This is a genomic window from Halomonas sp. SL1 (assembly GCF_003030865.2).
Taxonomy (GTDB): domain Bacteria; phylum Pseudomonadota; class Gammaproteobacteria; order Pseudomonadales; family Halomonadaceae; genus Halomonas; species Halomonas halophila.
Map to the genome: position 1 here is coordinate 1 of NZ_PYUQ02000011.1, position 230,686 is coordinate 230,686.

Genomic DNA, 230,686 nt, shown 5'->3' on the forward strand with positions numbered 1-230,686 from the left:
CAGCCGGTCCAGCCACCCGGCGGCCGGCGACCAGTCATAGGTCTCGTGATCGAGCAGCGAGCCGTCCAGATCGGTGAAGAGCAGCCGCGCCCCGAGGAGCCCGTGGCGGGAGGAAGAAGCGGTCATGGCAGCACCTTTGGTGACCTCGTTCGCCAAGGCCTTGCAGGTAACGTGCCAGACTGGCTGCGGGCAGCGCGGTGGCGGGGCCAGCCCGTGGCGCGACGCCCGGAGCGAACGACGGGCTTGCACCACGAGATGGCGGCCGCCTCAGGATAGGGCAGTGGCTCGCGCCATCAGGTGTCATCGTGCCGTGTGTGGCCTCGGAAACACAGACCATGACGCATCACGCCCCCGCCATGGGCGAGGGCGTGCGCGGGAAGCGTCGGGACAGGGAGCACCGCTCCAGGTCGTCAGAAGTGGTAGGTGGCGCCCAGGCTCACGGCATCGAAGTCGTAGTGCGATTCGTCCAGATAGCGCATGTAGTCGGCACCCAGCGAGAGGTTCGGCATCAGCGCATAGCTGGCACCGCCGCCGTAGGACACGCCGCTCTCGGACTCCGCGCCGTCGAACTCCACCTCGGTGGCGCCCAGCAGGCCGTAGAGCTTGAAGCGTGAGGTGATCGGCAGCATGCCCTTGGCATAGCCACCCGCGAGGTAATCCAGCTCCAGGCCACCGTCCGAGCCGCCGGTCCCCAGATGCCCTTCCAGGGCGAAGTAGTCGTTGAAGGCGACACCGGCGCGCAGGCGCAGGCCGGTGCTGTCGCGATCGCCGGCAGGGCCGTCAGGGTCGAGTTCCCAGAACAGGGCATCACCGCCCACGTAGGGGCTCGGCTGATAGGTCATCGGGCTCTGGGCCTGAGCGTTGGCGGCGGCCACGAGGCAGGCCGCGGCGACGGGCATCAGCAAGGTCTTCATGAGGCTTTCTCCAGTTAGGAAACATTGTTTCCCTGCGCAGCGACCATTCTGGTACAAAGCGCTCCGCGATGCCATCACCTGCGGCGAGCGACGCCGAAATCGTGCCCGGCGCCCCTCCCCTGGCCTGAAGCCGGGATAGGGAATATCCTCTTAACGTGCAAGACGCCCTCCCTGCCTGGAGGTAGCGTGCCATAACATGGAGACAGCAATGGCCGGTTTACTGCCCGATGTCGACCCCGATGGACTGCTCGAGTACTCGGTGGTCTACACGGATCGTTCCCTCAACCACATGTCGCAGTGCTTCCAGCAGGTGATGCGCGATATCTCCACGTCACTGAAGCGGGTCTATCGTGCGCATTCGACGGTCATCGTCCCCGGCAGCGGCACCTACGGCATGGAAGCGGTCGCCCGCCAGTTCGCGACCGATCGACGCTGCCTGGTCATCCGCAACGGCTGGTTCAGCTATCGCTGGCACCAGATCCTGGAGCGCGGCAACATTCCCTCGGACCTCTATGTCCGCAAGGCCCGCCGCCTCGATGACGACGACCCGACGTCGCCGTTCACCCCGCCGCCCATCGAGGAGGTGCTCGAGGCGATCCAGGACCAGCAGCCCGACCTGGTGTTCGCACCCCACGTGGAGACCTCGTCCGGCATCAAGCTGCCCGACGAGTACATCCGTCGGCTCTCCGAGGCCATCCACGACCAGAACGGCCTGCTGGTGCTCGACTGCATCGCCTCCGGCACCGACTGGATCGACATGCAGGACACCGGCGTCGACATCCTGATCAGCGCGCCCCAGAAGGGCTGGAGCGGCTCGCCCTGCTGCGCCATGGTGATGATGTCGCGCCTGGCCCGGGACATCATCGAGGAGACCGAGAGCTCGAGCTTCGCCTGCGATCTCAAGAAGTGGCTGTCGATCATGGAGACCTACGAGAACGGCGGCCACGCCTATCATGCCACCCTGCCCACCGACGCCCTGCGCACCCTGCGCGACGCCGTGGCCGAGGCGGAGGACTATGGCCTGGAGAAACTCCAGGACGAGCAGCTCGAACTCGGTCGACGGGCCCGGGAATTGCTCGCCCAGCATGGTTTCCAGAGCGTCGCCGCGCCCGGTTTCGAGGCCCCCGGCGTGATCGTGAGCTACACCAGCGACCCGGACCTGGCCGTCAAGTTCGCCGCCGGCGGCCTGCAGGTGGCCACCGGCGTGCCGCTGATGTGCAATGAGGGCGACGACTTCCGCACCTTCCGCATCGGCCTGTTCGGCTTCGACAAGCTGCACGCCCTCGACCGCACCCTGGCAACCCTCGACCAGGCCATGACTCGCATCGAGGCCACCGACGAGTAGTCCGTCCGGGGCCTGTCCCCCGGTATCGAGGCGACAACGCCGGAACCGGCAACGAACAGGGCGGCCCACGGGCCGCCCTGTTCGTTCCTTCTTCTGGCTGGAGTCACGACATGTCCGAGGCTGGCAGGATCAGCCACCGATCAGCGACAGGATGATGCGCTCGCCATAGCCCCACAGCAGCACGGTGATGCCGAGCAGCGCCTCCAGCACCAGCACCCCGATGGCGAGGGTCACGCTGGAGACGATGAAGCCTTCCTCGCTGTCGATGCCGAGGAAGGACGGGATGCCGATATAGAGCAGATAGGCGGTATAGCAGAGCCCGATGACGCCGGCGAGCATGCACAGCCAGATCAACGGATAGACCGCCACGATGCCGCTGACGAACATCGGCGTCGCCACGTAGCCGGCGAACACGATGCACTGGCTCTGGCTCGGCGGCCGAGTGAAGCGCTTGGCCATGTAGCGGATCACCTTGCCGACCGCATAGACCGCCGCCAGGATCACCAGGTAGAAAACGATCCCGGCGCCCAGCGCGTCCAGATAGCCAAGTTGGATGGTCGTGCCCCCACCGAGACTCCACCCGACCTGGGTGGTGCCGATGTAGGAACAGACAACGGGGATGGCTGCCAGCAGCAGCACGTGGTGCTCGTAGAGGTGGGTGAGCGTCTCGCGCTCTTCCTTGATCTGCTGCCACTCGCGCTTCGGGTGGGCGAGGATGCCCCAGGCATGTGTCAACATGGCACTCCCTCCTGCCGGGGACGGGCCGGGGTGGCCCGCCACACGATGTGTCTTCACCGGCAAGTATAGGCAGAGACCCGGGGGGGGTCGCCAACGGAAGCGTATCAGCCCAGGGCCGCCATCAACGGTGTGGCCGGCAGCAGGCTGGATTCCACCGACATCATCACGCTCAGCGCGGTGATGGTGAGGATGGAGAAGCCGAACACGCGCTTCGCCCACCGCTCGGCGTTGGTGGTCCAGTAGCCCTGCATGGCCAGGTACAGCCAGTAGACGCCCATCACCAGTGCCACGGCGAAATAGCCGGGCCCGGCATAGCCCGCCACGCTCAACGCCAGGGAGGCGAAGAGGAAGGCCACGATGTAGCCGAGGATGTAGTGCTTGGCGGTGCTGATGCCACGCACCACGGGCAGCACGGGAATCTTCGCCGCCTCGTAGTCCTTGAAGCGGAAGATGGCGATGGCGTAGGAGTGCGGCATCTGCCAGATGCAGAAGATCACCAGCAGCGTCAGCGCGCCGGCGTCGAACTCGCCTGACACCGCACAGTAGCCCACCACCGGCGGCATGGCGCCGGAGAAGCTGCCCACCAGGGTGCCGTATTCGGAGCGGCGCTTCAGCCACAGGCTGTAGGCACCGACGTAGATGGCGAAGCCGAAGGCCGCCAGACCCACGGTCACGGCATTGGTGAACGCCGCCAGCAGACCGAAGCCCGCGACCCCGAGCAGGGTCGCGAAGCGCAGCGTTTCGGCGACCGACAGCCGCCCCTGTACCAGGGGCCGGCTGCGGGTGCGCTCCATCACCGCATCGATATCACGATCGATGACGTTGTTGTAGGCGCACCCGGATGCGATCACCAGGGACAACCCTGCCAGCGTGGCCAGCAGCAGCCAGGGATCGATCTGGCCCTGGGCGGCCAGGAAGAAGCCGCCCAGTACCGAGATGGCGTTACCGCCGATGATCCCTGGCTTGGTCAGCGCCAGATAGTCCCGACGCCGCGAGGAGGTCGCCATTACCCGATCATCATGTTCAGGTGAAGGTTGTACATGATCCATAAGGAACCTCCAATGACCAGGACCAGGATCGCCACGGTGAAGACGAAGGAGGTGAAGTTCCACCCCTCATCGGTCTTCGTGCTCATGTGCATGAACAGGATCAGCTGCACGAGCACCTGGGCCACGGCGGTGGCCACGATGATCAGCAGTGTAGCCGAGGTCGAGAGCGAGCCGGTCATCACCACCCCGAACGGGATGATGGTCAGCACGATGGACAGGATCAGCCCGATCACATAGGACTTGACGCTGCCGTGGCTATGCTCGGCATGGGAAGCTTGACCGCTCATATCACAGGACTCCCATCAGGTAGACGAAGGAGAAGACGCAGATCCAGACGATGTCCAGGAAGTGCCAGAACAGGCTCAGGCACATGATCCGCGGACGCGTCATCTCGGTCAGCCCCTTCTGCTGCAGCTGGACCAGCATCACCAGGATCCAGATCAGGCCGAAGGTCACGTGCAGGCCGTGGGTGCCGACCAGGGTGAAGAAGGCCGACAGGAAGCCGCTGCGATCCGGGCCGTAGCCGAGGTGGATCAGGTGCTGGAACTCATAGATCTCCAGGCCGATGAAGCCCGCGCCCAGCAGGAAGGTCACGGCGAGCCATGCCTTCACCTTGTTCACCTGATCGGCGTTCATCGCCAGCACCGCCATGCCATAGGTGAAACTACTCACCAGCAGCAGGAAGGTGCTGATCAGGATCAGCGGCAGGTCGACGATCTCTGCGGGGGTCGGCCCACCGGCCGTGCCCCGGAGGAGCACGGCGTAGGTGGCGAACAACGACCCGAAGATGATCAGGTCGCTCATCAGGTAGACCCAGAAACCGAAGACCTTGGTGCCTGCGGCGTCGTGGTGATCATGCTCGTGAGCATGATCGCCGTGGTTGCTCAGGGTATCAGTAGACATTTAGGCCTGCCCCCCTACCTGGGATGCATAGGATGAAGACTGCCGAACGTCACGCTCGACGCGCTGACGATGCTCGCGCTCGATGCGCTCGACTTCCGCAGCGGGCACGTAGTAGTCCACGTCCTCGCGGAAGACCCGCGCCAGGAAGACCACGAACATGCCGATGCCGCTGGCGATGGCCAGCCACCAGATGTGCCAGACCAGGGCGAAACCGAAGGCGGTCGACAGCAGACCCAGTACCGGACCTTCCCAGGTGTTCTTGGGCATGTGAATGTCCTGGTACGGCGCCTCGGACAGCGGCTGCTTGCCACCGTTGCGCTCTTTCTTCGTCCAGTAGTCGTCGACGCCCTCGATCTCCGGCAGGTGCGCGAAGTTGTAGAACGGCGCCGGCGAGGAGGTCGCCCATTCGAGGGTGCGCGCATCCCAGGGATCGCCGGTGACGTCCTGGTTCTGCTTGCGATCGCGGATGCTGACGTAGAACTGGATCAGGGTGCAGGCGATACCGGCGGCGATGATCAACGCACCGACCCAGGCCACGATCATCAGCGGCTGCCAGTCACCGTTCTCGTAGGACTGCATGCGGCGCACGGCACCGAAGAAGCTCAGCACGTACAGCGGCACGAAGGCCATGTAGAAGCCGACCAACCAGCACCAGAAGGAACGCTTGCCCCACTTCTCGTTGAGGGTGAAGCCGAAGGCCTTCGGGAACCAGTAGGTCAGGCCCGCCAGCATGCCGAACACCACGCCGCCGATGATGACGTTGTGGAAGTGGGCGATGACGAACAGGCTGTTGTGCAGCACGAAGTTGGCCGCCGGAATGGACAGCATCACACCGGTCATGCCACCCAGGGAGAAGGTGATGATGAAGCCCAGGGTCCACAGCACCGGCGAGGTGAACTCGATCCGGCCGCGGTACATGGTGAACAGCCAGTTGAAGATCTTCACGCCGGTGGGGATGGCGATGATCATCGTCATGATGCCGAAGAAGGCATTGACGTTGGCGCCCGCGCCCATGGTGAAGAAGTGGTGCAGCCAGACGATGAACGACAGCACGGTGATGGCGACGGTCGCCCACACCATGGTGCCGTAGCCGAACAGACGCTTGCGTGCGAAGGTCGCGATGACCTCGGAGAACACGCCGAAGGCCGGCAGGATCAGGATGTACACCTCAGGATGGCCCCAGGCCCAGATGAGGTTGACGTACATCATCATGTTGCCACCGAGATCGGTGGTGAAGAAGTTCATCCCCAGGTAGCGATCCAGCGTCAGCAGCGCGATGGTGGCGGTCAGGATCGGGAACGAGGCGATGATCAGGACGTTCGCGCACAGCGAGGTCCAGGTGAAGATGGGCATGCGGAACAGGGTCATGCCCTTGGTGCGCATCTTCAGGATGGTGACGAAGAAGTTGATGCCGGTCAGGGTCGTGCCGATACCGGATATCTGCAACGCCCAGATCCAGTAATCCACGCCGACGCCAGGACTGTAGTCGAGCCCCGATAGTGGCGCATACGCCAGCCAGCCGGTCTTGGCGAACTCACCGGCGAACAGCGACACGTTGACCAGGATCACGCCCGCCGCGAACAGCCAGAAGCTCAGGTTGTTCAGGAACGGGAAGGCCACGTCGCGCGCGCCGATCTGCAGCGGCACCACCAGGTTCATCAGGCCGATGACCATGGGCATGGCGACGAAGAAGATCATGATCACGCCGTGGGCGGTGAAGATCTGGTCATAGTGCGAAGGCGGCAGATAGCCCTCGGCCCCACCCGACGCCATCGCCAGCTGGGTACGCATCATGATCGCATCGGCGAAGCCGCGCAGCAGCATCACCAGCGCCACCACGAAGTACATGATGCCGAGTTTCTTGTGGTCGATGGAGGTCAACCACTCGCGCCACAGATAGCCCCACTTCTTGAAGTAGGTCAGACCACCCACCACGACGGCACCACCGATGGCGATCGCAATCGCGACCACCATGATGATCGGCTCGTGATAGGGGATCGAGTCCAGTGTCAGTTTTCCGAACATGGTTTACTCCGCTGCCTCCGCGCTCATGGGCGTGCCGTGAGACTCGGCTGATTCGCCGTGGCCTTCGTCGTCATGACCAGCAGCGTGACCGAAGCCTTCGGCGTAGCTGTCGGCATACTCGGCCATACGTTCTTCGTGGTCGCCGCCGGCAAGGAAGCTCTTGATGATGCTCTCGTAGAGAGAGGGGGATACCTCGGAGAAATACGCGATCTCGTTGTCCTCGGACGGCGCAGCGAGCTCGTTGTATTCCGCGGGATAGGTCAGTGACTCGGAAGATTCACGCACCTTCTCGACCCAGGCCTCGAACTCCTCCTGGGAACCCACATGGGCGTCGAAGGTCATGCCCGAGAAGCCCGCACCACTGTAGTTGGTGGAACGACCGGGATAGATGCCCTCTTCGTCGGCGACCAGGTGAACGTCGTTGTCCATGCCGGCCATGGCATAGATCTGGCTACCCAGACGCGGAATGAAGAAGGAGTTCATCACGGAGCCGGAGGTGACCCGGAAATGAACCGGGGTATCCGCGGGGAAGGCCAGCTCGTTGACGGTGGCGACGCCCTGCTCGGGATAGATGAACAGCCACTTCCAATCCAGCGATACGGCCTGGATCTCGATGGGGTCCTGCTGTTCTGCGGTCGGCTCGATGGGCTTGTGCGGGTCAAGGCTGTGCGAGGTGTACCAGGTCAGAACGGCCAGGAACACGATGATCACACAGGGGATGAACCACACGACCGCCTCGATCAGATTGGAATGGTGCCAATCCGGGCGGTAGGAGGCTTCGCGGTTGCTGCGGCGATAGCGCCAGGCGAAGAGCAGCGTCATCACGATCACGGGAATGACCACGATCTGCATCAGACCGAAGGACGTGAGGATCAGGGTACGCTGTTCTTCCCCGATCTGGCCCTTCGGGTCCAGCAGTGCCGAGCTGCACCCCGCCAGCAACAGGGGCAACACCGCCAGCAGCAAGACTCCGAGCTTGCGCAGGGGGGGAGTTCGATTCATGTTTCGACCTCGTCAGGCTTGGCGACAGGATAAATCCTGCTGACTAGTAGCAAGCTACACAGAAACCGAGACCTGTCCTGCGCCGGTTGACCCATGACCGCAGCAAAGGCTAACCATCGTGGAAAGGGCTCGGCTCACTCATGGCCACACCCCCGCGAACGCCATTGTGAGGCGCGCGAGAAAGGGTCCGGCCGCGGGGAACGTATTGTGTAGTAAACGAGGAAAGGAGGAAAGGGACGATTTGCCGCAGCGTGTCGCACCGGCGATGGCGCCGGCGCGGGAAGGAAAGTCCGGGTCGCCGTCAGAGCAACCCCGGCGTGATCAATGGCCTCAGTAGCCGCCCATGCCGCGCGGCATGAAGCCGATGTGGTTCTCCACCGAGCGGGCGCCCGGGGCGTTTTCCGCCGCGACCTGCACGGCGAGGCGCTGATCCTCGCTGTCGACCAGCCCCCACAGCTGGACCTGGCCATCGCTGACGATCACGTTGAGGCGTTCGACCATCACCCCGGTGTTGCGATCCACCTCGTCGAGGATAGCATCGCGAATCTGGCGATCCTCGACGCCCGTCGAGACGCTGGGTTCCGCCACCGAGAAGCCGCGCAGCAGGTTGGCCCGGCTGACGATGCCCACCAGCCTGCCATCGCGCACCACCGGCACCCGCTTGATGCGATGCTTCTCGAGCAGCCGCGCGATCTCGTGAACCGGCTTGTCCTCATCGATGGTGACCGGTTCGCGGGTCATGATCTCGTGGGCCAGGCGGCCATGGGTCTTGACGTACTCGCCGGGGTCGTTGACCTCGAACATGCGCAGCCACCAGGCCTTGTCGCGCCGCTCGTCTTCCGCGCGGCGAATCAGGTCGCCCTCGCTGACGATGCCCAGTACCCGCTCGTCCTCGTCGACCACCGGCACGGCGCTGATGCCGTGCTCCAGCAGCAGGCTGGCAATCTCGCGCACCTCGCTGTTCGGCGACACGGTGATCACGTGTGGGGTCATGACATCTGCGGCACGCATGGCAACTCCTCCGAGGCGATGAGAGTGAATGCGAGGACGCTCCCCGCCCCCTCAACATAGCAACTTCCCGCCACTCGTCCTTGACCACGAGCAAGTCTCGAGACGCTCTCAGTCGCCGTCGCCCGCTTCCTCGGCGATCACCTGATCCACCTCCTCGAGTCCGGCGAAGCGCGCCGGGCGCACCATGCCCTGCTTGCTGGCATCCACCACCAGCACCCTGCGCTGGGCGGTGGCGATCGCCGCCTGCTTGGGCGCCACCTCGTGGAAGTGGAAGCAGCTCAGCCCCTGGCGCTCGTCCACGCCGGCCGCGGTCAGGAACGCCTTGTTGATCCCGAAGCCCCGGATCGTCTCGCTCATGTCGTCGCTGGAGAACGAACGCGACGAGGCATGATAGACCCCACCCAGCAGCCACAACCGCACCCCCGGGCGCTTGCTGACCGCCTCGGCGATGTTCAGCGCATAGGTCACCACCGTCAGCGACATGTCGTCGGGCAGGCTGGCCGCCAGCGGCGCAAGGGTCGTGCCGCAGTCGATGAACAGAGTGTCTCCTTCTTCCAGCGTGGCCAGCGCCCGCTCGCACAACCGCCGCTTGGCCTCGGCGTTGCGGTCGCGCTGCACGGCCAGGTCGTAGACCGGGGCATGACGCGGGTCGCCGGCCAGCATCAGGTGCCCGCCGATCAACGCCAGGCTGCCGTCGGACCCCGCCAGGTCGCGTCGAATCGTCATCTCCGACACCCCGCACAGGGCCGCCGCCTCGGCCAGACGCAGGCTGCCGCCCTGCCCCAGCGCATGCTGCAGGCGCATCAGCCGCCCTTCACTTCGTTCGTTCAACGTATCCCTCTCCTGGTGCTGTCCACATCCCTCGAGGCGGCCGGCGCCGCACTCGTGCTCCGCGTTGACGCCCCCCCCCTTCGCAGGGTTGCGGCGCCAAATGTGATTAAAATAACATTGTCATGTTACTCAAATAACAGGCTCGCCGCTCGCCATCCCGTTCGCCCCTCACGACCGGGCGCATGATCTCCCCGTCGACGTGAGCGACGGCTGGCCGCGTGCCAGGCACCTCACCCGACAACAACCGTCATCGACAACGTTCAGAGAAGCCATCCCCATGCCGATTTCCCTCGCCCCCTGCCACCGCGTCTCACTGGCCGGCCTGCTGCTGGGCGCCACCGCCCTGCCCGCCGCCGCCTCCGACGACGCCTCGGCCTTCACCCCCCAGTGGTCGTTCGCCAACGCCTCGATCAACTACCTCGACTGGTCCGACGGCACCGAGGCACGCACCGCGAGCAACGCCGCCAAGGGCGACTTCTTCTACCTCGAGCTCGAGGGCGGCGTCGGCTTCGACTGGGGTGAATTCTACGGCTTCTACGATTTCGAGAACCCGCAGAACGACATGTCCGAGGAAGACGGCCGCGACAACCGCCGCAGCGCCGCCAAGGTCACCTCGCACATCTACCTCGGCGATACCCCCTTCTCGCTGTACTTCCACGTCTACGACTTCCGCGACTACGGCTTCGACAGCGAGGAGCAGGACCGCATCGCCGGCCTCGGCTATCGCCACACCTTCGCCAACGGCCTGTGGTTCAAGCCGTTCATCGGCAAGGCCTGGGTCGAGACTGAGAGCGGCAGCTACGACGGAGACAACGGCTACATGGCCGGCTGGGTGCTAGGCTACGACTTCGAGGCCTTCGGCGAGGCCTTCAGCCTGACCAACTGGCACGAACAGACCTTCGAGCGTGACGACGAATATCTCGAAGATAAATACGTCGATGGCTCAGCCAGCTCGCTAGGCACCAACGGCGCCGTGGCGCTGTGGTGGCACCCCATCGAGGAGATCACCACCGGCGTGCAGTACCGCTACGCGAACAACAAGCTGGGCACCGCCGGCGACTATCAGAACGCGATGATCTATACCGTCAAGGTCAACTTCCTGTAACCTCCCGCGCCTCGTGACCCATCGCCGGCCCCGAGGCGCGACCCGCGCGCCTCGGCCATCAACCACAAGGACATCCCCATGACCTTGCTCATGAGCCTGATCGGCATGCTGACGCTGATCGCCATCGCCGTGCTCTTCTCCAGCAATCGCCGCGCGATCCGCCTGCGCACCGTGGGCGGCGCATTCGCCATCCAGGCCGGCATCGGCGCCTTCGTGCTCTACGTCCCGGCCGGTCAGGCGGTGCTCGCCACCGTCTCGGATGCCGTCAGTCAGGTGGTACTCTACGCCAACGACGGCATCGACTTCGTGTTCGGCGGTCTGGCCAACGCCGAGGCCTCCGGCTTCATCTTCGCGGTCAAGGTGCTGCCGGTCATCATCTTCTTCTCCTCGCTGACCGCGGTGCTTTACTACCTCGGCATCATGCAGTGGATCATCCGCCTGCTCGGCGGCGCCCTGCAGAAGGCGCTCGGCACCTCGCGCACCGAATCGCTCTCGGCCACCGCCAATATCTTCGTCGGCCAGACCGAAGCGCCGCTGGTGGTGCGCCCCTTCATCGCCAGGATGACCCAGTCGCAGCTGTTCGCGGTGATGTGCGGCGGCCTGGCCTCGGTGGCCGGCTCGGTGCTGGCCGGCTATGCCGCCCTGGGCATTCCCATGGAATACCTGGTCGCCGCCTCCTTCATGGCCGCCCCCGGCGGGCTGCTGTTCGCCAAGCTGCTGCTGCCCGAGACCGAGACCCCGGAGGACAGCGTCTCCGCCGCCGAGGAACGCCTCGACGAGGAAGAGAACCATCCCACCAACGTGCTGGATGCCGCCGCCTCGGGCGCCAGCTCCGGCCTGATGCTGGCGTCCAACGTCGGCGCCATGCTGCTCGCCTTCATCGGCCTGATCGCACTGATCAACGGCATCCTGGGCGGCATCGGCGGCTGGTTCGGCATGGAGTCGCTGAGTCTCGAGCTGCTGCTCGGCTGGCTGTTCTCGCCGCTGGCCTTCCTGCTCGGCGTGCCCTGGTCCGAAGCCACCCTGGCCGGCTCCTTCATCGGCCAGAAGCTGGTGGTCAACGAGTTCGTCGCCTACATCAACCTCGCCCCCTACCTGGACGGCGAGCAGATGGTCGCCGCCACCGGCGAGGCGCTCTCCGACCATTCCGCGGCGATCCTGTCCTTCGCCCTGTGTGGCTTCGCCAACCTGTCGTCGATCGCCATCCTGCTCGGCGGCCTCGGCAGCATCGCCCCCAGCCGGCGCCACGACATCGCGCGCCTGGGCATCAAGGCCGTCCTGGCGGGTACCCTTTCCAACCTGATGTCCGCTACCCTTGCCGGCTTCTTCATCGCCCTCGGGGCATGAACCGGCGACACCGCGGCCTGTCGGGCGCGGTGTCATTCTTCTCAACAGGCCCCTTTGCTACAGGACCACAACATGACCGATCTGCAACGCGTTGCCCGCCAGGCCCTGCCGCTGCTCGACCTCACCAGCCTCAACGACGACGACACCGATGCCAGCGTCGAAGGCCTGTGCCAGCGCGCCAAGACGCCGATGGGCAACCCGGCGGCGATCTGCATCTACCCGCAGTTCATCGTCCCGGCGCGCCGCGCGCTGACCGCCCACCGCCTGAACGACAGCGTCAAGATCGCCACCGTCACCAACTTCCCCGACGGCGGCGACGACGTCATGCGCGCCGCCCGCGCCACCCGCGAGGCCGTGGCCTCCGGCGCCGACGAGGTCGATGTGGTCTTCCCCTACCGCGCGCTGATGGCCGGCGACGAGGGCGTCTGCCAGGACCTGGTCGAGATGAGCAAGGCCGCCTGCGGCGACGCCACCCTCAAGGTGATCCTCGAGACCGGCGAGCTGAAGGACCCGGCACTGATCCGCCGCGCCGCCGAACTGGCCATCGAGGGCGGCGCCGACTTCCTCAAGACTTCCACCGGCAAGGTCGACGTCAACGCCACCCTGGAAGCCGCCGAGATCCTGCTCGAGGCGATCCGCGACAGCGGCAAGGACATCGGCTTCAAGGCCGCCGGCGGCGTGCGCACCACCGAGGATGCCGCGGCCTACCTGGAGCTCGCCGAGCGCATCATGGGCGCCGGCTGGATCTCCCCGGCCCACTTCCGCTTCGGCGCCTCCGGCCTGCTCGACGACCTGCTGATGAACCTCGGCGCCTTCGACGCCCCGGCCGCCGACGGCGACGAGGACGACTACTGATGCTTCCCCAGGAAGCCATCCGCGCCAAGCGCGACGGGCGGCCGCTGCCGCCCGACGCCATCCGCGAGCTGGTTTCCGGCATCGCCGACGGCCGCCTGTCGGATGCCCAGGTCGGCGCACTGGCCATGGCCATCTACCTGCAGGGCATGGACGACGCCGAGACGGTGGCCCTCACCGAGGCCACCCGCGACTCCGGCGAGGTGCTCGACTGGGCCGGGCTCGACCTGCCCGGCCCGGTGCTCGACAAGCACTCCACCGGCGGCGTGGGCGATCTGGTCTCGCTGGTGCTCGGCCCCTGGGTCGCCGCCTGCGGCGGCCACGTGCCGATGATTTCCGGGCGCGGCCTCGGCCACACCGGCGGCACCCTCGACAAGCTCGAGGCCATCCCCGGCTACTCGGTCACCCCGGACACCGCCACCTTCCGCCGCCTGGTGAAGGACGCGGGCGTGGCGATCATCGGCCAGACCGGCAGCCTGGCACCGGCCGACAAGCGCCTCTACGCGGTGCGCGACGTCACCGCCACCGTGGAATCGCTGCCGCTGATCGTGGCCTCGATCCTGGGCAAGAAGCTCGCCTGCGGCCTCGACGCCCTGGTGATGGACGTCAAGGTCGGCAGCGGCGCCTTCATGCCGACGCCGGCCGCCTCCCGCGAGCTGGCCGAAGCCATCGCCACGGTGGCCAGCCGCGCCGGCACGCCGACCACCGCGCTGCTGACCGACATGAGCCAGCCGCTGGCGCCCTGCGCCGGCAACGCCGTGGAGGTGCGCGAAGCGCTGGCGGTGCTGACCGGCGAACGCCGCGACGGCCGCCTGCTCGAGGTCACCCGCACCCTGGCCGCGGAAATGCTGCTGGCCGGTGGCCTGGCCGCCGACCGCGACGCGGCGCTGGCCCGGCTCGACGAGCGACTGGCCTCCGGCGCCGCCGCCGAGCGCTTCGCGCGCATGGTGGCCGGCCTCGGCGGCCCGAGCGACCTGCTCGAGCGCGCCGACGCTCACCTGCCCGCCGCGCCGGTGGTGCGCGAGGTCCGCGCCGCACGCGCGGGCCATCTCGGCGCCATCGACACCCGGGCCGTGGGCATGGCGGTGGTCGAGCTCGGCGGCGGGCGCCGTCATCCGGCGGACGCCATCGACCCGGCCGTCGGCCTGACCGACATCGCCGAACTGGGCGCGGCCGTCGCCGCCGGCCAGCCGCTGGCGCGCATCCACGCCCGCAGCGAGACCGACGCCGAGCGCGCCGAGGCCCGGCTGCACGACGCCCTCACGCTGAGCGACGCGCCCTGCCCCGCGCCACCACTGATTCAGGACACCATCCGTCGGGAGGCCCAATGACCCGCGCCATCGTGCTCGTTCTCGATTCCTTCGGCCTCGGCGCCACACCGGACGCCGAGACCTTCGGCGACGCCGGCGCCGACACCCTGGGCCATATCGCCCGGGAATGCGCCGATTCGACCTCCCGCGGCCCGCTCGCGCTGCCGAACCTCGGCCGGCTGGGGCTGTTCCACGCCCACCGCGAGAGCACCGGCGCCTGGGCCGCCGGCATCACCCCGCCGCAGAGCGTCGACGGCGCCTACGGCGCGGCCAGGGAAATCTCCTCCGGCAAGGACACGCCCTCCGGCCACTGGGAGATCGCCGGCGTGCCGGTGCGCTTCGAGTGGGGCTACTTCAGCGAGCGCGAGCACAGCTTCCCGCCCGAGCTGCTCGAGGCGCTGGTGCGCGAGGCCGGCCTGCCCGGCGTGATCGGCGACTGCCACGCCTCCGGCACCGAGATCATCGCCAGGCTCGGCGAGGAGCACGTCGCCAGCGGCAAGCCGATCGTCTACACCTCGGCGGACTCGGTATTCCAGATCGCCACCCACGAGGACGCCTTCGGCCTCGAACGCCTCTATGCGCTGTGCGAGATCGCCCGCCGGCTGCTCGAGCCCTACAACATCGGCCGGGTCATCGCGCGCCCCTTCACGGGCAAGAGCGCCGACGACTTCGCCCGCACCGCCAACCGCCGCGACTACAGCGTCGAGCCGCCCGCGCCCACGGTGCTGCAGAAGCTGCACGACGACGGCGGCCAGGTGGTGGCGATCGGCAAGATCGCCGACATCTACGCCCACTGCGGCATCTCGCGCACCATCAAGGCCAGCGGCCACGACGCCCTGTTCGACGCCACCCTGGACGCAATGGCCGAGGCCGGCGACCGCTCGCTGATCATGACCAACTTCGTCGACTTCGACATGGTCTACGGCCACCGCCGCGACGTGGCCGGCTACGCCGCCGCCCTGGAGGCCTTCGACGCCCGCCTGCCCGAGCTGCTGGCGCGCCTCGAGGACGACGACCTGCTGATCCTCACCGCCGACCACGGCTGCGATCCGACCTGGCCCGGCAGCGATCACACCCGCGAGCACATCCCGGTGCTGGCCAGCGGCGCCGGCCTCGCGCCCGGCTCGCTGGGCATCCGCGAGAGCTTTGCCGACATCGGCCAGAGCCTGGCCGCACACCTCGGCCTGGCACCCATGGACGACGGCACGAGCTTTCTTCCGGCCCCCAAAGCCCAGGCACGTTAAGCCCCGGCCCGACAGGACCCGGCTCAAAGACCCGGTTCAAAGACGCGGTTCAAAGACCAAGGAGACCGAACATGGCCACCCCGCATATCAAGGCCGAACGCGGCGACTTCGCCGATACCGTGCTGATGCCCGGCGACCCGCTGCGCGCCAGGTACATCGCCGAGAACTTCCTCGAGAACGCCCGCCAGGTGAACGACGTGCGCAACATGTACGGCTACACCGGCACCTACAAGGGCCGCGAGATCTCGGTGATGGGCCACGGCATGGGCATCCCCTCGGTGTCGATCTACGCCAAGGAGCTGATCACCGAGTTCGGCGTGAAGAGCCTGATCCGCGTCGGCTCCTGCGGCGCGGTGCGCGACGACGTGAAGGTGCGCGACGTGGTCATCGGCCAGGGCGCCTGCACCGACTCCGGCGTCAACCGCACCCGTTTCCTCGGCAACGACTTCGCCGCCATCGCCGACTTCGAGCTGACCCGCCACGCGGTGGACGCCGCCGCGGCCCAGGGCGTGCCGGTCAAGGTCGGCAACATCTTCTCGGCGGACCTGTTCTACGATCCGCGCCCCGAGATGATCGACCTGATGCGCCGCTACGGCATCGTCGGTGTGGAGATGGAGGCCGCCGGCCTCTACGGCGTGGCCGCCGAGTTCGGCGCCCGGGCCGCCACCATCTGCACGGTGTCCGACCACATCGTGCGCGGCGACTCGCTCTCCAGCGACGAGCGTGCCACCACCTTCGACGAGATGATGACCGTCGCCCTGGAGAGCGTGCTGCGCGACGACGCCGCCCGGGAGGCACAGGCATGAGCGAGGTCCAGCCCGATATCGTCGAGGCGCTGATCGGCGTGCGCGACCACGCCTACGCGCCCTACTCGAACCATCCGGTGGGCGCGCTGATCGTCAGCGAGAGCGGCACCCGCTACGTCGGCGCCAACGTCGAGGTCGCCCACTACAAGGGCCTCTGCGCCGAGGCCTCGGCCATCGCCACCATGGCCAGCGCCGGCGAGCGCGAGCTGCGCGAGGTCTACGTGATCGGCCCCGGCGAGCACCTGTGCACGCCCTGCGGCGACTGCCGCCAGCGCATCCGGGAGTTCGCCACGCCCAAGACCCTGATCCGCGTGGTCGACGCCCAGGGCACGCTGCTGCGCCGCTACACCATGGACCAGCTGCTGCCCGACTCCTTCGGCCCCGAGAACCTGGGCCATTCCTCGACCCTGGGCGACTGAGCCCGAGGCCTCCCCAAAATGTCATCGCCGTCGGCGTCCTTTTCTCTGCCGATGGCGAGCTGATTGCCACCATGGGGTCAGACCCCGGCGGCGGCGATTCGGCCAGAGAAGCGCACCATGACGGGCCTGATGGCTCGGCCGGGGTCTGACCCCATGGACGCCACCGTCGCGGGCCGCCGCCGACAGGAACTCGCCATCCTTCTGATATGGAAGGACGATTCGTGACAAAGCGCCGCTCTGGTATCCTTGGCCCCCAGTGTCCATGTCTTCGGAGCACCCGCCGATGTCCCCCGCCATCGCCATCGCGCGCACGCCGCTGGTCGCCGTCTACGGCACCCTCAAACGCGGCCTGCGCAATCACCACTGGCTGAACGGCGCCGACTTCGTGGGCACGGACGTGCTCACCGGCGTCACCCTCTTCGACCTCGGCCCCTACCCCGGCGCCCGGCTCGAACGCTCGATGGGCGTGGAGATCGAGGTGTTCCGCGTCGATGCCGCGGGGCTCAAGGACCTCGACGTGCTCGAGGACTACCGTGTAAGACGGCCGGCGAGCGGCACCTACGACCGGGTCGTGCATGCGACCGCCTTCGGCCCGGCCTGGCTGTACCTTTACAATCGCGACGTCGCGGGCTGCCCCGTGATTCGCGAGGGCGGCTGGCAGCCCCGCCAGTCCGTCCTCTGACACCCACTTCACACAAGGAACCCGCCATGGGCCGTCTCTTTTCTCTGATCGTGATCGCCGGGCTGGCGTACGGCGGGCTCTACCTCGCCTACGGCATGGCCCTGAAGCAGGACGTGGCGCAGGCACTGGACGACATGGGGCTCACCGCCGTGGACGTCGACGGCGTCGGCTTCGACCTGCTGGCCCCGCTCGGCACCGAGGCGAACATCACCGCCGACGTGCACTACCGCGGCGCGGCCGCCAGCATCGACCTGACGGCGCACGGCCATCCGCTGTTCTCCGAAGAGGTCCGGCTCGAGCTCGGCGGGCTCCAGGCCCTGCGGCTGAGCATCGGCGGCGGGCAGTAACGACCTCGCCAGCGGCCACCGTCAGCGGTTACATTCAGCGTTGACGATATTCTTCTTCTCATCGAGCCCCGGAGTGACCATGTCCCGCGCCATCGATATCCCCGCCGCCGACGGCACCATCGACGCCCATGTCTTCACGCCCGAGAACGCCGACGGCCCGCTGCCGGCCGTGGTGCTGCTTACCGATATCGGCGCCCTGCGCCCCTGCTATCACGAGAAGGCCCAGCGCATCGCCGACGCCGGCTACGCCGTACTGATGCCCAACATCTACTACCGTGACGCGGCCGGCGAGATCGTGCCGGCGGGCCAGTCGTTCCGCGACCCGGACGTGCGGCCCACCCTGGTCGAATACGCCGGCCACCTGACGCCCGACGCCCAGTCCCGCGACTTCGTCGCCTGGCTCGAGGGCATCGACGCCGCGCCGGAATTCGCCGAGGGCAAGGTCGCCGTGGTGGGCTACTGCCTCACCGGCGCCTTCGCACTTCGCATGGCGGCGGAACACCCCGAGCGCATCGCCGCCGCAGCCGGCTTCCACTCCGCCAACCTGGCGCAGGCCGACGACGCGCACAGTCCGGTGAAGGTGGTGAACCACATCGCAGGCCGCGTCTACTTCGGCCACGCCGACCGTGACGAGCTGCTGCCGCCGGAGCAGATCGCCCGCATGGACGAGGCCCTGGCCGCCGCGGGCGTGCACTTCACCACCGAGCTCTACCGGGGCGCTCCCCACGGCTACACCGCCAAGGACGCCACCGGCTCCTACCATGCCGAGGCCGACGAGCTGCACTACAAGCGGCTGCTGACGCTGCTGGAAGAGACGCTGTAAGACGCGTTACGTCCAACGAATAGGGCCCCGGTAACAAAACCGGGGCCGCATGTGTCACCGCTCATCCGTCACGGGCAAGAAGCACGTCGGCGTTCGATCACAAATGCTTGAGCATGTCCGACGTACTCGCGATCTCAGCATATTCGCCATGCAGATTGGCCAGCGACATGGCATGCACCTCTTCCGCCGACCTTGAAATTCCCGAGTAATCTTCCTTAGCAAACGTGAAGGTAGCGTCACTGACCACGCTCACCTCGAACCCGAGGTTGCCTGCCGTGCGCACGGTGGATTCGACCGAGTTGCTGGTGCTCACCCCGACCACCACCAACCGGCGAAGATCGCGCACATGCAGCCACCGCTCGAGACCGCTGTGAATGAAGGCATCGGGCACGTGCTTCTCGACCACATGCTCATCTGCCAGCGGCGCCAGTTCGGGCTGGAATTCGGCCCCGGACTGGCCCGGCCAGAACGGTGACCCCGGCGTTCGCGAGATATGACGAACGTGCACGACCGGCCATCCCTTCTGGCGCCAGGCGGAAAGAAGCGCCTGGATATTCCGCTCGGCCTCTGGATTGTTGCGCTCGCCAGCGGTGGACTCCCCCATTCCACGCTGCATGTCGATAATGATCAGCGCTTCTCGTTGCTCCATCTCGCCCTCCTGCTTTGTCCCCATCACATTGCCCGACGGGGCGAGGCCAAACAACGAGACGGCATCTTCCGCCCGCTCTCGGCACCACGAAACCCGTGAGATGCGCCAGCGTTCATCTGCCCCCAAGCACGGCAACGCTTGGCGGTCGCCTGGCACGATTACTCAGCTTCTCTCGGCGAGATACTTTTGGGCGCACCGCCCGACGAAACTACGCCCGGGATTTGACCCGCCAATCCATTCATCCAACGAGAACAAGTCGAAAAGCCCCACTTTGACCAGAGTCGGCACGGCAGCTTCCAGCTCTTTCTCCACTTCGCCGCGCTCGCCACCATTATGCAGGGCGACGTTACGCAGCATCGTTGCCACCGTGCCTGTCTGTACTCTGCTGCCATCCTTGAGCGTCACCGCCGGGAGTTCTTCCCCTGCGGCCACGATCTTTTTATTGATCGCACCGAGCTGCTCGGTATTTTCTAGTGAATGCTCAGACATATCTAACTCCTCAAGAAATTCTAAAGTTAACGCAGAGCTTAGCGGCGACCTTGCAATGGAGGCGAAGCCGCAATGTAAAGGGCGTCCGGCGGCCGCAGGCCGCGAACTACAACGCCTGGTTATGTGCTACCCGAAGAAACAGCCATTCTCATCGCCATTCACGATAGCAAAGAATTCCTCGATGGATCGTGACTCAGGTTCTGGCGTGTACAAATGCCACTTCAGATCGCTACGCATCCAGTAGATTTTCCAGCGCTGCGCTTTCTTCACGTAGGTAGCTTTTGCTACCGGTGATTCAATGATTGTGGACGGCTCCCGAAAATGAGGGCGGATCTCGACAATTTGCACGCTTTGGCCAGACACCCGAACGTCTATATCTAACTTGGGTCGGATATCGACTGGCGGCCTCCGATTTTCCAGAAACTCTGAAGCGGCCCGCTCAATTTTCTTCGATTCAAACTCACTGAATGCCATATGGATTCTCTATGGGAATGCCCACATAACGCCGCCAACACGCGCAGCTTTGTAGTTGAGGCGAAGCCGTAACGAAAAAGCTGTCGCAGTGCTTGGCTTTGTTAAACATTAGCCACCTATCGTCCCGGCTGCCGCGCCCAATACAGAAACAACAAGAGGGTGAGATAAGCATTTCGATAGTAATGATTTAGCTTCCTCTTTCTCTTCTGGTGTAGCCGAAGAAGACTCAATTTTTTGTGATAGAGCTTCAAATGAATTGATAATATTCTGACTGTTATAGTCACCTATCTGAACTGACTGAGCACCAGATATATTTATGTTCTGCACAGGCTTATGCGCCACGGGCGCGCTTCCTTTTCTGATTTTTACTTGATAGTGAGGACCTCTTCTTCCAACACCTGTATTGAAGAAAGTTGCTTCAGTTACAAAACTTCTTTCATCTTTACCATTAGGCAACTGACGTAGAATAGTGTCTCCTTCTTCTACATCTGCTTTAGGGTCATCAAGAATAATAGTGTTACCAGCAAATGATGCCTTATATGGACCGACCACATCTCCGTTTGCTTTTTCTATTCTCGCATCTTCACTTTTTAGAATTCCCACAGGTCTCTCCTTAGATGTTTAACGCCCGCAATAAACGGCGCGAGGAACGAGCGTCCAGCGACCGCAGGGAGCGAATTTAATTGCATTGTTAGCTGTCTTTTTCATGCCAATACTTTAAATTTCTTCCAGCTAGCATTTCTCTCATTTTTTGAGCTAGTTCTCGATTCTCAGGCGAACCACCTTCAAGGCGCTCAATAATTTCTTGTCGAAATGGTTCATTTGCTTTTCGTCTTGTCATAACTGAGCTTAACGTATTAGCAGCCAATCTAAATACAAATTCATTTTCTTTCATACTAGCAAGCAGCTCTTGGTATTCTTCAGTGACATCTACCCACTCTTCCAAGTTATCGGCTTCTTGATCAAAATGAGCTGGTGTAACTTTGCTAGGCGGCCTTCCTTCAATGATTTCTATTTCAGCTCTCGCAAAGGCTTTTGCGACTAATTCAGAGCAAAATGACGACGACTCATTACCTGCCCCCATAAAAGCCTTATTGTAATCTTGAGCATAGAAAAACATGGCCGCTTTCTGAAGATTCTCAGTTTTCAAACATGTCTCTGTAATGGTTTTATGTCTAATAACTCTCCATCCAGCTTTACAGGTCCTATCTTCATCAATCAACAAGGTTAAATGCACACCTTTGTCACCTGTAGCGTGTATAAAAACCCCATCACCCAAACTAAAAGCAACATGGCTAGAAATGGCGTTTTTATAAATGGCTTTTTGTACAGCCACAAGCGATGAAGATAATTTGCCTTCACCAGTTACTAGTAATACATCTCCTGGTAGCACAAATCCCCCTAGACAGCTAACGCCAAGCTCAGTCGCCGGTGAAACCGGTCGGCTGAAGCGCCATGTTAGAACCTATAGCCTCAACTTTGTCAGTAATGATAGGCAGATTAGGTAGCCCGAACAGTTCGTTTATAGCTTTCACTACTCGAACCATCATTGAGTTTGAGCCAAGAAGAGGATGAACATAGACTGCTTCGATAAAATCCGAGAGACTACTATCGAATTCCCCAATATTTAGTGAAATACCATCACGTTCAGGGTGCGGATCTGACAGTGGTTTCCCAATCTCGCGCTTTGGATAAACTATCAATCTAACTTCAGCCTCATATTCATACAACGCAGGCTTTACGCTGAAGGCCCCGACCCTCACATCTTTGCCAACATTGAGCTTCCCTATCAGCTCTTCCTGTAACTCTTTTTCTGGGCTTGTCAGTCCATCAATGTAGTCTACGTCAATGACCTGCCCCTCTAGGCCCGCCTCATGCAACCAACCAGAATTGCTGTGTAGAAGCTTCTCTAGCGTCTCTGGTTTTAACCTAATAGCAACTGATTCACCACCACCGCCATATAAGTTCCACATTGCAAGCGACATTGAGGCAGCGCGATTCCAGCAGCTGATGTAAGTTGATTCTCTGTCGATGGCGACTTCATTAAGCCATTCGGCTACGCGAACATTGTAATTATCATGGTTCTCTCGCCAACCCTGAATCATAGTCTCAAGGTACTCAATACGTTTGTGGGGATACACTACAGGTACACGCTTCAAAACATCAGCCAGAACAGAGCGCTCCTCTTCAGGAGGCAACTTGTTATATAGACTTGCTGAATAGCTTAAGGCGTCGTCTTGATTTCCTTTTGCATTATCGAGAACTTTTTGAAGTTCCTCGGCGTAGCCACGGACGCGTTGCCATCTCTCTTTTTCACCCCATAAAACGGCGTGTGCGATCCATTTACCCTCTGATTCATCCTGAAACAGCGAGGCTTTAGGGCAAAAAATTGACCTTGAACGCAGCATATCGACATACTTTGCCAACGACATATACCGCCAAATATAAAGATCAGACATACGGCCTCTTTCTATTATAGGAACTAGCTCTAACAGATATTAGGCAGCTGGCTCGTTTATTGACTTAAACGTGCCGGCACGTTCATCCATGTTATACGGCCCGCCTGATGCGCCCAACCCACTGATTTTCATGCATATTAATGACAATTAGGCGCGATAACACCGATCATCGTGCCTTCCACCTTTTACGTCCTTTCCTTCAGCCTGCCACTAAATTAGCTGAGGATCTAGCGTGGCATGAGCACCATTGACGGGGGACAGGCGTGGTGGGGAGGGCCGCTGAGCGTATCGAGAAAGGATGCCGCCCTACTCCCCGAAGTGCCGTTTCAGATAGTCGATGATGCGCTGGGCGCCATAGAGCCAGCGCTCCTCGCCGGAGGCCTCACGAATGTAGAGGCACGGCACCTGGAGCTTGCCGCCCTGCTCCTTCAGCGTCTGGCCGTGCTCGGGGTCGAGGCGGGCGTCGCGGGTCTCGATGGAGAGCCCCAGGCGGGTGATCGCGCGGCGCACGCGAATGCACTCGGGCTCGCTCCAGAACTGGTAGAGCGCCAGGGCCTCGCAGGCGGCGTCCACCTCGGCCTGGTGCGCGTCGTTCCGGGCGACCTCGCGGCGGGTGCCGAGCTTGTCGGCCACCCACACCACCGGCGCCAGCAATGTCTGGATCAGTGATCGCATGATGTTCTCCTCCCGGCATCAAGATCGGGCGCAAGCCGCCGATGTCAAAGGGTTGCCTCCCGCGTCGGCGCGCCTGCCGTGGCCGATGCTTCCGGCATTACGCTAGCACATCGCCGCGCCGGGCTTGCCAAGGCCAGGCCCCGGCACGAACATGATCGATGCCTGATCTGCCCACCGACGGGGCCCTTCAACAAGATATCCAACCAGAGTCAGGGAATGACCGCTGCGCGCTTCTCCACCTTCGAACTGCTGCTGCTCCAGAGTCGCGACCAGGCCGACAGCGCCTCGCTGCTGCTGCTGGCCTGGGTGCTGGCCCAGCAGGGGCCGGTCGGGGAAGCCGAGCGCGCCCAGCTGGTCTCGCTGACCGGCGCCTTCCGCCACGGCCACGAGCTGGCCCCGCTGCTGGAAATCGCCGCCAGCCAGGACCTGGGCGCCATCCAGCTCGCCGCCGAGGTGCTGCAGAAGGAGCTGCATGGCGACACCGCCCGCGCCTTCCTGCGCCTGGCGGTCACCCTGGCCGCCGAGCACGGCAAGCCGACCCTGGCCAACCACCATATCCTGCGCTTCCTGGCCGACCTGCTGGGCGTGCCGCCGCTGGAGTTCGCCGAGCTCTATGCCTCCCAGGCCGGCCGGGCGCTGCGCGAGCCGGGCGACCCGAGCCGGCGCGACTACTGGCAGCAGCGCGAACGGGGCACGCGAGACCGTCGTCGTGAAACGGCCGGTGAGGAGAACGACGAGCGCCCCGGACAGGAACAGGCCGCCGAGAGCGAGCGAACCGAGCAGGAAAGCGCTCGCGAAGCGCGGGCCGAGGCGCGCCGTCAGGCTCGCGAGGACAAGGCGGAAGCCCGGCGCCAGCGTCAGGAGGAAAAGGCACAGGCCAAGGCCCGGCAGAAAGCCGAACGCGACGCCGAGAAACGCCGCCAGCAGGCCCGGCGCGAGGCCGAGAAGCAGCGCCAACGGGCCGAGCGCGAACAGGCGCGACGACACCGAGAGGAAGAGCGGGAACGCCGCCGCGGCGGCCATCGTGAACGGCAACAGCACTCACGCTCTGGTGACCGGGGCTCTGACCATGGCCACCAGCGTGCCCACGATGACGGCGCGCATCGTGCCCACGAGCGGCCCGCGGCGCCCGACCCGCGCATCCGCAGCGCCCTGACCGTGCTGGGCCTGGAGCCCGGCGCCAGCCGCGGCGAGATCCGCAAGGCCTACCGGCGCCTCGCCCAGGCCCATCATCCGGACCGCTTCCACCAGGAGGGCGACGCCATCGTCGCCAGCGCCTCGCGGCGCTTCCAGCGGATTCGCCGGGCCTATGACTTCCTGATGAAGGTGAGCTGAGATGCGCGACCTCTACCAGCGACTGCACCTCTCCGCCGATGCCGACGAGTCGGCCGTGGCCGAGGCCATCGCGCGCTGCGAGCACAGCGCCCTCAAGGCCGACGCCGCCACCGTGCTGCAGGCCGACTCGCGCCGCGCCGAATACGACGCCCTGCACGACACCCTCTCCGACATCGGCCGACTGCGCGCGCGGCTGGGCCTGACCCACGCGCCCTACTGGCGCGCCGGCCCGGCGGACGACTTCTCGCTGCCGCCGGGCCCGCCGGGCTCGCGTTTCGAGGAATGGATGCAGCGCCTGAACGTGGCCGCCCGGGCGCATAACCGCCGGCCCAGGCGCCGCGGCATACTGCTCGTGCTGTGGCTGGCGACGCTGGCCGGCGGCGTGGCCCTGGGCCGCTATCTGCTCTGACGCTTTCCGCTGCGATCCCTGCGCCAGCTTGGGCCCTAGCCCGGGTCGGGCGAGCCGCCGCTGGCGCTGGTCTGGCGATGAGGGTCCGCCACGCCGGCCTCGCCGGGCTCGCGCCCGGCGGCATCGTGGTCCTGCCCCCACTCGGCGCTGCCGTCCAGCCGGCCGCCGCCATGGCCTTCCATGCTGACGCTCAGGCGCGGCACGCCCAGATCGACGCCCTGCTCCTCCATGCGACGCTTGAGCAGCAGATTGAAGGCACGCGCCACGTCCCACTGCATCTCCGGCGCGGTGCGGAAACGCATGCGCAGGATCGGGCAGCCGTCCTCGAAGGCATGGATGCCCTGCATCTCCAGCGGCGACCAGATGTAGTGGCGCATCATCGGGTCCTGGCGCAGCGCCTGGGCGGTCTCCTGCATCAGGGTGATGGCGTCGTCGATCTTCATGCTGTAGGGGATACGGATCTTCATCAGCGCGATGCCGAACTGGCGCGACATGTTGTGGATCGAGTCGATGCGGCTGAAGGTGATGATGTGCACGATGCCGTCCAGGTCGCGCAGCTTCACGGTGCGCAGCGTCAGCCCCTCGACGGTGCCCATGTGGCCGTTGATCTGCACGAAGTCTTCCACCGCCAGCGAATCCTCGATCAGGATGAAGATGCCGGTGATCAGGTCCTGCACCAGGGTCTGGGCGCCGAAGCCGATCGCCAGGCCGATCACACCGGCACCGGCCAGCAGCGGCGTGACGTTCACCCCCAGGTTGGCCAGCCCGACGATGGAGGCGATGATCACGATGGTGGCGAAAATGATGTTGCGGATCATCGGCGTGATGGTCTGGGCCCGGGCCTGGTTGACGCGCCGGCCGCGGGCACGCGCCGAGGAAGCCAGCGCCCGCTGGATGGCGGTGTCGGCGAAGATCCAGGCCAGCCAGGCCAGCAGCACGGTGAAGCCGATACCGAGCAGCGCCTGGCCGATGCGCACGCTGGCCACGCCCTCGCGGCCGATGCCGATCAGCGATCCGCCCCACACCTGCAGGAAAAGCTCGGCGAAGGCGATCCAGGCCACCACGTGGGCCAGGGTGTAGCCGAAGCGTTCCAGCCGGCGGCGATACTCGCGGCGAAAGCGGCGCTTGGTGCGGCGCTCGGAATGACGGCGGATCAGCCCGGCCACCACCAGGGTCAGCACCAGCAGCGAGGCCGAGACGATGGAGCGCGCCAGGGCGGTGGCCACGTCGCCGCCGGTGACGAAGATCGCCACCAGCGAGCCCCCCACCAGCAGCAGCGCCGGGATGTGCCACAGCCCGCCCACCGCACGCGCCATGTCGGCGGCGTTGCTGCTGTCGCGACGATGCTTGTACGAGCGATTGCGAATCAGGTGCGTGATCGGCCGCTTGAAACGGATCACGAAGCGCCCGCTGAGCAGCGCGGCCAGCACGTTGGCGATCACCGACAGCAGGTTGGCCAGGTCGTCGCCGATCGAGTCGGTGATCCGCGTGGAATTGAGGGCATCGCCCAGGGCGATCAGCGCGCCGATCACGAACAGCGGCCGCAGCGCCCGCTGCTGGAGGATCTGCACGGCGACGAAGCGATGACCGCGGGTGAACACCGAGATCACCGTCTCCACCACCACCGACAGGGTACGCCCGCACAGCGAGATATAGGCCACCACCAGCGCCCCGGTGCGCCCCGGGCTCTCGGGCACCAGCTGGGCCACGCCCAGCGCCAGCACGAAGGCCAGCGCCCAGGGCAACAGGCGGCGCAGGAAGTGAATCGCCAGCAACAGCCCCTTGGGCTCGCGGGGCAGGTCCAGCGGCCAGCCCCGCCGCTGCGCCAGCCGCCGTCCCAGCGCGATCAGGATCACCAGCAGCCCGGCCCAGATGCCGACCAGCACCGTCATCTCGACCACGAAGTTGAGCAGCGTGCCGTCGCCGGTGCGAAGCGTCAGCTCGGTGAAGTCCGTCCAGCCCTCGCGGAACTGCCGCTGCCAGTCGTTGAACGGCGAGCTACCGGACTCGGCCTGCTCGCCAAGCTCGTTGAGGGTATCGGCCAGCGCCCCCAGCAGCCCCTGCTGCCCGGCGATGCCCTCCCCCTGCGTGACCTCGCTGTTGGCGGTGCGCAGCGATTCCAGGCTTTGCAAGAGCTGGTCGCGCCGGTTCTCGTCTTCCAGCGTGGTGATGATGCGGTCGAGCGCCTGCTGCAGGGCCTCGGGATCGGGCGGCTGCTCGCCGCTCTGTTCCTGACCGCCGCCCAGGGAGGAGATGGGCAGCGACTGAGCGGCCGCCATCGGCGACAGAAGCAGCAGCGAGAGCAGTAGCAGGCCCCGCAGGGCGAACGAGAAGTGGCGATGCGCGCGTGGCAACGTGAGTCTCCGTACGTTGGTGACCGCAATATCAGAATCCATGGCAGCGATGTTAGGCTGCCGATACCGTCACACAGGATGCCGTCATGACGCCGCAACCGCCACCCGTACCCGACAATGCCGAAGGAAGGCCCCGCCGGGTCGGAGTCGAGATCGAGTTCGCCGGCCTGCCGCCGCGAGACACCGCCAATCTGGTACAGGAGCTGTTCGGCGGCGAGGTCGAGGTGCTGAGCCCCCATCGCCTGAAGGTCACCGACACCCGCTGGGGCGAGTTCGGCATCGAGCTGGACACCCAGTACGCCCATCCGGACGCCGAGCGGGTCGATCCCGACGCCTGCCAGGACAGCGAATGGGAGCGCATGCGCCAGGAGTTCCACCAGCGCACCCGCGAGCTGATCGGCGACGTGGTCACCGGCCTGGTGCCCACCGAGATCGTCTGCCCGCCGGTGCCCTGGGACGAGCTCGGGGAGCTCGATGCCCTGTTCGAGGCGCTGCGTCAGCGCGGCGCCAAGGGCACCGACGCCAGCCTGCTCTACGGCTTCGGCCTGCACCTCAACCCAGAGGCGCCGAGCCTGGACGTCGAGAGCCTGCTGGCCCACCTGCGCGCCTATCTGCTCAGCGCTCGCTGGCTGCGCGAACAGATCCAGGTCGACATCACCCGGGAGGTGCTGCCCCACGCCAACCCCTTCCCGCGGGCCTACGCGCTCAAGGTGCTCGACCCCGACTACGCGCCGGACCTCGAGACGCTGATCGACGACTATCTCGAGGACAACCCGACCCGCAACCGCGAGCTCGACCTGCTGCCGCTGTTCGCCCACCTGCATCCCGAGCATCCCCACGAGCTGCTCGACGATCACTTGGTCAAGCCGCGGCCGACCTACCACTACCGGCTGCCCAACGCCCAGCTCTCCGAATCCGGCTGGGGTGCCGTCCAGGAGTGGAATCGCTGGCTCGAGGTGGAAGTGCTGGCCGCCTCGCCGGAAACGCTGGCCGAGCGCGGTGCCCAATATCTGGCCCGCCATCGTCCGGTCTGGCCGGTACGGCTGTGGCAATCGCTGCGCCGGAGGTTAGGGCAGTCATGAGGCAGCACCCGCGCCCGCTGATCGGTATCACGACCTCCGACCGCAAGAGCCGCATCGCCTGGTGGTTCGACTGGTTCGCCGTGTGGCGTCACGGCGGCCGCCCACTGCGGCTGTCGCCCGCGCGCCCGCGGCCCACCGGACTCGACGGCCTGATCATCGGTGGCGGCGATGACATCGAGGCCCACCACTACGGCGGCGAGATCCAGCTCGACGTGCGCGTCGATCCCGAACGCGACCAGCTCGAGATGGCACTGCTCGAGCGCTTCATTCCCGCCGGCACGCCGGTGCTCGGCATCTGCCGCGGCGCCCAGCTGATCAACGTGCACCAGGGCGGCACCCTGGACCCGGACATCTACACCACCAACGAGGGGCTCAAGCGGCGGCGCACCGTGCTGCCGCGCAAGACGGTGGACATCGTCGGCGACAGCCGGCTCTACCGCATCCTTCGCGTGACCTGGTGTCGCATCAACAGCCTGCACCACCAGGCGGTGCAGGAGACCGGCCAGGGCATAGAGATCGTCGCCCGCGACCGCGACGGCCTGGTGCAGGCCATCGAGTCCCGCGAGCACGACTTCCTGATCGGCGTGCAGTGGCACCCGGAGTGGCTGATCTTCAATCGTCCCCAGCAGCGGCTGATCCGCGCCCTGGTGAAGGCCGCCGACCGGGCACGCGACACCTCCCCCTGAACGCCACGAGGCCACCCGAAGGTGGCCTCGCTGACTGACGTGTGTGGTCGGGTGGATCGCGCCTGGCGCCTCAGTCCAGCCTGGCGTCCAGGGTGATCTCGGCATTGAACAGCTTCGACACCGGGCAGCCGGCCTTGGCCTTCTCCGCCGCGTCCTGGAAGGCCGCCTCGTCGGCCCCCGGCACGCTGGCGCGGGTCTCCAGGTGGATGGCGCTGATGCTGAAGCCGCTGTCGTCCGGCGCCAGGGTGACGCTGGCCCGACTGGCAATGCGCTCCGGCGTGTAGCCCGCCTCGCCGAGGATCATCGACAGCGCCATGGAATAACAGCTCGCATGGGCGGCGCCGATCAGCTCCTCGGGGTTGGCGCCGGCCTCGTCCTCGAAGCGCTTGGCGAAGCTGTAAGGCGCCTCGCTCAGCGTGCCGCTCTGGGTGGATACCGTGCCTTTTCCGTCCTTGAGGCCGCCTTGCCAGACGGCGCTGCCGTTCTTCTGGATGCTCATGTCGACTCCTTGCGCTTGAGTGGTCGAATTCTCGCCTCTTCACGATAGACCATGGGGATGATCTCACCGTGGAACAAGGGCGGATTGCGCCACCGGGCCGCCATCTCCAGACTGGAGGCAAGACCTCGACAACAACAGACAGGAAGCGCCATGACACAACCCGCTCGCGTCACCCTGCCGGCCACGGCCCACGAGCCGGCCGTGGCAGTGCCCGCCATCGGCCAGGGTACCTGGTACATGGGCGAAGGCCCCGCTTCCCGCGCCGACGAGATCCGCGCCCTCCAGCTGGGCATGGACCTGGGCATGACGCTGATCGACACCGCCGAGATGTACGCCGACGGCGGCGCCGAGAAGGTCGTCGGCCAGGCGCTCGCCGGGCGCCGCGACGAGGCTTTCCTGGTGTCCAAGGTCTACCCCTGGAACGCCGGCCGCGACTCGGCCATCGCCGCCTGCGAGGCGACCCTCGAGCGCCTGGGCACCGACCACCTGGACCTCTACCTGCTGCACTGGCCGGGCGGCATCCCCCTGGACGAGACCCTGGAAGCCTTCGAACGACTGCGCGAGGACGGCAAGATCCGCCGCTTCGGCGTCTCCAACTTCGACGTCGACGACATGGAAGGCCTGTATGGACGACCCGGCGGCGACAGCTGCGCGATCAATCAGGTGCTCTACCATCTGGGCTCGCGCGGCATCGAGCACGCCCTGCGCCCCTGGCATCGCCAGCACGGCATGCCGCTGATGGGCTACTGCCCGCTGGCGCGCGCCGGCCGACTGCAGCAGGACCCGCTCACCAACGAGGTGGTCAACACCCTGGCCGCCGAGCAGGGCCTGACGCCTGCCCAGCTGATGCTGGCCTGGGCGATCCGCCCGGTCGACGGGCTGCGCGACCTGATCGCCCTGCCCAAGGCCGTGCACCTCGAGCACGTCCGCGACAACGCCGCCGTGCTCCAGGCCACCCTGGACGATCAGGCCGTGGATCGTCTGGAAGCGGAATTCCCGGCTCCCTTCGCCAAGGAACCGCTGGACGTGGTGTGAGACGCGACTGGAGCGACGGGCGTCGGGGCTAGCCCTGCCCCGATGCCCCGCGCAGCGCCGCCAGCGAGGCGGCCAGCGCCTGGTGCCCCTTGGCCTCCATCAGCGCCGCGTTGCGCTCGGGGATGGCCTCGGGGTCCGGGTAGTGAGCCAGCGCTCGCTCCAGCCCGGCCTCGCGGATCAGGTGCCACATCGGCCAGGGCGAGCGGTTGGTGAAGTTGCGCGGCGAATCCCCGGCCTCGCCCTCGAACTCATAGTCCGGGTGGAAGCTCGCGAGCTGATAAATGCCCTCGTAGCCCTGCTCCTCCAGCAGCGCCTCGGCCATGCCCAGCGCGTCCAGGTAGTCGTCGAAGTCCGCCAGCCCCTCGCTCAGCACCATCAGCGTGGTCTCGGTCTCGGCGTGCTCGTCGAGATGCCAGCACTCCTCCATCAGCTTCATCAGCGCCGCCGCGGGATCGGAGGCGTCCACCTCCACGTAGCGGATGCTGTCGCGGGTGACCTCGCGGCCGGCGAAGGGACACACCTCGAGGCCGACCACGAAGGTCTCGACCCAGGCGCGGGTGGCCTCGAGCGGGGAAGGAACAGAAGCGGTCATGGCGGGCATCTCGATGGTGATGGTGAAAGAAGGGGCGCCATGGTCGGCCGCCCGGCCCTGAATGGCAAGCAAGGTGGAAAAAGATCGGCTCAGCGCCGCTTCTGATCCCGTCTCGACGCCAGCCGATCGGCCAGCCGCGTGGGCTCCGGCAGCTTGGTCCGCCCCAGGCAGGCCAGCGTCCACTCCAGCGCCGAGGCCAGCGACAGCCGATGCCCCGGCGACACGAACACCGGCTTCACGCCCTGCCGCGAGCGCAGCACCGCGCCGATCGTCTCCTCACCGTCGGAGCCTGTGTCGACCAGCGGCGCCCAGTCGCCCCGTTCCGCCCCCGGCTCGCCGTGGCGGCCGCACAGCCGCGTCTTGGCCACGCCGATGGTCGGCAGGTCGAGCCACAGCCCCAGGTGGCTGGCCACCCCCAGCCGGCGCGGATGGGCGATGCCCTGGCCGTCGACCATGACCAGCTGCGGGCGGGTCGCGAGCCTGTCGAAGGCCGCCAGTGCCGCCGGCACCTCGCGAAACGACAGCAACCCCGGCACATAGGGCATGCGCGTCGGCTCGCGGTGCACCGCCTGCTCGACCATCTCGAAGGCGCCCTCGCCCGTCGGCGGCCAGGCCAGCACCACCACCGCGGCGCGGGTGATCTCGCCCCCATGCTCGAAGCCGATATCCACGCCAGCGATGCGGTTCACCGGGTCCAGCCGATCCTCGCGCTCGACCCGCCCCGCCAGGCGCTTCTGCAGCGCGATGGCCTCGGCGGGGGAAAGGTTCCAATCGTGCAAGGGAACGGACGGCATGCGGGCTCCTGATGTGTCGGCGGCGCTCGGGTTAGACTAGGCCTTTTCAACCGTGTGACGGAACACCGGGGAGCCGATGCTGAGACTGATCCACACCGCCGACTGGCACCTGGGCCAGAGTTTCCACGGCCAGGAGCGCCATGAGGAGCACCGCGCCTTCCTGGCCTGGCTGCTCGACACCCTGGTCGAACGCGACGCCGACGCCCTGCTGGTGGCCGGCGACATCTTCGACGTGGTCAATCCCTCGCTGCGCGCCCAGGAACTGCTCTTCGACTTCATCGTCGGCGCCCACGAGCGGCTGCCGACGCTCGACATCGTGCTGATCGCCGGCAACCACGACAGCGGCAACCGCATCGAGCTGCCCGCGCCGCTTATGCAGCGCCTGCGCACCCACGCCCGGGGTCGGGTACGCTGGCTCGACGACGGCCGCCTCGACGCCGAGCGCCTGCTGGTGCCGCTGACCGACGCGGCCGGCGAGACCCGCGCCTGGTGCCTGGCGCTGCCCTTCCTGCGCCCCGCCGAGGTCACCGGCCAGATGTCCCGTGACGACGAAGCTGGGGACGGTGAGGAAGCGCCCAACGACTACGTCGCCGGCATCAACCGCGTCCACAGCGAACTGATCGGCGCCGCCCGCGAGCGCCGCGGCAACGGCCAGGCGCTGGTCGCCATGAGCCATGCCCACCTGCACGGCGCCGCCGTCTCCGAGGCCAGCGAGCGGCCGATCGTGATCGGCGGCGAGGAGTCGATCTCCGCCGCCCTGTTCCCCGACGACATCGCCTACGTGGCCCTCGGCCACCTGCACCGCTCCCAGCAGGTCGGCGACGAGCGCATCCGCTACAGCGGCAGCCCCTTGCCGCTGGACTTCAGCGAGCTCAACTACGCCCACCAGGTGGTCGAGGCGACCCTCGACGGCGAGCGGCTGACCGGGGTCGAATCCCTGCCCGTGCCGCGCCCGGTAGCCATGCACCGGCTCGGCCCCGCACCGCTCGACGCCGTGCTGGCCGAGCTGGAGGCGCTGGAGGCGCTGGAACTCGATGCCGATCTGCCGAGAGAACGCTGGCCCTGGCTGGAGCTGCGCGTCGAGCTCGAGGCGCCGATGCCCGACCTCCGCGCCCGCGTCGACGCCGCCCTCGAGGGCAAGCCACTGCGCCTGCTGCGCCTCGAGCGGCGCCTGCCGCAAGTCGCGGCCGAGCACGCTCCCGAGCGCGTCGATCTCGAGACGCTCGGCCCCCGCCGGCTGTTCGAGCGCACCTGGCAGGGCCGTTGGGGCGAGCCGCCGGACGACGACATCCTGGCCGACTTCGACCGCCTGCGTCAGGACGTGCTGGACGCCGGCGAGGAGGACTCCGCATGAAGATCCTCGCCCTGCGCCTGGCCAACCTGGCCTCGATTCCCGGGCCGCTCGAGCTCGATTTCACCGAGCCGCCGCTCAGCGATGCCGGGCTGTTCGCCATCACCGGCCCCACCGGCGCCGGCAAGAGCACCCTGCTCGATGCCCTGTGCCTGGCACTCTACGGCGGCACGCCCCGGCTGCGCCAGGCCCCCGGCCGCGAGGCGCCGCTGCCCGACGTCGGCGACGCCACCCTCAACACCGCCGACCCGCGCACCCTGCTGCGTCGGGGCACGGCCAGCGGCTACGCCGAGGTCGATTTTCTCGGCCGCGACGGCCGCCGCTACCGCGCCCGCTGGGCGGTGCGCCGCGCCCGCGAGAAGGCCGGCGGCCGTCTGCAGGCCGTCGACCAGTCGCTGCGCGACCTCGACGACGAGCGACTGCTCACCAACCAGAAGCGCGAGTTCGACCGCCTGCTGCCCGAGTGCCTGGGCCTGAGCTTCGAGCAGTTCACCCGCGCCGTGCTGCTGGCCCAGAGCGAGTTCGCCGCCTTCCTCAAGGCCGACGACAACGAGCGCAGCGACCTGCTGGAGCGGCTGACCGGCACCACCGAATACTCCGCCATCTCCATCGCCGCCTATCGCCGCGCCAGCGAGGCCAGGAAGGCAGTGGACAGGATCGAGGCCCGGCTCGCCGACGACCTGCCCGCCGAGCCCGAGGCCCGCGCCGAGCTCGAACGCGCCGCCGAGACCACCCAGCGAGCGCTCACCGACCTGCAGGCGCACTCGGCATCGCTTCAGGCCAGGCAGCACTGGCATGAAAAAGATGATCAACTGAAAGCCACCTTCCAGCGCGGTCAGAGCGACCTGGACACGGCCGAGGACGCCTGGAGTTCACTCGCCCCCGCCCGGCGGGATCAGGCCTGGCGACGGGTGATCCTGCCCCGGCGCCACAAACTGACGCGCCAGGCCGCGCTGCCCGGCGAACTCGAGGCCCTGGCGGCGACGCACGCCGAGACGCAGCGAGCGCTTACCGACGCCGAGAGCGCCGAGCAGAGCGCCCGCGAGACCAGCGAGGCCGCCGAACGCTCGCTGGCGGACGCCACCGAGGCACGCCAGCAGGCCGAGCCCGCCCTGCGCGAGGCCCGCGAACGGGCCCAGCGCCTCGCGACCCAGGACCAGCAGCTGGCAGAGCTCGAGCACACTCACCAGGAGCGCCGCCGACGCACCGACGCCCTCGCCGAGCAGCGACGCCAGGCCGACGCGGCCCATGGCCAGCGGCGCGAACAGCGCGACCGCTGGCACGCCGCCCTCGAACGCCTGATCGGCGACCATGACGATCTGGACGCCGCCCGTCAGGCCGCCCAGCGGGCCCACGACGCAGCCGCCCAGCGCCGGCTCGAACTGGGTGAGCTGCACGGCCGCTGGCAGGAAGCCTGCCGCGCCGAGCAGGCCCATCAGGCGCTGAAGACACGCCTGGCGGAGAGCGAACAACGCCTCGAGGCGCTGCTCGGCCGGGGCCAGGCCGCCCGCCAGCGCCTCGACGACGCCGAACGCCATCTCACGAGCGTTCAGGCGTTCGTCGAGCGCAACCGCGCCGTGCGCAGCGAGAGCGTCATCCACCTGCGCGAGGGCCTCGCGGACGGCGAGCCCTGCCCGGTCTGTGGCGGCCTCGAGCATCCCTGGCGTCACCGGCCACCCGCCTCGCCGGAAGCGGCCCAGCTCGCCGCCCAGCAGGCAGAAGAGGATCGCCAGCTGGCACAGGCGCAGGATCAGCGCGATCGGGCCTACCAGCAGCGCCATGACATCGAAGGCGAATACCGCGCCCTGAAGGCTTCGGTGGCCCAGCAGCGCGAGGACCTCGGAACCGCCGATCGGCAGCGCGCCGAGGCGCAGCGGACGCTGGACGCGCATCCGCTGCAGCCGGAGCTGGCCACCATCGCCGCCGAGGAGCGCGAGGCCTGGCTGGACCATCAGCGGCAGGCCAGCGAGGCACGGAAAACCGAGCATCGGCGCGTCCTCGACGAGCTGTCCCGGGCCGAGACCGAGCTCGCACCGCTGAACCAGGCGCTGCATCGGGACGAGATCGAGCTCGCCCGGCTCGGCTCCCAGCAGAGCGAGCTCGAACAGGAACTCGACGGGCTGGCCGAACGGCTGCCGCCGCTTCGCCAGGCCCGCGAGGCCCTGGCCGCCGACCTGCGCGAACGCCTCGGCGAGCACGCCTCGCCGGACGCCTGGCAGCAGCACCTCGACGCCCGTCAGCAGGCCGCCGCCAGCGCGCGCGACGCGGCCCTGGCCCGCCATCACGAAGCGCAGACCGAGCATCAGCGCCTCGCCCAGCAGGCGGCCCACGAGGCCGAGCGACTCGAGACACTGCGCCGCGAGCGCGACGCCCTCGAGGCCGAGCTGGCCGAGTGGCGGCGGGCCCATCCCGAACTGGACGACGCCACCCTCGCCCGGCTGCTGGCCCAGTCCGACGACGAGGCCGAGCGCCAGCGGCGGCAGCTGGAAGACGCCGACCAGGCCCGTCAGCAGGCTGCCGCCGCTCTCAAGGAACGCCGCCAGGCGCTGATCGATCATCGTCGCGAGCAGGGCCTGGTCGACGCCGACGATGAGGCGGCACTGCTGGAAGCGAGTGCCGAGGCCGAGATCGCCCGTCGCCGCGAGGCACTCGCCGAAGAGCGCGAGAGCCTCACCCCGCGGCTGGAAAGCGCCCAGCAGCAGCGCGACGAGGCCACTCACGCCCTGCACGACGACGACCGGCGGCGCCAGCGCCAGCAGGACGCTCAGGCCGAGCTCGAGGCGGCGCGGGCCGAGCATCGCCGCTGGGGCCGGATCAGCGAGCTGATCGGCTCCGCCGACGGCAAGGCGTTCCGGCGCATCGCCCAGGCCTACAACCTGGAACAGCTGCTGGAGCACGCCAACGCGCACCTCGGCGGGCTGTCGCGGCGCTACCGGCTGGTGCGCGGCGGCAGCGAGCTCGGGCTGCTGGTGGTCGACCACGACATGGGCGACGAGCGCCGCTCGGTGCACTCGCTGTCCGGTGGCGAGACCTTCCTGGTCTCGCTGGCCCTGGCGCTGGGGCTGGCCTCCATGGCCTCCGGCGAGCTGGTCATCGAGTCGCTGTTCATCGACGAAGGCTTCGGCAGCCTCGATCCGCAGTCGCTGGCGCTGGCCATGGAGGCCCTCGACGGCCTGCAGGCGCTGGGCCGCCGCGTCGGGGTGATCTCCCACGTCCAGGAGATGCACGAGCGCATCCCGGTGCAGATCCGCGTCGAACCGCTGGGCAACGGCACCAGCCAGGCACGGCTGGTCAGCGGGTGAGACCGAACGCCATTGTCGCGACATTACCTGCACGCTATCCTGTACAGGACAATATCCTGTACAGGAGAGTACTCATGGAAGCCATCAGCTATACGGCGGCGCGCAGTCACCTGGCGAAGACCATGCAGCAGGTGTGCGACGATCACATGCCCATCACCATCACCCGCAGCAAGGCGCCGTCGGTGGTGATGATATCGCTGGAAGACTACGAGGCTCTGCAGGAGACCGCCTACCTGCTGCGCTCGCCGAAGAACGCCCGCCGCCTGCTCGAATCCATCGCCCAGTTGGAGGAAGGCGACGGGCAGGAGCGGGAGCTCATCGAGGGATGAAGCTCACCTTCTCCGAGCATGCCTGGGAGGAATACCTCTACTGGCAGAAGACCGACAAGAAGGTGCTACGCCGGATCAACCAGCTGATCGAGGAGATCCAGCGCACGCCCTTAGAGGGCATCGGCAAGCCGGAGCCCCTGAAGCATGGTCTTGCGGGTTACTGGTCGCGACGCATCAACGATGAACATCGCCTCGTCTACAAGGTGACGGAAGATGCCTTGCTGATTGCTCAGCTGCGTTATCACTACTAGTCCATATCGGACACACGGAAAGGAAGATGAGATGCCAGAACGCCGCGACTCGACGCGCAGCCTGCTGATCACCGGCTGTTCCAGCGGGATCGGCCATGCCGCGGCCCACGCCATGGCCAAGCGCGGCTGGCGGGTCTTCGCTACCGCACGAGCCGAGGCGGATGTTGCTCGGCTCGAGGCGGAAGGCCTGGAAGCGCTGCGGCTGGACCTGGCCGACAGCGCCTCGATCGCGGCCGCGGTGGAAACGGTGCGCGAGCGCACCGGCGGGCGGCTGACGGCGCTGTTCAACAACGGCGCCTACGGACAGCCCGGCGCGGTGGAGGACCTGAGCCGGGACGTGCTGCGCGAACAGCTCGAGACCAACCTGCTCGGCACCCACGAGCTCACCATCAAGGTGCTGCCGATGATGCGCGCCCAGGGCCACGGGCGCATCGTGCACAACAGCTCGGTGCTGGGCTTCGCCGCCCTGCCCTATCGCGGCGCCTATGTGTGCTCCAAGTTCGCCCTCGAGGGCCTCGCCGACACGCTGCGCCAGGAGCTCACCGGCAGCGGCATCCACGTCAGCCTGATCCAGCCCGGCCCCATCGCCAGTCGCTTCCGCGAGAACGCCTACCGCGCCTATCGGGCCAACATCGACGCCGCCCACAGCGCCCACGCCGACACCTACGTGAAGGTCGAGGCACGCCTTGCCAGCGAGGACGGCAAGGGCGCCTTCACCCTCGGCCCCGAGGCGGTCGTCGACAAGCTGATCCACGCTCTCGAACACCGGCGCCCGAAGCCCCGCTACGCCGTGACCGTCCCCACCCACCTGTTCGCCGCGCTGAAGCGGCTGCTGAGCACGCGCGGCATGGACCGGGTGCTGCTGCGCGCGACGAAGAGCGAGCGGGAGTGAGAAGGCGGCTTGCCGCCCTAGACTCCTGGCATCACCGCCGTACACACGTTCGCCAGGTTCTTCACGACGCCTGATAGGGTGTTATCTCATTGCTATCCTCGGTCATCAGCCTGACCAGCTTGGGATGCACGAAGAGCTTTTCGCGCCCGGCGCGAATTTCCTCGAGCACGCCGATCTCACACAGCTGCTGCAGGTAAGTCGATGCCGTCTGTCGCCTGGCGATGTCGCGCTCCACCAGGTTATTGATGCGACAGTAGGGCTGCTCGAAGATCACCTGCACAAGCTCGTGGCTGTAGACCCGGGGCAGCGCTTTCTGGATGTAGGCCGTGGTTTCCTCGATCAAGGCACGGGTCGCCGCAATCTTGTCGGTGGTCCAACGAGCCGTGTATTCCACGGCCTTGAGCATGTACAGCAGCCACTCCTGCCACTGCCCTTCACGCGTCACCGCCAGCAGCAGGTGATAGTAGTCGGACTTGTGGAGCATGATGTAGCGACTGAGGTAGAGAATCGGCAGCGACAGCAACCGTTTCTCGATCAGGTAAAGGATGTTCAGCACCCTGCCGGCACGTCCGTTGCCGTCGGTGAAGGGATGAATCGCCTCGAACTGGTAGTGCGCCACGGCCATCTTGATCAGCGGGTCGACGTCATCGTCTGCATGCAGATAGCGTTCCCAGTTGCCCAGCAGCTCTCGCAGGGTGCTCTCTCCCATCGGCGGGGTATAGATCACCTCGCCGGAGACCTGGTGGGCCAGGGTGGTGCCCGGCACCCGGCGAATCTCCATGTCGACGCCCTTGATGGTGCTGCAGATCTCCACCGCGGTGTTGGTGCAGAGCGGCCGCCGGGCCAATTCACGATAGCCCCGGCTCAGCGCGGTACGATATCGCAGCGCCTCCTTGGTGGCCGGGTCGGCATGGGTGTCTTCCTGGGCGAACTGGAAGAGCCGATCGGCGGTGGTCACGATATTCTCGATCTCGGAGCTGTCGCGGGCTTCCAGCAGGGGCAGCAAGTTGATCAGCAGCCCCTGATTTGGCAGCAGTTCCCCTGCCTGTTTGAGCTCCGCCAGCGCCGCACGGGCCGGAATACAGGCCTTCAGCACCGCCGGCGTCTCGAGTTCTGCGGCCGGAGGCAGCGGCGGCAAGTCATTGTGAGGTTGGTCGGGGCACCAGTTCATGTTCATTTTTCCCTGAAAGATCGACACGTCGCCAGCTTATGTCGATGGCATCGACATATCCAGGCAACGTGTCGATAAAAGTGGGATATTTAAACATGTCATGGAGACATGTTGATGCCATCGACAAATTCCCAAAACGTGTCGAAAGGACATCGTTTCTTGAACATGTCACGCCGGCGTATCGATCTACGGCTCGGGAAAAGCCTCTTTCAACCACTTGATGAAGTTGCGCTTGGGCTTGAACTCGGTTCGCAGCTGGATCAACGCGTCCTGGAACGTCTCGCGCTGTGATGCGGAGTCGAGCCGGCCATCCAGCTCCTGCAACAGGGCGATACCATCCCGGTAGGCCTGGTTGTTGGTCTTTTGCACCTCGTGGCGAACCAGGCGCAGGTACAGCGGCAGGCTCTCGTCGAGCTCCTTCGTTGCCTGTGCCAGCTGGTGCAGCAGCGCGGGCATGACCGCCCGCTCGGCACAAAGCGCCCGGGCCTCATCCAGGCGCCCTTCGAACAGATAGACTTCCAGCAGGCTGTCGACCATCCGCGGGCCCCAGCCGAAAGGACGTTGAGACTCCTCGTCGAGCCCCTCCACCAGCCAGTCGTGGGCACGCCGGCGGTAATCGGTCGCCAGCTGCCGATCGCCGGCCAGGGTCACCAGCCGACGATAATCCTCCAGCTGCCGCGTATGCCGATAGATGTCCCATAGCAGCGCCGCGGCGGCCTCCCCCTCTCCACGCTGCAGGTACAGGCGCACCTCAAGCCGCTGACGTTCCACCTGCTGGTGGGGATTCTGCTGGGAAGTCGCCCGCTTCGCCCGTGCCAGCCAGGTCTCCAGCTGATCCCAGGCCTCATGGGCAATGCATGCTTTCGCGGCGTCCAGGCAGTCCTTCTCATCGCTAGCAGTTTTCTCGTACAACGCCAGCATGGCCGGCAGGTCGCCGTCGGCCTCGGCAAGCTTGAGCAAGGGGGCGCGCAGGCGAATATAGCGATACTTCACCATCCATCCGGACTCTTTCGGCAAGGCCGGCAGATCGTCCCAGGCCCGCTGCAGGCAGGCGTGATAGGCCGCCATACCCGCCTCGCCCAGCGCCTCGGCGTAGGCATCGGGAATCGGCGGATAGCTGTCCTCGCTGCCGCCGAAGGCCTTGTCGTAGAGGTACGCGGCCAGCTGCCCGGGCGACCAGTCGAGGCGCCGGACGGTCCTGACATGCAGGTCATGCAGGATATGCTCACAGTGGAAGCGAAAGCCGCCCGAGTCGTCGACGGTTTCCAGCGCCCGGGCCATGCGCGACAGCGCGTAGTCCACCAGCGTCAGGCACTGATCCGCCGGCAGCTGAGGCGCCTGTTCGGCGAGCTGTTCGACGACAGCCTCCGCCCGGGCAAAATAGGCATTCACCTGCTCGTAACGGTACAGGTCACGGTTGACGGGAAATGCCGCCGTGATGCGTTTCTTCAACGTCTTGATATCCAGCACGCCGAGCACCGCATCGGCCCGCAGCGACCACTGCTGGCGCAATATCGGGTCATGCTCGATCAGCGACTGGAGCGCCTCGATCAGCGACGACTTGTCCATCTGCTGCAGATAGGCGTGGATCCTATCCGTCGCATCGCCTTCCGTCAGCCGCGCCTGCTCGGCTTCATTCGTCCGGTACGACAGCGCTACTGCCACGCAATGCTTGCAGAAGTCGATGCCCTGGGACGCCGGGCAGTCGCAGCTGCCATCCAGGCCCTGGGCACTCAACTCCAGCACCACGCGATAGCGCTCGCCGCCCTCCACGTCGGCGGTGATAGTGGTGCCACTTTGGTGCCAGCCGACCACCATGCCCTCGTGGTAATACGCTACGCCACGGCCGAAGGCGGCCTCGCCGGCGAGCCGGATCAATTGCCGATCGGAAAGGAGTGCCGAATCAACCCGCGTTGTTGACATCGATGAACGCCCTGCTGAACTGCCCGATAATTCGTGCCATCGATGCTAAGCCATGCCGCTTCGGGTAGCCATCGTCCTGGCGGCTGCCATGACCGCCGCGACAGGCATGGCTCCGACGCAATCATCGAGCTCGGAGCGTCGTCCGAAGCGAGCGGGAGTGAACGGCACCAGCATGGTGCAAATTCTCTAGCGCCCCCTTTTATCGCCCCAAAATAGACCATCATGCTGGCAAAGAGCTCAAAACCCACATGATCTGTCCATTTCATCCGGAATGGCATATGATTCTCCCGGCAGCGGATGTACCCGATCCGCCGTTTCTTCGGCGGCCCTTACCCGGGCCAACGAGTTCATCAGGAGAACCACCATGTCCTCTGATCCCGTCACTCTGATGGTGGCGCGCCGCGTGGCCAGTGGCCGCTATCGCGACTTCATGCGCTGGCTCGAGGAGGGCCGCGAGCTGGCTTCCGACTTCGGCGGCTACCTCGGTTCCGGCGTGCTGGCACCGCCGCCCGGCGACGACGAGTACCAGATCATCTTCCGCTTCCGCGACGCCGAGACCCTGGCGATCTGGGAGCATTCCGCCTCGCGCCGGGCCTGGCTGGCCCGTGGCCAGGGGCTCTTCGACGCGCCCCACGAGCACCGCGCCACCGGCCTGGACCGCTGGTTCCAGCAAGCCGGCAGCCCCGCGCCGCCGCGCTGGAAACAGGCCATCGCCATCTGGCTGGCGTTCTTTCCGGTCTCGCTGGCCTTCCAGATCCTGTTCGGCGACGCCCTGGCCACGCTGCCGCTGGTGCCGAAGGTGCTGGCCAGCACCCTGATGCTGACCCCGGTGATGGTGTTCCTGTTCATCCCGCTCTCCACGCGGCTGCTGGGCCCCTGGCTGCGCGGCGAGCCGCTGCGTGTGCCCCGGCTGCGCCGCCGCTCGACCTGAACGCCGTAGCGCCTCTTTCCTGCCTTCACTCATGCCGCCGGGCCCATCCCTCCGGGCCGGGCGGCATGATAGGCTAGGCGGCGACGTCACCCTGCTTCGGAGCCGACCATGACCGCCGCCCAGTTCCTCGAGAGACTGGTGGGCTTTCCCACCGTGTCCCGCGACTCCAACCTGGACCTGATCGCCTTCATCGAGGCCTGGCTCGACGACCACGGCGTCGAGCACTGGCGCGTCGACAGCGACGACGGCGCCAAGGCCAACCTGCTGGCCCGCATCGGCCCCGAGGTCGAGGGCGGCGTGGTGCTCTCCGGCCATACCGACGTGGTGCCGGTGGACGGCCAGCCCTGGTCGACCGACCCCTTCACCCTGACCGACAAGGGCGACGGCCGCCTCTACGGCCGCGGCACCTGCGACATGAAGGCCTTCATCGCCTGCGCCCTGGCCGAGGTGCCGCGCTGGGTCGAGCTCGAGCTGGATGCCCCCATCTATCTGGCCTTCTCCTACGACGAGGAGATCGGCTGCGTCGGCGCCCCGAGGATGATCGAGCGGCTGATGGCCGATCATCCGCGCCCGGCGGCGGTGTTCGTCGGCGAGCCGACGCTGATGGAGCCGGTGGTCGCCCACAAGGGCGCCACCAACCTGCGCACCACCGTGACCGGACGCGCCTCGCACTCCAGCCAGGTCAACCAGGGCGTCTCGGCGATCCACGTCGCCGCCCGGCTGGTGACCTTCATCGAGGACGTGATGAGCGACCTGCGCGCCGAGGGCCGCATCGACGAGGCCTTCAACGTGGTCCACTCCAGCCTGCACGTGGGCAGGATCCAGGGCGGCACCGCCATCAACATCATGGCCCGGGAGTGCAGCTTCGAGTGGGAGATTCGCCACCTGCCGTCGGACCGCTTCGAGGACCTGTTCGGCCGCGTCGAGGCCTGTGCCGAGCGACTCCAGGCCGAGATGCGCCAGCGCGCCCCGGACGCCGGCATCCACACCGAGCGGCTCAACGTCACGGTGCCGGCGCTGGCCGACGACAACAACGCCGAGGTGCTCGCCCTGTGCCGGGACCTGGTCGGCGAAGCGCCCGCCGGGGCCGTGGCCTACGCCACCGAGGCCGGCCAGTTCCAGCGCGCCGGCCTGCCCACGGTGATCTGCGGCCCGGGCAGCATCAGCCAGGCCCACCAGCCCGACGAGTACCTGGAGATCGCGCAGCTGGAGGCCGGCTCGGCCTTCATGCGCGCCCTGGGCGAACGACTCGAGAAGAAGGAAGCCTGAGCATGCCGCGACTGCTGATCGTCAAGACCGGCGACGCCTTCGACGACGTGGTCCGCGACCATGGCGACTTCGAGGCGCTGTTCCGGGACCGGCTGGCCCCGGCCTGCGGCGAGTTCACCCTCGAGGTGTACGACGCTCGCCATGACGGCACGCCGCCGGCGCTGACCGCGAACGACGCCCTGGTGATCACCGGCTCCCACGCCATGGTCAGCGACGCCGAGCCCTGGAGCGAGGCGCTCAAGCCCTGGCTGCGCGAGTCCCGCGAGCGCGGCGTCGCCATGTTCGGCGTCTGCTACGGCCACCAGCTGATGGCCGCGGCCTTCGGCGGCGACAGCGGCTACCATCCCGCGGGCCGCGAGACCGGCACCCATCAGGTGCGGCTGACCGAGGCCGGCCGGCGCGACGGCCTGCTGGGCGCCCTGCCCGAGGCCTTTCCCGCCCAGCTGACCCACGCCCAGTCGGTGCTCCAGGCACCGCCGGGCGCCGAGGTGCTGGCCGTGAACGACCACGATCCATTCCAGGCGCTGCGCTACGGGCCGCGCCAGTGGAGCGTGCAGTTCCATCCCGAGTTCACCCCGGCGGTGATGCGTGCCTATCTCCGCCACCAGTACGCCGGGCTGGCCGAACAGGGGCGCGATCCCGCGTCGCTGCTGGCGGCGGTGTCGCCGACCCCCGAGGCCACCTCGCTGCTGGCCCGCTTCTGCACGCGGCTGTCGAATCCCGACGGGCCGGCCTGACACCAAGGTCATATTGACGAAATGTGCAACATAAAACACGATATGTTGAAACTTCAGCGGACGCGGGACTCGTGAAAGACAAGCAGCGCAAGACAGCCTCCAGGCCCAGCGTGGCCGACTTCCTGGCCGAGGCCATCTTCTCCGGTCGCTACCAGCCGGGGGACTTCGTGCCCAAGGAGGTCGATCTCTGCGAGCAGTTCGCCATCAACCGCTCGGCGGTGCGCAGCGACCTGCGCCAGCTCGTGGACGTGGGCATCATCGAACGCATCTCGGGCCACGGCTCCAAGGTGCGCGAATACGCCGAGTGGAACATCCTCGACCCCCAGGTCACCGACTGGATGACCCGCTACGCCGCCCCCAATCCGCGCGTCCAGCAGGAGATCCTGTCGTTCCGCCTCGACGTCGAGCCGTACGTGGCGATGACCGCCGCCAAGCGCGCCACCGCCCGCGACCTGGTCGCCATCGAGGAGGCCCTCGATGGCATGGGCCAGAACCTGCACGGTCCCGACGGCCAGGACGGCCGCCTGCACAGCGACTATGACGTCGCCTTCCACGTCGCCATCTTCAAGGCCACCCACAACATCGTCTGGGCCCAGCTCTCGCACATCCTGCGACCCTCGATCTACATGCTGATCGAGACGTCCAACGTCAGCGCCAGCGACCCCGAAGAGAGCCTGGAGCGTCACCGCCGGCTGATGGAATGCATCCGCGCCCGCCGCCCCGAGGACGCCTTCCTCGCCGCCCAGGCGGTACTCGCCGGCACCGCCGAGGCGCTGGGCATCGAGCCCGGCGACAGCGCCCTGGGCCGCCAGCTGACCCTCGGCCGGGACACCCCATGACGACGACGGCCGGCGCCCTCCCGGGCGCCGGCCGTCGTACCTTCCTTCTTTCTGCTTCCCTCTTCCTGCTTCTGTTTTCAGTGATTGTCCCGCGGCGGGCTGAGCCGGGCCACGTCGCGATACTTCGTCGCCGGCGCCAGGGTCATGCCACGGTCCAGCGGCTCGACCATCGAGCGCTGGATCTCCTGCCAGGGCGTCTGGTGGCCCGGGTAGCGATAGCCGCCGTCGGCCTCCAGGCGCTCGCGGCGCGCGGCCAGCTCGGCGTCGTCGACCATCAGCGTGACTTCGCAGCGGCCGAGGTCCACCCGCAGCCGGTCGCCGCTCTCGAGCAGCGCCAGCGGCCCGCCGGTGGCGGCCTCCGGCGAGGCATTGAGGATCGACGGCGAACCCGAGGTGCCCGACTGGCGCCCGTCGCCCAGGCACGGCAGCGAGTCGATGCCGGCACGGATCAGCGCCTCGGGCGGCTGCATGTTGACCACCTCGGCGCCACCGGGATGGCCCACCGGGCCGGCGCCACGCATCACCAGGATGGTGCGCGCATCGATCTCGAGCGCCGGGTCGTCGATGCGGGCGTGATAGTCCTCGGAGCCGTCGAACACCACCACCCTGCCCTCGAAGGCGTTGGGGTCCTCGGGGTCGCTGAGGAAGCGCTCACGGAAGTCCGCGGCGATCACGCTGGTCTTCATCAGCGCCGAGTCGAACAGGTTGCCCTTGAGGTTGAGGAAGCCGGCGTGCTCGACCAGCGGATTGTCGTAGCGACGGATTACCTCGTCGTCGGCGGTCTCCCGGCCGGCCAGGTTCTCGGCCAGGGTGCGGCCGTTGACGGTCGCCACCTCGCCGTGGAGTCGCCCGGCCTCGAGCAGCTCAAACATCACCGCCGGCACGCCGCCGGCGCGGTGGAACTCCTCGCCGAGATAGGCCCCGGCCGGCATCACGTTGGCCAGCAGCGGCACCTCGTGGCCGAGGCGCTGCCAGTCGTCGTTGTCGAACGCGACGCCGGCATGGCGGGCGATGGCGTTGATGTGGATCGGCGCATTGGACGAGCCGCCCAGCGCCGAGCAGGTGATGGCGGCGTTCTCGAACGCCTCGCGGGTCAGGATGTCACTCGGCCGCAGGTCGTCCCAGACCATGTCGACGATGCGCTCGCCGGTCTGGTAGGCCACCGCGCCGCGCTCCTTGTAGGGCCCGGGGATCATCGCCGAGCCGGGCAGGCTCATGCCCAGTGCCTCGGCCAGGGAGTTCATGGTCGAGGCGGTGCCCATGGTGTTGCAGTGGCCCACCGAGGGCGCCGAATCGGCGATCCGCGACAGGAACTCGGGATAGTCGATGTCGCCGGCGGCCAGGCGCTTGCGCATCTCCCACACCACGGTGCCGGAGCCGACGCGCTCGGCCCCGCGCCAGCCGTTGAGCATCGGCCCGCCGGACAGCACGATGGCCGGGATATTGACCGTGGCCGCGGCCATCAGGCTGGCCGGGGTGGTCTTGTCGCAGCCGGTGGTCAGCACCACGCCGTCCAGCGGATAGCCGTGCAGCACCTCGACCAGGCCCAGGTAGGCCAGGTTGCGATCCAGCGCCGCGGTGGGGCGGCGCACGTTCTCGTGGATCGGATGCAGCGGGAACTCGAAGGGCACCCCGCCGGCGGCGCGAATGCCGTCCTTGACCCGTTTCACCAGCTCGATGTGGTGCCGGTTGCAGGGCGTGAGGTCCGATCCCGACTGGCAGATGCCGATGATCGGCCGGCCGCTGGTCAGCTCCTCCAGGGTGATGCCCTGGTTCATGTAGCGCTCCAGGCACAGCGCGGTGGTGCCGGGATGGTGCGGGTTGTCGAACCAGTCGCGCGAGCGCAGCTGGTCGGGCGTCATGCGGGGTCGCTGGGTCGTCATGGCCGCTTCACCCTTCAGTGCGAATGGCGCGGCACATCGGCGCCCCGCGAACCGACCAGGAAGTCGAAGTCGCAGCCCTCGTCGGCCTGCAGCACGTGCTCGATGTAGAGCTGGCGGTAGCCGCCGCTGCGGGCGATCTCCCTGGATGCCGCGGTGGGATCGCTCTCGGCCAGACGCGCCTCGAGTTCGGCCTCGTCGACCTCCAGATGCAGCCGGCCGCTATCGCAGTCGAGCTCGATCCAGTCGCCGTTGCGCACCGCGGCCAGCGGACCGCCGGCGGCCGCCTCCGGCGCCACGTGCAGCACCACGGTGCCGTAGGCGGTGCCGCTCATGCGGGCGTCCGAGATGCGCACCATGTCGGTGATACCCTGCTCCAGCAGCTTGGACGGCAGGCCCATGTTGCCCACCTCGGCCATGCCGTGATAACCGCGCGGCCCGCAGTTCTTCATCACCAGGATGCTGTCGGCATCGACGTCCAGGTCCGGGTCGTTGATGCGCGCCTTGTAGTCGTCGAAGTTCTCGAACACCACCGCGCGGCCGCGATGCTGCATCAGCTCGGGGCTCGCCGCCGAGGGCTTGAGCACCGCGCCGCCCGGGGCCAGGTTGCCACGCAGCACGCACATGCCGCCGTCCTCGCGCAACGGGTTGTCCAGCGGGCGGATCACCTCGTCGTTGTACTGCGGCGCGTCCTGCACGTTCTCCCACAGGGTCTTGCCGTTGACGGTCAGGGCGTCCTTGTGGGGCAGCCGGTCGGCCTCGCCGAGACGCCTGAGCACCGCGGGCAGGCCGCCGGCGTAGTAGAACTCTTCCATCAGGAAGCGCCCGGAGGGCTGCAGGTCGACGATGGTCGGGGTGCCGCGGCCGATGCGCGTCCAGTCATCCATCTCCAGATCGACGCCCATGCGCCCGGCGATGGCCTTGAGGTGAATCACGGCGTTGGTGGAGCCGCCGATGGCCGCGTTGGTGCGGATGGCGTTCTCGAAGGCGTCCTTGGTCAGTACCTTCGACAGCTTCAGGTCCTCGTCGACCATCTCGACGATGCGATTGCCGGAGAGATGCGCCAGCACGTAGCGGCGCGAATCCACCGCCGGGATCGCCGCGTTGTGCGGCAGCGAGGTGCCGAGCGACTCCGCCATGCAGGCCATGGTGGAAGCGGTGCCCATGGTGTTGCAGGTGCCCGCCGAGCGCGACATGCCGGCCTCGGCGGCCATGAAGTCGTGAATCGAGATCTTGCCCGCCTTGACTTCCTCGGACAGCTTCCACACCACGGTGCCGGAGCCGATGTCCTGGCCCTCGTGCTTGCCGTTCAGCATCGGCCCGCCGGTCACCACGATGGTCGGCAGGTCGCAGCTGGCCGCGCCCATCAGCAGCGCCGGAGTGGTCTTGTCGCAGCCCACCAGCAGCACCACCGCGTCCATCGGATTGCCGCGGATGGCCTCCTCGACGTCCATGCTCGCCAGGTTACGGGTGAACATCGCCGTGGGGCGCAGGTTGGACTCGCCGTTGGAGAACACCGGGAATTCCACCGGGTAGCCACCGGCCTCGAGGATGCCCTTCTTGACGTGTTCGGCGATCTTGCGGAAGTGGGCGTTGCAGGGCGTCAGCTCCGACCAGGTGTTGCAGATGCCGATGATCGGCTTGCCCTGGAACTCGTGGTCGGGAATGCCCTGATTCTTCATCCAGCTGCGGTACATGAAGCCGTTCTTGTCGGCGCTGCCGAACCATTCGGCGCTGCGCAGCCGGCGCTTGTTATCGGTCATGGAAGCCTCTCCTCGTCGCGTCTCGCGGCCTGTTCTCGTGTCGAGCGCTGCTCCGAGGCATGTCCCTCGGATGGCGCGGCCATGGCATGACGGTAGCCGCCTGGCGGCTCATAGTCGACACATACGAAAGTATATGTTGAACAAATTAATACTATGTACAACATTTGTCAGCGCGACGGCACGCCACACATAGCGCCGCGACACAACAACAGCTTCGATGGAGAGTTCCGATGCCTAACCTCAAGACGTCCGGCCTGCTGCTCACGGGCACCGCGCTGATGCTCGGCCTGTCCTCCGCCCAGGCGGCGGAGTACGAGTGGAAGTTCCAGGCCTCCGAGACCGCCGGCGAGCCCAGCTTCCAGATCAAGCAGGAATGGGCCGAGCGGATCGAGACCATGACCGATGGCCGCGTGAGCATCGAGGTGCTGCCGATCAACGCCGTGGTCGGCCCCACCGAGACCCTGCAGGCGGTCTCCTCGGGCATCCTCCAGGGCCACATGACCGATCCCAGCTACTTCTCCGGCCAGGATCCGGCCTTCGGCATGATCGGCAACCTGGTCGGCGCCTGGAGCAACCCCTACGACTTCCTGGAGTTCATGAAACAGGGCGGCGGCGAGGCGCTCTACAACGAGCTGGCCAACCCCTACGGCACCCACCTGATCGGTGCGGCCACCTTCCCGCTGGAGTCGATTCCCTCCACCGTCGAGGTCGATTCCATCGACGACTTCCAGGGCCTCAAGATCCGCGCTCCCCAGGGCATGGTCTACAACATCTTCGAGCGCATCGGCGCCACCCCGGTCAACCTGCCGGGCTCCGAGGTCTACACCGGCCTGGAGAAGGGCGTGATCGACGCCGCCGACTCCACGGTGCTGTCCAACAACGACGCCATGGGCATCCACGCCTTCGCGCCCTATCCGCTGTATCCGGGCTTCCACTCCATGCCGATGATCGCCGTGTCGATCAACAAGGACATCTGGGACGGCCTGCCCGAGGACATTCAGACCACCCTCGAGACCGCCTTCGACGGCATGGCCTATGACCTGATCGCGCGGCTCAAGGCGCAGGACATCGAGACCCTGCAGGCGCTCAACGAGGATCCGGACGTGCATCCGATCGACCTGTCCGCCGAGGAGCGCAAGGCGTTCCGCCAGGCCGCCAAGGAAGAATGGAGCGAGTGGGCCGGCCGCAACGAGATGACCCAGAAGATCTACGACCAGGCCACCGCCTTCCTCGAGGCCCGCGGCCAGCTGTAATCCCCGCCCACACGCCACACCGGACGGCGGCGCCTCGGCGCCGCCGTCTTCCACGACGTTCATGACGGCGCCCCGTGCGCCCCCGGAGGAGTCATGTCTTCCCCCCTTCCCGACGACCCGGCCGCCGCCGAGGCGAGCCCGCCCGATCCGGCTCGCAACGCCTTCGACCGCGCCATCATGGGGGGCGGCCGAGTAGCCGCCTGGCTGGTGCTGATCGCCATGGCGATCAGCGTCTATGAGGTCATCATGCGCTACGGCTTCGGCTCCCCCACCTCCTGGGTCCACGAGAGCGTGGTGATGCTGGTCGCCGTCGGCTTCGCGCTCGGCGGCCCCGCGGCACTGGCCAGCGATCGTCATATCCGCGTCAAGGTGCTCTACGATGCCGCCGGACCGCGCCTCAAGCTGTGGCTCGATCGCTTCAACGACCTGGTGACCTTCGGCTTCTGTCTGGCCATGAGCTACGCCGCCTTCACCATGTTCTGGTCCGCCTCGCACAACCCGCTGGGCGAGTGGCAGCTGGAGCGTTCCGGCACCTCCTGGAACCCGCCGTTCCCGGCGCTGGTGAAGGGCGTGATCCTGCTGGCGCTGGCCATCATGTGCGTGCAGGCCTTGCTGCACCTGTCCCGCTCGCTGCGCCGCAAGCCCGACACCCTTTCCCACGAGGCTGACTGATGGATATCGCAACCGGAACCATGCTGATGGTGGGGCTGATCTTCGCCCTGCTGGTCACCGGCCTGCCGCTGGCCTTCATCACCGGCCTGGTGGCACTGGCCTTCACCTTCGGCTGGTTCGGGCCCAACGCCCTGCCGCTGGTCACCAGCCGGGTCTACGGCTTCGTCACCGAATACTCCCTGGTGGCGGTGCCGATGTTCGTGCTGATGGCCTCGCTACTGGACCGATCGGGGATCGCCAAGGACCTGTTCAACGCCATGCGCGTGTTCGCCGGTCGCCTGCCCGGCGGCGTGGCGGTGCAGACCGTCGTGGTGGCCTTTTTCCTGGCCGCGCTGTCAGGGATCATCGGCGGCGAGATCGTGCTGCTGGGCATCCTGGCGCTGCCGCAGATGCTGCGCCTGGGCTACGACAAGCACCTCTCCATCGGCGTGGTCTGCGCCGGCGGTGCGCTCGGCACCATGATGCCGCCGTCCATCGTGCTGATCATCTACGGCCTGATCGCCTCCCAGTCGATCGCCGACCTGTTCACCGCGGCCATCACCCCGGCGGTGATCCTGATGGCCAGCTACATCGGCTACGTGCTGGTGCGCTGCCTGAAGAATCCCGCGATGGGGCCGCCGATGACCGACGCCGACCGCGAGGAAGGCTTCGCCAACCGCTGGCAGGCGCTGCGCGCCATCATCGTGCCGGCGCTGATCGCCGGGCTGGTGCTGGGCTCGATCTACGGCGGCGTGGCCTCGGTCACCGAGGCGGCGGCCATGGGCGTGTTCGGCGTGCTGCTGGCGGTGGTCGCCCGCGGCGAGTTCTCGTTCAAGACCCTGCACCAGAGCCTCGGCCAGACCCTGACCACCTGCGGCATGATCATCTGGATCGGCATCGGCGCCGCGGCGCTGGTCGGGGTCTACAACCTGATGGGCGGCAACCGCTTCATCTCGGGCATGATCATGGGCCTCGACGTGGCGCCGATCGTGATCATCCTGGTGATGATGGCGATCCTGCTGGTGCTGGGCATGTTCCTCGACTGGATCGGCGTGGCCATGCTGACGCTGCCGATCTTCGTGCCGATCGTCGAGCAGCTGGGCTACAGCCCGATCTGGTTCGGCATCCTGTTCGCGGTGAACATGCAGGTGTCGTTCCTGTCGCCGCCGTTCGGCCCGGCCGCCTTCTACCTCAAGGGCGTGGCCCCGCCCGAGGTCAGCCTGAAGGACATCTTCGTCTCGCTGCTGCCCTTCATCGCCCTGCAGCTGTGCGTGCTGTTCGCGCTGCTGTTCTGGCCGAACCTCGCCATGTGGCTGGTGTAACGACACCGGCAGGGCGGCGAGGCCCGTCGCCCTGCCCCACCGGACAGGCCCGGTGATGACCGCCAACCGCTCGTCCGCCCATGCCAAGGAGCCTTCCATGACACTGACGCCCGAGCCCCTCGTCGAGCAGCGCGCCGATCCCTGGATCCTCGCGCACGCCGGCCACTACTACTTCATCGCCTCGGTGCCCGACTACGACCGCCTGGAGATTCGTCGCGCCGACGACATCGCCGGGCTGGCCAAGGCGCCGGCCACCACGGTATGGCGCAAGCCCGACACGGGGCCGCTGTGCGCTCTGATCTGGGCCCCCGAGCTGCATCGCGTCGACGGCGTGTGGGTGATCTACTTCGCCGCCGCGCCGTCCCGCGAGATCGTCGATGGCCTCTTCCAGCACCGGATGTACGCCATCACCTGCGCGGCGGACGATCCGCTGGCCGGCGACTGGAGCGAGCCTGTGCAGATGGAGACGCCGCTGGACAGCTTCTGCCTGGACGCCACGACCTTCCAGCTACGCGGGCGCGACTACTACGTCTGGGCCCAGAAAGACCCGGCCATTCCCGGCAACTCGAACCTCTACATCGCCGAGCTGGCGGGCCCGACCCGTCTGGCCGGGACGCCGACCAGGCTGAGCGTGCCGGAATACGACTGGGAGACACGCGGCTTCCTGGTCAACGAGGGCCCGGCGGTGCTGCAGCGCCACGGCCGGCTGCTGCTGACCTACTCGGCCAGCGCCACCGACGAGAACTACTGCGTGGGGCTCCTGTGGGCCGATGCCGACAGCGAGCCGCTGGACGCCGCGAGCTGGTCGAAGTCACCGACGCCGATCCTGGTCAGCGATCCGGCCAACGAGATCTTCGGCCCCGGCCACAACGGCTTCACGGTCGACGAGGACGGCAACGACCTGCTCGTCTATCACGCCCGGACCTACACCGACATCCAGGGCGATCCGCTGTGGGACCCCAACCGCCATACCTACGTCAAGCCGATCCGCTGGGACGAGCAAGGCTTCCCGGACTTCGGCCGCGCCGGCGAGGACACCCTGCCGCCGGCCCGGTGAGAAACGGCCAGCCACCATCATCACGACACAATAAAATCAACATATAAAATTATATGTTGCACATACACCGGGAGCCGGGGCTATGATGGGGCCACTTCGGTGCTTCGCCGCCCCGACCCGACAGCCGAGGACACACGCCATGCGCATCATCCAGTGCCTTCATGACGGCGCCGCCCGCGCCGCCCTGGTCGAAGACGACAACAGGGTCCGCCTGACCGAGGCCGACACCTACACCCTGGCCCGGCGCGCCATCGCCGCCGGCCGCCCGCTGGCCGAGGTCGTCGAGGCGGCGCTGACCGAGACGCGCCTCGACTACGGCCAGCTGATCGACGAGCGCCGCCTGCTTCCGCCGCTGACCCATGACGATCCGGCCCATTGCCTGGTCACCGGCACCGGCCTGACCCACCTGGGCAGCGCCGACACCCGCGCCTCCATGCACGCCAAGGCCCAGGCCGACGAGTCCGAGCTGACCGACTCCATGCGCATGTTCAAGCTCGGCGTGGAGGGCGGCAAGCCCGCCACCGGCGAGACCGGCGCCCAGCCGGAGTGGTTCTACAAGGGCGACGGCGACTGCGTGGTGGCCCCCGAGGCGCCGATGCCGGTGCCGGCCTTCGCCGAGGACGCCGGCGAGGAGCCGGAACTCGCCGGGCTCTATGTGATCGGCGACGATGGCCAGCCCTGGCGCGTCGGCTACGCCATCGGCAACGAGTTCTCCGACCACATCACCGAGCGCTTCAACTACCTGTGGCTGGCCCATTCCAAGCTGCGCCACTGCAGCTTCGGCCCGGAGCTGTTGATCGGCGAGCTGCCCGACCACCTCGAGGGCACGAGCCGCATCGTGCGCGACGGCGAGACCCTGTGGGAGAAGCCCTTCCTCACCGGCGAGGCCAACATGGCCCACACCGTCGCCAACCTCGAGCATCACCATTTCAAGTACCCGGGCTTCCGACGCCCCGGCGACGTCCACGTGCACTTCTTCGGCACCGCGACGCTGAGCTTCGCCGACGGCGTCCAGACCCGCGACGGCGACCGCTTCGAGATCGATCTGCCGGCCTTCGGCCGCACGCTGCGCAACCCGCTGGCGTTCGAGGACGTCGCCGCCGACACCCCCGTTCATTCCCTGTGACCCCAGGAGGTTCCATGACACTGGAAGGCAAGCAACTGATCGGCCAGCAGGCCGTGCTCAGCGACGGCAAGGCGATCCAGGCCGTCGATCCCGCCACCGGCGAGACCCTGTCCCCGGTCTATCCCGGGGGTGGCCAGGCCGAGGTCGCGCGCGCCTGCGAGCTGGCCTGGGCCGCCTTCGATGCCTACCGCGAGACCGGCCTCGAGGCCCGCGCCGCGTTCCTCGAGACCGTGGCCGACGAGATCGAGGCCATCGGCGATGAGCTGATCACTCGCGCCATGGCCGAGTCCGGCCTGCCGCGGGCCCGCCTGGAAGGCGAGCGCGGCCGCACCTGCGGCCAGCTGCGCCTGTTCGCCAAGGTCGTGCGCGCCGGCGAGTGGCTCGACGTGCGCCTCGACCCGGCGCTGCCGGAGCGTCAGCCGATGCCCCGCGTCGACCTGCGCCAGCGCCACATCGCCCTGGGCCCGGTGGCCGTGTTCGGCGCCTCCAACTTCCCGCTGGCGTTCTCCGTGGCCGGCGGCGACACCGCCTCGGCGCTGGCCGCTGGCTGCCCGGTGGTGGTCAAGGCCCACTCCGCCCACCCCGGCACCTCCGAACTGGTCGGCCGCGCCGTGCAGCGCGCCGTGGCCAAATGCGAGCTGCCCGAGGGCGTGTTCTCGCTGCTCTACGGCTCCGGCCGCGAGGTCGGCCAGGCGCTGGTGCGCGACGCGCGCATCAAGGCGGTGGGCTTCACCGGCTCCCGCGGCGGCGGCACCGCGCTGATGCAGGCCGCCCAGGAGCGTCCCGAGCCGATCCCGGTCTACGCCGAGATGAGCTCCATCAACCCGGTGTTCGTGCTGCCGGAAGCGCTCCAGGCGCGTGGCCAGGCGCTCGGCGAGGCCTTCGTCGGCTCGCTGAACATGGGCGCCGGCCAGTTCTGCACCAATCCCGGCCTGGTGATCGCCGTCAAGGGCGAGGCGCTGGATGCCTTCGTGGCGTCCGCCGCCGAGGCGGTGAAGGGCTCCGCGGCCCAGACCATGCTGACCCCGGGCATCCATGACGCCTACGTGCAGGGCGTCGACGGCCTGGTCGCCAGCAGCAAGGCCCGCGAGATCGCCCGCGGCGCCGCCGGCGAGGGCCCCAACGCCTGCCAGACCGGGCTGTTCGTGGCCTCCGCCGAGGACTTCATGAGCGACGAAGCGCTGCAGGCCGAGGTCTTCGGCGCCACCTCGCTGGTGGTCGAGTGCGCCGACCTGGACGAGGTCAAGCGCGTGGCCGAATCGCTGGAAGGCCAGCTCACCGCCACCCTGCAGATGGACGACGCCGACCTGGACGCGGCCCGCGCGCTGCTGCCGACCCTCGAGCGTCGCGCCGGCCGGGTGATGGCCAACGGCTGGCCCACCGGCGTCGAGGTGTGCCACGCCATGGTCCACGGCGGGCCGTATCCGGCCACCTCCGACGCCCGCACCACCTCGGTGGGCAGCGCGGCGATCCATCGCTTCCTGCGCCCGGTGTGCTACCAGAACCTGCCCCAGGGGCTACTGCCCGAGGCCCTGCGCGACGGCAATCCGGCCGGCGTCAGCCGCCTGGTCGACGGCCAGCGCGAGGCCTGATTAGCATCAGGCATCGGTCTCGCCGAAGGCGATGAAAGGGACGGCCCAAGGGGCCGTCCCTTTTTTGCAAGCACACGCCGAGCCCCACAGTCGTGAGGCATTGGCAAGATCGCCGAGACGGCACCATAATCAGAACATCCCACCCTGTCATACAGTCATACAAAATACTCCTTTGACGATGGAGATGAGTCATGGAAGTAGCACGCAACCCCTTCAAGGCAGCACTCTCTGCTTCACGAATTCAATATGGAATCTGGGCTGGATTCGGATCGGCTTACTGTGCAGAGATCACCGCCAGTACGGGGTATGACTGGATGTTGATTGATGGGGAGCACGCCCCCAATACGGTCACAAGCATACTCGCCCAGCTACAGGCGGTAGCACCTTATCCAACCGCTTCCGTGGTTCGGACACCACAAGGTGACGACACTCTGATCAAGCAGTTGCTGGACATCGGCACGCAGACACTGATGATACCGATGGTCGAAAGCGCTGAGCAGGCTGGCAACATCGTTCGTGCTATGCGCTATCCCCCCCAAGGCATACGCGGCGTGGGGGGAGGACTTATACGCGCCTCGCGCTGGAATGAAATAGACGACTATATGGCCCACGCGCATGAGGAGCTCTGCCTAATCGCCCAAATAGAGACGTCTCGGGGCGTGGAAAATGTGGAAGCGATCGCCAAGGTTGATGGCGTGGATGCACTATTCATTGGCCCCTACGACCTGTCTGCGAGCCTTGGCTACCCCGGCAATCCGCAACACCCGGATGTCCAAGGCCGAATCAGACACTGTATCGAATCCATCCTTGCCGCAGGCAAGACGCCCGGCATCCTCGCGCCCAACGCGGCCGATGCTAACCACTACGCCCAGCTAGGGTGCCGCTTCATCGCCGTGGGCATCGACGTAAGCCTGCTGCGCCAAGCTGCCAAAGCGTCTCTGACCCGTTTCGATCCATTACAACAGCCCCCAGCTTCCGCTTCGGACAGTTACTAACCCGAGCCGGTACATAAAGAAGCTGCTTGGACCATCCCATGCCGATGCGCATCACGATAAGCCCTATACAGCCGTCTCTTTTTACGCACGGCATCCCAGAAATCTCTGTCCTGAAACACGTGACATTGGCAAACAAAGCTAAGTGCGCCATACTCGGAATGACTGTCTACCTTTCATACAATCAAGCAGTGATACTGAAAAGAGTCAGAATAACAACGGGAACCGCCATGCGACTCAGAGACAAGACGGCCCTGATCACCGCTGCTGGACAAGGGATCGGCCGTGCCACTGCCCTTCGCTTCGCAGCCGAAGGGGCCAGAGTGATTGCCACCGATATCGACGCCGACAAGCTGGCCGAGCTGACCACGATCGATAACATCGAGACCCGGCGCCTGGATGCCCAGGAGGCAGCCGATATCGCGTCCCTGGCCACAGAGCTTCCAACGCTGGATACCCTTTTCAACTGTGCTGGCTACGTGCATAGCGGCGCTCTGCTGGAGTGCGACGAAACAGAGTGGGAACAATCGCTTTCGCTGAATGTCACCGCCATGTATCGCCTAATTCGTACTTTCCTCCCCGGCATGCTGGAGGCAGGTGGTGGCAGCATCATCAACATGGCTTCGGTGGCCTCAAGCCTGAAGGGGGTCCCCAACCGCTTCGCCTATGGCACCACCAAAGCGGCAGTCATCGGCCTGACACGCTCAGTGGCCGCCGACTATATCGGCCAGGGGATCCGCTGCAACGCCATCTGCCCCGGCACCGTGGACTCTCCCTCGCTGCGCGAGCGCATCCGCGACCAAGCCCGCCAGCAAGGACGAAACGAATCCGACGTCCATCGAGAATTCCTCTCTCGCCAACCGCAGGGGCGCCTGGGCACTCCAGAGGAGATCGCCGCTCTGGCGACCTACTTAGCCGCCGACGAATCCGCCTATACCACGGGCACCACCCAGATCATTGACGGTGGTTGGCTCGCCTGACCCCACCCACTCAACCCTCGCCGCTCCCACAGGAGGATCCTCTATGAAGCTGCTTCGTTTCGGCCCCATCGGCCACGAAAAACCCGGCCTACTGGATAAAGACGGCATTATTCGAGACCTCTCTTCACATATCTCCGACCTCGCCGGCGACCACATGACCCGTGACGCCGTGTCGGCACTGGCCGATCTCGACCCAGCGACTTTGCCTGCAGTGGATGCCGATACCCGACTAGGGCCCTGCGTGGGCAGGGTCGGCAAATTCATCTGCATCGGCCTCAATTATTCCGACCACGCTGCTGAAACCGGTGCAGAGGTTCCCGCCGAGCCTGTGATTTTCAACAAGTGGACGAGCGCCATCTGCGGCCCCAATGACGATGTCATCATTCCACGCGACTCGCGCAAGACCGACTGGGAAGTAGAGCTCGGCGTGGTGATCGGCAAGGCCGGCCACTATATCGACGAAGCCGATGCCATGTCGCACGTCGCGGGCTTCTGTGTCGTCAACGACGTCTCGGAGCGGGAATTCCAGCTCGAGCGTTGTGGTAGCTGGGACAAGGGCAAGGGATGCGACACCTTCGGCCCCTTGGGCCCTTGGCTGGTGACCCCTGACGAGATCGATGATCCGCACGACCTGGCGATGTGGCTCGAGGTGGATGGTCGACGCTATCAAGACGGCAATACCCGCACCATGGTCTATCGGGTGCCCTACCTGATCAGCTATCTCAGCCGTTTCATGAGCCTTCAGCCGGGTGACGTCATCTCCACCGGTACTCCTCCCGGCGTCGGTATGGGGCAACAGCCGCCAACCTATCTCAGGCCCGGCCAGCGCATGCGACTGGGGATCGAAGGGCTCGGCGAGCAGTGCCAATCCGTGGTCACCGAGCACAACAGCTGAGGAGGCCCCATGAGAGTTGTCACTTGTATTAGACCGGGGCATATGGAGGTCGCCGACACGCCACGCCCCGAGTGCGGGCCAGGTGAGGCACTGGTCAGGATCCGGCGGGTTGGTGTCTGTGGCACCGATATTCACGCCTTCGACGGCCAGCAGCCCTACTTCGCGTATCCTCGAGTGCTTGGCCATGAGCTGGCCGGTGAGATCATTGACGTCGGCGAAGGCGGCGATCCCGGCCTCACCGGCCAGAATGCCTACGTGATTCCCTACCTACATTGCGGTGAATGCCATGCCTGCCGCCGAGGCCGCACCAACTGCTGCCAGCAGATGGAGGTGATCGGCGTGCATCGCGACGGTGGCATGGCCGATTATCTGGTCGTGCCCGTCGAGCACCTTGTCACCTCATCACTCCTGTCAGCCGAGCAACTAGCCCTGATCGAATGCCTGGCAATCGGCGCCCATGCGGTGCGACGCAGCGAGATCGACCATGGCGAGCTGGCTGTGGTCGTCGGAGCCGGGCCGATCGGCATGGGCATCTTGCAGATCGCCCGGAGCCGCGGCGCAAGGATTGTGGTGGTCGATACCAATCCCGAACGCCTGGCCTTCTGTCGCGATGTACTGGGCGTCGAGCGCGCCCTGCAACCCGGCAAGGACGACGTCGGAAACGAAATCGAGGCCATGAGCGATGGCGCCCTAGCCGATGTGGTATTCGATGCCACCGGCAATCCGCGCGCCATGGAGACCGGCTTCGATTTCGCCGGCCACGGTGGGCGCTACGTGCTGGTCAGCATCGTCAAGGCGGATATCAGTTTTCACGACCCCGACTTCCACAAGAAAGAGCTCACCCTGCTGGGTAGCCGCAATGCCACCCGCGAGGATTTCGCGACAGTCACGCAACTGATGGAGGCAGGCAAGTTACGGAGCGACGCCATGATCACCCATCGCGGTCGTCTCGATGAGATACCGCGACTAATGCCGCAGTGGTGCGCCCCGAACAGCGGCGTCATCAAGGCCATGATCACCCTCGACTGACTTCCGCCGCCCTACCGACCAGGAGCCTGTTTCATGAACCGAACCATTATCAGCGACGGCGGGCATCGAACCAGCCTGAGGGTGCATACCGCCGACAACGTGCGCGTGGCGCTCAGGGACCTGCCCGCCGGCAGCGAGATCGAAGACGGCGGCCGCCGTCTTCGCCTCCCCCAGCCCGTTCGCCACAAGCACAAGTTCACCCTTCGGACACTGGCCGAGGGCGAGCCGGTGATCATGTACGGCGTTATCGTCGGTCGCGCCACCCGGGCGATCATGGAAGGGGAGGCCCTCACTACCGACAACCTCGAACACTCGACCGACACAAGCCTCCCCCAGAGCCGCCGTGACCATTGGGATGCACCGAACGTGACAGCCTTTAGGGACCTAACATTCGAGGGCTATCACCGACCCGACGGGCGAGTCGGCACCGCCAACGTCTGGCTGGTAGTGCCACTGGTATTCTGCGAGAACCGCAACATCGAGGTGCTGCGTCAGAGCGTCGCCGATGCCCTCGGCGATGACCCTTATCACGATTACAAGCGAATGGCCCGAGAGCTGCTGCACGGCCGGGCGGAGTCGCACGACGAGGCATCATCCAATTCCCCGACATCCCCTTTTCCCAATGTCGACGGCGTACGCTTTCTGACCCACAGTCTGGGCTGCGGCGGTACCGATGATGATGCCCAGGCCCTCTGCCAGCTTCTAGCCGGCTATATCTGCCATCCCAACGTGGCCGGGGCGACAGTGCTCAGCCTGGGTTGCCAGAAAGCACAGATCGACCTGCTGAAGGCAGCCATCGCCGAACGTGATCCCCAGGGACTGCGACCGGTGCATTATCTCGAGCAGCAGGCCAGCACCAGCGAGGAGGCCCTGATACGCGAGGCGCTGTCCACCATCTTCGACGGCCTGGCCGAGGCCAACCGTGTCTCTCGCGCACCCGCACCACTGTCGGAGCTGACCATCGGCGTCGAGTGCGGTGGCTCCGACGGCTTCTCCGGCCTGTCGGCCAACCCGCTTGTCGGCGCCGTTATCGACCGTCTGGTGGCGTTGGGAGGCAGTGGCATCCTCAGTGAATTCCCCGAACTGTGCGGCGTAGAACACGAGCTGCTGGCACGTTGCCGTAGCGAGCGGATAGCCACACGCTTCACCACCCTGATGGATGCCTATCATCGTCATGCCGCGGCGGTAGGGGCGAGTTTTTCCATGAATCCCTCTCCGGGCAACATACGCGACGGCCTGATCACCGATGCAATGAAGTCCGCGGGCGCCGCCAAGAAAGGCGGCGACAGCCCGGTGGTAGATGTCCTCGACTACACCCAGCCGGTAAGGCACAAGGGATTGAACCTGCTGTGTACCCCAGGTAACGACGTGGAATCGACCACAGCTCTGGTAGGCTCAGGCGCGAACCTTGTGATGTTCACCACGGGCCTGGGAACACCGACAGGCAACCCCGTCGCCCCGGTGATGAAGATCGCCAGCAACAGCGAGCTAGCCCGCCGCATGTCGGATGTCATCGATTTCGATGCTGGCCCCATCATTCGTGGCGACGCCGAGATCGGCGAGCTGGCAGACGACTTGCTCAGGTTGTGCATCGACACCGCCTCCGGCCGCTACCGAGCCAGGGCGGTGCGTCTCGCCCAGCACGATTTCATCCCCTGGAAACGTGGCGTATCGCTGTGAGGAAGCCGGCAAATGACGATACCTCGTCCCGAAATCCTGCAGTTTGGCATCGGCCGCTTTCTACTGGCCCATGTCGATCATTTTGTCAGCCAGTCCCTGGAGACCAGCGGCGGTGGTAAACGCATCGTCGCGGTCCAGAGCTCCTCACGCCCGGAAGGCCGTGGCAAGGCACTCCACCTTGCCGAGTGTCCACGCTATCCCCTCTGGGTTCGTGGCCGGCGCGATGGCAAGCTCCACGACCGGGAAGAGATCGTGGATAGTCTGGCAACCTGCCTGATCGCCAGCAAGCACTGGGCAGAGCTGGAGCAGCGGTTCTGCGAGGAGATCACGCATGTGGTGTCTAACACCGGCGATACCGGCTACTACGTTGCACCCGGTGACTCCCCGCTGCAGTCGATTCCTGACAGCTTCCCGGCCAAGCTGGTCAAACTGCTGCATGCCCGCTTCAGCGCCGACCGTTCGGGCGTGATCCTGATGCCCTGCGAGTTAATCCAAGGCAATGGACAGCGCCTGAAGGCCATCGTCACCGATATCGCATGGCAATCCTACGATAATGCCTACTTCAACGACTGGCTGGCCACCGAGTGTCTGTGGGTCGATACCCTCGTCGACCGTATCGTCTCGGCGGCACTGGACCCGATCGGTGCCATCGCCGAACCCTATGGGCTGTGGGCCATTCAGGATACCCCTGGCCTCCACTTGCCCTGCCGACATCCCGACGTACAGCGCGTCGACGACCTTGCCCCCTATGAGCAACGCAAATTGCACATGCTCAACCTATCACACACCTGGTTGGTACACCGCTGGCGGGAACTGGGACTGGAAGATCACATACGCTTCGTCAGGGAGGCGATGGAAGAGACCCGACTACGCAAGGAACTGGAATCATTGCTCGATGAGGAAGTCGTGCCGGTGCTGGATCAACACCTCCCCGGTATGGGGCTGGAACAGTACAAGGCCACTGTCCTGGAGCGCTTCACCAACCCGTTCCTGGACCATGCGTTGGCCGATATCGCCCAGAATCACGAGGAGAAGCTTAACCGGCGGTTAAGACCCATCAGCCAGATGGCCATATCCCAGGGCAGAGCCACGCCTCGACTGACCAACGCCCTGAAGCGTCACGGGCTGGTCTGAAGACCGACAAGCCCCGGGCCTTGGTTAGCTCAAGCGCTCCTTCAGCTGCCGATAGGTGCCATAGTGGCGGTCGAGATGGCGGCGCATTGCCGTCTCGGCGGCGTCGGGGTCTCCGGACTCGATAGCTTCGACGATCTCGGTGTGCGCCTGTAACGCAGCCTGGTCTTCCCCCTCACGCTGCAGAGCGTGGGCACGACGATCATCAAGCCATTCGGAAAGTGCCTCATGGATAGCATCGAAAATAGGGTTGCATCCGATGCTCGCCAGCACACCATGGAAGTCGTTGTCGGAGCGCTTAAACCGCGCTTCGTCACCCAGCACCTCACGGTTGGCCTCGAGTGCAGCGCGAAGCCTGGCCCGGTCCTCATCGGTTGCATGGATCGCAGCATGACGGGCCAGCGATATTTCGAACATAGCCCTGGCTTCCTGGAAATACTGCTGGCCCTCCGGTTTGGCCAGCAGTTGACGAGTGACACCCGACAAGCGTGCCATGACGGCCTCAACCGTGGGCCGAATCACCCGTGCCCGGGTACCGCTATTGATGGCCACTAGGCCCAGTTGCTGAAGATAGAACAGCGCTTCCCTCACCGCCGGACGCCCGACACCGAATTGCTCCATCAGCTCGCGCTCAGAAGGCAACTGGTCATTCTCCTGAAGCCGCCCCTCGAGAATCTCCGTCTCCAATTGCTCGGCGACCTGCTCAGACAGCGTCTTGCGCTCTACGCGATACCTGCTCATCAGTGTCTCTCTTCACTAAGCCTGGTTCGGCACGCCTCGTCAGGCGCGCAATCCTGTGACTATCTTACTGCATCCGACCGAGGCTCTGCTGATGAATGCTCATCCAACGCCTCGATCCCTAGCACCTCGGCCAGTCGCCGATAGTCCGACTGGTTGGCTACATCCAGGGGGATGCCTTCGAGATCGCGGCGAGCCTGACAGCGCCATTCCCGGTCGCCAGGCGCCAGAACCTCCTGACCGTTGATGGCCGGCCGGGAGCGCAGATCCTCCAGATAGTCATGCAGACAACGCTGGAAGCCGGCCCGGTCGATGAAGGCCTCGGGATTCATGACTAGGAAGAAGTGGCCAACCCCTCGCGGAGTGGCCAGGTCACTCCCCCCCATCGGCAAGAGCCTGAAGCCGTTCAGCATGCCAGACAGGGTGGAGCTCAGGACTTCGACGACCCCGGCCAGACCCGCCCCCTTGAAACCGAATGTAGCGCCCCCCAATGGAAGTAAGGCACTGACTTCATTGGGATAGCTGGTCATGACGCCCTGTTCATCGGCCGCCACGTCTGGAGGCAGCTCACGATCGATAGCGCCGTATTGCTGTACACGATTCCAGGGAATCGAGCTAGTGGCCATATCCAGCAGGTAGGGAGCCTCGCCCTCAACGGGGGCGGCGAAGGCGATGGGATTGGTGCCATGAAAGGCTGACTGACTGCCATGCAGCAATACGAATGGATCGGAATTACACACGGTTAGCCCGATCATGCCCTGCTCAGCGGCGGCCAGAGCGTAACAGCCTGCCGCGCCAAAGTGCGAGGAGTTACCCACCGCTACGGCGCCAACCCCGACCTCCCGCGCCATCTTCACGGCATGGTCGACTGCCGTATAGCCAGCCAGATGGCCGAAGCCGTCGTCGGCATCCAGATAGCCAGTTGCGGGGAGGCGCCGCGAAAGCCGCATAGTTGGTTGGGAATTGACGCGCCCTCCATCGAGGACCTTGAGGTAGTGCGGCAACAGCCGTAGGCCATGGCTGTCGATACCCATCCGTGAGGCCGTGACCAATGCCCGGGTCACGGCGTTAGCCGAGGCTTCGTCAGCCCCTCGTGTCAACAGGGCCTGACGAATGAAGCGCTCGAGGTCTTCAACCGCAACGCGGCAGGCCTCATGTCGTGGATTCATCATAGATCGAAACTCATTCCAAATTCTGGGGAGGAAAAAGGCCCGCCGCCATGGCGACAGGCCCCATTCAAGACTGAGTTGCCTGTCCGGCCCTTCTCAGCGATATACGAGAGTGGGAAGCCACAGCGAAATAGCCGGAATAAAGGTCACCAACAGCAGGGCGATAACCAGCGGCACCAAGAATGGCAGGGTTCCACGCATACACTTCTCGAAGGAGATGTTAGAGACTCGTGACAACACATAGAGCACCATACCCACCGGGGGTGTCAGCAGCCCGATCATCAGGTTGAGAACCATTATCACCCCGAAGTGAACCGGATCCACACCGGCCGCTACAGCCACTGGCAGTAACACAGGCACCAGGATGGTGATGGCAGCGATGGTTTCCATGAAGCAGCCAACCACAATCAACACCAGATTGATGATCAACAGCATGGCGACAGGGTTATCGGCGAACGGCCCAAGCAGGGTCAATACATGTTGTGTAACCTGATTGCTGGTCAGGATCCAAGCGAATATAGAAGCACCGGCCACGATCATCAGGATCACTGCCGTCGTCTCGATGGTTTCCATACTCACCCGAAGTAGGCGTCGCCAGGTAAGAGTTCGGTAGACCACACCTCCCAGGAACAGGGCATACACTACCGCCGCGATAGCTGCCTCAGTGGGCGTGAAGGCCCCGGTGATAATTCCCCCGACAATGATCACCGGCGTCAGCAAAGAGAGGAAGGCTCGTGCGAAAGTTATGCCCAGAATACGAAGCGCAAATGACGTATCACGCTGATAACCGCGCCGACGCGATAGCCAGGTAATCATTACCATCAGCACCAAGCCCATCAACAGTCCAGGGACTAGGCCAGCCGCAAAGAGCTGACCCACTGACACCGATGCCATGACACCATATATCACCATGGGAAGGCTGGGAGGTATGATAGGCCCAATGGTAGAAGAAGCCGCGGTAATTCCCACCGCGAACTCTTGATCATAACCGGCATCTCGCATGGCCTTTATCTCAATGGTCCCCAGTCCTCCAGCATCCGCTACTGCTGCTCCAGACATACCGGAAAAGACTATACTGGCACCGACATTGACATGCCCAAGCCCACCCCGCATCCACCCCATCAGGGCCTTGGCAAAATCGAAGATACGTGTCGTTATTCCACCATTATTCATCAGGTTGCCGGCAAGAATGAAAAAAGGAATAGCCAATAGAGGAAAACTGTCAATACCATTGACCATTCGGTGAACAACGACCACATCAGGCACGCGCCCAGTGAGTACAACATACAACAAGCAGGCACCCGCCAGGCTGATAGCAATGGGGACGCCAAGTACCAGCATGGTAAACAGGGCAGCAAAAAGGAAAACCAGATATTGGCCTAAAACGGCCAGGACAATACAGCCGACAACCGCAATAATGGCGATCAAAGGTGGAATTATAGGGCCTCGCCGGCGTGCGACCATGGCATCGGGCATGATGGTGTCTCCAGGCATGTCTGTCATGTCTCGTCGTCGGTAAATATCAGCTCGCTGGTCCCTTCACGCCAGTGGCGGACAGCCACTTGAATAGAACGCAGAAGCATCATTAGGAATCCGACCAAGACTAGGTAATAAATTACGCTCTTCGGTACATCTACAGACACCATCATCGAGTTAGTTCGCTCGGCTAACTGATAGGTAATCCAGGATGCGATCCCGTAGAAGGCAATGCGTATGAAATCCACCAGTGTCGATGTCACGCGAGCCATGGCATCTGGCATGTACCGATAGAAAAACTCGACGGCGATATGGGAGCTTTTCCTAACTGCCATAGCGCCTCCAAGAAACCCCACCACTATCAATAGATAACGAGCCATCTCTTCAGTCCAGGCAAGGGAGTTACCCAACACATAGCGACTGAAGAACTGTAGAAATACATCGAAGGCCAATACCCAGAATACCGCCAGGGTCACATAGTCCTCGATGGCATGGTTTCTGAAGTCGAAGCTATCTTCTTCGATGATATGAAATTCATCATTATCAGGTGAATGCGATTGATCAGACATGACCGCCTCCTTGAGGCGCCACCGAACACATTACATGCACGGTGGCGCGTTTGCAGAGCGTAACGTTAGGAGCCGATAGCCTGAAGGCGATCATAGGTCTCCTGAGACCATGTCGCGTTCTCACCGTTATGGAAAGGTACGACAGCCTCACGGAAGGGAGTCGTATCTACCTCGTTGACAGTCACCCCTTGATCCTCGAACCAGGCCACCAGATCCTCCTCAGATTGCAGAATTTCCTGAGTAATTTTCTCCCCAGCTTCCTGATAGACATTACTAAATATCGCACGGTCTTCCTCGGACAGGCGGTTCCAGAGGGGACCACCGGCGATGGTGATCAGCGAATCAGTAATGTGCCCAGTTAGATTTATCGTATCCTGCACTTCATAGAAGGCCTTGGCCTGGATCGTCGGCAGTGGATTCTCCTGGGCATCCACCACTCCCTGCTGCAGCGCGAGATAAACCTCGGAGAAGGCGATAGGCGTCGGGTTGGCGCCAACGGCCTCCGGGAACATCATATAAAGGGGAGCATTGGGCGTTCGGATCTTGAGATCCTGCATATCCGCCGGCGTATTGATCGGCTCATTGGAGGTCACATGGCGCTTGCCGTAGTAGTTCATGGCCAGCGGAACGTTGCCAGTGGCATCCTGATAGCCTTGGGCAATATCCTTGAACAGATCACTGTTGGCATAGGCCTGCCAATGATCGAAGTCGCGGAACATGTACGGCGCACCAGCGATGCCGACAGGACCATATGATCGAGCCGCAAACTGGTTACCGGTATAGATTAGATCCACGGTTCCCAGGCTCAGCCCCTCGTTGATATCCGCTTCTTTCCCCAGCGATGACGCTGGATGGACTTCGACCTGATAACGCCCGTCCGTACGCTCTTTAATTTCATCTGCTGCCCACAATGCCCAAGTATGATAAGGCTCAGAGGTCTCATAGACGTGGGCGAAATTTAGAGTCTCGGTGGCATTAGCCATTCCGGAGACACCCACACCGGCCAGCAATAAGGACGTGTAAACCCAGCGCTGGAGCTTGTTGTTGCGGTTGCTAGCGTTATACATCTAATTGTTCTCCTAGCTTCACAGCTGCACATGAGGAATGGAAGTCGAGTGAATACAGATGGGTTTATTGCATACCTGTCATACCATCATAAAGAAAACTAGGCATTTCATCTCAGTGGCGCAACCTCAGGACATGGAGACTTTCGTATGAGAGCGTGCAATCTGCCATAGACGCACCAACAGCTCATCATCACCAAAACCACCGGCCTTGGTGAGCAGAGGCCACTCATCTCGCCCCTCCGGGTGCCCCAGAACCACACCAGGCTCCCACTCGCCAATCACCGTCATGACCCCCTCATCGAGCCGCCGCAGCACAGCCATGGCAATATCACCACCGGTCAAGAACCCCAAATGCCGTCGATTCTGCAAAGTGCAAAGGCCAGATACAAAGGCCTCGCCCAAACGATTGGCAACGGTATCCGCTGAATCGCCATCCCCAGGGCCAGGGACCAATAGTCGATTGCAGGTCGCCAAGGGCACTTCGTCATCCCGCAGGACCTCCGTCACCGGCATGTCGGAAGCCGTCTCACGCAGGCGCGCGACCTGCCGCTGCGTCTGAAGACTGCGTGAGCCGACCACCAACCATATGCCCATGCCATCGCAAGGCGGACTGAATTGCTCCTCCCCGTATAGGTATCGAGCCAACGCTCCCGTCAGCCCCGCCGCCCCCACCGCCAGCCAGCACTCCCGCGCCGCCCAAATCTCTTGGGCCAACCGGTACAGATCAGCATCCGTCTCGACATCCGCAACAACTGGACCGGAAGGTAACGGCTGACCGGGTGTTATCTTTCTCGGTCGCGCCCCCTTCCCGGCAAACAAGGCATCTAGAGCTTCTAGTGGAGGGCGCGAACGTGCATCCCGCGCGAAGTCAGTAGCTTCCAGTGGGATACCATGCACGAGGACCCGACCGCGGCGAGTGGTCCGCCCCTGTGCTGGAACAGCGGGAGCCACCAACACCGACCGCGCTAACTCCCGAGACGCCGCCAGGCTCTCGGATACCGCATGCCCTCGTAGCGTCGAATCGATCTTCTTGAACCACAAAGCAGGAGATAGCGAGGCCAGCAGCGACACCGCCCTCTCCACCCGGTCTATGGCACTCTGTGCAGACAGATGACGAGACTCGGTATTCACCGCCACCACTTCGGGCGGCTCCATCCCCCAGCGCTTCATGGCCATTGGCAAATGCTCGAGGGTCACCACTACTCGAGTCATGGCGCCCCGTGAGGCAAAGGGTGCTGCTGCATCCAATGCGCCGGTCAGATCGTCAGCGACGATGGCGACGCGACAGCCATTCATATCCCGCCTCCCTCGGCCAGGCGCTGGCCATAGGCGATAGCCGCACCCATGTTGGTGGCATCGGCACGCCCCTGCCAGGCAATATCGAAGGCAGTGCCGTGATCCACCGAGGTTCGGTGGATCGGTAGGCCGAGACTGACATTGACGGTACTGTCAAAGGCGATCAGCTTGACGGGGATATGCCCCTGATCATGGTAATGTGCTACAACCAGATCGAACTCTCCCCGCCGAGCGCGATAGAAGACGGTATCTGCCGGTATCGGCCCGCTCACATCCAGGCCTCTTGCCTGGAGCGCTCGCACCGTCGGGGCGATGATCTGATCATCCTCGTCGCCAAAGATCCCCCCTTCACCGCAATGCGGGTTGAGGCCTGCCACGGCGATCCGTGGCGCCGACAGCCCCAACGCCACCAGATGCGCATGGCCGGTCTCGACCGTGGCCATGATGCGCTCCTCCGTGACGCGCTCGATGGCCTCGCGCAGCGAGACATGAGTCGACACATGAATGCTCGACAAGGTATCGGAAGCCAGCAACATGAACGAGGACGGTGCCTCCGTCAGCGCGGCCAACATACCGGTATGACCATCATAATGGTGGCCCGCCGCATGCAGGGCTGCCTTGTTGAGGGGCGCCGTGACGATGACACGAGCCTGACCTGCCTTCACCAGATCGACGGCCAACACCACGCTGCGATAGGCCATTTCTCCGGCTGCGGCGGATATCTTGCCATCCGTCACTGGATCGTCTGTCTCGAGCTCGATCTGCGCCACGGCGATCTCTCCCATCGCGGGGACAGGAATTCCTGGCCGCCAGTCGACCAGCGGCAGGTCGATGTCCAGCATCGCGGCCGCTCGCCGGAAGGTTGCCAGATCACCTACCAGCAAAGTGGAAGCCCGATCGGCTGGAGGCATGTCTAACAAGGCCCGACAGACGATTTCGGGACCGATGCCTGCCGGATCACCCATGGTGATGGCTAGGGCAAAGGGAATGCGATTGCTCATGGTGTCAGCTGCCCCCCATTGACCTCGATGACCTGCCCTGTCACATAGGCACTCAGGGCATCCGTCGCTAGGAACAGGTAAGCACCGACACAGTCATCAGCCGTTCCCAGCCGCCCCATGGGAATGGTGGAGCGGGCTGCCTCAAGTTGAGCATCGCTGGAATAGCGACCATGGAAGTCGGTCGCAATAGTGCCCGGCGCCACGGCGTTGACACGAATGCCTTCCGCCGCCAGTTCCTTGGCCATGTTGCGCGTTAAGGTGCTGACGAAGCCTTTGGCCGAGGCATATAGACCGGCACCGGACCCTCCTCCGTTGCGCGCTGCGATCGAGCTGGTATGGATAATGTTGCCGCCCCCCTGGCAACGAAAGATCGACAACGCCGCCCGGCTCGCAGCCACCACTGACCGAGCATTGAGGTCCATCACACGGTCATATTGCACATCATCCATTTCCTCCAGCCCCACGCGGCCCAGCATATCTCCAGCATTATTGATCAATACATCCAGCCCACCCATCTGCTCGGCAGCCCGTTCGACGATAGCGGCAGCCTCAGATCCAAGGCTGACATCACCCTGTACCAGCATCGCTCTGCCCCCTGCATTGACAATGTCATCGACGACTCCCCGGGCCGCTGCCTCGCTGGCATAGTAATGCACGATGACGATGGCCCCGTTCCGCCCCAAGCTTCTGGCGACTGCCGCACCAATCCCACGGCTGGCACCTGTGATCAACACTCGCTTGCCTTCCAGTTCCTCAAACACTTTCGCCGATCTCCATGTATTGACCGTAATTCGGTTGAGAATTATGGAACTTGACCGATGGCATACCTATCATACAATGAGACAATAGATGTAACCGGCATGACGTGCCAATTTTTTAAGGAAATAGAGCTCATGAACCAACTAAGAGGCAAGCAACTGATCGGCCAGCAGGCCGTGCTCAGCGACGGCACCGCGATTCAGGCCGTCGATCCCGCCACCGGCGAGACCCTGTCCCCGGGCTATCCCGCCGGCGGCCAGGCCGAGGTAGAACAGGCCTGCGCACTGGCCTGGGCCGCCTTCGACACCTATCGCGAGACCGGCCTCGAGGCCCGCGCCGCGTTCCTCGAGACCGTGGCCGACGAGATCGAGGCCATCGGCGATGATCTCATCGTGCGCGCCATGGCCGAGTCCGGCCTGCCGCGCGCGCGGCTCGAGGGCGAGCGCGGCCGCACCTGCGGCCAGCTGCGCCTGTTCGCCTCCGTGGTGCGCGCCGGCGAGTGGCTCGACGTGCGCCTCGATCCGGCACTGCCGGAGCGTCAGCCGATGCCGCGGGTCGACCTGCGTCAGCGCCACATCGCCCTGGGCCCGGTGGCCGTGTTCGGCGCCTCCAACTTCCCGCTGGCGTTCTCCGTGGCCGGCGGCGATACCGCCTCGGCACTCGCCGCCGGCTGCCCGGTGGTGGTCAAGGCCCACGCCGCCCATCCCGGCACCTCCGAGCTGGTCGGCCGCGCCGTACAGCGCGCGGTGGCCAGGTGCGAGCTGCCCGAGGGCGTGTTCTCGCTGCTCTACGGCTCCGGCCGCGAACTCGGCCAGGCGCTGGTGCGCGACCCGCGCATCAAGGCCGTGGGCTTCACCGGCTCGCGCAGCGGCGGCACCGCGCTGATGCAGGCCGCCCAGTCGCGCCCCGAGCCGATCCCGGTCTACGCCGAGATGAGCTCCATCAACCCGGTGTTCCTGCTGCCGGAAGCGCTCCAGGCCCGCGGCCAGGCGCTGGGCGAGGCCTTTATCGGCTCGCTGAACATGGGCGCCGGCCAGTTCTGCACCAACCCCGGCCTGGTGATCGCCGTCAAGGGCGAGGCGCTCGACGCCTTCGTGGCATCCGCCGCCGAGGCGGTGAAGGGCTCCGCGGCCCAGACCATGCTGACGCCGGGCATCCATGACGCCTACGTGCAGGGCGTCGACGGCCTGGTGGCCAGCAGCAAGGCCCGCGAGGTCGCCCGCGGCAACGCCGGCGACGGCCCCAACGCCTGCCAGACCGGCCTGTTCGTGGCCTCCGCCGAGGACTTCATGAGCGACGAGGCGCTGCAGGCCGAGGTCTTCGGCGCCACCTCGCTGGTGGTCGAGTGCGCCGACCTGGCCGAAGTGCAGCGCGTGGCCGAGTCCCTGGAAGGCCAGCTCACCGCCACCCTGCAGATGGACGACGCCGACCTGGACGCGGCCCGTGCGCTTCTGCCGATCCTCGAGCGTCGCGCCGGCCGGGTGATGGCCAACGGCTGGCCGACCGGCGTCGAGGTGTGCCACGCCATGGTCCACGGCGGCCCGTATCCGGCGACCTCGGACTCGCGCACCACCTCGGTGGGCAGCACGGCGATCCATCGCTTCCTGCGTCCGGTGTGCTACCAGAACCTGCCGCAGGGGCTACTGCCCGAGGCCCTGCGCGACGGCAACCCGGCCGGCGTCAGCCGCCTGGTCGACGGCCAGCGCGAAGTGTAAGTATCGACACCCCAGCTGCCTGGCGATGGGGTTGATGTCCAGATTCCATCAACCCCATCATGCTGACTATGAGCACAACAGCAAATACAATACTGTTGGTAAGACACCACCCTCACTTCGTCATTTCCGACAGACATCCCCTAAAGTTTCATTCATTCTTCACCAAAATGGAGCGGCACCACCCCACCCTAGATGCTACAACCGTCATCTCCACACAATATCCATTATTAATATGACCTCGTCTTCCTCTTATTCCCACTGCCGCTTTTCTTTATCCACTCAGACATCGATGTCTCATCTTCACGACTCTCCCCATCCGCCTTCCACCAGTCATACAGCTAGCATTCCTCTCCCACCAGGGTAGCGACGAATTCCGTCAACATCAGCGACCAAGGCTCTTCTTTTCGCGTCAATACACCGTAGTACCCCAGAGGCTCGCCGATGGTCAGCGGCAGCACCGCGAAGCGCCCTTGGGAAAAGGTCGTACTGATCACCGAGCTCGGCAGCAGCGCCAAGGTGTCGGTGCTCGCGACCAACTGAAGCGAGGCCTGGGTGGAGGTGGTCTCGATGACATTACGTGGCGATGCCACCCCGGCTTCGGCCAGAGCCGCCTCGAATAGCCCGCGCATGGGGCTAGCCATGGGGTGCAGCACCCAAGGCCAGAGAACCACCTCCGACAGTTCAGGCGTGCCGTGGCACAGCGGGTGATCCAACCTTGCCACCACCGACACCGGCTCTTCTTTGAGCGGCAGAAAGTCGAACAGGTGCCGCTGAGACGGCTCGGTGTAACGCCCGATGACGGCGTCGAGTAGCTTGTATTCGAGATCCACCAGCAGTCGGTCGCTGGAGTTTTCGATCAACGAGATGGCCAGCCGAGGCCGATTAGATTTCAGCGTCGCCATGGCTCTCGGTAGCATCACCGGCGAGGCACCGGGAACACTACCCAACGCCAGGCGGCCATGACCTCCCTCACGCAACGAGGCGAGCTCCTCCACCAGGCGATCGGTATCGTTGAGCAGGCGCCTGGCATACCTCAGCACCACTTCCCCGGAAGCCGTCGGCTCCATGCGTCCGGGTTCCCTGAGGAAGAGCGCCATTCCCAGAAACCCCTCGATATCTTTGAGCATCTTGCTGGCCGCCGGCTGGCTGATGTTCAGCTGTCTTGCCGCTGCATGCATGTTGCGACTTTCGTCCAACGATACCAGTAACACCATATGCTTTAGCCTGAGCCATGCCTTGACGTGAATACCGCTAACATGGGCCATAGAGAGAACCATCCAGGTGAGGGAAAAACACATGATAACTTGAAGTTATCGGGGGACAAAAAACTTACATTGGCCGTCTTTTTGATGACCTGCTTAGACTGGCCAAAGCGACGAAATCGACCGCCCATTTCACACAAGGGGCGAGCGATATCAAGCAGGCGCCTTCGCTTCCCTGAGCGCCAGCCCAATAACCAATAACTTCCACAACAAGGCGGCCAGCATGACCACCATCACCCGGGTCGACGCCCGCGATATACGCTTCCCCACCTCACGCCAGCTCGATGGCTCCGATGCCATGAACGCAGCACCGGACTACTCCGCCACCTACGTCATCCTGCACACCGAACAAGAAGATGAAGGACACGGGCTGAGTTTCACCATAGGTCGTGGCAATGATCTGTGTGTCGCCGCCGTCAATGCCCTGGCCCCGACCCTAGTCGGCAGAAGGCTCGAGGACATCACCGCCGATATGGGGACCTTCTGGCGAGAGCTTACCAGCGGCGATAGCCAGCTGCGTTGGCTCGGCCCCGAGAAGGGGGTGATGCACCTGGCAAGCGCCGCCCTGATCAACGCCCTGTGGGACTTGTGGGCCAAGCGCGAGGGCAAGCCCATCTGGCAGCTGCTGGTCGACATGACACCGGAACAGCTGGTGCGCTGCCTGGACTTCCGCTTCGTCACCGACGCCATCACCCCGGAAGAGGCTATCGCCCTGCTTCGGCGCAAGGCCGGCACAAAAGCCGACCGTACGGCCGAGATGAAAGCCGACGGCTATCCCGGCTACACCACCTCCGCCGGCTGGCTCGGATACTCCGAGGACAAGATGCGTCGGCTGTGCCGCGAGGCCTTGGCCGAGGGCTGGCAGCACTTCAAGCAGAAGGTCGGTGGCGACATCGAGGAAGACCGTCGCCGCGCCGCCATCCTGCGCGAGGAGATCGGCGAAGGCCGCACCCTGATGATGGATGCCAACCAGATGTGGGACGTGGACGAGACCATCGTCAACATGCGCCGCCTAGCGCAGTACAACCCGCACTGGATCGAAGAGCCCACCAGTCCCGACGACATCCTCGGTCACGCCGAGATCCGTCGCCGCCTGGGCGGCGGCAGCGAGGGCGGTATCGGTGTCGCCACCGGTGAACACTGCCACAACCGGGTGATGTTCAAGCAGCTGCTGCAGACCGGTGCTATCGACTATTGCCAGCTCGACGCCGCGCGCCTGGGCGGGCTCAACGAGGTCATCATCGTGGTGCTGCTGGCCGCCAAGTACGGCGTCCCGATCTGCCCCCACGGCGGTGGTGTGGGCCTGTGCGAGTACACCCAGCATATTTCTCTATTCGACTACATCGCCGTCTCCGGTTCGCTGGAAGGCCGCCTGCTGGAGTACGTCGACCACCTCCATGAGCACTTTGTCGACCCAGTGCGTATCAGCCAAGGTCGCTACTTGGTGCCCGAGGCGCCGGGCTACAGCATCACCATGAAGCCCGAGTCCCTCGAGATGCATCGCTACCCCGAAGGAGCGGCCTGGCAAGACGTTTAAGCCGCCCCACCGGCCGCTCGGCCCAGAGCCGACAAGCTCTGGGTCGAACGGCCCGCACGCCAAGCAAAGGCCAAAGCGCTACGCAATGGCCGGCACGCCACGCAAAATGGAGAGAAGCATGACAACAATCACAACCCCCACTATCCCCTTCACCCGTCGCAGTCTGGGCGCGGCAATTACCGCCCTAGCCCTCGGCGGCCTGTCGCTGGCGGGTATCGCCACCAGTGCCCAGGCCGCCAGCGGGATGCCGCCGATCCCCGAGGTAGACGGTCCCGTAGCCGAAGGTGACGGCAACGATTACACCCTCAAGTTCAGCATCGGCACCACCCAGTCCGGCGCCCAGTATCGAGGCCTGGAGTACTTCGAGGATATCGTCGAAGCACGCAGCGCGGGCCATATCCAAGTAGAACTATTCCACAGTGCCCAGCTTGGTGATGACCTCCAGGCGGTCAGCGCGCTGCAGTCCGGGACCCTGGAAATGACCGCGCCCTCGACCTCACCGCTGGTCAACATGTTCCCGGAATTTGCGGTATTCGACCTGCCCTTCCTGTTCCCGACACCGGAGGTGGCCGATGAAGTGCTCGACGGCGAGATCGGCGATCAGATGCTGGAAACTGCCAGCACCAACGGCCTCAAGGCCATCGGCTGGGCTGAGAATGGCTACCGTCAGTTGACCAACAGCCAGACCGCGGTGGCCACCCCCGAGGACCTGGACGGCCTCAAGGTGCGAACCATGCAGAACCCGATCCACCTCGACATCTGGAAGACCTTGGGCGCCAATCCGACCCCGATGTCCTTCGCCGAGCTATTCACGGCGCTGGAACAGGGCGTGGTAGACGGTCAGGAAAACCCCTGGATCACTATCCAGTCCTCCAAGTTCAATGAAGTGCAGGACTACGCCACCGAATCCAACCACGTCTATACCCCCTTTATCACCCTAGTCTCCGAACGCTTCTGGAGCGACCTCCCCCAGGGCTATCAGGAGTTGCTGGTAGACGCCGCCCACAAGATGGGTAACTACCAGCGTCATGTCAGCCGTACCCTTAATGACCAGATCAAACAGGAACTGATCGATGAGGGAATGAACATCACCGAGCTGACACCAGAGCAAGTAGCTACCTTCCAGCAAACCCTGTCGCCGGTATACGACGAGTGGCGCGAAAAGATTGGCGGAGAGTTGATCGACGACATCCGAGCCGTTTCCCAGTAAGCCATTACCCGGCACCACCACCTATAGAAGGTGGTGGTGTTGTCGTCACCATGGAGGTGACTCATGACGACCCTTTCTTCCACCTCCACCCCGGGGTTCCTGGGGTGGCTAATCACCACGCTACGCATCGCTATCGGGCTACTGGTCCTCGGCGTGGTGTTCTGTGTGACCGCCAATGTCTTTGGGCGCTTCGTGCTCAACACTTCCTACGCCTGGGCCGAAGAAATGTCACGAGTGTTTTTTATCTGGCTGGTGCTGCTCGGTGCCGGGCTAGGCAGCCTAGAGAAAGAGCACGTAGCAGTCACTTACTTTAAGGACCTGGCTCCGTCCGGGCTACGGCGCATCCTAGGACTAGCCGCAGTAGCGGTTATCTACCTTGTCTGTATATGCATCCTCTTCGGCTTCAAGGAGCTGATCTCTGGCTACACCAGCTCTACTCCCATGCTAGGCATTCCCAAGACTTGGCTGTACAGCGCCATGCCAGTGATGGCTGGTCTAACCCTTATCGCCAATACCTTAGCCCTCATTGCCTTACTCAGGAGATCCGACCCATGATCCTGTGGAGTATTCTCATTGGTCTGGCCATCTGTATCTTGATCGGCATGCCGATCTCCTTTGGACTAGGCGCCATCAGTCTTTTCATCTTCTTCTACTCGGACTATGCCTTGTCACCGATCGTGGCCCAGGCAGTCAATGGACTCGATTCCTTTCCACTACTGGCCATTCCGCTATTCATCCTAGTGGGTGAAGTAATGAGCGAGGGTGGCATCGCCTCCCGGCTGGTACGCCTGGCCAGCGCGCTGGTAGGCTTCGTCGCCGGCGGCCTTGGCCAGGTGGCGGTGATGACCTCGATGTTTTTCGGCGGCATCAGCGGCTCCGCCGTGGCTGACGCCTCGGCTGTGGGCAGTATGATGATCGAGCCGATGAAGCAGCATCGCTACAGCGCCCCCATGGCCACGGCTATCGTGGTGGCAGCCTCGGTAGTAGGCATCATCATTCCCCCTTCCATTCCAATGATCCTGTTCGGCGTGGTCACCAATACCTCTATCTCGCAGCTGTTCCTCGCCGGCATCATGCCGGGCATCCTGATCACCTTGGCTCTAGCCGCTACCACCTACATCCAGTCACGCAAGAACGGTAAAGGACAGGCTTTCTCCTTCCCAGAACTTGCCAGCGCCCTGAAGGACGCTATCCTGGCACTCTTGTTGCCCGTGATCATCGTCGGCGGCATCCTCACCGGCATCTTCACTCCCACCGAGAGCGCTGCCATTGCTCTCGTCTACGCCCTCGCGGTGTCTTTCTTCATCTATCGTAGCCTCTCGCTAAAACGCTTCTTCGCCCTGTGCGTAAGCACCGGCCGGCTGACCGGTGTAGTGATGCTGCTGCTGGCCTTCGCCAGCGTCTTGGCCTGGCTTCTGACCGCAAACATGATTCCTCAGCAGTTGGTGGTGAGCCTATCGGCGATTACCGAGAACAAGCTGCTCCTCCTGCTGCTACTGTCAGCTTTCCTGCTAATCGTCGGTTTCTTCATGGATTTGACCCCGGCCATGGTCATCCTGGCCCCGCTGATGACGCCGGTGGTCGTCAAGCTCGGCATCGATCCCGTTTACTTCGGCGTGCTGATGTCTTTCATTCTCGGGATCGGCCTGATCACCCCTCCGGTGGGGACCGTGCTTTACGTGGGCTGTGGTGTCGGCAAGGTCGGCATGGAAAGTCTGGTCAAGAGCCTCCTGCCCTTTTACTTCACCCTGGTCGCACTGCTGGTGCTGTTCCTGTTGTTCCCCGGAGTAGTCCTGTGGTTTCGATGAATACCGGCGGTCAATGGCCGCCCGCTGAGCGGAGACGCCCCCAATGAGCCCTCATGACAACCTTCTGAGCTTCCTCGAACAGACCTTGGGCAACAACGGCGTGCTAACCACGGACAGCGACGTGGAACGCTACCTGGTCGACTGGGCAGGCGCCCGCGGCGGTCAGCCGCTGGCGGTGGCCCGCCCGGAGACCCCCGAACAGGTAGCCGAGATACTCGGCTACTGTCATCGCCACGACATTCCGGTGGTACCTCAGGGAGGCGGTAGCGGCCTGGTGGAAGCCGCACTGCCGGACAGTCAGACCCCCGAACTGGTGATCAGTCTCGAGCGCCTCAACCAGGTGCGCTCAATAGACCCCATCAACTTCAGCATGAGCGTCGACGCAGGCTGCATTCTACAGTCGGTCAAGGAGGCAGCCGAGGCCGAGGACCTAAGTTTCCCGCTGTCTCTCGGCGCCCAAGGCAGCTGCCAGATCGGCGGCAATATCGCGACCAACGCTGGCGGCCTGAACGTGCTGCGCTACGGCATGATGCGTCAACTGGTACTGGGCATCGAAGTGGCACTGCCGGACGGACGACTGCTCAGCGACATGAAATCGTTGCACAAGAACAATACCGGCTACGACCTCAAGCAGCTGTTCATCGGTGCCGAGGGTACTCTGGGCATCGTCACCGGTGCAGTGCTCAAACTTTACCCACAACCCCAAGTTACTCGAACCGCCCTAATCGGCTGTCCCGACGTCGACGCGGTGCTCGGCCTTTACGCTCAGGCCCGGCGTAGCTGTTGTGACCTGCTGACTGCGTTCGAGCTGATTCCACGTACCTGCCTGGAGCTGGCTCTCGAGGCAGACTCTTCACTCCCCGATCCGCTGGACGAGCCTCAGCCCATGTACGTGTTATTGGAGGTCGCAGCCAGTGGCCCGGTCGATCTCGACGGCATGATTGAGGCCTTGTTCGAACGTGGACTCGAAAGCGGCCTGCTACAGGACGGGGTACTGGCCACCAGCGACACACAGGCCGGACAACTTTGGCAATTACGTGAAGCCATGCTGGAAGGTCAGCAGCGACGTGGCGAACATCTACGCACCGATATCTCGCTACCAATCTCACGACTGCCTGACTTCCATCGCCAGGCAGCAGCAGCAATTGCCAAGGCGTCTCCCGAATCACAGGTGATCGCATACGGTCACGTAGGCGACGGCAATTTGCACTTCAATGTTCTACCCCCGATGAATCTAGACAATGAGTCAAAGCGCAGTCTCCTGCACGAACTCGAAGAACAGCTGTTTGCTATTGTCGCCGAATTCGACGGTAGCATCAGTGCAGAGCACGGCATTGGAAGGGTCAAACAACCCCCCTTCCTCGAGGGTCTATCGGCTCCAAAACACGACATCATGCGTGGCCTTAAACGTCTATTCGATCCCAGGGGGATGATGAGCCCCGGCCGCATCCTGCCACGCTCCCAGTATTGAACTATATGGTGTCACCTCAAACTCATAAGGACTCTCTCATGGATACTCACCCCACCACCTGCAACATCCTGCCCGACGACGCCGACCGCGCCCTGCTGGTCGGCCGGGTCTGGCGCGATACGCCCCACCCGGGCCCGGCCCTGATCGTCGTCCGCGACGGCCGGGTGGTCGACATCTCGGCGAGCGTCGCCTGCATGGCCGACCTGCTCGAGCGCGACGACGCGGCCGCCTTCGTGGCCGCGGCCGAGGGCGAGGACCTCGGCCCGGTCGAGGAACTGCTCGCGCGCTCCCTGGCGGAGGCGCCCGAGGCGCCCTACCTGCTCGCGCCCTGCGACGTCCAGGCGATCAAGGCCTGCGGCGTGACCTTCGCGGTCAGCCTGATGGAGCGGGTGATCGAGGAGCAGGCCGGCGGCGATCCGGCCCGGGCCGGCGAGCTGCGCGAGGAGCTGAAACAGGTGATCGGCGGCGACCTGTCGAAGATCGTCCCCGGCTCCGAGGCGGCCATGGCGCTCAAGGCCGAGCTCCAGGCCCGCGGCGCCTGGTCCCAGTACATGGAGGTCGGCATCGGGCCGGACGCCGAGGTGTTCACCAAGGCGCAGCCGCTGTCGGCGGTGGGCTTCGGCCGCGGCGTGGGCCTGCATCCGGCCTCCGAGTGGAACAACCCGGAGCCGGAGATCGTGCTGGCGGTGGACGCCGCCGGCCGGCCCCGCGGCGCCTCGCTCGGCAACGACGTCAATCTGCGCGACGTCGAGGGTCGCAGCGCCCTGCTGCTGGGCAAGGCCAAGGACAACAACGCCTCCTGCGCCATCGGTCCGTTCATCCGCCTGTTCGACGAGCGCTTCACCCTGGACACGGTGCGCCGGGCCCGGGTGTCGCTGCGCATCGAGGGCGCCGACGACGGCTTCGTGCTGGACGATTCCAGCGACATGCGCCAGATCAGTCGCGACCCGCTGGACCTGGTGCACCAGACCCTCGGCGCGCATCACCAGTATCCGGACGGCTTCGTGCTGTTCCTCGGCACCATGTTCTCGCCGATCCAGGATCGCGACGGCGCAGGCCAGGGCTTCACCCACCACCTGGGCGACACGGTGACCATCGCCACGCCCTCGCTGGGCGCGCTGGTCAACCGCGTCGACCGCTCGGACCGGCTGCCGCCCTGGACCTACGGCATCCGCCAGTGGATGGCGGATCAGGCCAGACGGAGATAGAGAGGTATTCTCCGGGGACACGCGGGTCCCCGGCCTCTCTCACCACATGAAAAGGGGCGGCCCATCCGGGCCGCCCCTTTCTTCTTTCCTCTCGTCGTTTCCTGACCTTTGACTATCCGCTCTCGCGCCACGCCTCTGATTCGCGATCGGCCTCCACCCGAAACGGCGTGGGCGCCAGGCCCCGCACGCCGGGGCGGACCCGGAACAGTCCGCCGGCCAGGCCCTCGGCGTCGCGCGCCTCCGCTGCAGTGGTGATGTAGAGCGTGTCGAGATCCGGCCCGCCGAAGGCGCAGGAGGTGACCCGCGAGGCCGGCAGCGACAGCGTCTCGTCGAGGCGGCCGTCGGGGGCGAAGCGGCTGACGCGCCCGCCCTCCCAGTGGGCCACCCAGAGCCCGCCGTCGGCGTCGCAGGCCATGCCGTCGGGGAAGCCCTGGGTCTCGCCGAAGCGGATATGCTCGCGCTTTTTCGCGAGGCTGCCGTCGGGCGCCAGATCGAAGGCGTGGATCACCCGCCGCGGGGTGTCGCTGTGATAGAGGGTGCGGCCGTTAGGCGAGATCGCCGGGCCGTTGGCGACCCGGTAGCCCGTATCGAGCCGCCGCAGCGTCCGGCCCTCCAGGCGATAGAGCGCACCGCTGGAACGCTCGGCGGCGTCGTCCATGGAGCCGAACCACAGCCGCCCTTCCCGATCGACCTTGGCGTCGTTGAAGCGATTGCCGGCGGGTTCGTCGTCGGGGGTCGGCCAGTCGGCGACGATGCGCGGCCCGCCCGCCTCCAGGCGCAGGTGGACCAGCCGCGAGCGCAGCCCGGCGATGAAGCCGTCGCCGTCGTCGCGGGGCGCCAGCCAGCAGCAGGCCTCGTCCAGCGGCCAGTCGCGGGTCTCGCCGCGGGCCAAATCGAAGGCGTGCAGGCGAGCGCCGAGGATGTCGACGAACAGCAGCCGGCCGGCGTCGCCGCGCTCGGGGCACCACAGCGGCCCCTCGCCGAGCCTGGCGCGACCGGCCCAGACGCATTCCAGTGTCGAGGCATCGACCATGGGGTTCTCCGTGCTCGAGAGTCAGCGAAGCGCGGCCCCGCCGGACGGCGGGGCCGCGGCGGGTCAGGCGCGCTGTCGGCGGGTCTGCTTCCAGCGGTCGAACATCACCGCCAGCAGCAGGATGGCGCCGCGCACCAGGTACTGATAGAAGGTCGGCACGTTGAGCAGGCCCATGGCGTTCTGCACGCAGCCCATGATCATCACGCCCACCAGCACCCCGGTGATCGAGGCGATGCCGCCGGACAGCGCCACGCCGCCCAGCACGCAGGCCGAGATCACGGCGAGCTCCAGCCCCTGGGAGGTGTTGGGATCGCCGAGGCCCATGCGCGAGGTCAACAGCACCCCGGCGATGCCGGCGACCACGCCCTGCAGGCCGAACACGATGATCTTCAACCGCCGCACGTTGACCCCGGCCAGGGCCGCGGCCTCGGCGTTGCCGCCGGTGGCCAGCACGTTGCGGCCGAAGGCGGTCATGTTGAGCAGCACGCCGAAGATCACGAAGCAGGCGATCATGGTCCACACCGGCAGGGTCAGCCCCAGGAAGGAGGCGCTGCCCAGCTCGAAGAAGGCCGGCACGGTGATCATCACCGCGTCGCCGCCGGAGGTGATGTAGGCCAGGCCACGCACGAACTCCATGGCCGCCAGGGTGGCGATCAGCGAGTTGATGCCGAAGCGCGCCACCACGAAGCCGTTGAAGGCCCCCACCGCGCCGCCGGCGACCACGCCGCCCAGCACGCCGATGATCACGCTGCCCGAGGCCGAGGTGGCCACGGCGGCGACCACCCCGGCGAAGGCCACGATGGAGGCCACCGAGAGGTCGACCTCGCCCAGCGCCAGCACCAGCATCATGGTGGTGGCGATGGTGCCGATCAGCGTCACCGAGAGCAGCAGGCCGACCATGTTGCGGCCGGTGAGGAAGTCGGGGATGAACACCGACAGCGCCACGAACAGCACGGCGAAGATGGCGATCAGCCCCGAGGTGTCGAGCAGGGTGCGCAGCGGCTTGGTCAGCCCCTGGCGGCCCTGGGGACGCGCCGGGGCGTCGCCCTCGCCCTGCGCGATCTTTTGCGTCGTCATAGCGGTTTCTCTCGTGTCTTGTCGTTCAGAAGTCATTGCAGGCATCAGGCCGGCAGCGCCAGGCCCAGCAGGCGCTCCGGCGTGGCCTCGTCGCGTGCCACCACGTCGACCAGGGCGCCGTCGCGCATCACCCCGATGCGGTCGCAGATCGAGCTGACCTCGGCCAGATCGCTGGAGATCACCACCACGCTCTTGCCCTGGTCGGCCAGGTCATAGAGCAGGGTGTAGATGTCGCGCCGGGCGCCGACGTCGATGCCGCGGGTCGGCTCGTCCATCACGAACAGCTCGATCTCCTCGGACAGCCAGCGGGCCAGGATCACCTTCTGCTGGTTGCCACCGGACAGCGTGCTGATACGGGTGCGCGGCCCCGGGGTCTTGATGCTCAGCCGGTCGATGTACTCGCGGGTATTGGCCAGCTCCCGCGACGGCTGGCGGAACAGTCCCCAGCGCTTGTAGAAGCGCCGACAGCTGACGTTGAGGTTGTCGGTGACGCTGGCGATGGGAAAGATGCCCTGGGACTTGCGATCCTCCGGGCACATGGCGATGCCGGCGCGGATCGCCTCGCCGGGCGTGCGAAAATGCCTGGGCTGGCCGGCGAAGCGCACCTCGCCGGACTTCGGGCGCTCGACGCCGCACACCAGCCGCATCAGCTCGCTGCGCCCGGCGCCGACCAGGCCGAACAGGCCGAACACCTCGCCGCGACGGACGCTGAAGCTGACCGGCTCGCTCAGCCCCTTGCCGTCGATGGCGTCGATGGCCATCAGCTCCTCGCCGGCCTCCCGGGCGCGGTAGCCATAGACGTCGTCGATGTCACGGCCGACCATCTCGCTGACCAGGGTGTCGTGGTCGAGTGCTTCGAGGCTGTCGTGGGTGCGGATATGCTGACCGTCGCGGAATACCGTGACGGCATCGCACATCTCGAACACCTCCTCCATGCGGTGGGTCACGTAGAGCACCACCCGGCCCTCGTCGCGCAGCCGCTGGACGATGCGCTTGAGCTGGCGGGTCTCCTGCACCGACAGCGAACTGGTCGGCTCGTCGAAGGCGATCACCTTGGCGTCGCGCAGCAGGGCGCGACCGATCTCGATCATCTGCTGCTGGCCGATGGACAGGTCGCGGACCTTGGTCGACGGGTGGATCTCGTCCTCGCCGAGATCGCGCAGAATGCGCAGCGCCTCGTCGCGCATCCGGCGGCGGTCGACGAAGCCGCGCCGGGCCGGCAGCTGGCCGAGCAGCAGGTTCTCGGCCACCGACAGGTTCGGCGACAGCGTCAGCTCCTGATAGATGATGGCGATGCCCTGGCGCAGGGCCTGACGGGCATTGGCGAAGACGTGACGTTCGCCGCCCAGCCACAGGGCGCCCTCGGTGACGCGATTGACGCCACTGAGCACCTTGAGCAGGGTCGACTTGCCGGCGCCGTTCTCGCCCATCAGGGCGTGCACCTGGCCGGCGTGGGCGGCGAAGCTCACCCCGTCCAGCGCACGCACGCCGGGGAACTCGACGCTGATGCCATCGAAGCGCAGATACGGGTCTGTCATGGCAGCGGACTCCTGCACGATGAACGATCCCGGGCCTTCACGGCCCGGGCGGGCGGATTCAGAGGCCGAGCTCATCGCGCACGTCCTGCCAGTTGTCACGGGTCATAAGAGTGCCGGAGGTCACGGTGTTGGCCTGGGGCTTCTCGTCCTCGGTGATCCAGGCATAGAGGTTCTCCGCGGTCTGACGGCCGTGCATGGTGGAGCTCACCGCCACGGTGCCGTGGAAGCCGGTGGGCGTCTCGCGCGAGAACTCGGCGAAGGCCGCGCCGGAGCCGTTGATGCCCACGCCGATCACGTCCTCGGCGCCCAGGCCATACTGCTCGCTGGCGCGCACGCCGCCCAGCACGCTCTCCTCGTTGAGGGCGTAGATCACCCAGTGCTCGAAGTCGCCGCGCTTGGCGAACACCGGCGAGGCCGCCGAGAAGGCGCTGCTGGTGTCGGTGTTCTGCTGGGGGGCGTCGAAGATGTTGTCCTCGTTGAAGCCCGACTCGAGCAGCGCATCGGTGGCGCCGTCGGTGCGCTCCTTGGCGGTAGGCAGCTCGTAGTTGGTGATGCGCAGCGCGGCGACCTCCTCCGGGTCCCAGCCGCGCGCCTCCATCTCGGCGGCGATGGCATCGCCCACCTGCTGGCCGATCTTGTAGCCGGACATGCCCAGGTGCGGCACGCCCTCCATGGGCTCACCGTCGGGGCCGACGAAGCGGTCGTCCACGGTGACCACCTTCATGCCGTACTGCTCGGCACGGTTCATGATCGCCGGCCCCAGGCGCACGTCCGGCGGGCAGATCACGAAGCCCTGGGCGCCCTGGGAGTTGAGGTTGTCGATGGCGCTGAGCACCTGCTGGCCGTCCTCGCCGGCCAGGCGCACCACCTCGAAGCCCTGCTCCTCGCCGACGGCGGTGGCGGCCTGCTGCTCATTGATGAACCAGGCCTGTTCGGGCTTCTTGACGATGAAGCCCATGGTGACGTCGTCCTGGGCCTGGGCAGCGGTGAAACCTGCCATGGCGATGGCGCCGCCGAGGGCCAGACGTGCGAATCGAGACGTGAGAGTCATGCCGTGCTCCTTTCGCCCCTGCCGGGGTCATTGTTGTTGGAAGTGGCTGTCGCTGGAGAGCGTTGTCGTGGGATATCGAGTCGATCGAAAGATGCTGTTCACCCTAGCCAGCGCCCGGCATAACCTTCTAATACGCAAACGCCGTACGATTGATATGCGTTTTGCTATCACGACGAGAAGAAGCACCCTTGCAGGCCGACCGACCGCCGTCGTCGCACAACGGCCACCACGACTAAAGTTGCTGTCGCGCCGCCGTGCCGGGGCCTTGGACGAAAAACGCCGCCCCATCGAGGGCGGCGTCACAGGTCTTGCTCAGCGCTCATCTCAGCCGTCGTCGGCGTCGGTCGAGAAGCGATAGACCGTCAAGGAGCGATAGGTCTCGCCGGGCTCGAGGATCGTCGAGGGGAAACCCGGCTGATTGGGCGAGTCGGGAAAGTGCTGGGTCTCCAGCGCGAAGCCGGAACGCTTGCCGTAGGGCTCGCCGCCCTTGCCGGTTACGCTGCCGTCGAGAAAATTTCCCGAATAGAACTGCAGGCCGGGCTCGGTAGTGGCGATCTCGAGCACGCGGCCGCTGCCGGGATCGACGACCCGGGCCGCGCGCCGCGGCGCCTCCAGCGGAGCGCTGTCCATGGCCAGCACGAAGTTGTGATCGTAGCCGCCGCCGCGTTCGAGCTGGCGATGGTCGTCACCGATGCGCGCGCCGATCGGCGTCGGCCCGCGGAAGTCGAAGGGCGTGTCCGCCACGTCGCGGATCTCGCCGGTGGGGATCAGCGTCGCGTCGACCGGGGTGAAAGCATCGCCGTGGATCGTCAGCTCGTGATCGAGAATGCTGGGATCGCCCTCGCCGGCGAGATTGAAGTAGCTGTGCTGTGTCAGATTGACCGGCGTCGGCCGGTCGGTCTCGGCGCGATAGCGGACCTCCAGGGCGTTGGCGTCGGTCAGGGTATAGCTGACCGTCGCCTCGAGCCGCCCGGGGTAGCCCTCCTCGCCGTCCTCGCTGACAGTGCGCAGGATCACGCCCTCGCCGTCTTCGCCGCTGAACGGTTCGGCGTCCCACAGCCGGCGATCGAAGCCCTGCCGGCCGCCGTGCAGGTGATTGTCCCCATCGTTGGTGGCCAGCTGGTGAGTCACCCCGTTCAGGGTGAATCGCCCCTGGTCGATGCGGTTGCCATAGCGGCCGATCAGCGCGCCGAAATAGGGGTTCAACTGCCGATAGGCGTCGGACAGGTAGCCATCCAGGCGATCGAAGCCGAGCACGATGTCCTCGACCTTGCCTTCCCGATCCGGCGCCCGCAGTGACACGATGATGCCGCCGTAGTTCATGACCTCGACCGTCAGACCGCGGTCGTTGGAGAGGCGATACAGGGTGACCTCTCGGCCGTCGGGCAAGGCGCCGAACGACGAGGCCTCGACGCCCTTTTTCTGCTGATGATCCGGCATGTTCTCCCCACTTCGTTGAGATGATTCGTCGGCCATGGCGGCACCATGACCGATCATGAGCAAGCCGGCAGCCCCGACGAAGGCCCGGCATCGTGTCGCGTCGAACATAGCGGAAAGTCCCCTTTATCAGGATCGGCACATTGCGGTAGAACGGGTCTCGACCGCAGCGGGGAGGCGCAGGAGGCGCTCCTCGATGCCACCCTAGGCAAGGCCGACCGACAAGGACCAATAATGTTCGCCATGACGGTTGATACACAAAGCGTTATCGCACCATGAAGGCCACGCATCCCCCCGAGGCCCTGCCACCGGACTGGTTTCTGAGGGCTCGACTAAAGTTCCGCCACCTGCAGCTGTTCGTCGCCCTCGACGAGCAGCGCAACCTGCATCGCGCCGCCGAGAGCCTCGGCATGAGCCAGCCGGCGGCCTCCAAGCTGCTCGGCGATCTGGAGACGCAGCTCGGCGTGGCGCTGTTCGAACGTCATCCTCGCGGGCTCACGCCCAACTGGTACGGCGAATGCCTGATCCGCCATGCCCGCGGCATCGTCTCCCAGCTGCAGCACGCCGGCGAGGAACTCAACGCCCTGGAGGCGGGCAATGCCGGGGTGGTCTCCGTCGGCACGGTGATGGCGCCGGCGGTGACGCTGCTGACCAGCGCCATCGAGCGGGTGCATCGCGACCTGCCCGGCCTCAAGATTGGCGTCGACGTGGGGGTCAGCCGGGACCTGATCCCCCGGCTGCTGGAGGGCGAGCTCGACTTCGCCATCACTCGCGTCCCCGCCGGCTTCCCGGCCGAGCGCTTCGTGTTCGAGGAGATCGGCGAGGAGGCGCTGTGCTTCGTGTGCCGCGAGGGCCATCCGCTGAGCGGACAGTCCGCGCTGTCGCTGGAGGCGATGGCCGCCTATCCCTGGGCGCTGCAACCCCCGGGGGCGCTGATGCGCCAGCGGGTCGACGGCCTCTTCCTGCAGCACGGGGTCGCACCGCCGCGCCAGATCGTCGACACCCCCGATGTGCTGGTGGCCCTGGCGCTGGTCGACAAGTCGGACACCCTCACCGTGACCACCCGCGAGGCCGCCGACCTGCTGTGCGCGCCGCAGCGCTTCCGTCGGCTGCCCTTCGAGGAGGCGCTGAGCGTGCAGCCCTACGGCCTGGTAAGCCTGCGCGACCGGCGCCTGTCTCCCGGTGCCGCGACCCTGATGAGCACCCTGCGCGAGCTGGTGGCCCATCAACGCTCACTCCAGACCGAACCTCAGCCCTCGAACGCTTCGACGCTCTCCCTGCGCCCGTAGAGGAAGGCATCGGCCACCTGCCGCAGCGGCGCAACGTCCACCTCGGAGCGACCGGCGGCGGCCAGCTCGGCGAAGCGCGCGTAGAGCCCGGCGTATTCCTGGCCGACCATGGCGGCCAGCCGCGATGGCTCGTCGTTGCCGTCGCCGGTGGGCGCATCCACCACCACCTCGTCGTCGATCAGCAGGCGATTGCCGCCGTGAGTCAGGCGCAGGCGGCCGGCGTCGGTCTCGACGCGCACCTCCCAGGTCACCTCGCCGGTCTGGCGGAAATCGAAGTCGGCGGCGATCGGCGCCTCGTCGGCATCCATGAAGGCCAACCGGGCGGCGATGGGCGTCTGGCAGTTGGCCGGCACCTCGAGGGTCGCCTGGCGCAGGAAGAACGGCCGCGGCAGCACCCGGGTGGCCACCGAGAGAGCGTTGATGCCGGGGTCGAAGACGCCCATGCCGCCAGGCGCCCACAGCCAGCTCTGGCCGGGATGCCAGACGCGCACGTCCTCCTTCCACTCGATCGCGACGCGCTCGATGCGGCGCTCGGCCAGCCATTCGCGCGCCGCGGCCACGCCGCCGGCCTGCTGGGAGTGCCAGGCGGCGAACAGCGTGCCCGGGCAACGCTCGGCCAGCTCGACCAGCGCCGCAACCTCGCTGAGCGTGGCCCCAGGCGGCTTCTCCAGCAGCACGTGCTTGCCGGCCTCCAGCGCCAGGCGCGCCTGGGCGTAGCGCAGGTGGGTCGGGGTGCAGATCGCCACGGCGTCGAGGCCGGGCTCGGCGGCGAGCATCGCCTCCAGCGACGCATGGTGCGGCAGGCCATCGATGCCGGCCGCGGGGTCGGCGCCGGCCACCAGGCGCAGGTTCGGGTTGGCCTGGATGGCCGGCAGGTGCTGGTCCCGGGCGATCTTGCCGAGACCCACGAGACCGATGGAAAGCGAAGACATGGCGGTTCCTGACGGATGGCTGATGATGAGCGGACCATATCAGAGCAAATGTCGAACATATAGTTCGAACGCTCGTCGGCCCGCCTCGGCCGCTCGCCCGGCCGCCGTTCCGCCACGTGGCTGGCAGCCGCGATCAACGCGGCCCGGCGCCCTCCCCCTGCCCCTCGCCGAGCGAGCCCACGGAGGGCTCGGCAGCGGCCTCCTCGAGGAGCTCCCGCGAATCCGGCGCCCCGGCGGCCACCTTCTCGCGCTGGCGACGCAGATCCCGCAGGGTGCTGATCAGCATCGCCGCCACGATCACGCCCCCGCCGATGAAGGCCGCCACGGTGGGCACCTCACCGACCCAGACCCACACCAGCAGGGTGCCGACCAGGGTCTCGAGCAGCATCACCAGGCTGACCTCGGCGCCCGGCAGGTAGCGCGGCCCGGTCTGGATGCCGAAGTAGGCGACCGTCAGCAGCACGCCCATCGCCAGCAGGTACTGCATGTCCACCGCCGACGGCAGCTGCACGCCCCCCAGTAGCGCGCCGGGCAGCATCATGGCCAGGCAGCCCAGGGGCAGGATCACCGTGGTATCGACCCCGCGTCGGGACTGGCTCTTCTGAGCGCTGGCCACGGTGGTGTTGATGGCGATGCACAGCGGCACGATCAGCGCCACGGCCAGGCCCAGTGGGCTGCCGACGCCGATCTCCCCGCTGGCCATCAGGCAGGCACCGGCCACGCAGACCACGATCACCACCCAGGTCTGGCGGCGCAGCCGCTCGCCGAAGACCCACCAGCCGATCAGCGCGGCCACCAGAGGCGCCAGGTTCATCATTACCAGCACGTTGCCGGCGGAGGTGAGACGGTTGGCGATCACGAAGGCCCAAGCACTGCCGGCGAAGGCCAGTGGGCACCACCAGGCCGCCGGGCCGCAGGCCTTCACCGCCGCCGGCAGCTCACGACCGTAGCGCCACCAGGCGAGGCCCAGCAGGGTGAGGCCGAGCAGCAGCCCGCGCCAGAACATGAAAGTGGCGATGTCCACCGTGGTGGCCTTGACCAGCAGGGCATCCGGCGACAGGAACAGCACCCCCGTCATGGTGATCAGATAGCCCCGCAGGCGAAACGGCAAACGTGACCACATCGTCGCTCTCCCCCTCGGCAAGCATGCCGGCAATACGGTGATGAATCGGTGGTGACAAACGACGAGCAGGCCGGGGTTTCCCCCGGCCTGCTCGGCTTGACGGTGCGTGCGGCGCTCGCTCCTGCGTCAGGAGCGAGGCCTCACGCTAGCGAGATCGCCTCAGGCGCGTTCGCGACGCGGCACCGGACCGTCATCGTCGCGGCGGCGGCGCGGCGCACGCTCGGCAGGCGCGCGGTCTTCGCTGATTTCCAGCGGACGACCCGCGACCCGGGCGCGCCCCATCTTGTCGAGGATGCTCGACGGCAGGTTGTTCGGCAACTCGACGACGGAAAATGCATTGCGGATGTCGATCCGGCCAATGCGGTTACCCTCGATGCCGCCTTCGTTGGCCAGGGCGCCGACCAGCTGGCCGGGCTTGACGCCGTCCTTGTGACCCACGGACACGCGGTAGCGGGTCATGCCTTCGCGCGGCGCACGATCACGGGGACCGCTCTCGCGGCGGGCCGGCTTGCCGTCGCGGCGGTCGTTGCGCTCCTTGCGCGGCGCCTGGAGGCGGCCGATCGGCGCCTCGTCGGCGCGCGCCAGGGCGGAGAAGGCGCAGGCCAGGTCGACCGGATCGTAGCCTTCACCGATCAGCTGCTCGATCAGCGCACGCTGCTCCTCGGCGCCCTTGGTGACGGCGGCGACGGCGCGCTGGTGGAAGACCTGATCACGATGGGCGCGAATGGCGGCCTCGTCGGGCAGGTCCATCTCGCTCATCTTCTGGCCGGTGGCCTGCTCCAGCCAGCCGACCTTGCGGCCTTCGCGGTTGCCGGCGAAGGTGATCGCCACGCCGTTGCGACCGGCACGGCCGGTACGGCCGATGCGGTGGGTGTAGGCCTCGGCATCCTGGGGCAGGTCATAGTTGATGACGTGGGTGATGCGTGGCACGTCGAGACCGCGGGCGGCCACGTCGGTGGCGATCAGCACGTCGACCTTGCCGCGCTTGAGGCGTGTGATGGTGCGCTCGCGCAGGCTCTGGTCCAGGTCACCGGACAGGCTGGCCACGTTGACGCCACGGGCGGAGAGCTGCTCCATCAGGGTGGTGCAGGCGGCCCGGGTACGCACGAAGACGATGGCGGCATCGACCGGCTCGACCTCGAGGATGCGCGCCAGCGCTTCCTGCTTGGCACCGCCATCGATGCGCACGCGACGCTGCTCGATGTTCTCGCCGGTGGTGGTGCGGGACTCGATGGCAACCTTGACCGGCTCGACCAGGTAGCGGTTGACGATGCGCTCGATCTCGGTCGGCAGGGTCGCGGAGAAGAACACGCGCTGGGCGTCCTGCGGGGTGTCGGCGACCACGCGCTTGACGTCGTCGATGAAGCCCATGCGCAGCATCTCGTCGGCTTCGTCCAGCACCAAGGCGGAGAGGCCGTCGAGCTTCAGGCTGCCGCGGTCCAGGTGATCGATGATGCGGCCGGGGGTGCCGACCACGACCTGAGCGCCACGACGCAGGGCCTGCATCTGGTCGCGATATTCCATGCCGCCGCACAGGGTGGCGACTTCCAGGCCCTTGAGGTTCTGGCCATACTTGGTGAAGGAGACGGCCACCTGCTGGGCCAGCTCACGGGTCGGCGCCATCACCAGCACCTGGGGCGCGCGCTTGTCGAGATCGAGGCGCGAGAGCAGCGGCAGGGCGAAGGCCGCGGTCTTGCCGGTACCGGTCTGGGCCTGGCCCAGCATGTCGCGGCCTTCCAGCAGGGCCGGAATGGTCTGTGCCTGAATCGGAGACGGGGTCTGATAGCCGAGGGTCTCGATGGCGGAGAGAACGGCAGGCAGCAGGGCCAGATCGCCGAAACTCGGCGAGGCGACGGAAGTCGAGGTCATGAATCACACCTTGGTAGGCCGGCATCGCCGGCAAGAAACATCGTGGCGCCCCCGACGCGGTAATACGCTCGGGGATCCTGCACGAGGCAGGTCGTCGTCAACATCGGAGTCGGGGACGCCGGTCGCACCTGGCATCGGTTCGAGCCCGCCATGGCAGGCGAACCGTCGTGGCGACCGTCTGCGCCGAATTCGCCCGGGTGGCGAACTCTCGGCGGCGCTCCATCTTCACAGTCCGAACGCGTTGGGCGGTTGGCCCGGCGTCTTCGCGAGCGTCGAGTCCACGTATCGTGAACCGGCGCTGAGTATGATGGTGGGGTCAGCACATGCGAGGAAGCGCGCATGCTACCATCGCGTCCCCAGGCTGGCCAGCCTTTTCCGCCTTACCTCCAGGAGCCCCCATGCCGAACCTTTGGGTCGACGCCGATGCCTGCCCGCGGATCGCCCGCGAGATCATCGTGCGCGCCGCCGAACGCACCGCCACCCCGACCACCTTCGTCGCCAACCACCAGGTGCCGCTGCCGCCCTCGAAGTGGGTCAAGGGCATGGCGGTCAGCCACGGCTTCGACGCCGCCGACGACGAGATCGTCGACCGCCTGGCCAGGGGTGACCTGGTGATCACCTCCGACCTGCCGCTGGCCCTGGCCGCCATCGAGCGCGGCGCCAGCGTGATGACCAGCCGCGGCGAGGCGCTGAACGAGAGCAACATCCGCGCCCGGGTTCAGATGCGGGACTTCATGGAGACGTTACGTGCCAGCGGCGAGCACACCGGCGGACCCAAGGGCTACTCGGACGTCGATCGTCGGGAGTTCGCCAACGCGCTGGACAGATGGTTGGCGAAACAGCAGTAATGAAGTGAGGTGTGAGGAGGAAGGAGTGAGGCACTCCCCCCCTCACTCCTCTTCTCCTCACGCCTTACCGACCTTATCACGAATCCCGCGCCCCGGCAGACGCTCGCGGTCGTGGGGACGCTCGAGGCCGAGCAGCGGTCCGGCCGGCACGATGCCGTTGGGGTTGATGGTCTTGTGGCTCATGTAATAGTGGCGCTGGATATGATCCATGTTCACCGTCTCGGCCACCCCCGGCCATTGGTAGAGCTCGCGCACGTAGTTCGAGAGGTTCGGGTAGTCCTCGATCCGGCGCAGGTTGCACTTGAAGTGACCGTGATAGACGGCGTCGAAGCGCACCAGGGTGGTGAACAGGCGAATGTCGGCCTCGGTAAGCCACTCTCCCGCCAGGTAGCGCCACTCGGACAGCCGCGTTTCCAAGCGGTCGAGCGCGGCGAACAGCGCCTCGACGTGGCGCTCGTACACGTCCTGCTCGGTGGCGAAGCCGGCCTTGTAGACGCCGTTGTTGACGTGGTCGTAGACGTCGGCGTTGACGGCATCGATGGTCTCGCGCAGATCCGTCGGATAGAGGTCCAGTCGATTGCCGGTCAGCCCGTCGAAGGCGTCATTGAAGATGCGTACCAGGTCCGCCGACTCGTTGCTGACGATGCGCCCCTCCTGCCGGTCCCACAGCGCGGGCACCGTGACCCGACCGGTATAGTGCGGGTCGGTCAGGGTATAGAGCTGATGGTGGAAGTCGACGCCGTTGAGCGGATCGCCGCTCGAGCCTTCGTCACGATGATAGGTCCAGCCCTGGTCGAGCATCAGCGGGCTGGTGTGCGAGACACCGACCAGCGGCTCGAGCCCCTTGAGGCGACGCATGATCAGCACGCGATGCGCCCAGGGACAGGCCAGCGACACATAGAGATGGTAGCGGTCGGCCTGGGCGGCGCGCGCCGGACGCCCGTCGGGGCCGGGGCTGCCATCGGGCGTGATCCAGTCGCGCAGCTTGGCGGATTCGCGCACGAACTCGCCGCCGTGCGCCTTGGTGTCATACCACTGGTCATGCCACTGGCCGTCGATCAGCAAGCCCATCTCGATTTCCTCTTCCAGAACGTTTGCACCTAACCTAAACCGAGGAAATCGAAGCTCAAGCGCAGTTTTTGGCCGCCATTGTTCGTTTTCTTCGAAAGATCAGGCGGCACGGCGACGCGACGCCGCATCATTCCTCACCGCCGCCGACCTCGCGCACGCTGTCACGCAGCTGCTGGGCCATGGCCCGAGTGGCCGGCCCGGCGCGGTCCTGGTCGCGATGGATGAGCTGGATGGGAATCTCGCGCACCCCGCCGGCCGTCAGCGGCAGCGGCTTGAGCCGCCCGGCCTCCAGGCTGTCGCCGAGCCGCGTCTCGGGCACCCAGGCGAAGCCGAGGTTACGCTCCAGCATGCCGATGGAGGTGTCGAGGTGGCTGACCGTCCAGCGCTGCTCGGCCTTGAGCCAGCCGGAATCCTGGGAGCGACCCTGGGCGGAGTCGCGTACCACCAGCTGACGGTACTGCTCGAGGTCGCGCAGATCGAGCTCGCGCCCCAGCCGATGCAGCTCGTGGTCGGGGTGGGCCACGGCGATGAACCGCACCGTCACCAGCGGCTCGCCCAGGAACCCCTGGGCGCCGAGCCCCGAGATCAGCAGATCGGCCTCGCCGTCCTGGAGCATCTCGACGCCGCCGTTGAGCACCGTCTCGTGGAGCTGCACGCGCACATAGGGAAAGGCCGCGGAGAAGGCATCCAGCGCCCGCGCCAGGGCATCCGGCGGGAAGATCTGGTCGATGGCCAGCACGATCTCGGCCTCCAGGCCTTCGGCCAGGCGAGAGGCCACGTCCTCCAGCGACGCGGCGTTGTCGAGCAACTGACGAGCGCGTCTCAGCAGCATCTCGCCGGCCTCGGTCAACCGCACCTGGCGCCCTATCGGCTCCAGTACCGCCACCCCGAGCTGCTCTTCCAGCTTGTGGACCGCGTGATTGAGCGTCGAGGGGCTCTTGTGGATGGCTTCGGCGGCCCGCGAGAAGCCGCCATGATCGACCACCGCGGCCAGCATCTGCCACTGAGCGAGGGTGACACGGGACATGTTCGATTTCCTCGAATGTAATGCGCGAAACGTTGCGCTTAATCTTCGAAAAAATCGGCCTAGAATGCCAGTCATTCCATTCCCCAGGGAGATCGAGACGATGACCCAGCCCATCGACCGCCGCCCCCAGCGTCGCCTGAAGAGCCATCCCAGCCAGGACGGCGACGGCGTCGCCATCCACCGCCTGCACGACTTCGGCGGCGGCCTGGACCCGTTCCTGATGCTCGACGAGCTCGAGGCGGCGCCCCACGACAACGCCATCGGTGGCTTTCCGCCGCATCCCCACCGCGGTATCCAGACCCTGACCTACGTCCTCCACGGCGGCCTGCGCCATGAGGATCACCTCGGCCATCACTCGAGCATCGGCGCCGGCGGCGCCCAGTGGATGCATACCGGCCGCGGCATCATCCACGGCGAGACGCCCTTCGCCGACGCGCATGGCCTGCATGCCTTCCAGCTGTGGCTCAACCTGGCCGCCAGCAACAAGATGAGCGAACCGACCTATCGCGACGTGCCCGGCGACGAGATGCCGCACCTGGCCCGGCCGGGCGCCCGGCTAACGGCCCTCGGCGGGGACTGGGTAGCGGCCGACGGCGAGCGCGTCAGCGGCCCTCTCGATGCCCTGGCCGGCCGGGCCGGCGTGGCCCACGTCACCCTGGAGGCCGGCGGTGACATCGCTCTCGAGGCCGACGCCAGCACCCTGCTGGTGTTCGTCTTCGCCGGCCAACTCGAGATAGCGGGCGATGGCGTCACCCGGGGCGAACTCGTGCGCCTCGGTGATGGCGGACGACTGTCCCTGGCAAGCGACGCCGGTGCCCAGGCCCTGCTGCTGGCGGGCGAACCCCACGGCGAGCCGATCGCCCATTACGGCCCCTTCGTGATGAATCACCGCCACGAGCTCGACCAGGCACTGCGCGACTATCGGGATGGCAGTCTCACCGACTAAGGCGGAAGCAGGGTTGCCGAAGGCGGGTGAAGCATGGCAAGGTCGAATTAATAAACACTGTTCACGGACTCGGTTCGCCCGCTCTCGGGCCGGGTCCGCGCTCTGCTGTATAGGTGTACAGCCTAGGCACCCTAATCGTCATGGGTTAAGGTTCTAGTGCCTTTTTATGCGTTTACACCTATTTCACACGGCTAAAACCATCATGCGAATCCTTCGTTCGCTGCCCCGCACGCACAAGTTGCTGCTGTTGCCCGTTGCCACCATGGTCACCGTGCTGGGCGCCCACAAGATTCTGACTTCCGTCGAGGATGCCCGCCAGGGCCATCAGAATCAGGACACCGTTCTGGTTCCCCTCGGCGAAGACGCCAGCCCCGGCGTTCCCTCCATCGCCCTGGATCGCGCCCCGGTCGCCGAGGCCATCGAACTCGCCTCGCGCGCCCGGGATGCCACCCGGGAAGCCATTCCCCTCTCCGAACTGACCGCCTCCGAGATCGTCGACGTGGACTTCGCCCGCGCCGCGCAGGCCAGCGGCGAGGTCGACGACGCCGAGGTCACCGCCCCGCAGATCGACGACACCGCGCGCCACCTGGCCATCGTGGTCGGCACGATCGGCAACGGCATGCTGGCCGATGACGAGCAGGTGGTCGCCGACGCCACTTCCTACGAGGACGTATCCTCGGACGAACTCGAACTGTTCGACGATGGCCCCATCGTGCTCGAGGACGAGATCGACGCCGACGAGCCCTATGTGCCCGAGTGGCTGGCCTATACGGTCGAGCCCGGCGATACCTTCGCGATCATGGCGCAGGAAAACCTTGGGCTGGGCTACAGCGAGGTCACCGCCCTGCTCGAGACGCTCCCGGAGCCGCGGATGCTCACCCACTGGCGCGCCGGCGACCGCTTCGAGTACCAGCTCGACGAGCAGGGCAAGCTGCTGTCGATGCGCATGATGAAGAACGCCCGCGACGGCTATCTGGTCAAGCGTGACGACGAGGGCGCACTGGACGTGGCCACCATCGAACGCACCGGCGAGGCCACCCAGCGGCTCTATGCCGGCACCGTCAGCGGCAGCTTCGCGCGCTCGGCCCAGGCCACCGGCCTGAACAGCGCCGAGGTGGCCGAGCTCTCCCACGTGCTAGAGAAGAAACTCGATTTCCGCCGCGACACCCGTCGCGGTGATCGTTTCAGCGTGCTGGTGGAATCCGACCTGATCGACGGCGAGGACCTCGATCCGCGCGTGCTGGCGGTCAGCTACGAAGGCTCGCGCATGGACCTGACCCTGGTGCGCAACGCCGAGGACAATCGCTTCTACACGCCGGATGGCGAGAGCCTGGACCCGGCCTTCGACCGCTACCCGTTCAGCGGCCACTATCGCATCAGTTCGCCCTTCAACCTGCGTCGCCATCATCCGGTGACCGGGCGCATCAGCCCGCACAAGGGCACCGACTTCGCCATGCCGAGCGGCACGCCGGTGGACGCGCCGGCCGACGGTCGCGTCGAGCTGGTGGGCAACCATCCCTTGGCCGGCCGCTACATCGTGATCCGCCACGACAACGGCTACAAGACCCGCTACCTGCACCTCTCCAAGCCGCTGGTCAGCCGCGGCGAGCGGGTGACACGCGGCGAACGCATCGCGCTCTCCGGCAACACCGGACGCAGCACCGGTGCCCACCTGCATTACGAGGTGATGGTCAACAACACCCAGGTGGACGCCATGAAAGTGGAACTGCCGGAGCATCAGGGCCTGAGCGGCGATGCCCTGGTCGCCTTCCAGCGCGAGGCCGAGCCCATGCTGGCGGCCCTGGAGAGCGGCGAGACCGGTACCACGGTGGCCAGTACCGGCACCGAGCCGAGCGACGCCTCCGACGATGGCAGCTGACCGCCAGGCCTTGCCGCCGGCCCCATGACGACGCCCCGCCCCGTGCGGGGCGTCGTCGTATCGTCCCTCTCTATCGTCGGCCGCGGCCTCCGCTAGACTGGGGCTTTCCTGCCGACAACGGAGCCCACCCTTGTCCTCGCGCGCCGCACCGCCCTCCTCCGTCTCTTCCCCCCTGGCCATGCTCGGAGTGTTCCGCTACAGCCACCGGGCGCTGGGCCTGGTGTGGCAGACCTCGCGCCGCCTGACGCTGGGGCTGGCCCTGTGCACCCTGGTCGCCGGCGTGATGCCCGCCGTGGCCGCTTGGGTCGGCCAGCTGATCGTCGACGGCGTGGTCGCCGGCATGGAACGCCACCAGGCCGGCACGCCGCTCCTGCCAGAGCTGTGGCCGGTGCTGCGCTTCGTGCTGCTGGAAGCCGGCGTGGTGGCGCTGATCGCCCTGGCCCAGCGCGGCCTGGCCGCCCAGCAGTCGCTGCTGCGCGCCCTGCTCGGCCAGAAGGTCAACGTCATGATCCTGGAGAAGGCCGGTCGCCTGTCGCTTGCCCAGTTCGAGGACTCCGAGTTCTACGACAAGCTGACCCGGGCCCGGCGCGAAGCCTCGACCCGCCCCCTCGGGCTGGTCAACAAGACCTTCTCGCTGCTTCAGAACGCCATCTCGCTGGCCAGCTTCGGCGTGCTGCTGGTCGGCTTCTCGCCCTGGGCGCTGCTGGTGCTGGTGATCGGCGCCCTGCCGGTGTTTCTCTCCGAGGCACGCTTCTCCGGCGACGCCTTCCGACTGTTCCGCTGGCGTTCGCCGCAGACCCGCATGCAGATGTACCTGGAAACCGTGCTGGCTCGGGAGGACAGCATCAAGGAGGTCAAGCTGTTCGGCCTCGAGCCGCTGCTGCTCGACCGCTACCGGCGCATCTTCGAGACGCTCTATGCCGAGGACCGGCGGCTGACGATCCGCCGCGAGACCTGGGGCTTCCTGCTCGGCCTGCTGGGCACCCTGGCCTTCTACGCCGCCTACGCCTGGGTGGTGGCGGACACCGTGGCCGGCCGGCTGACGCTGGGCGAGATGACCATGTATCTGATGGTCTTCAAGCAGGGCCAGGCGGCGCTGTCGGCAAGCCTGACCGCCATCGGCGGCATGTACGAGGACAACCTCTACCTCTCCAACCTCTACGAGTACCTGGAGCAGCCGGTGCCCGAAGAGACCGGGCATCTCACCAAGGGCGTCCGACCCGGCGACGGCATCCGCTTCGAGGGCGTGGGCTTCACCTATCCCGGGGCCGAGACGGCGGCGCTCTCAGGCATCGACCTTCACTTGGTCCCCGGGGGCAGTCTGGCGCTGGTCGGCGTCAACGGTTCGGGCAAGACGACCCTGATCAAGCTACTGACCCGCCTCTACGATCCCACCGAGGGGCGCATCCTGCTCGACGGCAGCGACCTGCGCGACTGGGACCGGGCGACCCTGCGCCGGCGCATCGGGGTGATCTTCCAGGACTTCGTGCGCTACCAGCTCAAGGTCGGCGAGAACCTCGGCGCCGGCGACGTGGCCGCCTTCGAGGACGAGACCCGCTGGCAGGAGGCCGCCCGCCGCGGGCTCGCCGAGGACTTCATCGCCGACATGCCGGGCGGCTACCACACCCAGCTGGGGCGCTGGTTCAAGGGCGGGCAGGAGCTCTCCGGCGGTCAGTGGCAGAAGATCGCCCTGGCCCGCGCCTACATGCGCGAGGAGGCCGACATCCTGGTGCTCGACGAGCCCACCGCGGCCATGGACGCCGCCGCCGAAGCCGCGGTTTACGCCGACTTCCGCGACCATGCCCGGGACAAGATGACGGTACTGATCTCGCACCGTTTCTCCACCGTGCGCGCCGCCGACCAGATACTGGTCATCGACGGAGGACGCATCCTCGAGCGCGGCGACCACGCGAGCCTGATGGAACTCGACGGCCGCTATGCCGGGCTGTTCCGGCTGCAGGCCCGGGGCTACGAATAGCGCCGACGACCGACCCGGTCAGCTGGCCGGCGCGTCGGCCAGCGCAGCGATCAGCGCCGCGTCACGGCCGTAGACGTCCGGGCGGAAGCTCGCCAGGCCGTCCGCCTCGCCCTCGGCGGTCCAGTAGTGCAGCGCCAGCGGCACCGGCCTGGCCAGGGAGACGTTGTCGGTCTCGCCGCCGGCGAGCCGGCGGTCCAGGGCGATGCGCGAGCCGCTGTCGTCGATCAGCAGCCGGGTCAGCTCGGCGACGTTCTCCACGCGGATGCAGCCGGAGCTCAGCGCCCGCTGCGGGCGCCGGAAGAGCCCCCGGGCCGGCGTATCGTGCAGATAGACCAGATGGTCGTTGGGGAAGCGCAGCACCAGCCGGCCGAGCGGATTGCGCGGGCCGGCACGCTGGCGCAGCATCACCGCGCCCGGCTGCTGCCAGTCTACGGCCTCGGGGTCCAGGCGGCGGCCCTGTGGATCGATCGCCTCCATGTCGTGCTCGGTCAGGTAGCCGAGATCGCGACGCACCCTTGGCAGCACGTCCTCGCGCATGATGGTCGGCGGCACCGTCCAGGTGGGGTTCAGGGTCAGGTAGGTGATCTCGGAGCGCAGCACCGGCGAGGCGCGGCCGGGCTGGCCGACGATGACCCGCGCGCCCCAGCGCTCGCCATTCGGGCGATGGTAGTCGAGACGCTGTCCGGCCAGATCGACCTCCAGCCGCCACCCGGAGCGCTCGCCGGAGAGCCAGCGGGCCCGCTCCAGATTGGCACGCAGGGCCTCGATCCGCACCCGGGCCGGCACGTTGAGCGCCGCCCGGGTATTCGGCCCGATCACGCCGTCCTCCGCCAGCATGTGCCGGCGCTGGAAACGCCTCACCGCCGCCGCCAGGGTATCGTCGTAGCGATGCTGGCCCGGCGACTCCAGGGCGATGTCGGGATGGTTGGGCAGATAGTGCGTGACATCGGCGGCCATCACCTCGAGCTCGCCGATCATCGCCAGGCGTCGGCGCAGCAGGGCCACGTCCTCGTCGACGTGGCCCGGACGCAGCGGCGCCTGGCGCGCCGGCAGCATCGGCCAGCCGCCCAGCCCGGCGATATGGCGATAGCGCGTCAGCGCCCGCTTGAGGCCGGCGTACTCCTCCCCTTCGGGGCGCGCCAGGGCCAGCACCGTCTCCACGTCGCCATCGGCGATGGCCCGTTCGATGCCGACCAGGTCCAGGCGCGGCGGGGCCACCGGAATCTCCCAGTCGGGGTAGACATCGCGCGGGTCGAGGCGCCCACGCTGCAGCTGGGTCAGGGCGTCGAGCAGGGTGCGGCTGGCGTCCAGATCGAAGCGCACCCGGGCAGCCTCCGAGGCCGCCGGGTCGAGCGCGGCCTCGGCCTCGCGCGCCAGGCGCTCGGGGCGGTAGTCGGCGGGGTCGAGACCGTCGCCCTCCAGGGCCTCGAGCAGCTCGACCAGGGTGGTCACCGCCGCACGATCTTGCCAGACTGGCATCCCGCCGTGCAGCGCATAGAAACGCGCCAGCCGCGGCGAAGCCGCTTCGAGACGCTCGTCCAGTAGAGACGCCGGGGCAGCCGACTCGTCGACGGCATCGGCGTCAGCCTCCGACGCCGTCTCCGCGTTCGCCGTGATCGGCAACAACGCCACCAGCATGATCATGCCGCCTCGGCGCAGATATCGTGGTAGGACGTTCGCGACTCGCATGATTTGGCCTCCTGGCATTCGGCTGACGAGACTGGTCTTCCTGACCGCCTTGTCCATAATACGACAAACTGACGCCTCTACGCCCGACAAGACCGATCGGCGAGGCCCCGAACACCGACAGATGAGCTTTCACCTTACGACATGAGACGCCGTATGCCCTTGCCGCGTTCAAGGGGCCGACGCCTGGCCCCGCTGCTGGCCGCCGCCCTGCTGCTGGCCACGCCCGCCTCGGCGCGGGACTTCCTCTCCCGGGCGGTCACACCGCTGGCACCGCCTTCCCCGCTGGCGAGCCGCCTGACGCACCTCGCCCCCACCGCCGACCCGCAGGTCCTGCGCCTGGCGGCCCAGGCCCTCTCCTGCGCCGATCCCGGCGCCGAGCGGCTGGCGGTGATCGACTTCTCGCTGCCCTCCACCGAGCAGCGGCTGTGGGTCTTCGACCTGGTCCGAGACCGGCTGATGTTCCGCGAGCTGGTCTCTCACGGCCAGGGCTCCGGTGACGCCATGGCCAGCGAGTTCTCCAACGTGCCGGAGAGCCATCAATCGAGCATCGGCCTGTTCCGCACCCTCAACAGCTACGAGGGCAGCAACGGCTACTCGCTGCGCCTCGAGGGCCTGGAGCCCGGCATCAACGACCAGGCCTTCCAGCGCGCCATCGTCATGCACGGCGCCGACTACGTCAGCGAGGCATTCATCGAGCGCACCGGCCGCCTGGGGCGCAGCCACGGCTGTCCGGCGGTGCGCGAGGAGATCGCCGTACCGCTGATCGACAGCCTCAAGGAAAGCCAGTACCTCTTCACCTACTACCCCGATCCCGAGTGGCTGGCCGACTCGGCCTTCCTGCGCTGCCCCCGAGACGACCGTCAGCTGGCGTCCGTGACGCGCTGACGTCTCCCAGCCACGTCCCGCTGCCACAAGCACCACATCGGCGCATGACCGGGCCAGACCGGGCCAGACCGGCCCGGTCATGCGCCATACCGCGCCGTCCTCGGCGCCCTCGCTCTCCCGGAAAAATATCTAACGTGCTGAATAAGCGGAATTCCCGACACCCTGGCAATGCTTATGCATAAGTATCGGCAGTAAGCGCCAGACGTGGACCAGGCCCCTCGGGGTACGAGTGCGTCGGACCCGACCTTCAACGGCGAAGGCCCAAGAGATCGCGTGTTCGAACGTCATTCGACGAGGTACCCCCATGGAAATCCGCAACAAGGCCAACAGGATCCGTCTGCTCAACGGGAAGATGCCGCAGATGCGTGCCTTCCACTTCTCGTGGTTCGCCTTCCACCTCTGCTTCTTCGGCTGGTTCGGCATCGCCCCGCTGATGGCGGTGGTGCGAGACGACCTCGGGCTGACCAAGACCCAGATCGGCAACACCATCATCGCCTCGGTGGCCATCACCATCGTGGTGCGCCTGGTCATCGGCGTACTGTGCGACCGCATCGGCCCGCGCCGCGCCTATACCTGGCTGCTGTGCCTGGGGGCGCTGCCGGTGATGAGCATCGGCCTGGCCGACAGCTTCGAGACCTTCCTGCTGGCGCGCCTGGCCATCGGCGCCATCGGCGCCTCCTTCGTGATCACCCAGTACCACACCTCGGTGATGTTCGCCCCCAACGTGGTGGGCACCGCCAACGCCACCTCCGCCGGCTGGGGCAACCTCGGCGGCGGCACCACCCAGATCGTGATGCCGCTGATCTTCTCCGGCATCCTGATGCTCGGCGTCAGCGAGACCCTCGGCTGGCGCCTGGCGATGGTCGTGCCGGGGATCGTGATGCTGCTCACCGGCATCGCCTACTACCGCTTCACCCAGGATGCCCCGGACGGCAACTTCGATGAGCTGCGCGCCCGCGGCGAGCTGCCGCCGGCCAGCGGCGAGCACGGCATGGGCGCCAGCTTCAAGGCCGCCGCCAAGGACGTGCGCGTCTGGGCCCTGTTCGTGGTCTACGCCGCCTGCTTCGGCGTCGAGCTGACCATCAACAACATCGCCGCCATCTATTACTTCGACAACTTCGACCTGAGCCTGGCCACCGCCGGCATGATCGCCGGCCTGTTCGGGCTGATGAATCTCTTCGCGCGCACCCTGGGCGGCATCTTCTCCGACCTGTTCGCCCGCCAGGGCGGGCTCAAGGGCCGGGTCCGCTGGCTGTTCATCGCCATGCTGTGCGAAGGCGTGGCACTGATGTTCTTCTCGCAGATGCATGTGCTGGCGCTGGCCATCGGCATCATGCTGGTGTTCAGCCTGTTCGTGCAGATGGCCGAGGGCGCGACCTTCGGCGTGGTGCCCTTCATCAACAAGAAGGCGCTGGGCGCGGTGGCAGGCATCGTCGGCGCCGGCGGCAACGCCGGAGCGGTCGCCGCCGGTTTCCTGTTCCGCGCCGAGTCGCTCTCCTACCAGCAGGGGCTGTTCTATCTCGGCATCGCCGTGATCCTCGCCTCCCTGTGCGCCCTGGTGGTGCGCTTCTCGCCCGAGGTCGAGGCCGAGGAACAGGCCGCCTACCGCGAGGCCGCCAGCGGTGCGGAAGAAGGCGCGCTGTCGCTGCGCTGAGCCCTGTCTCGTCCCGCCGGCGCCCCCGTCGTTCCGCGACGGGGGCGTCATCGTTGGCAGGCCACGGGTTTGCAGACCCCGAGGGATATGGCCATTCTGGAAGACACTGTGCCCCGGCAAGGAGAGCGGAATGGAACAGGTACTGTTGATCACCGGCGCCTCCAGCGGCATCGGTGCGGCCACGGCCCGCGCGGCATCGCGCGAGGGCTACAAGCTGGTGCTGACGGCCCGGGCGCGCGAGCGCCTCGAGCCCCTGACCCAGGAGCTGGGGCCGGAGAACGTGCTGAGCGTGGCCCTGGACGTGACCGACATGGCCGCCCAGCAGGCCATGGTGGAACAGATCCTCGAGCGCTTCGGACGCCTCGACGCAGTCTTCGCCAATGCCGGCCGCGGCGGCTCGCCCGGCGGCTTCAGCGGCGCCGATCACGAGGCCTGGCGAGAGATGCTGCTGACCAACGTCTATGGCCTGGGGCTCACCGTGCAGGCCACCCTGCCGGCGCTGCGAAGGACGCGCGGCCACATGCTGCTCACCGGCTCGGCCGCGGGTCGCGCCACCATCCCAGGCTCGATGTACGGCGCCACCAAGTGGGCGGTGACAGGTCTCGGCTATAACCTGCGGGAAGAGTTGCGTGGCAGCGGCATTCGCGTGACCCTGATCGAGCCGGGCATGGTCGACACGCCCTTCTTCGACGAGCCCCCCGAGCATGCCCTGGCGGCCCGCGATATCGCGGCGGCCGCGCTCTATGCACTCGGCCAGCCGGCACACGTGGACGTCAACGAGATCCTGGTTCGCCCCACGCCGCCGCTGTCCGACGCGTGATCCCGATTTCCCCTCATCACAAGGAGCTACCCCATGACGATCGCCACCGGTGACCGCCTCCCCGACGTCACGATCAAGACCAACGGTCCCAAGGGCCCCGAGGACCTCGCCATCGGCGACTTCTTCGCCGGCCGCAAGGTCGTGCTGTTCGCCGTGCCCGGCGCCTTCACCCCGGGCTGCTCCAACACCCACATGCCGGGCTTCGTGGTGCACGCCGATGACATCCTCGCCGCCGGCGCCGATGCCATCGCCTGCATGGCGGTCAATGACGCCTTCGTGATGGATGCCTGGCAGAAGGACCAGAACGCCCAGGCGATGACCATGCTGGCCGACGGCAACGCCGAGTTCACCCGCGCCCTGGGCCTCGACATGGACGCCAGCGGCGGCGGCATGGGCACGCGCAGCAAGCGCTTCGCGCTGGTCGCCAACGACGGCGTGGTGGAATATCTGGGCGTCGACACCCAGAAGGGCGTGATCGAGGCCAGCAGCGCCGACGCCATCCTGGCCCATCTCAAGGGCTGAGCAGGCCCGAGGAGGCATGCCATGCACGACGCCATGACCCTGACCGGAAGCTGCCTGTGCGGCGCCGTGGCCCTCGAGGTGCAGGCCTCGCGCCAGAACATCGGCGCCTGCCACTGCCAGATGTGTCGCACCTGGGGCGGCGGGCCGCTGCTGGCGCTGGAATCAGTCTCGAGCGTCCATCTCGAGGGCGAGGACAACGTCACCGTCTTCGCCTCCTCGGACTGGGCCGAACGCGCCTTCTGCCGCCACTGCGGCACGCATCTGTTCTATCGCCTCAAGACCGGCGAGCACTATGCGGTGCCGGCGGGGCTGGTCGATGTAGGCCAGGCCTGGACCTTCGACAGCCAGATCTTCATCGACGAGAAGCCCCCCTGGTACGCCTTCGCCAACGACACCCGCGACCTCACCGGTCGCGAGGTGTTCGAGGCCTTCGAGCGAGGCGACGACTGAAGCCGTGCCTCGGCTAGGTTTCGGCCCCAGCCGCCTGCTCGACGAAACGAAGCGCCCCCGGCAGATGCCGGGGGCGCTTCGCATTGGGACAAGGAAAGGGGCATGGAAGAGGCGGCGCGATCAGACGCCGATGCGGCCACCGTCCTCGCGCTGGATCACCACCGTGGAGGCCCGCGGCCGCACGCTGCCCTGGGTCTCGGCGGTGGCGTCATCGCCGGCTGGCCAGTTCCCGGGGTGCTGGATGTTGATGAACATCGCCGTCTTGTCCGGCGTGAAGCAGATGCCGGTCACCTCGCAGCCGTTGGGACCGACCGCGAAGCGCTTGAGCCGGGCCTGGTCACCGCCGCCGATCACCGAGGCATCGCCCTCGGCCTGGCTGACGTTCTGAGGCACCACCGCCAGCACCTGATCGTTGGTGTAGTCCGCCACGCCCGCGTAGCCGTTGTCGGTCTCGATCCACAGGATGCCCTGGCCGTCGCCGCGGTCGTCATAGTGCAGACCGTCGGGGCTGGCGAACTGGTTGAGCTCGGTCAGCCCGGAGAGGTTATCGGCATCGCCGGCCGCCGCCCCGAACACGAACACCTCCCAGTCGAAGCGCGTCGAGCCGGCATGCTCGCGCCAGCGAATCACCTGGCCACCCTCGTTCTCGGCCCGCGGGTTGGCGGCGTTGGTCGGCGCCGTGGCATAGCCCACACCCGTTTCCTGAATATCGTCGCCGTCGTTGGTGTAGGTCGCGGCAGTACCTTCCTCGGTGCGCTGGGAGTTGTTGGTCAGGGTCATGTAGACCTCGCCGGAGGCCGGGTCCACCGCGCCCCACTCCGGGCGGTCCATGGGCGTAGCGCCCATCAGGTCGGCGGCATCGCAGGTGTGGATGATCACGCCGGCCTGATCGTCCGCGGCCAGGCCCAGGGCCTCGGCGAGGGTGCGCCCGTCGCGGGTCTCGGCGTCCGGGGTCAGCGGCAACCACTCGCCGGAGCCGTCGGCATCGAAGCGGGCCACGTAGAGGGTGCCCGCGTCCATGTACTTGGCGCCGAGCGCCAGGCGATCGACGTCGGCGCCCGGGCGGTTGGCATCCGCCGGGTCCCAGAGGACCTCGGAGACGAACTTGTAGATGTACTCGTTGCGCGAGTCGTGACCGGTGTAGAACACCACTGGCTCGCCGGCGACCAGCTTGCCCGGCCAGCAGCCCTCGTGACGGAAGCGCCCCAGGGCGGTGCGCTTGACGGCGCGTTCGCCGGTGTAGGGATCGATCTCGACGATGTAGCCGAAGGTGCGCGGCTCGTTGCGATAGTCGTCGAGGGCCGAGTCGCCCGTCGGGGTGGCATTGAAGCGAGCGAACTCGTCGTTGCGCTCGCTGGCATCGCCGGCGGCGGTTTCCCAGCCGTAGCGGCCACGCCCGGTGGAAATCCCGAGGCGATCGTCGTCGAGCTGGCGGTCGGTATTCTTTACGAAGTAGCCCGGCCAGTTTTCCTCGCAGGTCAGGTAGGTCCCCCAGGGGGTATAGCCGTTGGCGCAGTTGTTGTTGGTACCGCGCGTCAGGGTGCCGTCAGGGGAGTACTTGGTCTTGACGTAGTCGCTGCCCGCCACCGGGCCACTCAGCGCCATCTCGGTGGCGCTGGTATAGCGGCGGTTATAGGAGGAATCCGCCACGTGGCCCCAGCGACCGCCGTCCATCTTCTGCAGCTCGACCACGGTCACGCCATGGGCGTTGATCTCGGTGCGCACCTCCTCGGCCGGACGCTTGCCTTGCTCGGCGTTGGTGGGCCCGCCCTTGGGCGCCCAGAGGGCGGCCTGGTCGATGTACTCGTTGTTCATCGCCAGCAGGAAGCGGCGCGAGGCAGAGCCCTCGTCCAGGGCGAAGTTGTGCATGCCGTCGTGGTGCATGCCGACGCTGTTGGCCTGGATGTCGGCGGTAAAGGCCAGGTCCTCGCGCCAGGCCGGGGCCTGGCCGTTGAGCGGCGTCCCCCAGGGAATCAGGACCTGGGCGGTATAGCCGGCCGGCACGACCACGGCGTCGGTACGTGAACCACGAATGGCCTCGAAGGCCAGCGACAGCGGCGTCTTCTCGGCGCCCGCGGCCTCGGCACGCCCGGCCAGACCGCCCATGCCGAAGCCGCCCAGCATCGCCATGGCCGCCATGCCGAGTCCGCCCTGCATCACGCGACGGCGCGAGACATGCTTCTCCAGCACCGAGGAGAACGGCTCGTTGCTGCTCGGGTTCAACAGGCGATGATCTTCGATTTCCTTGCTCATCCTGGTCTCCTCACGGTCAGACGTCTTCTTATCCGGCCGACGATGAGACGCCTTCCTGCACCGCATCGTCGGCATCGAGTCAGACTCGGGATGATGCGCCACGGGCGTGACAGGAAGATGACGCACGCTGGGCCAGCGGCGAGGCCCACGCCGGCGGCCACGGGGCCGGCGTCCAATCGGCCATGCGCACCACGCTGCCCACCACGATCAGGCAGGGGGACGGCAGCGGCGTCTCGGCGAGGCGCGCCGGCATGTCGCCCAGGGTGCCGACCAGCGCGGCCTGCTCGGGCTGGCTGGCGTTGGCCACCAGCATGATCGGCCAGTCGTCGGGCAGCCCGGCGCCACGTAGCCCGGCACAGATCGCCTCGACCTTGGCCAGGCCCATGTAGAACACCAGGGTCTCGTCGCGGCGGGCCAGCGCCTGCCAATCCGGCGCCCCGCCCTCGCGGCACAGCTGCGCGGTGATGAAGCGCAGCTGCTGGGCATGGGCGCGATCGGTCAGCGGGATGCCCATCGAGGCGCAGGCCGCCGAGGCGGCGGTGATGCCGGGGACGATCTCCGCCGAGACGCCGGCCTCGGCCAGGGCGGCGAGCTCCTCGCCCATGCGGCCGAACACCCCGGGATCGCCGCCCTTGAGACGCACCACCGACTTGCCCTGCCCCGCCAGCGTCACCAGCAGCGCGCCGATCTCGTCCTGGGGCACGCTGTGGTGGCCGCTGGCCTTGCCGACATAGTAGCGCTCGCGGCCGGCGGGAATCAGCGCCAGCACCTCCTCGCCGACCAGCCGGTCGTAGACCACGGCATCGGCCTGAGCCAGCAGCCGCGCGGCCTTCAGCGTCAGCAGCTCGACGTCGCCGCTGCCGGCGCCGACCAGATAGACCCGCCCGGGGCGACACTCGCCGCGCAGCGAGAGACGCGCGGTATCATCCTCCGCTTCGCCGACGCGACCGGACCTCCAGCGGGGCGACAGGCCCAGCCCCAACCTAGCCGAGCTCAGCCGTGCCAGGGCAGAGAAACCGCGGCGCAGGGCGTCAGGCGACGCGAACGGGGGTCTTGGCTTGCTCGGAGCGCGCATGGCCACTCTCCTCTTGTGTATTGGCATCGGGCGTCTGGGAATCGGTATCGGCGCCGGCGTCGACGGTGTCCGAAGCATGCTCCTCTAGCAGCGACTTGAGCTCGGGAATGCAGCTGCCGCACTGGGTGCCGCAGGCGAGCCGCGCACCCAGCGCCTCGACGCTGGCGTCGCCGGCGCGGATGGCCTCGACGATGGTCGTCTGGCCCACCTGATGGCAGCTGCACACCAGCGGGCCGACATCGGCCTCGCCGGCGTCGCAGCCGGCCAGCAGCCGACGGCGCGCGTCGCCCTCGAGCGCGTCCTCGGCGAAGCGCGCGTCGAGCCAGGCCAGACCCGGCAGTTCGGCGGGCGGCGCCACCATCAGCCACCAGCGCAGCCGGCCGCCCTCGAGGCCCGCGGCGCGCAGCCGGCCGCCGGCCGGATCGTCGCTCCACAGGGTCGGCGCCGTAGGCAGCCAATGGCGTGCCCAGGCCAGCCAGTCTCTCTGGTCGCCAGGCTCGCCCCCGGCCAGCTGCCAGCGCTGGCAGTGGGCCAGCGGGATGCGCGCCCAGTAGGCGCCGTCGTCGCGGCCCTCGAAGTCGCCGGCCTCGCCGGATTCGCCGGGGGCGATCAGCAGGGTCGCCTCCCAGCCCACCGCCAGCGGCGCCAGGCTCACCGCGCCGTGCTTCGATTCAGGCTGGCCGGAGATCGGGTCGAGATGGGCGGCGAGCAGGCTGCCGGTGCGCGCCGCGCCGCTGAAGCGGTCGGTCCAGTGCATGGGCACGAAGGCCTCGCCGCGGCGCTGGCCCTTGGTCAGTCTTACCCGGGCGCTATACTCGCCGCCGGCGCCGGTCAGCTTCGCCAGCTGCTGGTCGCCCACGCCGAACGCCGCCGCGTCTTCCGGAGTGATCTCGATGAAGGGCTCGGCGCGGTGATTCATCAGCCGCGGCGCCCGGGCGGTGCGGGTCATGGTGTGCCACTGGTCGCGCACCCGGCCGGTGTTGAGGCGCAGCGGGCGCTCGGCGCTGAGCGCCTGCTCGGGGCCGCGCGGTCGCACCGGCAGCAGTCGTGCCCGGCCGTCCGCGGTGGCGAAGCGGCCGTCCTCGAACAGCCGTGCGGTGCCACGGGGCGATGCGGCGGTCACCGGCCACTGGATCGGCGCCAGGGCGTCATAACCGGCGCGGTCGAGCTCCGCCAGCGCCGAGATGTCGAACAGCCGCGCCTCGCTGCCCGGGACGCCGGGGGCGTTCTCGAAGCCGGAGAGCCGCGCGTGCTCGGCGAAGATCTCGCCGGGGTGGCTGTAGTCGAAGGCCTCGCCGAAGCCCAGCCGGCTCGCCGCCTCGCAGACGATCCACCAGTCGTGGCGCGCCTCCCCGGGCGGCGGCAGCATGCCGCGCTGGCGCGAGATGCGCCGCTCGGAGTTGGTCACGGTGCCATCCTTCTCCGACCACGACGACGCCGGCAGCACGATATCGGCATAGGGCAGCAGGTCGGTGTCGGCCATGCATTCGGAGACGATCACCAGCGGGCACTTCTCGAGCGCCGCCCGCACCCGATTGGCGTCGGGCAGGCTGACCGCCGGGTTGGTGGCCATCACCCACAGCGCCTGGATCTCGCCGCGCTCGATGGCCTCGAACAGCGCCACCGCCTTGTGCCCCGGCGCCTCGGGCAGGCTCGGCGTCAGATGCTCGGTGGCCCAGAAGCGCGTCACGCGGTCGGGGGCGCCGACCGAGTCGTAGTCCATGTGGGCGGCGAGCTGGTTGGCCAGCCCGCCCACCTCGCGGCCGCCCATGGCGTTGGGCTGGCCGGTGATCGAGAAGGGCCCGGCGCCGGGCAGGCCGATCTTGCCGCCGGCCAGGTGGCAGTTGATGATCGCCTGGCACTTGTCGGTGCCGCTGGACGACTGGTTGATGCCCTGGGAATAGAGGGTCACCACGTGCAGCTGGCTGGCGAACCAGTAGAAGAAGGTCTCCAGGCGCTCGGCGTCGACGTCGCAGTCGGCGGCGATGGCCGAGATGGACACGTCGTCCTCGCGGGCCGCGGCCAGGGCCTCGTCGAGCCCGGCGGTATGCTGCACCAGATAGACGTCGTCGAGCCGGCCCTTGTCGGCCATCCACGCCAGCAGGCCGGTGAACAGCCGGGCATCAGTGCCGGGCCTGAGTCCCAGATACAGGTCGGCGATCTCGCAGCTGTCGGTGACCCGCGGGTCGATCACCACCACCCGCATCAGCGGGTTGCGGCTCTTGGCGGTGCGCAGCCGCTGGTAGAGCACCGGGTGGTTCCAGGCCAGGTTGGAACCCACTAGTACCACCAGCTCGGCCTCCTCCAGGTCCTCGTAGCTGCAGGGCACGGCATCGGCGCCCAGCGAACGCTTGTAGGCGGCCACCGCCGAGGCCATGCACAGCCGCGAGTTGGTATCCAGGTGCGGCGTGCCGAGAAAGCCCTTGAACAGCTTGTTGGCGACGTAATAGTCCTCGGTCAGCAGCTGGCCGGAGAGATAGGCCGCCACGGCGTGATCGCCGGCGGATGCTCGGGTGGCCTGGAGGCGGCTGGCCACCGCATCGAGCGCGGTGTCCCAGTCGACCTCGACGCCATCGACCCGTGGCCGCGTCAGGCGGCCATGATCGCCCAGGGTCTTGGCCAGCGCCGACCCCTTGACGCACAACCGCCCGTGGTTGGCCGGGTGGTCGCCGTCGCCCTCCACGTCGGTGATTCGCCCGCCCTCGATGTCGGCGGTCACGCCGCAGCCGACGCCGCAGTAGGGGCAAGTGGTGCGCGCCTGTTGCATGGTGCTCTCCTCGATCGCGATCGCAGGTCCCGAAACGACGACGCCCACCGCCGCGCCGGGTAAGCGCGGGGGTGGGCGTCGTTGCCGTGGATCGCCGCCATGGCGATCCGGGAGTCTCTTTCCCCGATAGAAGCAATCGGTGTGCCAGACGGACGAAAAGCGCCGCTTCTCAGACCGGCGCGTCCGGGGTATCGACGTCGCCTGCACCAGACTGCCGCGTTTTCCACCGCACTCCGCGCCCTCATGGTGCAGGATTCGACACAACGCGGATGCCTCACCGCCCGGGCATTGGCGACGCAGATGCTGGAACGTCTCTTGCATGACCAGGGTTGACCGTTTCCGCCATCACGAGCCCTATGCCATGCCCCAGCCCTTGCGAATCCTGCTGGTCGACGACGAGAGCGTCCGCGCCGCCATGGTCGAGGAGGCCCTCGGCCAGGAGGGGCACGAAGTGATCTGCCACCTGCAGAGCCCGGCCAGCCTCAACGACATGGTCGAGCGCCACGCCCCCGACGTGGTGATCATCGACATGGAATCCCCCGACCGCGACACCCTCGACAGCATGTCGCAGCTGCACCGCCAGAACCCGCGGCCGGTGGTGTTCTTCGCCGACCAGCACGACCCCGACTCCATGCAGGCCGCCCTCAAGGCCGGCGTCAGTGCCTACGTCGTCGACGGCCTGGTGCCGACCCGGGTCCGGGCGATCCTCGAGGTCGCCGTGGCCCGCTTCGACGCCTTCCAGTCGATGCGCCAGGAGCTCGACCGCACCCGCACCCAGCTGGCCGACCGCAAGCGCATCGAGAAGGCCAAGGGAATGCTGATGAAGCACCAGGACTGCGACGAGCCCCAGGCCTATCAGACGCTGCGCAAGCTGGCCATGGACCGGGGCCAGCGCATCGGCGAGGTGGCCGGCAACGTGATCGATATCCTCGAAGGACTGGAGAAAGGCCTATGAGCATGTCCCAAGCCCCCGAGCTTTCCCGCCTGACCCTGGGCATCGTGCCACTGCTGGACGCCGCCCTGCCGATCGTCGCCCGGGAAGGCGGCTTCTTCGCCGCCGAGGGGCTCGAGGTCACGCTGTCGCGGGAGAGCGCCTGGTCGACCCTGCGCGACAAGCTCGCCGCCGGGCTGCTCGACGGTGCCCAGCTGCTGGCCCCGCTGCCGCTGGCCATGAGCCTCGGCGCCACCGGCACGCCCTGCGACGTCCTGGCGCCGCTGGTACTCGGCCGCCACGGCAATACGCTGGTGCTGTCCCCCTACTGGTCGGAGGGCATGGCCGCGCCCCTGGACGACTCCCCCGGCGGCCGCGACCCGGCCGTCAACGCCCGCGACTTCGCCGAACGGCTGCGCCGGCGCGGCACCACACGCCCACGGCTGGCCATGGTGCATCCCTTCTCCAGCCACCACTACCAGCTGCGCGACTGGCTGGCCCTGGGTGGCCTCGACCCCGACACCGACGTCGAACTGGTCGCCCTGCCGCCGTCGCGCATGGTCGAAGCCCTCGAGCAGGGCCGTATCGACGGCTTCTGCGTCGGCGAGCCCTGGGGCAGCCAGGCCGCGCAGCGCGGCGGCGGGCGCATCGTCGCCACCGGCGCCGCGCTGTGGCCGGGCCATCCCGAGAAGGTGCTCGGCGTGACCCATGACTGGGCCGAGCGCCACCCGGCCACCCTCGCGGCCCTGATCCGCGCCCTGATCGCCGCCGCCGGCTGGCTGACCGAGGCGCCCGAGCACCGGCGCCTGGCGCGCGACTGGCTGGCCCTGCCGCCCTACCTGGACCGCGCCATGGATCATCTGCCGACGCTGCCGCTGGACGAGCCGCCGATCGAGCAGCGCCTCACCGGGCTGCGCCCCGGGGCCGACGAGCTGGCCCGGGTGGTGGAGCATCTGGCCCGCCAGCTCGGCGAGCCGCTCGACCGTGCCGCGGTCGAGACCTGCTACAGCCCCGTGCATATCGATGCCGCGACGCACCAGGAGCGTGCATGACGACCGCGACTTCATCCGTCCCGCGCCGGCCATCGCCCGGGAGATTTCACCCAACTCACTGACATTGCAGTTCTTTACTGGCGACTGGCCCGATCCTTGATAGGAACAGGTCAGAACGGCGGGCCCAGGCCCCCGGCGGTCAACGGCGATCGCACCTCGAAGTATCAGACGAAGACGTCTCCACGCTCCCCAATGCCGGGGAGCGTCGAGGCGTCTTCTGCGTTTATGGAGGGAGTCCGTGATGCACTCCGATGACCCGACACCCGATGCCCCGTCGCGCGACGAGGGGCCGCCGACCATCGATCACCTGGTGATCGTCGGCAGCGGCATGGCCGGCCAGCGGCTGGTCGAGGCGCTGGTCCAGCGCGAGGGCGCGCCGCGCCGCATCACCCTGATCGGCGCGGAGGCCTGCCCCGCCTACAACCGCATCCTGCTGTCGCCGCTGCTGGCCGGCGAGATGGAACGCGAGGCGCTGACTCTGCGCGACGCCGACTGGTACGCCGAGCACGGCGTCGAGCTGGTGCTCGGCGAGCGGGTCGAGCGCATCGACCGCGCCGCGCGCCGCCTGACCACCGCCGGCGGCCGCGAGATCGCCTACGACCGCCTGGTGCTGGCCACCGGCTCCACCCCCGCTCTGCCGCCGGTCGACGGCCTTGAGCTCGACGGCGTCCACGCCTTTCGCGATCTGGACGACGCCGCCGCCCTGACCCGCGTCGCCGAGCGGGGTGGCCGCGCGGTGGTGATCGGCGGCGGCCTGCTGGGCCTGGAGGCCGCCGAGGGATTACGTAAAAGAGCGCTTCACAAGCGCGCCCGAGAACAGGACGGCATGTCGGTGAACGTGCTCCAGCGCGCCTCGCGGCTGATGAACCGCCAGCTCGACGCCACCGCCGCCGGCCTGCTCGAGGCCGAGCTCGAGGGCCGCGGCCTCGAGATCGTCACCGGCGCCGACCTGGAACGCCTGGAGGACGACGGCCGGGGTCGCGTCTGCGCCGTGCGCCTGGCCGACGGCCGGCGGCTGGCCGCCGACTGCGTGGTGCTGGCCATCGGCATCGCGCCCAGCGTCGAACTGGGTCGCCGGGCCGGTCTCGAGGTCCACCGCGGCATCGTCGTCGACGACAGCCTGACCAGCAGCGACCCGGCCATCCACGCCCTGGGCGAATGCTGCGAGTTCGAGGGCCGCACCTATGGCCTGGTCGAGCCGATCTGGCGTCAGGTCGAGGTGCTGGCCGCCCACCTGTCACCTCATTCCAGCAACACGACGCCCGACGACGAGACGCCGCGCTACGTCGAACGGCCATGTGCCACCAAGCTCAAGGTCAGCGGCATCTCGCTGTACGCCTTCGGCCCCATCGAGCCCGACGACGACCACGAGGTGCTGACCTACCACGACCCCGAACACGGCGACTATCGCCGGCTGCTGCTGCGCGACGGCCGCCTCGAGGGCGCCGTGCTCTACGGCGATACCGCCGCCGGCCCCTGGTACTTCGCCGAGGCGCTGGCCGGCCGCAATCTCGACGCCTGCCGTCAGGCGCTGCTGTTCGGCCCGGCCGATGCCAGGGCCCTGCTCGACGCCACGAATGCCGCGACACCGAATCCCGCCACGCCCCACGCCCAGGACCGCTCCCCGCAGGAGGAAGCCGCATGAACACGCCCAGCCAAGCGAATCCCCCGCTGATCATCATCGGCAACGGCATGGTCGGCCATCATCTGGTCGAGCAGCTCATCGAACGCGGCGCCACCGAGCACTACCGCATCACGGTGTTCGGCGAGGAGCGCCACCGCGCCTACGACCGCGTCCACCTGTCCGAGTACTTCACCGGCCGGGACGCCCAGTCCCTGGCCCTGTGCGACGCCGACTTCTACGCCGAGCACGGCATCGAGCTGCGCCTGGCCGAGGAAGTCACCGCCATCGACCGCGACGCGAGCGAGGTGATCACCGACCGGGGCCGCTATCCCTATGCGCGACTGGTGCTGGCCACCGGCTCCTTCCCCTTCGTGCCACCGATTCCCGGCCATGAGCGCGACAACTGCCTGGTCTATCGCACCCTCGACGACCTCGACGCCATCCGCGCGGCGGCCGAAGACGCCACCACCGGCGTGGTGGTCGGCGGTGGCCTGCTGGGCCTGGAGGCGGCCAACGCCCTGCGCGGCCTGGATCTCGACACCGCCGTGGTCGAGTTCGCCCCCAGGCTGATGCCGATGCAGGTCGACGCCGAGGGCGGCGAGCTGCTGCGCGAGAAGATCGAGGCGCTGGGCGTGCAGGTGCTCACCGACCGCGCCACCCAGCGCATCGAGGACGGCCAGGCCAGCTTCCACCGCATGGTGTTCCAGGACGACAAGGTGCTGGAGACCGACCTGATCGTGTTTTCCGCCGGCATCCGTCCCCGCGACCAGCTGGCCCGCGACTGCGCGCTGGACATCGGCGAGCGCGGCGGCGTGGTGATCGACGACCGCTGCCTGACCAGCGACCCGGCGATCCTCGCCGTCGGCGAGGTGGCGCTGTGGCAGAACAGCATCTTCGGCCTGGTGGCCCCCGGCTATCAGATGGCCAAGGCGGCCGCCGATACCCTGCTGGGCGGCGAGCTGACCTTCGACGGCGCCGACATGAGCACGAAGCTCAAGCTGCTCGGCGTCGACGTGGGCGCCATCGGCGACGCCCACGGCAACCGGAATCCCGGCGCCCGGACCTTCCGCTACCTCGACGAGCTCAAGCAGGAATACCGCAAGCTGGTGGTCTCCGGTGACGGCAGGAAGCTGCTCGGCGCCATGCTGGTGGGCAACAACGACGCCTACGACACCCTGATGCAGGTCTACGCCAACGGCCTAGAGCTGCCCGAGGATCCGGCGGCGCTGATCGTGCCGTCCTCCGAGGGCGCGCCGACGCTGGGTGCCGACGCCCTGCCCGACGACGCCACCATCTGCTCGTGTCACAACGTCACCAAGGCCGCGATCTGCGAGAGCCTCGACGCCGGCGCCATGGACCTCGGCGCGGTCAAGGCCGAGACGAAGGCCAGCACCGGCTGCGGCGGCTGTGCGGCGCTGCTCAAGAACGTGGTCGACCACGAGCTCGAGGCCCGCGGCGTGGAGGTCGATCAGTCGATCTGCGAACACTTCGCCCACACCCGCCAGGCGCTCTACGACATCGTGCGGGTCGAGGGCATCCGGACCTTCGGCGAGCTGATCGACAAGCACGGCGTTTCGGAAACCCCGGGCCTGGGCGCTTCATCAGCCCCGAAACTCGGCTGCGACATCTGCAAGCCGGCGGTGGCCTCGATCCTGGCCTCCTGCTTCAACGAGCCGATCACCGACGCCGCGCACATCCCGCTGCAGGACACCAACGACACCTTCATGGCCAACATGCAGAAGAACGGCACCTACTCGGTGGTGCCGCGTGTGCCCGGCGGCGAGATCACCCCGGACAAGCTGATGGTGCTGGGCCAGGTGGCGCAGAAGTACGCGCTCTACACCAAGGTCACCGGCGGCCAGCGCATCGACCTGTTCGGCGCCCGGCTGGAGGACCTGCCCGACATCTGGGGCGAGCTGATCGCGGCCGGCTTCGAGACCGGCCACGCCTACGGCAAGTCGCTGCGCACCGTGAAGTCCTGCGTCGGCAGCACCTGGTGCCGCTTCGGGGTGCAGGACAGCGTGGGCATGGCGATCCGGCTCGAGCATCGCTACAAGGGCCTGCGCTCGCCGCACAAGCTCAAGTTCGCGGTCTCCGGCTGCACCCGCGAGTGCGCCGAGGCCCAGAGCAAGGACATCGGCGTGATCGCCACCGAGCACGGCTGGAACCTGTACGTCTGCGGCAACGGCGGCATGCGTCCGCGCCACGCCGAGCTCTTCGCCACCGATCTCGACGACGCGCAGCTGATCACGATCATCGACCGCCTGCTGATGTTCTACGTGCGCACCGCCGACCGCCTGCAGCGCACCTCGGTGTGGCGTGAGAACCTGGAGGGTGGCCTGGACTACCTCAAGGCCGTGGTGCTCGAAGACAGCCTGGGGATCAATGAGGAGCTCGAGGCGCAGATGCAGACCGTGATCGACAACTATGAGTGCGAATGGGCGGGCGCCATCAACGACCCGGAGAAGCTCAAGCGCTTCCGCAGCTTCGTCAACGATGCACGGCCCGATCCGGACATCATCGTCACCGAAGAGCGCGGCCAGCTGAGACCCGCGTAAGGCATCGCGCTTCCGATAGCTGGATCGACGCCGGGGACAAGCCCAAGCGAGGGGTTTTTGGCCATGGATGGCCAAAGTAGCGCCCAGGGATGGGTTCATAGCGCCCTCGCGTGGCTTGTCGCCGGAGAGTCGACCGCCATTGATACCTGGCCATTCGCTCCCGAGGAATATCCATGACCACCGCAACCGCAGCAGCCCCGACCATGACCCAGACCTGGCAGACCCTGTGCACCCGAGCCGACCTGGTGGCCCACTCCGGCGTCGCCGCCTGGATCGAGACCACCGTGGGAACGGCCCAGGTGGCCCTCTTCTACCTTCCCGGCCACGCCACCGAGCTCTACGCCGTGGATCACCGCGATCCCTTCTCCGGCGCCAACGTCATCGCCCGCGGCATCGTCGGCGATGCACGGGGCGAGCCGGTGGTGGCCTCGCCGCTCTACAAGCAGCACTTCCGTCTCAAGGACGGCCAGTGCCTGGAGGACGAAACGGTCCGCCTGCGCACCTGGCCGTTGCGCCTCGAAGGCGACGCGGTGCAGATCCTGGCCTGACGCTGACCGCACGAATGACGACGACCGGCGCCGGGGGCGCCGGTCGTTCTCGTTGGTACGTTGAGAAAACGTCGATTGTGCATCAGCAGATTTGACCCATGCTGGAATCGAAACCCGCCTATGACGGTCTGATGAAGAGATCGCTGCCATCAAACGAGGAGGTGAGCCCGGAGCCCAGGCCTGCACGTCGCGTCTGTCACGGAACCGACATCCCGCGCTGACAGTGTCGACATCGAGGCGTCATCTGTTGTGACGTCGTCCCGGTGACAATCAGGAGAGCCGCGCCGATGGTACGCATCGACAAGAAAGCCACCCGGCTTTACGTGCTGGACACCAATGTCCTGATCCACGACCCCGCCGCCCTCTACCAGTTCGATGAGCACGAAGTGGTCATCCCCATGACCGTGCTCGAGGAGCTCGACAAGCACAAGAACGGCATCCGCGAGATCGCCCGCACCGCCCGGCAGGTCAGCCGGACCCTCTCGGACCTCACCGCCAACGTCGATCTCAGCCAGATCCGCGAAGGCATTCCCATCCCGCGTCTCAACGGCCCCGAAGGCCGGCTGCGGCTGCTCTGCTACGACGACCTCGAAACCCCGGATCACCTGGAGAACAGCCCCGACAACCGCCTGCTCACCGAGACCTGCCGGCTGCGCGACGAGCGCGCCGACGCCTCGGTGATCCTGGTCACCAAGGACATCAACCTGCGGGTCAAGGCCGCCGCGGTGGGCGTGCCGGTGGAGGACTACCTCACCGACCGCGCCTTCGACGACAGCGACGCGATGCTCGGCGGCGCCCGGGTCTACCCCGAAGCGGGCCACGACGGCCGAGGCCTGTGGGAGAACTTCAAGGCCGACGTGAAGGTCGACCGCGACGACAGCGGCAAGGTGGTGTATCGCCTGAAAGGCGAGATTCCCGCCGACTGGCACCTGGGCATGCTGGTCTCCGACAGCGACGACGAGGCCGGCTTCGAGGCAGTGGTGCGTGAGCTGGGGCCGAAAAACGCCCATCTGGAGCTGCTCACCAACTATCGCCACGGCGCCAGCGTGTGGGGCGTTCACGCCCACGACAGCCGGCAGAACTTCACCCTGAACCTGCTGATGGACGACGATATCGATCTGGTCACCATCGCCGGCAGCGCCGGCACCGGCAAGACCTACATGACCCTCGCCGCCGCTTTCCAGCAGACCCTCGATACCAAACGCTTCGAGCGCATCGTGTTCACCCGGGCGCCGATCTCGATGAGCGAGGACATCGGCTACCTGCCCGGCACCGAGGAGGAGAAGATGTCGCCCTGGATGGGGGCCTTCCACGACAACATGGACAACCTGCTGCGCGACGAGCACGACGGCAGCACCACCTGGAACCAGGAGGCCACGCGCCAGCTGCTGGGATCGCGGGTGCAGATCCGCGCCCCCGGCTTCATGCGCGGCCGCACCCTCAACGACACCTTCCTGATCATCGACGAGGCACAGAACTTCACGCCCAAGCAGCTCAAGTCACTGCTGACCCGGGCCGGGCGCAACACCAAGATCGTCTGCCTGGGCAACGTGGGCCAGATCGACACGCCCTACCTCACCGCCAACACCTGCGGCATGGCGGCGGTGGTGCAACGCTTCCGCGACTGGCCTCACGCCGGCCACGTCACCCTGAAGAGCGTCGAGCGCTCGCGTCTGGCCCTGGCCGGCGAGGAGCTGCTCTGACCCCCGAACGTCTCGCCTGAACGACCCGGGCCGGCACCTCTCGGTGCCGGCCCGTTGTCATGCAGACGGCGTCTGGCGCCGCGACGAGAGCCGCATCAGTGCCCGCGGTTGAAGGCCTTCTCGATCAGCGCCTCGCTCTCGCTGCCGGCCCCCTTCCGGAGCACCGTGCAGGCCTCGTGATAGAGGCAGACGAAACGCTGGCAGGATGCGCAGTGAACGCGATCGTCAGGGTTCTTGATGCTGGACACCCTCATCACATGGCTACCACAGGCCGGGCAGGCCACCGGTAGGCGAAGGTCTTCGGACAGGGTCATCGGCTTCTCCTTTCCTCGGGATTCCGTGAACGACATCCTGACGCACTCGCCGCGCGTGTGCCACAGGTTCAGAGTCCGATCACGCGATTGAACACGCCGCTCGGCAAGGCGCCGCGGTGGCGACGCCGAACGCGCCGCCCCACTTTCAGCGGCCCAGCCGGGCGGCGATCCAGGGACCGATATCGGCTACCTGCTGCGGGCAGACGGCATGGGGCATCGGGTACTGACGGTAGCGGACCGGGTAGCCCAACGCCTCGAGACGGTCGCGGGCGGCCTGACCCAGCGCCTCCGGCACCACCGGGTCGGCGTTGCCGTGGTGGATCTCGATGGGCAGGTCTCGGTTGGCCGCGGCGGGCTCGAGGCTGTCGACGGTGGCCAGGTAGGTGGACATGGCCAGCAGGCCGCCCAGCCGCTCGGGAAAGGTCAGCGCTGCCTGATAGGCCACGGCGCCCCCCTGGGAGAAGCCGGCGACGATGATGCGCTCGGCGGGTACGCCCTGGGCGATCTGCTCGTGCATCAGGCCCTGAATGCGCTCGGCGGAGGCCTTGAGCTGCGCCTCATCCACGCGGCGATCGAGACTGGCCTCGAGAATGTCGTACCAGGCCGGCATGGTCATGCCGCCGTTGATGGTCACCGGCAGGCGCGGCGCGTGGGGCAGGATGAAGCGGACGTCGAGATCGTCCGGCAGCCCCAGGGCCGGCACCAGCGGCTCGAAGTCGTGGCCGTCGGCGCCGAGGCCGTGGAGGATGAACACGCAGGCGTCGGCGGGTCGTCCGCTGCGTGGCTCGATGATCAGCTCGTCGGGTGCGCTCATGGCTCGTCTCCAGCACAAAAGCGCCACCCTAGCGCAAAGCGTCCGCGTCGGCGAGAGGCGTCAGGCGGCGAACTAGAACGGCCAGACGAGGGGAATCAGCCCCAGCGCCACCGCCGCGGTCAGCAGGTTGAGGGGCGCGCCCACCCGCAGGTAGTCACTGACCCGGTAGCCACCGGGGCCGTAGACCATCAGGTTGGTCTGATAGCCGACCGGGGTCAGGAAGCTGGCCGAGGCGGCGAACATCACCGCCACCACGAAGGGCATCGGGCTCACGCCCAGGTGCTCGGCCGCGGCGACCACCACCGGGAAGCTGATCACCGCCGCGGCGTTGTTGGTCACCAGCTCGGTCAGCAGCGCCACCAGCAGGTAGGTGCCGATCAGCAGCCACCAAGGATTGCCGTCGGCCCAGCCCAGCGCCGTCTGGGCCAGCGCCGAGGCCGCGCCGTTGGCCTCAAGCGCGTGGCCAAGGCCGAAAGAGGCGGCGATGGTCAGCAGCACCTGGGTGTCCATGCCGCGCTTGGCGGCACCGATCGAGCAGCAGCCGGAGAGCACCGCGGCCGCCGCCCCCAGCATGGCCGCGCTGAGCAGGCTGGTGATGCCGGTGGCGGCGAGCAGCACCACCAGGGCAAGGATGCTCCAGGCCAGCCAGGCGCGCTCGTGGACCGGCCGCGCCGAACCGTTGACCTGGCTGATCAGCAGGAAGTCCCGGGACTGGCGGTGGCGCTCGATGAACGGTGGGCGTGCCTCCAGCAGCAGCACGTCGGCCGGCTGCAGGCGGATCTGCCCCAGGTTCCCCGCCACCCGTTCGCCGCCGCGGCAGACCGCCAGCACCGCGGCGCCGTAGAGGGTGCGGAAGTGGCCGTCGCGGATGCGCTGGCCGATGAACTGGCACTGATCCGAGACCACCGCCTCCACCAGGCGGCGCTCCTTGAAGTCCTTCTGCAGGCTCGACTCGGCGGGATGCGAGGGCACCAGCCCGCGGATCTGCTGCAGCTCAACGGCGCCCGCCGAGGTGCCGGCGAACACCAGCCGGTCGCCGCCCTTGAGGCGCTCGCCTGGACCGACCACGCTGACCACGTTGCCGTCGCGCTCGATCTCGACCAGGAACAGCTCCTGCAGGTGGCGAAGCCCGGCCTCCTCGACGCTCTTGTCGACCAGCGGGCCGCTCGGGGCCACCTCCATCTCGATGGTGAACTCGCGGGGGTTCTCGAACACGTCGCCGGCGCCGATGCGCGGCGGCAGCAGACGCCGCCCCACCAGCAGCAGATAGGCCAGGCCGACCGCCGCCACGGGCACGCCGACCCAGGCAATGTCGAACAGCTCCATGGACAACGAGGGATAGCGCTCGATCATCAGGCCGTGCACCACCAGGTTGGTGCTGGTGCCCATCAGGGTGATGGTGCCGCCGAGGATGGAGGCGAAGCTGAGCGGCATCAGCAGGCGATGGGCCGGCAGGCCGAGGCGTCGGCTCCAGCTCAGCACCGCGGGGATGAAGGTGGCCACCACGGGAGTGTTGTTGAGAAAGCCGCTCAGCCCGGCCACGGGCAGCACCAGCCGCGCCAGGGCACGTTGCTCGCCCTTGGGACGTCCCAGCACGTAGCGGATGATCAGATCGATGCCGCCGGTCTCGCGAATGCTCGCGACCAGCACGTACATGAAGGCGACGGTGAACAGTCCGCTGCTGGAGAAGCCGGCCAGCGCCTGGTCGGGAGAGACCGCGCCGAGGCCGATCAGCAGGACCAGCGCCCCCATCAGCACCATGTCGGGGCCGATGCGGGTCAACGCCATCATCGGAAAGACGGCGGCGACGACGATGAGCGAGATCCAGGCGTCCGGGGACATGGCGGGCATTCCAGGGAGAGTACGAACTGCCCTATTGTGCCGGTCGCCACATATTCTAAAAAGTTATTTTTAGAAATTCATTTAGATGAAAAGTGAATGATGGCTCGCCCCGCCTCGGCGACGGGGCCAACCGTTACGCAACGTCTCAGCCGATGGCCTTGATGTTGGACGCCTGCAGGCCTTTCTTGCCCTGGGTGACGTCGAAGGAGACCTTCTGGCCTTCCTGGAGAGACTTGAAGCCATCGGCCTGAATCTCGGAGAAGTGGGCGAACAGGTCGTCCCCGCCGTCGTCCGGAGAAATGAAGCCGAAGCCCTTGGTGTCGTTAAACCACTTGACGGTACCGGTCGCCATTTTGCATGCCTCGCATTGCCTGTTGAATCCGCGCGGTGAAGGCGTTTCGCCGCTCCACGTCACGCGGCCTGCGCCCCGATGAGCGCAGACCTGACACTATACCTCAGTCATGACGGCCCCGTTACAACGTTTTGTCGCGCAGCCAGGCGGCGGCCTTCTCGGCGATCATCAGCGTCGGTGAATTGGTGTTGCCGCTGGTGATGGTCGGCATGACGCCGGCATCCACCACCCTGAGGCCGTCCACGCCGCGCACCCGCAGGCGCGAATCGACCACCGCCATGGGGTCGTCGTCACGCCCCATGGCGGTGGTGCCCACCGGATGGAAGATGGTCGTGCCGATCTCGCCGGCCAGCCGCGCCAGGTCCTCGTCGCTCCGGTAGTGCGCGCCGGGCTTGACCTCCTCCGGTGCATAGCGGGCGAAGGCCGGCTGGGCAACGATCCGCCGGGTCAGGCGCAGCGAGTCGGCGGCCACACGGCGATCCTCCTCGGTATCCAGGTAGTTCGGCGCGATGCGCGGCGCCGTGGCCGGATTATCGGCGGCGATGCGTACCGAGCCGCGACTGGTGGGATTGAGGTTGCACACGCTGGCGGTGATCGCCGGGAAGTCGTGCAGCGGCTGGCCGAAGGCTTCGAGGCTCAACGGCTGGACATGGTACTGAAGGTTCGGATGAGGACGCTCCGGCGAACTGCGGGCGAAGGCGCCGAGCTGGGAGGGCGCCATGCTCATCGGCCCCGAACGCTTCAGCAGGTACTCCAGACCGATGCGGGCCTTGCCGCCCCAGCTGGCGGCCAGGGTATTGAGCGTGCTGGCCCCGGTGACCCGATAGACGGCTCGGATCTGCAGGTGGTCCTGCAGGTTCTCGCCCACGCCCGGCAGCGCGTGAATCCTCGGGATGCCGTGCTCGGCGAGCAGTCCCGCCGGCCCGATGCCGGAGAGCTGCAGCAGCTGCGGCGAGCCGACGGCCCCGGCGCACAGCACCACGCTGTGGCGTGCCCGGGCCTCGACGAGCTCGCCCTGGCGGGCGACCCGCACGCCCTCGCAGCGCGGCCGCCCGCCCTGCCCCGCGCCGAAGGTCAGCCGCTGTACCTGGCTGGAGTGCCACAGGGTCAGGCCGTCGCGCGCCTCGGCCTCGCGCAGGAAGGCCTTGGCGGTGTTCCAGCGCCAGCCCCCGCGCTGGTTGACCTCGAAGTAGTCGACGCCGGCGTTGCAGCCGCGATTGAAGTCGTCGGTGCGGGGAATGCCGGCCTGCACGGCGGCTTCGGCGAAGTCGTCCAGCACCGGCCACTTGAGGCGCTGGCGTTCCACCCTCCATTCGCCGCCGTGGCCGTGGAAGTCGCGGTGCGCGGCGTCGCCATCGCCGCCGGGGTCCAGCCGGTAGTGATCCTCGTGACGCATGAAGTCCGGCAGGCAGCGCTCCCAGCGCCAGGCGTCGTCGCCGGTATGCTCGGCCCAGTGGTCGTAGTCCCGGGCCTGGCCGCGCATGTAGATCATGCCGTTGATGCTCGAGCAGCCGCCCAGGGTCCGGCCGCGGGGATAGATCAGCGAGCGGCCGTTGAGCCCCGGCGCCGGCTCGGTGCGAAAGCACCAGTCGGTGCGCGGGTTGTCGATGCAATAGAGATACCCCACCGGAATGTGGATCCAGGGGTGACGATCGCGACCGCCGGCCTCGATCAGCAGCACCCTGACCCCGGGATCGGCGCTCAGGCGGTTGGCGAGCAGGCAGCCGGCGGTACCGGCCCCCACGATGATGTAATCGAAGGTCGCGACGACGCTCACGGGCAACGTTCTCCTTGTCGAGTCCGGCATCCAGCGTCGCGCGACCTCCGGCAGCTGTCACTGCGGCCTTGGTCGAGGGAGCGGATCGGGCCTCAGAGCTCGTGACCCAGCACCACGCGGCAGATATCGGAGAAGCTGCGCGCCTCCGGCAGCGTGGCCACGTCGGTACCCAGCGCGCGACCGATGTCGGCGGCCGAGATCACGCCGCGGATGCGCTGCTGGCCCAGGCGGTCGGCTTCGGTCACCAGCAGGTGCTGATCGCCATAGGCTTCCAGCTCGCGCACCAGCTGACCGATGGACAGGGCCGCCAGGCGCTCCATCGACAGCGCGTGCAGCTCGGCGCAGGGGGTGTGCACCATGCGCACGGTCACGTCCTCGCGGTCGATGCCGCGACGCTGCATGGCCTGGGTGATGAGGCGGCCGCCGATCACGTCACGGGCGTTGAGCACGCCGACGCAATCGCCGTCGTTGTCGACCACCAGCAGCAGGCGTACGCCACCGTGCTCCATGACCTTGCGGGCATCGACGATGGAAGTATCGGCGGGCACGCTCAGCGGCACGACATGCTGGAAGTCGGTCAGCACCGTCAGCGCCGGGCTGTCGGGGGAGAGCCTCGGCGGCATCGGCTTGACGATCGGGGTGTGGGCCGGCAGCACGTCGAGGCGATCGGGAGTGGCGGTCAGGGTAGGCATGGGGAGTGGTCTCCTTTTCTGGTCGAGCCGGCGATCGACGCCGTATGCCTCCACCCTGCGCCCGCCCGGATTAAGAGAACCTTAAGGGATGTCCCGCGGCGGCCCGGCGTTGACACTCGCCCGGCCGCGGCTTGCAATAGGCCTTTCCCCATCGCAATGGAGTGCGAAGATGTCTCGACCGCCCCGCCGTTTTCTCGTCTACGGGCTGACGCTTGCCGGCCTCGCCGCCTGTCTGCTCGGCCTGGCGCTGGCCCCTGGCTGGGGCTGGGCACTGGGTGCCCTGATCCTTGCCGTGCTGGCGGCGATGGGCACCCACGACATCCTTCAGCGCCGACACACCGTCAGCCGCAACTATCCGGTCACCGCCCACCTGCGCTATCTGCTGGAGTCCTTCGGCCCCGAGATCCGCCAGTACTTCATCCAGCGCGACACCGAGGAGGTCCCCTTCTCCCGCGAGCAGCGCAGCCTGGTCTATCGGCGCGCCAAGGGCACCATCGACAAGCAGCCCTTCGGCTCCCTCGAGGACATGCAGGCCCCCGGCTACGAATGGATGAACCCATCGCTGGCCCCGACGACCATCGACGACGACGATTTCCGCGTGACCGTCGGCGCCGGCCGGGCACGGCCCTATGACGTCAGCGTGCTCAACGTCTCGGCGATGAGCTTCGGTGCCCTGTCGCCCAACGCCATCAGCGCGCTCAACGACGGCGCCCGTCGCGGCGGCTTCTACCACGACACCGGCGAGGGCGGCATCTCGCCCTACCATCGCCGCGGCGGCGACCTGGTGTGGGAGATCGGCTCCGGCTACTTCGGCTGCCGCGACGCCGAGGGGCGCTTCGACCCCGACCGCTTCGCCGAGCGCGCCGGCGATGACGCCGTGAAGATGATCGAGATCAAGCTCTCCCAGGGCGCCAAACCGGGGCACGGCGGCATCCTGCCGGCGGCCAAGGTCACCGCCGAGATCGCCGCGACCCGCGACGTGCCCGAGGGCGAGAGCGTGGTCTCGCCACCCGCCCACAGCGCCTTCTCCACGCCCCGGGAGCTGATCGGCTTCATCTGCCGGCTGCGCGAGCTCTCCGGCGGCAAGCCGGTGGGCATCAAGCTGGCCATCGGCCATCCCTGGGAGTGGTTCGCGCTGGTCAAGGCGATGCGCGAGGAAGGCGAACACCCCGACTTCGTGGTGGTGGACGGCGGCCAGGGCGGCACCGGCGCCGCGCCGCTGGAGTTCGCCAATCGGCTGGGCATGCCTCTCACCGACGCCCTGCTGCTGGTGCACAACGCCCTGGTCGGCGCGGGCCTGCGCGAGCGAGTGCGCATCGCCGCCGCGGGCAAGGTGATCAGCGCCTTCGACATCGCCCGCACCATCGCGCTGGGCGCCGACTGGTGCAACTCGGCGCGAGGCTTCATGTTCTCGCTGGGCTGCATCCAGGCCCGAAGCTGCCACAACGATCGCTGCCCCAGTGGCGTGGCGACCCAGAACCCGCTGCGCGGCAGCCGGCTCGACGTGCCGCTCAAGGCCGACCGGGTCGCGCGCTTCCAGGCCGGTACCCGCGAGGCCCTGGCCGAGATGCTGGCCGCCGCCGGACTCCGCCACCCCGGAGAGCTGGGCCCGGAGCACATCATCCGCCGCGTCTCGCGCCACGAGGTTCGCACCCTGGCGACCCTGTTCGACTTCGTGGCCCCCGATGCCCTGATCGAGGGCGATGCGGCTCGCCATGCGATCTTCGCCGACTACTGGGACTTCGCCAGCGCCGACAGCTGGTCGGCGCCGGCCAGCCTGCTGCGGCTGCGCGAGAGCAAGCTGGTGTGAGCGACGCCCGGGCATTCCTCGACGACGCCCGGGATGCAACCGCCCCACGACGATGATAGGCTACGTCGATCCCGGTCATGGGCGGACGCTATCGTCGCCCCATCATCGCGACCGGACGACCCTCGCTGGGGAGTAGCTGGCTCGCGCCCACCGCGCGAGATCGCCTGTCAACATAGTCGGCCAACGCCGTGGCAGGTGAGCCGGCGCGTCGTTCCACACGCCTGTCGTGTGAGCGCCACGCGCCAGGTCGGCGAGACCATCGACGGTACGGCGCCCAAGGCCGGGCGTGTCGTATCGTCGTGGTGAATCGCCCGGCCGGTATGATCGTTGCCATGACCCCGCTGTCCACCACCCTGCTGGCCTTCTCGATGTCCACCGACGCCTTCGCCGCCGCCATCGGCAAGGGTGCCGCCGTCGACCATCCGCGTTTCCGCGAAGCCCTGCGCACCGGCCTGATCTTCGGCGTGATCGAAGGCCTGACCCCGCTGATCGGCTGGGCCCTGGGCCAGAGCGCCCATGAGTACATCTCCCGCTGGGACCACTGGATCGTCTTCGTGCTGCTGTCCGTCCTCGGCGTGCGCATGATCCGCGCCGGCCTCGAGACCCCCGAACCCGACGAGGACGCCCCCGCCGCCAAGCCGGGGTGTCAGGCCTGGTGGCTGATCGCCGCCACCGCCGTGATCACCAGCCTCGACGCCCTCACCGTGGGGATCGGCCTGGCCTTCATGGACGTCAATATCCTGCTGACCGCCCTGGCGATCGGCGCCGCCACCACCCTGATGGCCACCCTGGGCGTGATGCTGGGTCGCCGCCTCGGCGTGATGATCGGCCAGCGCGCCGAAGTGCTCGGCGGGGTGATCCTGATCGGCATCGGCACCGCCATCCTCACCGAACACCTGGGACTGTGGTAAGGATCTGCGGCAGGGGATCTGTGGCAAGAGATCTGCGACAAGAGGACCGTGACGAGCCGCCTCAGTGGCGATGATCGTCAGCCGCCGCGGGGCCCGGGGCGTCGGCACAGCGGCCGCGAGACTCGAGCTGGATGGTCGCGTGGGCCACGTCGAAGCGCTCGAGCAGCACCGCCTTGATCGCCACCAGGGTCGCCTCGCGGTCGGCCTCCTCCTCCACGGCGGCGTGCAGCGACAGCAGATGGCGCCCCGGCGTCATCGACCAGGCGTGGACGTGGTGCACGTCATGCACGCCGTCCAGCCGCTCGGGGAGCTCCTGCTCGATGCGCGCCACGTCCAGCGAGGCCGGCGCGCCCTCCAGCAGGATATGCCCGGACTCGCGAGTCAGCCGCCAGGCGCTGCGCAGGATCAGCGCCGCCACCAGCAACGACAGCAACGGGTCGATCGGTGTCCAGCCGGTGGCCAGGATCACCAGCGCGGCGACGACGGCCGCCACCGAGCCCAGCAGATCGCCCAGCACGTGCAACGCCGCCCCGCGGACGTTGAGGTTGTCGCGGTCGCCCAGGTGGAGGATGGCGAACACCGCCAGGTTGACCACGAATCCCAGCGCGGCGATGACCAGCATCGGGGTGCCGGCTACCTCGACCGGCGAGAGGAAGCGTCGCACCGCCTCGATGGCGATCCAGACCACGATGGCGATCAGCGTCAGGCCGTTGACGAAGGCGGCCAGGATCTGCACCCGGTCGTAGCCGTAGGTGCGGCGGTGATCCGCCGGGCGCCGGCTGAGCCGGGCGGCGAACCAGGCCAGGGCCAGCGCCGCGGTGTCGGTGAGCATATGACCGGCATCGGCCAGCAGCGCCAATGAGCCGGACAGGATACCGCCGGCCACCTCGGCGACCATGAAGCCGCCGGTGAGCGCCACCGCCCAGGCCAGGCGACGCTGGCTGTCGGCCCCGGCGTGATGATGGCCGTGCCCATGGGGGTGGGCATGCGAGTGAGCATGGTCGTGATGGTGAGCCATCGGGCCTATCTCCTGGTCGTCCTTGAATGCGCCCTTCCAGCATAACCCGAGGCCCGTCGCGCGGGCGCACCTTTACCTTTCTGGTGCATTTTGGCACCTTAATGCGCCCTTTTTGTGCACGACAACGACGATGAAGACCTACTTCAACAAGATGCGCGGAAGCCGCTATCGACGCGGCGACGTCGACTGGCGCGACGCCTGCTGGTCATGGCTCGGCGCTTTCGCCGGCATGAGCGCGGTGGCCTGGCTCAGCGAGCAGTGGCTGGACGTCCACCTACTGGTCGTCGGCTCCTTCGGCGCCACCTCGGTACTGATCTACGCCGCCCCGGCGAGCCCCTTCGCGCAACCCCGCAACGTGGTGCTGGGCAGCATGCTGTCGGCGGTGATCGGCGTGGCCTGTTTCCAGTGGCTGGGCGCCACGGCGATGGCCGTCGCCCTGGCGGTCTCGCTGTCGGTGCTGGCCATGCAGCTGACCGAAACCGTGCACCCCCCGGGCGCGGCCTCGGCGCTGATCGCGGTGATCGGCGGCCCCGAGGTCCATGCGCTGGGCTGGCTCTTCCCGCTGGTGCCGATCGGGCTCGGTTGCACGGTGATGCTGCTGGTCGCCATCCTGGTCAACAATCTGGCCCGCCACCGCCGCTATCCCCTGCACTGGTAGGCGTTGGCCAGGCGTCGGCGGGCGGCGACTCCCTTACGTGGCGCGTTGTCGGCTACCATGGGCTGACCCGAGCAGGGCCTGGCGTGTCGCTCATTCACGCCTCCCGACCTCATCAGCACCTTCAGGGAGCGCCTCGACAATGACGTCAGCCGATACCGCCCGCCCCGATACTGCCGCCTCCGCCGAGCTGCCGGACGTGCTCGCCGGCCCGATCCTGCGCCGCCTCGCCCCGGACCGCGTGCGGATCTGGCTGGTGGGCTCGAAGCCGCTGACGGGCAAGCTGCTGCTGCACCCGGAGGGCCATGGCCCGCGCCGGCTGGCGCTGAACGAGCGCCGGGTGCGCCGGCTGCCGCTGGGCCGTCACGCGGTGCTGCACCTGATCGACGTGGCACTGGAGACGCCGCTCCCCACCGGCGTGGCCATCGACTACGACCTGCGGCTGGCCGGCGACGGCGGCAAGGAGGCCGGCATCGCCGACTGGGCCCCGCACCTGCTGCACGAGGGCGCCCGACGCCCGCGCTTCGTGCTGGCCGGGAGCCACCAGCGCCTGCTGCACGGCTCCTGCCGCCGCCCCCACCACGACGGCCCCGATGCCCTGGTGCGCGCCGACGGCTGGCTGGCCGAGCGCCGCGACGACGCCGAGGCCTGGCCGGCCTGGCTGCTGATGACCGGCGATCAGATCTACGCCGACGACGTGGCCGGCCCCACCCTGGTGGCGATCCACGAGCTGATCCGCCGCCTGGGCCTGTTCGACGAGCCGCTCGAGGGCGCCACCGTGGCCGACAGCCAGGGCCTCTACGCCGCCGAATCGACCTACTATCGCCGCGAGGAACTGCTGCCCGACGTGGAGAGCAACGCCAACCTGCGCGAGCGCGTCTTCGCCGGCGCCCGCAAGCCGGTGTTCACCTCGGCCCACGCCCGCAACCACCTGATGACCTTCGCCGAGATCATGGCCATGTACCTGCTGGTATGGTCGCCGGTGCCCTGGCGGCTGGTGACGGTCTACAAGCCCGAACTCGGCGCGGACGACGCCGCGGCCTTCGACGACGAGGCCGCGATCCTCGAGCGCTTCGTCGCGGGCCTGCCCGCCGCCGCCCGGCTGCTGGCCCATGTGCCGTCGCTGATGATCTTCGACGACCACGACGTCACCGACGACTGGAACCTGACCGCCGACTGGGAGGCCTGCGCCTACGGCCATCCCTTCTCGCGGCGCATCCTCGGCAACGCCCTGCTGGGCTACCTGCTGTGTCAGGGCTGGGGCAACGACCCCGACCGGCTGGCCGAACCGCTGGACGAGGCGGCGGCCCTGCTGGACACCGCCCGGGAAAGCGACGGCTGGCTGCCCGCCGAGGCCCACGACGCCTGCCTGCACCGCCTGCAGCGCTTCGAGGGCTGGGAGTTCCAGGTCCCGGGCACGCCACGGCTGGTGGTGCTCGACACCCGCACCCGCCGCTGGCGCAGCGAACGCAGCCCGCGCCGGCCCTCGGGGCTGATGGACTGGGAGGCGCTGTCGGACTTCCAGCAGCAGCTGCTCGACGCGTCCTCGGCGATCATCGTCTCGCCGGCGCCGATGTTCGGCGTCAAGCTGATCGAGGGCATCCAGAAGCTGTTCACCCTGGCCGGCAAGCCGCTGCTGGTGGACGCCGAGAACTGGATGGCCCACCGCGGCGCGGCCAGCGTGATGCTCAACATCTTCCGCCACTCGCGCACCCCGGGGCACTACGTCATCCTCTCCGGCGACGTGCACTACTCCTTCGCCTACGACATCCGCATCCGCCACCGGCGCGGCGGCCCGCGGCTGTGGCAGATCACCTCCAGCGGCCTCAAGAACGCCTTCCCCGACACCCTGCTCGACGCCTTCGACCGCGCCAACCGCTGGCTCTACGCGCCGCGCTCGCCGCTCAACTGGTTCACCCAGCGCCGGCCGATGCGCATCCGCCCCCGCGACCCCGACCGCGCCAAGGCCGGGGAGCGGCTGTGGAACGGCGCCGGCATCGGCCTGGTGGAGCTCGACGACCAGGGCCGCCCCAGCGAGATCCGCCAGCTCGACGCCCGCGGGTTCGATGTGCGGTTCCCGCCGCCTCCTGCCGAGAAGGACCAGGCAGAGAAGGACTAGACCGAGAGCGCGCGCCGTGCTGCCCCGCGGCGCCGCACCAGGGCATCCACCGCGGCCATCACGATCATCGAGGCACCGACCAGCGGGAAGATCACCCCGCCGATGGCCAGCAGCGCCAGCACTCCGCGCAGCCGGCGCGGATCGGACGGCGCCGGCGGCACGCCGAGCTTCCCGGTCGGGCGGCGCTTCCACCACATCGCCGCCGCGGAGACGCACAGCAGCACGATGCCGGCGCAGGCCAGGGCCAGGATCAGCTTGTTGGCCAGCCCGTACTGCTGGCCCATGTGCACGTTGATGCCCCACTCCAGGCCGCGCCCCAGCGGGCCGTAGTCGGCGTAGCGCATGTCGAGCAGCGTCTCGCCGCGGTACTGGTCGAGGTGCACGACGCGCTGTCGGCTCAGGTCGTCCGGATAGGCGGAACCGGTGTAGACGCCCGCAGGCCCGCTCGGCAGGTTGACCGCATAACCCGGCGCCAGCCCCATGTCATCGAAGATCGCCACCGCCCGGTCGAGGCCGATGGGCGCCGCCGCGCCGGCATCCGTCATGGCCTCGGAAGTCGGCAGCCGGGCCTGCTCCAGCGACCAGGTGGTGGTCTCGCGCTCGGCCAGGCGTTCGTCGGACATCGGCACGTTGACCCGCACGCCGTCCGGGTAGCCGAAGTTGTGGCCGTTGGCCAGTTCGTTGACCTTGCTGCCCCACACCGTCGACCAGGGCATGCCGGTCACGGCCAGGAACAGGATGAAGCCACCGACGAAGAGCCCGGTCACCGCGTGCAGGTCGCGCCAGAACACCCGCTTGCCGGGCCGGGCGCGCACTGACACCACGCCGCCGCGCCGGCCCCGCGGCCACCACAGATAGATGCCGGTCAGCACCAGCAGGATGGTCCAGCCGCCGACGATCTCGATCAGCATGCTGGCCCCACTGCCGAACAGGCTGAGGCTGTGCAGGTGGCGGACCCACCACATCACGGTGCCGCGGTAGGGCATCTGGCCGGTCACCTCGCCGTCATGGGGATCGACGAACACCGCCACCCGGCTGCCGTCCGGGCGGGTCACGTCGACCTCGGCGGCCCGGGTCTCGCTGGCCGGCGGCACGTAGCGGAACGCCTCGCCGTCGACCGCGGCCAGTGCCGCGTCGCGCTGGGCGCTGGGGGCGACCGTGGCCGTCTGGCGGGCCTCGACCGTCATCAGGTCGGCGTGCCACCAGCGATCGATGTCGTCGTGGAAGAGATAAAGGGCACCGGTGATCGCCAGGGAGATCAGAAACGGGAGGACGATCAGGCCGGCATAGAAGTGCCAGCGCCAGACGGCGCGATAGAGGTCCTGCGCCCTGTGGCGCATGGCAGGACGGCTTGCGGAAGGGTGGCTCATGGAAGTCTCGCTCGAAGAGTCATGACGACGCACGCCCTCGCCGCGCGTCCTGTCGACGTCGGCGAACGAAGGCGATGCGATTCACATCGGGGGATCACGAGCGATATCGGGGTGGCGCACGGGTCGGCGCCTGAGGAAAGACCGCGGGCCCGCCATGGGCCGCGCGGGTCGCCACCACCGGGGCGGTGATGGCATGGGAGGGCAAGGGAACGACGCCCGGAAGCAGCGCCGATAGCACCGGCATCCGCTGGAACAGCGAGCAGTAGCCGCAGGCCTCGTGCCGGTGCGGCTCCGCCTCGTCCGCCACCGACGGCGCGACCTGGCCCATCGCCTCGTGATGCGCCATGCCGTGATGGCCTGAACCATGCTGGACCCGCTCCGCGGCGCTGAACTGGCCGATCAGCGGCCCGGCCACCACCAGCCACATCGCCAGCAGCGCGAGGCGCGCGACCGATCGGCGATAGCGGCGAGTGACGAGCGTTCGGATCATGGGCGGGCCCGGCCGGAACAAAGGCCCTCATGATAGCCCGGATGGCCGGGGACGACAGCCACCGCGACAGGGTGCCGCGGCCGTTCTGTCGTGACACATGCGATACCGCTCATCGCCCGGCCTCGTCGCGCCCGCGCCGCCACCGCGCAGCGACGGGGGACACGAGCCCCATCAGCGCCCAGGCGTAGAACGCCGCCACCAGGTCATCGAGCACGATGCCGATTCCCCCGGGCATCGCCTCCACCTGGCTCACCGGCGGCGGCTTAGTGGCATCGAACAGTCGGAAGGCCACGAAGGTACCTGCCAGGGTCAGCGGATGGCGAGGCGCGGCCTGCCCGAGCATCGCCACCGGGAAGGCGACGATCTCGTCGAGCACGATACGCCCGTCGTCCTTGCCGCCCAGGGTGTCGGAGGCCAGCTGGCACAGCGGCATCGCCGCCACCAGCAGCGCGGCAGCCAGCCCCAGCCGCCAGCGACGCGAGCGGCCCAGCAGCCACCAGGCCAGCGGCAGCGCCAGCAGCGAGCCGACGGTGCCCGAGGCCCAGGGCGACAGGCCGAGACCGAAGCCGGTGGCCGGCCACATCCATAGCGCTTCCATCGCTCCTCCTCGGTGGCGGCCGCGGAATCAGCCGCGCAGCACGTAGCGCAGGATCTCCACCACCTCGGCCGGGGTGCTCGCCCAGGCCATGGCGGCGGCGTCGACTTCCTTGAGCGGGTGAACGATGTCATCGCCGTGCAGGGTCACGTAGGGCTTGCCCAGGGCGGCGCAGTAGCCGGCGTCGAAGGCCGCGTTCCACTGCTTGTACTTGTCGCCGAAGCGCACCACCACCAGATCGCTCTGCTCGATCAGCGTCTTGGTGCGGATGGCGTTGACCTTGGACGACTTGTGGTCGCGCCAGAAGCCCTCGCTCTGCGGGCCGAGGTGATCGCCGGCGGCATCGCTGGCGTCGTGGTCGGTGACCGGCGCGGTGAAGGCCACATCCAGGCCCGCGGCCTCGGCGCCGCGGCGGATCTCCTCGCGCCAGTCGGTGTGGATCTCGCCGGACAGGTAAACGGTGAAGCTCATGATGTCAGTTCTCCTCATGGGCCGGCTCACGGCCGGTCTTGTCGGTCGGATCGTCAATCCTACGTCATCGCGCTTTGTGCACAAGGTTACGGTGAAATGAATACATGTCGAGGGCTTCGACAAGCCGCGCCTCGCCGCGCATCATGGGACGCCCACGATGGCAACGAAGGACGAGACAGTCCCCCATGGCGCTCGACACCACCGCACTCAACCGGCGCATGACCCACTTCGACGACCACGACGACCTGTGGCTGTTCGGCTACGGCTCGCTGATCTGGAAGGCCGACTTCCCCTACCTGGAGCGCCGGCCGGCGCGCATCCATGGCTGGGTGCGTCGCTTCTGGCAGGGCTCCCACGACCATCGCGGCACGCCCGAGGCCCCGGGTCGAGTGGCGACCCTGATCGCCGAGGAAGGTGCCACCTGTCTGGGGATGGCCTACCGCATCACGCCGGAGACCCTGCGCCCGCTCGACGTGCGCGAGAAGAACGGCTACCTGCGCGAGCTCACCCCGCTACACTTCGAGGACGGCACCACCGCCATGGGGCTGACCTACCTGGCCACCGCCGACAACGCCGCCTTCCTGGGCGCGGCGCCGCTCGACGACATGGCCCGCCAGATCGCCGGGGCCGAGGGCCCGAGCGGCCCCAATCGCGACTACCTGCTGCACCTGGAGACGGCACTGGCCGAGCTCGGCGTGACCGAGACCCACGTCAGCGAGCTGGCACGGCGGGTCCGACTGGCAGGCGAGCCCGATCTCTGCGACACCGGCCGTCCCGAGGACGACACTTTGCGTGTACAATGACACCCTGATCGCACGGCAGCCATCGTCCTTCCGGCCAACTCGCCCGGGGACGCCAGGCTGGTGGACTCCACGAGCACGAACACGGGAAGAGTGATGAGCGACAAGATCCAGGTGGCGGCCCCGCTGGTCATCCTGCACGGCGACGAGATGGCCCAGGTGGCCTTCGAGAAGATCATCGATACCTTCGTGACCCGACCGCTGGACATCGAGCTGGTCGAGATCGACCTGACCGCCGAGAACCGGCTGGTCACCAACGGCCAGGCGGTTCTTGACGCCATCGATGCGCTCAACCGCCACCAGGTCGGGATCAAGAACGCCGGCATGACGGTCAATCGCGAGCAGCGCGACGCCCTGCTCGCCCAGCATCCCGAGCTCGACGCCGCCACCCTGCACCCGCTGGCCACCAAGTCGCCCAACGGCGCCATCCGCAAGGGCATCGGCGGCAACATCACCCGCGAGGACATCGAGTTTCGCAACCTCAAGGTCGAGCGCCCGGCCTGGGTCGGCCGCGACATCGAGGTCGAGACCATGGAACACGGCGGCATCAAGGACAGCTACAATGCCCTGTCCGGCGCCACCGGCGTGGTCAAGCTGCTGTTCGTGGGCGAAAGCGGCGACCCGGTCGAACTGCACCGCCGCGAGGTTCACAAGGGCGACCCCTGGCTGCTGGCCACCAACGACCTCGAGGACGTCAAGGCCTGGGCCCACCGTTTCTTCCGGCGCGCCCTCGACGAGAAGCGCGACATCTACCTGGGCCTCAAGGACACCGTGATCGCCGGCTACGACGGCGTGATGCGCGCCGCCATCGAGGCGATCTACCGCGAACACTACCAGGCCGAGGCCGAATCGCTGGGGCTCGCCTACCACTACGAGCTGATCGACGCCCAGGCCGCGCGCCTGGTCGCCAACCCGCCCGAACGCGCGCTGTGGGGCGTGCCGGACAACAACACCGGCCGCAAGCTCTACAAGCTGGTCGAGCAGCTCAAGCGACACGGCATTCCCGACCGCAAGGCCCAGGTGTCGATCTCGCGCATGAGCGCCGGTGGCGGCGACCAATACGGCAGCTTCAACCTGCCCGCCGAGGAGGACGGCATCCTCAAGGTGGTGGTCGACGGCGAGGAGAAGCACGCCCGCCGCGTCAACAAGGGCGACCCCATCCTGCTGATGTCCAACGACCGCGAGGCGATCAAGGACTGGGTGCTGCAGGTGTTCCGCGACGCCTCGCGCAAGGACAAGGAGGTCTACTTCGGCCTCAAGCGCGAGTACATGGACTACGACGAGGTGTTCAGCGACGTCATCACCGAGGCTCGCCGCGAGCTGGCCCACAATGACACCCCGCCGCCGTCGTTCATGATCATGCGGCCCTCCAGCCAGCTGAACAAGATGATCACCGACCCGCCCCGCAACGCCCTCTACCCGGCGCAGAACCTGGACGGCGACATCTTCTCCGACATCTCCGCCGCCCTCGGTGGCAGCCTGGCCACCGCCAGCTCCATCATCGAGAGCAAGAACGGCACCATGCTGTTCGAGGCGCCCCACGGCACCGCCCACGACCTCTACCTGAAATACCTGGAGAGCGACGGCCAGGAGGCGCACTTCAACTCCTCCGCGCTGATCTATGCCGTGGGCAACGCCCTGGAGACCCTGGCCGAGCGCGAGGGCAACGCGGCGCTCACCGACTACGCCACGCGCCTCAAGGCGGCACTGATCGACACCATCGGCGACGGCATCGTCACCGGCGACCTCAAGGGCAAGACCACCGAGCCGGACAAGGAAACCGTGGTCGATATGCACGGCTTCCTCGACGCCGTGGAGGCGCGCCTGACCGCGTGATCGCCCCTTCCTCCCTCATGCTGCACTTACCTGCCCCGGCGGCGTCATGCTGACGCTGCCGATCTACGTGGCGGCCGCCCTGGCCGAGATCGCCGGCTGCTTCAGCGTCTGGGCCTGGTGGCGCCAGGGCGCCTCGGCGCTGTGGCTGCTGCCGGGTCTGGCCAGCCTGGTCCTGTTCGCCTGGCTGCTCAGCCTGAGCGACGCCGACTACGCCGGGCGGGCCTATGCCGCCTACGGTGGCGTCTATATCGTCGCCTCGCTCGCCTGGCTGTGGGCGGTGGAGCATCGCCTGCCCGATCGCTGGGACCTGCTCGGCGCCGCGCTGTGCCTGGCCGGCGCCGGCATCATCCTGCTGGCCCCGCGGGGCGGCTGAGCCGTTACGACGCACCTGACATCCTCGGCGCGACAGCCACCGATAATTGACTTAAAATCCGTCTGTTCACACCGCCCCCGATGAGCCGCCGCTCGATCCGAGACCGGCCCCGGGAGGAGCGCGACAAGACCCTGCGTCCTGCGACGCCGTGAGCTTTTTCCTACGCGACGATGCGACATCACGAACGGCCAACACCGCCCCAGGCCTGCATTCGCCGCCGTGGAAAGTGCGTAACGTCATGACCATGACGGACAGCGCCAAGGGAAGTCACGCCGCATGAACGATCCGATCTTCACCACCGCGAATACACTTATGGATGCACCGCCACACAGCAAGATCCTCTACTCTCCCGGCCCCCACGACACCCGCATCCTGCTGTGCGAGTGCAGTAACCAGGAAGTGATACGTGGCGAAGCGGTCTGGAAACGGTTCCAGCCGGATTTCGAGCAGGACACCTGCCGCTGCCTCGACTGCGAGGCCACGTCCCCCCTGAGCTACCACGACAATCCCCGCCGGCATTTTCGGACGCTCTGAGTCCCGCTCACTCACCGGCAAGCCCAGTCCATTTCTCTGCCATCTACTGCCATTTCATCCTTTCTTGCTGACCTCAAGAGAAACTAAGGTCGTAACCCCCATCGCTTCGCCGCGATGGTAGAATGCGCGCGCTTGCCCGGAGACCCCGGGCAGGGCGTCGCCAGGCCCTCCCATCCAGCGCCTCGACCGCCGCCATATCCCCGCGGCGCGATCTCCATGGTGTGACGGCGAGCCGGACGCACGACACGTTCATGCACCCCGTGATTCCATAAGAGACACCCATGATCGCTACCCTCAACACCCTGGGCCGCCCGCTGCTGCGGCTGGGGCTGATCCCCCAGATCGCGCTGGGCATCGTCGCCGGCGTCCTGTTCGCCACCCTCGCCCCCGATGCCGCCCAATCGGCCGCCCTGCTCGGCCAGGTCTTCGTCTCCGCGCTGAAGGCGGTGGCGCCGGTGCTGGTCTTCGTGCTGGTGGCGGCGGCGATCGCCAACCACCGCCAGGGCCAGCCCACCCACATCCGCTCGGTGCTGGTGCTCTATCTCGTCGGCACCCTGGTGGCGGCGCTGGTGGCCGTGGCGGCGAGCTTCGCCTTCCCCACCAGCCTGGAGCTGAGCACACCGGCGGCCAGCGGCACGCCCCCCGGCAGCGTCAGCGAGATCCTGCGCAACCTGTTGCTCAACGCCGTGGCCAATCCTGTCGAGGCGCTGATGGAGGCCAACTTCATCGCCATCCTGGCCTGGGCCGTGGGCCTCGGGCTGCTGCTGCGCCGCGCCGCCGACACCACCCGCACGGCGCTCAAGGACCTGTCCGACGCCGTCTCCGGCATCGTCCAGCTGGTGATCCGCTTCGCCCCGCTGGGCATCTTCGGCCTGGTCGCCAACACCCTGGCCGAGTCCGGCCTCGACGCCCTGCTCGACTACGGCCGCCTGCTGCTGGTGATCGTCGGCTGCATGGCGTTCGTGGCGCTGGTCACCAACCCGCTGATCGTGTTCCTGAAGACCGGCCGCAACCCCTACCCGCTGGTGTTCACCTGCCTGCGCGGCAGCGCCATCACCGCCTTCTTCACTCGCAGCTCGGCGGCCAACATTCCGGTCAACCTGGAGCTGTGCAAGCGTCTGAAGCTGCACGCCGACACCTACTCGATCTCGATCCCGCTGGGCGCGACGATCAACATGTGCGGCGCCGCCATCACCATCACCGTGATCACCCTGGCCGCCGCCAACACCCTGGGCATCCAGGTCGACTTCGTCACCGCCCTGCTGCTGTGCATCGTCTCGGCGCTGGCCGCCTGCGGCGTGTCCGGCGTGGCCGGCGGCTCGCTGCTGCTGATCCCGATGGCCGCCAGCCTGTTCGGCATCTCCGCCGACGTGGCCATGCAGGTGGTGGCGATCGGCTTCGTGATCAGCGTGGTACAGGACTCCACCGAGACCGCGCTGAACTCCTCCACCGACGTGCTGTTCACCGCCGCGGCCTGCCGCGCCGACGGCAGGACCGACGAGGCCTGAATCTCGTCTGCCCGGCCGCTGCGGCGGCCGGGTTCCTTTTTTCTTTATCCCCTTTCCTCTTCCCCTCTTCTCCTCCACTCACCGCAGCGTCTCTCGACGTCGTCTACTCACCTTCGCTTCCTAGCGTCACCGTGGGCCCTCACGGCGTTCCCGGGCGCGTCGTTCCCGGCCTCTTTCCTCGCGTCTCTCCCGCCGGCTCAAGTGGCCGCCTTGAACAGTCGCTATTGACAGTCACCCGTTCCTTTTATAGAACGTTCTTTTTATCGAACGATTCGTGGACGCTACCTCACGCCGGGAGACCCCATGGACCACCTCGCCCTCGGCACCCTGGGCCAGCACCTTCAGCGCCTGCGCCAGGAGCGTGGACTGTCGCTGTCGCAGCTGGCCGCCGCCGCCGGCATCGCCAAGTCGAACCTGTCGCGCCTCGAGCAGGGCAACGGAAACCCCACGCTGGACACCATCTGGCGCCTGGCGGTGCAGCTGAACGTGCCCTTCGGCACCCTGGTGGCGCCGATCACCGTGCCCCTCGGCGAGGACGGCGTGCAGGTGCGGCTGATCGACCAGGGCCAGGGGAGCCGCCAGGTCGACGCCTACTGGATGCGCTGCGCGCCCCATACCGATCGCCATGCCGAGGGTCACACCCCGGGCGCCACGGAATCGCTCACCGTGCTGAGTGGCGAGCTCGACGCCGGCCCCGAGGACGACCTGCGCACGCTGCACGCCGGCGACACTCTCGCCTTCAGCGCCGACCGCCCCCATCGCTATCGCACCGGCGAGCAGTGGGCGACGCTGATCCTGACCATCGTCTACGCCGAGAGGGAGACGTCATGATCGATCAAGCGACCTCGGCGCCCTCTCGCCCATGGCTGTCCGGCGTGCGCGAGGCCTTCCCGCTGCTGGGCGGCTACGTACCGGTGGCGATCTCCTTCGGCCTGATCGCCGTGCAGGCGGGCTTCACGCCCTGGGAGGCGACGCTGATCTCGACGCTGGTCTATGCCGGCGCCTCGCAGTTCCTGTTCGTCGGCATGATCGCCGGGGGCGCGCCGCTGTGGTTGGCGGTGGCCATGACGCTGCTGATCAACGTGCGGCACGCGGTCTACGGCCCCAACCTGGCCCCCTGGATGGACCGCAGCCGCTGGTGGCCCGTGCTGATGCACGGCCTGACCGATCAGGTCTTCGCCCTGGCCCAGCACCGCTTCCCGCAGCTGCCGGAAGCGCAGCGCCTCGGCTGGTTCACCGGCGCCGCGCTGCTGGCCTGGGCCAGCTGGATCCTCGGCACCGTGCTCGGCGCCCTGGCCGGCGACTGGCTGATGGCGCGCTGGCCGCTGCTGGGCGGGATCCTGCCCTTCGCCCTGCCGGCGCTGTTCCTGGTGCTGGTGGCGCCGCGCTTCACCTCGAAGCGCTGGAGCCTGGCGCTGGCCATCAGCATCGGCGTGGCGATGCTCTGCAGCCTGGTCGGCTACACCAACATCGGTATTCCCGTCGCCGCCGGCTGCGGCGCCCTGTGCTTCACCCTGGTCCGCTTCACGCCGCACAAGGAGGCGCCCCATGAGTAGCGCCCTCTGGCTGGCCCTGCTGGCCTCGGCCCTCGGCACCCTGCTGATTCGCCTGCTGCCGCTGCTGTGGATGCAGCGCCGTCTCCGGCGACTCGACGGCGAGGACGGCGTCGAGGCCATGCCCCAGTGGCTCGCGCTGCTGGGCCCGATGATGGTCGCCGCCGTGCTCGGCGTGTCGCTGGTGCCCCATCGCCTCGACGCCATCGGCTGGCTGGCCTCGCTGATCGGCGTGCTGGCGACCCTGGGCGTGTGGTATCGGCTGCGCTCGCTGGGCTGGCCAGTGGTCGCCGGCGTCACCGCCTACGGCCTGGTAGAAGTCCTGGCCACCCTCGCCTGACGCCCGGGCGCAGCGTGGAAAGGCGCCATCTTGACCGCCACGACGTCGAGGCGGCAGTCTGCCTTGGCAAGACGCCCCTCGCCGACATCAAACAGGGAATGTGGAATGTCCAGTGATCGCCTGCACGACCTGCTCCAGCGCGTGACGCAGCGCGACCGACAGGCCTTCGCCGAACTCTATGACGCCACCTCGGCGAAACTCTACGGCACCGTGCTGCGTATCCTGAAAGAGCGCGGCCGCACGGACGACGTCATGCAGGAGGTCTACGTCACCATCTGGCAGAAGGCCGAGCAGTTCGACGCCGGCCGGGCCTCGGCGATCGCCTGGATGGCGAGCATCGCCCGGCACGCCGCCATCGACGAGCTGCGCCGACGGCCCCGGGCACCCCATGAGTCGGACGACGCCCTGGATCAGACGCCCTCCGACGCCCCCGGCGCCCGGGAGCACGCGGAGCGCGACGAGAACGCCCGCCGCCTGCATGCCTGCCTGGCCGAGCTGGAGGGCAGCCGCCGTGACATGGTGCGTCTGGCCTATCTGGATGGCTGGTCCCGGGCCGACCTGGCCGCCCACTTCGAGCAGCCGGTGAACACCGTCAAGACCTGGCTCCATCGAGCCCTCAAGCAACTCAAGGGGTGTCTGGCGTCATGACAGACCGCGACGACATCGACATGCTGGCCGCCGAGTTCGTGCTCGGCACCCTGGACGCCGAAGAGCGCGCCAAGGTGGCGAGGCGCCGCCAGGCCGAGCCCCAGCTGGACGCCCGCATCCTCGAGTGGGAGGCCCGCCTCGCGCCCCTCGGCGACGAGATCGCCGCGGTGTCACCGGGGCCGGACCTGCTGGCGAGGATCGAGCGGCGCATCGAGGCGCTGGAAGCCACCCCGGGCACCGGCGAGCATGAGGGCAAGGTCTCCCAGCTCGATGCCCTGCGCCGCCGGCTGCGCTTCTGGCGCTGGAGCACCGGGCTCGCCTCCGCTGCGGCGCTGGTGCTGGCCGCGGTGCTGATCGCGCCCCTCGATCGGGGGCCGAGCGACTCGCCCTTCGTGGCGGTGTTCCAGCAGGACGACCAGCAACCCGCCTTCATGCTCTCCGTGGACCTCGACAGCCGCCGCCTGAACGTGCGGCCGGTCACGGCCGAGCCGCTGCCGGACCGCGCCTATCAGCTGTGGATCAAGGACGCCTCGCTGGGGCCGAACCCGCGCTCGGTGGGCGTGCTCAACGACGACCTGAGCCTGCCGACCGATGCCCTGAGCGACTTCTCTCCCGACCTGCTCAAGCGCGCCACCTTCGGCATCAGCATCGAGCCGCCCGGCGGCTCGCCCACCGGCCAGCCGACCGGCCCGGCGATCCACGGCTACCTCTACCCCACCGGTCGGGACGCCTCGTCGCAGCGGCTGTGATTTTTTTCGTGCCGGGGTGAAACCGCCGTCGCGCTTCTCTCGTAACTTCGAGCACGCCCATCCCAATCCCTTTGCTTCGATGGGGCGTGCTCGGAACTCAAGGAGAGAATGATGATGACCAAGTTCATGGCAAGCGCATTCGTATCCGCCGCTCTGCTCACCGGCGCTTCCCTGGCCCAGGCAGAAATGCACGGCGACATGCATCCGGAAGTCTGGGCCGATGACCAGTCCGTCGCCGGCGGCACGGTCACCGCGGAAAAGGTCATGGCGGGCAGCAACGGCTGGCTGGTGGTGCACCGCACCGATGACAGCATGGCACCGGGCCCCGTGGTCGGTCACGCCCCGCTCAAGGAAGGCGAGAACATGGACGTCACCGCGATCCTCACCGAGGATGTCAGCGTCGGCGACCAGCTGATGCTGATGGTCCACGGCGAGGAAGGCGGCATGGAGACCGGCATCTTCGAATACACCCTCGGCGCCTCGGAAGACGGCCCGATCAAGATCGACGGCAACCTGGTGACGGCCACCATCACCGCACAGTAAGCCGCTCGAAAAGACCGCCGGAAAACGGCGAAGGGGCCCCGAGGGGCCCCTTTTTTCGTCAGTGTGGCCGCGGCGCCTGGCCCGCTCCGCCGGCCTCGCGCCCGCGCCACAGGCCGGAGAGCGAGACCGCCAGGATCGACATCAGCACCAGCGCCAGCGATGGCACCAGCACCGCCCAAGGTGCGCGCTCCAGGTAGGGCATGCTGTCGGCGAGCAACAGCCCCCATTCCGGCGCCGGCGGCCGCGGGCCGAGCCCCAGGAAGCCGAGGGCGGCCAGCGCCAGCGCGGTACCCGGCAGGCGCAGCATGGCGTGGCGGAACACCGGCCCGACCAGCGCGGGCAGCACGTAGCGCGACAGCAGCCGCCAGCGCCCGACGCCGAGCACCGGGGTAACGCGGACGTGGGGCTGGGCAAGGGTCTCGCTGACCAGCGCCGAGGTATGCGCGGCCAGCGGCGCCCAGCTCACGGCCGTCACCGCGATCACCGCGCCGGCGGCGCTCGGCCCCATCAGGCCGGCCACGATCAGCCCGGCGATCACCGGCGGCGTGGCGTTGGTGACCTCGATGGGCCCGGCCGCCAGCCGCGGCATCAGCCCGATCGCGAGCCCCAGCACGAAGGTGACCAGCACCGTGGCCAGCGCCATGCCCATGGTCGAGAGCGCGCCGTGGCTGACTCGGGCGAGGATGTCGCGACCGATGCCGTCGGCCCCCAGCGGCAGCCCCGGACCCGGCGGCTGCAGGCGCAGGTAGGCCGAGGTCATCGGGTCGCGAGACAGCCCAGCCAGCACGATCGTAAGCAGCAGCGCGCCCGCCACCGCCGGCACGAGCCAGCGCCAGCGGCCGGCACCGACGACCGGGGCCGCCATCGGCACCGCGCCCGCCCGCATCGCCCGGCCCAGCAGCAGCGAGCGGCCGAGGTTGGCGAGCCCGCCCAGCACCACCGCGATGGCCAGCAGGATCAGGATGCCGGTCTGCAGCGCCGGCAGGTCCTGGGCGGAGGCCGCACCCAGCGTGGCCCGGCCGAGGCCGGGAATCGAGAACACCTGCTCGACGGCGATCGCCCCGCCGGTCAGGCCCACCACCACCAGCCCGACCTGGGGCATCAGGCTCGGCAGGGTGCGCTTGAGCGCGGCCAGCGCCAGGCGCCACCGCGTAAAGCCCGCCATGTGCCAGGTCGCGACCCAGCGCTCGGCGAAGGCCGAGGTCAGTCCATCACTGAACAGCCGCCCCAGCAGGCCGCCGGCCGGCAGCCCCAGCGACAGCGCCGGCAGCACCAGGTGGCGCCACTCGCCCCAGCCATACGGCGGCAGCCAGCGCAGCCAGGCCGCGAACACCACCAGCAGCAGCGCCGCGAGCAGGAACTCCGGCAGCGCGGTGATGGCCGCGGCCATCGCTCCCGAAGTCGGCGCCGGACGACCGTCGAGGCCGCGACGCAGGGCCGGCAGGCAGATCAGCAGCGCGGTGGAAAGCGCCACGACCAGCGCCGCCGCCATCAGCGTCAGCGAGACGCCCGTCGCTTCGAGCAGGCCCGGCAGCACCGGGGTACCGGAGATCCAGGAGGTACCGGCGTCGCCGTGCAGCAGGCCGGTGAACCAGTGCTGCAGCTTCTCGAGCGGCCCCATGGCCAGGCCCAGCTGTTCGCGGATGGCGGCGAGCGCTTCCGGGGTCGGGTTCTGATCGCCGGCCCGGGCGCGCAGGATGCTGAGCGCCGGGTCGCGCCCCGAGAGCCACGGCAGCAGGCCCACCAGCACCACCACGCCGCCGAGGGTGAGCAGCCGCGACAGGGTCGGCAGCAGCGCCCCCCACTCTATCGACAAACCCCGCGACAGGCCCCGCACCGAGCGCCGCGCCGGCATGCTCGCGACCTTACTCGGCGCCATCGTCGATGAACCGGGTGTGCTCGTTGATCAGCTCGCGCTCGCGCGGGTCGCGCACGGCGCCGGCGACGTGCGTGGCCTCGCCCTGGATGACGCGCTCGTGGAGCATCGGCACCGCGGCGTCGGTGGCGAGGATCGCCGCCTCGGCGTCGATGATCGCCTGACGGCGCTCCGGCCCCGGTTCCAGATCGGCGGCCTTCTCCAGCGCCGCGTCGACCTCGGCATCGCACAGCTGGGCGATGTTGAAGGAGCCCTCGCAGGCGAAGTCGCTGAACATGTAGGCCACCGGATCGCCGGAATCGAGCATGGTCGCCCGGGACAGGATGAAGGCATCGAACTCGCCGGCCAGCATGTCCGACTCGATGTGCGCGTACTGGCGCACCTCCTGCTGGACGTCGAAGCCCGCGGCCTCGAGCTGCTGCTCCAGCAGCACCGCGACCTCGGGCAGCTCGGCCCGGTCGGTGAAGGTGCCCAGCGTGATGGCGACACCGTTCGGGTCCGCGGCCTCGGGCCGCCCTTCCACCGGCGTGCGCAGCCCGTCGGCCCACTGCAGCGCCGGCCCCAGCAGGCCGTTGGCGATGTCGGCACGGCCCTCGTAGACGGTGCGCACGATGGCCTCGCGGTCGACCGCCTCGCGTGCCGCCGCGCGCAGTGCCGGCTCCGCCAGCGGCCCGGACGCGGTGTTGAGGTAGAGCGTGTTGGTGCGCGGCATCGGCACCTCGTGGATCAGCTCGGGATCGATCAGCGCGACCTGGGAGACCGGCACCGCCTCGACCACGTCGGCCTCGCCGGTGCGCAGCGCCGCGCCCCGGGCCGTGCCGTCCGGCACGTAATCGGCGTCGATGCCGGCAAGCTCGGCGCGCTCGCCCCAGTAATCGTCATAGCGGTCGAGCCGCGCGCTCTGGGTGCCGTTGATCTCCTCGAGCACGAAGGGCCCGGTGCCGGCCTCGATCGGATTGACGGTGCCGTTGTCGCGATAGGCCCGCTCAGCCAGGATCGCCAGCTGCGGGCTGGACAGCCGATTGGGCACCAGCGGGTCGGCCTCGGCGGTGCGCACGATCACCGCCTGGTCGCCGTCGGCCTCGATCGTCATGTCCACGCCGTCGAGGATGCGCGGCTTGGGCGCGGCGTTCGTGGCGGCGGTCAGCGAGGCCACCACGCGCTCGGCGGTCAGCGGCGTGCCGTCGTGGAAGGTCACGTCATCGCGGATCGTGAAGCGCCAGCTGTGTGGATCGAGCCGCTCCCACTCGGTGGCCAGGAAGGGCTCGGGGCTGCCGTCGTCATCGAGGCGGATCAGCGTCTCGGCGGTGCTCCAGCGCGACAGCTTGAAGGCGTCGTCGGTCAGCGGGTTCAGCCCCGAGCGCGGCGGCTGCAGCATGGCGACCTTGATGCGCCGATCGCCGGCATCGGCGGTCTCGACGGCGCTCTCACTGGCGCGCTCATCATTGGTCGATTCCTCCTGCTGGCAGCCGGCCAGCAGGGCCAGCGAGAGAAATGCGAACGGAAGCGGCAGGGCGTGGCGAAGGGTCAAGGGACGAAGGCTCAAGGGGCAAGCTCCTGGGAATGATGGGCCGGCGTGGCGGCGGAAAGAGAACTCGGAGGTAAAGAAGTGAGAGGAAGATCCTGGCCCGGCAGCATCGCCGCCGCTCGGATCAGCGCCGCCGTACGCTCGTGCGCCGGCGCGCGGAACAGCGCCTCGGTGGGGCGATCCTCGATGATCGCGCCATCGTCCAGCACCAGGGTGCGCTGGCACAGCCGGCAGACCACCGAGAGGTCATGGGAGATCAGCAGCAGGCCGATGCCGGCGTCGTGGTGCAGCGTCTTCAGCACCCGGGTCACCTGGGCCTGGAGCGGCAGGTCGAGGCCGCTGAGTGGCTCATCGGCCAGCAGCAGCCGCGGGCGCACGGCCATGGCGCGGGCGATGGCCACCCGCTGGGCCTGGCCGCCGGAGAGCTCGGCCGGGCGGCGCATCAGATAACCGCCGTCCAGGCCGACCTGCTCGAGCGCCTCGCCCACCCGGGCCTCGTGCGGGCCCTCGATGCCCAGCCGCACCAGCGGCTCGCGGACCAGCTCGCCGACGCGCATGCGCGGGTCCAGCGAGGCCGCCGGATCCTGAGGGATGTATTGCACCGCGCGACGGTACCAGCGCAGCGAGCGCGCGGAGCCCGGGGCGATGCGCCGCCCCTGGCAGACGATCTCGCCGCCGTCGGCCCGGGTCAGGCCGAGCATCAGGTTCAGCAGCGTCGACTTGCCGGCGCCGGATACCCCGGCCAGGCCGATCAGCTCGCCGGGGTGCAGGCGAAAGTCGATGTCGCGCAGGGTGTGGCGCCACTGCCGCCCGCCCCACCAGCGGCGGGGCCCGGGCATTCGCTTGCTGACCCCGGAGATCCGCAGCAGCGAGCCGTCGTCGTTGAGTTCGGGCATCGTCGTCATAGGGTTATCCCACGGCCCGCAGCCGCGGCTCTTCCATCTGACGCTGGGGCTCGGCCGACGCCGGGAGGAACTCGCGGTTGCCCAGCGCCGCGACCAGCTCGCGGGAGAAGCGATGCTGCGGCGCGGCAATGATGTCGGCCAACGGCCCCTGCTCCACCAGCCGGCCGCCGTCGAGGACCAGTGCGCGTTCGCACAGCCGCGAGGCGGCGGCCATGTCGTGGGAGATGAACAGCAGCGCGGGGGTGTCGGCAGTGCCCGTGGTCTCGCGCAGCAGCGACAGCACCTCGGCCTGGGTCAGCACGTCGAGCGCCGTGGTGGGCTCGTCGGCGACGATCAACGACGGCCGGCAGGCCAGCGCCAGCGCCAGACAGACCCGCTGGCGCTGCCCCCCGGAGAGTTCCGCCGGCGAGCGCCGCACGACCCGCTCGGGCTCGGCGATCATCATCCGCCCCAGCAGCGCGACGACCGCTCGCTGCGCCTCACGGCGCGAGAGCCCGTGGAAGCGCAGGAAGGGCTCGCGCAGCTGAGCGCCCACGCTGACCAGCGGGTTGAGCGCGGCCTGGGTGTTCTGGAACACCATGCCGGCGCGGGCCAGCGCCGGCCGCCGGGTCGCGCGCAGCCCGCCGACCTCGAGGCCGTTGAGGCGGATGGTACCGTCGATGCGGGCCGCGGGCGGCGTCAGGCCGAGGATGGCCCCGGCGGTGAGCGACTTGCCGGAGCCCGACGGGCCGATCAGGCAGACCCGCTCGCCCGCCTCGACGTCGAACGACAGGCCCTCCACCACCGGCCGCTGGCCGAGCCGGATGCGCAGGTCGTCCACCCTGAGGACGGGGTCGTATGCCGGTGATGTCACGTCATGCTCCTGTCTCGCCATTCGCGAAAGGCGGAAGGTTATAACATAACGTCTTTGGTGAAAACCATCAGCGAGCTCGCATGACGCGCACCTTCATCGCGATGCCGCAACGCCGGCAGTCGCGTCGGCAGAACATGCCTTGCAGCGCTCGATGATGCTCAGAGCGTGAGCGAGACGGTCACGGTCTCCGCGTCGTCGTCGCGGGCCTCGGTGGTGAAGCCCAGCTCCTCGGCCATCTTCCGCATGGCGTGATTGACGCGCAGGATGTCGGCGAAGACCTCGCGCACGCCCATCTCGCGGGCGTAGTCGAGCACGCGCTGCATCAGCCGGTAGCCGAGCCCGGTGCCCTTCATGTCGCTGCGCACCATGATCGCGAACTCGGCGCGCTCCTTGTCCGGGTCGGCGGACAGCCGCACCACCCCGGCGATCTCCGCGCCGTCCGGCGGCAGCGCGACGAAGGCCATCTCGCGGTCGTAGTCGATCTGCGTCAGCCGCGCGGCGAAGGCGTGATCGAAGCGGCGGATGGCGGCGAAGAAGCGCAGCCGCACGTCGTCCGCCGAGGAATGGCGCAGCATCTCGACCAGCGCGGCCTCGTCCTCGGGCCGGATGGGGCGCAGCCGGTAGCGCGTGCCGCTTCGGGTCTCGATCAGCTCCTCGAGCTGCTGGGGATAGGGGCGGATCGCCATCGGCGGGCGCGCCTCGCCGGCCAGACGGATCACGATGCGCGCGTCCAGCGCCATCACCCCGTCGGCGTCGGCCAGCAGCGGGTTGATGTCGAGCTCGGCCACGCTCGCCAGGTCGCCGACCAGCTGGGAGAGCTTCACCAGCGCCAGCGTCAGCGCCTCGAGGTCCACCGCCGGCCGGTCGCGATAGCCGTGCAGCAGCCGCGAGACCCGGGTCGACTCGATCATGTCGCGGGCCAGCAGCGGGTTGAGCGGCGGCAGGCCGATCACCCGGTCGCCGATCACCTCCACCGCCGTGCCGCCCTGGCCGAACATCAGGATCGGCCCGAACACCGGGTCCTCGGCGATGCCGAGGATCAGCTCGTGGGCGCCGGGGCGGCGGATCATCGGCTGCACATTGAAGCCGTCCAGCCGCGCCTCCGGCGCCTTGTCGCGGATCGCCGCCAGCATGTCCTCGGCGGCCTGGGTCACCGCCTCCGGCGAGGCCAGGTTCAGCTGCACGCCGCCCATGTCGGACTTGTGCGAGATGTCCCGCGAGACGATCTTCAACGCCGCCGGCAGGCCCAGCGCCCGAGCCGCCTCGCCGGCCTCCTCGGGCGTTTCCACCCGGCGCGCGGGCACGGTGGGAATGCCGTAGGCCGCGAGCACCTCCGCCGCCTCGGGCTCGGTGAGCACCCGGCGGCCCTCGGTGCGCACGGCCTCGATGACCGCCTCGGCCCGGGCGCGGTCGATACTCACGCGCTCGGTGATCGCCGGCGGCGTGGCCATCAGCGCCTGCTGGCTGCGCCAGTACTGATGCAGGTGCCAGAAGGCGCGAATGGCCTGCTCCGGCGTCTCATAGGTGGGAATCCGGTGCTCGGCGAACAGCCGCCGGGCCGCCGTCGGCGAGGCGTCGCCCAGCCAGCAGGTCAGGATCGGCGAATGGCGCGGGCCGAGCGACTCGACCACCGCCCGCGCCGCCTCCATGCGGTCGGCCACCGCCGTGGGGCAGTTGATCACCAGCAGCGCGTTGGCATCGCCGGCATCGTGCAGCGCCTCCAGGGCCTTGGCGTACCGCTCGCCCGGGGCGTCGCCGAGAATGTCGAGCGGATTGCCCCGCGACCAGGCCTGGGGCAGCACCTCGTCCAGCCGTGCCATCGCCGGCTCGGAGAGCTCGGCCAGCTGGCCGTTCAGGCCCTCCAGCGCGTCCGCCGCCAGCACGCCGATGCCGCCGCCGTTGGTGAGAATGACCAGCCGGTCGCCCTTGATGCGGATGCCGGTAGCCAGCGTGCCCGCGGCCTGGAACAGCTCGTCGAGGGAGTCGACCCGCAGCATGCCCGCGCGACGGAAGGCCGCATCGTAGACGGCATCGGAGCCGGCCAGCGCGCCGGTGTGCGACAGCGCCGCCTTGGCGCCGGCGGCACTGCGCCCCGCCTTGACCACCACCACCGGCTTGTTGCGCGAGGCGGTGCGCGCCGCCGACAGGAACTTGCGCACGTCGGTGATCGCCTCGACGTAGAACAGGATGGCCCGCGTCTTCGGGTCGAGGGCCAGGTAGTCGAGCATGTCGCCGAAGTCGACGTCGCTCATCGCGCCCAGCGAGACCACGTGGGAGAAGCCGATGTCGCGGGTCTTGGCCCAGTCGAGAATCGCGGTGGCCACCGCGCCGGACTGGGTGACGAAGGCCAGCTCCCCCGGCGGCGGCGTGAGGTGGGCGAAGCTGGCGTTGATGCCGCGATGCGGCACCAGGATGCCCAGGCAGTTGGGCCCGACGATGCGCATCAGATATGGCCTGGCGGCATCCAGCACCGCCTGCTCCAGCGCCTGACCCTCGGCGTGGCCGCCCTCGCCGAAGCCCGCCGTGATCACCACCGCCGCACGGCAGCCGCGCTCGCCCAGTTCATGCACCAGCCCCGGCACGCTCTTCGGCGGCGTGGCGATGATGGCCAGGTCCGGCGCCAGCGGCAGCTCGGCGACGCTGTGGTAGTTGAGGCTCGAGCGAATCGCCCGCTCGTGCGGGTTAACTGTGAGGATCGGCCCCTCGAAGCCCGACGAGTAGAGATTCTGAGCCAGCACCGCACCCACGGACCCCGGCCGGTTGCTGGCCCCGATCAGGGCGATGGAAGACGGGTGGAACAGCGCATCCAGGTTGCGAATCGACATCGATATCTCCGCTCGGTCGGCGATGGGCCCGGGCGCGGGATGCACGCCACGGAACGCGCCCGCCGGGCGGCGGGCCATCCCCGAGTATAGGAAGCGCCGACGACGGCGAGGTGACGGAAGTCAAGCGGAGGGCGTAGCGGTGAGACGCCACGATAACAACGAGAGACTTCTTGAAGCACCGGAGTCATGCACCCGAGGACTTCGAGGATGGTGGGCCCAGCTGGACTCGAACCAGCGACCAAGGGATTATGAGTTCGCTTGCAAGTCAATAAGTTACTGACACACAAGGAAAAGCAACCGTAATCGAGCGAAAGGTACAGTTCTTTGTAATCAGTAGGTTAGCGAAAGTTGAGGATAACACAGGAAGCTGGTGTGTGTACCACGAGTGTACTGCTGGATGGACGAAACAATGAATAAAAAGTTAACAGCGTGATGTTGTATAAAGAATAAGACTGGGAGGGAGCACCCCTCCCAGCACTCCCAATCACTGATTGTGATATGATGGCATTCGCTTGGTAGTCAACAAATTTCGCCCCAGCGTTAGTTATATATTCATATCTTCCTATCGGTACCAATGAAGCGGGATTAGTGCCTCATCCCCTCGCCACTTATTATCAACTACAGCATCTTGAAACCACTTCGCATCAATATCGGCATGGTCTGTAATAATAACTTGGAGGCCGGGCGATAGTTCACCCACAGTCTTGAAGATCCACTCGAACATTTTTCTTACGGCCTCACGATCTTCATCTTTTTCTATTTCATCAAGACTACCAGTTACTGATTTTTCTGAAGGGAAATATACCTGTGTTGGCTGATCAAAAAAAAATAAACCTCCCAACTGGCCTATTTTGCTCTATAAACCACTTAGCTAGAGCAAGATACGCAACCAAATGATAGCCAATCCAATTCTCGCCGCTTCCCATACGATTTAGAGGTGTTCGCCCCATAGGAGTTTCTGCAACCACAGTGAGCGCCGATGCATCCAACCTGATAGGATACTCACTATGCTCAAGCCCTAGTTCTCTCGCCCACCTTGTCATATCTTCACTTACACAGCTTAGCTGTGAGTCTAATCTTTCTTTAAGAAGGGCAGGGTCAAGCTTTTCTTCAAGGGAAGAAATTTCACCGGTGAGTGTTTCAAGATGAGATTTAAGAGACGGCAAATCCTCTTCACCGAAGTCCACACTTTCAACATACAAGGATATACGTCCAGCTACACGGGAACGCCTTTCTTCTAAGGTCGCCTTCTCTAAAGCATCTGCTTCTTGCTGCCGCATTGACTCAAGAGCCCCTCTATGCCTCTTTATCTCTTGAGCAAGCTGTGCATCCCTTTCCCGCAAACTACTGATATAGGAGACAAGCCTAGGGCGGTTACGATTCACACCCTCTAGCTTGTCACTGAGACTATTAATTGACTTATAAATAATAGATTCAACTGAATCTTCTTCACCAATCTCGCCATCTGATGCAACAAGACGTGACTTAGAATTTTTGTATAAACCAATGGACTTTAACCTAAGATATTGCTCTTGTATCGCCCCCTCAAAGCCACTCATAGTCGAAGAATAATGTTCAGCATCTTTAAGCTTTGCACGAACTACCTTTTTCTCCTCGGCTAACTTTTTATACTTTAACTCGACATCCAAATAACCACCATCTCCTATTTCTTGTTCTTCTATTACTTTTTGTCTCCCATAAGCAATATCTTTTAACGCGTCAATCACTTGGTCATCACCAGCCACTACATTAGTTGTAGCCAACCCAATGTTAGCTGCTTCTGCAAGGAGAGCATAACCTCTCTGCAAGCCATCTCCTCTTAGGCTCTCAACTTCCTTAATACGTTTAAGTAGCCTCGTACGTTCACGCTTTAAGCTCCTAAGGTTATCCAACTCTGCTAGCCTGTCATCCTCAGCTGCTCCCATAAAATAGGGAAGCGTATCTTTAATAGCCTGTGGGATATGTGGCTCAGCTTGACGATGAAAAAGTGTTCGTTTATTGGCTATCTCATCCTGACTCTGGAAGAGATAAAAACGAGAATGCTTAAAACCTATATGAATATTGTTACGAGTCTGATTTTCAGGAACTTCAGTGACATTCTCAGCTATTCCAACCTTGCTCGTCAAAAATTTCACTACGGCATCAACATTGGTTGAACTTTCAAGCTCACCAAAGCTTGGAATGCTCACTTCTTTCGCGACTAACAAGTGGCATGACGTGCTTGACTTTTGCCCTTCGAGAGGTGCTGAACGTGCAATAAATACTTGAGAATCTGGAAACTGTAGCTTTACAGCGTACCAAGACACTGTCTCAGTGATACGCCCTTTCGCAACATTACATTCACTGGACCCAAGACAATATTCGACTATGTCTATTAGTGAAGATTTACCCTTTTTAGAGGCACCTGTTATGATATTAACCTTGTGCGGATTTAGTATGACATCACGGCGCTCATGGTTTTTTCCGTAAAGCGATATGGCTTTTATTTGCATACTCATGGCTTAACACCGAATTGGGCATATATTGTTTCAGCTGATTGTGCGTGAGCAAACCACTTTCCTAGAAATCGAGAAGCTTTTAAAGCACTTTTCATGTCATGACTTTGGTTAAAAAGTCTGGGATTAACTGGTAAAGACTCCTCTCCCAAAAGGAAGCTTCCAGAGCTAGAAAGTCGTATCAAGTCATACGAAAGCAAGAATTCGAAAGCAGATCTAACTATAGGTATATAGGACTCAGCCTGCAGAGAAAAGGTAGCTAGAAGTCCTTCATTACTCGCAACCCAAGATGAAATTGGAGTTCTATAAGTACTTGGCAACATGCTATTAATAGAAACATTGAGAGACATAGGTATCAATATAAACGGAAGTGCGCAATGCATACCAGAACCATCAACTGAACAAAATTCCCTAACACCATGATATAAATTAAACCCAGTGAAAGCAGGATTAAACAATGAAAATTCTTCTTCAGAAAACAGCTCTTCATTGTGCATCATGCAACTCCCTCACTCTTGCCTGACCCACAATAACTTTGATAATCCGGGTGCCACCCTATTGCCAAGTCATCAGCCAAAGTATTGTAACTACCCCTGGCAACATAAGGCTCAGAAAATTCAGACCGAATAGGAATCACCGCCTCCAACTGACATTTTGAATACAGCTTTGCACCAAAATTCACCATTTGTTGTTCTTGAGAAAAATCATACTCCATCTCTAACAAACCATAATAGTTCTCCCACTCATCCTTCAGCCTATCTAGATATTTCTTTATCTCTCCGGGGCGTAAAAGATTATCTTTAGACCAGCGTGACCTTTGCTCATAAGCACGATAGAAGTTTATAACAGCAGTCGTCAAAACTCTGTTGCTAGCCCCAATCAAGCGCAACTGCTCTAAGAACCTCCTTGCATCTCTATCAAGATCTATATTAGTAGGAATAGCATCACTAAAGTCTGCCGGCAAATTGCTTGGCAAGAACTGATTTCTTAAATCGTCCATTACATCTAAAACTTCGCTCAAACAAATCACATCTTCATCACTTGAGCAAAATATATCGATAATACGCGAAAACCATTTTCCCTCAAGCCGCGTCAGAAACGGGTCGACATAGTCAGCAAAGACTGCTGACCTTAATTTTTTAAGCAGAAGATGCCTAATATCCACTATGTTTGGCGAAGAACCAATGATATAAATCGAACTGACTAGCTTGTTTTGCTGCCATGGCTCAAGAGAACAAAAAGCCTCATAAGCTTTTTTATTTGTTTCGCTTTTTGTTTCCTGAGAAATACTCCTCATTCTTTCTAGAGCCAAGCCTGGGTTGCGCTTATCTTTATCACAGCTCAAAAACTCTGCAATGGTAGATTCTGCAGCCACTTCTGTTGTTACAAGAGAAAACACTGCGCTCTCTAATTCATTTGAGCTCGCTACAAACTCAGACCATACTCTGACTGTCTTCCAGATATCTTGACTACGGTCTGTTATATTCCCCGCTTTCGTATGATGCTTCATCTGAAGCAGTTCAGATGACGTGCCCGACTCTTCAAACGCGACATCATCAAGCTTTTCTATGGAAATGAAACAGTTGTCCGGATCATCAACATCATCAATTTTTTTTAAAGCCAACAACAAAGCATATCTAACTTGATAAAGATATCCGACAAAAGAAGATGTTGCATCGAAGCTCGTAAAATCACTCACCATTCACCCCTGTCAAGTTTTATGTGCCTGATAACAAGCCTTTACTCGACCTTAAATCAGCGACTCATTAACTTGGCTTTTCATTTCGTCCTTATCACTATGCAAAGGCTTAAGGATCAAAAGTGCAAATCCTCAGCCTCCAGCAGCGGCATGCTGAGCTTCTCGTGGTCGCTCACCTCGGCGCCCTAGAAGTCGTTGAGCCAGTCGATAGTCCCGGCCAAGCGCTGCTTCTCAGGGTCGTGAGGCTTGCCGGAGCCCACCTCGCTGACCGGGGTGAGGCCGTAGTAGCCTTCATCCTCTCTTGGCGCATACGATTCTCATTTCGCTTGGTGGGATGATAGTGAGTGAAATCAAACTCGCTGACCTCCTCCCCCGTATATTCGCAGCCGCCGGCTATGCCGACCTCCCAGCCATAGGCCGTTATGGCCTCGATGATGTCCCGCTGGAACTGAGCTTCCCTGCTGTTCGCCATGTGTCATCCCCTGCGCGTGTCGTAATTATGCGTAACAGCCTAGCGTTTAAACGATATAAGGAGAAGTCGACTTAGGCCGTTAAACTGCCAGGGCATGCCGCATCATCGGCGAAGCCCGCCCAAGGCCTGCTCCAATAGCTCTAGTGACTGACGGTGCTTGTCAGCCCCCATCCTCTGGATATTGGCTAGCTTCCAGCGCACGGCAGGCAGCCGATCCACGCCCGCCAGCGGAAGCAGCGTCCAGTCAGGCGCCCCCTGCTTGAAGGACAGAAGAAAGCGAACATCCTCGTCCGTCATCAGTTGCCCCAGCCGCGATAGCAGCTCATCGCGGACGCTCTCCAGCTCCTGCAATGGAAGGTCAACCCTGGCCATCCCGACAAACTCCTGTCGGTAGACATCATCCAACGCTTTCAGCCGTGGGTTGATCACTTCGTTCAAGGGCCTCGGGTGCCCCAGCAGATAGACCAGGAAGCCTTCGAATACGCTTCGATCCAGGCTGCCCTGGTTCAACAGCAGCTTCACATCGAAAAGATCCCGGGGGTGCTGGCGATCCAGCGCGGCGCAGATCTTGCCGCCATACAGGTCCGGCAGTGACACCACCTGCACCGCAGCAAAGCCGTACTCGTCCTCCACGGCTTCAACGACATCGCGCTCCTGGGGCGGGTGCAGAGTGCCACGCAGCACCGGCGACACCTCTACCTTCACCTGGCTACGCCCTCGGCGCACCAGGATCCTGAGCTCGTCTCGGCGATTATCCTGAAGCTCGGCCCGCACACCTGGCAGTCGGGCGCTGAAAGTTTCTGCCAGTCGCTGCAGCGCCTCGCGACAGCGTCGCAGTGCCTCGTCACGGGGCTCCAGTGGCAAGTAGGCCAGGTCGATGTCGACCGATAGGCGAGGTAATGGCTGCACGAAAAGGTTGATGGCCGTGCCTCCCTTGAGGGCGAAGCACGGCTCTTCATTGAGAAATGGCAGCAGCGAGACCAACAGACTGACCTGTTCGTGGTAGCGAACTTCAATCGGCATGCAGGAACGCCTCCGGCACCGTCACGTGATATTCCCTATCCAGCTTGCCGCCTTGGCAGAGCTGCCGCTTGCCTTTGCCGAGATTCAGTCGGCGTGGTTCCAGGCGAGCGTACCAGGCATGCCCGGCGTGGCGAGCCAGCACCAGGAAGGCCCGCTTGGTTCTCACCGAACGGCATCCCTCCAGCAATGCCTGCAGCCGGCGCGGACGCAGCGTATTGAGCCCGCCGAAGGTGTCGACCAGCTCACTGCTGAACAGCAGCTCATTCGGCGTCGCGGCGATCCACTCCAGGACCGCTCGTTCGGGGGTCGATACCTGCAAGCTGAAGGCCCTGCCATCCGGCGCGTAGTCCGTGAAGCTGCCGGGAAGCTGCACCGACAGGCCCTTTTCGGAGTGAAGCATCATCCGCCCTGCCCACTCGGCATCACTCAACCAACGGGGCAGCCGAACGGCTTCCTTGCGATACAGGTGCGTCGTGCGCTCCCCCATGTGCAGGTAGTGGGAAAAGCCATGCAGTGCGAGGGCAGTCTGGCCACCCGGCCAAAGCGGTGGTAAGCCCGTGTCGTCGCTCGCCTGCAAGGCGAAAACAGCGCTCTCCCAGGTAAGAGGCTCCCCCGCTTGGCAGTAGGCGCCGTGCCCCACGCGTTGCAGCCAGCCACTGCTGGCCAGCTTACGCGCCTGATCCGAGTTGACGCCGTGTGACGCCAGCCAGGCGGTCGTCACCACGGCGCCATACGGGATCTTGTGCAGCAGCTGGTTTATTTTCACGTAAAAAAGCGGCCTTAAATTCCGTCTTCAGAGTGAAGAATAAACCAAGCTGGTTTATCTTCAAGCACAGAAACGCCATTAAAGGCCGCTTTTTGCGAAGAATTTAAACCTAAGCCGAGTCTCCGGCCCTGCTTGAGCCGAATTCAGCGGGAGGAAGCTTGAGGGACGAAGCCAGGCTGAGAAGGCCGCTGCAGGGGGACAAAGTGGCCACACATCACGTCAATCCTGATAGTGCGTGTATTTTTTCGCACTTCCCTTCACTTGGTCGGCGGGATATTTTTCCGCATTCTTCTCCATCTTCGCCCGGCATGCCGCTTCGATATCCACGTCCAGCTTGCCCGCCAGCCGGATAAGATAAAGCTGAACATCGGCAATCTCATCGCGCACGGCGGCCAATTGCTGCTCATCCAGCTCCCTGGACTGCACCTCGGTCAGCCACTGGAAACATTCCTGCAGCTCAGCTGCCTCCACCGTCAGCGCCATGGCCAGGTTCTTAGGCGAGTGGAACTGATCCCAGTCACGCTCGGTGGCGAACTGGTCCATGGCGTCGCGGAGCTGCTTGAACGGGTCTGACATCTAGGGCTCACCTGGTTCTGCGGTATCGGATAGCGGTGAGCATGCCTGCTCTGCCGCTCGCTATCCAGCCAGCATCGGCATAGGCGACCATCCGGCCGCCCACTCGCTCACAGCACGGAGAGGAATTCCCCGATGACCTTCAGGTCCTCAAGCTCGTCCTCGAGCACGATGTCCTTGTAGCCGAAGGCATTGGTCTGGGGCTTCAGCACGATGCGCTGGTTCACGAACTCGCCGTACTCCTCGATCTTCTCGCTCTGGTACAGCTTGATCGTGAAGCTGCCGCCGTGGTCCGGGTCCTCGATGGCGCGATGCTGCACCACGACGACCTTGCCCTGCCGCGTGCCGCCTGGGTTGGCACGAAACAGACACCAAGCGCCATTGGGAATGCGCCGGTTCATCGACTCACCCACCACCCGGCTGACGAACAGATCGGGGCTTGCCCGCATGAAGTCCGGCAGCTCGACCCAGTGCTCGGCGTCGGCGATCTGCATCTCGCTGAATTCGCCGGCGGCGATGCTCAGGTCGTACACGGGCACATGGCGCTCGAACGGCGCGGCCTGATCACGCGTCACGATGGGAAGGTGCAAGCCATCCAGTGTCTCGGCCTCTTCAGCCAGATCGGTATGCTCGGTGGCTGCCTGCGAACGAGCGAAGGCCGCGAAGTACTCGCGGGTCTCGGGGTCCGTGGCATAGACGTAACAGCCCTTCTGGCCCCGCGTCATCAGCGTGCGATAGGTGTTCTTGATGATCTGGTCCGCCAGGGCACGGGCATGCTCGGGCTGCTCTTTGAGCATCTTCTTGTAGCCATGCACCGAACGGTCCTGCCCTGCCCGCTTGGCCGCGTCTGTCACCACGCGACCGTCACGAATCACGAAGTCGTCGCCGATGATGACGCCGACGTAGTCGAACTCGAGCCCCTGGCAGGTGTGGATGCAGCCGACCTGCTCTGCTGATCCATCGGCGATCGCCCACAGCATGCCGTCGTCATCGAGGTTCCACTGGGCCGCGAAGCCATGTTCGGGAAACACGATGTCCATGGCGTGCTTGTCCTTCTTGCTCGCCCAGGGCCAGCAGTAGCCCGCCACCATCCGTGCCTTGTTGGCCTTTCGGTTCTTTTCGAGAATCGCCCGGCGCATGGCACTCGGGTCATCGAACACCTGGAAGTCGTAGTCGATGTCCTCCAGGTCGGTGTTGGCCGTGGTGCGAATCTGAAGGGCGTGATCGAGCCAGGCCAGATAGCCATCCGAGCCGTTGCAGCGAAACTGCGACGCCAGCTCGAGCTCGTGGACATCGGCGCCGCACTCGGCCGCACGCCGCCGGATCTCCTCGACCGTTCCGACGTCCTTCAGCGTCACGCGCTGCGCTTCATCGATGAAGAAAATCGAGAAGCGTGACGCAGCGATCACCTCCTTGATCTGGCTCTCGCCCAGGTTCTGATACATGCCGGACTTCTCGTTCAGGCGGTGCGCCTCATCGACGATCAGCGCATGGAAGGTATCCGGCTCTGCGTTGACGTAGCTGCCCGAGCCCTTGAACAGGTTGTCGATGTGGTTCTTCTTGCGCGTCCCGGTCAGCTTCTTCTTGAAGACCTCACGCGGGGCCGAGTTGCGCGACACGTACTGCGTCATCATCTCACGCTTCGTCAGCTCCACCAGCAGGTTGATGGCCACCACCGACTTGCCGGTGCCCGGGCCGCCCTTGACGATCAGGCACTGCTTGTTGCCGCTGCCTGCGCGGTGCGCAAGATCGATGGCGGTTTCATAGACCAGCTTCTGGTCGTCGATCATCAGGAACTCGGCGTTGCCCTGCATCATCGAGGACAGGGCATCTGCCAGGTTCTTGCTCGGCTTGATCACACCGTGCTCGATGCGATACATGATGTCGTTGCTGTCGCCGTACTTGATGTGCTGGCTCAGAAACTCCGAGAGCTTCAAGGCATCCTGCGAGATGAAGACCGGGGCACGGCGCGTGTGGTGCTCGTAGAAGGGATCATTGATGGCGTTCCCCTGCTTCATGTTGTGCAGGTAGGCACAGGGCACCAGGCGGATCGACTCGGAGCGTACTGTCTCGTTGTAGTCCTCGATCAGCGCGCCATAGGACCACGCCTGATACGACGGATGGTTGGTCTCGCGTACGCCGCCGCCCAGCTGGGTGCGCACGATGGCATCCTTTTTCGTCACCTCGACGGACTGCCACTGTTTCAGTTCCACGATGACCGCCGCATCGTCCCGCTGGTGGTTCTTGCCGGTCAGGATGAAGTCCACGCGGCGATTGGTCAGCGGAATGTTGTACTCGATGGCCACCCCCGCCGAGGCGGGAATCGCCTCGTCCAGCAGCGCGCTCATCATGAAGCGCAGGGAATGTTCCCAGGAGGTCACTTCACTGGGCGGGGAGTTGCGATTCAGCTTGCGCGCCACCTCGTTCTCGATGGCATCACTGATGACGTTGGCTCGCACATCGTCGATGAACTGCTGCTTGGTGGCGTTGTAGACCAGCATTGATGAAAAAGTCCCTTTTAAACCCACAGGCGCCAGAAGAAGGCGCTCGCCTCGCTCATTCCGGGAAGCGAAGACGGAGCATGGCAATATCGATTGAGCATGCGATACGGCCAAGCGCATGACAACGGTGATCCCGACGATCAGGAAATCCTGCGCGACGGTTCATCGACGTCGGAGCTTGCGGACCAATGTCATCGGCATGCTGCCATCCCGCTTGAACGCGGGCTCAGGGGAAACCTGTAAAGAACGGGCGTGTTGCTAGGTGAGTCATCAGCGACCCGTCACGGACGCGAGAAGTCACTGGCTTGGTGCCAGGCTGACGAAGTGCGACAGACGTATGGAGGACGAGCGTATAGAGGATAGAAGGGCGGGAAAGGTGCGCTGAATGCTGAATCATAGAAGAGGATGGTGGGCCCACCCGGACTTGAACCGAGAACCAAAGGATTATGAGTCCTCTGCTCTAACCAATTGAGCTATAGGCCCTTACAGCGGCTGCGTATGATAGCGAAAGCCGCCGGCCGAGGCCAGCGGCATCGCCGCTCCCCCCCTCACCTCTTGCCCCTTCCCTCGCTAACTCCCTGACAGACCGCGCTCTTCACGCAGCAAGCGGTGCTCCTGCTGCCCCCAGACGGCGCCACTCCCTCGGCGCAGCGTGACGGCGTCCCCCCGGTCGTCAGAAATAATGTCGTCGTCGCGGTTCAGTTCCGCGCCTCGCCTGCGTCAGCCCTCCTGCACACGCCAATAATGATAAAGATTTTTATTCGCAAGGGAGCATCGTCTCGTGCTCGCGAGGCATCAGGCGCCGGGCCATGTGGGCCCGGCCAGGCAGACAGAACGAGGTGCCCATGACATCACGGATAGAAGCGCCCGGGCCGCGGCTCGGTACCGAGCCCGCCCCGCTGGAATCCCATCAGCTGTTCAACGCCCGGCACGCCGAGGCCTACTGGCAGCAGGCGACCCGCTGCATCGACCTGGTGCGGCGCAAGGTCGCCGAGGTCGAGCGGCCCTTCACCGGCGCGCGCCCCGAGGAGCTGCGCGGCCGCTTCGAGGCCATCGATCTCGACGCGCCGCTCGGCGAGCTGCGCCCGGCCCTGGAGGAGCTGGAGCACGTCTACCTGGACGACGCCGTCTACTTCCATCATCCGCGCTACGTGGCCCACCTGAACTGCCCGGTGGTGCTGCCGGGCGTGCTAGCCGAGGCGATCCTGGCGCCGATCAACTCCTCGCTGGACACCTGGGACCAGAGCGCCGGCGGCACCTTCATCGAGCAGTCGCTGATCGACTGGACGGCGGAGCGCATAGGCCTCGGCGAGGACGCCGACGGCGTGTTCACCAGCGGCGGCACCCAGTCGAACCTGATGGCGCTGATGATCGCCCGCGACCATCACGGCGCGCACCAGGACCGCCCCGGCGGCAACAAGCAGCAGGGCCTGCCGGCGGACCATCAGCGGCTGCGCATCCTCGGCTCGGAGCTAGGCCACTTCAGCCTGCAGAAGTCGGCGGCGATCCTCGGGCTCGGCTACCAGGCGGTGATGCCGGTGGCCACCGACGCGGACTACCGCATGGACCCGCAGGCGCTCAAGGCGCGCCTCGAGGAGTGCATCGCCCTGGACCTGATCCCGATCGCAGTGGTGGCCACCGCCGGCACCACCGACTTCGGCAGCATCGACCCGCTCGAGGAGATCGCCGCGCTGTGCCGCGATCACGGCATCTGGCTGCACGTCGACGCCGCCTACGGCGGGGGCCTTCTGTGCTCGCGCCGCGAGCGCCACCGCCTGGCCGGCATCGAGCACGCCGACTCGGTCACCGTCGACTACCACAAGACCTTCTTCCAGCCGGTGAGCTGCAGCGCCTTCCTGGTGCGCCGCGGCAGCGACCTGCGCCACGTCACCCATCACGCCGACTACCTGAACCCCGAGTGCCAGGCGCTGGCCGGCACCCCGGACCAGGTCAACAAGAGCCTGCAGACCACCAAGCGCTTCGACGCCCTCAAGCTGTGGATGACGCTGCGCATCATGGGCGCCGACGCCCTGGGCGAGATGCTCGAGCGGGTCATGGACCTGGCCGGCGAGGCCCACGCGCGGCTGTCCGCCCGGCCGGACATCGAGGTGCTGCTCGAGCCGCCGCTCAGCACCCTGGTGTTCCGCTACCGGCCCGAGGACATCGACCTGGACGACGCGTCGCTGGACGCCCTCAACGCCCACGTGCGTACCGCGCTGTCGCGCCACGGCGAGGCGGTAATCGCCGCCACCCGGGTCCAGGGCCGTCGCTACCTGAAGTTCACCCTGCTCAACCCGGAGACCCGCGTCGACGACCTCACCGCCATCGTCGAGCGCATCGTCGCCCACGGCCGTGCCTGGTGCGACGGCGCCGCCACCTCCCCGGCGCATGCCGCCGCCTCCTGACACTCGCGAGATTGCCCCATGACCCAGCACGTTCACGACTTCATCGCCATCGGCCTCGGGCCCTTCAACCTGGGGCTGGCCTGCCTGACCGATCCCATCGAGGAGCTCGACGGCCTGTTCCTCGAACGCCGCGACGGCTTCGACTGGCACCCCGGCATGCTGCTGGAGGACGCCACCCTGCAGACGCCCTTCCTCGCCGACCTGGTGACCATGGCCGACCCCACCAGCCGCTTCAGCGTGCTCAACTACCTGAAGCAGCAGGGCCGGCTGTACAACTTCTACATCCGCGAGAGCTTCTTCCTGCTGCGCAACGAGTACAACCGCTACTGCCAGTGGGCGGTGGCACAGCTCGACAGCGTGCGCTTCTCCACCGAGGTGGAGCGGGTGGAGTTCGAGGACGCCAGCGGCCTCTACCGTGTGAGCTGCCGCGACACCGGGAGCGGCGAGGCCCGCGAGTACCTGGCCCGCCACCTGGTGCTCGGCACCGGCACCACGCCCTGGCTGCCCGAGGGCTGCCGCGACGTCGAACCGCGCCCGGTGCACTCCGGCGAGTACCTCGCGCACAAGGCCGAGCTGCAGCGCCAGCAGGCGATTACCGTGGTCGGCAGCGGCCAGAGCGCGGCCGAGATCTACCGCGACCTGCTCGCCGACATCGACCGCTTCGGCTACCGGCTCGACTGGATCACCCGCTCGCCGCGCTTCTTCCCGCTGGAATACACCAAGCTGACCCTGGAGATGACCTCGCCGGACTACATCGACTACTTCCACGGCCTGCCGGAAGAGACGCGCAACGTGCTGACGCAGGAGCAGAAGGGCCTCTACAAGGGCATCAACGAGGACCTGATCAACGACATCTACGACCTGCGCTACGCCAAGGAGCTGATCGGCGAGGTGCGCTCGGAACTGTTCACCAACGCCCGCCTCGAGACCTGCCGTTTCGATGCCGAGCGCGGCGAGTACGACCTGACCCTGTGGCACACCGAGCAGCAGCGCCACTATCGCCATCGCACCCAGGCGCTGGTCATGGCCACCGGCTACCGCTACCACATGCCGGACTTCCTGGCACCGATCGCCTCGCGCATCGCCTTCGACGAGGCCGGGCGCTTCGCGGTGGGCCGCTTCTACGACATCGACGACGGCAAGGGCCAGCTGTTCGTGCAGAACGCCGAGCTGCACACCCACAGCCTGGCGGCGCCGGACCTGGGCATGGGCCCCTATCGCAACGCCTGCCTGATCCGCGCCATGACCGGGAAAGAGATCTACCCGGTGGAGCGACGCATCGCCTATCAGCGCTTCGGCGCGCCCGACGAGGCGGTCTTCGAACCCGAGCGCACGGAGCCGGCATGACCCCGACGCCCTGGCTGGTGGCGGTGACCGCGGTGGCGGTGATCAGCGATGCCATGCTGCTGCCCTTCTACCCGCAGTTCTTCGCCGCGCGCTTCGGCGTGACGGACCCGTCCCACGTCGGCGCCTACCTGGCGATGGGCTGCCTGGTGGTGCTGGTGGCACTGCCCGGCTGGGCGCGCCTGGCGCGCCGGGTCGGCACCCTGCCGCTGCTGCTGGTCACCCAGCTGGTGGCGGGCGGGCTCAGCCTCTCCTGCGCCGTGGTCACCTCGCTGCCGTGGTTCTGGGGCCTGTCGCTGGCGATGCTGGTGGCCAAGGCCAGCTACCTGCTGGTCTACCCCTACCTGATGCACTTCGAGCCACAGGATCGCCACGCGACCCTGATCGGCACCCTCTCGGTGGTGGTGCACGCCGGCGGCATCCTCGGCGCCATGGTCGGCGGCCTGGTGCTGGAGCACTGGGCCGCGGCCCAGGTGTTTCGCGTGATGGCGCTGGGCGACGCCCTGCAGGTCGCGGTCTGCGCCTGGCTGATCCGCCGCGGCCGCGCGCCTCACTCTACACCCCATGAGGCCCCCACCACCGAGCGGGCGCCGGCCTCCAGCGCCGCTATCCTGCGCCTGGGCCTGGTGATGCTGCTGTTCTACTTCAGCGCCTATCTGGCACGGCCGTTCTTCGCCCGCTACTGGGAGCTGGCCTCCGGGCTGCCCGGCGAGGTGCTGGCGGGCGCGGTGTTCGCCATTCCCGGCGCCGTGGCGGTGGCCCTGCTGGCGCTCGACCTGCTCGCGCGCCGCCCCGCCGGCCAGGCCATCCTGCTGCCGCTGGCCATCGGCCTCGTCGGCCTGCTGCTGCAGGCCAGCGGCGAGGTCGCCGCCATCCTGGCCGGCCGGGTGCTGTTCGGCTGGGCGCTGTTCCGCGTCACCGTGCGCCTGGAGCTGCGCCTGTTCCGGCTCAGCACGCCCGACCGCTACGCCAGCGACTTCAGCAAGGTCCACGTCTTCCAGGGCCTCGGCGTGCTCGTCGCCTCCTGGGGCGCCGGCCGCCTGGTCGAGGCCTTCGGGCTGACCGCCCCCTTCCTCGTCGCTGCGACCGGCCTGGCGCTGTGCGCCCTGGCCTACCGGCGGCTGCTGGCCGGCGCCGAAACGCGCCCGGCCGCACCTTCCGATTCCGTTTCTGCAAGGACCTGATCCATGACCCTGTTCCAACCGACGCCGACCACGAAGCCCCTCTACTCGCGCCACGCCCAGGGGCTCGGCACCTTCAGCCTGCGCCCGCTGCACCTGCCCGAGGACCTGGCGCTGATCCACGAGTGGGTCACCGCCCCGCGCGCCCGCTTCTGGGGCATGCAGGGCCACTCGCTCGAGCGCGTGCAGGCCTTCTATCGCGAGCTTCAGGAGAGCGAGCACGCCCAGGGCTACTTGGGGCTGTTCGACGGCCGGCCGGCCTTCCTGGTCGAGTGCTACGACCCGCGCCACGACCCCATCGGCCACCACTATGACGTCGCCGAGGGCGACCGCGGCATGCACTTCCTGGTGGCCCCGGCCGAGACGCCGCTGCCCGGCTTCAGCACCCAGGTGATCACCGCCATCCTGGCCTTTATGTTCGAAGACGTGGGCACCCAAAGGGTGGTCGTGGAACCGGACGTCACTAACCGCCAGATTCATCCCCTCAACCGCCGGGTCGGCTTCGTCTACGACCGCGAGGTCGAACTCGAGGAGAAGACCGCCCACCTGGCCTTCTGCGATCGTCAGAGCTTCGCCGCGGCGGTGAGCCGGCAGAGTCCACGCCTGGATCCGGCACTCTCCTCCGATCCGGCCCGCGCCGCCGGCCACCTGCGCCCCGAGCTCTGGGCCCGGGCCAACCGCTGGCTGATCCGCAAGGCGATCGCCGAGTTCAGCCACGAGCGGCTGCTGGAACCCGAGGCCGTCAACGCCGACCCGACAGGCGACGACGAGGCCGCCGACTATCGACTGAGCGCCCCCGAGGGCGGTATCGAGTACCGTTTCCGCGCCCGGCGCCGGGCGCTGGACCACTGGGCGATCGAGCTCGACTCGCTGGAGAAGCGCGTCGACGGCGTCCCCGCCGAGCTCGACGCCCAGCAGTTCATCCTCGAGTTCCGCGGCCCGCTCGGCATCGGCGAGGCGATGCTGCCGCTCTATCTGGAGGAAGTGGCGAGCACCCTGTTCGGCGGCGCCTACAAGCTCGACGGCACCCGCCCGGACGCCGAGGGCCTGGTCGACGCCGACTTCCAGACCCTGGAGGCCGCCATGACCGAGGGCCATCCGGTGTTCGTGGCCAACAACGGCCGCATGGGCTTCGACGCCGTGGACTATCACGCCTATGCCCCGGAGGCCGCCGCGCCGATCACCCTGGTGTGGCTCGCCGTGCACCGCGAGGACGCCCACTACAGCGCCATCGAGGGGCTCGACTACGAGGCCCTGCTGCGTGACGAACTCGGCGAGGCGACGCTGGGCGACTTCCACCGCCGCCTCGAGGCCCGGGGGCTCGATCCCGCCGACTACCTGCTGATGCCGGCGCATCCCTGGCAGTGGTTCCACAAGCTGGCCATCACCTTCGCCGGCGAGGTGGCCCGCCACCGCATCGTCTGCCTGGGCTACGGCAGCGACCAGTATCGTGCCCAGCAGTCGATCCGCACCTGGTTCAACACCAGCCAGCCAAGCCGGCGCTACGTGAAGACCGCGCTGTCGATCCTCAACATGGGCTTCATGCGCGGCCTCTCGCCGAGCTACATGCGCGCCACGCCGGCGATCAACGACTGGATCAAGCGCCTGGTCGACGGCGACCCGGAACTGCGTGCCCAGGGCTTCACGGTGCTGCGCGAGGAGGCCGCCATCGGCGTTCGCCGCGACGCCGTCGAGCCGGCCTTCGACACCTACAGCGCCTACAAGAAGATGCTCGCCTGCCTGTGGCGCGAGAGCCCGGTGCACTACCAGCAGAACGGCCAGCGGCTGATGACCATGGCCGCCCTGCTCCACGTCGACGGCGACGAGCGGGCGCTGCTGCCGCGGCTGATCGCACGCTCGGGCCTCGCCACCGAGGACTGGCTGTCGCGCTACCTGCGGGCCTACTTCCGCCCGCTGCTGCACTGCTTCTTCGCCTACGACCTGGTGTTCATGCCCCACGGCGAGAACCTGATCCTGCAGCTCGAGGACGGCGTGCCGGTACGCGCGATCATGAAGGACATCGCCGAGGAGATCGGCATCATGAACGTCGAGGCCGAGCTGCCCGAGGCCATCGCCCGCATCGCCGTGGACGTGCCGGAGCCGCTCAAGGTGCTGTCGATCTTCACCGACGTCTTCGACTGCTTCCTGCGCTTCATGTCGTCGATCCTCGTCGAACAGGGCGACATCACCGAGTCGCGCTTCTGGGCGCTGGTGGCCGACTGCGTGATCGACTACCAGCGGGACCATCCCGAGTTCGCCGACAAGTTCGCCCGTCACGACCTGTTCGCCCCGGAGTTCACCCGCTCCTGCCTGAACCGGCTTCAGCTCAACAACCACCAGCAGATGATCGACCTGGCCGATCCGGCCAAGAACCTGCAGTTCGCCGGTACCCTCGACAACCCGATCGCCGCCTACCGCCCCGCCGCCGCGGCGCGTGAGGAAGATCGTGAGGGAAATCGAGAGAGAGCCCGTGAGGAGACCGAGGCCACACCGAGCTGATCGCTCGGTATCGCCGCGCATCATGCTCGGCCTGACGTCAGCGAGCACACGCTTCGCCCAGGACCTCGTTCCTGGGCGATTATATTTGATAATAATAATCATTATTGAATAGAATCACCGTTCCGGCACAACGTACGGAGCGTTCCACGAATGGATTCCCCGACCCTCGACACCCTGTTCCGCGCCCACGCCCGGGACATCACCGCCTTTCTCAGACACCAGCTGCCCTGCCCCGACCTGGCCGACGATCTGTGTCAGGAGGTGTTCCTGCGCCTCGGCCGGCAGCGACTCGACGCCAACGCGTCCGGCACGCGACTGGAACAGCCCCGTGCCTACCTGTTCCGCATCGCCCGCAACCTGCTCATCGACCATCACCGCCGCCGCCAGGCACGCCCCGGCGACCGGCCGACGGAGGACGATGACATCGCGTGTCTGGCCTGCCCCCATGCCGCCCGCTATTCGGACCCCGAGGCCGCCGCCGAGCGCCGGCTGTGCCGTCGCGGCCTCGAGCGCGCCATGGCGGGCCTGCCACCGCACCTGCGCCAGGCACTGGTCTGGCATCGACTGGAAGGGCTTTCCCAGGCCGAGATCGGCCGTCGCCTCGGCGTCTCGGAGCGCATGGCAGGGCGCTACGTCAGGCAGGCCATCTCGCACTGTCGCGACCGGCTGACCGCGCCGGCGATCTGACAGCGCGCCACTTTGATAACGATTCCCATTTGATCTACCATGCCCGAACGCTTCTTCCGGTGAATGCGCCATGACCCTCGCGCTGTCGCAGCTTTATCTCGGCCCCCTCGACTTCCTGACGCCACCGCGCGTCGAGGCCACTCCCGGCGCGGACACCCTCCCCGCACATCGTCTTCTCGACCCAGCCAGGCTGGAGGCGCTGTTCACGCGTTTCGGCGCCCAGTACGGTCACGGCGACCGCCGGGCGGTGGCCTCGCTGTGGTCCAAGTGGCACTTCGCCGGCCTGGCCGCCCACGGCCTGGCGGCCAACCTGCTGCTGGAACGCGACCTGCCCCTGGGGATCGACACGCTGCATGTGATCCAGACGGACGAGGGACAGACCGCCGGCTTCAGCCTGCGCCATGCCGGCCGCCCGCTCAGTGATCTCGACGGGCTGTCGCGCTTCGCCACCCTGGTCGACGACCACCTGGCGCCGCTGATCGAGGCGCTGGCCTCGATCAGCGGCGCCTCGCCCAAGGTGTTCTGGAGCAATGCCGGCAACTACATCGAACACTTCACCAACGCCCTCGCCGACCATCCCATGGCCTCCGCGGGGACGGTCGATCCCGCCCGAGCCCTGATCACGAGCCGCCACCTGCCCGATGGGCGCCGCAACCCGCTCTACCAGCCGGTGCGCTATGTCGAGCCCGCCACCCCTGAAGCCCCGAGCCGCGTCCGGCGACAGTGCTGCATCCGCTACCTGATCGACGAGCTCGGCTACTGCGCCAACTGCCCGCTGGAATGCCGGCGCCAGGGCAAGGCTTCCAAGGCGGAGAAGGCCACGACACTCGAACGGGCGGCTTCGTGAGCACGGCGGCCGGCGTGCGCCAGCACTCCGCCCGCGACCTGCAGGCCTACGGGCGGCGCTACGGCATCGACTACCGGGTGCCGGCGCTCGCCTCCCGCGAGGAAGAACCGGTGGTGCGCGGCGAGGTACGCGAGCTGTCGCTGGGCCAGGGCATGGAGCTGGTGGCCTCCGACGTGGAGGTGCTGCACCGCTACGACTCTCACTCCCATGCGCCCTCACCGCTGTCGATCGTGGTGATGCTGGAGGGCCGCGCCGAGGTCAGCCTCGAGGGTCGCACCCTGACGCTGACCCCGGGCATGGCGCTGAGCCTGCACCTCGATGCGCGCCACGGCCTGCGGGCCACCCAGCCCGCCGGCCAGCGCCTGCGTGCGCTGACATTGAGCCTCAGCGAGACACGGCTGGCCGAACTGGGCCCGGCGCAGCCCGGCCACGGCGACTCGCGGATGCACGCCTGGCGACCGCCGAGCTCGCTGCTGCAGGGGCTCGAGCAGGCGCTCACCACGCCACTGCCCGCCCCGGCCCAGCGGCTGCTGTTCGAGGGCCTGGGGCTGCAGCTGGTGGCCTTCGGCCTGCCGCAGGACACGCTCGATGACGCGAACGCATCACGCCTGCCGCCACGGGAACAGCGGCGCCTCGAGCGGGTACGCGCCGCCCTGGAAGACGATCCCGCGGCGGAGCACAGCCTGAGCGCCCTGGCCGAGCTCGCCGCCATGAGCCCCGCCAGCCTGCGCCGCAAGTTCCGCGCGGCCTTCGGCATGAGCGTCTTCGACTACCTGCGCGACTGCCGTCTGGGCCTCGCCCACGACTACCTGAGCCGCGGCTTCAGCGTGCAGCAGGCCGCCCATTTCTGCGGCTACCGCCACGCCACCAACTTCGCCACCGCCTTCCGCCGTCGCTACGGCGTCCCGCCGAGTTCCCTGACGAACGCCACCTGAGCACTGCGCATAGATGAGTGAGCGCGGCGCATACCTCAGCCGGCGATACAAAAAGCAATAATTCTCATTAATCAGTGAGTCAAATCATCGTCACAGGAACTTCTGCATGCCGACCCCACGTCCCCTGGCACTGGCCATCGCCCTCGCCGCCGCCGGCGTCGCTCTCTCCGCCCAGGCCCAGAACGCGTCTCAGAGCCCCGAGAGCCTCTCCACCCTGACCGTCACCGGTCAGGCGGCCACCAAGACGGAGACACCGATCAACGAGACCCCTCAGGCAATCTCGGTGATCGAGCGGGAAGAATGGGAGGAACGGGGCGCCGGAACGGTACAGCGAGCCCTGAACTACACGCCGGGGGTCTACGCCAACCAGGTCGGCGCCTCCAACCGCTACGACTACATCGTGCTGCGAGGCTTCTCCGACGGCAGCCTGAGCAACACCTTCCTCGACGGCCTCAAGCTGATGGGAGACGCCAACTCCTACAGCTCGCTGGTCATCGATCCGTACTTCCTCGAGAGCATCGAAGTGGTCAAGGGGCCGGCCTCGGTGCTCTACGGCCGCGCCTCCCCCGGCGGTCTGGTGTCGATGACCAGCAAGCGCCCGGAGTTCGAGCGCTCGGGCCAGATCCAGCTCGGTGTCGGCAACAACGCCCAGCGCAGCGCCGCCTTCGACCTCACCGGCCCGCTGGACGACGAGCGCCGGGTCGCCTATCGCGTCACCGGCCTGGCCGAGAGCGCCGATACCCAGTTCGACCACGTGGAAGAGGAGCGCTATGCCATCGCGCCCCAGCTGACCTGGGACATCACCGACGACACCAGCCTGACCCTGCATGCCTACCTGCAGAAGGATCCGGAGGGCGGCTATCACTCCGGGGTACCCTATGAAGGCTCGGTGGACAGCCGCAATGGCCGCCACATCGACAACACCTTCTTCGATGGCGAGGAAGACTACGACACGTTCGAGCGCACCCAGCGCCTGTTCGGCTACGACCTGGAACACCGCTTCAACGATGCCTGGACGGGTCGCCAGAAGCTGCTCTACCTCAATACCGACGTGACCCTCGATCAGGTCTACGGCTTCGGCTGGGCCAACGACACCGAGCTCAACCGCTACTACTCCGGCGGCGAGGAGTCCATGGAAGCCTGGACCTTCGACAACCAGCTCGAGGCACAGCTGAGCAGCGGTGCCGTGGACCACACCCTGCTGGTCGGCGCCGACTACCAGCAGCGCGAGAACGATATCAGCTGGCCGTCCGGCGCCTTCCCGACCCTCGATGCCTTTCATCCCGAATACGGTGCCGAACCCACGGCGATGTACGCTGCCACCGAGGAACAGCACGACCTTCGCCAGACCGGCGTCTACGTCCAGGACCAGATGGCCCTCGGCAACTGGCGCCTCGCCCTCGGCGGCCGCTACGACTGGGTCGACATCGAGAACGAGAGCGAGACCGCCGGTACGACCAGCGAGCTGAACGATACCCAGTTCAGCGGCCGCGCCGGCCTGCTGTACCTGTTCGACAACGGCGTGTCACCCTACGTCAGCTATTCCACGGCCTTCACGCCGACCAGCTTCGTCGACGCCAGCGGCGACCTGCTCGAGCCGATGGAAGGCGAACAGCTCGAGGCCGGCCTGAAGTACCAGCCCAACGGCACCCGGGACCAGTACAGCCTGGCGCTGTTCCATATCGAGCAGGAAAACGTCGCCACCAAGGAACAGCCCACCGATCCGTATCGCGCCATCGGCGAGATCGAATCCCAGGGCGTCGAGCTCGAGGCACGCACCCAGCTGACCGACAGCCTGCGCCTGCAGGCCGGCTACAGCTTCACCGACATCACCTACGCCAAGAGCGATGTCGAAGGTGAAGAAGGCAATCGCGCCATCTACGCACCACGCCACATCGCCTCCGTATGGGGCTCCTACGCGGTCCAGGACGGCGCCCTCGAGGGCCTCGGCGCCGGCCTCGGCGTGCGCTACCACGCCGACATCCAGGCCGACCGCGCCAACACCGAGCAGGTGCCGGACTACACCCTGGTCGACGCCGCCCTCAGCTACGACCTCGGCCAGCTCGGCCTGGACGGCGTCAACGCCCGCCTCAACGTCAACAACCTGCTCGACAAGGACTACGTGGCCTCCTGCAACTCCCTGCAGTACTGCTACTTCGGCGCCGAACGCAGCGTGAAGGCGACCGTCAGCTACGACTTCTGATCCGCCACGACCATCGGCAAGACGACACCGGCGGCCCGAGGGCCGCCGGTGTTCTTGTTTCCTGCCTCGCCATTGCCCGGGCCACCCAGACGCAAAGGGCCCATCCCGTCAGCGGGATGGGCCCTGTTCGCTCAGCTCGGTCGTCGACCGATTCAGTAACGCCAGGTCAGGTTGGCCATCACGTGGCGCGACGCGCCGTAGTAGCCCTGATCCCACTTCAGGCTGGTCAGGTACTTCTCGTCGGTGACGTTATTGACGTTCAGCGAGCCGGTCAGGCTATCGCTGAAGTCGTAGCTCGCCATCAGGTCGACCAGCGCATAGGCCTCCTGACGGGTCCTGCCATCGGCGTTGTCGCGTTCGCGCTCGATATCGTCCTGCCAGCGCAGCCGGGCGCCGACCTTCAGGGATTCCAGGGACGCCGGCCGATAGCTGGTGGCGACCTTCACCATGTTGCGCGGAATATAGGTATTGGTGGCCTCGCCGTCGGCGTCCTCGATCTCCAGGTAGGTGTAGCCGGCGCTGGCCTGCCAGCCCGGCGCGAGCTCGCCGGCCAGGGTGACCTCCACGCCCTCGCTGGTGATGCCATCGGCCGCCCGATAGACATCCCGCCCGTTCACCTGGCCGTCAGGCTGGGCGACATTGTCCTGTTCGGTGCGGAACACGGCGAGTGACGCATCGGCCCCCCCGTCGAAGACATCCGCCTTGAGCCCCAGCTCGTAGCTGCTGCCCTCGATGGGGTCGAGATATCGTCCACCGCGGTCCATCTCGGTCTGGGGATTGAAGATCTCGGTATAGCTGGCATACAGCGAGGCCTGATCGGTGAGGTCATAGATCAGGCCGGCATAGGGCGTCAGCTCGTTGTCGAGGGTGGTGTCCTGAGAGCTGCCGTACTGCTCGCCCACGGTATCCAGCCAGCTCATCCGCGCGCCCACCACGGCGGTCCAGCGATCGGCCAGGTCCAGCTTGCCGGCACCGTAGAGGCTGCGCTCCTTGATGGTGGCATCGTTGGCGAAGTCGGGATCGCCGAACTCGGGCTCCGGATAGTCGCCGTCCCACTCGTCCAGGGGCGGCAGGTCCTCGGACGCGGCCGCGTAGAGCGAGCTCTGCTGGTTCCGGCTCTGGCTCCAGTCCGAGCCCAGCACCAGCTGATGGGTGCGCCCGAACGCCTCGACATCGCCCTTGGCATGCACGTCCGCCACCCACTGCTCCAGGTGCCGATCGTACTTGCTCAGATATAAGCTGTTGGGAATCCGCCCCGTGTCGGCATCCGGCACGCTGCCGATGTAGAACAGCTCGGTGTCGGAGACCATGTCCAGATGGGTCACCGTGCCCTTGAGCGACCAGTCGTCGGAGAGCCGCTGGGTCAGCTCGACGAAGCTGCGCTGGGTCTCGCCGTTCCAGTAGGACCAGTCGGGCGCCGACGAGGTCGAGCGATCATAGTCGGTGGGGTTGCCGGCCGAGTCGTAGAGCGGCAGCGCCCCCCACATGTTGCTGTCGGTATCGTTGCGCTGCCAGGTATGCCCCAGCGCCAGCTGGGTGCTGTCGGTGAGGTCGGCTTCCAGCACGCCATAGAGCACGCCGCGCTCTCGATGCAGTCGATCCAGGTAGGCGTCGGCATCCAGCCCCGCGGCCACCAGGCGGCCACGCACCCGGCCCTCGTCGTCCAGGGGCCCGGAGACGTCCACCGCAAGGCGACGATGCTCGTGGCTGCCCAGCGTGCCGCTGACGGAGGCCTGCGGCGTCGCGGTGGGCCGCTTGCGGACGAAGTTGACGGTGGCCGCCGGGTTGCCGGAGCCGGACATCAGGCCGGTGGCACCGCGCACCACCTCGACCCGGTCATAGACGGCGGTATCGATGTCACCATGCACGTTGTTGTAGGGCATGGGCAGGCGCAGGCCATCGACCTGCAGGTTGGAAATCTCGAAACCGCGGGACGAATAGTACGTGCGGTCCGTCTCGACTCGCTCCACCGTGACGCCCGGCGCACTCTCCAGGGCATCATTGATGGTGTCGAGGTTGAAGTCCTCGAGCTGGGCACGGGTGACCACCGAGACGGATTGCGGCGTCTCGCGGGGCGTCAGGTCGAGCTTGGTCGCCGTACTGGTGCGGGAAACGCGGTAGTCGTCGCTGCCCTCGGTCACCAGCGACAGCGCCTCGGCCTCGACGGTCACCGTCTCGAGGGCCTCAGCGGACTCGGCCTCGTCGGCCAGCAGCGAGGGGGAGATCAGCGCCAGTGAACCGGCGGTGGCCAGACCGAGAGCACGGCGCACGGCACGGGTCACCGGGTGGAGTCCGATCGGGCGGGATGCAGGATGGGACATGGAGTGAACAAGCCTCTGGGTTATTGTGTTGTGCGGGAATGCGCATGGTAATGACTCGCATTATTTGTGGCAATGATAACGACTCTCATTTGATTAGCCGTGTAAGCATTCCCGCACCCGCCCAGGAATGCCGGTCGGCTCGCGATATCCGGAAACGACGCCGGCGCCCAGAGGGCGCCGGCAGGATCAAGGGTAAGGAAAGAAGGCGGTGACTCAGGCCAGTCGCATGTCGGCCGGCTCGAGCTCGCCGGTCTGCACCCGCCACTGGGCGGCGTAGCGCCCGGCGCGGGCCAGCAGCTCGGCGTGGGTGCCGCGCTCGGCCACCCGGCCCGCCTCGATCACCGCGATCTCGTCGGCGTGGACGATGGTCGACAGCCGGTGGGCGATCATGATCACCGTGCGGCCGTGGCCGATGCGGCGCAGCGAGCGCTGGATGGCCGCTTCGGTCTCGTTGTCCACCGCGCTGGTGGCCTCGTCGAGCACCAGGATCGGCGGGTCCTTGAGCAGCGCCCGGGCCAGTGACAGCCGCTGGCGCTGGCCGCCGGAGAGGCGCACGCCGCGCTCGCCCACTGCGGTGTCGAGCCCCTCGGGCAGCGCCCGGATGAAGTCCCAGGCCTCGGCGGTGCGCGCCGCCTCGACGATCTCGGCGTCATCGGCATCGGGCTTGCCGTAGGCGATGTTGTCGCGGATCGAGCCCTCGAACAGGTAGACGTCCTGGCTGACCAGGCCGATCGAGCGCCGCAGCGAGGCCAGCGCCACCTCGTCGAGCGGCTGGCCATCGACGCACACCCGCCCCGCGGCCGGCTCGACGAAGCGCAGCAGCAGCTTGATCAGCGTCGACTTGCCGGAGCCGGTGGCGCCCACCAGCGCCAGGGTGTGGCCCGCCGGCACCGCCAGATCGATGCCCTCGACCCCGGCGCCGGACTCGCCGTAGCGGAAGGATACGCCCTCGAAGCGCACCTCGCCGCGCACCGGCTCGGCCAGGGGCTGGCCGGCGTCGTCACGCACCCGGATCGGCGTGGCCAGCAGGTCGAGGATGCGTCGGGTGCTGGCCATGGCGCGCTCGAACAGGTCGATCACCTGGGCCAGGCCGGTCAGCGGCCACAGCAGCCGCTGGGTGAGGAACACCAGCACCCCGTAGGCGCCGACGTTGAGCTCACCGTTCAGCGCCATCATGCCGCCCACCGTGAAGGTGGCCAGGAAGCCGGTGAGAATCGCCATGCGGATCACCGGGATGAACGCCGAGCTGATGCGGATCGCACGGCGGTTGGCCTGCACGTAGGCCTCGCTGGCGGCCTTGAGGCGCTCGGCCTCGCGCGCCTCGGCGGTGAAGCTCTTGATGGTGGCGATGCCCGCCAGGTTGTTGGCCAGCCGGCTGGAGAGCTCGCCGACCCGCTCGCGCACCTCGGCGTACAGCGGCCCGGCCTTGCGCTGGAAGTAGAAGGCGCCCCACACGATCAACGGGATCGGCGTGAAGGCCAGCAGCGCGATCAGCGGCGAGAGCACGAAGAACACCGCGCCCACCGCCACCACGGTGACGCCGACCTGGATCATCGAATTGGCGCCGCCGTCGAGGAAGCGCTCGAGCTGGTTGACGTCATCGTTCATGGTCGCCACCAGCTGCCCGGAGCTCGTCGACTCGAAGAAGCCCATGTCCAGGCGCTGGACGTGCTCGTAGGCGTCCTGACGCAGCTCGGCCTGGAGCCGCTGGGCCAGGTTGCGCCACAGGATCTGGTAGAGATACTCGAACAGCGATTCGCCGGCCCAGATGAAGAAGGTCAGCACCCCGAGGATCAGGATCTGCTCGCGGGCGGTGGTGAAGCCCAGCCCGGCGACGAAGCTGTCCTCCTGGTTGACCACCACGTCGATGGCCACCCCGATCAGGATCTCCGGGGCGATATCGAACAGCTTGTTGATGACCGAGCAGACGGTCGCGGCGACGATCCGACGCCGGTGTCCGCGGGCATAGCGAAGCAGGCGGCCCAGCGCCTCGAAGCTTCTCATATTCGACATGGGGACTCTCTCTGTGGCGGCTGTCCGGTGAACGACACGAGACCGCCGGGCCCTGGGAGGCCCGGCGGTCTGGACGAGACGGCTACCATACCCCGTCGTCGCGGGACTGTCCTCCCGGCAGGGCCCGGGAGGACAAGATGGCGGAAGGATTGCCGCTCAGCCGATGGCGGCGAGATAGCGCCGCTCGACCTCGCTCCAGTCGACCACCTCGTAGAAGGCGGCGATGTACTCGGGGCGCTTGTTCCAGAATTTCAGATAGTAGGCGTGCTCCCACACATCCAGGCCCAGCACCGGCGTGTTGCCGTGCATCAGCGGGCTGTCCTGATTGGCGGTGCTCTCCACCACCAGCGCGCCCTGCGGGGTCACGCTGAGCCAGGCCCAGCCGCTGCCGAAGCGGGAGACGGCGGCCTGGGTGAAGGCCTGCTGGAAGGCCTCGACGCCGCCCAGCTCTCGCTCGATGGCCGCCGCCACCCGCCCGGTCGGCGCCCCGCCGCCCTCGGGCGACATCACCCGCCAGAACAGCGAGTGGTTGGCGTGACCGCCGCCGTTGTTGATCACCGCCTGGCGCTTGTCGGCGGGCACCCGGTCGAGATCGGCGACCAGCGCCTCCACCGGCACGTCCTCGAGGCCGGTGCCTTCCAGGGCGGCGTTGAGGTTGTTGACGTAGGTCTGATGATGCCGGGCATGGTGGATCTCCATGGTCAGGGCATCGAGATGCGGTTCGAGGGCATCGTAGGCATAGGGCAGTTCGGGCAACGCATGCGGCATGGCGGCGGCTCCTTTGTCGCGAAAGTCGGTCGAGAGAGACGTAGAGAGACGTAGAGAGACGAGAGATGAAACGAACGACCAAGCCTCAGACTACGCCTCACAAAACGAAATGAAAACCAATATCAACAAAGAGCCAGTTCCATCCCGACGAGATTTGATAACCATTCGTATCGAAGGTAACCTCACGCGGGTGCGCAGCCCTCGCCCATCGTGATGCCCTCGCGCCGCCGACGATCCACGGAGCCCACCATGTTCGACGCCCAGGCCGCGACCTTCGAGGTCAACGGCAAACGCCTGCTGCATCCCACCGATCTTCGCTTCGAGGAAGGCCGGGTCCACGGCCTGATCGGCCATAACGGCTCCGGCAAGTCGACGCTGCTCAAGCTGCTGGCCCAGCAGCAGCCCGCCAGCCAGGGCGTCATCCGCTTCGACGGCCGGCCGCTCGGCGACTGGGGCCACCGCGAGTTTGCCCGCCAGGTGGCCTACCTGCCCCAGCACCTGCCCAGCGCCGAGACCCTGACCTGCCGCGAGCTGATCGCCTTCGGCCGCTACCCCTGGCGCGGCCTGCTGGGGCGCCATACCCGCGAGGATCGTGAGCAGGTCGAGCGCGCCATCGCCCTGACCCACACCGAAGCCTTCGCCGACCGCCTGGTGGACACCCTCTCCGGCGGCGAGCGCCAGCGCGTGTGGCTCGCCATGCTGCTGGCCCAGGGCAGCCGCTTCCTGCTGCTCGACGAACCGCTGGCGGCGCTGGACATCGCCCACCAGGTCGAGGTGCTGGCCCTGACCCGCCGGCTCTCCCAGGAACTGGGCCTCGGCGTGATCATCGTGCTGCACGACATCAACATGGCCTCACGCTACTGCGACCGCCTGGTGGCGCTGCACGGCGGCCGGGTGCTGGCCCAGGGCACGCCGGCCGAGCTGATGACCGGCGACACCCTGGAGGCGATCTACGGCATTCCCATGCACGTGATGCACCATCCCGTCGGCGAGCATCGGGTCGCCATCGCCCACTGATTCCATCACTCGCTCGTCACTCGTTCATGGAGTTCCGCTTGTCTCCTCCCCGCCGCCTTCGTCGACGGGCCCGCCGCTGGCTCGCCGGCCCGCTCGTCATGCTGCTCACGCTCTTCACCGCCCTGCCGGCGCTGGCCGACTCACCACATCTGGCATCACCGCGGCTGGCGACCCTCGACTGGACCCTGGCCGAGACCCTGGCCGCCCTCGAGGCTCCGCCCGCGGCGCTGGCCCAGCTCGACGCCTATCACGCCTGGGTGGGCGAGCCGGCGCTGCCGGACGCGGTGATCGACCTCGGCCTGCGCTCCCAGCCCAATCTGGAGCTGCTGGCGGACCTCGATCCCGAGCGCATCCTGATCTCGCCGATGTTCGCCAACCTCGCCCCGCGCCTCGAGGCGATCGCCCCGGTGGACACCCTGACGCTCTATACCCCCGGCCGGGACACCTGGACGGAGATGCGCGAGCTGACGCGCCGCGTCGCCGATATCGTCGAACGGCCCAAGGCCGGCGAGCGGCTGATCGAGGACACCGAGTCGCGTCTGACGCGCCTCGAGCAGCGCCTCGGGGACGACGCCCCACCGCTGCTCGTCGTGCAGTTCATGGACGCCCGCCACATGCGGGTGTTCGGCGACAACGGCCTCTATCAGGCGGTGCTCGACCGCCTGGGGCTCAAGAACGCCTGGAACGGCGTCACCAACGCCTGGGGCTTCTCGCTGGTCGGCATCGAGGCCCTGGCCGGCCTCGACGCCCGGCTGGTGGTGGTCGAACCCTATCCGGCCGGCGTGCGCGAGACCCTGGCCGACAGCGGCCTGTGGCGGCGGCTGGTCGAACGCAGCCGCGGCGAGCCGCTGATCCTCCCCCCGGTGTGGAGCTTCGGCGCTCTGCCCTCCGCCCAGCGCTTCGCCGAACAGCTGGCCACCGCCCTGGAGAACGACGATGTCCGCTGATGCGCTTGCCCACGCCACACCTTCACGCCGGCTGACGCCGGGCCGCGCCTGCCTGCTGCTGGGCCTGCTCACCGCGGGCCTCGCTCTGGCCCACCTGACGTCGAGCACGGGGCTCGTGACCGGGCTGTCGTCGCTGGTGACGATCCCCGACGCCTCGTCGGAAACCCTGGTGCTGCACTTCGCCTGGTGGCCGCGGCTGGCCATGGCGCTGATGGCCGGCGGAGGCCTGGCGCTGGCCGGGGTGCTGATGCAGCAGGTGCTGCGCAACCCGCTGGCGGCGCCCACCACCCTGGGCGTGGCCAGCGGCGCCAACCTGGCGCTGATGGCCGCCAGCCTGCTGGCCCCGGGGCTGCTCGCCCTGGGCCGAGAATGGGTGGCACTGGCCGGCGGCGGACTGGCCATGGGGCTGGTATTCGCCCTGGCCTGGCGTCGCGGCCTGTCGCCGGTGGTGGTGGTGCTCGGCGGGCTGGTGGTCAACCTCTACTTCGGCGCCCTGGCCATGGTGCTGCTGCTGTTTCATCAGGAGGCGCTCAAGGGTCTGCTGATCTGGGGCGCCGGCTCGCTGGCCCAGAACGGCTGGAGCGACGCCGCCTTCCTCGCGCCGCGCCTGGCGCTGGGCGTTCTCGGCGCCTTCTGGCTGCTGCGCCCGCTGGCGGTGCTGGAGCTCGACGAAGCCGGCGCCCGCAGCCTCGGCGTGTCGCTCAAGTGGCTGCGCCTGGCCGGGCTCGGCCTGGCGGTGTTCCTCACCGGCTGCGTGGTCAGCACGGTGGGTGTCATCGGCTTCATCGGCCTGGCGGCGCCCAACATCGTGCGCCTGGCCGGGGCCCGGCGGCTGGGCACGCGGCTGCTGTGGTCGACACTGCTCGGCGCCCTGCTGCTGGCCACCACCGACCAGCTGCTGCAGCGCTACGCCGGCACCCTGCCGACGCTGATTCCCACCGGCGCCACCACCGCCGCCCTGGGCGCGCCGCTGCTGCTGTGGCTGATTCCACGCCTGCGCCTCAACGGCTCGGCGCCGCCGCGCCACGCCGGCACGCCCGCCATGCGGCATCCCGCCCCACGACGGCTGATCGTCGGCCTGTCCCTCGCCCTGGTCGCGATGGCCGCGGTGGCGGTGCTGGCCGGCCAGGGCGCCGACGGCTGGCAGTGGGCCTCGCCCCTGAACACCGACCTGCTCGAGTGGCGCTGGCCACGGCTGCTCGCCGCCGCCGGCTGCGGGCTGATGCTGGCCGTCGCCGGGACCCTGATCCAGCGCCTCACCGCCAACCCCATGGCCAGCCCCGAGATCCTGGGGATCAGCGGCGGCAGCGCCATCGCCCTCATGGCGGCGATCTTCCTGCTGCCGTCGCCGGGCAACCTGGCACTGGTCGGCGCCGGGGTGCTGGGCGCCCTCGCCGCCCTGGCGGTGCTGGTAATCGTCAACCGCAAGAGCGGCTTTCAGCCCGAACGGCTGCTGCTCACCGGGGTGGCGATCACGGCGCTGTTCGAGGCGGTCAAGGCCGTGGTGCTGGCCGGCGGCGACCCGCGCGGCCAGCAGGTCATCGCCTGGCTCTCCGGTTCCACCTACTATGTCGATGCGGCGAGCGCCGTGACGGTCGCCGGCGCGGCCGTGGTGCTGGCGATCATCGCCGCCCCGCTCGCCCGCTGGCTGGACATCCTGCCGCTGGGCGGCGCCACGGCCGCCGCGCTCGGCATCCCGCTGCGTCGGGCGCGGCTCGGCCTGCTGCTGCTGGTCGCCCTGCTGACCGCCGCCGCCACCCTGGTGGTCGGGCCGCTGTCCTTCGTCGGCCTGCTCGCTCCCCACATGGCACGGCTGCTGGGCTTCACCCGCGCCCGGACGCATCTCGCCGGGGCCGCCCTGACCGGCGCGTTGCTGATGGTGCTGGCGGACTGGCTGGGCCGCCAGTTACTGTTCCCCCAGGAGATTCCTGCCGGCCTGGTCGCTTCGCTGATCGGCGGCGCCTATTTCATGTGGGGGATGCGACGGCTATGAGCCATCTCGATAACCGGGCCCGCCGATGGGCCGATCGCTGGCAAGGCCGGCTCGCCTGTGGCATCGCCTGCGCCCTGGCGCTTTTCCCGCTGACGGGGGCCGCGCATCCCCACGGCTGGGTGGACGTCTCGGTGAAGGTGATAACGGATACCCAAGGACGTGCCGAGGCCCTTCAGCAGCGCTGGCGACTGGATCCGTTCTACAGCCAGCTGCTGCTGGAAGAACTTCGCGCCGCCCAAGGCGACGAACCGATGGCGGCGCGTCTCGACCAGCTGGGGGTGGAGATCCGCAATACCCTGGCCCCGAAGCGCTATTTCACCCACGTGACCCGGGCCGGCCAGCCGGTCGAGCTCGGCGACGTCGACGACTTCACCACCCTGGCACGCGGCGGTCGCGTCGAGCTGATGTTTCGACTACCGCTGGCCAATCCCCTTCCGTTGGACGAGTCGCCGGTGCGCTACCGCATCTATGACCCGACCTACTACCTCGAGGTCGTGCACGAGGCGGACGGCGACACGCCCAGGCCGGACGCGCTGACGGTCGAAGAAGACGGCTGCCGTACCCGGATCATCGCCGCCGATCCCGATCCAGCGAAGGTCGCCGAGGCGGCCATGCTGGATCGCGGCGAACAGGCGGAAGAAGGGCTCGGCCGCTTCTTCGCGGAAACGGGAGAGATACGATGCGATCATCCATGAACCCGGCCGACAGGGCTCGGCCTCGCCCCCGGTGGCTCGGCCCCGTGGTCATTGGCGGACTCGCCCTGGCGCTGCTCGCCGCGGCCTGGGTCACGCTGGGCCAGGAGGCCAGCCTGCAACTGGTCGCCTGGCAGCGCGGCCTGCACCGCGCCCTGACGGAGGCGATCGCGGCCCTCGACGCTGCCCCGACGGCGGCCGCCTGGTGGGGCCTGCTGGGCCTCAGCTTCGGCTATGGGGTCTTCCATGCCGCCGGCCCGGGCCACGGCAAGGCGGTGCTCGGCACCTACCTGCTCAGCCAGGGCGGCGCGCTGCGCCGGGCCCTGCTGCTCTCCTGTCTGGCCTCGTTGCTGCAGGCCCTGGTGGCCATCGGCCTGGTCACGGTGCTGGTCCATGGACTGGGCTGGCTGACCCGCCAGGCCATGGGCTCGGTGGTATGGCTGGAGCAGGCCAGCTACCTGCTCGTCGCGGCACTCGGGCTCTGGCTGTGCTGGCGGGCCCTGGCCGGCCATCGGCACGCGCCAGGCTCTCATGACCATGACCATGACCATGACCATGACCCGCACGAGTGTGACTGCGCCCACCATCTGACGCCCCAACAGGCCTCGGACTGGCGCGGTGCCCTGGCCGTGGTGGCCTCGATCGGCATGCGTCCCTGCAGCGGCAGCGTGCTGCTGGTCGGCGCCGCCTCGCTGCTGGGGCACTACTGGAGCGGTGTGCTGGCGGTGCTGGCCATGGCTGCCGGTACCGCCCTGACGGTCTCGGCGCTGGCCCTGGCCAGCGTGATGGCCCGGGGCTGGGCCGAGCGCCGCCTGCAGCGTTCGACGCGTGGCGCGACCCTGGAACGCTGCCTGAGAGCGGCCGGCTTCGCAGGCGGTGCCCTCATCCTGATGCTGGGGCTTTCACTGTTCGTGGCCGGGGCCCAGTCACCCGACGCGCCGCCGCTGCTCGAGGGCGCCCCCACGACCTCGCCCTCGCCGTTCGGCGGCTAGCGCCTCACGCACGACAGCCAGCCCAGGAACGACCGCGCCCGGCCATTGAAATGGCCGGGCGCGGTGCATTTGGCATGGTGAAAGGCGTGACTCAGAAGCGGTAGCTCAGGCTGCCGATCACGCTGCGCGATTCGCCGTAGTAGCACCAGGAATCACAGCCGCTGATGTACTCCTTGTCGGTCAGGTTGGTGACGTTGACCTGGGCCTCCCAGGAGGAGTTGATCTCGTAACGTGCCATGGCGTCGTAGACGGTGTAGGACGAGACCTCATCGTTACTATCAGCCGCGGCATTGACGCTTTCGCCGACGTAGCGCGCCCCGGCACCGATATCCAGGCCGTTCAGAGCGCCACCCTCGAAGCCGTAGTCGAGCCACAGCGACGCCTGATGGCGCGGCGTCAGGCCGGCACGAAACTCGCCACGGTCGGGATCCTCGACCGTCGTATCCAGATAGGTGTAGGCCGCCGTGAGCTGCAACTGATCAGTCAGATAACCCACGCCCTCAAGCTCGAAGCCCTGCGAATGCCGCTCGCCTCCCTGCGACTGTACGAACTGAGAGTCCGTGTACAGCGTATGGGTTTCCTTCAGGTCGAACACCGAGGCAGTCATGTAACCGTCCAGCCAGTCGGGCGTGTACTTGATCCCGGCCTCCCACTGCTCGCCTTCGCTTGGCTCGTAGGCCTGGCCGTCCGGGCCGCGCCCGCCGTTCGGGGTGAAGGATTCGCTGTAGCTGAGGTAGGGCGAGATGCCGTAGTCGCCCAGGTACATCACGCCGCCGCTGAACGACAGCTGGCGATCGGTCTGGTCGTATTGGTTCGCGGCCGGATCATCACTGTAGCTTTCCACGGTGGCGGTGTCGTGGCGCACGCCCCCGAGGAGGATCCAGCGATCGTTTAGCCGCAGCTGATCCTGCAGGTAGACGCCGATCTGTTCCTTCTTCTCCTCGGCGTCGTAGCGGAGCGAGCCGGGCGCGTAGTCACCATACTCGGGATCGAAGACGTCGAAGCCGGAGAAATTGCCGGTGCCATCGCCATTGCGATAGTCGACATCGAGGTTCTGATAGTCGACGCCGAACAGCAGCGTGTTCTCGGTGTTGTCGGTGAACCATTGCCCGACCAGGCGGTTGTCCACCGTGAAGGCGTCGTAGCTGCCGTCGCGATAGGTCAGGTAGCGCCCCACCGTGCGGTGATCCGCGTTGAGGGCGGTGAAGGGCGACAGGGTCCTCAGCATCAGATCCATGTGGCTATAGCGCAGGTTCTGCTGGAACTGCCAGCTGTCGTCGATATCGTGCTCGAGCTCGTAGCCGACAGACACCTGCTCGCGCTCCTGGCGCTCGTAGTCCGGCTCGCCGAGGTTGGTGTCGCGGTCGATGCGGCCGAACTCGGTGCTCGTCAGCGAGCCCTCGACCGGCCGGAAACCCTTGCTCGGGGTGCCGTGATCCTTCATGTAGCTGGCCAGGAAGGTCACGGTAGTATCGTCGGAGAGATCCACCGCCAGGCTCGGCGCCAGATACACCCGCTCGTTATCGGTATGCTCCAGCTCGCCGTCGGCCTCACGGAACAGGCCGACCATGCGATAGCGCATGTTGTCGGTGCCGGTGACCGGCCCGGAACTGTCGATGCCGATCTGGCGATGCCCCTTGTTACCCACCTGCAGCTCGAGCTCGCCCTGTTGCTCGAAGGTGGGGCGCTTGCTGATCGCATTCACGACGCCGCCGGGAGGCGCCTCGCCGTAGAGGATCGACGCCGGCCCCTTGAGCAGATCCACGCGTTCCAGGCCGTAGGGCTCGGTCACCCACCAGAAGTAGCCGCTCTCGCGGAACAGGCGCAGGCCGTCCTGGTAGGTCGAGTTCTCGCCGCTGAAACCGCGGATGTTGAACCAGTCGACGCCGTTGTCGCTGCCATAGGGGGTCGCCTGCACGCCGCTGCGATAGCGGAAGGTCTCGTCGAAGCTGTTGACCGCGCGCTTGTCCAGCTCGTCGCGCCCGACCTCGGACACGGCCCGCGGCGTCTCGATGGTCGGCGTCGCGACCTTGAGCGCGGTGGCGCTGACGACGACGGTGTCGGTCTCGACCTCCGTGGCGTCCTGCTGGGCCAGCGCCGCGCCGGCGGCGCCGATGAGGGTGAAGCCGAGGCCATAGCGGACGGCGGCGGTCAGGGGGGACAGCCGCCACGAGCGGCGGGATACGCGAGTCATTGGTGTGTGCCTTACGATTCGGGGGACAAGGGAGCCGCCAGCGCGGAACGCCACGTTCGAGACGGCGGCACACAGATGCTAATGGCTTTTATTTGCGGAAACAAATATGACGCATCCCGCCCCTCCGACCGGCTAGCCCCTCACTTCGTCGAGCCGGGCCACCGCGTCCCGGCTGACGCTCAGCCGCTGGTCGCCCGTCAGTTCGCTCAGCCTGCCGCCGTGCATCTCCAGCAGCCGGTCGGCGTGATCGAAGTAATGGTCGTCGTGACTGATGGCGAACACCGTCTTGCCCATCGCCTGCAGCCGCGGCAGCAGGTCGCGATAGAAGACCCGGCGGAACTGCGGGTCCTGGTCGGCGGCCCACTCGTCGAGCAGCAGCAGATCGCGCTCCTCCGCCACCGCCATCAGCAGCGCCAGCCGCTTGCGCTGCCCCTGGGAGAGCTCGGGATTGGTCACGCTCTGGCCGTCGAAGGCCAGCTTGTCGCGCATCGCCAGCTCCTCCAGCCACGCCTCGACCAGGGCGGGGTCGGCCTGGGCGCCCTCGGGCCCGACCAGATCCGCGAACTGGTGAAAGTCGCTGAACACCGCGGAGAAACGCTGCCGGTAGGACGCGGCATCCCTCAGCGGCTCGCCGTCCAGCAACAGCTCGCCCTCCTGGGGCCGATAGAGCCCCGTCAGCAGCTTGGCCAGGGTCGACTTGCCGCTGCCGTTGCCGCCGATCAGGAACACCATCTCGCCGCGCCGCAGCGTCAGGTCCAGGGGGCCGACGGCGAAGCCGGCCTCACCGTCCGCGCCGGTGTAGGCGAAGCGCACGCCGTGCAGGCTCAGGGTCTGCCACTCGCCCGGCTCGGCCTCGGCCACCGCGAAATCGCGCTCGGCCTCGGCCAGTTCGAGCGCCGCGATCTTGTCGAAGGCCACCTGGGCGCTCATCAGCGTCGGCAGCGCGCCGATGGCCTGCAGCAGCGGCGTGCGCAGGAACAGCAGGGTCAGCGAGTAGGTCGCCGCCACCGAGGTGCTGGCCCAGCCCAGGCCGTTGGCAAGGAAGAACACCACGCCGATGGCGCCGAGCATCATGATATTCGACCAGTTGATCGCGCTCAGGTGATAGGTGTCGGCGCGGATGATCTGGCCGCGGTAGTCGCGGGCATCGACCTCGTAGCGCTCGTCGTAGAGGCGCCGCGCCCGTCCGCGGTTGAGCGCCAGCTCCTTCCGCCCGTGGATGACCGCCTCGTAGTCGCGGTAGAGCCGGTCCTCGCTCTCGCGTACCCGCGAGAGATGCCGATAGACCCGCGCCACCAGCCACGAGCTGACGGCGATGGTGACGGCCAGCCAGGCGGCTGTGACCACGAGCAGGCCCGGCGACAGCCAGCCCAGATAAAGCGCCGAGCCGACGGTCAGCACCAGGCCCTGGATCAGCTCCGGCAGGCGCACGAAGGCGATGGTCACGTTGCGGATGTCGCTCGACAGGCTGGCCAGCAGTTCGGCGCTGCCGAGGCGCTCGAGGCGCTCGACGTCGGTATCGAGGATCTGCTTCACCAGCCGCCCGCGCAGCCCGTGGACGAAATGATGGCCGAGGATGGTCAGCGCCAGCTGCGAGGCGAGCGTCACCACCAGCAGCGCGACCACCACGCCGAGGAAGGCCGGCAGCACGCCGGCAGGATCGCCGACGGTGTCGATCAGCCGCCGGTTGATGAAGGCGATGGCACCGATGCCAAGCCCGGCGCTGGCCAGGCTGAGCAGCATCACGCCGAGGAAGGGCCAGCGGTAATGGCGATAGACGACGCGCAGCAGTTCCACGATGCATCCTTGTTATGGGGCGATAGGAAAGGAGGCATTGTCCGCCTGTGAGGGCAGGCGTCAATGCGGGCACGGCGATGCCGCCATCTTGCGTCACACGGGACACGCCTTCCCGAATTGCGCAACACAATGAAAAGAATTATCGTTTGCAATATCGAGACATACTATCGGCCTCGACACACAACGATAACCATCCCCCGGATCGAACAAGGGATCATCACGACATGCCCACTCTCCGACATCCGCATCTCCAGCGGCTGCCGATGCTGCCGCTCGTCCTCGGTTTCACCCTGCCCGTCACGGCGCTGGCCCAGTCCGCCAGCGAGGCGCCGAACGCGACCGATGCCCAGGCCATGAACCCGCTGGTGATCACCGCCAAGCGCAATCAAAGCCGCGTGGACGAGACGCCCCAGAAGGTCACCGTCATCACCCGCGAACAGATCGAGCAGCAGCTGGCCATCACCCAGGATCCGGGCCAGGTGCTCAGCAACCTGATTCCCTCCTACTCGCCCAGCCGCCAGAAGCTCTCCAACGCCGGTGAGACCTTCCGCGGTCGCGCACCGCTGTTCCTGGTCGACGGCGTGCCCCAGTCCAACCCACTGCGCGACAGCGGGCGTGACAGCTACACCATCGACCTCTCGATGGTCGAGCGCATCGAAGTCATCCACGGCGCCAGCGCCGAGCACGGTCTGGGCGCCACCGGCGGAATCATCAATTACGTGACCAAGCGTCCCGACGGCGCCGGGGTGAGCCAGCACGCCGGCATCAGCCTGACCAGCGACGACGACTTCGAGTCCGAGGGCTTCGGCCACAAGCTGGACTATCGCCTGAGCGGCCAGACCGGCGACTGGGACTATGTGTTGGCCGCCAGCCGCCAGGAGCGGGGCGTCTTCTACGACGGCAGCGACGACGAGGTCGGCATCGCCTATCCCGGCGAGATCCAGAACGCCGAGAGCTACGACCTGATGGCCAAGGCGGGCTACTGGATCGACGATCGCCAGAACGTCGAGGTCTCGCTCAACCGCTTCGAGCTGGAGGGCAACGGAGACTATGTCCCGGTAACGGGCGACCGCGACGCGGGCATCGCGACCACCGCGCGCAAGGGCGATCCGATCGGCGATCCCGGCTTCAACGAGGTCACCACCGCCCGGCTGTCGTACTCCCATGACGACTGGCTCGGCAACAGCGTAGACGCTCAGCTCTATACCCAGCGCTTCCGGGCCCAGTTCGGCACCACGCCCTACTTCCCCTACCAGGGCGACGACGGCACGACCCGCTACGACCAGACCCGCAACGAGTCCGACAAGGTCGGCGCCAAGTTCACCCTGTCCCGCGACGGCCTGCTGAACGATCGCCTGACCCTGACCACCGGCCTCGACCTGCTCGAGGACGAGACGCGGCAGATGCTGGTGCACACCGACCGCACCTACGTACCGGAGACGCAGTTCCGCAACGTCGCCGCCTTCCTGCAGGGCGACTACAGCCTGACCGATGCGGTCAGCCTGCACGCCGGCGTGCGCCACGAGCGCGCCGAGCTCGACGTCGACGACTTCTCGACCATCGACCGCAGCAACGTCACCCAGGACAACGTCAGCGTCGAGGGCGGCACGCCCGACTTCGACGAGACGCTGTACAACGCAGGCATCGTCTATCAGGCCACCGAGTGGGCGCAGCTCTACGCCAACTACTCCGAAGGCTTCGGCATGCCGGACGTGGGCCGCGTGCTACGCGGCATCGGCGAACCCGGCCAGAGCGTTGACGGCCTGCTGCAGCTGCAGCCCATCGTCACCGATAACCGCGAGATCGGCGCCCGCTTCGACTGGGATCGCTACGGCCTCGAGTTGAGCTACTACGAGTCGAACTCCGACTACGGCGAGCGCCTGGCCTTCGAGAACGGCACCTGGGTCGGCAGTCGCGAGAAGACCGAGAGCCAGGGCGTCGAGGTCACCGGCGAGGCCCGGGTCAGCGATCGCCACCGGCTGCGGCTGTCCTACACCCACGCCGAAGGCGAGTCGGACACCGACGGCGACGGCAGCGTCGACACCGAGCTGACCGGCATCAACATCGCTCCGGACACCCTCAAGCTGGCCTGGAGCGCGGCCTGGAACGACGAGCTTTCCACGCATCTGCAGTTCAGCCGCTACTTCAACCGAAGCGTCGACGACCCCGAGCTGGAGTTCGACGGCTACGGCCTGGTCGACGCCTCGCTGACCTATCGCCTGCCGGTGGGCCGCACCAGCCTGGGCGTGGAGAACCTCACCGACGAGGACTACTTCACCTACTACTCCCAGGCCGCCCGCAACAGCGACGAGTACTACTTCAAGGGTCGCGGCCGCACTCTGACCCTGAGCTATCAGCTCAACTTCTGAGCCGCCGTCGTATGACGCCTTTCATGAGCGGCATCTCCGGATGCCGCTCCTTTCCGTTTACTGCTGGCCCGATCGCGATGCCCGACACTGCTTCCCACTCGAATCGCGCTTGGACGGACGCCGTTCGCCTGCGCCGATGGCTGGCAGCGCTGCTGGCCCTGCTGATGCCGCTAGGCGCCGTCGCCGCCGACGTGCCCTCCGGCGGCCATGGCGTCACCAACGCTTTCGGTGACACGTCCGTTCCCGACATGCCACAGCGCGTCGTCACCCTCTACCAGGGCGCGACAGACAGCGCGGTGGCGCTCGGCATCACTCCGGTCGGCGTCGTCGATTCGTGGCTGGAACCGCCGATGTATCGCTATCTGCGCGAGGCTCTGGATGGCGTGGTGCACGTCGGCCTGGAGACCCAGCCCAACCTCGAGAAGATCGCCTGGCTGGACCCGGACCTGATCGTAGCCACGCGCTTTCGCCATCAGCGAGTCCGGCCGCTGCTCGAGGCCATGGCACCGACGGTGGCAAGCGAAAGCGTCTTCGACTTCAAGGCCAGCCTGAGGCTGCTGGCCAAGGCCACGGGCCGGGAGGCGCGTGCCCGGGCGCTGCTCCACGACTGGGACGCCCGTGTGGCCGACTTCCGCCGCCGCATCCGGCGCGCGCTGGGCGACGCCTGGCCGCAGAGGGCCGCCGTGGTGCGCTTCAAGAGCGACCACGTGCGCATCTACTCCACCGGCTTCGCCGGCTCGATTCTCGACGAGCTGGGCTTCGAACAGCCGAGCTCCGTGCAGGACCAGGGCTGGGGCATGAAGCTGACCAGCGAGGAGAACATTCCGGTCATCGATGCCGACGTGATCTTCGTGCTGCTGGAACCGGACGATCCCGCCATTGCCCGCAACTACCGCCACTGGCGCTCCCACCCGCTGTGGCAACGCCTGAACGCGGTACGCCATGACCGCGTGTTCGAGGTGGATGCGGTGAACTGGATCATGGGCGGCGGCATCCTGGCCGCCAACGCCATGCTCGACGATCTCTATGCCCACTACGGGCTGACGCCACCGGCCTCGTCATGCGCGGCGCCCGACGAGGAGGCCGTCGCATGCTGAACGGCCGACGATCGCGCCTCGCCGGGCTGCTACTGGGCCTGATGCTGGCGGCGGCGGCGTTCGTCGCGAGCCTGATGCTGGGCACCACGGAGATCCCGGCACCGACCTTTCTGCAGGCCCTCTGGCACTACGATCCCGCCCGGGTCGCGCATCTCATCATTCGCACCGAGCGCCTGCCGCGGGCGGTGATCGCCGCCCTGGTCGGCGCTAGCCTGGCCATCGCTGGCGCCCTGATGCAGACCCTGACCCGTAACCCCCTGGCCTCACCGAGCCTGCTGGGCATCAACGCTGGGGCCATGTTCTTCGTGGTGATAGCGGTCTCGTGGCTGCCCCTGCATGCGCCGGGCGAGATCGTCTGGGCCGCACTGCTGGGCGGCTTCGTCGCCGCGGGCCTGATCGCGCTGCTGAGCCGCGGCCGACGCGGCGAGCTGTCGCCGCTGCGAGTGGTGCTGGCGGGCGTGGCCGTCAGCGCCATGTTCGTCTCATTCAGCCAAGGCCTGCTGATCGTCGACCGGCAGAGCTTCGAGAGCGTGCTGTACTGGCTGGCCGGCTCCGTCTCCGGGCGCGAGCTGTCGCTGGTGGTGCCGCTGCTGCCGCTGTTCGGCGCCGCCCTGCTGCTGTGCGCTGCACTGGTCCGCCACGCCAACGCCCTGATGCTGGGCGACGAGACGGTGCAGGGGCTGGGCCTGCGCGCCGGCACCGTCAAGCTGCTGCTCGGCCTGGCGGTGATCCTGCTCGCCGGCGGCTCGGTGGCGCTGGCCGGCATGATCGGCTTCGTCGGCCTCATCGTGCCGCACATGGCGCGATGCCTGTTCGGCGTCGACCATCGCTGGCTGCTGCCGGCCTGCGCACTGCTGGGCGCCAGTCTGCTGCTGCTGGCCGACGTCGCCTCGCGCTTCCTGATGCCCCCGCAGGACGTGCCGGTGGGCGTGATGACCGCGCTGATCGGCACGCCCTTCTTCATTCATCTGGCACGCAGGACATCGGCCCGCTCATGACGCCTTCCTCTTCCCTGCCACACCCGGCTGACGACGACGGCAAATCCCGGGCATCGCGCCACGCCATCGTGCTCGCGCTGCTGGGCCTGGCGCTGCTGGCCAGCGTCGGCCTGTCGCTGACCCTCGGCAGCTTCCCCACCGCCTTCGATGAGGTCGTGCATGCGCTGATGGCGCCCCGGCACAGCGACATCGCCTTCATCGTCTGGGAACTGCGCCTGCCGCGCCTGCTGCTGGCCGTGCTGGTCGGCGCGGCGCTGGCCGTAGCGGGCGCCATCCTCCAGGGCATCGTGCGCAATCCGCTGGCCTCGCCGGACGTGATCGGCATCACCAGCGGCGCCGCCCTGGCCGCCGTGGCCTTCCTCGCGCTGATCGGAGCCGGCCTTGACCGCCACTGGCTGCCGGCCTCGGCGCTCGGCGGCGCGCTGCTCAGCGCCCTGCTGGTGTTCTCGCTGGCCTGGCGGCGCGGCCTCTCGCCGTCGCGCATGGTGCTGGTCGGCATCGGGCTCTCCGCCGCCATGGGCGCCATGACGACACTGCTGATCGTGATCAGCGACGACAGCGCCGCCATGGGCGCCTACGTGTGGCTGACCGGCAGCCTCTATGCCGCCCAGTGGCCGGACGTGATGGGCCTGCTGCCCTGGCTGCTGGTCGCCGTGCCGCTGTGCCTGACTCAGTCGCGACACATGGACGCCATGGCGCTGGGCGATCACGTGGCCCTGGGGCTCGGCGTGAACCTGCTGCGCAGCCGGCTGCTGCTGATGGCCTGCAGCGTGGCGCTGGCCGGCGCGGCCGTGGCCTTCGCCGGCGGGCTCAGCTTCGTGGGCCTGATCGCACCCCATATCGCGGCGCGCCTGGTGGGCCGCGGCTTCGCTCGGCTGGCGCCCGTCGCCGCGCTGATCGGCGCCCTGATCGTGCTATACGCCGACCTGCTGGGGCGGGTGGCGTTCCTGCCCAAGGACCTGCCGGCCGGCATCTTCGTCTCGGGCGTGGGCGCGCCCTTCTTCGTCTATCTGCTGTATCGCAGCCGCCGTTGAAACGGAGCCAGCACACGACGACAGCGCCCGGCGGACGGGCGCCCGAGGCAGTCTCGGCCGCCGGCCCGGCATACGTTGAAAATGAGAATGTTTTGTCTTACCTTGCCCTGCCTCCTTCCAGCCCGGATCGACACTTTCCCATGTCCAAGATCGCCGCCCCGACGGCCCGCCTGACGGGCGAAGCCCTGCGTGCCGGCTACGACGCCCGCCCCGTGCTGGACGGCGTCGACCTGGCGGTGACCGAAGGCAAGCTGACGGTGCTGCTCGGCCCCAACGGCTGTGGCAAGTCGACACTGCTGAAGACCCTGGCGCGGACCCTGACGCCGGACGGCGGCCGGGTCTACCTCGACGGCCAGGACATCCACCGTCGCCGCACCCGGGACGTGGCCCAGCGCCTGGGCATCCTGCCTCAGGGGCCGGATGCCCCAGAGGGCCTGACGGTCCGCCAGCTCGTGGCCATGGGCCGCTTCCCCCACCAGCGGCTGTGGCGCCAGGACGCCGAGGGCGACGCCCGCGCGGTGCGCGAGGCGATGGCCTACGCCGGTGTCACGGAGTTCGCCGAGCGCAGCGTCGACGCCCTCTCCGGCGGCCAGCGCCAGCGCTGTTGGATCGCCATGGTGCTGGCCCAGGAGACGGACCTGATCCTGCTCGACGAGCCCACCACCTTCCTCGACCTCAAGGTCCAGGTCGAACTGCTGGAACTGCTGGTGGCACTGGCCCACGATCAGGGCCGCACTCTGCTGGTGGTGCTGCACGACCTCAACCTGGCAGCGGCCTATGCCGACGAACTGGTGATGATGCGCGACGGACACATCGAACGGCGAGGCACGCCTACCGAAGTGTTCACCGCCGAGAACCTGAAGCGGGTCTTCGACCTTGATGCCCATGTCATCGACGATCCCCAGGGCGGCGGCCCAGTTTGCGTGCCTCTCCAGTCGCCCCTGGCCCGCTCGCGTCGAGAAGCCCAGCGCGAGGTCAGCGCATGAGCCGGCGCTTCTGCGCGGTCGAGAGCGCCGCCGTCCAAGATCCCCTGGCTGGCACCGCCACCCACGCCGAGCGCAATCTGCTGCTCGCTTGGCCGAGCGCCAAGTGGCAGCGCAACCTGCGCCACGCCAGCGACATGCCGGCAGAAATCTTGGCCCGGCTCGATGCCCTGGCCGAGGCCGGCCGCCGGGTCAACCTGATCCACCGCCACGGGCACCCCAGCCACCGCCATCGCCTCTACCTGATGCCCGAGAACCGCGGCTTCGAGGTCGAGCGCGAGGCGCTGCCGGCGTTCCTGGCCGCCTTCGACAACGGCGAATCGTTGGCCCGCTGGGAGACCGAGGCGCCCTCCGGCGCGCTGCTCCTGTGCTGCACCCACGGCAAGAAGGACAAGTGCTGCGCCAAGTTCGGCTTCGCCGCCTACAAGGCGCTCGCCATGGCGATCGACGCCCACGACCTGCCATTCGAGGTCTGGGAGAGCAGCCACCTGGGCGGCTGCCGGCTGGCCGCCAGCGCCATCCTGTTTCCCGCGCTGCGCAAGTACGGGCGCATCACCGAGGCCGACGTGCTGCCGCTGCTCGAAGCCGAGGCCCGGGGAAGGCCCTACCTGCCCTGCTACCGCGGCGACGGCCACCTGTCGCCGGTGCAGCAGTGCGCCCAGCACGCCGCGCTGGGCTGGCTCGAGAACCGGGAGCGGGTCGCGATGCCACGCCTCGCGACAGAGGACGGCGACGACGAGGCCCGCCGGCTGACGTTCGACTGGCAAGACGGCGTCCATGTCGGCCGGCTGGTCGTGCACTGCCGGGTCGACACCGTGATGCGTCTCGACACCTGCGCCGACCTGGAAAGCGACGGCGCCACGCCGAGCCCCGTCTGGCGCGCCGTCGAGGTCGAGCCCCTCCCGCCGGGCGAGGCCTGAACGCCGCCTACCCCTGTCCGTCCGTGGCCCGACGCCCCGGCTCGAGGATCTCCCGGGCCAGCTCGCGGCCGCCCGGGGTCAGATGCAGCGCTTCGCCGTTGCGCTCGATCAGCGCCTGCTCGCGGCTGCGCGCCACCACCCGGCGCGCCTTGGCATCGTCCCACAGCAGGTGCTCGCGCAGCGCCCGGGTGACGTTCTCCTCGTGCTGCTCGGGGCTGCCCTCGTGGTTGTAGAGGTGCACGGCCAGGGTGCGGATCTCGTTGAGGCGCCGCTGGCCGCGACGCCGGAACCACTGGGCGACCACTCCGTAACGTGGACCGGCCAGGAAGGCCACCAGCAGGAACGCGCCGGTCATCACCGCCATCATGCCGCCGATCGAGACGTCCCAGGCCACCGCCAGGACATAGCCCGAGATGCTGGACAGGATCGAGACCAGGATGCCGTAGACGAACATCAGCCACAGCCGGTCGGTCAGCAGATAGGCCGTGGCCGGCGGCACGATGACGAACGCCACGAACAGCACCGCCCCCACGGCGTCGAAGGCCGCCACCGCGGTGCCGCTGGTCAGCAGCAGCAGACCATGGAACAACAGCCCCGGGGCCAACCCCAGGGCCCGGGCCAGCCCCTCGTCGAAGGTGGCCAGCTTGAGCTCCTTGAAGAAACAGCCGACGAAGGCGGCGTTGAGCAGCGTCATGGCGCCCATCGAGAGCAGCGCCTGGGGCACCCGATACTCGCCCAGGGTGACGGTATCGAGCCACACGAAGCCGATCTCGCCGAGCAGCACGGTATGGGTGTCGATGTGCACGTCCCGGGCATACAGATTGAGCAGCAGCACGCCGATCGAGAACAGCACCGGGAACACCAGGCCGATGGCCGCGTCCTGCTTGACCCGCCGGGTGCTGACCAGCAGTTCGGTGAGCACCACCGTGAGCAGCCCCGTCAGCGCGGCACCGAGGAGCTGCAGCGGCCCGCTCTGCTGGTGGGTCACCAGCCACACGATGACGATGCCGAACACGATGGCGTGGCCGATGGCGTCCGAGAGCATGCTGTTGCCGCGCAGCACCAGGAAGGTGCCCACCAGGGTCGAGGCGATGCCCACCAGGGCGCCCACCAGCATGATCATCGCCGCGGGATTGTCGAACAGCGCAGCCAGCATCAGGCGCCCTCCTCGTACAGCGAGGCCAGCACCCGCTCGGCCTCGGCACGCCCCGCCGGCGTCAGCAGCCAGCGCCGCGACGGCCCCGGCTCTCCCGGCGGCGCCTCGCCCCATTCGACCAGGCCGCGACGCTCAAGCTTGCGCAGCGCGGTACGGGTGCGCAGCCCGTGGTAGCTGTCGATCAGCCCCTGCTCGGAGCGGAACACCGGATCCTCGTGGCGAGCGGCGAGCCCGTAGAGGGTGGTCAGCACCTGCTGCTGACGCAGGCGTCGACGCCCCCGCCACAGCCGAAGTGCCTCCCATGCCAGGCCGCGCCCCGGCGCCAGGGCGATCGACAGCAGCACCACGGCGGAGACGCTGAGAATGATCAGCGGTCCGGTGGCCAGGCCACGCGACAGGGCACTGAGCAGCGCGCCCAGCACGCCACCGGCCATACCGATGAGCGCGGCCAGCGTCACCATGCCCTCGAGACGCCGGCTCCACTGCCGGGCCGCCACCGCCGGGGCGATGATCATGGCCGCCATCAGCACCACGCCGACCATCTGCAGGCCGACCACCACGGCCAGCGCGACCATCATCGTCAGCAGCGCCTCGAGCCAGACCACCGGCAAGCCCAGAGAAGCGGCGAACTCGGCGTCGAAAGTCACCAGCTTGAACTCCTTCCACAGCACCGCCACCAGTGCCAGGGCGATCGCGGTGATGCCGGCCATGATCCACACGTCGGCGCGCAGGGTGGCCGCCGCCTGGCCGAACAGGAAGGCGTCGAGGCCGCCCTGGGACGCGTTGTTCATGCCCTGGATATGGGTCAGCAGCACCACCCCGAGAGCGAAGAAGACGCTCAAGGCGATGCCCAGGGCGGCGTCCGTCTTGAGCCGGCTGAGGCGCGTCAGCAGCAGCATCGTCAGCGCCGCCAGGGCGCCGGTCACCAGCGCGCCGGTCAGGATGCTGCCCATGTGACGCCCACCGGCGATGATGAAGCCCAGACAGACCCCGGGCAGCGCCGCGTGGGACATGGTGTCGCCGAGCAGGCTCTGGCGACGCAGCACCGCGAAGCAGCCCAGCACGCCGCTGATCAGCCCCAGCAGGGCGGCGCCGGCCATGACGTTCTGCAGGGTGTAGTCGTTCAACAGGCTCAGCAGCGAGGCCATCACGAGGCGTCGCCCTCCCCGGCCAGCATGCCGGCTTCGTCGAGCAGCGCGATCTGGCCGCCGTAGGCGCGGCGCAGGTTGTCGGCGGTATAGACCTCGCGCACCGGCCCCTGGGCGATGACCCGCACGTTGAGCAGCAGCAGCCAGTCGAAGTAGCTGCGCACCGTCTGCAGGTCATGGTGCACGACGATCAGCGTCTTGCCCTGGTCGCGCAGGCGGCGAAGGATGTCGACGATGGCGCGCTCGGTGGTGGCGTCGACCCCGGCCATGGGCTCGTCGAGGAAATAGACGTCGGCCTGCTGGACCAGCGCCCGGGCCAGGAACACCCGCTGCTGCTGGCCACCGGAGAGCTGGCTGATCTGACGTCCGGCGAGGTCGGCCATGCCGACCTGCTCCAGCGCCGACATGGCCTCCCGGCGCTCGCGCCGGCCAGGACGCCGGAGCCAGCCCAGCCGACCATAGAGCCCCATGGTGACCACGTCCAGGGCGGTGGTGGGAAAGTCCCAGTCGACGCTGGAGCGCTGCGGCACGTAGCCCACGCGACGGCGATGCGACTTGTAGGGCAGGCCGAACAGCCGCACGTGGCCGGCCACCGAGGGCACCAGCCCCAGCACGCTCTTGATCAGCGTGCTCTTGCCGGCCCCGTTGGGACCGACGATACCGGCCATCACCCCGGGCGGCACGTCGAAGTCGATGTCCCACAGCACCGGCTTGCTGTGGTAGCTGACCGTCAGGTCCTCGACGTGCAGGGCGAGATCGGGTTCATGCAGCGGCTGCGTCATGGTGGGCCTATTCGATGCGTGAGATGCGTGAGATGCGTGGAAGGAAGATCAGGGAGCGGGAATCTCCCAGCGGGCGGCCCAGTCGGCCAGCGCCTCGGGCAGCGGCGCCGGGGTGCCGCCGAGCGCCTCGACGATGTGCCGGGTGTTGGCATGCAGCATGCCGATGTAGGTGCCCTCCGCGGTTCCCGCCTCGCCCATGGCATCGGCGTACAGCTGGGCACCGATCGAGACCTCCTGACCGCGCTGGCGGGCGGCGTCGATCACCGCCTGGACGGTGCGCGGATTGATGGTGCTCTCGACGAACACCGCCGGCACCCCGCGGGTCACCACCGCCTCGGTCATGGCCCGGATATCGGCCACACCGGTCTCGGTCTCGGTGCTGATGCCCTGGATGCCGGCGACCTCGATGTCATAGGCCCGGCCGTAGTAGTTGAAGGCGTCATGGGCGGTGACCAGGATACGCTGCTGCTCGGGAATGGAGGCGACGCTGGCCGCGATCCAGTCGTGCAGGGCGGCGAGCTCGCGGCCATAGGCCTCGGCGTTGGCCCGCATCGTCGCCGCGCACTCGGGGCGCGCCTCGGCGAAGGTCTCGGCCAGCACCGGCAGGGTCTGCGCCCACAGCGACACGTCCATCCACAGGTGGGGATCGATGCCGTAGGCATCCTGCACCCGAATCAGCGCGTCCTCGCCGATGGCGGCGGGCGAGACCGCCACGGTCGTCGTGATCTCGGCGAAGCGTTCCAGCACGTCGCCGAGCTGGCCTTCCAACTTGTAACCCGAATAGAGGATGGTCTCGGCACGCTGCAGGGTCGCCACGTCCCGGGCGCTGGCCTGGAAGAGGTGCGGGTCCACCCCCGGCCCCATCAGCGCCGTGACCTCGACGCACTCGCCACCGACCCGCTCGGCGACATCGCCGAGCATGCCGATGGTCACCACCGTCTCCAGCGGCTCCGCCGCCTGCAGCGGCCCGCTCCCCAGGGCCATGGCAAGCCCCATGCTCATCCATCGCATCCGCATCCTTGTCCCTCCCGGTGTGCCGCCCCCGCAGATATAACACCCCGGCCACGCCGAGGTAAAAGCGTCGCGTCTCACACACTGTTACACGACGACTTGAAACTCATGGACATCAGACGACACTAATGGGTGTCGTCGACGCAAGACGGCCACATGGACACCGACTCAAGGAGAGACGCCATGACCCGCGATTCCCTGCGCAAGACGAGTATCACCGCCGCCCTGCTCGCCACTGGCCTGACCGTCAGCGCCACGGCCTCGGCCGCGCCCCAGGGTCTCTACTCCGCCGACGAGCTGCTGGATGCCGACGTCTATACCCAGGAGGATCCCGAGCGCTCGATCGGTGAAGTGGAAGACGTGCTGCTCGACGACGACATGCGCCTGCGCGCCCTGGTCATCGACTCCGGTAGCCTGCTTGACCTCAACGAGAAGCAGTACGTGGTCGAGGCCGACCAGTTCAAGGTCGAGACCCGCCACGGCGAGCGCATCGAGGACATCGAATACCGCGTCACCCTGAGCCTCGACGCCGCCAGCCTGCGCGACCAGCCCGAATACACCGATGGCTGGTGGAACCAGGCCCGCGAGAGCATGCGTGACGCCTGGGCCGATACCCGGGAAGGCGCCGCCAGTGCCTGGGAAACCACCCAGGAAGGCGCGTCCACCGCCCTGGACCGCATCGGCCAGGCCCTGCAGAACGCCGGCGAGAGCGCCCAGAAGGCCGCCGAATAATCCCGTCTCGGCGACACGCCGTCACGCGCCCATACGCCCCGGCCCTGCCGGGGCGTATCGCGTTCAGGCCCGACGCAGGTCGGTCAGGATCGGCGTGCCGGTGGCCGGATCGGGCACCAGGGTGCAGGTCACGCCGTAGAGCTCGCGCACCAGCGCCTCGGTGACCACCTCGGCGGGCGTGCCCTGGGCGACGATGCGCCCGTCGCGCATGGCCACCAGGTGATCGGCATAGCGGCAGGCGCTGGCCAGGTCATGCAGCACCAGCGCCAGGGTGCGGCCGTCGGCGGCCAGGCGCCGGACCAGCTCGAAGACCTCCAGCTGATGGCCCAGGTCCAGCGCCGAGGTCGGCTCGTCGAGCAGCAGCAGCGGCGTCTGCTGGGCGATGGTCATGGCAATCCAGGCGCGCTGGCGCTGGCCGCCGGAGAGCGCCTCCAGCGGCCGATCCGCCAGCGCCTCCAGCCCCGCCGCAGCCACCGCCGCCTCCACCGCGCGCTGGTCGTCGCCGGACCACTGGCGCAGCCAGCCCTGGTGCGGCTGGCGGCCGAAGCGGATCAGGTCGCCCACGGTCAGCCCCTCCGGCGCCGTGGCCTCCTGGGGCAGCAGCGCCAGGCGCCGCGCCAGCTCTCGGGCCGGCAGCCGCTGGATGTCCTGGCCGTCGAGCAGCACCGCGCCCGCGTCCGGCGCGTGCAACCGCGCCAGGCCGGCCAGCAGGGTCGACTTGCCGCAGCCATTGGGGCCGACGATGGCGGTCACCTTGCCCGGCGGCAGCGCGACGGCGAGGTCCGCGATGACCGTTCGGCGGCCGTGGCTCAGGCTCAGCGCCTCGGCCTGCAGGCGTTGCGGGGCGTTCATGAAACTCTCCTATTGGCGGGACGCATCAGGATCCACAGCAGCCAGGGGCCGCCGACCACGGCGGTGACGATGCCCACCGGCAGTTCGATGGGGGCCAGCAGCAGCCGGCCGGTCAGGTCGGCCAGCACCATCACCAGGGCGCCGGCCAGGGCCGAGGCGACCAGCGGCACGCCCCGCGACGTGGACAACGAGCGGGCGATCTCCGGTCCGATCAGCCCGACCATGCCCACCGGCCCGGCCACCGCCACCGCCAGCGCGGTCAACAGCACCGACAGCCCGAGAATCTGGGCGCGCCGGCGGCGCAGCCCGACGCCGAGCCCGCGGGCCACGGCATCGCTGAAGCGCATCAGCGACAGCGAGCGGGCCAACGCCATGGCCAGCGGCCAGCCGATCGCCAGGCCGATGCCCAGCACCGCCACGGCGCCGCCCGGGCGGGCATTCAGGGTGCCCACGGTCCACGGGTAGGCCTGGTTGGCAGTATCGATGTCCACCCGCGCCAGCAGCAGCTGGGTGATCGCGCCGAACACCGCGCCGACGCCGATGCCGGCGACGATGAAGCGATAGCCGCGGGTGTCGCCGCCGGTGGCCACCCCGAAGGTGACGGCTGCGGCAGTGGCGGCACCGACCAGCGCCATGGCCGGCGGCGCCAGCGACACGCCAAGCCCCACCACCGAAGCCACGGCGAAGGCGGTGGCACCGTTGTCGATGCCGATGATGCCGGGGGTGGCCAGGCGGTTGCGGGCCAGGGTCTGCATCAGGCAGCCGGCCAGGGCCAGCGCCGCCCCGGTCAGCCAGGCCGCCAGCAGCCTGGGGAAACGCAGCTCCTGCACCAGGAAACCGGCCAGCGGATCACCCTCTCCGCGCAGCGCCGCCCAGGCGCCGGCGGGCGACAGCGACTGCTGGCCCAGGCACAGATAGGCCAGCGAGGCTGCCGCCAGCAACCCCAGCAGCAGCAGGCCGACGAGCAGTGCGCGGCGCTCGACCAGCAGATGGCGTTCGCCCCGTGCCAGGCGCCAGTAGCCGGGCGGCGGCGCGATGCGCTCGGCGGCGCCCGCCTCGAGGCGCGGGGCGTCGGCGCGGGAAGGCATCAGCAGGGTATCGGACATCTGGGTCTCGGACATCAGGGTCTCCGGCTCACAGGGTCGGCAGTCGACGGGCGCGCACCACGGCGACCAGCACCGGGGCACCGACCAGGGCGGTGAGCACGCCCAGCGGCAGCTCCGACGGCGCCACCACCAGCCGCGAGACCACGTCGGCGGTGAGCACCATCAGCGGGCCCAGCGGCAGGCACAGCCATAGGGTGCGACGAATATCGGGACCGGCCAGGGCGCGCGCCGCGAAGGGCACCACCAGTCCGACGAAGGCGATCGGCCCGGCAATGGCGGTGGCGGCACCGACCAGCAGCGCCACGGCGATCACCACCAGGGCCCTCACCCGGCCGGGGCGATGGCCGAGCCCGGAGGCGACCCGCTCGCCCAGCGCCAGCGCCGCCAGGGGCCGGGCGATCAGTGCGGTGACGACCAGCGCCAGCCCCAGGCTCGGCAGCACGGCGGCAAGGTCGTCGAGACGGCGGCCGGCCAGGCTGCCGACCACCCAGAAACGGATCTCGTCGGCGGTGCGCTGATCGAACAGCAGCAGCAGCGAGGTCAGCGAGGCCAGCAGCGCCGAGAAGGCGGCGCCGGCCAGCACCAGGCGCACCGGATCGTCGCCCAGGCCGCGCAGCCGCACCACGCTCATCACCGCGAAGCAGCCGACCAGGGCCCCGATCTGGGCCACGGCCACGCGCAGTGTCGCCGCACTGGCGCCCAGCCACAGCGCCACGGCCACGGCGAAGGCCGCCCCGGCGCTGACGCCGAGCAGCCCGGGCTCGGCCAGCGGATTGCGCGACACCGCCTGCAGCAGCGCCCCGGCCACGCCCAGGGACAGCCCCACGGCAATGCCGATCAGGGTCCGCGGCAGGCGCAGGGTCTCGACCACGAAGCGCGCCTCGCCGTCGGCGTGGCCGGCGAGCACCGCCAGGGCACGACCAGGGCCGACCTCGCCGGCGCCCCACAGCAGGCTGGCCAGGACCGCCAGCGCCAGCAGCCCGGAAAGCATCAGCATGACACGGGAAAGCCCCGCCGATGGGCGGGGCTCGATCTTGACGGTGGCTGCCTTCGACATCAGGGCACGGGCGCCGCTTCGATATCGTCGAGAATGGCCTCGGCGGCCAGCGGGCCGTTGGCGCTGGTCCACAGCTGACCGTCCACCGGCACCACCTGGCCGTTCTCGACCACCGGCAGGCGGGCGAAGGCCGGGGAATCCTTGGCCGCGGCCAGGGCGTCGTCACCTTCCTCGTTGAGGGTGGCGAGGAACAGCCAGTCGCCCTGCAGCCGTGACAGGTTCTCCAGGCTCAGCGGATCGCTGTGCACACCGCCGTCGTTGACCAGACCGCTGGAGGCCACGTCCAGGCCGACGGCTTCCAGCATGCCGCTGGAGAACAGCTGATCGGACATCACCAGCGGGCCCTGGGGCATCCAGCGCACCAGATTCGCGGTCCGGGCCTCGGCGCCCCCCAGAGTCTCGCGCAGCTCGGCGGTGCGCGCCTCGACGTGATCGATGGCCGCGTTCACCGCGTCCTCGCGGCCCAGGGCCTCGCCGAACTGGCGGCCCTCGACCTGCCAGGCGTCGGGCGTGATGCCCGGGCTCTGCGGCACCACGGTGGGCGCGATGCGCGACAGCAGCCGGTACTGGGCATCGGGCAGGCGCGGCCCGGCCAGGATCAGATCCGGGCGCTCGCCCACCACCGCTTCCATGTTGATCTCGCGCACCACGCCGACGATCGCCGGACGCTGATCGCCGAGGTGCGGCTCGATGTAGCGGGCCACGTCGTCGCCGCCGCGGGTGGTGACGGCGCCCACCGGCATCACGCCGGCCGCCAGGGCGGTGTCCAGGGCACCTTCATAGAGCGTGACCACGCGCTCGGGCGCGTCGGGGACCTCGATCTCGCCGTGGGCGGTATCCAGCATGCGCGCCTGGGCCGGCGTGACCGCGGCGGCGAACGCCGCCACCAGGCAGGCGCCGATCAGGGTCGAGGCCTTGGGCAGGGAAACTGACATGGAAGCTCCTGGGCTTGCCGGGCGCTGACGCGCCCGATCATGCGAATGATTACCGATGATAATGAATCTCAAACCAGTTCTCAGCCCTGCGCACCGCAACGTCGCGTTCGGCGTTTCGCAACGGCAACCGATGCCGAAGCAGGAGCGCAGGAAGCGGAACTAGAGGCTGTCGACGACGTCGCCCAGCTGGGCGTGGACGCTTTGCAGGCCGTCGCCGGAGAGATACCACAGGTCCGGTGTCAGCACCGTCACGTCGATCGTCTCTCCGCCCGCCTCGGCCAGCGCCGCTTCCAGCCCGGCGAGGTCCAGCGGGGTGTCGCCGATGGCCGCACTGCGGTCGACCACGAACAGCGCGTCCGGGGCCATCGCGGCGATATCGGCCGGGGCCAGCGGGGTGAAGGTGCGGCTGCCATGGCTCACCGGCTCCACCGAGGCCGGCACCTCCGGCTGGTCGATGCCCAGCAGCTCGCCGATCACCGGCTCCTGGCGCAGCGAGTAGCCACCGTCGTTGTGGGTCACCACCACCGCCTCGAGATCATCGGCCAGCGACGCGCGGGCCGCCTCGATCTCGGCCTCAAGCGCCGCCAGACGCTCGCTGGCCTGCGCCTCGGCGCCGTAGGGCGCGGCCAGGGCCTGCACCTTGTCGCTCAGCGCGGCGAAGTAGTCGCCTTCGGCGAGGGTGACGTCGCGGGTCTCGGCCAGCGCCTCGAGGTCACCCTGTGAGGCCGACTGGCGGCCGGTAATCAGGATCAGCTCCGGCGCGAGGCCGGCGATCGCCTCGAGGTCCGGCGACTTGAGCCCGCCGACGTCGGCGCGCCCTTCCGCCAGGGCCGCCACATAGGCCGGGGCCGCCTGATGCGGCACGCCGACCAGATGCTCCTCGAGCCCCAGCGCCGCCAGGGTGTCCGCGGCGCCCCAGTCGAAGCTGACCACGGCGGGACCGTGCGCCTCGCCCTCGACGTCATAGGCCTGGGCCATCATCGGGGCGGCGCAGGCGCCGACCATCACCGCAGTGCGTAACCATCCGTTCGTCATCATGCTCTCCTGTGGTTCATCCGTGAATTGCCCATCTTCGACCGCGACCGGGCGGAGTGCCCGGCCGCGGCGTGGTGTCCTGCTCGGTGGCGGCGATCAGAACTCGACGTTGATGCCCAGCCACAGGCGGCGGCCGTCCTCGACGTAGCCGTACTCTTCCTCGGTGATGTCCTCGTCGAAGAGGTTGTAGAGGCCGGCGTTGAGGGTGGTCTGCGGCGTCAGCTGATACCCGAGGCCGGCGTCGACGAAGGTGTAGGACGGGGCGACGATGGCATCCCGGGACGGGCCGGTCGTGGGCTGGCTCTCCTCGCCGCGATAGGTCAGGCGCGTCCACTGGCTCAGGCGCTCGGTGGCCTGCCAGTCCAGCGACGCCGTGACCTGATGCTTGGGCAGCTGGTTCAGCGGCTCGCCCTTGTATTCGCCGGTCTTCTGCTCGGAGTCGGTGTAGGTGTAGCTGGTGCTCAGGTCCAGGTTGTCGGCCAGTGGCGTGGACAGCGAGAATTCGACGCCTCGGGTGACCGCCTCGTCGACATTGAGCCGGTAGGTCGGATCGGAGCCGAACTGGTTGGCCCCTTCGGTGCACACGGAGGTCGGACAGGCCACGCGGGTGATCTTGTCCTCGAAGTCGGTATGGAAGACGGTCAGGCCGGCCAGCAGGCCGTTGTCAGCGGCGTAGTGCAGGCCCAGTTCCTGGCTGAGCGAGGTTTCCGCCTCCAGGTCCGGGTTGCCGTAGATGTTGCCGCCACGGCTGACCTGGACCCAGTCGGCGTTGGTGGCACGCAGATCCGGCGCCCGGAAGCCCGAGGAAACGCCGCCCTTCAGGGTCCAGCGATCGTCCAGGTGCCAGACGCCATAGAGGCGCGGCGACCAGTGGCTGCCGTACTTCTCGTCCTCGTTGAGGCGCACGCCGCCGGTCAGCGAGACGTCCTCGGTCAGCATCCATTCGTCCTCGGCGTACAGCGCCCAGCGATAGCGTTCCAGCTCGCTCAGGCTGGACGTCGCGGATTCGTTGCCGCCGTCCTCCAGACGCTGCTTCTCGTACTGGCCGCCCAGGGTCAGGATATGGGCGCCCAGCGGCAGCACCGCCTTGGTGTCCGCCACGGTGCTCCGGTAGTTCATGTCGCGCGAGGGGTTGTCGACCTCCTCGTGCTGCACGTAGCTCTCGGTGCTGCCGAAGTCGAAGTAGCCGTCGTGGCTCAGCGCGAAGTGGCGGCGGTCGTACTTCTGCTCGGAGCGCTCGTTCGGCCCCCGACGCCCCACCAGTGCCACGGACTCACCGGGATTGGTGATCCGGCGCTGCTCGCTGTAGCCCGCTTCCAGGCCGATCTCGTTGATGTCGTCGGGGGTCCAGGTCAGCTTCGCGGTGCCGCTGGCCAGGCGCTGGTCGGCGTAGCCGCCGATGATGGCGTCCTCGTCGCGCTGGTCATATTGCCCGTAGACCTGCAGGCCGAGCCGCTCGGCCACCAGCGGACCGGCCACGTAGAAGCGGCTGTTGTGCTCGTCGCCGGAGGCAGAGTCCTGCTGGAGCGTCATGCCGGTCGAGACCTCGCCGCCCCACTCCTGCGGCACCTTGCGGGTGATGACGTTGATCACCCCGCCCAGCGCATCGGAGCCGTACAGCGACGACATCGGCCCGCGGATCACCTCGATGCGCTCGATGGCCGACAGCGGCGGCATCCAGCCCTGCTCGATGCCCGGGCCATCGCTGTTGGGGCGGGTTTCCCGCGAGCCCTGGCGCTTGCCGTCGACCAGCAGCAGGGTGTACTTGGCGCCCATGCCGCGGATGCTGATGTCCTGGGACGAACCGCCGCCGGTGACGGTCACGCCCGGCACGTTGCGCAGCGCATCGGTGATGTCCCGGTAGGCGCGGCCTTCCAGCTCCTCGCGGGTGATCACGCTGATCGAGGCCGGGGCATCCTGGACCTGCTGCTCGTACCCGGCGGCGGTGACCACCACATCGTCGAGCCGGGCCGTTTCCTGGGCCGCGGCGGTAGACGCCGCCAGGCCGGCGATCAGCGTGGCAAGGACGGAGCGGGAAGAGGGAAACGACATCGGTTGCGACTCCTGAAGATCCCACCGGCCGCTGGGCCGGCTTTTAGTTAATAGGAATTTTTATCATTCACATTCTTCCATATTCGTTCGCCCACGTCCTCGTACGCCGCGTTGCCAAACGCGCAACGGCTGGCAGGGATTCTCCTTTGCCCATCACAACGCGAATGATTTTCAACAAAGGTATTGGTAGGATGGCGGCTCCGTTAGCATCCTACGGCTTTACCCCATGCACGATGCCGATGAACTGATCGCCTTCGCCGACGTCATGGACAGCGGCAGCCTGACCCTGAGCGCTCGCCGGCTGGGCGTGGCGAAATCGACCCTGAGCCGCCGCCTCCAGCAGCTGGAGACACGGCTCGGCCAGCCGCTGATGCGCCGTCAATCGAACCGCCTGGAGCCCACCGAGGCCGGGCGGGTCTTCCACGACTACTGCCTGCGGCTGATCGCGCTGGCCGACAAGGGACGCCAGGCCCTGGACGAGCTGCGCGAGGAAGTCAGCGGCGAGCTGACGCTGGAGGTCCACGAGGCCCTGGCCCGCTGCTGGGTGGCCCCTGCCCTCGACGCTTTCATGGCCCGACATCCCGGCCTCCAGTTGAACCTGCACACCCGCGACCGACTCACGTCGGAGGCGGCCAGCCAGTCGGTGGTGGTGTGGTACGGCGACCCCGGCGAGACCTCCCTGCGCCAGGAGACGATGACCCGGCTGCCTCGCGGGCTCTACGCCCACCCCGACTACCTGGCCCGCCATGGCACGCCGGCCCACCCTCGTGACCTGGACGGCCATGCCTGGATCGACCTGCTCGGCGAGGCCAAGTCCGGCCTGGCGCTGCGTCATCCCCGCGAGGGCGTCCACGACGTCTGCCCGCCCGGCTCGCGGCTGCGCGTCGACCGCCTGCTGCTGCATTCCGACGCCATCGCCCGCGGCCACGGCCTGGGCGTGCTGCCGGTATGGATGGCCGAGCTCCGCCGGCAGGCCCATCCCGACCAGCTGGTGCGCTGCCTGCCCGAGTGGCAGGCCTCGGCGGCGCCGGTCAGCCTGCTCTATCCCCACGGCCACCTGCCGCGCAAGGTCACGGCGCTGCTCGAGTTCCTGCGCGAGGCCTGTCCCGCCGCCTGGACCACCCTGCCGGCGGCCGCTCCGGTCGAGGCCTGAGCCACCCGCCGTGCCTCCGGCGAGCGCGATTGCTAGAATGGAGCCCTCGACGACGCTCAAGGAGCGAGCATGGGACTTCGTGAAATCGCCGTCGGCGGCCTCTATCTCTCCCCCCTGCTGGTGTATGCCCTGCTCGGCTTCGGCGCCACGCTGCTGATCCGCGCGGGGCTCTATCGTCTGCTGGGCGCCAACCGCCTGTGGTACGAGGCCTGGTTCGATACCGCCCTGTTCGTGATCTTCACCGCCGTCATCGCCTACCTCTCCTCCGCCACCGGGAACGTCTGAACATGCGCACCCTGCTACGCAGCCTCGTCACCCTGGTCATCGTCGCCCTGGCCATCGCCGCCGGCCTGTGGCTGTGGCACTACTACCTCTACACGCCCTGGACCCGCGACGGCCGCGTGCGCGCCGAGGTGATCACCGTCGCCCCGGACGTCGCCGGGCGTGTGGTGGCCCTGCCGGTGGCCGACAACCAGCGCGTCGACGCCGGCGAGACGCTGTTCCGGATCGATCGATCGCGCTACGAGACGGCGGTGAGCCGGGCCGAGGCAGTGGTGGCCCAGCGCCAGGCCGAGCTCCAGCTGAGCCAGGACGAGGCCTCGCGACGCAGCCGCCTGAGCCGCCAGGCAATCAGCGCCGAGGGTCAGGAGACGGCTCGCATCAACCGCCAGGTGGCCAGCGCCAGCCTCGACCAGGCCCAGAGCGATCTGGCCAGCGCCCGGCTCGACCTCGAGCGCACCACGGTGGCGGCGCCGGCGGCGGGCCACGTGCTCAACCTGCAGCTCAGCGAGGGCAACTACGTCAGCGCCGGCGAGGAGGTGATGGCGCTGATCAAGGAAGGCTCCTACTTCGTCACCGGTTACTTCGAGGAGACCAAGACCCCGCACTTCTCGGTCGGCGATCCGGCCCGGGTGACGCTGATGAGCGGCGACACCGAGATCCGGGGCCACGTGGAGAGCATCGGCCGCGCCATCGCCGATCCCAACACCGACCCCAACAGCCAGCTGCTGCCCCGGGTGCAGCCCACCTTCAGCTGGGTGCGGCTGGCCCAGCGCATTCCGGTGCGCATCGCGCTGGACGAGATTCCCGAGGGAACGACCCTGAGCGCCGGCATGACGGCCTCGGTGTACGTGGAGCCGAACGCCGAGCCGACGGAGTAACGGCGCATGTCCCCCTGGCTGCAGGCCTATCTCACCCCGAGCGCCGATGCGGTGAAATTCGCCGTCAAGGCTACCCTGGCCATGCTGCTGGCGCTCTACGCGGCGCTGTGGTGCGACCTGGAGCGGCCCTACTGGGCGCTGATCTCGGCGGCCTTCCTGCAGGTCCGGCCGATGAGCGGCATGGTGGTGGAGAAGGGACTCAGCCAGATCGGCGGTACCCTGGTGGGCTGTGGTGCCGGCATCGTCATCATGGGATTGTTCGCCCAGGCGCCGATTCCCGCGCTGGCCACCCTGACGCTGTGGATCATGATCTGCACCTACGGCAGTTCGCTGCTGCGCAATAATGCCTCCTACGGCTGCATCATGGGCGCGGTGACGGCGATGCTGATCGTGGTGATCGGCGCCAGCCAGCCCGATGGCATCTTCTCCATCGCCGTGGCCCGGCTCTCCGAGCTGTCACTGGGCGCGGCGTGCGCCACCCTGGTCAGCGCCCTGCTGTGGCCGATCAAGGTCGGCGACCATCTCGGTCACCAGGCCGACGCGGTGGTCAACCAGGCCTTCCGCCACGCCGCCCTGAGGCTGAGCGACAGCGACGACCCGAGCGCGCTGCAGCAGACCCTGACCGACAGCCTGGAGCCGCTCACCCAGCTCGAGACCGACAGCCAGGCCGCCCGCTACGAAGGGCCCGAGGGCCCTGGGCGCATCCGCGCCAGCCACGTGCTGACCCGCCGCACCCTGCGCCTGATGGCTACCCTGCACGCCCTGCAGCAGATCCTTCACCACTACGGCGAGCGCCTCTCGCCGACGATCCACCGGCTGGCCGCCGAGCTGGCGGAAGGCTTTCGCGAGTCGGCGGAGGTCAGCGGCGTCGCCCCCGCCCAGCGCCGCCTCCACGCGCTGCGCCATCGGGTCAAGGACTGCCCCGACGACGACTGGACGCCCCTCGAACAGCGCTGCCTGCTGGGCCTGCGCGAGGCGCTGGGCCATGCGGTGGTGATGCTCGACGCCCGCGATGCCATTTCCCATCCCGGCCGCATGCGCCTGCGCGGCGCGGCGCTGGCCTGGCATCGCGATCATCTGATCGCCGGGCTCAACGCCCTGCGCGCCGGCCTGATCTTCTCGCTGCTGGCCGCCTTCTGGCTGGCGACCGGCTGGGACAACGGCCAGGTGGCGATGCTGCTCGGCACCCTGTTCTCGGCCTTCTTCGCCACCCGCGACAATCCCGTGGTGGTCTGCATGATGTTCGCCAAGGGCATGCTGGCGGCGATTCCCAGCGCCTTGCTGTTCGGCCACGTGCTGCTGGCCCAGGCCAGCGGCTTCCCGATGCTGGCGATGCTGCTGATGCCGCCCCTGTTCCTGGGCCTGCTGGGCGCGGCGGTGCCACGGCTGATGGGCTATTGCCTGGCCTTCACCATCGGCAACATCCTGCTGACCATGCCCGGCAACGGCATGGACTTCTCGTTCGACGCCTTCATCAACCGCGCCATCGCGGTGATGATCGGCCTTTCCGCGGTGGTGGCCGGCTTCCGGCTGCTGCCCGGCTTCGGCTCACGGCTGCGCAAGCGCCGGCTGGTCGGCGCCATCGTCGGCGACCTGCGGCGCCTGACCTCACCGCCGATCCACGAGGCGGAGGCACGCTTCGTCGGCGGCATGGCCGATCGCCTGCTGCACCTGGCCAAGCACGACGACGTGCTGCCCGAGGACCAGCGCCACCTCTTCACCCTGGGGCTGACCGGGCTCGACATCGGTTATGCCTGCCTGCAGGTGCGCCGCCGCCTGGACGACCTGCCGGACGAGCCCTTGCATCGCGCCAAGCGAGACTTCTTCGCCGCCCTGGCGCAAGCCTACGCCGACAGCGCCAGGGGCCACTCCCCGAGCGCGGTGCAGCCGGCCGGCGAGGCCTTCGTCGAGGCCGTGCGCCACCAGCCCGGACTGAGCGAGCGTCAGCACGCCCGGCTCGCCGGACTGGCGCAGCGCCTCGAACTGTCGCTGGAGCGCCAGGCCCAACGTGCCCGGGCCTCGCGAGGCCTGGTGCCACCACCGCCGCAGGCGGACGTCGCCTGAGGCCGACGTCGGCACGGCTTTCCTTCATTTCTCTCAACCAAGGAGACACTCCATGCTCGCCGAACTCTTCGCCGTGATGGCGCCGGTCATCGCCGGCGCCGGACTGGGCTTCGGCTGGGTTCGGCTCGGCCACGACTATCCCGTGGCCTTCGTCACCCGCCTGGTGTTCAACATCGGCACCCCGGCGCTGGTGCTCGCCTCGCTGGCCGGCGCCGAGATCGACGCCGACAGCTTCGGCCGCACCATGCTGGCCACCGCCCTGGTACTGACCACCATGGGGGCGGCCACCGTGGTCTCCGCCCGCCTGTTGCGGCGCGACTGGCGGGTGCTGCTGGCGCCGATGATGTATCCCAACACCGGCAACATGGGCCTGCCGGTGGTGCTCTACGCCTTCGGCGAGGCGGGCTTCGCCTTCGGCATCACGGTGATGGTCACGGTGTCGCTGTTCCAGTTCACCCTCGGCACCCTGATGACCAGCCGCGGCAACCCGCTGAAGTCGCTGGCCAGGACGCCCACGGTCTACGCCATCCTGATCGCCCTGGCGCTGCTGCTCACCGACACCGACCTGCCGCCGTGGCTGGCCAACAGCGTGGATCTGATCTCGGGCTTCACGGTGCCGCTGATGCTGATCACCCTCGGGGTGTCGCTGGCCAACATCCAGGTCAGGAGCCTGCGCTCGGGCCTCGGCTTCTGCCTGCTGCGCCTGCCGCTGGCCGCGGGCCTGGCCTGGGGCATCGGCGCGCTGCTGGCCCTGCCGCCCATGGCTCACGCCATCCTGGTGCTGCAGATGAGCATGCCGGTGGCGGTGTTCAACTACCTGTTCGCCCAGAAGGCCCGTCGCGAGCCGGAATACGTGGCCAGCTTGGTGTTCTGCTCGACCCTGCTGTCGCTGATCTACCTGCCGCTGCTGCTGGCGTGGCTGATGTAGCCGGACAGGCAACCGACAGGCCGACGCCTCGCCGGCGCCTTCTATACTGGGGGCGCCATCGACAAGGAGTCGGCCCATGATCCTCTCTCGCCCCCGTCCATCCTCGCGCCTGCCGGCGGCGGTCCTGAGCGTGCTGCTGACGGCCTCCGCCCTGCCGAGCCAGGCCCAGGACACTCCGATGCGGCTGGACACCCGGCACATGACGCTGTGCCTGAGCCGCGTCGCCGATGGCTTCCGCCACCCCTGGGGGCTGGCCCAGCTGCCCGACGGCGCCCTGCTGGTCGGCGAGCGCGGCGGTCGCCTGACGCGGATCGCCGCGGACGGCTCGCGCCTGAGCATCGCCGGCCTGCCCGAGGTCGCGGCCCGTGGCCAGGGTGGGCTGCTCGACCTGGCCCTGCATCCCCGTTTCGGCGAGGACGAGAGCGGCGAGCATGACTGGCTCTACTTCACCTGGAGCCGGCCGGTGGCCGACGGCGCCGCGACCGCCCTGTCCCGGGCACGCCTCGAGGGCGGCCGCCTGATCGGCATCGAGCCCCTCTTCACCCAGAACCGCGCCACCGACGCCGGTCGCCACTTCGGCTCGCGACTGGCCTGGCGCCCCGACGGCACCCTGCTGATGAGCGTCGGGGAACGCGGCAGCCCCGAGCGTGCCCAGGACGGCGGCGACCACGCCGGCAGCATCCTGCGCCTCACCGAGACCGGCGGCGTGCCCGCCGACAATCCCTTCGTGGGCGACCCCGAGGTGCGCGACGAGATCTTCAGCCTCGGCCACCGCAATCCCCAGGGGCTGATCGTCGCCGACGACGGCACGGCCTGGTCCACCGAGCACGGCCCGCGCACCGGCGACGAACTCAATCGCCTGGTGCCGGGCGCCAACTATGGCTGGCCGGAGGTCTCCCGGGGCCGCGACTACGTCACCTTCCTGCCGATCGGCCGCGACAGCGCCCCGGGCATGCGCGACCCGGTGCATGTCTTCGACGGCCGGTTCGCGCCTTCGGGCCTGACCCGGGTGACCTCGCCGGCCTTCGCCCCCTGGCAGGGCGATCTGCTGGCCGGCGGGCTGCGCGGCGAGGCGCTGCTGCGACTGCGCCTCGAGGGCGACACGGTGATCGAACGCGAGAAAGTGCTCGATGGGGAGATCGGCCGCCTACGCACCGTTGACCAGGGGCACGACGACACGCTCTATATACTCAACGACGCCGCCGAGGCCGGTCTCTGGCGCCTGACGCCGGCCGTTGCCGGCCAGGCGGGCGCTTCGGCCTGCCCTGAATAGACCGCCCCGGCACGCCCCCGGCATATTTCTGAACGGTTATTCAATAACTCCCGGGTTGCTGGCGTCCGGTTCGAGTCAACGCTGGCGGCTGTCACTCTGGGGTTACATTCAACGCAACCATTTTGCCCGCCCTGTCCAGAGCGCGGCACCACACAAGGCTCGCCAATGAGTGACAACCGAAACGTCAAGATTCGGGTGCGCAACCTCAGCAAGGTCTTCGGCAACCAGCCGAAGAAGGCGCTGGAACTGCGCGACCAGGGGCTGAAGCGCCCCGAGATCCTCGACAAGACCGGCCAGACCCTGGGCCTGTCGAACATCGACTTCGATGTCTACGAAGGGGAACTGCTGGTGATCATGGGGCTGTCCGGTTCCGGCAAGTCGACCCTGATCCGCTGCCTCAACCGTCTGATCGACCCGACCGAGGGCGAGATCGTCATCGACGGGCAGAACATCCCGAGCCTCAAGGAGAAGGAGCTGCTGGAATGCCGCCGCCGCCACTTCTCCATGGTGTTCCAGAACTTCGCCCTCTTCCCCCACCGTACCGTGCAGCAGAACACCGAGTTCGGTCTGGAGATCCGCGGCATCGATCCCGCCGAGCGCCGCGAGACCGCCAGTAACGCGCTCAAGCAGGTCGGCCTGGAAGGCTGGGAAAACGCCTATCCGCGCCAGCTCTCCGGCGGCATGCAGCAGCGCGTCGGCCTGGCGCGCGCGCTGGCCAACGATGCCAGCGTGCTGCTGATGGACGAGGCCTTCTCGGCGCTGGACCCGCTGATCCGCGGCGACATGCAGCAGGAGCTGCTGCAGCTCCAGCACCGCATGAAGAAGACCACCGTCTTCATCACCCACGACCTCGACGAGGCGCTGAGCATCGGCGACCGCATCGTGCTGCTCAAGGACGGCGAGGTGGTGCAGATCGGCACCCCCGAGGAGATCCTCACCAAGCCCGCCGACGACTACGTGCGCCGCTTCATCGAGGGCGTCGACAAGTCGCGCATCCTCAGCGCCGAGAGCGCCATGCGCAAGGTCCGCTCCACGGTGCGCGACACCGACGGTCCGCGCACCGCGCTACGCAAGATGCGCGACCACAGCCTCGATTCCATCTACATCCTCGACCGCGACCGCCGCCTGATCGGCCTGATCGACGCCGACGCCGCCAGCCAGGCGCTGGAGGACGGCAAGCAGACCGTCACCGAGGTGATGACCCAGGACTTCCGCAAGGTCACCCGCGAGGAGCCGCTGCACAACCTGTTCGCCATGTTCAGCGAGAACCGTTTCCCGATCGCCGTGGTGGATGACGACCAGGTGCTCCAGGGCGTGGTCGTGAAAGGCGCCGTCCTCGACGAACTCGCACAGGCAGGAGACCACTGATGGCTATCGAATTCCCGCGCATGCCGCTGGGCGACTGGATCGAGAACGGCCTCAACTGGCTGACCAGCGAATACTCCGCCGTGACCCGCGGCATCTCCCGCATCACCCAGACCGGCATCGACGGCCTCAACGACGCCCTGATGTGGCTGCCCGACTGGTCGCTGCTGGTGATCATCGCCGCGCTGTGCTGGTGGCTGGCCAACGTGCGCCTGGCCATCGGCGCCGTCGCCGGGCTGGCGCTGATCATGAACCTGGGCCTGTGGGAGCCGATGATCGAGACCCTGACCCTGGTGGTGATCGCCACCCTGGTGGCGGTGGTCATCGCGTTGCCGGTCGGCATCGCCGCGGCGCTGTCGGAGCGGCTCTACAAGACGATCATGCCGGTGCTGGACTTCATGCAGACCATGCCGGCCTTCGTCTACCTGATCCCGGCCATCCCGTTCTTCGGCATCGGCTCGGTATCGGCGATCTTCGCCACCGTGATCTTCTCCATGCCGCCGGCGATCCGCTTCACCACCTTAGGCATCCGCCAGGTGCCCACCGACCTGGTGGAGGCCGCCGACGCCTATGGCGCCACCCGCGGCCAGAAGCTGGTCAAGGTGCAGCTGCCGCTGTCGCTGCCCACGGTGATGGCCGGCATCAACCAGACCATCATGCTGGCGCTGTCGATGGTGGTGATCGCCGCCATGATCGGTGCCGACGGCCTGGGCAGCGAGGTCTGGCGCGCCATTCAACGCCTGCGTCCGGGCGACGGCTTCGAGGCCGGCATCGCCGTGGTGATCCTGGCCATGCTGCTGGACCGCCTGACCCAGTCGCTGCGCAAGCAGGGCAAGAGCTGACGTCACGCCGTTGAACGACCGCCGGTTGCAACCGGCGGCTCGTCTCAGCATGCTCATGAATACATTCCTAACGGAGATAAGCACAATGCCGAAGCAACCGATGCGCATCGCTGGCCTGGCCCTCATCGCGGGCGCCAGCCTGACCGCGGCGACGGCCCAGGCCCAGGACAAGGGCAGCGTTCACCTGGCCTATGTCGAATGGGCCTCGGAAGTCGCCTCCACCAACGTGATGCGCGCCGTGCTGGAACAGGCCGGCTATGAGGTCGAGATGACCTCGCTGTCCGCCGCCGCCATGTGGCAGTCCGTGGCCACCGGCGATGCCGACGGCATCGTCGCCGCCTGGCTGCCGACCACCCACGCCGACTACCTCGACCGGGTCGGCGATCAGGTCGACGACCTGGGCCCGAATCTCGACGGCACCAAGCTCGGCCTGGTGGTTCCGGCCTACAGCGAAGCCGACTCCATCGCCGACCTGAACGAGCATGCCGAGGCCTTCGAAGGCAAGATCACCGGCATCGATCCGGGCGCCGGCATCATGAGCCTGACCGAGCAGGTGGTGGACGACTACGACCTCGACCTGGACGTGCAGAGCGGCAGCGGTGCCACCATGACCGCGGCGCTCAAGAGCGCCATCGACAACCAGGAAGAGATCGCGGTGACCGGCTGGACGCCGCACTGGATGTTCGCCCGCTGGGACCTCAAGTACCTCGAGGATCCCAAGAACGTCTATGGCGGCGCCGAGCAGATCCATACCATCGTGCGTGATGGCCTCGAGGAAGACATGCCGGGCGCCTACGCCATCCTGGACGCCTTCGAGTGGACCCCGGAGCAGATGGGCGAGGTCATGCTCATGAACCAGGAGAAGGACTCCGACCCCTACGAGAACGCCAAGCAGTGGGTCGAGGACAACCAGGACCTGGTCCAGGAGTGGCTGCCGGAAGCCTAAGGCTTCTCGCCGACCTTCCGACCAACCAGCAGGGGGAGATGCCGCAAGGCATCTCCCCCTCTTCTTTGTCGACTCGGCGGGACATGCGGCCGGATCAGCTAGCCGTCCATCCCGCCTGGCGCGGCTGACGGCACACGCCCTCTCCTGGCCGCGCCGGAGCAGTCGGGTCGTGAGGAAAAAAGGCCCGGCCTCGCATGAGACCGGGCCGTCAGGGCTCAGCGCGGTAGGTAGCCGTCGGCCTTGAGCGACTCTGTCGCGGCCTCGATGCTCTCGCGCAGGGTGGCCACCACGAAGTCGACGTGCTCGCGATTCAGGATCAGCGTCGGGGAGAGGATGTTCATGTGCGCCAGCGGTCGCACGATCAGGCCCCGTTGCTGACACTCGTCGGCGATGCGGTTACCCACCTTGGCCTCGGGCGCGATCAGCTCCTTGGTCGTCTTGTCGGCGACATTCTCCAGACACATCATGAACTTGCGGCCACGGACATCGCCCACGATCTCGAGGTCTTCGAGCTCGTGGAGACGGCGCTCGAAGTAGTCGCCCACGTCCTCGACGTGCGCGCACAGCCCCTCGCGCTCCATGATCTCGATGTTCTTGAGGCCCGCCGCGCAGCTCACCGGATGGCCCGAATAGGTGAAGCCATGGGTGAAGATGGCGCCATCGGCCTGCGGCTTGCTGATCACCTCGTAAATACGGTCCGAGAAGATGGTCGCCCCCAGCGGCAGGTAGCCGGAGGTCAGGCCCTTGGCGCAGGTGATGATGTCCGGCACGATGCCGAACTCGTCCTCGGAAGCGAACATGTGGCCCAGGCGGCCGAAGGCGGTGACCACCTCGTCGGAGACGTAGAGGACGTCGTACTTGCGGCACACTTCCAGGGTCTTCCTGTGATAGCCCTCGGGCGGCACGATGACGCCGCCGGCGCCCATGATCGGCTCGGCGAAGAAGGCCGCCACATTATCCGGACCCAGCTCGAGGATCTTGTCCTCCAGCTCCTTCACCTTCTCGTCGCAGAAAGCCTCGAGGCTCTGATCCTCGGGGCGACGGTAGGGGTTGGGACAGGAGATGTGATGCACCAGCTGCTGGTCGATGTCGAAGCCGATGTGGTCGAACTTGACCCCGGTGATCGACATCGCCATGTAGGTGCTGCCGTGGTAGCCATCGATGCGCGAGATGATCTGCTTCTTGCTCGGCTGACCGAGCTGGTTGAAGTAGAAGTGGATCATGCGCACGGCGGTGTCGTTGGCCACCGAGCCACCGCAGCCGTAGAAGACGTGGTTGAGATCGCCCGGCGCCAGCTCGGCGAGCTTGGCAGCCAGCCGCGCGGCCGGAGCCGTGGTGTGATGGCCGAAGGTAGAGAAGTAGGGGATGTCGCGGATCTGATCGGCGACGGCCTCGGCGATCTCGTCGCGCCCGTAGCCGATGTTCACGCACCAGAGCCCGCCGATCCCGTCCAGGTAGCGCTTGCCATCGGCATCCTGAATGGAGACGCCATCGGCCTGGTTGAAGATCATGGAACCGCTCTCCTTGAAGGTGGAGAAGTCGGTCCAGGGGTGCATGAAGTGATCGCGGTCCTTCTGCCAGATTTCCTGTTTATCGAGTTGGGCAGATACGTTTTGACTTGTCATTGTGGTTCTCCTTCAGGATCGGGGACGCCTGAGGCGCCCCACGGAATTGCGTGCAGCGTCACATATCAACGCTTGGCAAGTGCATTCAGCGGTTCGGGCTTGAACAGCGGCTTCTTCATCACCAGCTTGATCCAGGCCACGGCAACGACGCTTACGATGCCCAGCACGACACCGGCGTTGATGAAGATCTCCGCGGTCAGCTCCGGGGCCGGCGAGGCATAGACGATGGCGTAGACCATGCCGGCGATGCCGATCAGCTGCGGCAGCGGGTAAAAGGGCGAGCGATAGGGGCGTACGGCATCGGGATAGCGCCGACGCAGGGCGATGACGTTCACATGCGCGATGATGTAGGCGATCAACCAGGCGATGGCGGCGGAGATCAGCAGCAGCCCCACGGTGCCGGCATCGTTGCCCCAGATCAGCAGCGGCAGGCCGGTGACGCCGGCGGTGAACAGCACGGCGACCCAGGGCGCACGGGTGGACCGGGTCTTCCAGCCTAGTACCGGGAAGGCCTGACCCTGCTCGGCCATGCCCTGCAGCATGCGCGGCACGGCGGCCAGCGAAGTGTTCACCGTACTGCAGGTCGCCGTGATCGCGGCCACGGCCAGCAGGAAGGTACCCGATCCGCCGAAGGCGGCGATGGCATATTCCAGATGGGGCAAGTCCGCGCTCATCAGGACGTCACGCGGCAGGTAGAAGAGCGCCCCCAGGCAGTAGAGGGCGAAGACGACGAAGATCACCGTCAGGCCCAGGTACATGGAGCGCGGGATGTAGCGTTCGGGGCGGCGCGCGTCGTCGACCATCGGGCAGACGAACTCGGCCCCCACGTACCCCCAGATGGCCAGGGCGATCAACGTGAAGGCGCCATCCCCCAGGTTGAAACCGGCCGCCAGCTCGGTGGCTTCGAAAGCGTGGGGAGCGAAACCGCCGGTCAGGGCACTGACACCGAGCAGGGTCAGGGCCACCACCATGGCGAAGGCCAGCAGGTTCTGCAGCTTGGCAAACACGTCGATGCCCAGCAGGTTGAGCACCGTGAACACGCCGAGAATGCCGAAGGCCACGTAGTGGGTGCCCTCCACGGCCGGGTAGAGCACGCCAAGCAGGAAGTTGACCAGCAGCAGCTCGGCGGACAGCGCGAACATGGCCACCACCACGTAGCCGGAGAATACCGAGAGGATCGCCGGGAAGTGCCCCAGGGCCACCTCGGTGTAGGCACTCAGGCTGCCCGCCCGGGGGACCAGCAGGGCCAGTTCGGAGAAGGACGCCGCATAGCACAGCGCCAGTACCCAGGCGATGGCCAGCGGCACGATGAAGGCGGGCCCAGCGATACCGACGCCCTGGAGCATCAGCACCATGACGCCCTGGGACACCACCAGGCCGACCGCGACAGCCATCAGGGACTTGAGCCCCAGGACCCCACGCGCCTTCTTGCCGGTAGCGGCCGAGGCCGCCGTCGATTGGGACATGGCATCTTGCATTGTCATCCACCCTCTTGTTGTTGTGGGGTTAGATGCCCGACGGAGACTCACCGTCGGGCAGGCTCAACAGACACTCACAGGCGCACCCAAGTGGTCTTGAGCTGGGTGAACTTGTCCAGGGCATGCAGCGACAGGTCGCGCCCGAAGCCGGACTGCTTGTAGCCGCCAAAGGGCGTGGTGAAGTCGATGGCGTCCACGGTATTCACCGAAATGGTCCCTGCCCGCAGGCGACGCGAGACGCGATGCGCCCGCGACAGGTTCTCGGTCCATACCGAAGCCGCCAGGCCGTAGATGGAATCGTTGGCAATCGCCACCGCCTCGTCCTCATCGGCGAACTCGATCAGCACCGCCACCGGGCCGAAGATTTCCTCCCGGGCGATGGTCATCTGCGGAGTCACGCTCTCGAACAGCGTCGGCGACACGAAGGCACCCTGCTCCTCGCCGCTGGGTGCCTCACCCAGCGCCAGACGCGCGCCCTCCTCCAGGCCCAGCGAGATATAGCCGCGCACCTTGCCGGCATGATCGGCATCGATGAGCGAGCCGACGTCGGTGGCCGGGTCCAGCGGATCGCCGACCACCAGCTCGGATGCCGCGGCCACGAAGCGCTCGACGAAGGCCTGCTTGGCCTCGCGCTGGATCAGGATCCGCGAGTTCGCCGAGCACACCTCGCCCTGGTTGAAGTAGATGCCCTGCACGGCGGTCTTCGCCGCCGCCGTCAGGTCGCTGTCGGCGAAGACCACGTTGGGGCTCTTGCCACCGCACTCCAGCCACACCTGCTTCATGTTCGAGCGGGCGGCGTACTCCAGGAAGCGCTTGCCGGTAGCCGTGGAGCCGGTGAAGGTCAGGCAGTCCACGTCCGGATGCATGCCCAGGGCCTCGCCGGTGATGTGGCCGTGACCGGGCAGGACGTTGAAGACGCCGTCGGGGATGCCCGCCTCGGTGGCCAGCTGGGCCAGGCGCAGGGCGGTGAGCGGGGACTGCTCGGCGGGCTTGAGGATCACGCTGTTGCCCGCGGCCAGCGCCGGGGCCAGCTTCCAGGCGGTGATGTCGAGGGGAAAGTTCCAGGGGATCACCGCCGCCACCACGCCGACCGGCTCGCGGGTGATGGTGGCCAGGTTGTCGCCGTCGGTGGGTGCCACCTCGCCGTAGAGCTTGTCGGTAGCCTCGGCATACCAGCCGAAGCAGCCCGCCGCACCGGGAATGTCGAGCTCGAAGGCATCGCGGATCGGCTTGCCGGTGTCCAGGGTCTCGAGCAGGGCCAGCTCTTCCTGATGCTCCATCATCAGCGCCGACAGGCGCTGGAGCACCGCCTTGCGCTGAGCGGGGGCGGCCCGTGACCAGTCACCGGCCTCGAAGCTGCGACGGGCCGCGGCGACCGAGCGCTCCACGTCCTCGGCGCCGCAGGCCGCGACCTCGGTCAGGGCCTCGCCGGTGGCCGGGTTCCAGGTGGTCAAGGTCTCGCCATCGCCGGCCTGGACGCGCCGGCCGTCGATGAAGGCCCCATCCGGCAGGGTCAGCCGGGAGCGAAGGTCTCGCCAGAAGGACAGATCATGTGCCGCCATCGGGTGGGTCTCCATTGTCAGTGTCATTGTTGTCGAGGTCATGTCGGCATGGATCACGACCTTGATGCCACGATAGCCCTGCGGCTCTGATTAAATAAAATATTATTATTGTAACAACAGCATCATGATTTCTTATGCAATGACGCATCGCCGCCGCCCGGAGCCATCCTGGCAGGCGTCACGCTCGGTGGGTCATCCTTGGGGGTCGGTCAGTTGCCGGCCGGCTCGGCCTGGTCATCGCCGAGCCGGGCGAAGACCGCCCCCCTGGCGTCGGGGTCGCTGGCCAGGCGGTGCATGGCCTCGGCCGCAGGACTGAGGCGCAGGCCGCGCAGACAGGCGATGCCCATCGACAAGGACGGGGCATCCTCTTCGATCCGCAACGGCTTGAGTCCGCCGCCATCGAGGGCATCGAAGGCCGACAGCGGCGTGTTGAACAGCGAGAAGCCGAAGCCGTTGGCCACCAGTCCACGCAGCATGTCCATGGACTTGGCGCGGTGGGACACGGCGGGCGATAACCCGTGGTGAGTGAAGATCGACAGGAAGTACTCGCGGCTCAGCGGCCAGTCGAGCAGCACCATGGGATAGGCCACCAGCTCGGCGAGGCTGATGCTGTCGCGCTCGCTCAGCGGGTGGTCGGCGGCGACGACCGCATAGGGTGGAAAGCGATACAGCGGCGTGAAGTCGATCTCCTCCGGCACCTGGAGATCGTAGGTAAACGCTAGCTCGTAGTCGCCCTGACCCAGCCCGCGGACGATATCCACCTGGTTCATCTCGTCGCAGTAAAGGCTCACCGAGGGGTGGCGGTCGGCAAAGCGACGCAGCAGCCGGGGCAGGAAAAGCGGCGCGAAGGTGGGAAAGGCCAGCAGGCGCAGCTCACCGCCGATCTCTTCGCCCAGCGAGAGCGCGTACTTCTCCAATCCCTCGGCATCGCGCAGCAGCTGACGCGCGCGCTGCATCAGCTGCTTGCCCGAGGGCGTCAGCGACAGCCCCTGAGCATGGTGACGCACGAACAGCTGCAGTCCGGTGACCGACTCGATCTGCTGGATGGCCGCGGAGATCGAGGGCTGGGACACGTGCAGCTTGCGGGCCGCCTGGGTGACGCTGGACAGTTCGCCGGCCACCACGAAGTAGCGCAGCTGCTTGAGGGTGAATTGACGCATCGACTCGCCACCGCCGCTGGAAAACCATGCCGCCCCACGAAATGCGGGGCGGCTCCTTCCAGCATACCAGCTGCCGACGCCGGATGCCCCAGGGACATCGCGGTGCACGTACCCACGACGACGCCTGCGGTGACAGCCTTTGGAGCCGCTGCGTGCCCCGGCCCCGGCGCGGGCACGACGAATCAGGCCGTGTCGGTGGCCAGCAGATCGCCGACGGCCAGACGACGCCGCGCCTCGGGGCCGGACATCGCCTCGATCAGCCGAGTCAGGAAGGCCTGACAGCGTGCCAGCTGGTCGAGGGTCACGAACTCATCCGGCTGGTGGCCCTGGGCCATGCTGCCAGGACCACAGACCAGGGTCGGGATGCCCAGCTCTTGCTGGAAGAGCCCGCCCTCGGTACCGAAGCCGATGCGCTCCAGCTCGCTCGAGTCGAGCAGCGAGAGGATGAAGGCCACCAGGACATGTTCGTCGTCCATCGACAGGCCCGGGTAGTCGCTGAGACGCTCCAGCCGGATGCCGACCTCGGGGGAGGTCTCGCGCATCTCGGCCTCCAGGGAGGCAGCGAAGGCCATCAGTTCGCCGAGCAGCGCCTCGGGATCGTCCTCGGCGACGTTGCGAATCTCGATGTCCAGGCGACAGTCCTGGGGCACGATGTTGAGCGCCGCCCCGCCCTGGATGGTGCCCACCTGCAGCGTGGTGTGGGGGATCGCGAAACGCGCATCGAAGGGCCCGCGGAGGGCCTTGGCGGCGGCGGTCTCTTCGACCCAGGCGGCCAGACGCGCGGCGGCATGGATGGCATTGACGCCCTCGGGAGCCATGCCGGAGTGGCAGGCCTTGCCACGCACGTGCAGCCGCACCGCGATCTTGCCCTTGTGGGCGGTGGCCGGCCGCATGGACGTCGGCTCGCCGATCAGACAGGCCGCCGGGCGCACCGGCTGATGGGCGAGATCCGCGAGCAGGGTACGCACGCCCACGCAGCCCACCTCCTCGTCGTGAGAGAAGGCCAGGTGCACGGGGACAGCGAGATCGGCCTCGACCATCATCGGCACGGCGGCCAGGACGGCAGCCAGGAAGCCCTTCATGTCGGCGGTGCCGCGGCCGTAGAGCCGCTCACCCTCGCCGGTAAGACGGAAGGGGTCGACGCGCCAGGCCTGGCCGGTGACCGGCACGGTGTCGGTGTGCCCGGAGAGCATCACGCCGGGGCGATCCACCGGCCCGATGGTGGCATAGAGGTTGGCCTTCTCACCGGTCGCGTCGGTCACCCGCCGCGAAGCCACGCCGTGGCGGGCCAGGTACGCCTCGATGAAGGTGATCAACGGCAGGTTGGAGCGATCGCTGGTGGTGTCGAAGGCCACCAGCTCGGCGAGCAGGTCGACGACGGACTCTTGGGACATGGAACCCCCGAATGGTCAGGCAAGCGAGAAAGGGTGGCCATGGGCCATGGCCACCTCCGGCGGGCATCGGCGGATGACGATCAGCGCTCATCCCCCGGCACGCCGTAGGACGGTGAGTCGTCGGGCCGCACCGCCCTCAGCACATAGGCGTCGCGCTGCGGCAGGTAGTGATCCCAGATCATGCGCAGCTCGCTGAGAGGCGCCACGTGCCAGTCGACTCGAAGATCGACCACCGGCCAGCTGGCCCGATCGGTGACCTTGAGCCCCGCCGAGAACACCGGGCCCATCTCGCCGCCGGCGGCCAGGCCTGCGTCCATGGCGGCCAGCAGCCGCTCGGCCAGCTCGCCGTCGTGGGACTCGAAGCACGCCACCATGGCATCGACGACGGCCTCATCGGCGAGCATGTTGCCGCCGGCCACGCAGTCCTGGCCCTGCCGGGTGGCGTGGATGCCCAGCGTCTCGGCGCCGCTGTGCAACGCGCTGCGTCCCTCGGCATCGAGGACCTGGAGCTGACGCCATTCGGGGTGCGCCTCATGCTCGACGAGCCGCGCCAGCACGCTCTCGGCGTCGAGCCCCTCCTCGAGCAGCCGCACGCCCAGCTGGCCGAGCTCGGGATTGGTCACGTTCTGGGTCAGCACCGCCCCCTTGCCGGGGGCGATGAAGGGGCAGCGGCTGGCCACGCAGATGCTCGAGGAGCTGATGGCGGTGCCGAACTGTCCGGTCTCGCGGCAGAAGCCGGCGATGGAAAAGGTCATGCGTTGCCCTCCTGCTCGGGAATGACGGCGATGACGTCGATCTCCATCAGCCATTCGGGCTGGGCGAGCCCGGCCACCACCAGGCCCGTAGAGATCGGGAAGACGCCCTTGAGCCAGTTGCCCACCTCGCGATAGACCGGCTCGCGAAATCGCGGGTCGGTGATGTAGGTGGTGGTCTTGACGATATGGCTGAGGTCGGCCCCGGCTTCCTCGAGCAGCTGCTTGACGTTCTTCATGGCCTGCTCGGCCTGGGCCCGCGGATCCCCGAGACCGACCAGGCGGCCCTCGAAGTCGGTGCCTACCTGACCACGGACATAAACGGTGTTGCCCGCCCTTACCGCCTGGCACAGATCGTTGTCCAACGTCTGGTTGGGATACGTTTCCTTGGTGTTGAACATGCGGATACGGGTGTGCGTCGGCATCAGTTGACCCTCTCTGCGCTGGTATCGTCGATGGCTGACTCGGCCGGCACGGGAGCGTCCTGGCACTGGGCGGTCTCATGGTAGGCCAGGTACTTGCGCTGTGTGGCGATATGGTCGGCGATGTGCTTGGCATCGTGCCAAACGCCCCAGATGAAGCTGGAGCCGCGCCGCGACAACCAGGGCAAGCCAACGAAGTAGACACCCGGCTCGCTGGACACCCCGCGCTGATGCTTCGGCCGGCCGTTGCCGTCGAAGGCGTCGACGTCCAGCCAGCCATAGTCCACCGAGAAGCCGGTAGCCCAGACGATCGCGGTCACCCCGGCCGCCTCCAGGTCAAGCTCGCTCAGCGGCTCGGTCACACAGGGCGGATCGCTCGGGATCCGCCGCGCCTCGGGCTCCTCCGGCAGATCGAGGCCATTGCGCGCGGCATAGTCGTCCGCGGCATCCAGCATCGCCAGATAGTTCGCATCCCCGCGGGCCAGGTTGTCGGCCAGGTCGGCGTCGAAGGTGGCCACACCGTTCTGGAAGGCCTGAGTGCGCCCGACCAGCGTCATGCCCTGATGGGCCAGCTCGCGGAAGTCGATCGTCTTGCCGCCGTTGGCGCCGCTCACGGCGATGGTGACGTGCTCGGTGCCCGGCTTCATGACCTCGGCATCCCAATGACCGAGCACGCCCAGCCACCAGCAGAAGTCGCGACCGCGGTAGACGCGCGGCGGACGATCATGGGGGCCCACCGACAGGTAGACCGGCTTGCCGGCACGCTGCAGTTCCTCGGCGATCTGCACCCCGGAGGACCCCGCACCGACCACCAGCACGGCGCCCTCGGGCAATTGCCGGGGATTGCGGTACTCGGATGAGTGGATCTGCGTGAGGCGCTCGTCCTCGGGAGCGATCGGCGGGATCACCGGCCGCTGGAAGGGCCCGGTGGCCGCCACCACGCGATGGGCCTCGATGATCCCCGTGGACGTCTCGACGGTGAAGCCGGGCCGCCCCTGATTGCGCTCGACGTTCCTGACCTCCACCCCGGTACGGATGGGCGCGCCGATCTTGCGCGCGTAGGCCTCGAAATAGGCTGCCACCCGCTCCTTGGGGGCAAAGGCATCGGCGTCGACGTCTTCGAACTCCATACCCGGGAAGCGGTCGTGCCAAGCCGGCCCGTTGGCCACCAGCGAATCCCAACGGCGCGTGCGCCAGGCTTCCGCGATGCGGTCACGCTCGAGCACCAGGTGGGGCACCCCCAGGTTGCCCAGATGCTCGCTCATGGCCACACCGGCCTGACCGCCACCGACCACGAGGGTATCGGTGTATTCTGTGTCGAAAACGGGCTCGGTCATGGAAAGGTCTCCTTGTTGTCTTGTGAGATTCACATTAGGAGCCCGCCTTGATTAAATAAAATATATTTATTATGCCTTTAGAATCATAATTATCTATCTAGAGAGCGCCGCCGATCGGTTGCCAACCTGGCCGGCGTCAACGCTGTCGACTCCGGGCGAGGGGCGTCATCTGGATGTCGCCTTCGACTACGCAGCCGATCCTCCACCCAGTATTGCTAATTGGCTGTTATCAACAGCCGCATTCTTGATTAAAATCGCTTATCCGATCGGGCCGCGGCCCCTCGGAATACAAGGAAAACAAGGGCAAGCCTCCCCCGAACGACGCCGATTGCCGGCCCGCTGCCGTTGAAAGCGCGGCACTCCCAAATCGTCGTCCAACGGCCACACTGAGCGTGTGAGCGCGGACGCAACCCACAAGGAGCGCAGGCATGTTCAAGAAGATTCTGGTGCCGGTGGACCTGGCACATCCCGACGTGTTCGAACCATCGCTGCAGATAGTCGCCGATCAGGCCAAGCACTACGGTGCGGAAGTCTGCTACGTGGCGGTCATCGCCAACACCCCGGGCAGCGTGGCCCGCACCCCGGACGAGTACCAGCAGAAACTGGAAGCCTTCGCCCAGGAGCGCGCCCAGGTCCACGGCCAGCCGGTCAGCGCCAAGGCGCTGGTCTGTCCGGACCCCACCGCCGATCTGGATGATGTGCTGGTCGAGGCGATCGACGAGCAAGGCGCCGATCTGGTGATCATGCAGACCCATCCCCCGAAGCACCTGGATGTCGTGCTTCCCTCGCACGGCGGCAAGATCGCCACCCATACCGACGCATCGGTGTTTCTGGTCCGCCCCCAGGACTGATGCGCCCCACTCGTTCCTCGACGTCAACAAGGAGAGATCCCGTGACGAACGACAACAAAGCCCAAGAGGGCGGCCCGGGTGAGGGCATTCCCGCCCCGGAAGGCCCGGCCAACCTGATCGATACCGATTACGTGATCGGTCAGGACAACATCAGAACCAACAAGTTCGGCCTCGATGTCGATCTGCACGGCAAGGTCTTCACCGTGTCGTCGCTAGTGATCCTGGTCTTCGTGATCCTGACGCTGGCCCTGCAGGCCGAGATCGAGCCGGTCTTCGACACCATTTTCAGCTTCCTGACCGGTAACCTGAGCTGGGTCTTCCTGCTGGGCGGCAACGTCTTCGTGCTGGTCAGTCTCGGCATCGTGCTATCGCCGCTGGGCAAGGTGCGCATCGGCGGCGCCCATGCCACGCCGGACTTCAGCTATGCCGGCTGGTTCGCGATGCTGTTCGCCGCCGGCATGGGCATCGGCCTGATGTTCTACGGCGTCTCCGAACCGCTGACCCACTTCGGCACCGCCCTGGGTGGCACCAGCATGGAGAACGGCGTACGCACCGACTGGGCGCCGCTGGGCGCCGCCGCCGGTGACGAGGCCGCCGCCCAGAAGCTGGGCATGGCCGCCACCATCTTCCACTGGGGCCTGCACCCCTGGGGCGCCTATGCCATCGTCGGCCTGTCCCTGGCGATCTTCGCCTTCAACAAGGGTCTGCCACTGACCATTCGCTCGATCTTCTACCCGATCCTGGGTGAGCGCGTCTGGGGCTGGCCGGGACACCTGATCGACATCCTGGCGGTGTTCGCCACCCTGTTCGGTCTGGCCACCTCGCTGGGCCTCGGCGCCTCCCAGGCCGCCGCCGGCCTCAACTATCTGTTCGACGTGCCCAACAGCAACATCACCATGGTGCTGTTGATCATGGGCATCACCGCCGTGGCGCTGTGCTCGATCATGCTGGGCGTCGACAAGGGCGTGCAGCGCCTGTCGCAGCTCAACATGGTGCTGGCCTTCCTGCTGCTGGCCTTCGTGATCGTCGTCGGCCCGACCCTGCTGATCGCCACCGGCTTCTTCGAGAACCTGGTCGCCTACGCGGTCAACCTGCCCGCGCTGTCGATGCCGTTCGGCCGCGAAGACGCCAACTTCAGCCAGGGCTGGACCGCCTTCTACTGGGCCTGGTGGATCTCCTGGTCACCGTTCGTCGGCATGTTCATCGCCCGCGTCAGCCGCGGCCGTACCGTGCGCGAGTTCCTGACCGCCGTGCTGCTGGTGCCGACCCTGGTCTCGGTGCTGTGGATGACCGCCTTCGGCGGCACCGCCATCGATCAGGTCATCTCCGACGGCTTCCAGGGCGTCCAGGACGCCGCGCTGGAGATCAAGCTCTTCGCCATGCTCGGTGAGCTGCCGCTGGCAGCCATCACCTCCTTCGTCGGCATCATCCTGGTGATCGTGTTCTTCGTGACCTCCTCCGACTCCGGCTCGCTGGTCATCGACTCGATCACGGCCGGCGGCAAGGTCGACGCGCCCAAGCCCCAGCGCATCTTCTGGGCGATCATCGAAGGCGCCATCGCCATCGCCCTGCTGCTGGGCGGCGGTCTGACGGCCCTGCAGACGGCGGCCGTCTCCACCGGCCTGCCCTTCACCATCGTCCTGCTGATCGGCTGCTTCGCGCTGGTCAAGGCGCTGAGAAGCGAGCCCAAGGGAACCTGAGCGCTTCCCTGACGCACCAAGAGGCGGCCTTCGGGCCGCCTTTTTCGTTGGGGCGTCGTTCCCGGGCGTCACGCCATGGCGCCGATCCGGGCCGGGTGTCGATACGATGCAACACCCGTACATATCCCTTACCTAATGTAATGTCGTTCCCCCGCTACCCGATCACGCACCGGCCATGCGGTGCGGGCCTTTGCGACAGTTCCCGCCGGTGATGTCAGAGCGCGACAGCCGACGCCGACGGCGCCTCGAATCCCACCTCCCTCGCCGACCGACACGGCATGTTGTTGGCTGATCGCGACGCTTTTCCTCTCTCCACACGCCACAGGCGAGTCGCCACACGGCCACACCACGGCCATAAATCACTTAACATATTGATATAGATTATTTTTTCTCATT

At 67.1% G+C, this 230,686-nt stretch carries 200 protein-coding genes, 1 tRNA gene and 1 pseudogene; 106 read left to right on the top strand and 96 right to left on the bottom strand.

Features of this window, described 5'->3' with window-relative positions:
* A pseudogene (locus C9J49_RS17295) lies at positions 1 to 126 on the bottom strand (mannosyl-3-phosphoglycerate phosphatase); the annotation flags it as partial.
* A 284-nt stretch (positions 127 to 410) separates the two neighbouring features.
* On the bottom strand, positions 411 to 914 hold the full coding sequence (locus tag C9J49_RS04165) for a porin family protein (protein ID WP_107181595.1): 504 nt from the start codon (positions 912 to 914) through the stop codon (positions 411 to 413).
* 208 nt (positions 915 to 1,122) lie between these two features.
* Between C9J49_RS04165 and C9J49_RS04170 the strand changes: the two genes are divergently transcribed.
* A complete protein-coding gene (locus tag C9J49_RS04170; RefSeq protein WP_035599468.1) occupies positions 1,123 to 2,259 on the top strand; it encodes an aminotransferase class V-fold PLP-dependent enzyme in 1,137 nt (378 codons plus the stop codon).
* Between the two features lie 129 nt (positions 2,260 to 2,388).
* On the opposite strand, the gene C9J49_RS04175 is transcribed toward C9J49_RS04170, so the two are convergent.
* From C9J49_RS04175 to C9J49_RS04210, 8 genes are all read right to left on the bottom strand, one after another.
* A complete protein-coding gene (locus tag C9J49_RS04175) occupies positions 2,389 to 2,997 on the bottom strand; it encodes a Yip1 family protein (RefSeq protein ID WP_081945899.1) in 609 nt (202 codons plus the stop codon).
* Positions 2,998 to 3,101: 104 nt separating this feature from the next.
* The gene (cyoE, locus tag C9J49_RS04180) at positions 3,102 to 4,004 is read right to left on the bottom strand and encodes a heme o synthase (RefSeq protein ID WP_035599465.1); all 903 of its coding nucleotides are present in this window, start codon (positions 4,002 to 4,004) and stop codon (positions 3,102 to 3,104) included.
* A complete protein-coding gene (cyoD, locus tag C9J49_RS04185) occupies positions 4,004 to 4,333 on the bottom strand; it encodes a cytochrome o ubiquinol oxidase subunit IV (RefSeq protein WP_035599463.1) in 330 nt (109 codons plus the stop codon). The genes cyoE and cyoD overlap by 1 nt, the downstream gene beginning before the upstream one ends.
* A 1-nt stretch (position 4,334) precedes the next feature.
* Positions 4,335 to 4,949, bottom strand: a complete 615-nt coding sequence (locus tag C9J49_RS04190) for a cytochrome o ubiquinol oxidase subunit III (RefSeq protein WP_035599461.1) — start codon at positions 4,947 to 4,949, stop codon at positions 4,335 to 4,337.
* Complete coding sequence (gene cyoB / locus C9J49_RS04195; protein ID WP_107181596.1) at positions 4,950 to 6,974, bottom strand: cytochrome o ubiquinol oxidase subunit I; 2,025 nt, start codon at positions 6,972 to 6,974, stop codon at positions 4,950 to 4,952.
* 3 nt (positions 6,975 to 6,977) lie between these two features.
* Positions 6,978 to 7,976: a ubiquinol oxidase subunit II gene (gene cyoA / locus C9J49_RS04200; RefSeq protein WP_107181597.1), complete on the bottom strand. Its 999-nt coding sequence runs from the start codon at positions 7,974 to 7,976 to the stop codon at positions 6,978 to 6,980.
* A gap of 330 nt (positions 7,977 to 8,306) precedes the next feature.
* Positions 8,307 to 8,987, bottom strand: coding sequence for a CBS domain-containing protein (locus C9J49_RS04205; RefSeq protein WP_107181598.1), 681 nt, complete (start codon positions 8,985 to 8,987; stop codon positions 8,307 to 8,309).
* Positions 8,988 to 9,095: 108 nt separating this feature from the next.
* Positions 9,096 to 9,818 (bottom strand): DeoR family transcriptional regulator, encoded by a 723-nt coding sequence (locus C9J49_RS04210; protein ID WP_046079929.1) that lies wholly within the window; start codon positions 9,816 to 9,818, stop codon positions 9,096 to 9,098.
* 277 nt (positions 9,819 to 10,095) lie between these two features.
* Between C9J49_RS04210 and C9J49_RS04215 the strand changes: the two genes are divergently transcribed.
* The 10 genes from C9J49_RS04215 (at position 10,096) to C9J49_RS04260 (ending at position 18,753) form a co-directional block, all read left to right on the top strand.
* The gene (locus C9J49_RS04215; protein ID WP_107181599.1) at positions 10,096 to 10,923 is read left to right on the top strand and encodes an outer membrane protein OmpK; all 828 of its coding nucleotides are present in this window, start codon (positions 10,096 to 10,098) and stop codon (positions 10,921 to 10,923) included.
* 78 nt (positions 10,924 to 11,001) lie between these two features.
* Entirely contained in the window at positions 11,002 to 12,270 is a 1,269-nt protein-coding gene (locus C9J49_RS04220) for a NupC/NupG family nucleoside CNT transporter (protein ID WP_107181600.1), read from the top strand.
* 72 nt (positions 12,271 to 12,342) lie between these two features.
* The gene (deoC, locus tag C9J49_RS04225; protein ID WP_107181601.1) at positions 12,343 to 13,125 is read left to right on the top strand and encodes a deoxyribose-phosphate aldolase; all 783 of its coding nucleotides are present in this window, start codon (positions 12,343 to 12,345) and stop codon (positions 13,123 to 13,125) included.
* Positions 13,125 to 14,453, top strand: a complete 1,329-nt coding sequence (gene deoA, locus C9J49_RS04230) for a thymidine phosphorylase (RefSeq protein WP_107181602.1) — start codon at positions 13,125 to 13,127, stop codon at positions 14,451 to 14,453. The genes deoC and deoA overlap by 1 nt, the downstream gene beginning before the upstream one ends.
* Complete coding sequence (locus C9J49_RS04235) at positions 14,450 to 15,676, top strand: phosphopentomutase (protein ID WP_107181603.1); 1,227 nt, start codon at positions 14,450 to 14,452, stop codon at positions 15,674 to 15,676. Before deoA ends, C9J49_RS04235 begins: the two co-directional genes overlap by 4 nt.
* A 71-nt stretch (positions 15,677 to 15,747) precedes the next feature.
* Positions 15,748 to 16,482, top strand: a complete 735-nt coding sequence (deoD, locus tag C9J49_RS04240; RefSeq protein ID WP_107181604.1) for a purine-nucleoside phosphorylase — start codon at positions 15,748 to 15,750, stop codon at positions 16,480 to 16,482.
* Complete coding sequence (gene cdd, locus C9J49_RS04245) at positions 16,479 to 16,901, top strand: cytidine deaminase (RefSeq protein WP_107181605.1); 423 nt, start codon at positions 16,479 to 16,481, stop codon at positions 16,899 to 16,901. The genes deoD and cdd overlap by 4 nt, the downstream gene beginning before the upstream one ends.
* Positions 16,902 to 17,184: 283 nt before the next feature.
* Positions 17,185 to 17,583, top strand: a complete 399-nt coding sequence (locus C9J49_RS04250; protein ID WP_107181606.1) for a gamma-glutamylcyclotransferase — start codon at positions 17,185 to 17,187, stop codon at positions 17,581 to 17,583.
* A gap of 26 nt (positions 17,584 to 17,609) precedes the next feature.
* The gene (locus C9J49_RS04255; RefSeq protein ID WP_107181607.1) at positions 17,610 to 17,930 is read left to right on the top strand and encodes a hypothetical protein; all 321 of its coding nucleotides are present in this window, start codon (positions 17,610 to 17,612) and stop codon (positions 17,928 to 17,930) included.
* Positions 17,931 to 18,009: 79 nt separating this feature from the next.
* The gene (locus C9J49_RS04260) at positions 18,010 to 18,753 is read left to right on the top strand and encodes a dienelactone hydrolase family protein (RefSeq protein WP_046079920.1); all 744 of its coding nucleotides are present in this window, start codon (positions 18,010 to 18,012) and stop codon (positions 18,751 to 18,753) included.
* A gap of 97 nt (positions 18,754 to 18,850) precedes the next feature.
* Here the strand turns inward: C9J49_RS04260 and C9J49_RS04265 are convergent, their stop codons facing one another.
* From C9J49_RS04265 to C9J49_RS04295, 7 genes are all read right to left on the bottom strand, one after another.
* A complete protein-coding gene (locus tag C9J49_RS04265; protein WP_046079919.1) occupies positions 18,851 to 19,402 on the bottom strand; it encodes a cysteine hydrolase family protein in 552 nt (183 codons plus the stop codon).
* Positions 19,403 to 19,564: 162 nt separating this feature from the next.
* The gene (locus C9J49_RS04270) at positions 19,565 to 19,891 is read right to left on the bottom strand and encodes a hypothetical protein (RefSeq protein ID WP_107181608.1); all 327 of its coding nucleotides are present in this window, start codon (positions 19,889 to 19,891) and stop codon (positions 19,565 to 19,567) included.
* Positions 19,892 to 20,017: 126 nt separating this feature from the next.
* On the bottom strand, positions 20,018 to 20,365 hold the full coding sequence (locus C9J49_RS04275) for a DUF3024 domain-containing protein (RefSeq protein ID WP_107181609.1): 348 nt from the start codon (positions 20,363 to 20,365) through the stop codon (positions 20,018 to 20,020).
* A 108-nt stretch (positions 20,366 to 20,473) separates the two neighbouring features.
* A complete protein-coding gene (locus C9J49_RS04285; RefSeq protein ID WP_107181610.1) occupies positions 20,474 to 20,968 on the bottom strand; it encodes an RIP homotypic interaction motif-containing protein in 495 nt (164 codons plus the stop codon).
* 88 nt (positions 20,969 to 21,056) lie between these two features.
* On the bottom strand, positions 21,057 to 21,758 hold the full coding sequence (locus tag C9J49_RS04290; RefSeq protein ID WP_107181611.1) for a hypothetical protein: 702 nt from the start codon (positions 21,756 to 21,758) through the stop codon (positions 21,057 to 21,059).
* Positions 21,759 to 21,786: 28 nt separating this feature from the next.
* Positions 21,787 to 22,824: a DUF2971 domain-containing protein gene (locus C9J49_RS16905; RefSeq protein ID WP_146612964.1), complete on the bottom strand. Its 1,038-nt coding sequence runs from the start codon at positions 22,822 to 22,824 to the stop codon at positions 21,787 to 21,789.
* 306 nt (positions 22,825 to 23,130) lie between these two features.
* Complete coding sequence (locus tag C9J49_RS04295) at positions 23,131 to 23,499, bottom strand: glutaredoxin domain-containing protein (protein WP_181454237.1); 369 nt, start codon at positions 23,497 to 23,499, stop codon at positions 23,131 to 23,133.
* Between the two features lie 216 nt (positions 23,500 to 23,715).
* Between C9J49_RS04295 and C9J49_RS04300 the strand changes: the two genes are divergently transcribed.
* The gene (locus C9J49_RS04300) at positions 23,716 to 24,834 is read left to right on the top strand and encodes a DnaJ domain-containing protein (protein ID WP_107181613.1); all 1,119 of its coding nucleotides are present in this window, start codon (positions 23,716 to 23,718) and stop codon (positions 24,832 to 24,834) included.
* Position 24,835: 1 nt separating this feature from the next.
* Positions 24,836 to 25,243: a hypothetical protein gene (locus tag C9J49_RS04305; protein WP_107181614.1), complete on the top strand. Its 408-nt coding sequence runs from the start codon at positions 24,836 to 24,838 to the stop codon at positions 25,241 to 25,243.
* 35 nt (positions 25,244 to 25,278) lie between these two features.
* Here C9J49_RS04305 and C9J49_RS04310 read toward each other — a convergent pair whose 3' ends face one another.
* Entirely contained in the window at positions 25,279 to 27,597 is a 2,319-nt protein-coding gene (locus C9J49_RS04310) for a mechanosensitive ion channel family protein (RefSeq protein WP_046079914.1), read from the bottom strand.
* An 86-nt stretch (positions 27,598 to 27,683) separates the two neighbouring features.
* On the opposite strand from C9J49_RS04310, the gene C9J49_RS04315 reads away from it, so the two are divergent.
* Positions 27,684 to 28,679, top strand: a complete 996-nt coding sequence (locus C9J49_RS04315; RefSeq protein ID WP_046079913.1) for an amidoligase family protein — start codon at positions 27,684 to 27,686, stop codon at positions 28,677 to 28,679.
* Entirely contained in the window at positions 28,676 to 29,365 is a 690-nt protein-coding gene (locus C9J49_RS04320; protein WP_046079912.1) for a gamma-glutamyl-gamma-aminobutyrate hydrolase family protein, read from the top strand. Before C9J49_RS04315 ends, C9J49_RS04320 begins: the two co-directional genes overlap by 4 nt.
* Before the next feature lie 70 nt (positions 29,366 to 29,435).
* Here C9J49_RS04320 and C9J49_RS04325 read toward each other — a convergent pair whose 3' ends face one another.
* Positions 29,436 to 29,864: an OsmC family protein gene (locus C9J49_RS04325; protein ID WP_046079911.1), complete on the bottom strand. Its 429-nt coding sequence runs from the start codon at positions 29,862 to 29,864 to the stop codon at positions 29,436 to 29,438.
* A gap of 150 nt (positions 29,865 to 30,014) precedes the next feature.
* Between C9J49_RS04325 and C9J49_RS04330 the strand changes: the two genes are divergently transcribed.
* Positions 30,015 to 30,899 carry an aldo/keto reductase gene (locus tag C9J49_RS04330; RefSeq protein ID WP_052052391.1) on the top strand — a complete coding sequence of 295 codons (885 nt, stop codon included), beginning with the start codon at positions 30,015 to 30,017 and terminating at the stop codon, positions 30,897 to 30,899.
* 28 nt (positions 30,900 to 30,927) lie between these two features.
* Here C9J49_RS04330 and C9J49_RS04335 read toward each other — a convergent pair whose 3' ends face one another.
* Positions 30,928 to 31,491, bottom strand: coding sequence for a DUF1415 domain-containing protein (locus tag C9J49_RS04335; RefSeq protein WP_046080481.1), 564 nt, complete (start codon positions 31,489 to 31,491; stop codon positions 30,928 to 30,930).
* 89 nt (positions 31,492 to 31,580) lie between these two features.
* On the bottom strand, positions 31,581 to 32,285 hold the full coding sequence (gene nfi, locus C9J49_RS04340) for a deoxyribonuclease V (RefSeq protein ID WP_107181615.1): 705 nt from the start codon (positions 32,283 to 32,285) through the stop codon (positions 31,581 to 31,583).
* 76 nt (positions 32,286 to 32,361) lie between these two features.
* On the opposite strand from nfi, the gene C9J49_RS04345 reads away from it, so the two are divergent.
* The 5 genes from C9J49_RS04345 (at position 32,362) to C9J49_RS04365 (ending at position 38,410) form a co-directional block, all read left to right on the top strand.
* Positions 32,362 to 33,639, top strand: a complete 1,278-nt coding sequence (locus C9J49_RS04345; protein WP_107181616.1) for an exonuclease SbcCD subunit D C-terminal domain-containing protein — start codon at positions 32,362 to 32,364, stop codon at positions 33,637 to 33,639.
* Positions 33,636 to 36,938: an AAA family ATPase gene (locus tag C9J49_RS04350; protein WP_107181617.1), complete on the top strand. Its 3,303-nt coding sequence runs from the start codon at positions 33,636 to 33,638 to the stop codon at positions 36,936 to 36,938. Before C9J49_RS04345 ends, C9J49_RS04350 begins: the two co-directional genes overlap by 4 nt.
* A 74-nt stretch (positions 36,939 to 37,012) precedes the next feature.
* The gene (locus C9J49_RS04355; RefSeq protein ID WP_107181618.1) at positions 37,013 to 37,267 is read left to right on the top strand and encodes a type II toxin-antitoxin system Phd/YefM family antitoxin; all 255 of its coding nucleotides are present in this window, start codon (positions 37,013 to 37,015) and stop codon (positions 37,265 to 37,267) included.
* A complete protein-coding gene (locus C9J49_RS04360; RefSeq protein ID WP_107181619.1) occupies positions 37,264 to 37,518 on the top strand; it encodes a Txe/YoeB family addiction module toxin in 255 nt (84 codons plus the stop codon). The genes C9J49_RS04355 and C9J49_RS04360 overlap by 4 nt, the downstream gene beginning before the upstream one ends.
* 31 nt (positions 37,519 to 37,549) lie before the next feature.
* Positions 37,550 to 38,410, top strand: coding sequence for an SDR family oxidoreductase (locus tag C9J49_RS04365; RefSeq protein WP_107181620.1), 861 nt, complete (start codon positions 37,550 to 37,552; stop codon positions 38,408 to 38,410).
* A 61-nt stretch (positions 38,411 to 38,471) separates the two neighbouring features.
* On the opposite strand, the gene fic is transcribed toward C9J49_RS04365, so the two are convergent.
* Together fic and C9J49_RS04375 are read right to left on the bottom strand one after the other, a co-directional pair.
* Entirely contained in the window at positions 38,472 to 39,581 is a 1,110-nt protein-coding gene (gene fic, locus C9J49_RS04370) for a protein adenylyltransferase Fic (protein ID WP_107181621.1), read from the bottom strand.
* Between the two features lie 186 nt (positions 39,582 to 39,767).
* Positions 39,768 to 41,459, bottom strand: a complete 1,692-nt coding sequence (locus tag C9J49_RS04375) for an SWIM zinc finger domain-containing protein (protein WP_181454238.1) — start codon at positions 41,457 to 41,459, stop codon at positions 39,768 to 39,770.
* Between the two features lie 409 nt (positions 41,460 to 41,868).
* Here C9J49_RS04375 and C9J49_RS04380 point away from each other — a divergent pair, with 409 nt between their 5' ends.
* From C9J49_RS04380 to C9J49_RS04395, 4 genes are all read left to right on the top strand, one after another.
* On the top strand, positions 41,869 to 42,435 hold the full coding sequence (locus tag C9J49_RS04380) for an antibiotic biosynthesis monooxygenase (protein WP_181454239.1): 567 nt from the start codon (positions 41,869 to 41,871) through the stop codon (positions 42,433 to 42,435).
* Positions 42,436 to 42,543: 108 nt separating this feature from the next.
* Positions 42,544 to 43,704, top strand: a complete 1,161-nt coding sequence (argE, locus tag C9J49_RS04385; RefSeq protein ID WP_035594101.1) for an acetylornithine deacetylase — start codon at positions 42,544 to 42,546, stop codon at positions 43,702 to 43,704.
* Positions 43,705 to 43,706: 2 nt separating this feature from the next.
* Positions 43,707 to 44,441 carry a glutamine amidotransferase gene (locus tag C9J49_RS04390; RefSeq protein WP_035594098.1) on the top strand — a complete coding sequence of 245 codons (735 nt, stop codon included), beginning with the start codon at positions 43,707 to 43,709 and terminating at the stop codon, positions 44,439 to 44,441.
* 71 nt (positions 44,442 to 44,512) lie between these two features.
* Positions 44,513 to 45,280 (top strand): FadR/GntR family transcriptional regulator, encoded by a 768-nt coding sequence (locus C9J49_RS04395; RefSeq protein WP_035594095.1) that lies wholly within the window; start codon positions 44,513 to 44,515, stop codon positions 45,278 to 45,280.
* A 77-nt stretch (positions 45,281 to 45,357) separates the two neighbouring features.
* On the opposite strand, the gene C9J49_RS04400 is transcribed toward C9J49_RS04395, so the two are convergent.
* Complete coding sequence (locus C9J49_RS04400; protein ID WP_107181624.1) at positions 45,358 to 47,163, bottom strand: IlvD/Edd family dehydratase; 1,806 nt, start codon at positions 47,161 to 47,163, stop codon at positions 45,358 to 45,360.
* Positions 47,164 to 47,177: 14 nt separating this feature from the next.
* Positions 47,178 to 48,923 (bottom strand): IlvD/Edd family dehydratase, encoded by a 1,746-nt coding sequence (locus C9J49_RS04405; protein WP_046079900.1) that lies wholly within the window; start codon positions 48,921 to 48,923, stop codon positions 47,178 to 47,180.
* 230 nt (positions 48,924 to 49,153) lie between these two features.
* Between C9J49_RS04405 and C9J49_RS04410 the strand changes: the two genes are divergently transcribed.
* The 12 genes from C9J49_RS04410 (at position 49,154) to C9J49_RS04465 (ending at position 62,634) form a co-directional block, all read left to right on the top strand.
* On the top strand, positions 49,154 to 50,176 hold the full coding sequence (locus C9J49_RS04410) for a TRAP transporter substrate-binding protein (RefSeq protein WP_107181625.1): 1,023 nt from the start codon (positions 49,154 to 49,156) through the stop codon (positions 50,174 to 50,176).
* A 93-nt stretch (positions 50,177 to 50,269) separates the two neighbouring features.
* Positions 50,270 to 50,848, top strand: a complete 579-nt coding sequence (locus C9J49_RS04415) for a TRAP transporter small permease subunit (protein WP_111382296.1) — start codon at positions 50,270 to 50,272, stop codon at positions 50,846 to 50,848.
* Positions 50,848 to 52,149, top strand: coding sequence for a TRAP transporter large permease subunit (locus tag C9J49_RS04420; protein ID WP_107181627.1), 1,302 nt, complete (start codon positions 50,848 to 50,850; stop codon positions 52,147 to 52,149). Before C9J49_RS04415 ends, C9J49_RS04420 begins: the two co-directional genes overlap by 1 nt.
* 97 nt (positions 52,150 to 52,246) lie before the next feature.
* Positions 52,247 to 53,206, top strand: coding sequence for a family 43 glycosylhydrolase (locus C9J49_RS04425; protein ID WP_107181628.1), 960 nt, complete (start codon positions 52,247 to 52,249; stop codon positions 53,204 to 53,206).
* A gap of 139 nt (positions 53,207 to 53,345) precedes the next feature.
* A complete protein-coding gene (gene araD1, locus C9J49_RS04430; protein ID WP_107181629.1) occupies positions 53,346 to 54,332 on the top strand; it encodes an AraD1 family protein in 987 nt (328 codons plus the stop codon).
* A gap of 14 nt (positions 54,333 to 54,346) precedes the next feature.
* Entirely contained in the window at positions 54,347 to 55,924 is a 1,578-nt protein-coding gene (locus C9J49_RS04435) for an aldehyde dehydrogenase (NADP(+)) (protein WP_107181630.1), read from the top strand.
* Positions 55,925 to 56,115: 191 nt separating this feature from the next.
* Positions 56,116 to 56,919, top strand: a complete 804-nt coding sequence (locus C9J49_RS04440; protein WP_107181631.1) for an HpcH/HpaI aldolase/citrate lyase family protein — start codon at positions 56,116 to 56,118, stop codon at positions 56,917 to 56,919.
* A 227-nt stretch (positions 56,920 to 57,146) separates the two neighbouring features.
* On the top strand, positions 57,147 to 57,896 hold the full coding sequence (locus C9J49_RS04445) for an SDR family oxidoreductase (protein ID WP_107181632.1): 750 nt from the start codon (positions 57,147 to 57,149) through the stop codon (positions 57,894 to 57,896).
* Positions 57,897 to 57,939: 43 nt separating this feature from the next.
* Positions 57,940 to 58,791 carry a fumarylacetoacetate hydrolase family protein gene (locus C9J49_RS04450; protein WP_107181633.1) on the top strand — a complete coding sequence of 284 codons (852 nt, stop codon included), beginning with the start codon at positions 57,940 to 57,942 and terminating at the stop codon, positions 58,789 to 58,791.
* Between the two features lie 42 nt (positions 58,792 to 58,833).
* Complete coding sequence (locus C9J49_RS04455) at positions 58,834 to 59,820, top strand: zinc-binding alcohol dehydrogenase family protein (RefSeq protein WP_375700483.1); 987 nt, start codon at positions 58,834 to 58,836, stop codon at positions 59,818 to 59,820.
* A gap of 33 nt (positions 59,821 to 59,853) precedes the next feature.
* A complete protein-coding gene (locus tag C9J49_RS04460) occupies positions 59,854 to 61,500 on the top strand; it encodes a UxaA family hydrolase (protein WP_107181635.1) in 1,647 nt (548 codons plus the stop codon).
* A 12-nt stretch (positions 61,501 to 61,512) separates the two neighbouring features.
* Positions 61,513 to 62,634, top strand: a complete 1,122-nt coding sequence (locus C9J49_RS04465; RefSeq protein WP_107181636.1) for a mannitol dehydrogenase — start codon at positions 61,513 to 61,515, stop codon at positions 62,632 to 62,634.
* 24 nt (positions 62,635 to 62,658) lie between these two features.
* On the opposite strand, the gene nanR is transcribed toward C9J49_RS04465, so the two are convergent.
* From nanR to C9J49_RS04505, 8 genes are all read right to left on the bottom strand, one after another.
* The gene (gene nanR / locus C9J49_RS04470) at positions 62,659 to 63,372 is read right to left on the bottom strand and encodes a transcriptional regulator NanR (protein WP_107181637.1); all 714 of its coding nucleotides are present in this window, start codon (positions 63,370 to 63,372) and stop codon (positions 62,659 to 62,661) included.
* Positions 63,373 to 63,431: 59 nt separating this feature from the next.
* Positions 63,432 to 64,541: an Ldh family oxidoreductase gene (locus C9J49_RS04475; RefSeq protein ID WP_258393771.1), complete on the bottom strand. Its 1,110-nt coding sequence runs from the start codon at positions 64,539 to 64,541 to the stop codon at positions 63,432 to 63,434.
* 93 nt (positions 64,542 to 64,634) lie between these two features.
* Positions 64,635 to 66,014, bottom strand: coding sequence for a TRAP transporter large permease (locus C9J49_RS04480; protein ID WP_107181638.1), 1,380 nt, complete (start codon positions 66,012 to 66,014; stop codon positions 64,635 to 64,637).
* A gap of 23 nt (positions 66,015 to 66,037) precedes the next feature.
* A complete protein-coding gene (locus C9J49_RS04485) occupies positions 66,038 to 66,583 on the bottom strand; it encodes a TRAP transporter small permease (protein ID WP_107181639.1) in 546 nt (181 codons plus the stop codon).
* A gap of 65 nt (positions 66,584 to 66,648) precedes the next feature.
* Positions 66,649 to 67,650, bottom strand: coding sequence for a sialic acid TRAP transporter substrate-binding protein SiaP (locus C9J49_RS04490; RefSeq protein WP_107181640.1), 1,002 nt, complete (start codon positions 67,648 to 67,650; stop codon positions 66,649 to 66,651).
* Positions 67,651 to 67,776: 126 nt separating this feature from the next.
* Positions 67,777 to 68,946, bottom strand: coding sequence for a four-carbon acid sugar kinase family protein (locus tag C9J49_RS04495; RefSeq protein ID WP_107181641.1), 1,170 nt, complete (start codon positions 68,944 to 68,946; stop codon positions 67,777 to 67,779).
* Positions 68,943 to 69,947, bottom strand: a complete 1,005-nt coding sequence (gene pdxA, locus C9J49_RS04500) for a 4-hydroxythreonine-4-phosphate dehydrogenase PdxA (RefSeq protein WP_181454240.1) — start codon at positions 69,945 to 69,947, stop codon at positions 68,943 to 68,945. Before pdxA ends, C9J49_RS04495 begins: the two co-directional genes overlap by 4 nt.
* Complete coding sequence (locus tag C9J49_RS04505) at positions 69,944 to 70,708, bottom strand: SDR family NAD(P)-dependent oxidoreductase (protein WP_107181642.1); 765 nt, start codon at positions 70,706 to 70,708, stop codon at positions 69,944 to 69,946. Before C9J49_RS04505 ends, pdxA begins: the two co-directional genes overlap by 4 nt.
* 132 nt (positions 70,709 to 70,840) lie before the next feature.
* Between C9J49_RS04505 and C9J49_RS04510 the strand changes: the two genes are divergently transcribed.
* A complete protein-coding gene (locus tag C9J49_RS04510) occupies positions 70,841 to 72,421 on the top strand; it encodes an aldehyde dehydrogenase (NADP(+)) (protein WP_107181643.1) in 1,581 nt (526 codons plus the stop codon).
* 338 nt (positions 72,422 to 72,759) lie between these two features.
* Here C9J49_RS04510 and C9J49_RS04515 read toward each other — a convergent pair whose 3' ends face one another.
* A complete protein-coding gene (locus C9J49_RS04515; protein WP_181454241.1) occupies positions 72,760 to 73,635 on the bottom strand; it encodes a LysR family transcriptional regulator in 876 nt (291 codons plus the stop codon).
* A gap of 271 nt (positions 73,636 to 73,906) precedes the next feature.
* Here C9J49_RS04515 and C9J49_RS04520 point away from each other — a divergent pair, with 271 nt between their 5' ends.
* From C9J49_RS04520 to C9J49_RS04545, 6 genes are all read left to right on the top strand, one after another.
* Positions 73,907 to 75,220 carry an L-fuconate dehydratase gene (locus C9J49_RS04520; RefSeq protein WP_107181645.1) on the top strand — a complete coding sequence of 438 codons (1,314 nt, stop codon included), beginning with the start codon at positions 73,907 to 73,909 and terminating at the stop codon, positions 75,218 to 75,220.
* Positions 75,221 to 75,338: 118 nt separating this feature from the next.
* Positions 75,339 to 76,430, top strand: a complete 1,092-nt coding sequence (locus C9J49_RS04525; protein WP_107181646.1) for a TRAP transporter substrate-binding protein — start codon at positions 75,339 to 75,341, stop codon at positions 76,428 to 76,430.
* Between the two features lie 63 nt (positions 76,431 to 76,493).
* Positions 76,494 to 76,985, top strand: coding sequence for a TRAP transporter small permease (locus C9J49_RS04530; protein WP_107181647.1), 492 nt, complete (start codon positions 76,494 to 76,496; stop codon positions 76,983 to 76,985).
* On the top strand, positions 76,982 to 78,238 hold the full coding sequence (locus C9J49_RS04535; protein WP_107181648.1) for a TRAP transporter large permease: 1,257 nt from the start codon (positions 76,982 to 76,984) through the stop codon (positions 78,236 to 78,238). The genes C9J49_RS04530 and C9J49_RS04535 overlap by 4 nt, the downstream gene beginning before the upstream one ends.
* 43 nt (positions 78,239 to 78,281) lie before the next feature.
* Complete coding sequence (locus tag C9J49_RS04540) at positions 78,282 to 79,709, top strand: FAD-binding oxidoreductase (protein WP_107181649.1); 1,428 nt, start codon at positions 78,282 to 78,284, stop codon at positions 79,707 to 79,709.
* 38 nt (positions 79,710 to 79,747) lie between these two features.
* Positions 79,748 to 80,917 (top strand): fumarylacetoacetate hydrolase family protein, encoded by a 1,170-nt coding sequence (locus C9J49_RS04545; protein ID WP_107181650.1) that lies wholly within the window; start codon positions 79,748 to 79,750, stop codon positions 80,915 to 80,917.
* A gap of 112 nt (positions 80,918 to 81,029) precedes the next feature.
* Here the strand turns inward: C9J49_RS04545 and C9J49_RS04550 are convergent, their stop codons facing one another.
* The 5 genes from C9J49_RS04550 to C9J49_RS04570 form a co-directional block, all read right to left on the bottom strand.
* Positions 81,030 to 81,950, bottom strand: coding sequence for an SMP-30/gluconolactonase/LRE family protein (locus tag C9J49_RS04550; protein WP_107181651.1), 921 nt, complete (start codon positions 81,948 to 81,950; stop codon positions 81,030 to 81,032).
* 63 nt (positions 81,951 to 82,013) lie between these two features.
* The gene (gene araH / locus C9J49_RS04555) at positions 82,014 to 83,027 is read right to left on the bottom strand and encodes an L-arabinose ABC transporter permease AraH (protein WP_035592935.1); all 1,014 of its coding nucleotides are present in this window, start codon (positions 83,025 to 83,027) and stop codon (positions 82,014 to 82,016) included.
* Positions 83,028 to 83,071: 44 nt separating this feature from the next.
* Positions 83,072 to 84,565, bottom strand: coding sequence for an L-arabinose ABC transporter ATP-binding protein AraG (gene araG, locus C9J49_RS04560; RefSeq protein WP_107181652.1), 1,494 nt, complete (start codon positions 84,563 to 84,565; stop codon positions 83,072 to 83,074).
* Positions 84,566 to 84,623: 58 nt separating this feature from the next.
* Complete coding sequence (locus C9J49_RS04565) at positions 84,624 to 85,616, bottom strand: arabinose ABC transporter substrate-binding protein (RefSeq protein WP_106488593.1); 993 nt, start codon at positions 85,614 to 85,616, stop codon at positions 84,624 to 84,626.
* A gap of 324 nt (positions 85,617 to 85,940) precedes the next feature.
* Positions 85,941 to 87,056 (bottom strand): aldose epimerase family protein, encoded by a 1,116-nt coding sequence (locus tag C9J49_RS04570; RefSeq protein ID WP_235207407.1) that lies wholly within the window; start codon positions 87,054 to 87,056, stop codon positions 85,941 to 85,943.
* Between the two features lie 272 nt (positions 87,057 to 87,328).
* Between C9J49_RS04570 and C9J49_RS04575 the strand changes: the two genes are divergently transcribed.
* Positions 87,329 to 88,342, top strand: coding sequence for a LysR substrate-binding domain-containing protein (locus tag C9J49_RS04575; protein WP_107181653.1), 1,014 nt, complete (start codon positions 87,329 to 87,331; stop codon positions 88,340 to 88,342).
* Here C9J49_RS04575 and C9J49_RS04580 read toward each other — a convergent pair.
* The 3 genes from C9J49_RS04580 to C9J49_RS04590 all read right to left on the bottom strand — a co-directional run bounded on the left by C9J49_RS04580 (position 88,303) and on the right by C9J49_RS04590 (position 92,266).
* Positions 88,303 to 89,274: a Gfo/Idh/MocA family protein gene (locus C9J49_RS04580; RefSeq protein ID WP_107181654.1), complete on the bottom strand. Its 972-nt coding sequence runs from the start codon at positions 89,272 to 89,274 to the stop codon at positions 88,303 to 88,305. The genes C9J49_RS04575 and C9J49_RS04580 overlap by 40 nt on opposite strands.
* Positions 89,275 to 89,407: 133 nt before the next feature.
* A complete protein-coding gene (locus C9J49_RS04585; protein WP_181454242.1) occupies positions 89,408 to 90,397 on the bottom strand; it encodes a DMT family transporter in 990 nt (329 codons plus the stop codon).
* 159 nt (positions 90,398 to 90,556) lie between these two features.
* Positions 90,557 to 92,266 carry a DEAD/DEAH box helicase gene (locus C9J49_RS04590; protein WP_107181655.1) on the bottom strand — a complete coding sequence of 570 codons (1,710 nt, stop codon included), beginning with the start codon at positions 92,264 to 92,266 and terminating at the stop codon, positions 90,557 to 90,559.
* A gap of 398 nt (positions 92,267 to 92,664) precedes the next feature.
* Between C9J49_RS04590 and C9J49_RS04595 the strand changes: the two genes are divergently transcribed.
* Positions 92,665 to 93,114, top strand: a complete 450-nt coding sequence (locus C9J49_RS04595; protein WP_035592929.1) for a YaiI/YqxD family protein — start codon at positions 92,665 to 92,667, stop codon at positions 93,112 to 93,114.
* 57 nt (positions 93,115 to 93,171) lie between these two features.
* Here C9J49_RS04595 and C9J49_RS04600 read toward each other — a convergent pair whose 3' ends face one another.
* Together C9J49_RS04600 and C9J49_RS04605 are read right to left on the bottom strand one after the other, a co-directional pair.
* The gene (locus C9J49_RS04600) at positions 93,172 to 94,185 is read right to left on the bottom strand and encodes a glutathione S-transferase family protein (RefSeq protein WP_107181656.1); all 1,014 of its coding nucleotides are present in this window, start codon (positions 94,183 to 94,185) and stop codon (positions 93,172 to 93,174) included.
* 127 nt (positions 94,186 to 94,312) lie between these two features.
* The gene (locus tag C9J49_RS04605; protein WP_046079047.1) at positions 94,313 to 95,212 is read right to left on the bottom strand and encodes a LysR family transcriptional regulator; all 900 of its coding nucleotides are present in this window, start codon (positions 95,210 to 95,212) and stop codon (positions 94,313 to 94,315) included.
* Between the two features lie 100 nt (positions 95,213 to 95,312).
* On the opposite strand from C9J49_RS04605, the gene C9J49_RS04610 reads away from it, so the two are divergent.
* The 3 genes from C9J49_RS04610 to C9J49_RS04620 all read left to right on the top strand — a co-directional run bounded on the left by C9J49_RS04610 (position 95,313) and on the right by C9J49_RS04620 (position 100,015).
* Positions 95,313 to 96,158, top strand: a complete 846-nt coding sequence (locus tag C9J49_RS04610) for a pirin family protein (RefSeq protein ID WP_046079048.1) — start codon at positions 95,313 to 95,315, stop codon at positions 96,156 to 96,158.
* A gap of 202 nt (positions 96,159 to 96,360) precedes the next feature.
* Complete coding sequence (locus C9J49_RS04615; RefSeq protein ID WP_258393772.1) at positions 96,361 to 98,037, top strand: peptidoglycan DD-metalloendopeptidase family protein; 1,677 nt, start codon at positions 96,361 to 96,363, stop codon at positions 98,035 to 98,037.
* A gap of 178 nt (positions 98,038 to 98,215) precedes the next feature.
* Entirely contained in the window at positions 98,216 to 100,015 is a 1,800-nt protein-coding gene (locus C9J49_RS04620) for an ABC transporter ATP-binding protein (protein WP_107181717.1), read from the top strand.
* Positions 100,016 to 100,033: 18 nt separating this feature from the next.
* On the opposite strand, the gene C9J49_RS04625 is transcribed toward C9J49_RS04620, so the two are convergent.
* On the bottom strand, positions 100,034 to 101,659 hold the full coding sequence (locus C9J49_RS04625) for a murein L,D-transpeptidase (RefSeq protein WP_258393773.1): 1,626 nt from the start codon (positions 101,657 to 101,659) through the stop codon (positions 100,034 to 100,036).
* A gap of 198 nt (positions 101,660 to 101,857) precedes the next feature.
* Between C9J49_RS04625 and C9J49_RS04630 the strand changes: the two genes are divergently transcribed.
* From C9J49_RS04630 to C9J49_RS04650, 5 genes are all read left to right on the top strand, one after another.
* The gene (locus C9J49_RS04630; protein WP_181454243.1) at positions 101,858 to 102,589 is read left to right on the top strand and encodes a murein L,D-transpeptidase catalytic domain family protein; all 732 of its coding nucleotides are present in this window, start codon (positions 101,858 to 101,860) and stop codon (positions 102,587 to 102,589) included.
* 304 nt (positions 102,590 to 102,893) lie between these two features.
* A complete protein-coding gene (locus C9J49_RS04635; RefSeq protein WP_035592921.1) occupies positions 102,894 to 104,243 on the top strand; it encodes a NarK family nitrate/nitrite MFS transporter in 1,350 nt (449 codons plus the stop codon).
* 130 nt (positions 104,244 to 104,373) lie between these two features.
* Positions 104,374 to 105,063: an SDR family oxidoreductase gene (locus C9J49_RS04640; RefSeq protein ID WP_107181658.1), complete on the top strand. Its 690-nt coding sequence runs from the start codon at positions 104,374 to 104,376 to the stop codon at positions 105,061 to 105,063.
* A gap of 33 nt (positions 105,064 to 105,096) precedes the next feature.
* Complete coding sequence (locus tag C9J49_RS04645; RefSeq protein WP_046079069.1) at positions 105,097 to 105,585, top strand: peroxiredoxin; 489 nt, start codon at positions 105,097 to 105,099, stop codon at positions 105,583 to 105,585.
* A gap of 21 nt (positions 105,586 to 105,606) precedes the next feature.
* The gene (locus tag C9J49_RS04650; protein WP_035592917.1) at positions 105,607 to 106,035 is read left to right on the top strand and encodes a GFA family protein; all 429 of its coding nucleotides are present in this window, start codon (positions 105,607 to 105,609) and stop codon (positions 106,033 to 106,035) included.
* Positions 106,036 to 106,155: 120 nt separating this feature from the next.
* Here C9J49_RS04650 and C9J49_RS04655 read toward each other — a convergent pair whose 3' ends face one another.
* The 3 genes from C9J49_RS04655 to C9J49_RS04665 form a co-directional block, all read right to left on the bottom strand.
* Positions 106,156 to 108,288 (bottom strand): PhoX family phosphatase, encoded by a 2,133-nt coding sequence (locus tag C9J49_RS04655; RefSeq protein WP_107181659.1) that lies wholly within the window; start codon positions 108,286 to 108,288, stop codon positions 106,156 to 106,158.
* A 79-nt stretch (positions 108,289 to 108,367) separates the two neighbouring features.
* Positions 108,368 to 109,363, bottom strand: coding sequence for a uroporphyrinogen-III C-methyltransferase (gene cobA / locus C9J49_RS04660; RefSeq protein ID WP_258393774.1), 996 nt, complete (start codon positions 109,361 to 109,363; stop codon positions 108,368 to 108,370).
* Positions 109,320 to 112,130: a nitrate reductase gene (locus C9J49_RS04665; protein ID WP_107181660.1), complete on the bottom strand. Its 2,811-nt coding sequence runs from the start codon at positions 112,128 to 112,130 to the stop codon at positions 109,320 to 109,322. Before C9J49_RS04665 ends, cobA begins: the two co-directional genes overlap by 44 nt.
* Positions 112,131 to 112,449: 319 nt before the next feature.
* Here C9J49_RS04665 and C9J49_RS04670 point away from each other — a divergent pair, with 319 nt between their 5' ends.
* The 6 genes from C9J49_RS04670 to C9J49_RS04695 all read left to right on the top strand — a co-directional run bounded on the left by C9J49_RS04670 (position 112,450) and on the right by C9J49_RS04695 (position 120,546).
* A complete protein-coding gene (locus C9J49_RS04670) occupies positions 112,450 to 113,085 on the top strand; it encodes an ANTAR domain-containing response regulator (RefSeq protein WP_307725200.1) in 636 nt (211 codons plus the stop codon).
* Positions 113,082 to 114,113, top strand: coding sequence for a CmpA/NrtA family ABC transporter substrate-binding protein (locus C9J49_RS04675; RefSeq protein WP_107181661.1), 1,032 nt, complete (start codon positions 113,082 to 113,084; stop codon positions 114,111 to 114,113). The genes C9J49_RS04670 and C9J49_RS04675 overlap by 4 nt, the downstream gene beginning before the upstream one ends.
* A 241-nt stretch (positions 114,114 to 114,354) precedes the next feature.
* Positions 114,355 to 115,758: an NAD(P)/FAD-dependent oxidoreductase gene (locus tag C9J49_RS04680; RefSeq protein ID WP_107181662.1), complete on the top strand. Its 1,404-nt coding sequence runs from the start codon at positions 114,355 to 114,357 to the stop codon at positions 115,756 to 115,758.
* Positions 115,755 to 118,295, top strand: a complete 2,541-nt coding sequence (gene nirB, locus C9J49_RS04685; protein WP_107181663.1) for a nitrite reductase large subunit NirB — start codon at positions 115,755 to 115,757, stop codon at positions 118,293 to 118,295. The genes C9J49_RS04680 and nirB overlap by 4 nt, the downstream gene beginning before the upstream one ends.
* Positions 118,296 to 118,468: 173 nt before the next feature.
* Positions 118,469 to 118,843: a nitrite reductase small subunit NirD gene (gene nirD / locus C9J49_RS04690; protein ID WP_046079077.1), complete on the top strand. Its 375-nt coding sequence runs from the start codon at positions 118,469 to 118,471 to the stop codon at positions 118,841 to 118,843.
* Positions 118,844 to 119,130: 287 nt separating this feature from the next.
* Complete coding sequence (locus C9J49_RS04695) at positions 119,131 to 120,546, top strand: PhoH family protein (protein WP_107181664.1); 1,416 nt, start codon at positions 119,131 to 119,133, stop codon at positions 120,544 to 120,546.
* Between the two features lie 95 nt (positions 120,547 to 120,641).
* Here the strand turns inward: C9J49_RS04695 and C9J49_RS04700 are convergent, their stop codons facing one another.
* From C9J49_RS04700 to C9J49_RS04725, 6 genes are all read right to left on the bottom strand, one after another.
* Positions 120,642 to 120,860, bottom strand: coding sequence for a hypothetical protein (locus tag C9J49_RS04700; protein WP_035592910.1), 219 nt, complete (start codon positions 120,858 to 120,860; stop codon positions 120,642 to 120,644).
* Positions 120,861 to 121,005: 145 nt separating this feature from the next.
* A complete protein-coding gene (locus C9J49_RS04705) occupies positions 121,006 to 121,674 on the bottom strand; it encodes an alpha/beta hydrolase (RefSeq protein ID WP_107181665.1) in 669 nt (222 codons plus the stop codon).
* Positions 121,675 to 121,746: 72 nt separating this feature from the next.
* Entirely contained in the window at positions 121,747 to 123,516 is a 1,770-nt protein-coding gene (locus tag C9J49_RS04710) for an SLC13 family permease (RefSeq protein WP_035592908.1), read from the bottom strand.
* A gap of 145 nt (positions 123,517 to 123,661) precedes the next feature.
* Positions 123,662 to 123,868: a cold-shock protein gene (locus tag C9J49_RS04715; protein WP_035592907.1), complete on the bottom strand. Its 207-nt coding sequence runs from the start codon at positions 123,866 to 123,868 to the stop codon at positions 123,662 to 123,664.
* 121 nt (positions 123,869 to 123,989) lie between these two features.
* A complete protein-coding gene (locus tag C9J49_RS04720) occupies positions 123,990 to 125,645 on the bottom strand; it encodes a GMC family oxidoreductase (protein ID WP_258393775.1) in 1,656 nt (551 codons plus the stop codon).
* Between the two features lie 92 nt (positions 125,646 to 125,737).
* Complete coding sequence (locus tag C9J49_RS04725) at positions 125,738 to 126,337, bottom strand: CBS domain-containing protein (RefSeq protein WP_046079082.1); 600 nt, start codon at positions 126,335 to 126,337, stop codon at positions 125,738 to 125,740.
* Positions 126,338 to 126,506: 169 nt separating this feature from the next.
* Between C9J49_RS04725 and C9J49_RS04730 the strand changes: the two genes are divergently transcribed.
* Entirely contained in the window at positions 126,507 to 128,147 is a 1,641-nt protein-coding gene (locus C9J49_RS04730; RefSeq protein ID WP_106488579.1) for an FMN-binding glutamate synthase family protein, read from the top strand.
* Positions 128,148 to 128,479: 332 nt separating this feature from the next.
* Positions 128,480 to 129,058 (top strand): manganese efflux pump MntP, encoded by a 579-nt coding sequence (mntP, locus tag C9J49_RS04735; RefSeq protein WP_035592903.1) that lies wholly within the window; start codon positions 128,480 to 128,482, stop codon positions 129,056 to 129,058.
* 61 nt (positions 129,059 to 129,119) lie between these two features.
* Here the strand turns inward: mntP and C9J49_RS04740 are convergent, their stop codons facing one another.
* Positions 129,120 to 130,076: a cation diffusion facilitator family transporter gene (locus tag C9J49_RS04740; protein WP_035592902.1), complete on the bottom strand. Its 957-nt coding sequence runs from the start codon at positions 130,074 to 130,076 to the stop codon at positions 129,120 to 129,122.
* A gap of 130 nt (positions 130,077 to 130,206) precedes the next feature.
* Between C9J49_RS04740 and C9J49_RS04745 the strand changes: the two genes are divergently transcribed.
* On the top strand, positions 130,207 to 130,734 hold the full coding sequence (locus tag C9J49_RS04745; RefSeq protein ID WP_035592901.1) for an HPP family protein: 528 nt from the start codon (positions 130,207 to 130,209) through the stop codon (positions 130,732 to 130,734).
* 139 nt (positions 130,735 to 130,873) lie between these two features.
* The gene (locus C9J49_RS04750; RefSeq protein WP_107181667.1) at positions 130,874 to 132,850 is read left to right on the top strand and encodes an alkaline phosphatase D family protein; all 1,977 of its coding nucleotides are present in this window, start codon (positions 130,874 to 130,876) and stop codon (positions 132,848 to 132,850) included.
* On the opposite strand, the gene C9J49_RS04755 is transcribed toward C9J49_RS04750, so the two are convergent.
* The 4 genes from C9J49_RS04755 to C9J49_RS04770 form a co-directional block, all read right to left on the bottom strand.
* Complete coding sequence (locus tag C9J49_RS04755; protein ID WP_258393776.1) at positions 132,847 to 134,220, bottom strand: PepSY domain-containing protein; 1,374 nt, start codon at positions 134,218 to 134,220, stop codon at positions 132,847 to 132,849. The genes C9J49_RS04750 and C9J49_RS04755 overlap by 4 nt on opposite strands.
* A 94-nt stretch (positions 134,221 to 134,314) precedes the next feature.
* Complete coding sequence (locus C9J49_RS04760; RefSeq protein ID WP_052719340.1) at positions 134,315 to 134,710, bottom strand: DUF2946 domain-containing protein; 396 nt, start codon at positions 134,708 to 134,710, stop codon at positions 134,315 to 134,317.
* 109 nt (positions 134,711 to 134,819) lie between these two features.
* Entirely contained in the window at positions 134,820 to 135,308 is a 489-nt protein-coding gene (locus C9J49_RS04765) for a phosphatidylglycerophosphatase A (protein ID WP_046079087.1), read from the bottom strand.
* A 27-nt stretch (positions 135,309 to 135,335) separates the two neighbouring features.
* Entirely contained in the window at positions 135,336 to 135,776 is a 441-nt protein-coding gene (locus C9J49_RS04770; protein WP_046079088.1) for a YtoQ family protein, read from the bottom strand.
* Positions 135,777 to 135,961: 185 nt separating this feature from the next.
* Here C9J49_RS04770 and C9J49_RS04775 point away from each other — a divergent pair, with 185 nt between their 5' ends.
* The 11 genes from C9J49_RS04775 to C9J49_RS04825 all read left to right on the top strand — a co-directional run bounded on the left by C9J49_RS04775 (position 135,962) and on the right by C9J49_RS04825 (position 144,660).
* Positions 135,962 to 136,579, top strand: coding sequence for a gamma-glutamylcyclotransferase (locus C9J49_RS04775; protein WP_107181669.1), 618 nt, complete (start codon positions 135,962 to 135,964; stop codon positions 136,577 to 136,579).
* Positions 136,580 to 136,672: 93 nt separating this feature from the next.
* The gene (locus tag C9J49_RS04780; protein WP_107181670.1) at positions 136,673 to 138,412 is read left to right on the top strand and encodes an NADP-dependent isocitrate dehydrogenase; all 1,740 of its coding nucleotides are present in this window, start codon (positions 136,673 to 136,675) and stop codon (positions 138,410 to 138,412) included.
* Positions 138,413 to 138,458: 46 nt separating this feature from the next.
* Entirely contained in the window at positions 138,459 to 138,785 is a 327-nt protein-coding gene (locus C9J49_RS04785) for a YnfA family protein (protein WP_107181671.1), read from the top strand.
* Positions 138,786 to 139,061: 276 nt separating this feature from the next.
* The gene (locus C9J49_RS04790; protein ID WP_107181672.1) at positions 139,062 to 139,319 is read left to right on the top strand and encodes a hypothetical protein; all 258 of its coding nucleotides are present in this window, start codon (positions 139,062 to 139,064) and stop codon (positions 139,317 to 139,319) included.
* Positions 139,320 to 139,600: 281 nt separating this feature from the next.
* Entirely contained in the window at positions 139,601 to 140,827 is a 1,227-nt protein-coding gene (gene sstT, locus C9J49_RS04795) for a serine/threonine transporter SstT (protein ID WP_046079092.1), read from the top strand.
* A gap of 303 nt (positions 140,828 to 141,130) precedes the next feature.
* Positions 141,131 to 141,658, top strand: a complete 528-nt coding sequence (locus C9J49_RS04800; RefSeq protein ID WP_107181673.1) for a helix-turn-helix domain-containing protein — start codon at positions 141,131 to 141,133, stop codon at positions 141,656 to 141,658.
* Entirely contained in the window at positions 141,655 to 142,383 is a 729-nt protein-coding gene (locus C9J49_RS04805) for an AzlC family ABC transporter permease (RefSeq protein ID WP_107181674.1), read from the top strand. Before C9J49_RS04800 ends, C9J49_RS04805 begins: the two co-directional genes overlap by 4 nt.
* Complete coding sequence (locus C9J49_RS04810; protein ID WP_107181675.1) at positions 142,376 to 142,720, top strand: AzlD domain-containing protein; 345 nt, start codon at positions 142,376 to 142,378, stop codon at positions 142,718 to 142,720. Before C9J49_RS04805 ends, C9J49_RS04810 begins: the two co-directional genes overlap by 8 nt.
* Positions 142,721 to 142,825: 105 nt before the next feature.
* Positions 142,826 to 143,368: a sigma-70 family RNA polymerase sigma factor gene (locus tag C9J49_RS04815; protein ID WP_107181676.1), complete on the top strand. Its 543-nt coding sequence runs from the start codon at positions 142,826 to 142,828 to the stop codon at positions 143,366 to 143,368.
* On the top strand, positions 143,365 to 144,117 hold the full coding sequence (locus C9J49_RS04820) for an anti-sigma factor domain-containing protein (RefSeq protein ID WP_107181677.1): 753 nt from the start codon (positions 143,365 to 143,367) through the stop codon (positions 144,115 to 144,117). The genes C9J49_RS04815 and C9J49_RS04820 overlap by 4 nt, the downstream gene beginning before the upstream one ends.
* Before the next feature lie 111 nt (positions 144,118 to 144,228).
* Positions 144,229 to 144,660, top strand: coding sequence for a hypothetical protein (locus C9J49_RS04825; protein WP_107181678.1), 432 nt, complete (start codon positions 144,229 to 144,231; stop codon positions 144,658 to 144,660).
* Between the two features lie 58 nt (positions 144,661 to 144,718).
* Here the strand turns inward: C9J49_RS04825 and C9J49_RS04830 are convergent, their stop codons facing one another.
* From C9J49_RS04830 to C9J49_RS04890, 14 genes are all read right to left on the bottom strand, one after another.
* Positions 144,719 to 146,515 (bottom strand): ABC transporter permease subunit, encoded by a 1,797-nt coding sequence (locus C9J49_RS04830; protein WP_107181720.1) that lies wholly within the window; start codon positions 146,513 to 146,515, stop codon positions 144,719 to 144,721.
* 10 nt (positions 146,516 to 146,525) lie between these two features.
* Positions 146,526 to 148,082 carry an ABC transporter substrate-binding protein gene (locus tag C9J49_RS04835; RefSeq protein ID WP_258393777.1) on the bottom strand — a complete coding sequence of 519 codons (1,557 nt, stop codon included), beginning with the start codon at positions 148,080 to 148,082 and terminating at the stop codon, positions 146,526 to 146,528.
* Entirely contained in the window at positions 148,079 to 148,969 is an 891-nt protein-coding gene (locus tag C9J49_RS04840) for an ABC transporter ATP-binding protein (protein ID WP_046079099.1), read from the bottom strand. Before C9J49_RS04840 ends, C9J49_RS04835 begins: the two co-directional genes overlap by 4 nt.
* A gap of 4 nt (positions 148,970 to 148,973) precedes the next feature.
* Complete coding sequence (locus C9J49_RS04845) at positions 148,974 to 149,822, bottom strand: ABC transporter ATP-binding protein (RefSeq protein WP_246124652.1); 849 nt, start codon at positions 149,820 to 149,822, stop codon at positions 148,974 to 148,976.
* 158 nt (positions 149,823 to 149,980) lie between these two features.
* The gene (locus tag C9J49_RS04850; RefSeq protein WP_107181681.1) at positions 149,981 to 152,647 is read right to left on the bottom strand and encodes a bifunctional acetate--CoA ligase family protein/GNAT family N-acetyltransferase; all 2,667 of its coding nucleotides are present in this window, start codon (positions 152,645 to 152,647) and stop codon (positions 149,981 to 149,983) included.
* Between the two features lie 562 nt (positions 152,648 to 153,209).
* A complete protein-coding gene (locus tag C9J49_RS17435) occupies positions 153,210 to 153,488 on the bottom strand; it encodes a DUF3732 domain-containing protein (RefSeq protein WP_220084845.1) in 279 nt (92 codons plus the stop codon).
* Entirely contained in the window at positions 153,466 to 155,145 is a 1,680-nt protein-coding gene (locus tag C9J49_RS04855) for a DUF3732 domain-containing protein (RefSeq protein ID WP_220084846.1), read from the bottom strand. The genes C9J49_RS17435 and C9J49_RS04855 overlap by 23 nt, the downstream gene beginning before the upstream one ends.
* Positions 155,142 to 155,642, bottom strand: coding sequence for a three component ABC system middle component (locus C9J49_RS16910; protein WP_146612965.1), 501 nt, complete (start codon positions 155,640 to 155,642; stop codon positions 155,142 to 155,144). Before C9J49_RS16910 ends, C9J49_RS04855 begins: the two co-directional genes overlap by 4 nt.
* Positions 155,639 to 156,841 carry an ABC-three component system protein gene (locus C9J49_RS04860; protein WP_220084847.1) on the bottom strand — a complete coding sequence of 401 codons (1,203 nt, stop codon included), beginning with the start codon at positions 156,839 to 156,841 and terminating at the stop codon, positions 155,639 to 155,641. The genes C9J49_RS16910 and C9J49_RS04860 overlap by 4 nt, the downstream gene beginning before the upstream one ends.
* A gap of 574 nt (positions 156,842 to 157,415) precedes the next feature.
* Complete coding sequence (locus C9J49_RS04870) at positions 157,416 to 158,336, bottom strand: nucleotidyl transferase AbiEii/AbiGii toxin family protein (protein WP_107181684.1); 921 nt, start codon at positions 158,334 to 158,336, stop codon at positions 157,416 to 157,418.
* A complete protein-coding gene (locus C9J49_RS04875; RefSeq protein ID WP_107181685.1) occupies positions 158,326 to 159,102 on the bottom strand; it encodes a type IV toxin-antitoxin system AbiEi family antitoxin domain-containing protein in 777 nt (258 codons plus the stop codon). Before C9J49_RS04875 ends, C9J49_RS04870 begins: the two co-directional genes overlap by 11 nt.
* 219 nt (positions 159,103 to 159,321) lie before the next feature.
* A complete protein-coding gene (locus C9J49_RS04880; protein WP_092523547.1) occupies positions 159,322 to 159,678 on the bottom strand; it encodes a nucleotide pyrophosphohydrolase in 357 nt (118 codons plus the stop codon).
* Positions 159,679 to 159,785: 107 nt separating this feature from the next.
* Entirely contained in the window at positions 159,786 to 162,176 is a 2,391-nt protein-coding gene (locus tag C9J49_RS04885) for a DNA/RNA helicase domain-containing protein (RefSeq protein ID WP_107181686.1), read from the bottom strand.
* A 406-nt stretch (positions 162,177 to 162,582) separates the two neighbouring features.
* Positions 162,583 to 162,659 (bottom strand) — tRNA-Ile (locus tag C9J49_RS04890).
* 362 nt (positions 162,660 to 163,021) lie between these two features.
* On the opposite strand from C9J49_RS04890, the gene C9J49_RS04895 reads away from it, so the two are divergent.
* From C9J49_RS04895 to C9J49_RS04930, 8 genes are all read left to right on the top strand, one after another.
* On the top strand, positions 163,022 to 164,581 hold the full coding sequence (locus C9J49_RS04895) for an aspartate aminotransferase family protein (RefSeq protein ID WP_107181687.1): 1,560 nt from the start codon (positions 163,022 to 163,024) through the stop codon (positions 164,579 to 164,581).
* 18 nt (positions 164,582 to 164,599) lie between these two features.
* Positions 164,600 to 165,928 (top strand): lysine N(6)-hydroxylase/L-ornithine N(5)-oxygenase family protein, encoded by a 1,329-nt coding sequence (locus C9J49_RS04900; RefSeq protein WP_107181688.1) that lies wholly within the window; start codon positions 164,600 to 164,602, stop codon positions 165,926 to 165,928.
* On the top strand, positions 165,925 to 167,109 hold the full coding sequence (locus C9J49_RS04905) for an MFS transporter (protein WP_107181689.1): 1,185 nt from the start codon (positions 165,925 to 165,927) through the stop codon (positions 167,107 to 167,109). Before C9J49_RS04900 ends, C9J49_RS04905 begins: the two co-directional genes overlap by 4 nt.
* A gap of 3 nt (positions 167,110 to 167,112) precedes the next feature.
* Positions 167,113 to 169,605, top strand: coding sequence for a GNAT family N-acetyltransferase (locus tag C9J49_RS04910; protein ID WP_107181690.1), 2,493 nt, complete (start codon positions 167,113 to 167,115; stop codon positions 169,603 to 169,605).
* Positions 169,606 to 169,755: 150 nt separating this feature from the next.
* Complete coding sequence (locus C9J49_RS04915; RefSeq protein ID WP_107181691.1) at positions 169,756 to 170,292, top strand: RNA polymerase sigma factor; 537 nt, start codon at positions 169,756 to 169,758, stop codon at positions 170,290 to 170,292.
* Between the two features lie 70 nt (positions 170,293 to 170,362).
* Positions 170,363 to 171,139 (top strand): siderophore-iron reductase FhuF, encoded by a 777-nt coding sequence (gene fhuF, locus C9J49_RS04920; protein WP_107181692.1) that lies wholly within the window; start codon positions 170,363 to 170,365, stop codon positions 171,137 to 171,139.
* Positions 171,136 to 172,074, top strand: coding sequence for an AraC family transcriptional regulator (locus C9J49_RS04925; RefSeq protein ID WP_107181693.1), 939 nt, complete (start codon positions 171,136 to 171,138; stop codon positions 172,072 to 172,074). Before fhuF ends, C9J49_RS04925 begins: the two co-directional genes overlap by 4 nt.
* A gap of 106 nt (positions 172,075 to 172,180) precedes the next feature.
* Positions 172,181 to 174,277 (top strand): TonB-dependent siderophore receptor, encoded by a 2,097-nt coding sequence (locus C9J49_RS04930; protein ID WP_107181694.1) that lies wholly within the window; start codon positions 172,181 to 172,183, stop codon positions 174,275 to 174,277.
* A gap of 152 nt (positions 174,278 to 174,429) precedes the next feature.
* Here C9J49_RS04930 and C9J49_RS04935 read toward each other — a convergent pair whose 3' ends face one another.
* The 3 genes from C9J49_RS04935 to C9J49_RS04945 all read right to left on the bottom strand — a co-directional run bounded on the left by C9J49_RS04935 (position 174,430) and on the right by C9J49_RS04945 (position 179,379).
* Positions 174,430 to 176,547, bottom strand: a complete 2,118-nt coding sequence (locus tag C9J49_RS04935) for a TonB-dependent siderophore receptor (protein ID WP_258393781.1) — start codon at positions 176,545 to 176,547, stop codon at positions 174,430 to 174,432.
* 264 nt (positions 176,548 to 176,811) lie between these two features.
* Positions 176,812 to 178,611 carry an ABC transporter ATP-binding protein gene (locus C9J49_RS04940; protein WP_107181696.1) on the bottom strand — a complete coding sequence of 600 codons (1,800 nt, stop codon included), beginning with the start codon at positions 178,609 to 178,611 and terminating at the stop codon, positions 176,812 to 176,814.
* A gap of 156 nt (positions 178,612 to 178,767) precedes the next feature.
* Positions 178,768 to 179,379 (bottom strand): superoxide dismutase, encoded by a 612-nt coding sequence (locus C9J49_RS04945; RefSeq protein WP_107181697.1) that lies wholly within the window; start codon positions 179,377 to 179,379, stop codon positions 178,768 to 178,770.
* Between the two features lie 249 nt (positions 179,380 to 179,628).
* On the opposite strand from C9J49_RS04945, the gene C9J49_RS04950 reads away from it, so the two are divergent.
* From C9J49_RS04950 to C9J49_RS04970, 5 genes are all read left to right on the top strand, one after another.
* Positions 179,629 to 180,396 (top strand): ATP-binding cassette domain-containing protein, encoded by a 768-nt coding sequence (locus C9J49_RS04950; protein WP_035592868.1) that lies wholly within the window; start codon positions 179,629 to 179,631, stop codon positions 180,394 to 180,396.
* Positions 180,397 to 180,494: 98 nt separating this feature from the next.
* Complete coding sequence (locus tag C9J49_RS04955; RefSeq protein WP_258393782.1) at positions 180,495 to 181,343, top strand: ABC transporter substrate-binding protein; 849 nt, start codon at positions 180,495 to 180,497, stop codon at positions 181,341 to 181,343.
* Positions 181,333 to 183,336 (top strand): Fe(3+)-hydroxamate ABC transporter permease FhuB, encoded by a 2,004-nt coding sequence (gene fhuB, locus C9J49_RS04960; RefSeq protein ID WP_107181699.1) that lies wholly within the window; start codon positions 181,333 to 181,335, stop codon positions 183,334 to 183,336. Before C9J49_RS04955 ends, fhuB begins: the two co-directional genes overlap by 11 nt.
* On the top strand, positions 183,333 to 184,031 hold the full coding sequence (locus C9J49_RS04965; protein ID WP_052719345.1) for a DUF1007 family protein: 699 nt from the start codon (positions 183,333 to 183,335) through the stop codon (positions 184,029 to 184,031). Before fhuB ends, C9J49_RS04965 begins: the two co-directional genes overlap by 4 nt.
* Entirely contained in the window at positions 184,016 to 185,020 is a 1,005-nt protein-coding gene (locus tag C9J49_RS04970) for a nickel/cobalt transporter (protein ID WP_258393783.1), read from the top strand. The genes C9J49_RS04965 and C9J49_RS04970 overlap by 16 nt, the downstream gene beginning before the upstream one ends.
* 91 nt (positions 185,021 to 185,111) lie before the next feature.
* Here the strand turns inward: C9J49_RS04970 and C9J49_RS04975 are convergent, their stop codons facing one another.
* Together C9J49_RS04975 and C9J49_RS04980 are read right to left on the bottom strand one after the other, a co-directional pair.
* Positions 185,112 to 187,214, bottom strand: coding sequence for a TonB-dependent siderophore receptor (locus tag C9J49_RS04975; protein WP_107181701.1), 2,103 nt, complete (start codon positions 187,212 to 187,214; stop codon positions 185,112 to 185,114).
* Positions 187,215 to 187,346: 132 nt separating this feature from the next.
* Positions 187,347 to 189,011 carry a multidrug ABC transporter permease/ATP-binding protein gene (locus tag C9J49_RS04980; protein WP_107181702.1) on the bottom strand — a complete coding sequence of 555 codons (1,665 nt, stop codon included), beginning with the start codon at positions 189,009 to 189,011 and terminating at the stop codon, positions 187,347 to 187,349.
* Between the two features lie 224 nt (positions 189,012 to 189,235).
* Here C9J49_RS04980 and C9J49_RS04985 point away from each other — a divergent pair, with 224 nt between their 5' ends.
* The 6 genes from C9J49_RS04985 (at position 189,236) to C9J49_RS05010 (ending at position 196,412) form a co-directional block, all read left to right on the top strand.
* Positions 189,236 to 191,380, top strand: coding sequence for a TonB-dependent receptor (locus C9J49_RS04985; protein WP_107181703.1), 2,145 nt, complete (start codon positions 189,236 to 189,238; stop codon positions 191,378 to 191,380).
* Between the two features lie 164 nt (positions 191,381 to 191,544).
* The gene (locus C9J49_RS04990; RefSeq protein ID WP_046080375.1) at positions 191,545 to 192,477 is read left to right on the top strand and encodes an ABC transporter substrate-binding protein; all 933 of its coding nucleotides are present in this window, start codon (positions 191,545 to 191,547) and stop codon (positions 192,475 to 192,477) included.
* On the top strand, positions 192,471 to 193,475 hold the full coding sequence (locus C9J49_RS04995; RefSeq protein ID WP_107181704.1) for an iron ABC transporter permease: 1,005 nt from the start codon (positions 192,471 to 192,473) through the stop codon (positions 193,473 to 193,475). The genes C9J49_RS04990 and C9J49_RS04995 overlap by 7 nt, the downstream gene beginning before the upstream one ends.
* Positions 193,472 to 194,509, top strand: a complete 1,038-nt coding sequence (locus C9J49_RS05000) for an iron ABC transporter permease (protein ID WP_107181705.1) — start codon at positions 193,472 to 193,474, stop codon at positions 194,507 to 194,509. Before C9J49_RS04995 ends, C9J49_RS05000 begins: the two co-directional genes overlap by 4 nt.
* Positions 194,510 to 194,649: 140 nt before the next feature.
* Positions 194,650 to 195,495, top strand: coding sequence for an ABC transporter ATP-binding protein (locus tag C9J49_RS05005; RefSeq protein ID WP_046079125.1), 846 nt, complete (start codon positions 194,650 to 194,652; stop codon positions 195,493 to 195,495).
* Positions 195,492 to 196,412, top strand: a complete 921-nt coding sequence (locus tag C9J49_RS05010) for a sucrase ferredoxin (RefSeq protein WP_107181706.1) — start codon at positions 195,492 to 195,494, stop codon at positions 196,410 to 196,412. The genes C9J49_RS05005 and C9J49_RS05010 overlap by 4 nt, the downstream gene beginning before the upstream one ends.
* Positions 196,413 to 196,419: 7 nt before the next feature.
* Here C9J49_RS05010 and C9J49_RS05015 read toward each other — a convergent pair whose 3' ends face one another.
* Genes C9J49_RS05015 through C9J49_RS05030 form a run of 4 tightly spaced genes read right to left on the bottom strand, consistent with a single transcriptional unit; the run spans position 196,420 to position 200,515 of the window.
* Positions 196,420 to 197,568, bottom strand: a complete 1,149-nt coding sequence (locus tag C9J49_RS05015; RefSeq protein ID WP_107181707.1) for a metal ABC transporter permease — start codon at positions 197,566 to 197,568, stop codon at positions 196,420 to 196,422.
* A complete protein-coding gene (locus C9J49_RS05020; RefSeq protein WP_046079128.1) occupies positions 197,568 to 198,716 on the bottom strand; it encodes an iron chelate uptake ABC transporter family permease subunit in 1,149 nt (382 codons plus the stop codon). The genes C9J49_RS05015 and C9J49_RS05020 overlap by 1 nt, the downstream gene beginning before the upstream one ends.
* The gene (locus tag C9J49_RS05025; protein WP_035592861.1) at positions 198,716 to 199,498 is read right to left on the bottom strand and encodes a metal ABC transporter ATP-binding protein; all 783 of its coding nucleotides are present in this window, start codon (positions 199,496 to 199,498) and stop codon (positions 198,716 to 198,718) included. Before C9J49_RS05025 ends, C9J49_RS05020 begins: the two co-directional genes overlap by 1 nt.
* Before the next feature lie 48 nt (positions 199,499 to 199,546).
* A complete protein-coding gene (locus tag C9J49_RS05030) occupies positions 199,547 to 200,515 on the bottom strand; it encodes a metal ABC transporter solute-binding protein, Zn/Mn family (RefSeq protein WP_258393784.1) in 969 nt (322 codons plus the stop codon).
* Between the two features lie 177 nt (positions 200,516 to 200,692).
* Here C9J49_RS05030 and C9J49_RS05035 point away from each other — a divergent pair, with 177 nt between their 5' ends.
* A complete protein-coding gene (locus C9J49_RS05035; protein WP_035592859.1) occupies positions 200,693 to 201,241 on the top strand; it encodes a PRC-barrel domain-containing protein in 549 nt (182 codons plus the stop codon).
* A gap of 63 nt (positions 201,242 to 201,304) precedes the next feature.
* Here C9J49_RS05035 and C9J49_RS05040 read toward each other — a convergent pair whose 3' ends face one another.
* The 6 genes from C9J49_RS05040 to C9J49_RS05065 form a co-directional block, all read right to left on the bottom strand.
* Positions 201,305 to 202,093: an ABC transporter ATP-binding protein gene (locus C9J49_RS05040; protein ID WP_046079130.1), complete on the bottom strand. Its 789-nt coding sequence runs from the start codon at positions 202,091 to 202,093 to the stop codon at positions 201,305 to 201,307.
* The gene (locus tag C9J49_RS05045) at positions 202,090 to 203,181 is read right to left on the bottom strand and encodes an iron ABC transporter permease (RefSeq protein ID WP_173835038.1); all 1,092 of its coding nucleotides are present in this window, start codon (positions 203,179 to 203,181) and stop codon (positions 202,090 to 202,092) included. Before C9J49_RS05045 ends, C9J49_RS05040 begins: the two co-directional genes overlap by 4 nt.
* A 46-nt stretch (positions 203,182 to 203,227) precedes the next feature.
* Positions 203,228 to 204,196 carry an iron ABC transporter permease gene (locus C9J49_RS05050; protein ID WP_107181708.1) on the bottom strand — a complete coding sequence of 323 codons (969 nt, stop codon included), beginning with the start codon at positions 204,194 to 204,196 and terminating at the stop codon, positions 203,228 to 203,230.
* A gap of 59 nt (positions 204,197 to 204,255) precedes the next feature.
* Positions 204,256 to 205,191, bottom strand: coding sequence for an iron-siderophore ABC transporter substrate-binding protein (locus C9J49_RS05055; protein WP_107181709.1), 936 nt, complete (start codon positions 205,189 to 205,191; stop codon positions 204,256 to 204,258).
* Between the two features lie 159 nt (positions 205,192 to 205,350).
* Positions 205,351 to 206,229, bottom strand: a complete 879-nt coding sequence (locus C9J49_RS05060) for an ABC transporter substrate-binding protein (RefSeq protein ID WP_107181710.1) — start codon at positions 206,227 to 206,229, stop codon at positions 205,351 to 205,353.
* 93 nt (positions 206,230 to 206,322) lie between these two features.
* Entirely contained in the window at positions 206,323 to 208,278 is a 1,956-nt protein-coding gene (locus tag C9J49_RS05065; RefSeq protein ID WP_107181711.1) for a ligand-gated channel protein, read from the bottom strand.
* A 226-nt stretch (positions 208,279 to 208,504) separates the two neighbouring features.
* On the opposite strand from C9J49_RS05065, the gene C9J49_RS05070 reads away from it, so the two are divergent.
* The 9 genes from C9J49_RS05070 to C9J49_RS05110 all read left to right on the top strand — a co-directional run bounded on the left by C9J49_RS05070 (position 208,505) and on the right by C9J49_RS05110 (position 218,009).
* On the top strand, positions 208,505 to 209,431 hold the full coding sequence (locus C9J49_RS05070; RefSeq protein ID WP_111382297.1) for a LysR family transcriptional regulator: 927 nt from the start codon (positions 208,505 to 208,507) through the stop codon (positions 209,429 to 209,431).
* A 69-nt stretch (positions 209,432 to 209,500) separates the two neighbouring features.
* The gene (locus C9J49_RS05075; protein ID WP_046079136.1) at positions 209,501 to 209,716 is read left to right on the top strand and encodes a DUF1656 domain-containing protein; all 216 of its coding nucleotides are present in this window, start codon (positions 209,501 to 209,503) and stop codon (positions 209,714 to 209,716) included.
* Positions 209,717 to 209,718: 2 nt separating this feature from the next.
* A complete protein-coding gene (locus tag C9J49_RS05080; protein WP_046079137.1) occupies positions 209,719 to 210,591 on the top strand; it encodes an HlyD family secretion protein in 873 nt (290 codons plus the stop codon).
* A 6-nt stretch (positions 210,592 to 210,597) separates the two neighbouring features.
* Positions 210,598 to 212,655 carry an FUSC family protein gene (locus tag C9J49_RS05085; RefSeq protein ID WP_107182311.1) on the top strand — a complete coding sequence of 686 codons (2,058 nt, stop codon included), beginning with the start codon at positions 210,598 to 210,600 and terminating at the stop codon, positions 212,653 to 212,655.
* Between the two features lie 52 nt (positions 212,656 to 212,707).
* Positions 212,708 to 213,583, top strand: a complete 876-nt coding sequence (locus tag C9J49_RS05090) for an AEC family transporter (RefSeq protein WP_035597986.1) — start codon at positions 212,708 to 212,710, stop codon at positions 213,581 to 213,583.
* 76 nt (positions 213,584 to 213,659) lie between these two features.
* The gene (locus tag C9J49_RS05095) at positions 213,660 to 214,856 is read left to right on the top strand and encodes a PQQ-dependent sugar dehydrogenase (RefSeq protein ID WP_107182310.1); all 1,197 of its coding nucleotides are present in this window, start codon (positions 213,660 to 213,662) and stop codon (positions 214,854 to 214,856) included.
* Positions 214,857 to 215,021: 165 nt separating this feature from the next.
* A complete protein-coding gene (locus C9J49_RS05100) occupies positions 215,022 to 216,224 on the top strand; it encodes a glycine betaine/L-proline ABC transporter ATP-binding protein (protein ID WP_035597988.1) in 1,203 nt (400 codons plus the stop codon).
* The gene (locus C9J49_RS05105; protein WP_375700484.1) at positions 216,224 to 217,063 is read left to right on the top strand and encodes a proline/glycine betaine ABC transporter permease; all 840 of its coding nucleotides are present in this window, start codon (positions 216,224 to 216,226) and stop codon (positions 217,061 to 217,063) included. The genes C9J49_RS05100 and C9J49_RS05105 overlap by 1 nt, the downstream gene beginning before the upstream one ends.
* An 85-nt stretch (positions 217,064 to 217,148) precedes the next feature.
* Entirely contained in the window at positions 217,149 to 218,009 is an 861-nt protein-coding gene (locus tag C9J49_RS05110; RefSeq protein WP_107182309.1) for a glycine betaine ABC transporter substrate-binding protein, read from the top strand.
* Positions 218,010 to 218,224: 215 nt separating this feature from the next.
* On the opposite strand, the gene C9J49_RS05115 is transcribed toward C9J49_RS05110, so the two are convergent.
* The 8 genes from C9J49_RS05115 to C9J49_RS05150 all read right to left on the bottom strand — a co-directional run bounded on the left by C9J49_RS05115 (position 218,225) and on the right by C9J49_RS05150 (position 227,739).
* Positions 218,225 to 219,634 carry an aminotransferase gene (locus C9J49_RS05115; RefSeq protein ID WP_035597995.1) on the bottom strand — a complete coding sequence of 470 codons (1,410 nt, stop codon included), beginning with the start codon at positions 219,632 to 219,634 and terminating at the stop codon, positions 218,225 to 218,227.
* Positions 219,635 to 219,699: 65 nt separating this feature from the next.
* Positions 219,700 to 221,118 carry an APC family permease gene (locus tag C9J49_RS05120; protein WP_200880099.1) on the bottom strand — a complete coding sequence of 473 codons (1,419 nt, stop codon included), beginning with the start codon at positions 221,116 to 221,118 and terminating at the stop codon, positions 219,700 to 219,702.
* A gap of 68 nt (positions 221,119 to 221,186) precedes the next feature.
* Positions 221,187 to 222,674, bottom strand: coding sequence for an aldehyde dehydrogenase (locus C9J49_RS05125; protein WP_107182317.1), 1,488 nt, complete (start codon positions 222,672 to 222,674; stop codon positions 221,187 to 221,189).
* A gap of 209 nt (positions 222,675 to 222,883) precedes the next feature.
* On the bottom strand, positions 222,884 to 223,834 hold the full coding sequence (locus C9J49_RS05130; RefSeq protein WP_107182308.1) for a LysR family transcriptional regulator: 951 nt from the start codon (positions 223,832 to 223,834) through the stop codon (positions 222,884 to 222,886).
* A gap of 182 nt (positions 223,835 to 224,016) precedes the next feature.
* Positions 224,017 to 225,228, bottom strand: coding sequence for an acetylornithine deacetylase (gene argE / locus C9J49_RS05135; protein ID WP_107182307.1), 1,212 nt, complete (start codon positions 225,226 to 225,228; stop codon positions 224,017 to 224,019).
* A gap of 80 nt (positions 225,229 to 225,308) precedes the next feature.
* Positions 225,309 to 225,983, bottom strand: a complete 675-nt coding sequence (locus C9J49_RS05140; RefSeq protein WP_107182306.1) for a DUF1028 domain-containing protein — start codon at positions 225,981 to 225,983, stop codon at positions 225,309 to 225,311.
* Entirely contained in the window at positions 225,980 to 226,405 is a 426-nt protein-coding gene (locus C9J49_RS05145; RefSeq protein WP_107182305.1) for a RidA family protein, read from the bottom strand. Before C9J49_RS05145 ends, C9J49_RS05140 begins: the two co-directional genes overlap by 4 nt.
* Entirely contained in the window at positions 226,405 to 227,739 is a 1,335-nt protein-coding gene (locus C9J49_RS05150; protein WP_107182304.1) for an NAD(P)/FAD-dependent oxidoreductase, read from the bottom strand. Before C9J49_RS05150 ends, C9J49_RS05145 begins: the two co-directional genes overlap by 1 nt.
* Positions 227,740 to 228,167: 428 nt before the next feature.
* Between C9J49_RS05150 and C9J49_RS05155 the strand changes: the two genes are divergently transcribed.
* Together C9J49_RS05155 and C9J49_RS05160 are read left to right on the top strand one after the other, a co-directional pair.
* Positions 228,168 to 228,590: a universal stress protein gene (locus tag C9J49_RS05155; protein ID WP_035598015.1), complete on the top strand. Its 423-nt coding sequence runs from the start codon at positions 228,168 to 228,170 to the stop codon at positions 228,588 to 228,590.
* A 41-nt stretch (positions 228,591 to 228,631) separates the two neighbouring features.
* Entirely contained in the window at positions 228,632 to 230,290 is a 1,659-nt protein-coding gene (locus C9J49_RS05160; RefSeq protein WP_035598021.1) for a BCCT family transporter, read from the top strand.
* Positions 230,291 to 230,686 lie beyond the last annotated feature (396 nt).

Bases quoted from the DNA above. Each gene is read 5' to 3' on its own strand.
- C9J49_RS04165 (WP_107181595.1), bottom strand. From the start codon at position 914: ATGAAGACCTTGCTGATGCCCGTCGCCGCGGCCTGCCTCGTGGCCGCC.
- C9J49_RS04170 (WP_035599468.1), top strand. From the start codon at position 1,123: ATGGCCGGTTTACTGCCCGATGTCGACCCCGATGGACTGCTCGAGTAC.
- C9J49_RS04175 (WP_081945899.1), bottom strand. From the start codon at position 2,997: ATGTTGACACATGCCTGGGGCATCCTCGCCCACCCGAAGCGCGAGTGG.
- cyoE (WP_035599465.1), bottom strand. From the start codon at position 4,004: ATGGCGACCTCCTCGCGGCGTCGGGACTATCTGGCGCTGACCAAGCCA.
- cyoD (WP_035599463.1), bottom strand. From the start codon at position 4,333: ATGAGCGGTCAAGCTTCCCATGCCGAGCATAGCCACGGCAGCGTCAAG.
- C9J49_RS04190 (WP_035599461.1), bottom strand. From the start codon at position 4,949: ATGTCTACTGATACCCTGAGCAACCACGGCGATCATGCTCACGAGCAT.
- cyoB (WP_107181596.1), bottom strand. From the start codon at position 6,974: ATGTTCGGAAAACTGACACTGGACTCGATCCCCTATCACGAGCCGATC.
- cyoA (WP_107181597.1), bottom strand. From the start codon at position 7,976: ATGAATCGAACTCCCCCCCTGCGCAAGCTCGGAGTCTTGCTGCTGGCG.
- C9J49_RS04205 (WP_107181598.1), bottom strand. From the start codon at position 8,987: ATGCGTGCCGCAGATGTCATGACCCCACACGTGATCACCGTGTCGCCG.
- C9J49_RS04215 (WP_107181599.1), top strand. From the start codon at position 10,096: ATGCCGATTTCCCTCGCCCCCTGCCACCGCGTCTCACTGGCCGGCCTG.
- C9J49_RS04220 (WP_107181600.1), top strand. From the start codon at position 11,002: ATGACCTTGCTCATGAGCCTGATCGGCATGCTGACGCTGATCGCCATC.
- deoC (WP_107181601.1), top strand. From the start codon at position 12,343: ATGACCGATCTGCAACGCGTTGCCCGCCAGGCCCTGCCGCTGCTCGAC.
- deoA (WP_107181602.1), top strand. From the start codon at position 13,125: ATGCTTCCCCAGGAAGCCATCCGCGCCAAGCGCGACGGGCGGCCGCTG.
- C9J49_RS04235 (WP_107181603.1), top strand. From the start codon at position 14,450: ATGACCCGCGCCATCGTGCTCGTTCTCGATTCCTTCGGCCTCGGCGCC.
- deoD (WP_107181604.1), top strand. From the start codon at position 15,748: ATGGCCACCCCGCATATCAAGGCCGAACGCGGCGACTTCGCCGATACC.
- cdd (WP_107181605.1), top strand. From the start codon at position 16,479: ATGAGCGAGGTCCAGCCCGATATCGTCGAGGCGCTGATCGGCGTGCGC.
- C9J49_RS04250 (WP_107181606.1), top strand. From the start codon at position 17,185: ATGTCCCCCGCCATCGCCATCGCGCGCACGCCGCTGGTCGCCGTCTAC.
- C9J49_RS04255 (WP_107181607.1), top strand. From the start codon at position 17,610: ATGGGCCGTCTCTTTTCTCTGATCGTGATCGCCGGGCTGGCGTACGGC.
- C9J49_RS04260 (WP_046079920.1), top strand. From the start codon at position 18,010: ATGTCCCGCGCCATCGATATCCCCGCCGCCGACGGCACCATCGACGCC.
- C9J49_RS04265 (WP_046079919.1), bottom strand. From the start codon at position 19,402: ATGGAGCAACGAGAAGCGCTGATCATTATCGACATGCAGCGTGGAATG.
- C9J49_RS04270 (WP_107181608.1), bottom strand. From the start codon at position 19,891: ATGTCTGAGCATTCACTAGAAAATACCGAGCAGCTCGGTGCGATCAAT.
- C9J49_RS04275 (WP_107181609.1), bottom strand. From the start codon at position 20,365: ATGGCATTCAGTGAGTTTGAATCGAAGAAAATTGAGCGGGCCGCTTCA.
- C9J49_RS16905 (WP_146612964.1), bottom strand. From the start codon at position 22,824: ATGTCTGATCTTTATATTTGGCGGTATATGTCGTTGGCAAAGTATGTC.
- C9J49_RS04295 (WP_181454237.1), bottom strand. From the start codon at position 23,499: ATGCGATCACTGATCCAGACATTGCTGGCGCCGGTGGTGTGGGTGGCC.
- C9J49_RS04300 (WP_107181613.1), top strand. From the start codon at position 23,716: ATGACCGCTGCGCGCTTCTCCACCTTCGAACTGCTGCTGCTCCAGAGT.
- C9J49_RS04305 (WP_107181614.1), top strand. From the start codon at position 24,836: ATGCGCGACCTCTACCAGCGACTGCACCTCTCCGCCGATGCCGACGAG.
- C9J49_RS04315 (WP_046079913.1), top strand. From the start codon at position 27,684: ATGACGCCGCAACCGCCACCCGTACCCGACAATGCCGAAGGAAGGCCC.
- C9J49_RS04320 (WP_046079912.1), top strand. From the start codon at position 28,676: ATGAGGCAGCACCCGCGCCCGCTGATCGGTATCACGACCTCCGACCGC.
- C9J49_RS04325 (WP_046079911.1), bottom strand. From the start codon at position 29,864: ATGAGCATCCAGAAGAACGGCAGCGCCGTCTGGCAAGGCGGCCTCAAG.
- C9J49_RS04330 (WP_052052391.1), top strand. From the start codon at position 30,015: ATGACACAACCCGCTCGCGTCACCCTGCCGGCCACGGCCCACGAGCCG.
- C9J49_RS04335 (WP_046080481.1), bottom strand. From the start codon at position 31,491: ATGACCGCTTCTGTTCCTTCCCCGCTCGAGGCCACCCGCGCCTGGGTC.
- nfi (WP_107181615.1), bottom strand. From the start codon at position 32,285: ATGCCGTCCGTTCCCTTGCACGATTGGAACCTTTCCCCCGCCGAGGCC.
- C9J49_RS04345 (WP_107181616.1), top strand. From the start codon at position 32,362: ATGCTGAGACTGATCCACACCGCCGACTGGCACCTGGGCCAGAGTTTC.
- C9J49_RS04350 (WP_107181617.1), top strand. From the start codon at position 33,636: ATGAAGATCCTCGCCCTGCGCCTGGCCAACCTGGCCTCGATTCCCGGG.
- C9J49_RS04355 (WP_107181618.1), top strand. From the start codon at position 37,013: ATGGAAGCCATCAGCTATACGGCGGCGCGCAGTCACCTGGCGAAGACC.
- C9J49_RS04360 (WP_107181619.1), top strand. From the start codon at position 37,264: ATGAAGCTCACCTTCTCCGAGCATGCCTGGGAGGAATACCTCTACTGG.
- C9J49_RS04365 (WP_107181620.1), top strand. From the start codon at position 37,550: ATGCCAGAACGCCGCGACTCGACGCGCAGCCTGCTGATCACCGGCTGT.
- fic (WP_107181621.1), bottom strand. From the start codon at position 39,581: ATGAACTGGTGCCCCGACCAACCTCACAATGACTTGCCGCCGCTGCCT.
- C9J49_RS04380 (WP_181454239.1), top strand. From the start codon at position 41,869: ATGTCCTCTGATCCCGTCACTCTGATGGTGGCGCGCCGCGTGGCCAGT.
- argE (WP_035594101.1), top strand. From the start codon at position 42,544: ATGACCGCCGCCCAGTTCCTCGAGAGACTGGTGGGCTTTCCCACCGTG.
- C9J49_RS04390 (WP_035594098.1), top strand. From the start codon at position 43,707: ATGCCGCGACTGCTGATCGTCAAGACCGGCGACGCCTTCGACGACGTG.
- C9J49_RS04400 (WP_107181624.1), bottom strand. From the start codon at position 47,163: ATGACGACCCAGCGACCCCGCATGACGCCCGACCAGCTGCGCTCGCGC.
- C9J49_RS04405 (WP_046079900.1), bottom strand. From the start codon at position 48,923: ATGACCGATAACAAGCGCCGGCTGCGCAGCGCCGAATGGTTCGGCAGC.
- C9J49_RS04410 (WP_107181625.1), top strand. From the start codon at position 49,154: ATGCCTAACCTCAAGACGTCCGGCCTGCTGCTCACGGGCACCGCGCTG.
- C9J49_RS04415 (WP_111382296.1), top strand. From the start codon at position 50,270: ATGTCTTCCCCCCTTCCCGACGACCCGGCCGCCGCCGAGGCGAGCCCG.
- C9J49_RS04420 (WP_107181627.1), top strand. From the start codon at position 50,848: ATGGATATCGCAACCGGAACCATGCTGATGGTGGGGCTGATCTTCGCC.
- C9J49_RS04425 (WP_107181628.1), top strand. From the start codon at position 52,247: ATGACACTGACGCCCGAGCCCCTCGTCGAGCAGCGCGCCGATCCCTGG.
- araD1 (WP_107181629.1), top strand. From the start codon at position 53,346: ATGCGCATCATCCAGTGCCTTCATGACGGCGCCGCCCGCGCCGCCCTG.
- C9J49_RS04435 (WP_107181630.1), top strand. From the start codon at position 54,347: ATGACACTGGAAGGCAAGCAACTGATCGGCCAGCAGGCCGTGCTCAGC.
- C9J49_RS04440 (WP_107181631.1), top strand. From the start codon at position 56,116: ATGGAAGTAGCACGCAACCCCTTCAAGGCAGCACTCTCTGCTTCACGA.
- C9J49_RS04445 (WP_107181632.1), top strand. From the start codon at position 57,147: ATGCGACTCAGAGACAAGACGGCCCTGATCACCGCTGCTGGACAAGGG.
- C9J49_RS04450 (WP_107181633.1), top strand. From the start codon at position 57,940: ATGAAGCTGCTTCGTTTCGGCCCCATCGGCCACGAAAAACCCGGCCTA.
- C9J49_RS04455 (WP_375700483.1), top strand. From the start codon at position 58,834: ATGGAGGTCGCCGACACGCCACGCCCCGAGTGCGGGCCAGGTGAGGCA.
- C9J49_RS04460 (WP_107181635.1), top strand. From the start codon at position 59,854: ATGAACCGAACCATTATCAGCGACGGCGGGCATCGAACCAGCCTGAGG.
- C9J49_RS04465 (WP_107181636.1), top strand. From the start codon at position 61,513: ATGACGATACCTCGTCCCGAAATCCTGCAGTTTGGCATCGGCCGCTTT.
- nanR (WP_107181637.1), bottom strand. From the start codon at position 63,372: ATGAGCAGGTATCGCGTAGAGCGCAAGACGCTGTCTGAGCAGGTCGCC.
- C9J49_RS04475 (WP_258393771.1), bottom strand. From the start codon at position 64,541: ATGATGAATCCACGACATGAGGCCTGCCGCGTTGCGGTTGAAGACCTC.
- C9J49_RS04480 (WP_107181638.1), bottom strand. From the start codon at position 66,014: ATGCCCGATGCCATGGTCGCACGCCGGCGAGGCCCTATAATTCCACCT.
- C9J49_RS04485 (WP_107181639.1), bottom strand. From the start codon at position 66,583: ATGTCTGATCAATCGCATTCACCTGATAATGATGAATTTCATATCATC.
- C9J49_RS04490 (WP_107181640.1), bottom strand. From the start codon at position 67,650: ATGTATAACGCTAGCAACCGCAACAACAAGCTCCAGCGCTGGGTTTAC.
- C9J49_RS04495 (WP_107181641.1), bottom strand. From the start codon at position 68,946: ATGAATGGCTGTCGCGTCGCCATCGTCGCTGACGATCTGACCGGCGCA.
- pdxA (WP_181454240.1), bottom strand. From the start codon at position 69,947: ATGAGCAATCGCATTCCCTTTGCCCTAGCCATCACCATGGGTGATCCG.
- C9J49_RS04510 (WP_107181643.1), top strand. From the start codon at position 70,841: ATGAACCAACTAAGAGGCAAGCAACTGATCGGCCAGCAGGCCGTGCTC.
- C9J49_RS04515 (WP_181454241.1), bottom strand. From the start codon at position 73,635: ATGGTGTTACTGGTATCGTTGGACGAAAGTCGCAACATGCATGCAGCG.
- C9J49_RS04520 (WP_107181645.1), top strand. From the start codon at position 73,907: ATGACCACCATCACCCGGGTCGACGCCCGCGATATACGCTTCCCCACC.
- C9J49_RS04525 (WP_107181646.1), top strand. From the start codon at position 75,339: ATGACAACAATCACAACCCCCACTATCCCCTTCACCCGTCGCAGTCTG.
- C9J49_RS04530 (WP_107181647.1), top strand. From the start codon at position 76,494: ATGACGACCCTTTCTTCCACCTCCACCCCGGGGTTCCTGGGGTGGCTA.
- C9J49_RS04535 (WP_107181648.1), top strand. From the start codon at position 76,982: ATGATCCTGTGGAGTATTCTCATTGGTCTGGCCATCTGTATCTTGATC.
- C9J49_RS04540 (WP_107181649.1), top strand. From the start codon at position 78,282: ATGAGCCCTCATGACAACCTTCTGAGCTTCCTCGAACAGACCTTGGGC.
- C9J49_RS04545 (WP_107181650.1), top strand. From the start codon at position 79,748: ATGGATACTCACCCCACCACCTGCAACATCCTGCCCGACGACGCCGAC.
- C9J49_RS04550 (WP_107181651.1), bottom strand. From the start codon at position 81,950: ATGGTCGATGCCTCGACACTGGAATGCGTCTGGGCCGGTCGCGCCAGG.
- araH (WP_035592935.1), bottom strand. From the start codon at position 83,027: ATGACGACGCAAAAGATCGCGCAGGGCGAGGGCGACGCCCCGGCGCGT.
- araG (WP_107181652.1), bottom strand. From the start codon at position 84,565: ATGACAGACCCGTATCTGCGCTTCGATGGCATCAGCGTCGAGTTCCCC.
- C9J49_RS04565 (WP_106488593.1), bottom strand. From the start codon at position 85,616: ATGACTCTCACGTCTCGATTCGCACGTCTGGCCCTCGGCGGCGCCATC.
- C9J49_RS04570 (WP_235207407.1), bottom strand. From the start codon at position 87,056: ATGCCGGATCATCAGCAGAAAAAGGGCGTCGAGGCCTCGTCGTTCGGC.
- C9J49_RS04575 (WP_107181653.1), top strand. From the start codon at position 87,329: ATGAAGGCCACGCATCCCCCCGAGGCCCTGCCACCGGACTGGTTTCTG.
- C9J49_RS04580 (WP_107181654.1), bottom strand. From the start codon at position 89,274: ATGTCTTCGCTTTCCATCGGTCTCGTGGGTCTCGGCAAGATCGCCCGG.
- C9J49_RS04585 (WP_181454242.1), bottom strand. From the start codon at position 90,397: ATGTGGTCACGTTTGCCGTTTCGCCTGCGGGGCTATCTGATCACCATG.
- C9J49_RS04590 (WP_107181655.1), bottom strand. From the start codon at position 92,266: ATGACCTCGACTTCCGTCGCCTCGCCGAGTTTCGGCGATCTGGCCCTG.
- C9J49_RS04595 (WP_035592929.1), top strand. From the start codon at position 92,665: ATGCCGAACCTTTGGGTCGACGCCGATGCCTGCCCGCGGATCGCCCGC.
- C9J49_RS04600 (WP_107181656.1), bottom strand. From the start codon at position 94,185: ATGGGCTTGCTGATCGACGGCCAGTGGCATGACCAGTGGTATGACACC.
- C9J49_RS04605 (WP_046079047.1), bottom strand. From the start codon at position 95,212: ATGTCCCGTGTCACCCTCGCTCAGTGGCAGATGCTGGCCGCGGTGGTC.
- C9J49_RS04610 (WP_046079048.1), top strand. From the start codon at position 95,313: ATGACCCAGCCCATCGACCGCCGCCCCCAGCGTCGCCTGAAGAGCCAT.
- C9J49_RS04615 (WP_258393772.1), top strand. From the start codon at position 96,361: ATGCGAATCCTTCGTTCGCTGCCCCGCACGCACAAGTTGCTGCTGTTG.
- C9J49_RS04620 (WP_107181717.1), top strand. From the start codon at position 98,216: ATGCTCGGAGTGTTCCGCTACAGCCACCGGGCGCTGGGCCTGGTGTGG.
- C9J49_RS04625 (WP_258393773.1), bottom strand. From the start codon at position 101,659: ATGATCATGCTGGTGGCGTTGTTGCCGATCACGGCGAACGCGGAGACG.
- C9J49_RS04630 (WP_181454243.1), top strand. From the start codon at position 101,858: ATGCCCTTGCCGCGTTCAAGGGGCCGACGCCTGGCCCCGCTGCTGGCC.
- C9J49_RS04635 (WP_035592921.1), top strand. From the start codon at position 102,894: ATGGAAATCCGCAACAAGGCCAACAGGATCCGTCTGCTCAACGGGAAG.
- C9J49_RS04640 (WP_107181658.1), top strand. From the start codon at position 104,374: ATGGAACAGGTACTGTTGATCACCGGCGCCTCCAGCGGCATCGGTGCG.
- C9J49_RS04645 (WP_046079069.1), top strand. From the start codon at position 105,097: ATGACGATCGCCACCGGTGACCGCCTCCCCGACGTCACGATCAAGACC.
- C9J49_RS04650 (WP_035592917.1), top strand. From the start codon at position 105,607: ATGCACGACGCCATGACCCTGACCGGAAGCTGCCTGTGCGGCGCCGTG.
- C9J49_RS04655 (WP_107181659.1), bottom strand. From the start codon at position 108,288: ATGAGCAAGGAAATCGAAGATCATCGCCTGTTGAACCCGAGCAGCAAC.
- cobA (WP_258393774.1), bottom strand. From the start codon at position 109,363: ATGCGCGCTCCGAGCAAGCCAAGACCCCCGTTCGCGTCGCCTGACGCC.
- C9J49_RS04665 (WP_107181660.1), bottom strand. From the start codon at position 112,130: ATGCAACAGGCGCGCACCACTTGCCCCTACTGCGGCGTCGGCTGCGGC.
- C9J49_RS04670 (WP_307725200.1), top strand. From the start codon at position 112,450: ATGACCAGGGTTGACCGTTTCCGCCATCACGAGCCCTATGCCATGCCC.
- C9J49_RS04675 (WP_107181661.1), top strand. From the start codon at position 113,082: ATGAGCATGTCCCAAGCCCCCGAGCTTTCCCGCCTGACCCTGGGCATC.
- C9J49_RS04680 (WP_107181662.1), top strand. From the start codon at position 114,355: ATGCACTCCGATGACCCGACACCCGATGCCCCGTCGCGCGACGAGGGG.
- nirB (WP_107181663.1), top strand. From the start codon at position 115,755: ATGAACACGCCCAGCCAAGCGAATCCCCCGCTGATCATCATCGGCAAC.
- nirD (WP_046079077.1), top strand. From the start codon at position 118,469: ATGACCACCGCAACCGCAGCAGCCCCGACCATGACCCAGACCTGGCAG.
- C9J49_RS04695 (WP_107181664.1), top strand. From the start codon at position 119,131: ATGGTACGCATCGACAAGAAAGCCACCCGGCTTTACGTGCTGGACACC.
- C9J49_RS04700 (WP_035592910.1), bottom strand. From the start codon at position 120,860: ATGACCCTGTCCGAAGACCTTCGCCTACCGGTGGCCTGCCCGGCCTGT.
- C9J49_RS04705 (WP_107181665.1), bottom strand. From the start codon at position 121,674: ATGAGCGCACCCGACGAGCTGATCATCGAGCCACGCAGCGGACGACCC.
- C9J49_RS04710 (WP_035592908.1), bottom strand. From the start codon at position 123,516: ATGTCCCCGGACGCCTGGATCTCGCTCATCGTCGTCGCCGCCGTCTTT.
- C9J49_RS04715 (WP_035592907.1), bottom strand. From the start codon at position 123,868: ATGGCGACCGGTACCGTCAAGTGGTTTAACGACACCAAGGGCTTCGGC.
- C9J49_RS04725 (WP_046079082.1), bottom strand. From the start codon at position 126,337: ATGCCTACCCTGACCGCCACTCCCGATCGCCTCGACGTGCTGCCGGCC.
- C9J49_RS04730 (WP_106488579.1), top strand. From the start codon at position 126,507: ATGTCTCGACCGCCCCGCCGTTTTCTCGTCTACGGGCTGACGCTTGCC.
- mntP (WP_035592903.1), top strand. From the start codon at position 128,480: ATGACCCCGCTGTCCACCACCCTGCTGGCCTTCTCGATGTCCACCGAC.
- C9J49_RS04740 (WP_035592902.1), bottom strand. From the start codon at position 130,076: ATGGCTCACCATCACGACCATGCTCACTCGCATGCCCACCCCCATGGG.
- C9J49_RS04745 (WP_035592901.1), top strand. From the start codon at position 130,207: ATGAAGACCTACTTCAACAAGATGCGCGGAAGCCGCTATCGACGCGGC.
- C9J49_RS04750 (WP_107181667.1), top strand. From the start codon at position 130,874: ATGACGTCAGCCGATACCGCCCGCCCCGATACTGCCGCCTCCGCCGAG.
- C9J49_RS04755 (WP_258393776.1), bottom strand. From the start codon at position 134,220: ATGAGCCACCCTTCCGCAAGCCGTCCTGCCATGCGCCACAGGGCGCAG.
- C9J49_RS04760 (WP_052719340.1), bottom strand. From the start codon at position 134,710: ATGATCCGAACGCTCGTCACTCGCCGCTATCGCCGATCGGTCGCGCGC.
- C9J49_RS04765 (WP_046079087.1), bottom strand. From the start codon at position 135,308: ATGGAAGCGCTATGGATGTGGCCGGCCACCGGCTTCGGTCTCGGCCTG.
- C9J49_RS04770 (WP_046079088.1), bottom strand. From the start codon at position 135,776: ATGAGCTTCACCGTTTACCTGTCCGGCGAGATCCACACCGACTGGCGC.
- C9J49_RS04775 (WP_107181669.1), top strand. From the start codon at position 135,962: ATGGCGCTCGACACCACCGCACTCAACCGGCGCATGACCCACTTCGAC.
- C9J49_RS04780 (WP_107181670.1), top strand. From the start codon at position 136,673: ATGAGCGACAAGATCCAGGTGGCGGCCCCGCTGGTCATCCTGCACGGC.
- C9J49_RS04785 (WP_107181671.1), top strand. From the start codon at position 138,459: ATGCTGACGCTGCCGATCTACGTGGCGGCCGCCCTGGCCGAGATCGCC.
- C9J49_RS04790 (WP_107181672.1), top strand. From the start codon at position 139,062: ATGAACGATCCGATCTTCACCACCGCGAATACACTTATGGATGCACCG.
- sstT (WP_046079092.1), top strand. From the start codon at position 139,601: ATGATCGCTACCCTCAACACCCTGGGCCGCCCGCTGCTGCGGCTGGGG.
- C9J49_RS04800 (WP_107181673.1), top strand. From the start codon at position 141,131: ATGGACCACCTCGCCCTCGGCACCCTGGGCCAGCACCTTCAGCGCCTG.
- C9J49_RS04805 (WP_107181674.1), top strand. From the start codon at position 141,655: ATGATCGATCAAGCGACCTCGGCGCCCTCTCGCCCATGGCTGTCCGGC.
- C9J49_RS04810 (WP_107181675.1), top strand. From the start codon at position 142,376: ATGAGTAGCGCCCTCTGGCTGGCCCTGCTGGCCTCGGCCCTCGGCACC.
- C9J49_RS04815 (WP_107181676.1), top strand. From the start codon at position 142,826: ATGTCCAGTGATCGCCTGCACGACCTGCTCCAGCGCGTGACGCAGCGC.
- C9J49_RS04820 (WP_107181677.1), top strand. From the start codon at position 143,365: ATGACAGACCGCGACGACATCGACATGCTGGCCGCCGAGTTCGTGCTC.
- C9J49_RS04825 (WP_107181678.1), top strand. From the start codon at position 144,229: ATGATGACCAAGTTCATGGCAAGCGCATTCGTATCCGCCGCTCTGCTC.
- C9J49_RS04830 (WP_107181720.1), bottom strand. From the start codon at position 146,515: ATGCCGGCGCGGCGCTCGGTGCGGGGCCTGTCGCGGGGTTTGTCGATA.
- C9J49_RS04840 (WP_046079099.1), bottom strand. From the start codon at position 148,969: ATGACGACGATGCCCGAACTCAACGACGACGGCTCGCTGCTGCGGATC.
- C9J49_RS04850 (WP_107181681.1), bottom strand. From the start codon at position 152,647: ATGTCGATTCGCAACCTGGATGCGCTGTTCCACCCGTCTTCCATCGCC.
- C9J49_RS04855 (WP_220084846.1), bottom strand. From the start codon at position 155,145: ATGAGTATGCAAATAAAAGCCATATCGCTTTACGGAAAAAACCATGAG.
- C9J49_RS16910 (WP_146612965.1), bottom strand. From the start codon at position 155,642: ATGATGCACAATGAAGAGCTGTTTTCTGAAGAAGAATTTTCATTGTTT.
- C9J49_RS04870 (WP_107181684.1), bottom strand. From the start codon at position 158,336: ATGCCGATTGAAGTTCGCTACCACGAACAGGTCAGTCTGTTGGTCTCG.
- C9J49_RS04880 (WP_092523547.1), bottom strand. From the start codon at position 159,678: ATGTCAGACCCGTTCAAGCAGCTCCGCGACGCCATGGACCAGTTCGCC.
- C9J49_RS04885 (WP_107181686.1), bottom strand. From the start codon at position 162,176: ATGCTGGTCTACAACGCCACCAAGCAGCAGTTCATCGACGATGTGCGA.
- C9J49_RS04895 (WP_107181687.1), top strand. From the start codon at position 163,022: ATGACATCACGGATAGAAGCGCCCGGGCCGCGGCTCGGTACCGAGCCC.
- C9J49_RS04900 (WP_107181688.1), top strand. From the start codon at position 164,600: ATGACCCAGCACGTTCACGACTTCATCGCCATCGGCCTCGGGCCCTTC.
- C9J49_RS04905 (WP_107181689.1), top strand. From the start codon at position 165,925: ATGACCCCGACGCCCTGGCTGGTGGCGGTGACCGCGGTGGCGGTGATC.
- C9J49_RS04910 (WP_107181690.1), top strand. From the start codon at position 167,113: ATGACCCTGTTCCAACCGACGCCGACCACGAAGCCCCTCTACTCGCGC.
- C9J49_RS04915 (WP_107181691.1), top strand. From the start codon at position 169,756: ATGGATTCCCCGACCCTCGACACCCTGTTCCGCGCCCACGCCCGGGAC.
- fhuF (WP_107181692.1), top strand. From the start codon at position 170,363: ATGACCCTCGCGCTGTCGCAGCTTTATCTCGGCCCCCTCGACTTCCTG.
- C9J49_RS04930 (WP_107181694.1), top strand. From the start codon at position 172,181: ATGCCGACCCCACGTCCCCTGGCACTGGCCATCGCCCTCGCCGCCGCC.
- C9J49_RS04940 (WP_107181696.1), bottom strand. From the start codon at position 178,611: ATGTCGAATATGAGAAGCTTCGAGGCGCTGGGCCGCCTGCTTCGCTAT.
- C9J49_RS04945 (WP_107181697.1), bottom strand. From the start codon at position 179,379: ATGCCGCATGCGTTGCCCGAACTGCCCTATGCCTACGATGCCCTCGAA.
- C9J49_RS04950 (WP_035592868.1), top strand. From the start codon at position 179,629: ATGTTCGACGCCCAGGCCGCGACCTTCGAGGTCAACGGCAAACGCCTG.
- C9J49_RS04955 (WP_258393782.1), top strand. From the start codon at position 180,495: ATGCTGCTCACGCTCTTCACCGCCCTGCCGGCGCTGGCCGACTCACCA.
- fhuB (WP_107181699.1), top strand. From the start codon at position 181,333: ATGTCCGCTGATGCGCTTGCCCACGCCACACCTTCACGCCGGCTGACG.
- C9J49_RS04965 (WP_052719345.1), top strand. From the start codon at position 183,333: ATGAGCCATCTCGATAACCGGGCCCGCCGATGGGCCGATCGCTGGCAA.
- C9J49_RS04970 (WP_258393783.1), top strand. From the start codon at position 184,016: ATGCGATCATCCATGAACCCGGCCGACAGGGCTCGGCCTCGCCCCCGG.
- C9J49_RS04975 (WP_107181701.1), bottom strand. From the start codon at position 187,214: ATGACTCGCGTATCCCGCCGCTCGTGGCGGCTGTCCCCCCTGACCGCC.
- C9J49_RS04985 (WP_107181703.1), top strand. From the start codon at position 189,236: ATGCCCACTCTCCGACATCCGCATCTCCAGCGGCTGCCGATGCTGCCG.
- C9J49_RS04990 (WP_046080375.1), top strand. From the start codon at position 191,545: ATGCCGCTAGGCGCCGTCGCCGCCGACGTGCCCTCCGGCGGCCATGGC.
- C9J49_RS04995 (WP_107181704.1), top strand. From the start codon at position 192,471: ATGCTGAACGGCCGACGATCGCGCCTCGCCGGGCTGCTACTGGGCCTG.
- C9J49_RS05000 (WP_107181705.1), top strand. From the start codon at position 193,472: ATGACGCCTTCCTCTTCCCTGCCACACCCGGCTGACGACGACGGCAAA.
- C9J49_RS05005 (WP_046079125.1), top strand. From the start codon at position 194,650: ATGTCCAAGATCGCCGCCCCGACGGCCCGCCTGACGGGCGAAGCCCTG.
- C9J49_RS05010 (WP_107181706.1), top strand. From the start codon at position 195,492: ATGAGCCGGCGCTTCTGCGCGGTCGAGAGCGCCGCCGTCCAAGATCCC.
- C9J49_RS05015 (WP_107181707.1), bottom strand. From the start codon at position 197,568: ATGCTGGCTGCGCTGTTCGACAATCCCGCGGCGATGATCATGCTGGTG.
- C9J49_RS05020 (WP_046079128.1), bottom strand. From the start codon at position 198,716: ATGGCCTCGCTGCTGAGCCTGTTGAACGACTACACCCTGCAGAACGTC.
- C9J49_RS05025 (WP_035592861.1), bottom strand. From the start codon at position 199,498: ATGACGCAGCCGCTGCATGAACCCGATCTCGCCCTGCACGTCGAGGAC.
- C9J49_RS05030 (WP_258393784.1), bottom strand. From the start codon at position 200,515: ATGCGGATGCGATGGATGAGCATGGGGCTTGCCATGGCCCTGGGGAGC.
- C9J49_RS05035 (WP_035592859.1), top strand. From the start codon at position 200,693: ATGACCCGCGATTCCCTGCGCAAGACGAGTATCACCGCCGCCCTGCTC.
- C9J49_RS05040 (WP_046079130.1), bottom strand. From the start codon at position 202,093: ATGAACGCCCCGCAACGCCTGCAGGCCGAGGCGCTGAGCCTGAGCCAC.
- C9J49_RS05045 (WP_173835038.1), bottom strand. From the start codon at position 203,181: ATGCCTTCCCGCGCCGACGCCCCGCGCCTCGAGGCGGGCGCCGCCGAG.
- C9J49_RS05050 (WP_107181708.1), bottom strand. From the start codon at position 204,196: ATGCTGATGCTTTCCGGGCTGCTGGCGCTGGCGGTCCTGGCCAGCCTG.
- C9J49_RS05055 (WP_107181709.1), bottom strand. From the start codon at position 205,191: ATGTCAGTTTCCCTGCCCAAGGCCTCGACCCTGATCGGCGCCTGCCTG.
- C9J49_RS05060 (WP_107181710.1), bottom strand. From the start codon at position 206,229: ATGATGACGAACGGATGGTTACGCACTGCGGTGATGGTCGGCGCCTGC.
- C9J49_RS05065 (WP_107181711.1), bottom strand. From the start codon at position 208,278: ATGTCGTTTCCCTCTTCCCGCTCCGTCCTTGCCACGCTGATCGCCGGC.
- C9J49_RS05070 (WP_111382297.1), top strand. From the start codon at position 208,505: ATGCACGATGCCGATGAACTGATCGCCTTCGCCGACGTCATGGACAGC.
- C9J49_RS05075 (WP_046079136.1), top strand. From the start codon at position 209,501: ATGGGACTTCGTGAAATCGCCGTCGGCGGCCTCTATCTCTCCCCCCTG.
- C9J49_RS05080 (WP_046079137.1), top strand. From the start codon at position 209,719: ATGCGCACCCTGCTACGCAGCCTCGTCACCCTGGTCATCGTCGCCCTG.
- C9J49_RS05085 (WP_107182311.1), top strand. From the start codon at position 210,598: ATGTCCCCCTGGCTGCAGGCCTATCTCACCCCGAGCGCCGATGCGGTG.
- C9J49_RS05090 (WP_035597986.1), top strand. From the start codon at position 212,708: ATGCTCGCCGAACTCTTCGCCGTGATGGCGCCGGTCATCGCCGGCGCC.
- C9J49_RS05095 (WP_107182310.1), top strand. From the start codon at position 213,660: ATGATCCTCTCTCGCCCCCGTCCATCCTCGCGCCTGCCGGCGGCGGTC.
- C9J49_RS05100 (WP_035597988.1), top strand. From the start codon at position 215,022: ATGAGTGACAACCGAAACGTCAAGATTCGGGTGCGCAACCTCAGCAAG.
- C9J49_RS05105 (WP_375700484.1), top strand. From the start codon at position 216,224: ATGGCTATCGAATTCCCGCGCATGCCGCTGGGCGACTGGATCGAGAAC.
- C9J49_RS05110 (WP_107182309.1), top strand. From the start codon at position 217,149: ATGCCGAAGCAACCGATGCGCATCGCTGGCCTGGCCCTCATCGCGGGC.
- C9J49_RS05115 (WP_035597995.1), bottom strand. From the start codon at position 219,634: ATGACAAGTCAAAACGTATCTGCCCAACTCGATAAACAGGAAATCTGG.
- C9J49_RS05120 (WP_200880099.1), bottom strand. From the start codon at position 221,118: ATGACAATGCAAGATGCCATGTCCCAATCGACGGCGGCCTCGGCCGCT.
- C9J49_RS05125 (WP_107182317.1), bottom strand. From the start codon at position 222,674: ATGGCGGCACATGATCTGTCCTTCTGGCGAGACCTTCGCTCCCGGCTG.
- C9J49_RS05130 (WP_107182308.1), bottom strand. From the start codon at position 223,834: ATGCGTCAATTCACCCTCAAGCAGCTGCGCTACTTCGTGGTGGCCGGC.
- argE (WP_107182307.1), bottom strand. From the start codon at position 225,228: ATGTCCCAAGAGTCCGTCGTCGACCTGCTCGCCGAGCTGGTGGCCTTC.
- C9J49_RS05140 (WP_107182306.1), bottom strand. From the start codon at position 225,983: ATGACCTTTTCCATCGCCGGCTTCTGCCGCGAGACCGGACAGTTCGGC.
- C9J49_RS05145 (WP_107182305.1), bottom strand. From the start codon at position 226,405: ATGCCGACGCACACCCGTATCCGCATGTTCAACACCAAGGAAACGTAT.
- C9J49_RS05150 (WP_107182304.1), bottom strand. From the start codon at position 227,739: ATGACCGAGCCCGTTTTCGACACAGAATACACCGATACCCTCGTGGTC.
- C9J49_RS05155 (WP_035598015.1), top strand. From the start codon at position 228,168: ATGTTCAAGAAGATTCTGGTGCCGGTGGACCTGGCACATCCCGACGTG.